We start from the raw sequence: 216,444 nt of genomic DNA on the forward strand, positions 1-216,444 counted from the left end.
GGGAGGGGAGGGAAGGGGGCATGTGGGGTTCGCGTGGACTTGGGACTTTAGGGCTTGTCCAAGTGAGATCGAAAAGTAGCAGGGAACGAATTCGACGCGCTCTGCTTTAAATCTTGCGATGCCGATTTGGCACTTGGCCTATGACGCCCGAGTTTTGGGAGGCAGCAAACCACAGAATACATTTTTTATCATCTCGTCCTCGGGTTGTTCATTGATCAAGGCCAAGGTGTACGAGGTGATTTTATTCTTTCCAACGGTCATCTCCATCATTTTGGCCTCCCCCTTATGGCGAAGATAGACGATTATTCCGTCGAAGCCGTCATCTATTAATTCGTCTTTGTAATTTCTAAGAAGATTGTGCAGATCCTTTTGGCTGGACCTATCCTTTTCCAGGAATACTCTCTTCACCAAATAATTGTCGATGTTCTTCGGGCGCTTCTTCATGTACAGCCAAGACTGCCCTACTATCCAGTCGCCGTTGCAAGTTGTTGATTTGTCGCTGAAAAAATCTCTGATTTTCTGGTTGACCACCTTTCCTTTGGCCGATTGGTCTAGGTTCACCCAGACGACATAGGGGCCGTAGACGTATCCCGCTAATGCCGGAGAAATGCTCAAGGCACTTGAGAGAAAAAATAAAACAAATCGGACGATTCGACGCAGAGGTGGCCTGATTTTTTTGGATCTAATCGATGGATGGCTTCTCGGACTTCTTGGGTTTTCCATTTTCAATATTCATTGATTTGTTGAGTTTGTCTGGGTCTTGAACCTCGAGTCCCGGTGCTAGTAGATCCTTTTTTGATTGTTCTAAGTAGGCGATAGGAATGAAGTATTTGAAATTTTTGGGTATTCTCAGGGGTTTTATGGTTTTATTTCTCTTGTCCTGCGGCGTCTGGGTTTCTGGTGTGGTCGAAGTGAATGGGGAAAAATTTATTCTTTGATTTTGACGGCCTCAGGCTCTGATGCATCGAAGTCGTCGCCCCGCGTGCGGATCGTCGGAACCTCGCTCCAATCCCAAGCCTCCTCGCCCACGATCAGCACGGACTCGTCGGGCGTGTCGAAGTCGATCCGGGGCAGCCGGCCGTCTTCGGGGATGACGCCTTCGGCCCTGGTCTGTTGCCGCTCGTCGAGGATCCGGTAGGGCAGGCCCGTCATGTCCATGTGCCTGAACACTTCGTCGCTGCCCAGCGGCGCGAAGCTCATGCGCGGTCGACGTAGGGATCTGACTTTGAAGATTTTTGTCTTGGCGGCATGCCGCACGCGTCGACCATTTCAAGAAATTTTGAATCTAAAAAATCATTCCTCAGTTGAAAATTACGGAGCTCGAACAATCGGAGGAAGAAGAATGCAGAAAGCGCGCTCAATTTTTTTAGGATCTGTGCTCGCCTTCAGTGTGAAAGGGTAAACGTTTATCTTTCTTCGACCCGTGGTGAAGCTCATCATGCGCCAGGAATTTTCTTCATCATAGAAAAACAAGCCATCCAAGCCATCGCGAACATTGGCATCGGGATCTCTAAAAGAACGCAATACGCGGGTTATTTCATCGAACGAGGAAGTATCTTTTTCGAGAAAAACTCTCCTTATCAATTCTGGCGGAATTTTCAACTGACGACTGTTCAGGTATAGCAGGGAATCATTGTTTTTCCATTTTATGTTGCAAGTGGAATCGATGCGATCGCTGTTTGCAAAATTGTCAATTACTTTTGAAATAGTTCGTCCATCTGCGTTTTTTCCGAGGTTGATCCAGGCTACGAAGTGATCGCTTCTGTATCCTGCAAAAGAGATGGTGGAAAAGAATAGTGTGGTTGAAACGAACCATGCCCCCGCAGTGCGACGAATTGATTTCGATCTTGAATTCATGTTTTCAATTGGTTTTTGTTTTTTGATTCTTGCCTTCCTTGCGAGGAGGAACGCCAATGACTTTATTTAGATCGTCAACATTCAGTTGATCGAGCCCGGGATTCGCCATGTCTTTTTGGGCTTGGCTGAAATAGGAAACTGGTACGAAGTACCGCAAGAATTTCGAATGTTTGACTGTCTTTTTCTTTCTCCCATCCTTTCCAGATACTTCTATGGTTTGTAATAGGGACATATTGAATGGAGAGAATTTGATTTTGTCGTCCTGATTTCCTCCGAGCAGGATGAGATTTCCTGGCCCCTCTTTGCCATACGCGAAGCCTACGTGATACCCGTGCCCACTTCTATGCGTAGCAACCGCGATGGCTCCGTATATTGGTTTTTCCAATTCAACAAATAAAGGGTTCCTGATTTTTCCTTTTTCGTCCATCTCGTAGAAGCCGTGAGCGCGGCCAAGAGTGGCTCGGTGATCTCGAAAGCTGGTGTTACTTATCGGATAGCCGGATTTTGATAGGCACCAGTTGGCAAAGGCGGCGCACCAGGCCATATTGGAGAGAGATCTGGATCCATCTTTAATTTCAAGGTGATAGTCAATTTCTTTCTCAATCACTTCCTCCCTCTGTCCATATCTAAACTTGGCTTCAGCAATCGCTATAGCCATCCAGGGTACCCATCCCGGTATTGGATTGATCAGTGCCAACATTCTGCCCACGCCCTCTTTGGAACGCGCCGAATCCGACACCCCTGTGCCAATCGATGGCGTCGGTGGCAGAGAAAGATTGGATCGCTCTGGAGTTTTTGCTAAGGAAGCTGGAACGTTTGTCGGCGCTTTTTTCGTAGTTGAGGGCGCTACTGTCGATTGGCTTTTTGTCTTGCCGGCCCCGCTGATTGCAAGCACTTCGCCGGGATAAATTCTGTCCCCTTCTAAATTGTTTCTATCCTTGATCGCGGCAATGCTGGTTCGATAGAGCTTCGCGACCTTGGAAAGATTGTCTCCGGGCTGCACCACATAGTTCATCGATTTTCCGTTCGCCATCGCCGAGCTATTAATTTTCTCCGACCCGGCGACCCCCTTCCATTTTTTGAACTTCGCTAGCAGGTTGAAGTCCTTGCCCGTCTCGCCTCTGATCGATCCGACCTGTACTGGCTCCTTGGTTTTTGGATCTATCACTTTGACAGCCATTGCCGATCTGTCCGCCGGATGAATCACCGGCGGAAACCGCCCGGTCGCGTCCGACTTCAATCTTTCCTCGCCGCCGTCCCTCTGCAGAATGATTTCCGCATCAGGTATGGGCTGGCTGCCATCCGTCGCATTGATCCTGCTCACGGCCACCCATATCTCCTTGCGAGTTTCCGGCCGTGCGTGAAATCCTTCGATCGTCGAGATGCTGTCGACTATCTTTTCAATCTCGGCTTCAGTGCATTCGTTGATCTTCCTGCTGGCCGGAATGCCGCTCGTCCGGAGCAGGTCGTCGATGTATTTCCCGGTGTTGTTCTCGTGCTTGGGCGCGTAGTCGGGAATGGCCTCCGGAATGGTCCGTTCGCCGTGCATGCGCTTCAGGTTCGCCTTCAACTCGGTTCGTCCTGAGTCTTCGTCGGGGAATATCAGGAATGTCCTGCCCGATCGGGTGGTGGCAAATCCGACGTAGCCCCGCGCTTTTTTCGGAGCAGGCAGGCCGTTCACCATCCGGGCTGTCAGATCCCCGGGGTTGTTGATCCGCCAGGGCAGCGTTCCTCCCGAAGCATCGCGCCGAAGCGGAAGGTCGCAACCACCAGCGTGGCCGAGATCCATGCGACCACTTGCGCCTTCGGCACGACGGCCTGCATCACGTAGGCCACCACGCAGGCAGAGATGACCGAGCCGGCCAGCGCGAACGGAAAGCTGCGCAGCAGGACGGAGAGTTGGACTTCGAAGATGTGGTGGCTGTCGGTGGGGGAGGGGTGGGAAGGGGGCATTTGGGGTTGGCGTGGACGGCCGGACTTTAAGGCCTGCCGATGTGGCCGACTTGCTTCAGGACGTGCTGAGAAGAGCTTGGGTGTTCGGGCGAATTTGATTTGTTCGACGTCATGACTTCTATGGCAGTCGAGTTATAGGAGGCAGCAGGGCACAAAATGCATCTTCTATGTCGGCTTTTGCTGGCGGCCTTCCGTGCGATGCGAGGGTTACAGATTGGATTTTTCTTTTTCCTGTGGTCAGGCTCATCATTTTCTTTGTGTCATTTACGCTGGTGTAGACGATGATTCCATCGAGGCCCTCAAGGTGTTGCAGTTCGATGTCTTTATAGTTTTTTAACGCAGAATTCAAGCGCTTCTTGCTGGGATTGTCATTTTTTAAGAAAACGCTTTCCACCAATTCATTGTCAATCAGCGAAGGGCGCTTTTTCATGTATAGCAAGGAATCTCCCATTTTCCAATTTCCATCGCAGTTAACCGATTTGCTGGTTGCAAATTCAGCAATGATTCTATTGATATTTTCCTTGCTCGAAGGATGGTCAAAATTTACCCACACTACGTAAGGACCACCGGCATAGCCTGCGGAAGAAAGGAGGGGCAGGAGCAAGGATAGAAATATGCCTCCCTGCCATAGCAGTTTGTGAGGGAAAATTTGAGGTACACGCATCATTGTTACTTGAGTGTTGGGCCTGTGTTTTTGGGTTTGATGATTTCAATTCCCATATCTTTGTTTATTTCAAGTGCATCCAAATCTTTAAGTCCGGGGTCGAGTAGGTCTTTTTTGGCCTGCTCATAGTATGCGGCCGGGATAAAATACTTCAAATGATTGGGGTTGCCGTTGTGCTTTATTTTTTTTCCATCTTTATTTTTTGTTGTATAAGCTGCGACCGGCATGATGTTGAAGTATGAAAAATTAATTTGATTACTCTGGTTGCCTCCTAGTAACACCAGCCCGTTTCGGCCATTTTTTGCGTAAACAAAGCCAACATGATGTCCATGGCCCGCTTTGGATGTGACCATGGCAATGCATCCATATATTGGCTTTTCAAGCTCGACGAACAGAGGATTTCTTATTTTTGCTGCCGCCTTTTCCTCTTTTTTCTTTGGTCCGTCGACTTCGTAAAATCCATGAGCACGCGCCTTTGCAATTTTGCGATTTGCGAATCCTGTGTTGTCGATTGGATACTTTGCTTGCATCAGGCACCAGTTCACAAAAGCAGCACACCAGGCATTGCTGTCGCCATACAAAGATTTGAGCCCGTCGTTGATCTCGATGTGGTAATTGATTTTTTCTTGTAATTTGAGCTCGATTTCTCCTCGTCTCAGTTTCGCTTCTGCAATGGCTACAAGCATCCAGGGTGCACGATTTGTGGATAGATTGATCAAGGCCAGAATCTTTCCGGCTCCCTCTTTTGACCGTTCGGAATCTGACGGCCCCATTCCAGATGTAGTACTTGGAATAGGTGGGGGAGCCGAAGAATGCTTTGGCGATGCTACCGAAGCTGCTCCCGCATTTGCAGATGGTGGTGTAGTTGGATTGACAGGAGGAGATGCCTTGGGCTCACGGGATTTTTCTTCGTCTCTTGCGGTGATCCATAGCACCTCACCCGGATAGATCCGGTCACTTCTCAATGCGTTGCTTTCCTTGAGCGCGTCAATGCTCGTCCGATAAATCTTCGCAATGTTCCCAAGGCTGTCACCGGGTTGAACCACATAGCTCTTCGACGTTTTCTTTCCCAGTGATGCGCTATTGAGTTTCTCCGAGCCAGCCACGCCCTTCCATTTCTTGAACTTCGCCAGCAGGTTGAAGTCCTTGCCCGTCTCGCCGTCGATCGCCCCGATCTGCACCGGCTCCTTGGTTTGGGGGCTCATCACCTTGACGGGTACGGTCGACTTGTCCGCCGGATGAATCACCGGAGGAAACCGCCCGGTCGCGTCCGACTTCAATCTTTCCTCGCCGCCGTCCCTCTGCAGAATGATTTCCGCATCAGGTATGGGCTGGCTGCCATCCGTCGCATTGATCCTGCTCACGGCCACCCATATCTCTTTGCGGGTTTCCGGCCGTGCATGAAATCCTTCGATCGTCGAGATGCTGTCGACTATCTTTTCAATCTCGGCTTCAGTGCAGTCGTTGATCTTCCTGCTGGCCGGAATGCCGCTCGTCCGGAGCAGGTCGTCGATGTATTTCCCGGTGTTGTTCTCGTGCTTGGGCGCGTAGTCGGGAATGGCCTCCGGAATGGTCCGTTCGCCGTGCATGCGCTTCAGGTTCGCCTTCAACTCGGTTCGTCCTGAGTCTTCGTCGGGGAATATCAGGAATGTCCTGCCCGATCGGGTGGTGGCGAATCCGACGTAGCCCCGCGCTTTTTTCGGAGCAGGCAGGCCATTCACCATCCGGGCTGTCAGATCCCCGGGGTTGTTGATCCGCCAGGGCAGCGTTCCTCCCGAGCGCAGCAGGTGCCGGCCGTCTTCGCAGACGAACTCGGCGACCTCGATGTTGGGGTGGTAAGTGGCGGATATCAGCTTGGGCATGGTCATTTGCTGTCCTGTTCAGGCCAGTGCGTTCAGGTACGCCTGCACGGCGGACTCGGAGAGAAAGTGGTTGGAGCCAGTGCTTGCGCCCGGCTGTGCGTACCTCGAACTCCCTGAATCAGCCAGGTCGTCCTCCGGGCCGTCGCCGGCCTCAGGCTCTGATGCATCGAAGTCGTCGTCCCGCGTGCGGACCGTCGGAACCTCGCTCCAATCCCAAGCTTCCTCGCCCACGATCAGCACGGCCTCGTCGGGCGTGTCGAAGTCGATCCGGGGCAGCCGGCCGTCTTCGGGGATGACGCCTTCGGCCCTGGTCTGTTGACGCTCGTCGAGGATCCGGTAGGGCAGGCCCGTCATGTCCATGTGCCTGAACACTTCGTCGCTGCCCAGCGGCGCGAAGCGCACGCTGTACTTGTCGTCGTGGCTCACACCTTCCATGCGCAGGAGCTTGGCCATGTCCATCGGCCCGGCGTAGCTGTGGGTGCGCGCATGCTCGCGCCAGATGCCCTGGGTTCCATGCACGATGCCCGCGGCGTTCCACTTGCTGAAGCTGCCGCCGCCGCTGACCACGATCTCTTCCTTGGCGGTGATGCTGATCCTTTCGGCCTCCAGCTTGATGTCGAGCTTGGCCAGCAGCTTGATGCTGTTCTGCAGGGCGACGATGTCGATGCCGGCGGTGGCGGCGGTGAGGCGGATGGCCTTGTAGGCGAAGAGGCGCGCGGCCTCCCTGACGCTGACCAGGAAGCTCCTGCCCGCGCTGATGCTGGTGTGGCCGCCGCTGCTCAGCGCGTTGTGCGTGATGCTGGCGATGTGGGTGGCGCCGGCCGCGGTGCTCTGGATGCCTGCCGCGCTGGCGAGCACGAGGTGCGGCTCGCAGAGTTCGGGAAACGTGCCCTGATCCGGGTTGCCCTTGATGGCGTCGTTCTGCGCCTTGAGCGCCTGCGTGACCGCGTCCTGGTCGCCCGCTTCGTGCGCCTTGGCCTCCTGCGCGGTCTGGCTCTGGCGTTCGTGCAGGTCGCGCGCCGCCGTCAGGCGAGCGACGGTCTCTCCGAGGTCGGTGATATGCGCCTGTGCATCAGGCCGCGCCTCGGTGGTGAGCAGCAGGCCCTTGGCGGCCCGCACTGAAGCATGGCCGTCTGTGCGCAGTTCGGCGCCTTCGCCCCGGTCGTCCATGCGGCCTTCCGTGCCGTTGATGCGGCCGATGTGACCAAGGCTCAGGCTGCTGCAGAGGTGGTCGCTCTTGAGCTGCGCCTGTATCTTTCCGGGATGGTCGTCCAGCGCCAGGTGGTTGCCGCGCGAGCCGCCTGCATTGCCCGAGCCGTTCTTCGCGCTCAGTTCGCGGCTGCGGATGCCTGAAAGATTCGCCTGATCGGGCAGGCGCCATGCGGGCATGTTGGTGGCATTGAACACGCGCCCGGTGATGATGGGGCAGTCGGGGTCGCCGCTCAGAAAATCGACGACCACCTCATGCCCGACGCGCGGCAATGCCGCCGTGCCGAAGGTGTCGCCCGCCCAGGACATCGACACGCGCACCCAGCAGCTGGAGTTTTCGTTGCGCACGCCAAGACGATCCCAGTGGAACTGGACCTTGACGCGGCCGTGCTGATCGGTCCATGTCTCTTCATTCTTCGGGCCGACCACGATGGCTGTTTGCGGCCCGCGCGTGCGGGGCTTCGGCGTGACGCGCCGGGGCCGCCATGCGTGGTCGGCAGGTTGCGCTTCGAAGGCAAAGCGCTGGACGGAGCCTTCGCCGGCACGCGCGCCTTCGCTGGCCCGGATGTTTTCCTGCAGTTCGTACTCGACGCTGGTCAGCAGGTATTTACGGTTCTGGTCTTCCCTCGGGTGATTGGCGAGTTCGAAGACATGGCCCGGCGCCAGTTCGCGTCTGTTCGAGCGTCCGCTTGCGATGCAGCGTTCGCTCAGTTGCTCTTCGGTTCGAATGCGTGTGTAGATCTCGCCGTCGTCGTGCTGCGTATAGCCGCCGGGCCATTCGTAGCATTCGAAGTCGTCGTGCGTGTGGCCAGCGGGCGCTTGCCGCTGGCTCGAGAGGTCTGCCACGGGCTTGAGAAAGTCGTAGTCGTCGGTGAAGCGAAGGCCGGAGCGCACTTCTTCACCGGACTTCCATTCGAAGATGCGCTCGCCGGGGCTGGCGCGGTTGCCGCCGGTCATGCCTGCCTTCTCCGAGGGATGGAAGCGCACCGTGTCGCCGCCCGGCAGCGGATCGTGCGAGGCTGCGATGTCGTCGGCGAACACCAGAACATGGCGCTGTGCCTCGTGCCTGAAGTAGTAGCAGATGCCTTCCAGTTCGCACAGGCGCGAGACAAACGAGAAATCGCTCTCGTGGTACTGAACGCAGTAGTCCCACACGCGGTATTCGCGGCTGAGTCTTTGCTCCACCGGATAGCCGTAGCCGTAGCCGTCGAGCACTTCAGTGAGGATGTCGGGAACGGTCTTGCCCTGGAAGATGCGGAAGTCGCTTCGAAGCGTCGCGAGCCACAGCCATGGACGCAGCCTCATCCTGTAGAAGCTCTGGCGGGCGTCTTCTTCGCCCAGGCCGAAGAACGCCGTGATGCCGCCCAGGTAGCGCGTGCCGCCGCTCTCTGTCTGCACTGCCAATGTGGCGGGTTTCCCGAGCAGCATCTTCGCTTCGATGCCGTTGCTGTTGCCCAGCAGGTCGACTTCGAAGTCGTAGAGCCGGCTCAATGCTTCGCGCCCCACCAGACGGTGAAATTGAAGCGCCTCTCCCATCGGCGTTTGAATGGTGACTCGGCGCGTCATTGCAAAGCCGAGCCATCGAAGATAGACATGGTGGTTCCTCCCTGATATCGCGGCCGCTTCAATCGCAATCGGCCATTTGTTTTTTTGCGGAGTATGAAAGCGCTCAGGGTTTCCCCGATGCCCGTTGCGAGATACGCCGCGGATTCGTGAATGAGTACACGCGCCTTTGTGCGCCTGCAAGCATTGGCAATCTGTGTGAATCGAATGTGCGCGGACTCGCGGGGCTCGTCGCGTGCCTATCGTTTTCCCGAAGCTGGTGCATGCGCTCATGCCGCATGCACCGCAATGTCGCTGGGCGCGCGCGAGGAGAACTATTTTTTAGTTCGCCCGTTGCGAAAAACGGTGCTTGGTGCGCACGCATCGCACTCCTAGCATTCGCCTCGCTGCCTCACATGCCTTTGCATCGCAAGGCGGCGCACAAGAGCCGAACGACTTCACCTCATCGCATCGAAGAAAAGGAATCCGACATGGCCAACCTCCGCGACCCGGGTCGCCGCAGCCTTCTCAAGACGTCGCTCATCGCGGGCGGGCTCTCCGCCGGTGGGCTGCTCTCGGTCGACGCCTTCGCGCAGGGCAAGGCGCGCATCAACATGCAGCTGGGCTGGATCGTCGGCGGCAACCAGATCGGCGAAGTGGTCGCCAAGCGCATGGGCTTCTACGAGCAGGAAGGCATCGACTTCGCGATCCAGCCCGGCGGCCCGAACATCGACGGCGTGGCCATCATCGCCTCGGGCCGCTACGAGGTGGGACAGGTTTCGTCGAGCCCTTCGATCATGCTGGCGGTATCGCAGGGCCTGCCGATCAAGTGCTTTGCGGTGGGCGCGCAGAAGCACCCCTACACCTACTTTTCGCTCGCCAGGAATCCGGTGCGCAAGCCGGCCGACCTGATCGGCAAGCGCGTGGGCATTCCTTCGACGGCAGCCATTTTGCTGCGCGCGCTGCTGGCCAAGAACAAGATCGCCGAGAAAGACGTCAAGGTGGTCTCCATCGGCGCCGACATGTCGCCGCTGCTCACAGGGCAGGTCGACGTGGTGACGGGCTGGCTCACCAACACCACCGCCATCAAGGTGCTGGGCCCCGACATCGCCTCGCTCACGCAGTGGGACGCGGGCGTTCGCCTGTACGCGCTGCCTTACTACGCATCGACCAAGACGCTGGAGACGCAGCCCAAGGTCATCGAGGCCTTCCTGCGCGCCACTGCAAAGGGCTGGCACTACGTGCGCGCCAACCGCGATGCGTCGGTCGACATGCTGGTGAAGGAGTACCCGAACCTCAAGCGCGAGGATGAGCGCGTGGCGGTCGACGCGATGCTCGAATACGCCTTCGGCGGTCTCGCGCAGACCCAGGGCTGGGGCGCGATGGACCCGGCCGTGTGGCAGGAACAGATCAACACCTACGCTGAGCTGGGCCAGTTCACCGCGCGCACGCCGAAGGTGGAAGACGTGATCTCGCTCGACGCGCTCAAGGCCACCGCTGCCGCGCGCGCCATGAAGGCCTGACGCCATGGCCGCCGTTCTCAACGCACCGCCCGCCATCGCCTGCCGCGACATCGGCGTGCGCTTCTTCACCGAGCGCCGCGACGTCACCGCCATCAAGAGCCTGGACCTCGATGTGGCGCAGGGCGAGTTCCTCACGCTGCTGGGCCCCTCGGGCTGCGGCAAGTCGACCTTCCTGCGCGTGGTGGCCGACCTGCTGCAGCCCAGCAAGGGCCGCATCGAGGTGCTGTCTTCCACGCCCCAGGCCGCGCGCAAGAACCGCGATATCGGCTTCGTGTTCCAGGATGCGGCGCTGCTGCCCTGGCGCACGGCGCTGCAGAACGTGGAACTGCCGCTGCAGGTGGGCGGCGGCGCGAGCCGCAAGGGCCGCCGCTCGCCGCGGGAACTGCTCGAGCTGGTGGGCCTGAAGGACCGCCTGAACGCCTTCCCGCACGAGATGTCGGGCGGCCAGCGGCAGCGCGTGTCGATTGCGCGCGCACTGGCCAGCGACCCCAAGATCCTGCTGATGGACGAGCCCTTCGGCGCGCTCGACGAGATCACGCGCGACAGGCTCAACGAAGAAATCCTGCGCGTGTGGCGCGAGACCGGCGTGACGATTCTTTTCGTCACCCACAGCATCCACGAGGCGGCCTTTCTCGGCCAGCGCGTGCTGATGCTGGCCGCCAACCCCGGCCGCGTGCGCGAAATCGTGCCGGTGGAGCTGCCCGCCGAACGCACGCTCGAAGTGCGCGAGACCCCCGAGTTCGTCCGACTCACGAGCCATCTGCGGCGCGTGCTGGAAACCTGCTGAGGCCGAAGCCATGAATACCCGTTCCATCGATACGGCAGTGCCGGGCGCACCGGGCGCACCGGGCACCATCGGCGCGCCGACCTCGGCCGATCCTGAATACCTCGCCTGGGCCGCCGCGCGGCAGAAGCGCATCTGGCGCCGCCGCATCCTGCCGGCGCTGGGCATCGTCGGGCTCATCGCCCTGTGGTGGCTGGTGATCGTGGCTTTCGGCGTCAAGCCCTTCATCGCGCCCACGCCGTGGGCCGTGCTGGAGACGCTATACGCCAAGCGCGACGTGCTGCTCGACAACCTGCTGCCAACGGCCTTCGAGGCGGCCGGCGGCTTCGTGCTGGGCAACCTTGCGGCCATCGCCGTTGCGACGGTCTTCGTGCACAACAAGACGCTGCAGGACATCTTCTTTCCGGTGGTGCTGATGTTCAACGCGGTGCCGCTGGTGGCAAAGGCGCCGGTGCTGGTGCTCATCATGGGCAACGGCATGGAGCCGAAGATCACCATCGCCGCGCTGGTGTGCTTCTTTCCCACGCTGGTGAACATGGTGCGCGGGCTGGAGTCGGTCAACCCGCAGGCGATGGAACTGATGCGGGTGCTGTCGGCCAGCAAGACCGAGATCTTCTTCCGCCTGCGTTTGCTCAACGCGTTGCCCTACCTGTTCTCGGCCCTGCGCATCGCGGCGTCGATGTGCGTGATCGGCGCGGTGGTGGGCGAATGGGTGGGTGCCACGGTGGGCATCGGCGCCATGATTCTGCAGGCCACCTTCAACTTCGATTCGCCGCTTCTCTACGCCGCGATCGTGATGAGCGCAACGCTCTCGGGCCTGTTCTTCCTGCTCGTGACGCTGGCCGAACGCTGGGTCATCCGCTGGCAGCCGGAGGCCGCGCCCTGACCGTTCGGGCGCATTCCCAAAACACAACCAGACATTTCAACAGGAGATTTCTATGAGCCGTATTGGCGACTGGATGCAGGAGCCCGCGCACGACGTTCGCGTGGCAGCCGAATCGGACGTGGTGGTGGTCGGCGGCGGCCCCGCCGGGCAGGCCGCGGCATTGGCCGCCGCGCGCAACGGTGCGAGCGTGACGCTGCTGGAGCGCTACAACCACCTGGGCGGCCTGGCCTCGGGCGGCATGGTGCTGGTGCTGGACGACATGTGGGACAGCCACCAGCGGGAAATTTCTGTGCGTGGCATCTGCCTGGAAATGATCGAGCGCATGTCCGCGCTCGGCTTGGCCGAGTACCCGCGCCAGCAGGACTGGGGCACGCTGCCCGAATCGGTGCGCCGCTGGAAGCGCTGGGGCACCTACGACTTCCACAGCAAGGAGAAGCCGCACCCCATCTGCTTCGCCGCCGCCTTCGACCCCGACGCATGGAAGCGCACCTCGCTGGAGATGGTGCTGCAGGCCGGCGTCGAACTGCGGCTGCACTCGTGGTTTTCGCGCACGCTGGTGGAAGACGGCAAGGTCAAGGGCGTGGTCTGCGAAACCAAGGGCGGGCGCGAAGCCATCCTGGGCAAGGTGGTGATCGACACCACCGGCGACCTCGACGTGGCCGCCTCGGCCGGCGCGCCGCACATCAGCGGCAGCTACATCGTGACGACCGTGTTCCGCCTCGGCGGTGTCGACACGGAAGAAGCCGAGCGCTTCGAGCGCGAGGAGCCCGTGGCCTGGCAGGCGCTGGACCGCGAGATCAAGCACATGCTCGGCGGCGCCTGGGAAGCATGGTGGCTCAAGACGCCGCTGCCGGGCGTGGTGTGGTGCAACTGTCCGCACATGCCGGGGCTCGACGGCCTGAAGGTGAGCGACCTGACCCGCGCCGAGGTGCAGGGCCGCGCCACCATCCACAAGGTGATCGAGTTCGTGCGGGCCCATCTGCCGGGCTTCTCGAAGTGCGTGCTGATCGACATGGCGCCGCAGACAGGCATTCGCCAGACCCGCCTGCTCGAGGGCGCCTACGTGATGACCAAGGAAGACGTGGCCCAGCGCACGCGCTTCGAGGACAGCGTGGCGCGCGGACGCGACTACTACTACCCCTACCGCACGCTGCTGCCGCGCAGCGTGGAGAACCTGCTGGTGGCCGGGCGCCACTACTCGGCCACCTCGGCGGCGCAGAAGATCTCGCGCGAAATTCCGCCCTGCATGGCGATGGGCGAGGCCACCGGCACCGCCGCGGCACTGGCGCTGAATGCCGGCGTCACGGTGCGCGAGGTCGACATCGCGAAGCTGCAGAAAACGCTGCGTGCCCAGGGCGCCGACCCCGGCGACCAGAAAGGGCCGAACGCCGACGTGCCCGCCATCGCCCGTTCCTTCGCGAAGGAGGCCGCATGACGACGACGGCCAATGCATTGCCGCTGGACGGCATCCGCGTGATCGACTTCACGCAGGTCATGATGGGCCCGGTCTGCACGCAGATGCTGGCCGACCACGGCGCCGACGTGATCAAGGTCGAACGCAAGGGCGCGGGCGACCTGAGCCGCTCGACCTTCGCGCCGGTGGCGGGTGAAGACAACCCGATCTTCTGCAGCCTCAACCGCAACAAGCGCAGCGTGGAAATCGACCTGCGCGACGCGGCGCAGATGGAACTGGTGAAGGCGCTCATTGCCGGAGCCGACGTGGTCACCAACAACTTCCGCGCCGGCGTGATGGAGCGGCTGGGGCTGGGCTACGAAGACTGCAAGCGGCTGAACCCGCGCATCATCTATGCGGTGGGCACCGGCTTCGGCGAGACCGGCCCCTACGCCCACAAGGGCGGCCAGGACGTGCTGGCCCAGGCGCTCACCGGCGTGATGGCGCGCCGCGCCGACGCCTCGGTGCCGGTGTCGATCTACCCCACGGCGCTGGCCGACTACACGGCCGGCATGCACATGGTGCAGGGCATCCTGCTGGCGCTGCTGCAGCGCGAGCGCACGGGCGAGGGACAGAAGATCTCGGTGTCGCTCTACAACTCGATGCTTGCCATGCAGATGCAGGAGGCGGCCATGGTGATGATGGAAGACTCCGAGGTGAACTGGGCCGCCATGCCGCTGTCGGGCGTGTTCGACACGCAGACCGGGCCGCTGGTGCTGGTGGGCGCGTTCAAGGCCAACCCGCTGCGCGACATCTGCACCGCGCTGGGCATCGAAGACCTGTCGCTCGACGCGCGCTACGCCACGCTGTCGGCGCAGTTCGCCAACAAGGCGGCGCTGCATGCGATCTTCCACGAACGTTTTGCGAGCAACACGCGCGAGCACTGGCTCGCGAAGCTCGAGGAGCAGGATCTGCTCTCCGCCCCGGTGCGCGACATGCGCGAGGCGCTGGTCGATCCGCAGACGCTGCACAACGCGATGATCCTCGAGGGCGGTACGCCGTCGGGCCGACCGCTGAAGTTCATTGCCAGCCCCATTCACATGTCGGGCGCCAGGGCCGGCCTGCGCCGCGCGCCGCCCAGGCTCGGGCAGCACACGGCCGAAGTGCTGGCCGAGGCCCGCGCGCTGATCGAGGAGGCCGATGCATGAGCGTGCTCTACGAAGTCATCGACCACGTCGCCGCGGTCACCATCGACCGGCCGGATGTGCTCAACGCGGTCGACCTGCCGACCGAGGCCGAGCTGCAGCGCATCTGGAGCGACATCGAGTCGCGCGACGACATCCGCGCGGTGGTGCTGACCGGCGCTGGCGAGCGTTCGTTCTGCGCCGGCGCCGACCTGAAGAACACCTCCAACCTCAAGGGCGTGGAGTACTGGGCGGCGGCGCGCCCGGGCGGTTTTGGCGGCATCGCGCTGCGCGAGACGCTCGACGTGCCGGTGATCGCGCGCGTCAACGGCCTGGCGCTGGGCGGCGGCTTCGAGATGGTGCTGGGCTGCGACATCGTCGTGGCATGCGAGGAGGCCAGCTTCGGGCTGCCCGAGCCATTGGTCGGCCGGCTGCCGCTCGATGGCGGCATGCTGCTGCTGCAGCGCCAGATTCCCTATCGCCAGGCCATGGGCATGATGCTCACCGGCCAGCGTGTGAAGGCACAGCGCGCGCTGGAGATGGGCCTGGTCAACGAGGTGGTGCCGCGCGCCGAGCTCGACACGGCCGTCAACCGCTGGGTGCAGCAGATGCTGGCCTGCGCACCGCTGTCGCTCAAGGCCATCAAGCAGGTGGTGCGCCGTACCGGCACGCTGGCGCCGGCCGATGCGCATCGCATGCGGCTGCCGGCGCTGGTGGCGGCATTGCAGTCGCAGGATGCCGACGAGGGCGTGCTGGCCTTCCAGCAGAAGCGCAAGCCGCAGTGGCTGGGCCGCTAGGCCGGCCGCGTCAGCGAAGGTACGTGCCATGCCCCACGTCATCACCGGCGCCTGCATCGACATCAAGGACGGCGCCTGCGTCAAGTGCTGTCCGGTCGATTGCATCTACGAAGGCGAGCGCACTCTGTACATTCACCCGGATGAATGCATCGACTGCGGCGTTTGCGTGTCCGCCTGCCCCACGCAGGCCATCTACGAAGACCTTCGGCTGCCGCCCGAAATGGCACATTTCACGGCCATCAACCACGACTTCTTCACGGCCAGCGTCAGCGGGCTGGGCTCGCCCGGCGGGGCGGCCGACACCGGCCCCGTGGCCTGCGACCACCCCGGCATCGCCCTGGAGCGCGCGAGGCTGGCCGGATGAGGCCTGTGCGCAAGGGAGGGCCGGCTGATGCACGCCAGCATTCTCAAATACTTCATCGAAGTGGCGAGCTGCGGCTCGGTGCGCAAGGCCTCGGAGCGGCTGTTCGTGGCGGCCAGCGCGGTCAACCGGCAGATCCACAAGCTGGAGGACGAACTGGGCGTGGAGCTGTTCGACCGCATGCCCAACGGCCTGCGCCTGAATGCGGCCGGCGAGCGCCTGCTCAAGCACGCGCAGGAAACGCTGCACCAGTACCAGGTGATGCGTACCGAACTCGACGCGCTCAAGGGCGAACGCACCGGCCACGTGAAGGTAGCGGCCATGGACTCGTTCTTCGAGGAACTGCTGCCTTCGGCGGTGGAAGACTTCCTGCAGGTGTTCCCGGCCGTCACGTACACCATCACCGCGGTGCAGCCGATGGACGTGGCGCAGATGGTGATGTCGGGCCAGGTCGACGTGGGCATGACCTTCGTGAGCCGGCTGCCGGGCGGCGTGGCCGCGGTGGCGCTGGCCAACCTGCCCATCGGCGTGGTGATGCCGCCCGGCCATCCGCTGGCCAACCATGCGCGCGTGTCGCTGAAGGAATGCGCGCGCTATCCGTTCCTGCGTTCGAGCTCGCACCCGGTCATCAGCGCCGCGCTGTCGCCCGAGTTCGCCGCGTTCTGGGACGACATGGAGCCGGCCGCCACCTGCAATTCCACGCCCATGCTCAAGCGGCTGATCATGGCCGGCAAGGGCATCTCGTGCTTCTCGAAGATCGCCTTCATCGAAGACCTGAAGCGCGGCGACCTGATCTGGCGGCCCTTCGAGCTGCCGGCGCTCGACCAGCTGCAGGTCGGCATCGTGGTGCCGTCGCAGCGTGTGCTGCCGCACGTGACGCAGAACTTCGTCGGCCGCATGGCGCGCCGGCTGACCCAGCTGGAGATCGCAGCCGCCGCCGTGTGAACGCGGGTGGTGGGTGCGCCCGTTTTTCAACCCAAGGAGACACGACGAAATGAACGATCTGAAGGACAAGGCGGTACTGGTCACGGGCGCGAGCACGGGCATTGGCGCGGCGGTGGCGCGCGCGCTGGGGCAGGCCGGCGCGCGGGTGGCGGTGCACTACCGGGGCAGCGCCGACGAGGCGCGGCAAGTGGCGCGCGACATCGAGGCCGCCGGCGGCCGCGCGCTGCTGGTGCAGGCCGACGTGACCGACACCGCCGCCGTCGACCGCATGGTGAAGACGGTGCATGCCGAGTTCGGCCGCATCGACGTGCTGGTCAACAACGCGGGCGGCTTCGTGAAGCGCTCGCCCATCGTCGATGCGGACGACGACTACATCGACGCGGTGTTCCGCCTCAACGCGCGCTCCGTGGTGGCGGTGAGCCGCCGCGTGATTCCGCTGATGGCCGCCGGTGGCGGCGGCGCGATCATCAACGTGACCACGCAGGCCGCGCGCACCGGAGGCGGGCCGGGCGCGGGGCTCTACGCGGCGTGCAAGGGCTTCGTGTCGACCATCACGCGCACCATGGCCAAGGAACTGGTGAAGGAGAAGATCCGCGTCAACGCGGTGGCGCCGGGCGTGATCGAGACGCCTTTTCACGACGGGCATTCGAGCCCCGAAGTGCTGAAGAACTTTGCCAATGCCATTCCCATGGGGCGGCTGGGCACGGCTCAAGAGTGCGTCGGCGCATTCCTGTTTCTTGCGAGCGAGGCGGCCAGCAGCTACGTGACCGGGCAGGTCATCGAGGTCAACGGCGGGCAGGTGATGCCCTGATGGCTGTGCGCGCCGCTCAGCTCAGGTCGACGTAGCCGCCGACCTTGCCGCAGTGCAGGCAGCCGAAGACGAACACCGCGAAGCTGCGCTCGCGCGAGGGCGTGTCGAGCAGCCATTGCCAGCCTTCGCCGGCATCGAGGTGCGCGTCGTCGCAGGTCTCGCGCATGAAGTCGCCGGCCCGCTCCGACGCGAGCAGCGCGCGGTCGACATGCTCGATCTCGCCGAGGAAGCGGCCGGCGTCGTTGCAGTGCGCCCACCATCGCTCCTGCTGCCAGCCGAAGAAGCTGGGCGTGCGTTGCGACACTTCTTCGATGATGCGCATGGGCAGTTCGACCTCGCCCATGCCCACGCCGGCAGCGTCGTTGAATTCGCCGTCGAACTTCGCGGCGGCCGAGCCGTCGGCGATGCACCAGGGGCAGAAGTGAGATTCGTCGCCGATGGCGTAGAAGCTGCCGCCGTAGATGTAGCCGGTGGCCTGGCCGCAGCACTGGCAGGTTTCGCCGGACGTGCGCATCACGCCCGATTCGAACGGATCGGCGTAGTAGCGGAACACGGGTAGCGCACGCGAGGGGTCGGGCTGCACGGCCTCCGGCACGCGGGCCTGGTCGATGGCCGCCTGCAGGTCGCTGGCATACGGCGCGGACCATTCGCCGGTGTGAACGTCGAACAGCAGGACGTCTTCGGCGATGGTGCCGCTCGCCGGGTCGCGGCGCACGAAGAGCTGGCGGTACATCGAGTAGTCGTGCGCAATGCTGATGCCGTCGCGCGGAAAGCGCGTGTCCTGCAGCGCGAGCCGTGTGTAGTGAAGAACATCTTCGGCGGTGCGCTTCATCTGCTTGCGGTCGCTGCTGTCGAAGACCGGATGCAGCTGCCACTCGGCATCGCGTTTGCGGGGATCGCCGAAGCTGCCGCCGTTGGATGCGGCATAGCGGCTTCGCAGGATCGGGGGCAGGGCGGCGCCCAGCTTTTCTTCGAGGGCGCGCAGCGCGCTTTCGGGTGCGGGTGGAGGCGGAGTGTGTCGATTCATGGCGAGGAATGAAGGACCGGGTTGCAGTATGCCGAACATCGTGCGGCCGCTCGAACGCCTTCTAGAATCGTCCTCGCATTTCCTCTCGCGGCTGCACGCAGCCCGCCCGGAGCGCAACGCTCCTTCTTTTTTTTTCTTCGTTGATGCCTTTCAGATTTCGACTCGCTCTTTCCTCCTTTTTTCTTACCCTGTCCGCTGCCACCGTCTGCGCCGCATCCACGCCTCAGCTCGTGCTCGGCCCCGAATCCGAGCGGGCGCCGCAAACGTCCCAGGTTCCCGCGCTCGACCGCGCCGTGACCGACTTCGCCGGCCTGGCTTCCGGCTCGTACTACTGGCCTGAAGGCCTGCTGGCAGAACAGCTGATCGCCGGACTGGCATCGCGGCGCCATCGGCAGCAGCAGGCGCTGCCGGGCGGCAAGCGGGTGTTGTCGTCGTACCGCTTGCCCAACGGCGGCAGCGAGCGCTCGGCCCTGCTGGTGGACGACAGCAGCGGCGAAGTGCTCGCCGCCGCGCTCGCGCACCGCGAATGCGGTGTGAAGTCGTCGTCCACCGGTTGCCGCGACGACCAGCATGCAGTGCTGTCGATCTTCCTGCGCCCCGGCATCGATCGCGCACAGGCACAGCCGCTGGTCGACTGGAGCCGCACGGTGCCCAAGGAAGACCTGAACTCCGGCAAGGAAGAGAAGTTCGAGAAGACCGAGTACACGACCATGGACGCCGCGCACACCAAGGCGCGGCCTGTCACGCGGCCGAAGGGCTTTTCGCAGGCCGTGCCGCTGTATCCGAGGGCTGTGCTGCACTACACCGGCCAGGACGCCCTGAGCGACGCGAAGGCAAGGCGCGTGCTGCGCCTGCAGACCGTCGACACCGTGGAGCAGGTGCTCGCCTTCTACAAGAAGCTGTCGCCGCCGCTCGAGAGCATGCAGTCGGAAGCGGACGAGCGCTCGGGCTACGTGCTCGGCAGCCTCAGGGGCACTGCCTTCTCCGTCAACGCCAAGGTGCCGCGCGACATGCCGGCGATCACCAACATCGAAATCGAGATCGCCGAATGAGCGCACTGTTTCCAAAGAAGACCCTGGCGTCGCTGCTGCTCGCCTGCACGCTCGGCGCCTCCGTGCACGCGGCGCCCGTCACGACCGAGCTGCCTCCGCCCCGGCTGAAGCTCAGCGAGCAACCCAAGATCCGCAGCGCCGTGATTGCCATGGTCGGCTATGCGCGCGGCAACTACACCGATGGCGACGGGCTGATCGCGGCGCAGGTGCTGGATGGCATGCGCTCGCGCTTCGACGTCACGCGCACCGTCTGGCCCGACGGGCGCACGGTGCTTGCGTCGGTGAGCGGCGGAGGCCACGGCGAGGAACGATCTGCGCTGCTGCTCGACGGCGAAGGCCGCTTGCTGGCGATCGGGCTGGTCAATGGCCACTGCCGCGATTCCACCAAGCGCGACGAGCCCAAGGTGTGCAACCCCGACCCACAGGCCGTGCTGACGATCTTCCATCCCGCCGACGCCAGGCCCTCGGATGCCGAACCGCTGATTACGTGGGCCAAAACGCTGCCTTCGTACCACGCGCTGATGGCCGAGAGCGATGACCCCGCTGAAGCAGCGGCCGCGCAGAAGATCGCAACCGTCGAATACATCGCGGGCCAGCCGACGGCGCCGGGCTGGCGCGATGCGCAGCTGCCGGCGGGCTTTCCGGCCTCGCTGAAGCCGCTGCTCGTGCAGACGGGGGAGGTGAACAGCACCGCCAGCGCCGGCAAGATCGTGATACCCAAGGGGCTGGCCGGCAAGCCGATGTACACCGACCGCGAGAACGCCCGGCTCAAGGGAGCCCGTTGGCCCGATGCCGAAGTGACGCTGCGCAGCTACGCGGCATTCGACGACCTGGTCGCCACCTACCGTGAACTGGCCAAGGGCGCGAGCCTGGAAGACGGCGACAGTGAGCGTGAGCGCGAGGCCGTGTTCAGCGGCACCGACGGCGCCGGCCGCTACACCGTGCGGCTGCGCGATGCAAAGGAAACCGGCGTGTTCATCACGGTGTCGAGCTGGAAGCGCAAGTAGCGATTCGCAGCCAGGGCCAGCGCGACTGGTAGTCGCGCGCCTTCGCGCCGAACATCTGCGGCATCGGCAGCAGCGGATTCATGCGCAGGATGCCGGCGGCCAGGTCATCGAGCCCGTCGGGCGCGTAGAGCGAGCCGTCGGCCAGGTCGATGCCCACGCGGGTGCAGGCGATGAGGTAGCGGTCGATGCCGTCGCGCGCCGAGGCCAGGCGCGGATAGGGCGCCTTGAAGCGTTGTTCGTACCAGAGGTGCACGCGCGCCTGGTTCTTGACCTCGACGGTCGCGCCCAGGTCGGCGACCGCTTCGTGCACGCGGCGGATGACGGCGTCTTCAGCCTCCCACGACAGGTCGCTGTCGTCGAAGTAGAAGACGTCGTAGTCCTTCACGCCCCAGCCCGGCGGCCGGCCGGCCGTGTGGTTCCAGGTGGCCTGGAACAGGCAGCCGGCGGTGAGGAAGCTCTGGGGAAGCGCAAGTGCCGGCAAGCGCGCCATCAGGGCCTCGTTGATCGGGTCCCGCATCGCCTCGGCGATCAGTGCCTCGGGGCTCACGGCTTATCGCCGCCGAGCAGTTGCTGCCACCACGGGCGCTTTGCGCGCACCTTGAAGAAGCGGTAGATCGGCTCGCTGTCCGTTGTCCAAGGGCAGACGCCGAAGCGATCTTCCAGTGTTTCGAAAAGGATTTGCTGCGTCAGCCCGTACTCGGAGACATCGACGCGCGGATTTTCGAGAAAGAAGATCCGCTGGCGTTCTTCGGGAGGGCAATCGTCCTCCTCCAGGTACGACGGTGCGCCGAGCCAGCGGCTTTCGATGTTTGTGGGCGTTCCGTACTCGATCAACGGGAGCAGCCGTGGCTGTGCCATGGTCTGCAGCCTGGAACGCGTACGAATGCCGTTGTCGATGAAGGCATAGCCGAAGCTGCCGCCCGAGCTGTAATGGCAGAACACCATGAAAGATTCAGGTGCGCCGAGGCGCGCATGAAGTGCTGCAACGTCGCTGCGCGTGTCTTCGAGGTGCGGCCACGAGATGGCATGGTTGCAGATGAAGATCGCGCCGTCGAAGTCCTGGACCATGATGTCGCTCGCATTGCGGATGTCGAACTGGCCGATGTCCGGGTGCGGTATTTCTTCGACCGGATTGCCCACGACCTGAGCCACGAAGGCCTTCAGGTTCCCGATTTTCCGGGCGGGCCGGAATGCGATGCCTGCTTGCGCCACTCCCATGACGAAGCCTCCTCTTTTGGCCGCTGGGGCGGCTCTGGGTATCGGATGTGGCCCGGCATTGGCGCCGGGCCAGGACCAAAGCAACCTATCAGCCGACTTCGGCGATCAGCTCGATTTCCACGCAGGCGCCCATCGGCACTTGCGCCACGCCGAAGGCGCTGCGTGCATGCGCGCCCTTTTCGGGGCCGAAGACTTCGGCGAAGAACTCGCTCGCGCCGTTGGTCACGAGATGCTGTTCGGTGAAGGTGCCGACCGAGTTCACGAGGCTCATCACCTTGACGATGCGCTTGACCTTGTTCAGGTCGCCCACGGCGGCGTGCAGCGTGCCCAGCAGGTCGATGGCGATGGCGCGTGCGGCCTGCTTGCCTTCTTCGGTGCTGATGTTGGCGCCGAGCTGGCCGGCCCAGACCTTGCCGTCCTTCTTGGCGATGTGGCCCGAGAGGAACACGAGGTTGCCGGTCTGCACGAAGGGCACGTAGGCGGCGGCGGGGGCGGCGACCGGGGGCAGGGTGATACCGAGGCTGGAAAGTTTGTCGTAAACGCTCATGGAGACTCCTTGTCTTGGGATTGCGATTGTGTCTGTGTTTGCGCAACCGCCTCGAGCACTTCCCCCACCGGCTGCACGGTCACGCCGACCCGCAGCGTGTGCCTTGCGCCGCCATGGAGTACGCCGCGCATCGGCGACACGTCGGAGTAGTCGCGGCCGATGGCCAGCGTGACGTAGTCCTCGCCGGGCTGGCGGCCGTTGGTGGGGTCGAAGTCGGCCCAGCCGCCGGGGCTGTTGCCGCCGTCCTCGCTCTTGCCGGGCAGGTACACCGACACCCACGCATGCGACGCATCGGCGCCCACCAGCCGGGGCTGGCCGGGCGGCGGCTGCGTGAGCAGGTAGCCGCTCACGTAGCGCGCCGGCAGGCCCATGGTGCGGAAGCACGCGATCATGATGTGGGCGAAGTCCTGGCACACGCCCTTGCGCTGCGCGAGGGCCTCGACGGCGGGTGTGTTGATCTCGGTGCTGTCGGCGTCGTAGGCGAAGTCTTCGTACATGCGCACGGTGAGGTCCATCGCCACGTCGAAGGCGGGACGGCCGGGCACGAAGCTGGCGCGCGCGTAGGCGGTGAAGTCGTCGTGCCGCGGCACGTAGGGCGACGGAAAAACGAACTCCGAGGCGGCGTCGAAGGTGGCGTCCTTGCGGAAGCGGAAACGCTCGCGCACCGCCTCCCAGGGCAGCTCGCGCGCAATGGCCGGCGAGAGCATGGGCATCGAGGTCTCGACCACGCTCTCGGCGGTGACGACCAGCTTGTCGTGCGTGGCCTCTAGCGCGAAGAAAGCGCGGGTGTTGCCGTAGAGGTCGGGCATTTCGCTGCGCTGCGCGGGCGGCGGATCGATGGAGAGCTTGTGGCTCACCAGGCGCTGCGAATCGGTGGCCACCGGCTTCAGGTGGGCCAGGTGCTGTGCCGTCTCGACAGGCGGTGAGTATTCGTAGCGGGTTTCGTGCGTGACGTGCAGCAGCATGGCGTTGGCCCCGGCTCGTTGGCTACTTGCCCGTTTACTTCGACTCGGCGCCGAAGTGCGAGGCGTAGATCTTGGCGTAGGTGCCGTCGGTGCGAATTGCCTCGAGGCCCTGGTTGATCCTGGCGAGCAACTCGGCGTTGCCCTTCTTCACGGCAATGCCGTACTTCTCGACCGGAAAGCTTGCGTCGCTCACCGTCTTGAAGCCGCCCGCCGTGTTGTTCGCGAGGTAGTGCACGACCACGCCGTTGTCGGCCACCACGGCTTGCACGCCGCCGGCTTCCAGCTCCTTCAGCGCGAGCGGGGTCGACTCGAAGCGCTTGATGGCGGTGCTCGACTTGCCGAGCAGCTTGCCGACGACTTCGTCGCCGGTGGTGCCGTTCTGCACGCCGACCTTCAGGTTCTTGATGTCCTCGAACCTGGCCACGGGCGAATCGCTCTTGACGGCGATCAGCTGCTTGGCGTCGAAGTACGGCTGCGAGAAGTCCATCGTCTGGCGGCGCTCGTCGGTGATGGTGATGGCCGACACCAGCAGGTCGCGGTCGCCCTGGTCAAGCGAGTTGAAGATGCCTTCCCACGGCGTGTTGACGAACTTGACTTCGATGCCGGCCTTCTGAGCGACGGCCTTCACCACGTCGATGTCGAAGCCCACGATGTCGCCCTTGTCGTTCTGCGATTCGAAGGGCGTGTAGGCGGCGTCGGTGCCGACCACCAGCACGCGGGCGGCGGCCGGCGGGGGCGGTGCGCTGGCCGAAGCGGCGGGCGCGGCGGCTTCCTGCTTGCCGCAGCCGGCAATGGCCAGGGCTGCGAGCAGCGCGGCGGTGGTGAGTGCGAAGCGGCGGCTGATGATGTTGCTGGGCATGGAGGTCTCCAGGGATTTATCGGGAAACGCCGTGGAACCGGCTTTGCCGGGCCGCAGGCGTTGCCCTCGGTGAGAGGGAGTGCGAAGCGACACGAAGTGCGCGAAGCATGGGGGAGAGCCAGTTCACGCGCCAACGGAGCGCAGGGATTCGGATGTGAGCGTGAAGTAGCGTGTGCCGATCGCGTCGGACACGTGGTACGCGGCCGACTCGCAGTTGGCGAGCAGTTCGGCCAGGGCCGGGTACTTGGCGTCCGGGCCGGCGGCGCAGAGGTGTTCGAGCGTCCAGGCGGCCGGGTCGGGCAGCTCGTACGACAGCGCCGTGAGCTTGCCCGGCGCGCTGCCGGCCAGCCGCGCGATGCGCCCGCGCAGCGTCTGCGTGACCCAGGCGAGCGAGCGCGGGTTCTCGGCGTCCAGCACCAGCAGGTCGACCATGGTGGCGACGTCGCGGCGCTGCTGGTAGCGCGCATGGAAGGTGATGGTGCTGTCGAACAGCGCCACCATTGCCTCGAATCCGCTCACCTCATGCACCGCGCCGTTCTCGAAGCCGGCCTGCAGCGCGTTCGACAAAAAGCCCAGGCGCTCGATGTGGCGGCCGATCGACAGCAGCCGCCAGGCGTCGTCGCGGGTCATGCGGTCGGTCTGCGCGCCGGTCATGGCGGCCAGCGCGGTGCTGGCGGATTCGAGCGCGCGCAGCGCGGCGCTGGAGGCAAAGCTGCCTTCGCCGGCCTGCTCGGCGGCGCGGCGCAGGAATTCGGTCTCGGCGCGAACGATCTGGTTCCAGTTGTCCTGCGACAGCCGCTCGCGCACCGCGGCCGCGGCCTGCCGGATGCACATCAGGCTGTAGCCCACGCTGCCGCCGCGCTCGACGTCGCCCAGCTCCGCGATCAGCGCGCGCTCGAACACGCGGCGCGACTTCGGCGCGCTGGGCGCCTCGGCCGGCACCAGCGCATTGCGCAGCGCCACGCGGTGCAGCCAATCGAGCAGCGGGCGCGACGACTGGTCTTCGCCGCCCAGCAGGTTGAGCGTGAGACGCGCCAGGCGCACCGCGTTTTCGGCGCGCTCTGTGTAGCGGCCGAGCCAGAACATGTTCTCGGCGGCGCGGCTGGTGACTGGCGCGCGGTGCCGTGCCAGCGAGGCCGGCGTGGCATGCGGCTGCAGCAGCGTGGTGCGGTCGACTTCGCCGAGCGTCTGCACCCACACGTCGGCGCTGCTGCCGCCGCGCTGCATGGAGGCGATCTGCGCGTCGGGCCCCGCGAGCCGGGCCAGGCCGCCGGGCAGCACGCGCCACGACTGCGCCCCGTCGCTCACCGCGAACACGCGCAGCATCACCGCGCGCGGCGCGATATGGCCCGGGCCCAGGTCGTTGGCCCAGGTGGGCATCTGCGACAGCGGCTGGTAGCCCTGCACGGTGTGGACGTCGCCCTCGCGCACGATGCGGCCGGCCCATTCGTCGAGCTCGCGCCGGCCGAGCTGGCTGCCGAGGACCGCGTCGAAGCTGGCGCGGCCGTCGAAGCCGGGGTAGGTGGGCTTGATGGCGCAGTCGGCCAGTTGCGGCAGCACGGCTTCGAGCGCGGCGCGCTCGCCGCACCACCACGTGGGCAGTGCGGGCAGCTTGAGCTTTTCGCCGATCAGGCGGCGCGCCAGCCCCGGCAAAAAGCCGAGCAGCGCCGGCGATTCCAGGAAGGCCGAGCCCGGCATGTTCGCCACCAGCACGTTGCCCGCGCGAATGGCCTGCAGCAGGCCGGGCACGCCGAGCGTGGAGTCGGGCCGCAGCTCCAGCGGGTCGAGGAACTGGTCGTCCAGCCGCTTGATGAGGCCGTGCACCGGGCGCAGGCCCTGCAGCGTCTTGAGGTAGAGCCGCTGGTCGCGCACGGTGAGGTCGCTGCCCTCGACCAGCGTGATGCCCAGGTAGCGCGCGAGGTAGGCGTGCTCGAAGTAGGTTTCGTTGTACGGGCCGGGCGTTAGCAGCGCGATGTGCGGCGGCACACCGGCCGGGCACATGCGTTGCAGGCCTTCCATCATGGCGCTGTAGGTGGCGGCCAGGCGCTGCACCTGCAGCGCCTCGAAGGCCTGCGGAAACTGCCGCGTGATGGCCAGGCGGTTTTCCAGCAGATAACCCAGGCCCGAGGGCGCCTGGGTGCGCTGCGACACCACCCACCAGTTGCCGTCGGGGCCGCGCGCGAGGTCGAAGGCGGTTATGTGCAGCCAGGTGTCGCCCGGCGGCTTCACGCCGTGCAGGGCGCGCAGGTAGCCGGGGTGGCCGCGCACCAGCGCCGGGGGAATGAGCCCCTCGGCCAGCAGCTGCTGCGGGCCGTAGACGTCGGCCATCACCCGGTCGAGCACCCGCACGCGCTGCAGCACGCCGGCCTCGATCTGGCTCCAGCTTTCGGGCGAGACGATCAGCGGGAACAGGTCGAGCGACCAGGGGCGCTGCGGGCCGTTGGCGTCGGCGTACACGTTGTAGGTGACGCCGTTGTCGCGGATCTGCCGCTCCAGGCTGACGGCGCGCCGGGGCAGGTCGTTGAAGCCGCCCGGGCCGAGCTGTTCGAAGAAGTCGTGCCAGGCGGGCGTGAGCGGCGGTTGCTCGCTGGACGGTGCCTGGGACTGTGACTGCGTTTGGGACTGTGATTGCGACTGGGAAGGCGCCGGCCGCTGCTCCGCGGCGGCGTCGTACAGCAGTGGGGCTTGCGGGGCCGCGGCAGGAGTGCTCGTGCCCGCCCCCGGGCGTGGGGTCGCGACCGGAGTGGCCTGCCCGCGCAGTTCGTCGAAGTGTCCGGGCTGGGCGGCCGGGGCGAGCGCCGACGCCAGGGCCGCTGGAAATTCCAGTGCCTGGGCGCCGAACAGTGATTCGTTCAAGGGTTCCACAGGAGGGGGATTGTCACACCGCCGTCACGGCCTGGCCGCTTCGGCAGTGTGGTAGGCATCCCCTTCAGCGCCGCAGGTCGAGCGTGAACGGGAACTCGCGGCTGCCCGGCAGCTCGATGGTGGCCGGCGGCGTGCGCATGAGCCCCGGCGTGTGGCCGGTGCGCGTGAAGCGCGAATGGCGGCGGCTCTCGGCCTCGTAGGCGTTGACGGGGAAGGTGTCGTAGTTGCGCCCACCCGGGTGGGCGACGAAATACTGGCAGCCGCCCAGTGAACGCTTCATCCAGGTGTCGACCAGGTCGAAGGTGAGCGGGGCATGGGCCTTGATGCTGGGGTGCAGCGCCGAAGGCGGATTCCATGCCTTGTAGCGCACGCCGGCCACGAATTCGCCCGTCACGCCCGTGGGCTGCAGCGGCAGCACCTTGCCGTTGACGGTGACGACGTGGCGGCTTTCGTTCAGCCCGGTCACTCGCACCTCGATGCGCTCCAGCGAAGAGTCGACATAGCGCACCGTGCCGCCGGCCGAGCCTTCCTCGCCCATCACGTGCCAGGGCTCCAGCGCGTTGCGCAGCGACAGCTCCACGCCCATGGCCTGCATCTGGCCCACCAGCGGGAAGCGGAACTCGAAATGCGGCGCGAACCAGTCGGGGTCGAAGGCGAAGCCGGCCTGCCGCATTTCGCTGATGACGTCGTCGAAGTCCATCTTGACGAAGGTCGGCAGCAGGAAGCGGTCGTGCAGCTCGGTGCCCCAGCGGGTGACGGGGGCCTTGTAGGGCTCGTCCCAGAAGCGGGCCACCAGCGCGCGAATGAGCAGCTGCTGCGCAATGCTCATGCGCGCGTGCGGCGGCATCTCGAACGCGCGCAGTTCCAGCAGGCCGAGGCGGCCGGTGCTGGAGTCGGGCGAATACAGCTTGTCGATGCAGAACTCGCTGCGGTGCGTGTTGCCCGACACGTCGATCAGGATGTTGCGCAGCGTGCGGTCGACCAGCCATGCGGGCATGTTCTGGCCGTAGATCTCGCGGTTCCTGGCAATTTCCTTCAGGGCAATTTCGAGTTCGTAGACCTGGTCGTTGCGGGCCTCGTCCACGCGCGGGGCCTGGCTTGTCGGGCCGATGAACATGCCCGAGAACAGATAGCTCAGCGACGGATGGTTGTGCCAGTAGAGCAGCAGGCTGGCCAGCAGCTCGGGCCGGCGCAGGAAGGGGCTGTCGGCCGGTGTGGCGCCGCCCATCACGAAGTGGTTGCCGCCGCCGGTGCCGGTGTGGCGGCCGTCGGTCATGAACTTCTCGGCCGACAGGCGGGTTTCGAACGCGGCGTTGTAGAGGAACTCGGTGTGGGCGACCAGTTCCTTCCAGTTGTGGGCCGGATGGATGTTGACTTCGATCACGCCCGGGTCGGGCGTGACGGCCAGCATCTTCAGGCGCGGGTCGCGTGGCGGCGGATAGCCTTCCATCACGATGCGCATGCCCAGGTCGCGCGCGGTGGCTTCCACCGCGGCGACGAGGTCGAGGTAGTCCTCCAGGCGCGCGAGCGGCGGCATGAAGACGTAGAGCACGCCGGAGGCGTTGCCCTTCTTCTCGGCCGTGGGGCCGTTGGCGCGGCGCGGGTCGCGCACTTCGACGCACAGCGCGGTGCGCGTGACCCAATGGGCGGATTCGCCGCGCAGCGGCTGGCGGGTGGTGACGGACTCGCTGATGGAGTCCTCGGCTGCTGCGGCATCGCCGTTCGCTGCATCGCCGCTGGCCGCATCGCCGGGGCTTTGCATGCGCAGCGATGCGGGCACCACGGGCGGCGTGCCGAAGGTGTAGGGCACGTCACCGAGGCCGGCGGCGCCGGCACCAGCGGCGGTTGCGCCTGTGCTGTACCGCGCGCGGTAATCGGCCGCGCTCGGCAGCGCGCCGCGCGGCGCGGTCGGGTCGCGCTCGATCAGGTAGGGGTAGTCGCCCTTGCTGGCCCACGGCTGCGAGTCGAGCGGCAGGCGGTAGCCCATGGGCGAGTCGCCGGGGATCAGGTAGAGCCGGTCGTCGCGCAGGAACCAGGGGCCGGTCTTCCAGGCCGGGCCTGCCAGCGCAGGGGCGTCGCCGTTCGCATTGCCGGGCTCGATGGGCAGCATGTAGCCGATCACCGCGTCGAGCTTCTGCGTGAACACGCGGCGCAGGCGCACGCGTTCGAGTTCGTCGTCGAGCTTCGAGTCGAAGGGATCGACGTTCACCGGCAGGCGGCGTTCGCGCCAGAGGTAGTAGTAGATGTCTTCGTAGCCGGGCTGTATGTAGCGCTCGGTCAGGCCGAGCTTGTGCGCCAGCACGGTGGTGAAGCGGCGTGCGTCTTCGCTGGTGTAGTGGGTGGGAAAACGCTCGTCGGCGAACAGCTCGGGGTCGTGCCACAGCGTCTGGCCGTCGGCGCGCCAGAAGATCGACAGCGCCCAGCGCGGCAGTTGCTCGCCCGGATACCACTTGCCCTGGCCGAAATGCAGGAAGCCGCCCTTGCCGTACTCGGCGCGCAGCTTGTGCACGAGCTCGGTGGCGTAGCCGCGCTTGGTGGGGCCGAGGGCGTCGGTGTTCCACTCGGGCGCGTCGCGGTCGCTGGTGGCCACGTAGGTCGGCTCGCCGCCCATGGTGAGGCGCACGTCGCCGGCCTTCAGGCGCGCATCGACCGCGTCGCCGAGGGTCAGAACCTCGGCCCATTGCTCTTCGGTATAGGGCTTGGTGACGCGCGGCGATTCGTAGATGCGCGTGACCTTCATCTCATGGCCGAACTCGACCTCCGATTCGTCAACGCCGCCCTCGATGGGCGCAGCGCTCGAAGGCGAGGGCGTGCAGGCCAGCGGAATGTGGCCTTCGCCCGCCATCAGTCCGGAGGTGGCGTCGAGGCCGATCCAGCCGGCGCCCGGCAGGAACACTTCGCACCAGGCGTGCAGGTCGGTGAAGTCGACCGTGGTGCCGCTGGGGCCGTCGAGCGACTTCACGTCGGGCGTGAGCTGGATCAGGTAGCCCGAGACGAAGCGCGCGGCCAGGCCCATGTGACGCAGCAGCTGCACCAGCAGCCAGCCCGAATCGCGGCAGGAGCCGCTGCCGTTGGCCAGCGTTTCTTCCGGCGTCTGCACGCCGGGCTCCATGCGGATCAGGTAGTTGACGTCTTGCTGCACCTGTTGGTTGATGCCGACCAGGAAGTCGATGGTGCGCTGCTCCTTGCGATCGACCTTGTCGAGGTAGGCCTCCAGCAGCGGCGTGACCGGGTCGGCCACGAGGTATGGCGCAAGTTCCTCGGCCTGCGAGGCCGTGTACTTGAAGGGGAAGTTCTCCGCCTGCGGCTCGAGGAAGAAGTCGAAGGGGTTGTAGACCGCCATCTCGACCACGAGGTCGACCGTGACCTTGAACTCGCGTGTCTTTTCAGGGAACACGAGCCGCGCCTGGTAGTTGGCGAACGGGTCCTGCATCCAGTTGACGAAGTGCTCCGCGGGTTCGACCCGCAGCGAATACGAGATGACGTTGCTGCGGCAATGCGGCGCGGGACGCAAGCGCACGACCTGGGGGCCCAACTGCACCAGGCGGTCGTATTTGTAGTGGGTGACGTGGTGGAGAGCGGCGTGAATGGACATGCGTTTTTGTGTGCAGTACTGGCAGATTGCATCGAAAAGATGTCTCTGGTGAGACGCATACTAGCCGAGATGCTTAGCAATTAACGCGCCACTGAGCGTGAGTCGGGGAGGGTTTGCATCATGTGTCCGGACGTTCTTTCATGACGCGATTTCACGCGTCGGGCAATGCCGTGGGCGGCTCGCGAGGCTTCGCCGCATTGGGCGGATCGCTGCTGGGCGCGGCCCTGCAGTTGAGGCAGCCGTCGCTCTGGCCCGCATGGGTCTATGCCGTTTTGCTGCTGGCGGCCGTGGCGGGTCTGCGGCGATGGCGCCGGCCTTTTTTCATCGAACGGCGCATGCCGGCCATGGTGCTTGCCCTGCTGTGCGGAGCCATGGCTGGGGTGGGGCTGGCGGGTTGGCGTGCCGTGGTCCATGCGGACGGCGCGCTGGCACCGGCGCTCGAAGGGCGCGACCTCGTGGTCACGGGAGTCGTCGCGGAGATGCCGCAACGCAACGAAGCCGGAACGCGGTTTCGCGTCGACGTGGAATCCGCGCGCTGGGCCGATGCGTCTGTCGACGAGCCATTGGTGGTTCCAGACCGCATCGCCCTCGGCTGGTATGCGGAGAACACGGGCCTGTGGGGCCGCTCTTCCGGAGGCAAGGCCGCATCCGCCAGCCCGATCGGTCCCTTGCATGCCGGCGAGCGATGGCAGCTTGCCGTGCGCCTCAAGGCGCCGCATGGCAACGTCAACCCCTTCGGCTTCGATGGCGAGCTGTGGGCCTGGGAGCAGGGCATCCAGGCCAACGGCTATGTGCGGACCGGCGCGCGGGATGCCGCGCCGAAGCGCATCGCCGTCACCTGGCTGCATCCGGTCGAGCGCGCACGCGAAGCCGTGCGCGACGCGATTTTCGAGCGGGTGCCCGACCGCGCGCGAGCCGGGGTGATAGCGGCGCTGGTGACGGGCGACCAGCAGGCCATCGACCGCGCGGACTGGGATGTGTTTCGTGCCACCGGCGTGGCTCACCTCATGTCGATCTCCGGCCTTCACGTCACGATGTTCGCTTGGCTGGCGGCGCATGTCGTTGGCTGGCTGTGGCGGCGCTGTCCGAGGCTGATGCTGGGCCTGCCCGCACAGCAGGCCGCGCTGGTCGGCGGCGTGCTGCTGGCCGGGCTCTACGCGCTTTTCAGCGGCTGGGGCGTGCCGTCGCAGCGCACGGTGTGGATGCTCGCGACGGTCGCGCTGATGCGGCTCACCGGCAGGCGCTGGCCTTGGCCGCATGTGTGGCTGCTGACCGCGGCGGTGGTGGTGGCGATCGATCCATGGGCGCTGATGCAGGCGGGCTTCTGGCTCAGCTTCGTGGCGGTGGGCGTGCTGTTCGCCACCGATGCGTCGGTGCCCGGCGAGCCGCGCGCGCGGGCTTCGGCGCGGCTGCTGGGTTTCTTTCGTGAGCAATGGGTCATCACGCTGGCTCTCGCGCCGCTGAGCCTGCTGCTGTTCCAGCAGGTGTCGCTGGTCGGGCTGCTGGCCAACGCGGTCGCGATCCCGTGGGTCACGCTGGTCGTCACGCCGCTGGCCATGCTGGGCGTGGCCATCGCTCCTTTGTGGGACGCGGCCGCGTGGGCGGTGCGTGCGCTTTCGGTGCTGCTGCAATGGTGCGCCGGCTTGCCGCTGACCACGCTGTCGATGGCTGCGCCGCCTTGGTGGATGGCGGCTTGCGGCGTGATTGGCGGCGCATTGCTCGTGATGCGCCTGCCCTGGTCGTTGCGCGCCGTTGGCCTGCCGTTCCTGCTGCCGATACTGCTGTGGCAGGCACCGCGTCCCGCCGCGGGAGAATTCGAATTGCTGGCCGCCGACATCGGGCAGGGCAACGCGGTACTGGTTCGCACCGCCACTCACAGCCTGCTGTACGACACCGGCCCGCGCTACAGCCTCGAAAGCGATGCCGGCCACCGCGTGCTCGTGCCGCTGCTGCGCGCTCATGGCGAACGCCTCGACATGCTGCTGCTGAGCCATCGCGATACCGACCACACGGGCGGGGCGCAGGCGGTGCTCGCGATGCAGCCGCAAGCGGAGTTGCGGAGTTCGATCGAGGCCGCGCATCCGCTGCAGGCCTCGCACCCGGCTCAGCGCTGCGAGGCCGGGCAGCGCTGGCGCTGGGACGGCGTGGACTTCGAGGTGCTGCACCCCGTGGCGGACGACTACCAGGCCTTCACCATCAAGCCCAATTCCGTGTCCTGCGTGCTGCGCATCGGCAACGGCCGTGCCGCCGCGCTTCTGGTGGGCGATGTCGAGCGGATGCAGGAGTCCGCGCTGATCGCGCGCACGCCGGATTTGCGCGCCGACGTGCTGCTGGTGCCCCATCACGGCAGCAAGACCTCGTCGAGCGAAACATTCCTCGATGCCGTGCAGCCGCGCATTGCATTGGTCCAGGCGGGCTATCGCAACCGTTTCGGCCACCCGGCGCCCGAGGTGGCGGCGCGGTACGCGGCACACGGGGTGCGGCTGGTAGACAGCCCCCGCTGCGGCGCCGCCCACTGGCGCAGCACGCAGCCCGCCGATGTCGCCTGTGAGCGCGAGCGCCACGAGCGCTACTGGCGGCATCGCCTGCCCGCGCGCGCCGAAATCGTGAATTAATTGTCAAATTAGACAAAAAGCATTCTTCTTCCGGATCGCGCCAACGGCCGCCCGATGCGTTGTATGGTCCTGACACAACGAAAAGGGGATGCCATGCACGATCGCAGCAGTTTCCGGTGGGGCCGGTTTTCCCGGCCTGCGCCATGACGACCGCCGTCCCGACCATCACCAGCGCGAGCGCGACGGCCACGTCCGGCCCGCGGCTCAAGACGCACCGCGAGGGTCCGGTGCTGGTGCTGACCCTCAGCAACCCGGCCGCGCGCAACGCGGACAACCCGTCGGTCTACCGTGCGGCGGCCAAGGCGCTGCGGGCCACCTCCGGCTTTCGCACGGTGCGCGCCATCGTGCTGTGCGGGGAGGGCGAGCACTTCAGCGGCGGCGGCGACCTGCGGCGGCTGGCGCGGCAGCGCAAGTTGCCCGAGGCCGAGCAGCACGGCCACCTCGAGGCACTGCACGAATGGATCATGGCGATCCAGGAAGCGCCCCAGCCCGTCATCGCGGCGGTCGAGGGGGCGGCCGTGGCGGGCGGTTTTTCGCTGTGCCTGGCTTGCGACCTCATCGTGGCGGCGGAAGACGCCAGGTTCGCCATGTCTTACGTCAATCTCGGCCTCACGCCTGACGCCGGCGGCTCCGATTCGCTGGTGCGTTCCCTGCCGCCGCAGGCCGCGCTGGAAATGCTGCTCGACGGCAAACCCTGCAGCGCGAAGCGGCTGCACGACTGGGGCGTTGTCAACAAGGTGGTGCCGCGCGGCAACGCCTGCGCCACGGCGCTCGAATGGGCGCATCAGCTTTCGCGTGGGCCGTTCGAGGTGCAGGCGCGCATCAAGCAGCTCGTGTATTCGGCCCGGGGCCGCAGCCGGAGGGAACAGCTCGACGCCGAGCGCGAATCTTCCGTCGCCAGCCTCTACAGCGACGAGAGCGGGGAGCGCATCAAGGAATTCCTTTCGCCGCGCAAGAAGCAGCAGCCGCCGGCCGAAAGCACGGTGCGGTAGCCAGGAAAAAAGAGCTTCGACCCGTCTCCGGCCGCCGCATAAGGGGTTCTACTGGCCTCGAACTTGCTAAGCTACGGCTCAAGGAGATTGGTCGTTCCATGCACAAATTCGACGAGATGTATGAGCAGTTGCCCTATGCGGGGGCTGCGATCCGACAGCATTACAAGCGCTACGACCAATGGCTCGCGAAGCAACCCGGTGAGGTGATGCGTTCGCGGCGCGAAGAGGCGGAAATGATTTTCCGCCGGGTCGGTATTACCTTTGCCGTCTACGGCGCGAAGGACGAAGACGGTTCCGGCACCGAGCGGCTCATCCCGTTCGACCTGCTGCCGCGGATCATCCCGGCCCACGAGTGGGACAGCATGGAAAAGGGACTGGTGCAGCGCGTCACGGCGCTCAACCGCTTCCTGCATGACGTCTATCACGACCAGGAAATCATCAAGGCCGGCATCATCCCGGCCGAGCAAATCCTGAACAACGCGCAGTTCCGCCCCGAGATGATGGGCGTCAACGTGCCGCACAACGTCTACTCGAACATCTCGGGCATCGACATCGTGCGCGCCCCCGATGCCGACGGCAACGGCGAGTACTACGTGCTCGAAGACAACCTGCGCGTGCCCAGCGGCGTGAGCTACATGCTCGAGAACCGCAAGATGATGATGCGGCTGTTCCCGGAGCTGTTCAACCAGAACCGCATCGCGCCGGTCGCGCATTACCCCGACCTGCTGCTCGAAACGCTTCGTGCCAGCGCGCCGCCGGCCACTGCCGAGCCCACGGTGGTGGTGCTCACGCCCGGCATGTACAACAGCGCCTACTTCGAGCACGCCTTCCTCGCGCAGCAGATGGGCGTGGAGCTGGTCGAGGGACAGGACCTGTTCGTCAAGGACAACTTCGTCTACATGCGCACCACGCGCGGACCGAAGCGCGTCGACGTCATCTACCGCCGCGTGGACGACGACTTCCTCGACCCCGAGGTGTTCCGCCCCACGTCCACGCTGGGCTGCGCGGGCCTGATGCGCGCCTACCGCGAAGGCAACGTCGTCATCTGCAATGCGGTGGGTACGGGCGTGGCCGACGACAAGTCGATCTACCCCTACGTGCCGAAGATGGTGGAGTTCTACCTCGGCGAGAAGCCGATCCTGAAGAACGTGCCCACCTACATGTGCCGCAACAAGGACGAGCTGCAATACACGCTCGACAACATGAAGGACCTGGTCGTCAAGGAAGTGCACGGCGCCGGCGGCTACGGCATGCTGATCGGCCCGGCCGCCACGCAGGCCGAGATCGAAGACTTCAAGAAGGCGGTGCTCGCCAAGCCCGACGGCTACATCGCCCAGCCCACGCTGAGCCTGTCGACCTCGCCCACCTTCGTGGACGCCGGTATCGCGCCGCGCCACATCGACCTGCGGCCCTTCGTGCTGTCGGGCAGCGAGGTGCAGATGGTGCCCGGCGGCCTCACGCGCGTGGCGCTGAAAGAAGGCTCGCTGGTGGTCAACTCGTCGCAGGGCGGCGGCACCAAGGACACCTGGATTCTCGAAGCCGACCGCGCGCCCAAGCCCAAGGCGGCGCCCGCGCAGTCGCAAAGCCAATCGCTGTAGGAGCACGAAGAAGATGCTGTCACGTACCGCCGACCATCTCTACTGGATGTCCCGCTACACCGAGCGTGCCGAGAACACGGCGCGCATGCTCGACGTCAACTACCAGACCTCGCTGCTGCCGCAGTCCGCCGAAGTGGCCAAGTACGGCTGGCAGGGCGTGCTCTCCATCAGCGAGCTGCTGCCCTGGTACAACCAGAAGTACGACCAGATCGCGCCCAAGGAAGTGATGGAGTTCATGGTCAAGGACGAGAGCAATGCCTCGTCCATCGTGTCCTGCCTCAAGGCCGCGCGCGAGAACGCGCGTGCCGTGCGCGGCGCGCTCACCACCGAAGCCTGGGAAACCCAGAACACCACCTGGCTCGAAGTGAACCGCATGCTGCGCGCGGGCGACTTCGAGCGCGACCCGGGCCAGTTCTTCGAGTGGGTGAAGTTCCGCTCGCACCTGTCGCGCGGCGTCACGCTGGGCACCATGCTGCAGGACGAGGCCTTCTACTTCTCGCGCCTGGGCACGTTCCTGGAGCGCGCCGACAACACCGCGCGGCTGGTCGACGTGAAGTTCCACGCGCTCAACAGCGAGTTCTTCGGCGCCGCCACCGAGGAAGACCAGGAGTACGACTTCTATCACTGGAGCGCCATTCTTCGCAGCGTCTCGGCCTTCGAGGTCTACCGCAAGGTGTACCGCGACGTGATCAAGCCCGAGCGCGTGGCCGAGCTGCTGATTCTTCGCGCCGACATGCCGCGCTCGCTGCATGCGAGCCTGGTCGAGGTGGTCAACAACCTCGCGAAGGTGCAGAACGAGCAGAGCGCCGAAACCCAGCGCCGCGCCGGCAAGCTGCTGGCCGACCTGCAGTACGCGCGTGTCGACGAGATTCTTGCGACGGGGTTGCATGCCTACCTCACCCAGTTCCTCGACCGCGTGAACGAACTGGGCGGGCGGATCAGCCAGGACTTCCTGGTTCCTGCGCATTGAAATCGTGAAAGCGTCATCTCTCTTGAGGGAGATGACGTCCGCTCTGCTCGGGACAGACTTTTGACAATTGTTGACGCAACGAAATCAGCAACGTCAAAAGTAAACAATATGGATTAACTTGCCTGAATTGGATGTTTTCAGGCGTTTAAAAGCGTGCATTAATACCTTGTAGATGAGCGCTGCTCTCCCATAATCGCGGTCCTCAGCTTTCATTTGGTCACAAATGATGCTGAGCTATGACAACTGTGAGGGAGCGTGAGCGATGAATCGGCACTTGCACCGCGTGGTCTTCAACGCGGCCAGAGGGATGCGCATGGTGGTCCAGGAAACGGCCGCCAGTACTGGCAAGGGCGCTAGCAGGGCGACCACCGCCGCAGGCGCTGCAGCACTCGCGGGTGCACTGATTGCAGGTGCCGCACACGGCCAGATCGTCGGTGCCCCGAACGTCCCCGGCAACCTTCGCCCGACCGTGTTGACAGCCCCCAATGGCGTGCCGCTGGTCAATATCCAGACGCCTTCCGCCGCGGGTGTTTCGCGCAACGTCTACAACCAGTTCAGCGTCGGCGCGAACGGCGCCATCCTGAACAACAGCCGGGTGAATGTGCAGACCCAATTGGGTGGGTTCGTTCAGGGCAACCCCAATCTGGCGACGGGCCCTGCACGCATCATCCTCAACGAGGTCAACGGCGGAACACCCAGCCAGCTGCGCGGCTACATCGAAGTGGGCGGGCAGCGCGCGGAAGTGATCATCGCAAACCCGGCGGGCATCAGCGTCGACGGCGGCGGCTTCATCAATGCCAGCCGCGCCACGCTCACTACCGGCACGCCGCAGTTCAACGCCGTCGGCGGTCTCGACAGTTTCCTGGTTCGTGGCGGCACCGTCACCATCGACGGTGCGGGCCTCGATGCCAGCAAGACCGACTACGCGGCCATTCTTGCGCGTGCTGTGCAGGCCAACGCGAGCATCTGGGCCAGCGAACTCAAGGTGGTGACCGGCGCGAACCAGATCAGCGCGGACCATAGCCAAATCACGCCCACGACAGGTACTGGCACTGCGCCGACCTTTGCGCTCGACGTTGCTGCCTTGGGCGGCATGTACGCAAACAAGATCGTCCTGATCGGGAGCGAAGCCGGCCTGGGCGTGCGCAACGCGGGCAGCATCGGCGCTGGTGCTGGGGGACTTGTCGTTACGGCGGCAGGCCGCCTCGAAAACATCGGCACGCTGGAAGGGCGGCGCGTTGAACTGACCACGGCTGGTGACATCTCCAACCGTGGAGGCACGATCCGGCAGGGCAGTTCGGCGGGCCTGACCATTGCTTCGCCGGTCTTGAGCAATACGAGTGGCGGTGTGATTGGTGCCGAGCCCGTGAGCGCCGGTGCAAGCAGCGGCGGCACGAGCAGCGGTGGCTCGACTGGTGGCGGAACCACGAGTCCGACCGGTGGCGGCGGCATGACCACGCCATCGACCACGGGTGGCAGCGACACGGGTTCGAGCGGTACATCCACGCCGGCCACCTACACCCCGCCCGCACCGGGCGTCATCACCGCTGGTGGAATCATCTCCAATGATGGCGGCAAGATCTATGCAGGCGGTCCCATTACGCTCAACACGCCGCAGGTCAACAACGCGGGCGGTTCGCTCAATGTCGCGACGATGGCTGTTGCAGGCCCGAGTTTCAGCAATGCAGGCGGAACTCTCAACGTCAGTAACAGCTTCAGTGCCAATGTGGGCCAACTGGACAACACCGGTGGCAAGCTGAACGCCGGCTCGTTGAACATTGCCACCAGCGGCGATTTGATCAACACGGACGGCACACTGACCAGCGCCACCGATGCAAGCCTGACGGTCGGCGGCAAGGTCGAGAACACACGCGGATCGATATCGGCAGCGGGCGCACTGACCGCGAACGTGGCTGGAGCCACTGTCAACAACAGCGGCACCCTAGCTTCCAACCAGGCGCTGACACTGAAGACCGACTCGCTGCAAAACACCCAAGGCAGCATCCAGTCCGCACAGGCCGGTGTGCAGCTCGGCGTAACCAACGCGCTGACCAACGGGAGCGGCGGCAGCATCAACGCGGCCACCGATGTGAGCGTCCAGGCCGGCTCGCTCGCCAATGGCGGCAGTCTGCGTGGTGGCAACGATGCCACCGTTGCAGTCGGCGGTGCGCTGACCAACGACGGCAGCATCACGGCGTGGCGCAACACCACGATCTCGGCCGGCAGCGTGCAAAGCAGCAGCTCGAGCGTGCTGGGCGCGGGTATCCAGAACGATGGCAAGCTTGGCAGTGTCGGCAATCTTCGTGTCACCGCCTCAGGCGCACTTGTCGCCAACGGCACCAACCTCGCGGCCGGCAACGCAACGCTGCAAGGTCAGAGCGTCGACCTCTCGGCCAGCCAGACCAGCGCAGCCAACATCGCGATCACGGCCACGCAGGGCGATGTGATCACCAGCAAGGCCACGGTGGTCACGCCTGGCACCCTGAGCATCACGGCCAACGCCCAGCCTGGCCAGACTCTGACCAATGATGCCGGCAAGCTCAATGCGGGCCTGTTGCAAATCGATGTCTCGAACCTCGCGAACACGAATGCCGGCGAGATCGTGCAGACCGGTGCGGGCGTATCCACCATCACTGCCAGTGGCATCTTGAACAACGATGGCTCGCGCATTGCCAGCAACGGCCAGGACCTTAGCCTACGCGCCGCGAGCATCAGCAGCGCGAACGGCAAGATCGAGCATGCTGGTGCTGGCACGTTGACCGTCGCAGGCGGCAGCTACAACGGTGCCAATGGCCAGATCACAACGAATGGCGCACTGGCAGTCGCCATGTCGAGTGCCTTCAATCAGGATGGCGATCAGGCCACAACCAGCGCCAAGCAACAGATCACTATCGATGCCGGCTCGCTCAGCAATCGCGGCGGCCGGATCATCCAGACCGGCACCGATGCCACTCGCATCACCGTGTCCGACGCGCTGGACAACAGCAATGCGGGCACCATCGCCAGCAATGGCAACACGACCATCTCAGCCGGCAGCTTGATGAATCAGGGCAGCACGATCCGCGCGGCTGAGACCTCCAGCCTCGGCCTGTCTGTTGGAGGCTCGCTCGACAACAGCAACAAGGGCGTCATCGGTGCAGGTGGCAACACCACCGTCGCAGCGGGAAGCATCAACAACAACACGGGCAGTGTGACGGCGGTCGGTGATCTGAAGGCCACCATTCGCGGCGCTGCAATGAATGCGGGGGGCACGCTGGCGGCCAACGGAAACACCAGGCTGGTGGCCGACACGCTGGATAACCGCAGCGGGGCTGTCGCAGCGGTCAATGGCGATCTGAGTGTCACGACCACGGGCGCGACGACCAACGATGCGGGCACCCTGCAGGCAGGGGGAAAGACCGCGCTGTCCTCTGGCGGCCTGAGCAACGTGGGCGGCAAAGCCTTCGGTGACAGCCTGTCCGTGGATACGCACGGCAACGCGCTGAACAACAGCGTAGGTGGCACGCTGGCCGCGACCACGATGGTTGCTATCAATTCGGGCGCTCTTACGAATGATGCCAGTCTGATCCAGTCGGGCGGCGTGATGACCATCAATACGAATGGTCAAGCGCTGATCAACACCACTGCGGCGAGCTACACCACCAAGCAAGGTGGCATCGCGAGTGGGGACACGCTCGATCTGAAAGCTGGGACAGTCAACAATGCAGCCGGGTTCATTGGCTCGAAGAACGCGCTGACAGCCGAGACTCAGGCCTTCTCCAACACGGATGGCGGCCTGGTGCTCAGCCAGTCCACCGTCGCGATCAACACCAACGGCACGGCCTACGACAACAGCGGCGGGCAAACGCAGGCAGTGGGCGATCTCAGCATCAACGCCGGCAGCATCAATAACAATGGTGGCCTTGTTCGCTCGATAGCAAAGACGGCGCTGAATGCCGGCACGATCGCCAACACGAACACGCTGGGCACCGATCAGGGCATCGAGGGCAAGAACGTTGCCATCGGTGTTGGCGGCGACCTGAACAACGCATCCGGGGCCATTCGCGCTGATGTCAATGCCACTATCACCAGTGGAGGCACCCTGACCAACACGAACGGGCTGATTTCTGCTGGCAACACGCTGGGCATCGTTGATCCGAACCGTGCGAACCCTGCAGCCAAGACGCTGAACGTTGTCAATACGGGCGGCACGTTGGTCGCAGGTACAGCCGCCGTGCTCGGTGCGGACGGCAAGGTTCAGACGGCCGCGTTCGGCAAACTGGACATCGATGCCAGGAGCTTCAGCGGCGACGGCATGACGGTCGGTGTGAATGACCTGAGCATCGTGCTGGCGCAAGACGTGACGAACAACGTCGACGTCAAGGCAGGCGGCAATCTGGCCTATGCGACCACCGGCAAGCTGACCAACAGCGGCAAGCTGCTTGCAGGTGGCACGGTCACAGCCAGTGGCAACGATGTCGAGAACACAGTCAATGGAGAAATGACGGGTGGCACCACGATTGTCAGCGCCGCCAGTACGCTGACCAACCGCGGATTGATCGACGGCTACCGCACGCAGATCAATGGCGGCACGGTCAACAATGTGGGCACAGGCCGCATTTATGGCGACATCGTCTCGGTCGCGGCAGGCACCCTGAACAACGACAGTGAGACCATCGGCGGCGTGACCAGGGCGGGAACCATCGCTTCGCGCGATACCTTGGACATTGGCGCCCAGACCATCAACAACCGAGAGCACGCACTGCTCTTCAGCGTGGGTGAAATGTTCATCGGCGGGGGTCTCGACGCCAAGCGCCAGGCCATCGGCAAAGGAGGCGCGCTCAACAATCTGAGCGCCACCGTCGAATCGTTGAGTGACATGTCCATCGCGATGGGCCAGATCAACAACTTCGACAACCACTTTACGGTGATTCGCACCAGCAGCGGTCCGGTCAATGGCGACCACACCATTACCCCGTTGGGAGGCATCGAGATGCCTATCGACAAGTTCGTGCTGGACCGTGGCGGGCGGGTGTGGTCAACCATCATCAATGGTCAGGTCGTTAGCGGCAAGGGCTGGATTGAGCGCCAGTACACGACCACCACGGAAGTGGACCAGCCCGCCAATCCACCCGACCCGGGACGTATCTATTCGGGCGGCAACATGATCATCGACGGCAAGTTGCGCAACCGTGACAGCCAGGTGATGGCAGGCGGTCAGTTCAGCATCGACCCGGCCAACATCGACAACACCCCGACGCAGGGGCAGCGGGTCGTCACGGTCGGTGGGTTGCAGATCTTCGCGCCGCCCGAGAAGGGCAACAACGTCGTGCCTGGATTTATTCCGGAACAAAAATCGATCTACACCATCGACGTGGGGACGAGTTGCATCAACACCTGTACCGATGTGGCTCACTCGGGCAAGAAGGTTGACGCTGCGCAGGGTGTCGCCGTCATTGACCAAGCTGGCGCTGCTGGTGCGGTGACGGCGGGAACGCGTGCACGCGCCATCGTGGAAGTGCCGTCGGCGGTCGGGGGCTTCATCAAGACAAGTGGCAATACTGCCGATAGTGCGGCCACTGCTGGTGGTACTTCGGGCGCGGGGCGCACCTCCGTCATCCCGCTGGTGGTGCGCACCAGCCTTCCCAACACGACGATACCGACCACCAGCCTGTTCGGTATCCATGCCGGTCCGGGCGGCTATCTGATCGAGACCGATCCCCGCTTTGCCAACTACCGCAACTGGCTCAGCAGCGACTACCTGCTGAAAAACCTCGGACTCGATCCGAACAATATTCTCAAGCGTCTGGGTGACGGCTTCTATGAGCAAAAGCTCATCCGCGAGCAGGTCGCGCAGCTTACGGGCTATCGCTACCTAGCCAACTACTCCAATGACGAAGACCAGTACATCGCGCTGATGACTGCGGGAGCGATCTTCGCGGAGGAATATGGCCTACGTCCCGGCATTGCGCTCACACCTGCGCAAATGGCACAACTTACCAGCGACATTGTCTGGCTGGTTGAGCAGACAGTGACGCTGCCCGACGGGACCACGCAGCAGGTGCTCGTGCCCCAGGTCTATGTGCGCGTGCAGCCAGGCGACATCACCGGCGGCGGTTCGCTGCTGTCCGCCGAGCGGATGATCATTAAGGGCAAGGGTGATCTGACCAACAGCGGCACCATTGCCGGGCGAACGCTGGTCGAGATCAATGCCGACAACATCAACAATCTGGGCGGTCGGATCGCAGGTGGCAGTGTCAAGCTGGATGCCAAGAACGACATCAACAACATCGGCGGCAGTATTACCGGGGCCAACTCGGTGTCGTTGAAGGCTGGACACGACATCAAGATCGAGACCACCACCAACTCGCAGGTCGGTTGGCTGGCCAGTAAGACCAACATCGACCGTGTGGCGGGCGTCTATGTGACCAACCCGGGCGGAACGCTGATCGCCAGCGCGGGCAATGACGTCAACGTGATTGGCGGCATTCTGTCTAACAAGGGCAAAGACAGTTTCACGGGCGTCACGGCCGGCAAGAACATCAACCTGGGCACTGTCACCGAATCCAGCAGCCGATTGTCGATATTCACGCCCACAACCTATCACGGTGACGCTTCCAGCAAGGAGATCGGCAGCACCATCGTGGGCGACGGTACTGTGTTGCTCAACGCCAAGGGCGGCGACATCAATGCACGGGCCGCGACATTGGACTCCGGCAAGGGGCTGTTGAGCCTCACGGCCGCGGGAGATATCAACATCACGTCGGGGGTCGAAACAAGTGCGACCATGGGCGCCAGCCAATCGACCAAAAAAGGATTTCTCAAATCCACCACCAGCAGCGTCTCGGGCGAGTCCCAGTCCACCACCAGCATTGGCAGTCACCTGTCGGGTCAGGCTATCGGCCTGTCGGCTGGCCGCGATATCAACGTTGTAGGCAGCGACATCGAGGCACAAGGAAATGCCTCGCTCACAGCCGGACGCAACGTGAACATCGTCTCCGCCGTAGACAGCGTGTCGGCCAGCTTGGACCGTTCACGCGAGACCAAAGGATTCATCGTTCCGAAGCTGGGCGGTTCCAGCATCGACCGCGCGATTCGCAATGAGCAACATGCGGAGGTTTCCAGCCAGTTCGAGCGGGCATCCAATGTCACCGCGGGTGGCAACCTGGGCGTCACGGCAGGCCAGCAGGTCAATGTCTACGCCAGCAACCTCAGCGCTGGCGAAGACCTGAAGATCACCGGCAAGGAAGTGACCATCCTGAGCGGTACCAACGAAGTCCGCCAAGAGATCGGCAGCAAGGACTCCAAAAAGTCCATCGGCACGATGGGCAACTTCAAGCGCGTTGGCAAGGGCATGAACGGCAAGGAGAGCGTGACCAATGCGCTGAACCAAACCACGCTAGCAGCAGCCACGCTGAACGGCAAAAACGTTACGATTTCAGCCACCGATGGCAATCTGACGCTGGGTGCGGTGCGGATCAAGGCAGACGATGCCGTTGCATTGAACGCTCCGAAGGGTGCCGTGAACTTCGATGTCGTCAAAACGGGCACCGAAGTAGGCCAAAGCCGTGGGGAAAGCGACCCCATGTACCAGCGCACGCGGGACACCGGCTTGCACTTGGAAAGCGCGAATTACACCCAGATCGACAGCAAGACGCTGAAGCTGGATACCCCAAAAGTCAATGTACAGGTGGGGCAAAACTCGACCAAGGGGCCTGGCGACATCTACGTCGCGCAACAGACCATCGAGCAGGTTCTGCAAGGACAGCGTAACCAGCCCGGCATGGGGTGGCTGAACCAAATCCAGAGCGACCCGGCCCTCAACAAGGTACAGATCAACTGGGAGGGCGTGCCGCTGGAACAGCGGCGGTGGGCGGAGAAACAGGGCAGCCTTACTCAGGCGGGCGGCGCCGTGGTCGCGATTGTGGCTACCGTCATGACCTGGGGCGCGGCCAGCAGCATCGGGACGGTGGCCGGCAGTGCCGTCGGTGGTGGCACGACGGGGAGCATCGTCGGTGCAGCAGTCTCCGCCGGTGTGTCGAGCATTGCCGCACAAGCCGCTGTCGGACTGATCAACCACAACGGCAACATTGGCGAAGTGCTGGAGGATCTGGCTTCGAGTCAGGGGATCAAGAACATCACTACGGCGATGTTGACGGCAGGGACCGTGCAAGGGCTGAACATCAGTCTCGGTTTGGGTGGCGCAGCCTCCACTCTGACGACTCCGCAACTCATTGGGCGAGGCCTGATTGATGGAGCGGCCGCAGGCCTGATTCGCTCGGCCATCAACGGCACGAGTCTTGAGACCGAGTTGGCGAACGGGATGCTGAATGGCCTGCTCAATTCGGCCGCGGCTGGAAGCGCCAATTGGATTGGAGGGAACACCGAAGGGTTTGTGAATGAATTGGCGCATGCACTGGCCGGTTGCTTAGCTGGCGCAGGCAGTGCAGCGGTCAACGGCGGCACGAGTGCGGGCACTGGATGCAGCGCAGGCGCTGTGGGCGCTGTCGTTGGTCACCTCGCGGGGGAGTATTTCAATCCCACTGGCGATCCTGCGTTGAGTGTCCAGAGCATTGCGTTGGGACAGATGGTGGGGGCACTTGCGGGCCTGCTCGTGGGCGGCGATGCCGCCAGCGTGAACATCGCGTCCAATGCCGGGGGCAATGCGGTGGAAAACAACCTGCTGAGCGGCGCCCAACGACGGCAACGGGACGCAGAGCTTTCGGCCTGCGCCAAGGATGCGAACCCCACAATTTGCGAGTTCAAAGTCTCCGAACGCTGGAGCATGGTGGACTACAAGCAACAGGTCGTATATGACACCTTGTCGGCCGCCAAAGAAAGGGCGTTGCTGAATCCAACTGCTGCCAATGTGATTGCGCTCAATAACGCGATCACGGACATGGTCAGCTTGTATGGAGAGTTCCAGACAGCGGGTGACACGCGTGGAGCTCGCACAATCAGCGCGGCGCTAGTATCAGGTGTCCTGTCCAGAGCGCAGAGCTGCGCAGCGCTGCAAGGTGGTGGTGGTTGCGGCACGATTGTGCTAACGCCGACGGAGCGTAGTGCGGTTGCGAATGCTTTCATCGAATTCGGGCTTGCCTCCGAAGGCAGCATCGCTGCGAGCGATCTGCGCACCATCCGGGCGATTGGTGAGGTGATTGGATCAGGCTCAGCTACTGCTTGGAGAACGCTGACAGAGTTATTTGAGGGCCTAAGTGCTTCTGCTCGCCAATTGACTCGGCAAACGGTGCGACCCGAGGGGAGCGCTGTGAATTTGGGCACAAAACTGGGAACTGATCAAGACACCATCAAGGCTGCACAATGGCTGAAGCCAGAACCTGGATACTACGATGTCGTTATTCATGGCAATGCTGACACTGCCATGGTTCTCAGAAATGGGGTATGGGTCAATGTGGATCAACGCGCATTGGCTACTTATATTGGGAAGCAAGCAGATTATTCAGGTGGGCCTGTGCGACTGGCATCGTGCTCGACTGGCTCGTGTAGTACAGGGTACGCTCAAGATCTCGCGAATAAGCTGGGGGTTCCCGTGATGGCGCCCACGGATTTGCTATTTGTCTACCCTAATGGTGCGGTAGTAATTGGCCCCAATGCGTATTCCAATACTGGGAGTTGGCAAGTTTTTAGGCCAACTCCAAATTAATTGCTCAAGGAGTTTTTGTAATGTTGATTCCTGCTGGAATATTCAAGGAACATTGCGGAGGAGATTTTCCTTCGATTTTGACTGTCGTTGCGACAAGCATGAATGCTGAGGAACGAGAGAAAGTGGCAAATTATCTCGCTTCGTGCCCGATAGTTGTTGCAAGTCCTGGCATAGTCAAAAGTATTTTTGATGACTCCGTAATTGCAGGAACTCCATCCATGCGAACCGACGGCGATTGGGTTTGGCATGATACATACTCTTATTACGTGAGAACGCAAAAAGTCAACGTAGACGAAGATTTTTTAGGTCACATGCGTGAACGAGCCTACGTTCCACTTGTTGATGCGGAAGTTGATTTTTCTACGATGCAGTTTCCATGGTGATTCTGCCGGGGCAATTATTGATGCCGAATTGCAAACCTTTGAGGTGCTCGCGCATATAGCCGCAATCGAATCAACTCCGGGGTTAAACGGGTTGTTAATCTACTCCATACGGGCGTCAGAGAGATGTATGCGGTAAATCGCGATTGATTCTGAATTACGCTTAAAAATTGTCGCTCAACTTCGGTGAAGCATGAAAAATTCTCCGGTCAAGACTGATGTGTACAAGCTGCGCAGCATTATTTATGGGAGATTCTAAATTCACCATAAAAATGAATCGAAACGAAGACGCAATCGAGGTGAGATGCGAAGTTAAAAGAGTTGAAGATAGCTTCATTGAAGGGCTCGATTTAATTTCTTTTGAGGCATCTCGATTTGGCGACCTTTGCATTCAAGGGTTAATTGATCTTAAATTGCTGAGAGACGCAATTTTTTCATTCGATCGATTCATATAAATGTCTTGGATTATTTGATCTAGGACGCAAGATTTGAGTGCGCGCGCGACATACCAGAATCAGCACACGCAATGCGGGTCTCTTGGCGGCTATTGCTTGTTCCAAGGCCGTTTTGCGAAACAGGCGCCCTCGTCTCAATGCAGAAAATTACAAGAAGCCAGGGAGAACTACATTGACCTCACGAGCCCTCGTGGCTGTCGCCTTGCTGGGCAGTCCTTTGCTTGCCCTGTCGCAGGTTTCAAGTACGCCACAACCCTTCGTCGAGCAGCAACGCCAGCAGGAGCGTGAACGCGCCCTGCGCGAGCAAAACGAACGCACTGTTGACCAGCGTCCACAGACGGCCCCGCCACCTCCGGCGCAGCGCATCCCCGAGTCTGAGGTTCCGTGCTTCCGCATCGACCGCGTGTTGCTGGTCGGCGAGCAGTCCGAATCGTTCCAATGGGCCGTTGCCGACCTGTCCGGTCCGGAGGGAAATGATTCACCTGCTGGCCGCTGCCTAGGCACGGCTGGCGTCAACGTGGTGTTGGCGCGTGCGCAGCAAGCCGTCATTGCGCGCGGCTACGTCACTACCCGCGTGCTGGCTGCTCCACAGGATCTTTCTGCCGGCACACTGACCCTATCGCTGGTGCCCGGCCGCATCGCAGCCATTCGGACGACACCTGATTCGTCTTCGACGTTGCTCGGCAGTTCGGCCTTGCTGGCCACTGCCATCCCCGCACGCCCGGGCGATCTGCTGAATCTGCGTGACATCGAACAAAGCCTAGAGAACCTCAAGCGCGCCCCCACAGCCGAAGCCGACATCCAGATCGAGCCCTCGACCGCCCCCAACGCCAAGCCCGGCGACAGCGACCTCGTCGTGAAATACGCCCAGGCCAAGAAGTGGCGAGTCACCCTGAGCCTCGACGACAGCGGCACCGAAGCCACCGGCCGCTACCAGTCCGGCGCCACCCTGTCCCTGGACAACCCCTTCGGCCTGAACGACCTGTTCTACGTCAGCGCCAACCACAACATCAACAACCACGTCTTCAGTGACCCGGCCAAGGGCACTGAAGGCCAGACCGTTCACTACTCGCTGCCCTACGGCTACTGGCTCCTGGGCTTCACCGCCTCCAACAGCCAGTACCACCAGAGCGTGGCCGGCCTGAATCAGGACTACGTCTACGCCGGCAAGTCAAACAACGCCGAGGTCAAGCTCTCGCGCCTGCTCTACCGCGACCAGAGCCGCAAGACGACGGTGGCCGTCAAGGGCTGGCGCCGCGAATCGCGCAACTTCGTAGACGACACCGAGGTCGAGGTGCAGCACCGCGTGGTCGGCGGCTGGGAGTTCAGCCTGAACCACAAGGAGTTCATCGGCGAAGCGACGCTCGAGGGCACGCTGGCCTACAAGCGCGGCACCGGCGGCTTCGGCTCTCGCGCCGCACCGGAAGAAGAGTTCGGTGAGGGCACTTCGCGTCTGAAGCTGTACACGGCCGATGTCACTCTCAACGCGCCGTTCAAGCTCGGCGAGCAGAAGATGCGCTACTCCGGCCTGATCCGCGCCCAGTGGAACCGCACGCCGTTGACGCCGCAAGACCGCTTCGCTATCGGCGGGCGCTACACGGTGCGCGGCTTCGATGGCGAGACGAGCCTGCTGGGCGAACGCGGCTGGCTCATCCGCAACGACATCGGGTGGGCCATGGGGCAAAGCGGGGCAGAGCTGTACGTCGGCGCAGACTACGGCCACGTCGGTGGCCGCTCGACGGTCGATCTGCTCGGCCGGAGCCTGGCCGGCGCCGTGGTCGGCGTGCGCGGCCAATGGAGCAAGCTGAGCTACGACTTCTTCGTCGGCGCGCCGATCAGCAAGCCGGAGGGCTATCGCACAGCGAAGGTCACGCTGGGTTTCAATCTCAACGCGAGCTTCTGATGCGTCAAGTGCTTGTGCAGCTTACGAACTAACGCGAGAACGACTCCACCGCCACCGGAATCTCCGGCGCCTGCCAGCGGTAGGCGCCGGCCAGCACGTCGCGTTCCGGCTTCTGTCCGTTCCACTGGATGTGGAGCAGGTCCATCAGGGTCCAGCCGGTCCAGTCCGCGCGAAACGGCTGCTGCATCTCGCTGGTCGGCAGCGGCTGCCGGTTGCGCCACACCACGGCCGGGATGCGGTAGCCCGAAGCGGTCGATGGGCTGTGGCCCGCGCGGTCGCTCACGTGGCCCACTTCCTGCCCGTGGTCCGACAGGTACATCCATGCGCGGTAGTCCTGCGGCTTGCCCGCGCTGCGCGTCTGCTGCAGCAGTTCGGACACCACGAAGTCGTGATACAGCAGCGCCGCGTCGTACTCCTGGCGGAAGCGCCGCACCCATGAGGAGCGGCCGTCTTTCACGAGGCCGTTTTCCACCGCGTCGATGTCGTCGTCGAAGGGGTTGGCATTCGCCGGAAAGCGCAGGCTGTAGTGCGGATGCGCGCCCATCAGGTGGACGACGATCAGCTTGCGCTCGGTGCTGGTGTCGGCCAGCGCTTCCTGCACGCAGTCGAGGATCTCGCCGTCCAGCGAGGCGCTGGCGCGGCCCGGCGTGCGGTTCACCATGTCGACCACATCGGCAAAGCGCGCATGCTGCTGCTCGATGGCCAGGTCGTCGTGGTTGCTGATCCACCAGACCTTGTAGCCCGCGGCGCGCGCCAGGGCCAGCACGTGCGGCGGGTTCTCGCTGTCGGGCAGGCCGAAGCGGAACATGTTGCGCAGCGCGGGCAGGGTGCTCGCGTCCACCGACCACGCGTTCTTCAGCACCGCCATCTGCTCGCCGGTCTGTGCCTTGTGCGCCTGCAGGCGCGGCGTGGTCGGGCGGCCGTAGCCGTAGAGGCCCATGTTGTCGCGGTTGATGCTGTCGGTGATGACCAGCACGACGGTGGAAGGCCCGGCCTGCGTGATGATGGGCGCGATGGCCTTGGCCTGCGCCATCAGGCGGTCGCGTTGCTGTTGCTGGTCGGCCCAGGCGGTCTGCAGCGTTCGGAGGGACTGGACCCACTGTGTCCAGAAGATCGCGGGATGCAGCCGGCGCCACGGCTTGCTCGCATAGGCCACGCAGGACACGAGCAGCGCCAGCACCAGCAGCGCCGTGATCCAGCGTGCGTGGCGACCTGATGTCGTGGCCACCGCACCGCGCCGCGCGAACATGCCCACCAGCAGGCCCGCGGCGATCAGCACGGCGCCCCATACGGCGGCCGAGCGCCAGTGCATCCACAGGTACTCCGTGCTCTCGCGGGCGTTGGTGTTGGCCGCCGCGCCCAGCACCATCGCGCCGTCGGGTGCGGCCTGGTAGGTTTCGAGCAGATAGGCCCGCACCGTGGCATCGAGCGCGAAACCCATGGCCCACAGCCAGACCAGCACCGTGCGCAGACGCCGCATGCGCGCGCTGCGCAGCGGCCATGCGAGCCACAGCACCATCGGCAATGCCAGCACCGCGAGCTGCGCGATGCGCCGGCCGTCGTGGCCCAGCGCGATCAGCGCCAGCAGCGTGGCGCCGACCATGCCGCAGGCAAGCCATGCGCCGTGGCGGGGCGGGGATGGGGTAGCGGGGAGGGCAGTCAAGCGGACAGCGCTGGCAGCGCGAGCAGAGATGTGGGGCGGGGCGGATTCTGCCCCGGCCGGAGCGCCGGGCACCGCAGTCTCCCCGGCTGCGCAGGGGGCATGAGGCCGCGGAGTTCGCGGGAGACGACTGTCCGGGAAATCCCCGCGGAACTTATTGAGCCCAGGGCGCCCAGACGGGCTCGCCCGGCACCGCCGGACATTCACTCCCTACGCTCGATAGAAAGGAACCCCAGCTCCATGGATAGATTCAGTCGATGGCCCGCGCTCCTGCTCGCATTCTTCCTCTCATGGGTGGCCGTGCCGTCCGTGTTCGCGGCGGCGCCGTCCTCGCAGATGGTCAGTGCCGCCGTTCCCACGCTCAACATGCGCACCGGCCCCGGACAGCGCTACGAGACGCACTGGACAGTGAGCAAGGGCTATCCGTTCCGCGTGATCGGCAGGAAGGGCGATTGGCTGAGGGTCAGCGACTTCGAGAACGACAAGGGCTGGGTCTACCGGCCCATGACCAGCAAGACGCCGCACCATGTGGTGAAGGCCAAGGTGGCCAACCTGCGGCGCGCGCCGAACGCCCGCGGTCCCGTCGTGAAGAAGGCCGGCTACGGCGACGTGCTGCGCACCATCGAGCGCCGGGGCGACTGGATCAAGGTGCGGCACGAAGGCGGCGCCACCGGCTGGGTGCAGAAGCGCCTGACCTGGGGCTGGTAGGCGACGACGTGCGCCGGGTCGCCGCTCAGGTGGCGGTGGCCTGGCGCACCGCGCGTTCCCAGCGCGCCATCGATTCCTCCGCCTGCGCGCGGCCCATGGTCGGCAGGAAGCGGCGCTCCACCTTCCACAGCTTCGAGAGCTGGCCCGCGTCGCTATAGAAGCCGGTCGACAGCCCCGCGAGATAGGCGGCGCCCAGCGCGGTGGTCTCGACCACTTCGGGCCGCACCACCGGAATGCCCAGCAGGTCGGCCTGGAACTGCATCAGCAGGTCGTTCACGCTGGCGCCGCCGTCCACGCGCAGTTCGGCCACCGGCTTGCCGCCGGCAGCCACCGCGTCGCGGCTCATGGCCTGCAGCAGCGCGGCGCTCTGGTAGGCGATGCTTTCCAGCGCGGCGCGCGCGATGTGCGCGACCGTCGTCCCGCGCGTGAGGCCGGTGATCGTGCCGCGCGCATCGGCATCCCAGTAGGGGGCACCCAGGCCGGTGAAGGCAGGCACCATCATCACGCCGCCTGCGTCGGGCACGCTCTCGGCCAGCGACTGCACTTCGGCGCTGCCCTTGATGGCCTTGAGGCCGTCGCGCAGCCACTGCACCACGGCGCCGCCCACGAACACGCTGCCTTCCATCGCGTACTGCGGTTTCGCATCGGTCTGCGCGGCGCTGGTCACGAGCAGGCCGTTGTGCGAAGGCTGGAACGCGCCGCCGGTGTGCATCAGCAGGAAGCAGCCGGTGCCGTAGGTGTTCTTGGCCATGCCCGCCTCGAAACAGGCCTGGCCGAAGAGGGCGCTCTGCTGGTCGCCGGCCACGCCGCCGATGGGCAGCGTGTGGCCCAGCAGCGTGGTGTCTGTGTCGGCGAAGTGAGAGCTGGATGGCTGCACCTTCGGCATCAGCGCTGCGGGAATGTCCAGCGCCTTCAGCAGCTCGGCGTCCCATGCGTTGTCGTGCACGTTGAAGAGCATGGTGCGCGAGGCATTGCTCACGTCGGTCACGTGCGCCTTGCCGCCGGTGAGCTGCCAGATGAGCCAGCTGTCGATCGTGCCGAAGGCCAGTTCGCCGCTCTGCGCCTGCGCGCGCGCGCCGGGCACGTTGTCGAGCAGCCAGCGCAGCTTGGTGCCCGAGAAATACGCGTCGATCACCAGGCCGGTCTTCTGGCGGATGGTGTCGCTCATGCCTTCGTCGCGCAGCTTCGCGCACAGCGGCTCGGCGCGTCGGTCCTGCCAGACGATGGCATGGTGCACCGGCTGGCCTGTCTTGCGGTTCCACAGCACTGTGGTCTCGCGCTGGTTGGTGATGCCGATGGCGTGGATGTCGCTGGCCTGCAGCCCGGCCTTCGCGAGCACCTCGCGCGCGGTGGCGAGCTGGCTGTGCCAGATTTCCATCGGGTCGTGCTCGACCCAGCCGGGCTGCGGATAGATCTGCGTGAGTTCTTTCTGCGCAATGGCCACGATGCGGCCTTCGCGGTCGAACACGATGCTGCGCGAGCTGGAAGTACCCTGGTCCAGGGCCAGCAGGTATGTCTTCATTTCGTCTCCGTGCTTGTTCTTCTTCAGTTGTCGCCCGCGATCTCCAGCCGGACCTGCGCCGCGAGCAGCAGGTCGGTGAAAGGCGGCGGCGGTTCGGCGTCGGTGAACAGCCTGTCGATCTGCGAGAGCGTGCCCAGCTGGATCATCGCGGGCCGGTTGAACTTGCTCGCGTCGGCCGCGAGCCACACCTCGCGCGCCTGCGCGATGATGGTCTGCGCCACCTTCACCTCGCGCAGGTCGAAGTCGCGCAGCGAGCCGTCGGCCTCGATGCTCGACACGCCGATCAGCGCGATGTCGACCTTGAACTGGCGGATGAAGTCGATGGTCGCCTCGCCCACGATGGCGCGGTCGCGCGGGCGCACCGAGCCGCCGGCCACGATCACCTCGCAGGAGCTGTTGCCGCTCAGGATGGTGGCCACGTTCAGGTTGTTGGTGATCACGCGCAGGCCGGTGTGGCGCAGCAGCGCCTTGGCGACTGCCTCGGTGGTGGTGCCGATGTTCAGGATCAGCGAGCAGTCGTTGGGAACCAGCTCCGCCACGCGGCGTGCGATGCGCGCCTTGCCTTCGGCGTGCAGGGTTTCACGCTGCTGGTAGCCGATGTTCTCGGTGGTGGAGCTGGGCACCCGCACGCCGCCGTGAAAGCGCGTCAGCAATCCCTCGTCGGCCAGCCGCTGCACGTCGCGGCGGACGGTCTGCAGCGTGACGCCGAGCATTTCGGCCAGTTCTTCGACGGTGACGGAGCCGCGCGCGCGCACGGTTTCCAGGAGATTGATTTGTCGGGGATTGGAGTTCACAGGGGCGTCGCGAAGGGCAGGAAGACTGCGGCAAGGTTACAGTGCGCGTCGATTTAAAACGAAAGGAAGCGAATCCTGATAAAGGAAATTTCGAGGAAAATCGCGCTCAAAGGAATGAAATTGAAAGAATTCGAAAATATAATGGCCCCGTCAGCGAACCAAGCCACGAACCACCGGATACATCTGCTGTGAGCGATTTTTCTTCGAATCCGCCTGCGCCCGCCACCGATTGCGACGTGCTCATTGTCGGCGGCGGCATCAACGGCTGCGGCATCGCACGCGACCTGGCCGGCCGCGGCTGGCGCGTGGTGCTGTGCGAAAAAGACGATCTTGCCTCGCACACATCTTCTTCTTCGACCAAGCTGATCCACGGCGGCCTGCGTTACCTCGAGTACTACGAATTCTCGCTGGTGCGCAAGGCGCTGCAGGAGCGCGAAGTGCTGCTCAAGAGCGCGCCCCACATCATGTGGCCGCTTCGCTTCGTGATGCCGCACGACCCGTCGATGCGCCCGGCCTGGATGATCCGCATCGGCCTGTTCATGTACGACCACCTCGCCAGGCGCGAAGTGCTGCCCGGCTCGCGCAGCGTCGACCTGCACCGGCATGCGGCGGGCAAGCCGCTGAAGGACCAGTACAAGCGCGGCTTCATCTATTCCGACGGCTGGGTCGACGATGCGCGCCTCGTGGTGCTCAATGCACTTGATGCGCGGGCGCGCGGCGCCGAAGTACTGACCCGCACGCGCTGCGTGCACGCCCAGCGCGACGCCGACGGCTGGACCGCCACCCTGGAAGGCGCCGACGGCAACAGGCGCACGCTGCGTGCGCGCGCCGTGGTCAACGCGGCGGGGCCGTGGGCCGAGTCCTTCCTGCGCGGCGTGGCGCAGTCGGCCAAGGGCGAGGCGCTGGCCACCAAGAGCCTGCGGCTGGTCAAGGGCAGCCACATCGTGGTGCCGCGCCTGTTCGAGCACGACCATGCCTACATCTTCCAGAACCCCGACAAGCGGATCATCTTCGCCATTCCCTACCAGGACGAGTTCACGCTGATCGGCACCACCGACATCGAACTGACCGGCGACGACCCCGGCGCGGCGCGCATCGCGCAGGAAGAAATCGATTACCTCTGCACCCAGGCCAGCCGCTACTTCGAGAAGCCCATCGCGCCGGCCGACGTGGTGTGGACCTATTCCGGCGTGCGCCCGCTGCTGGACGACGCCTCGGGCGATCCCTCCGCCGTCACGCGCGACTACATGCTCGAGTCGAACACCACCGCCGCGCCGCTGCTGTCGGTGTGGGGCGGCAAGATCACCACCTTCCGCAAGCTGGCCGAGGACGCGGCCGACGAGGTCGGCAAGATGCTGGGCCAGTCGACCGCGCAGCGCCCGGCCTGGACCGATGGTGCCTTCCTCGCGGGCGGCGACCTGTCGGGCTGGATCGGCGCCGCGAAGCGCCCCGACGATGACTTCGAGCGCTTCGTGTCGGCCGTGCAGGCAAAGCACCCCTGGCTCTACGGCCAGCTCGCGCGGCGGCTGGCGCGGGCCTACGGCGCGCGCATTGCCGACGTGCTGGGCGATGCGAAATCCTTTGCCGGCCTGGGCGCCGAAGTGGCACCAGGCCTGTTCGAGCGCGAACTGCGCTTCCTGCAGGACAACGAGTGGGCCGTGAGCGCCGACGACGTGCTCTGGCGCAGATCCAAGCTGGGGCTGCACTACACGGCCGCGCAGCGCGAACAGGTCGCGCTCTGGCTGCAGGCCCACCCCAGGCGCGGCTGAGGCCCGGCGAAGGCCCGGCTGAGGGGCTGGCCACCCCAACCATCGGGAGTCGTAGACATGACTGATGGCAGATGCTTTTGGCGCTTGCTTCGCGTACATTCGACGGCCCCCGAAAGCCACCGCCAGTGATCTCCAGCCTTTCCAGCCTCCCAGAACCCGTCGCCGCGCCCCGCAACAGCACCCCCAAGCGGGTCCTTGTTCTTCGCTACTCGCAGTCCGGCCAGCTCGACCAGGTGGCGGAGCAGATCGTGGCGCCGCTGCGCGCCGATCCGTCGATCCGGGTGCATGAGGAAGTGCTGAGGCCGCTGCGGCCGTATCCCTTCCCCTGGCCCTTCCTGACCTTCTTCGACGCCTTCCCGGAGTCGGCCCACATGAAGCCGCAGCCGCTGGCGCAGCTGTCGCTGAGCGGCGATGAAGATTTCGACCTCATCGTGCTGCCCTACCAGGTGTGGTTCCTGGCACCTTCGCAGCCGGTCGCGGCGTTCCTGAAGCATCCGGTGGCCGCGCGACTGCTCAAGGGCAAGCCGGTGGTCACGGTCATTGCCTGCCGCAACATGTGGCTGCTGGCGCACGAAAAGCTCAAGGGCATGCTCGACGACGTGGGCGCGCGCCTGATCGACAACGTGGTGCTGACCGACCCCGGCCCCACGCTCGCCACCTTCTTCACCACGCCGGCCTGGCTGATCTGGGGCCGCAAGCGCGGCTTCTGGGGCATGCCCGATGCGGGCCTGAGCGCCGAGCAGATCCGCGGCAGCGGCCGCTTCGGCCGCGCGCTTCGCGATGCGCTGCACGCCGGCCTCGAACGCGGTGCGCAGCCGCTGCTGGCCGGTCTGGGCGCGGTGCGAGCCGATGCCCGGCTGCTCGTCAGCGAGAAGGCGGGCACCCGCAGTTTCTACCTGTGGGGCAAGCTCATCATGGCGGCCGGCGGCCCCGGCGCGTGGCAGCGCAAACCGCTGCTTCTGCTGTACGTGCTGTTCCTGCTGGTACTGATCATTACGGTAGTGCCCGTTAGCCTCACGCTCCAGGCGCTGCTGCGGCCTTTGTTCCGGGGGTGGCTGACTAGAATGACGGCCCAATTCGAGTGCCCGTCGGGCTCCGCCACGGACCGCTCCCATCTCTATGACGACTGATGTCTTCCTGACCCGCACTGCCGCCTTCCTGCCCTTTTCCCCGGTCAGCAACGAAGACATCGAAGACGTGCTCGGCCGCATCGGCGGCAAGGCTTCGCGCGCGCGCAGGCTGATTCTTCGCAGCAACGGCATCCAGTCGCGCCACTACGCCATCGACCGCGCCACCGGCGAGCTGGCCATGACCAACGCGCAGCTCACCGCATCGGCCATCCGCGCGCTGGGCGACGACCTGGGGCCGGTCGACTGCCTTGCCACCGGCACTTCGCTGCCCGACCAGCTCATGCCCAACCATGCGGTGATGGTGCACGGCGAACTCGGCTGGCCGCGTCTCGAAGTGGTGGCTTGCGCAGGCATCTGCCTGGCTGGCGCCGCGGCGCTGAAGCATGCCTGGCTGTCGGTGCGCGCGGGCGACGCGCGTCGCGCGGTGGCCACCGGTTCGGAGCTGGCCTCGGCCGTGATGCGCGGTTCGCGCTTCGAGGCGGAGCTGGAGCACAAGCTCGAAGCGCTCGAGGCCCGGCCCGAGCTGGCTTTCGAGAAGGACTTCCTGCGCTGGATGCTCTCCGACGGCGCCGGCGCGGTGCTGCTGGAGCGCGAGCCGCGCGGGCCGCTGTCGCTGCGCGTGGACTGGATCGACCTGTCGTCGGCAGCGCACGAACTGCCGGTGTGCATGTACGCAGGCGCCGAGAAGAACGCCGAAGGCGGCCTCGACGGCTGGGCCCGCAAGTCGCCCGAAGACTGGCAGCGCGAGTCGACCTTCGCGGTCAAGCAGGACGTGCGCCTGCTCAACGACAACATCGTGCGCGCCACGCTGGGCGAGCCGCTCGCGGCCATCATCGAGCGGCGCGGGCTCAAGTCGGCGGACATCGACTGGTTCCTGCCGCATCTGTCATCGCACTATTTCGTCGAGCCGGTGAGCCAGTGCCTGGAATCGCTGGGCCTGCACATTCCGCGCGAGCGCTGGTTCAGCAACCTTGCGAGCAAGGGCAACACTGGCTCTGCATCGCCTTACATCATGCTCGACGAGCTGTTCCGCTCGGGCCGCATCAAGCCCGGCCAGAAGCTCTTGATGTTCGTGCCTGAAAGCGGCCGCTTCTCCAGCGGCTTCATCTACATGGAGGCGGTGTAGCCATGGACCTCGACGCGGTACCGCAGGAGGGCAATGCGACCCTCGACGGCCATTCCAAGCTGATGTACGCGCGCGATGCGCAGGGCCGTGTCGTCACCACTCCCTCGCGCGGCTGGGAGGCGGAAGAAATCGTCACCAGCCACGCGGTCGATGTGCTCGTAGAACAGGCGCAGGCCGCAAGGGAGCGCGTGAAGGCGGGCCAGGCCTCGCCGCTCGAATACTGGATGTACGAGCGCCGCATGGACGTGGCGCTGCTTTCGCAGACCAGCGGCTTCTGGCAATGGCGCGTGCGGCGCCACCTGCAGCCGCGCCATTTCGCCGCGCTATCTACAGCGCAGCTCGCACGCTACAGCGAAGCGCTGGGGCTGCCCGTTTCCACCCTGCAAGGCCTGCCGTGAAGTTCCAACACCAACAGGCGGCGCACTGCGAGAGCGGCGTCATCTCCAGCCTGATGCGCCACCACGGCGCGCCGATGAGCGAGAGCATGGCGCTGGGGCTGTCGTCCGCGCTGTCGTTCGCGTACCTGCCGTTCATCAAGCTGTCGGGGCTGCCGCTCATTTCGTACCGCATGCCGCCCAAGGCCATCATCAAGGGCCTGCTGGCGCCGATGGCCGCGCGCTTTCGCTTCGAGACCTTCCGCAGCCCCGAGGCCGGCCAGCAGCGGCTCGACGCTTTGCTGGCCGACGGCCAGCTGGTGGGGCTGCAGACCTCGGTCTACTGGCTGCCGTACTTCCCGCCGAACATGCGCTTTCACTTCAACGCGCACAACCTGCTGGTCTACGGCAAGGACGGCGACGACTACCTGATCAGCGACCCCGTGTTCGAAGAGCCCGTGCGCTGCGCCAGCGGCGACCTGGCCCGCGCGCGCTTTGCCAAGGGCGTGCTCGCGCCCAAGGGGCTCATGTATTACCCGCAGGCCATCGACCGCAAGGCGGTCGACGCCGCCAGCGTCGTCAAGGCCATCCGCAAGACGGTGCGCAACATGCTCGCCCCCGTCCCGATCGTCGGCGTGCGCGGCATGCGCACGCTGGCCAAGCGCATGCAGGCCCTGTCGCCGACCGACCCGCGCAGTGTCGACTTCATCGGCCACGTGGTGCGCATGCAGGAAGAAATCGGCACGGGCGGGGCGGGCTTTCGCTTCATCTATGCGGGCTTCCTGCAAGAGGCCGCGCACCTGCTCGACAAGCCGCAGCTGCAGCAGATGTCGGAGCGGCTGATCGCGATCGGTGACGGCTGGCGCGCGTTCGCACTCAAGGCTGCTCGCATGGTGAAGGGGCGCGAGGCTGTGGACCCCGCAGCGCTTGCTGCGAAGCTGCGTGAGCAGGCGCAGCAGGAAGAAAGCTTCTTCCGCGATCTCAAGGCTGCCGTCGCTTGATGAGTGCTTGCGTGGTTTCGAGTCGTTCGGGGCGCGATCACGCCGACGGGGTACCTTGCTCCGCGAATGTCCCCCGCTCTTCGGGCTCCTCCTTTAGTTCGCTGCGCAAGGCACCCCGCCAGCGTGATCGTTCAGAGCACTCATTAATCGGGCAGCACAAGAGCCGCGTCCATCGTGCGCAGGACATCGGGTGCTCCCCGCAGCGAAATAAAGGAGGAGGGCGAAGCCCGGGGGACATTCGCGGAGGGGAGTACCCGATGCCCTGCGCACACGCCCCGAACAACACCCGGACGGCAACCCGATGCTAGAGCTGAAGAACCTCAGCTACCGGTATCCGCATGCCGACGCACCCGCACTGGCCGGCGTATCGCTCGCAGTGCCGAGGGGTTGCGTGCTCGGTCTTCTGGGCCCGAACGGCGCGGGCAAGACCACGCTCATCTCGCACCTGTCGGGCGCGCTGGCCGTGCAGTCGGGTGAGATCCGGATCGATGGTCAACCGCTGCAGCACGTGCGCGCAAAGACGCCCACGCGGATTGCAGTTGCGCCACAGGAGCACGCGTTCTATCCCATGCTGACCGTGGCCGAGAACCTCGCATGCTTTGCGTCTGCGGGTGGCCTGTCCGGCGCGAAGAAAAAAGAGCGCATCGCCGCCTGCACGCAGTTCGCGCAACTCGAACAGTTCTCGGGCGTGTGCGCTGAGAGACTCTCCGGCGGCCTCAAGCGACGCCTGAACCTCGCCATCGCGTTGCTGCCCGAACCCGAGCTGATGCTCTTCGACGAGCCCACCGTCGGCGTCGATCCGCAGTCGCGCGCCTTCATCCTCGACGCCATCAAGAGCCTCGCGCAGCAAGGTGCGGGGGTGATCTACGCATCGCACTACATGGAAGAGATCGAGGCGATCGCCGATCGCGTCGTCATCCTTGACCGGGGCCATGTGCTGCGCGAAGGCGCACTCGACGACCTGCTGTCGAAGAGCGCGATGCTGCTCACGCTTGCGGCCGACGGGCTCGATGCCGGCATGCTCTCGCGCTTCGGCACCGTGGAAGATGGCGGCGTGCACTGGCGCATCCACCTGGACGCCGGCATCGGCCCCGGCCCCGTGCTGGCCGCGCTTGAAGCAGAGGGCATAGAGGTGCGCCACGCCGAGTTCGGCCGCCATGACCTAGAGCAACTGTTCATGGCGCTCACCCATCGCTCGCTGCGCGACTGACCGAAGTTCCCATGCTCTTCGCGCTCATCAGGAAAGAACTGCTCGCCCTCGTGCGCGACATGCACGGGCTGGCCGCGTTGTTCGTGATGCCGATGGTCTTCATCGTGCTGATGTCGCTCACGCTGAAAGACATCTACCGTCCGCCGCTCGCCGAGCTGACTTATGCGGTCGACATGCGCGACGCCGCCACGCCCGCGCAGTGGCTCAAGCAGCTCTGGCAGCGCAACCACGGCACGCCGCAGCCGCTGGGCGACGACTGGCAGGCGCGGCTGCGCAACGGTTCGCTCAAGTACGTGATCGTGATGGAGCCGGGGCTGTCGGAAGAGCTGGAGTCGGCCGCGTTGTCGACCCAGGCGCGCATCCACCTGCTGACCGAGCCCGGCATCGACGCGAACCTGTTCAATGCGCTGCGTGCCGAGCTGGTCGGCGCGTCGGGCGAGCTCAAGGCGCGGCTCGCGCTGGCGGTGCCTGGCACGGCCGGCCCGGCGCCCGACGCATCGATCCAGGCAATGGTGCGCGCCGAGCGCTTCTCGACCGCCGGGCCGCGCCCGACCTCGGTGCAGCAGAACGTGCCCGCATGGCTGGTCTTCGGCATGTTCTTCGTGGTCGCCTCGTTGTCCAGCCTGTTCGTGCAGGAGCGCAGTTCCGGCGCGCTCGGCAGGCTGCAGAGCCTGGGCGTGTCGCGCTTCACGCTGCTGGCGTCCAAGGCGTTGCCCTACCTTGGCGTGAATGCGCTGCAGGCGGTGCTCATGCTCGCGGCCGGCATCTGGTTCATGCCGCTGATCGGGGGCGACGCGCTGTCGCTCGCGGGCATCCACTGGGGAGCGCTGCTGTTGTCGCTCGGCGCGGTGAGCCTGGCGGCGGTGAGCCTGTCGCTCGCGCTGGCCTGCCTGGTGCGCAGCCATGCGCAGGCGGCCACCATCGGGCCGATGGTCAATGTGCTGATGGCGGCGGCCGGCGGCATCATGGTGCCCAAGTTCGTGATGCCGGGCTTCATGCAGCGGCTGGTCGAGATCTCGCCGATGAACTGGGGGCTCGAGGCCCTGCTCACCGTGCTGCTGCGCGGCGGCGGCGTGGCCGACGCGCTGCCGCAGATCGGCCGGCTGGCCGCGTTCGCGGCGGTGATGTTCCTCATTGCCGTATTTCTGTTTCGCAGGCGCGCACCATGAGCACCATTGGCACTGTCACCCCTGAATTCATCGCCAGCCTCAAGGCCATGGTGCTCGAAGCCGTCGAGAAGACGGCGCCCCCCGGCGGCCTCGGCGACGACGAGCCGCTGTTCGGCCCCGAGGCGCGGCTCGACCTCGACTCGCTCGATGCGCTGCAGGTGTCGATGACGATCCAGCAGCGCTTCGGCGTGCGCATGCCCGACAGCAAGGAGACGCGCCGGGCGCTCACGTCCATCGCGCATCTGGCGCAGCATCTCGCGCAAGCGGGCAAGGCATGAGCCAGGTCTTCCTGGCCGGCGTCGGGCTGGCCTGCGCGCTGGGGGAAGACATGCCGCGCGCACTGGCTTCGCTGCGGCGCGGCGGGGTGCCGCCGGTGCCCGTGGCCGTTGCCAATGACGTGTGCTGGCCCGTGCATGCGCTTCCGCGGTCGGCGGGCGACTGGACCGAACGCCTGCGCCGCACCGTGCGCAACGTGGCCGCGCAGACCGGCGACTGGGATGCGCGCACTGCGCCGCTGTTCGTGGCTTCGTCGTCGCTCGACATCGGGTTCATGGAGCACGCGGCGCAGTCCGAGCGGCTCGGCGGCGATCTGCAGGACTTCGCCGACATCGTTGCTGGTGCACTGGACTGGCAGGGGCCGGTGTTCACGGTCTCGACAGCCTGCACTTCGTCGCTGAACGCGGTGCTGACGGCCTGCGACATGATCCGCGGCGGCGAGGCGCAAGAGGCGCTGGTGATCGGCGCCGAACTGGACAACCGCTTCACCGTCGCAGGCTTCGGCGCGATGCAACTGCTGGCGCCCGATCGCGCAAAGCCCTTCGGCACCGGACGCAAGGGGCTGGTGCTCGGCGAGGCGGTGGCTGCGCTGCGGCTGCAGTCGCGGGCCGCGCGCTGGCAGGTGATGGGCGGCGCCAACGTGGTCGACGGGCGCAATCCCTCGGGCACCGAAGCCAGCGCGGTGCTTGCGATGTGCCACGGCGCGCTGGCGCAGAGCGGGCTGCGGCCGGCCGACATCGACCTCATCAAGGTGCAGGCCGCCGGCAGCCCGGTCAACGACGCGATCGAGGTGGAGGCACTCAAGCAGGTGTTCGATCCGCTGCCGCCGCTGGTGTCGCTCAAGTCGGTGATCGGCCACACGCTGGGCGCTGCAGGGGCGGCCGAACTGGCGCTGCTGGTGGGCTGCATCGAAGGCGGCGCGTGGCCGGTGGTGGACTATCCGCTCGACGAGACGCTCGGCATCTCGCTGTGCGCGCAGGCGCCGCAGGGGCTGCGCCACATCCTGCTCAATCTGGTGGGCTTCGGCGGCGGGCATGCCTCGCTGGTGTTGAAGGACTGCTCGGCATGACGGCATGGCGCACAGCGGCGCACTTCGTCGCGCATCCGCCGCCGGCGGATTGGCGCGATGAGCTGGCGCGTCGCATCGGTCGTCGCCCGCGCCGCGTCGGCTTGTGGACGGAGCTTGCGATGTATGGCGCGCGCCGTTGCCTCGACGCGGCCGGCGAAGCAGCACTGCCAGCCGATGCCCGCCTGCGCGTGGCCAGCCTGCGCGGCGCATGGGAGGCCACGCAGGCGGGCCTTTCGCAGCTCGACACGGGCCTGCCGATGCCTTTCACCTTCATGCAGAGCCAGCCCGCGCTGATGCTGGCCGAGGTGGGCCGATGCCTCGAATGGCAAGGCGATGCGAGCTTCATGCTGTGCCGCGACCCGCAGCGCCTGCTGGCGTTGTCGAAGCTGGGCGCGGCGAGGGGCGGCCTGCTGTTCGGCACCGTCGAAGAGGCGCATGGCGGCGAGCCGCCGCGTACCGAATGGTGGCGGCTGGTGCCGGCCTGAGGCCGCGGGTCAGCCTGCGATCGAACGCTGCAGGTTGATGCGTGCCTGCGCCTCGAGCTGCGCATGCATGCGCGGCGTGGCGTAGATGGCCTCGCGATCGAGAAAGCGCTGGAGGATGGCGCGCCGGCGCGGGAGGCGCACCTCTTCGGGCACGAAGGCGTATTCGGCGTGCACCTGGCGCTCGTATTCGTCGAAACGCTCGCGCCCGGCACCCAGGATCGACAGGTCGATGTCGATCAGCAGTTCGGCGTCGCGGCCCTCGGGCACCGCGTCATGGCGCGTGGCCATGACGAGCGCGCAGACGCGTTCGGCCGCTTCCGCGTCGACGCCAGCAGCCAGCAAGGCCTGCCGCGCCCAGTCGGCGCTGCGTGCTTCGTTGTCGTGTGCATGCACGTCGTAGATCGCGTCGTGGAACCACAGTGCCAGCGCTACCTCCGCGGGGTGTTCGGCAAGTGCCTTCTCGCGCTCGAACCAGGCGAGGCATTCGCCCAGGTGCTGCATCGTGTGATAGTGGCGCTGGGGTTCGGCGTAGCGCTGCTGCAGCTCGGCGCACAGTGCCTCGTCGGGCGCCGCGACGCCCAGCGCATGCCAGGCCGCGTTCCAGTTTGCGCGCAGTGCCTCGGGCGACATGGTGCCTATTGCTCCATCGCGGCCTTGACCTCTTGCCCGAGGTCGAGCACGGACATGGCGTAATAGCTGCTCCAGTTGTAGCGCGTGATCACGTAGAAGTTGCGCGTGCCGGCCACGTAGGTGGGCGGTGCGTCGGCGCCGTTCTGCAGCTCGACCAGCGCGAGCAGGCCCTTGTGGCGGATGCCGTCGCCCTCGGGCACCGCGCCCGCGGCCACGAAGCTGTCGGCGCTGAAGGTCGGCAGGATGTCGGGCGCCAGCAGCAGCGCCTTCTGCAGCCGTGCTTCCTCGAAGTGCACCGGGAAGATGGCGGGCATGCCCGGCTGCCAGCCGAAGGCCTTGAAGTAGCTGGCCACGGAGCCGATCACGTCTGCGGGGTTGTTGACCAGGTCGATGCGGCCGTCGCCGTCGAAGTCGACCGCGTACTTGGCGATGCTGCTGGGCATGAACTGCGGCATGCCCATGGCGCCGGCGTAGCTGCCCAGCGGGGTGAGCGGGTCGTCGGCGGTGCGGCTCTCTGTGCTCAGGAAGCTCTCGAGCTCGCCGCGGAAGAAGGCCTCGCGCTCGGCCGCTCGCGGGTGGCCCTGGGGGAAGTCGAAGGAGAGCGTGGCCAGCGCGTCGATCACGCGAAAGCTGCCCATGTTGCGGCCATAGATGGTTTCCACGCCGATGATGCCGACGATGATTTCCGGCGGCACGCCGTACACCTGCTGGGCGCGCGCCAGCGTGTCGGCGTTGGCGCGCCAGAAGCGAACGCCGGCCGCGATGCGTACCGGGTCGATGAAGCGGCTGCGATAGGTCTGCCAGTTCTTCACGGTGCCCACCGGGCCCGGCAGCATGAGCCGCGGCACGTTGGGCAGGAAGCGCGCGCTGCCGATGGTGGCGCGCACCCATTCGCGGTCGAGGCCCCGGCGGGCCGCCACTTCGTCGGCGAACTGCATGGCGTCTTCGCGCGTGGCGTAGGGCGTGCTGCCGCGCACCGGGTTGACCGCGGCGGTGGCGCGGCCGCCGGAGGACTTCTGTGCTACAGCCCCCGTGGACCATGCGCAGCAGGCGGCGAGAAGAGCGGCTGCCGCAGCGGCGCGGGACGGCGTGGGGAGAAAGAATCGCATGGGTTGATTGTGCCGCCCGCCCGCACGGACCCCTTTCGGGGACACATGTGGTTTCAGCCGCGCGGGTTCGCGGCGGGCCAGGCGAGGCGGCGGAATTCGGCGCGCAGGGTGGAAAGGGAGTCCGGCGTGGCCGGTGAGTAGCGTTGTGCCTCGAGCTTCAGCAGCCAGTCGCGCACCGCCTGCGCGGCAGGGCCGAAGCGCGCGTCGGCGGCCTGGGCCATCTGGCGCGGCGGCGCGGTGTCGGGCAGCTGCAGGCCGGCCTTGGCGAGCCGCGCGCGGGCCTGGCCCAGCAGGCGCAGCCACGGGTCGTGACGGCTGCGCTCCCACAGCGTCCAGGCGGCGCCGGCGAGGCTCGCGCCCACCAGCAGATAGAGCAGCACATAGGCCAGGTCTTCCAGGCTCGGCGCCTCGAAGCCGATGTTCTTCAGCAGGTTCAGCTGGCGGCTCTGCGTGTAGTTGAGCACCCACTGGTTCCAGCCGTTGTTCACCGCCTCCCAGGCGGCGCGGATGTTCTGCGCGAGTGAGGGGCTCATCGCGCCGATGGCGCCCGCGAACAGCCCCGGCTGCGGCACCAGCCGCTGGAACTGCCCGATGCGGCCCGGCGCGACGGAAGCGGTGGGATCGACGCGAACCCAGCCCGTGCCTTCCTGCCAGACCTCGGCCCAGGCATGCGCGTCGCTCTGGCGAATGATCCAGTAGTTGTCGACCGTGTTGAGGTCGCCGCCCTGGTAGCCGGTGACGATGCGCGACGGCACGCCCAGGTTGCGCATCAGCACCACGAAGGCCGAGGCGATGTGCTCGCAGAAGCCTTCCTTGCGGTCGAACCAGAACTCGTCGGCGGTGTTGTCGCCATAGACGCCGGGCTCCAGCGTGTAGCCGTAGCCGCCGGTGCGCAGCCGTGCGAGCGCGGCCTGCACGAAGGCCGGCGTATCGGCGCCGGCCAGTGCGGGGTCGGCGCGCATCTCGGAGGCAAGCTGCGCGGTGCGCGGATTGGTGCCGGGCGGCAGCGCCAGGTAGGCCTGCAGCTGGCCGCCCGCGCGCTTGAGTGGGCCGCTGTGGAACTGCGTGTAGCTCTCGGCGCGGTAACGCACCAGGTCGTTGAGCGGCCGGTTCGCCAACCATTGCAGGTCGGGCGTGCCCGTCACCTCGAAGCCCGGAGCCTCCGGCGCGCGCGGCGCGGCATCGAGTGTCAGCAGCAGGGGGCGGTTGCTGGGCTCGAGCGTGACCTCATAGCGCACCGGCTCGCCGCTCACGCGCAGGTTCGGCGCCCACTGCGTGCCGCGCGCCCATGACGGCAGCGCGGTCCATTCGCGGCCGTCGAACTGCGCGAGCACCGGGCCGCGGAAGTACAGCTGGCTTTGCGGCGGCGGCTTGCCGCCTTCGAAGCGCACCCGCGCGGCGATGCTGTCGTCGAGCGCCAGCTCGGCGATGGTGCCGACACGCATGACGTTCGACAGGCCGCTTCGTCCCACCATGGCGTCGCTGGGCGTGCCCCACAGCGGCGCGAAGCGCGGGAACAGCAGGAACAGCGCCAGCATGATCGGCGCGCCGGCCAGCGCCATCCAGCCGGCGGTGCGCGCGGCCTGCCACAGCGGCGGCCGGCCCACCGGCATGTGCGCGTTGACCAGCGCGGTGAGCAGGCCCAGCAGCGCGAGCAGCATGGTGAATGCGGTCAGCAGCGACTGCGAGTAGAAGAAGTTCGTGAGCATCGCGAAGAAGCCCAGGAAGAAGATGACGAAGGCGTCGCGCCGGGCGCGCAGCTCCAGCGTCTTCAGCGCCAGCAGGATCACGATGAGCGTGACGCCCGCGTCGCGTCCCAGCAGCGTGCGGTGGGTGGCGAAGGTGGCGGCCAGCGTGAGCGCCAGCAGCGCGGCGCGCCACCATTTGCCTGGCAGCGGGCGGGCCTGCACCGCGAGCATCCCGCGCCACAGCAGCACCATGGCCGTGATGGCTGTGCACCACCAGGGAATGTTCTCGATCTGCGGCAGCACGATCAGCGCGATCACCGTGAGCAGGAACAGCGTGTCCCGTGCATCCCGGGGCAGGGCCGCCAGCCGCGTCATGAGCTTGTTCATGTTCGTTGGCCTTCGTTCAGCACAGGGCCAATGCTTCGAGGCAGGCGCGCCGGTGCGCCTCGCCCTGCGAGGGTTTCACCACCCGGCCCGCCACGCGCATGCCGTAGTCCACGCCCAGCCGGTCGGCCATCAGCACCCAGGCGCACAGGCGCGAGATGCGGGCTTCGGTGTCGGGGAGGCCGGCGGACTGGGCGTCGAGCCAGAGTTCCTCGCGCTGCGTCTGCTGGGTGTCGCGGCTCACCAGGTCTTCGGAGCCGGCGGCCTGGGCGCGCGCGGCTTTCTTCCAGACAACCAGCTTCAGCGGGTCGCCGCGCCGGTAGGCACGCACGCCATCGTATTCGCCGGAGCCGGCGGCGCGCAATGCGGCCGATGCGGCGGCCGGGCCGGACAGCGGCTCGCCCGGCGGCAGCGGCGGCGGGTGCGCTTCGGGCGCGGGGTAGACCAGCATGCGGGCCGCCGGTCGCCACACCGTCCACACGCGGAAGGTGCCTAGCGGGAAGCGGGTCTCGGCAGTGAGCGGCGGCACCGGGTGCAGGCCGCGGCGCTCGGGCTGGAACGCGATCTCGACGGTGGCCGTGCCTTCGGCCGGCACATCGGTCCAGGCCCACTGGCCGCTGCCGCGCACCGCCATGCCGATGCCGTAGCGCACGCTGCGCCGGGTGTTGTGCAGCACCACCTTGAAGACGGCGGCCGCGCCCGCGTAGTGCGCATCGGGCGCCACCATGTGCATCGACAGCCCGCGCAGCGTGCCGTGGCACACGTGCATGCCCACCGCCACGCTGCCGGCCAGCAGGAAAGTCAGCAGGTAGCCCAGGTTGAGCTGGTAGTTGATCGACGCGATAAGCAGCACCAGCAGCGTGGCGGCCAGCGTCCAGCCGGCCCGCGTGGGCACGATGTAGACGTTGCGCTGGGTCAGCTCCAGCGTGTCCGACGGCGGCCGGCGCGACAGGAACCAGCCGTCGATGCGCGAGCGCAGGCTCACGGCAGGGGCACGGCGGCGATCATGGCGCGCACCTGCTCGACGGCGCCCCGGCCCGCGTCGCCCACCGGCGTGAGGCGGTGCGCGATGGTCTGCGGCAGCACGGCCTGCACGTCGTCCGGCGCGACGTAGTTGCGATTGGCCAGCAGCGCCTGCGCCTTGGCCGCGCGCAGCACCGCGATGCCGGCGCGCGGCGACAGCCCCTGCAGGAACCAGCGGCCCGAGCGGGTGGCGGCGATCAGGTCCTGCACGTAGTTGAGCAGCGCATCGGCCGCATGCACCTGCTGCACGCGCTGCTGGATGGCGGTCAGCTCACCGGCGGTCAGCAGCGCGGGCAGGCTGGCCAGCATCTCGCGGCGATCGGTGCCCGCCAGCAGCTGGCGTTCGGCGGCGCGGTCGGGGTAGCCGAGCGAGATGCGCATCAGGAAGCGGTCGAGCTGCGACTCGGGCAGCGCGAAAGTGCCGAGCTGGTCCTGCGGGTTCTGCGTGGCGATCACGAAGAAGGGCGTGGGCAGCGGGCGGGTCTCGCCCTCGACCGTGACCTGCTTTTCTTCCATCGCCTCGAGCAGCGCGCTCTGCGTCTTGGGGCTGGCGCGGTTGATTTCGTCTGCCAGCAGCACCTGCGCGAAGATCGGCCCGGGGTGGAACACGAAGGCCTGCTGCCCCCGGTCGTAGATGGCCACGCCCGACAGGTCGCCCGGCATCAGGTCGGCGGTGAACTGCACCCGCGAGAACTGCAAACCGAATGTGTGCGACAGCGCGTGGGCGAGGGTGGTCTTGCCGACCCCCGGCACGTCTTCGATCAGCAGGTGGCCGCCCGCCAGCAGGCATGCCACGCAGTCGCGCACCTGAGCCTCTTTGCCCACGATCACCGTGTTAAGCTGACTTAACAAAGTGGCTAGCTTTGCAGCAACGTCCATATTTGTATCCATATGCAAACGATACCGTAAGACCATGCGGCCCCATGCCGCGTGAGGTCTACACGCGAGAGACATGGGCAAGACAGGCTACTTCACACATCGCGACTTCTGGAAGCACGACATGGGCGGCGGGCATCCCGAATGTCCCGGCCGCCTGGATGCCATCGAAGACCGCCTGCTGCTCACCGGCGTGGGCGACGCGCTCGAACACCGCGACGTGCCGCTGGCCACGCTGCAGCAGCTCACCCGGGCGCACAGCACCGCGCACGTCGAGCACCTCGAGGAACTTCACCAGCGGCTGGTGGCCGACGAGCCCGCCGGCGGCCCCGACCATGCGCAGGTCGACCCCGACACCGTGCTCACCCGCTTCACCCTGCTGGCCGCGCGCCGCGCCGCCGGAGCCGCCATTGCCGCCACCGACGCGGTGGTGGCAGGCGAGCTGGAAAACGCCTTCTGCTCGGTGCGCCCGCCCGGCCACCATGCCTGCCGGGAGCAGGCGATGGGCTTCTGCTTCTTCAACAACATCGCCATTGCCGCGCGGCATGCCATCGAAGTGCACGGCATCGAGCGCGTGGCGATCGTCGATTTCGACGTGCACCACGGCAACGGCACCGAGAACATTCTCTCGAACGACCCGCGCGTGCTGATGGTCGGCTTCTTCCAGCACCCGTTCTATCCGTACAGCGGCACCGACCATCCCGCGCCGAACATGCTGAACATGCCGATCCCGGCCTACACCAGGGGCATGGACGTGCGCGAGATGATCGAGGCGGTGTGGATGCCGCGGCTGGAGGAGTTCAAGCCCCAGATGATCTTCATCAGCGCGGGCTTCGACGCCCATCGCGAGGACGACCTGGGCCAGCTCGGGCTCAACGAGAACGACTTCGCCTGGATCACCGGGCGGGTGCACGATGTGGCCAAACGCCACGCCAAGGGCCGTATCGTCTCGATGCTCGAAGGCGGCTACAACCTCGATGCGCTGGCGCGCAGCGTGGAAGCCCACATCCGCGTACTGGCCGACCTGTAGTGCCGCCGGCGCGAGCGGCGCCCATCTTTTTTGAACCGATGAATTTCAACGACTTCACCCAACGCCTGAGCCAGGTCGATGCACGCGGCATCGCCATCGAACTCGCCGTGCTGGTGGCCTGCATCGCCCTGGCCTGGGGCGTGTGCAAATGGTTCGGGCGCGACCAGCCCAAGGACTCGATCTGGTTCGGCGAGCGCACCTTCGACGGCGTGCTCTTCCCGCTGCTCGCGCTGGTGCTCACCGACCTTGCCCGGCGCGCGGTGGGCGATTTCCAGACCGTGCTTGTGCTGCGCATCGCGGTGTCGATGTTCCTGTCGCTGGCGGTGATCCGGCTCTTTGCGCGAGTGCTGCGCGCGGTGTTCCCGGCGTCCAACATGGTGCGGCTGCTGGAGCGCACGGTGTCGTGGCTGGCCTGGATCGCAGCGGTGCTGTGGATCGTGGGCCTGCTGCCGCCCGTGCTGGCCGAGCTCGACGACATCACGCTGGCCTTCGGCAAGACGCGTGTGAGCCTGCAGACCATCATCCAGGGCGCGCTGTCGGCCGGGCTGGTGATGATGATCGCGCTGTGGATATCGAGCACTGTCGAGAAGCGCATCCTGCGCGAGGCCGTCACCGACCTGTCGATGCGCAAGGTGGCGTCGAACGCGGTGCGCGCCTTCCTGCTGCTGATCGGCATGCTGTTCGCGCTGTCGGCGGTGGGGGTGGACCTGACGGCGCTGTCGGTGCTGGGCGGCGCGCTTGGCGTGGGGCTGGGGTTCGGGCTGCAGAAGCTGGCGTCCAACTACGTGAGCGGCTTCGTGATTTTGCTGGAGCGCTCGATCCGCATCGGCGACAACGTGAAGGTCGACACCTTCGAAGGCCGCATCACCGACATCAAGACGCGCTACACGCTCATTCGCGCGGGCAACGGCCGCGAGGCCATCGTGCCGAACGAATCTCTCATTACCAGCCGGGTCGAGAACCTCTCGCTGGCCGACCGCAAGTTCAACATAACCACCACCATCGTGGTGGGCTACGAGAGCGACGTGGCGCAGGTGCAGTCCATCCTGTGCGAGGCGGCCAAGGCCCAGCCGCGCGTGATGAGCGACCCCGCGCCGGTGGCCTTCCTCATGAACTTCGCGCCCGACGGGCTGGAGTTCACGCTCAACTTCTGGGTGACCGATCCCGACAAGGGCAAGGACAACCTGCGCTCGGCCATCAACATCGCGATCCTCGACGGGTTGCGCGGCGCCGGAATCGACATTCCCTATCCGCAGCGCGTGGTGCGGGTGGAGTCTTTACCGCCGGGAGTCGCGCCAGCGCCCGACGCTGTTTTATAATCGAGGAAAAGCACGATCGTTCTTTTTTTGGCCCGCAGCGCCGACAAGAAGAATGGAGAGGCGGCAAAGGTCGCGTCCTAGAATGACCGGTTGCCCTCGAAGCCCCCTTTTTGCAATCCAATGGAGTCAAGTCAATGAAGGTTCTGGTACCTGTCAAACGGGTCGTCGATTACAATGTGAAGGTGCGCGTGAAGAGCGACGGCACCGGGGTGGACATTGCCAACGTCAAGATGAGCATGAACCCCTTCGACGAGATCGCTGTCGAAGAGGCCGTTCGCCTGAAGGAAAAGGGCGTGGTCACCGAAGTCATCGCCGTGTCCTGCGGTGACGCCAAGTGCCAGGAAACCCTGCGCACCGCGATGGCCATCGGCGCCGACCGCGGCATCCTGGTCGAGACCACCGAAGAGCTGCAGCCCCTGGCCGTTGCCAAGCTGCTGAAGGCGCTGGTCGACAAGGAACAGCCCCAGCTGATCATCCTGGGCAAGCAGGCCATCGACGACGACGCCAACCAGACCGGCCAGATGCTGGCTGCCCTGGCCGACCTGCCGCAAGCCACCTTCGCCTCCAAGGTCGAAGTCGCAGGCGACAAGGCCACGGTTTCCCGCGAAGTCGACGGCGGCATGGAAACGCTGACGCTCACGCTGCCGGCCGTCATCACCACCGACCTGCGCCTGAACGAGCCGCGCTACGTGACGCTGCCGAACATCATGAAGGCCAAGAAGAAGCAGCTGGACACCTTCAAGCCCGAGGACCTGGGCGTGGACGTGAAGCCCCGCCTGAAGACCCTGAAGGTCAGCGAGCCGCCCAAGCGCGGTGCCGGCATCAAGGTGCCTGACGTTGCCACCCTGGTCGAGAAACTGAAGAACGAAGCGAAGGTGATCTGAACATGACCGCACTTGTTATTGCCGAACACGACCACGCCAGCATCAAGCCGGCCACCCTGAACACCGTGACCGCAGCCCTGGCTTGCGGCGGTGAAGTGCATGTGCTGGTGGCAGGCGCCAATGCCGCCGAAGCAGCCAAGGCAGCCGCACAGATCGCAGGCGTGACCAAGGTCATCGCCGCAGACAGCCCCAGCCTGGCAGAGAACCTCGCCGAGAACGTTGCAGCGCAAGTGCTGGCGATTGCAGCGAACTACAGCCACATCCTGTTCCCCTCGACCGCCAACGGCAAGAACGTGGCACCGCGCGTGGCCGCCAAGCTGGACGTGGCGCAGATCTCTGACATCACCAAGGTCGACAGCCCCGACACCTTCGAGCGCCCGATCTATGCCGGCAACGCGATTGCCACGGTGCAGAGCAGCGACGCCACCAAGGTGATCACGGTTCGCACGACCGGCTTCGACGCAGCAGCCGCCACCGGTGGCAGCGCAACCGTCGAAACGGCTGAAGGCGTGGCCGACAGCGGCAAGAGCAGCTTCGTGAGCCGCGAAGTGACCAAGAGCGACCGCCCTGAGCTGACGGCCGCCAAGATCATTGTCTCGGGTGGCCGTGCCCTGGGCAGCGCAGAAAAGTTCACCGAAGTGATGACGCCGCTGGCGGACAAGCTGAACGCAGGCCTCGGTGCCAGCCGTGCAGCGGTGGACGCGGGCTACGCACCGAACGACTGGCAAGTGGGCCAGACCGGCAAGATCGTCGCGCCGCAGCTGTACATCGCAGCGGGCATCTCGGGCGCCATCCAGCATCTGGCCGGCATGAAGGACTCAAAGGTCATCGTCGCGATCAACAAGGACGAAGAGGCTCCGATCTTCTCGGTGGCCGACTACGGCTTGGTGGCCGACCTGTTCACGGCCGTGCCCGAATTGGTGAAGGCGCTCTGATCGCATCGCTGCACTGAGCCGGAGGGCATCGTTCGCGATGCCCTTTTCGTATCCGCTGTATCTGGAGACAAGACATGAGCTACACCGCCCCCATCAAGGACATGCTGTTCGACATCGAGCACCTGGCCAACATCGGCGAGATCGCCAAGCTGCCCGGCTTCGAGGACGCCGGCCTCGAAACCGCGCAGGCCGTGCTCGAGGAATGCGCCCGTTTCAACCAGGACGTGGTGGCGCCGCTGAACATTGCAGGCGACCGCAACCCCTCGTCGTTCAAGGATGGCGTCGTCACCACCACGCCGGGCTTCAAGGAAGCCTTCGCGCAGTACGTGTCGGGCGGCTGGCAGGGCCTGCAGCATCCGTCGGACTTCGGCGGCCAAGGCCTGCCCAAGACCATCGGTGCGGCCTGCGGCGAGATGCTGAACTCGGCCAACATGAGCTTCGCGCTGTGTCCGCTGCTGAGCGACGGCGCCATCGAGGCGCTGCTCACGGCCGGCTCCGACGAACTGAAGGCGGTGTACCTCGAGAAGCTCGTGAGCGGCCAGTGGACCGGCACGATGAACCTCACCGAGCCGCAGGCCGGCAGCGACCTGGCCATGGTGCGCAGCCGCGCAGAGCCGCAGCCCGACGGCACCTACAAGGTGTTCGGCACCAAGATCTTCATCACCTACGGTGAGCACGACATGGCCGAGAACATCGTGCACCTGGTGCTCGCCCGCGTGACCGGCGCGCCCGAAGGCGTGAAGGGCATCAGCCTGTTCGTCGTGCCCAAGTTCCTCGTGAACAAGGACGGCTCGCTTGGCGAGCGCAACGACGTGCACTGCGTGAGCATCGAGCACAAGATGGGCATCAAGGCCTCGCCCACCGCCGTGCTGCAGTACGGCGACCATGGCGGCGCCGTGGGCTACATCGTCGGCCAGGAGAACCGCGGCCTCGAGTACATGTTCATCATGATGAACTCGGCCCGCTACGCCGTGGGCATGCAGGGCATCGCGATTGCCGAGCGCGCCTACCAGCACGCCGTGGCCTATGCCAAGGACCGCGTGCAGAGCCGCCCGGTCGATGGCTCGATCAACGCCAGCGCACCGATCATTCACCACCCTGACGTCAAGCGCATGCTGATGACGATGCGCGCCTACACCGAAGGCTGTCGCGCAATGGCCAGCGTGGCCGCCGCCGCCTACGACGCCGCGCACCACCATCCCGATGCCGACGCGCGCAAGCAGAACCAGGCCTTCTACGAATTCATGGTGCCGCTGGTCAAGGGCTACAGCACCGAGATGAGCCTGGAGGTGACATCGCTCGGCGTGCAGGTGCACGGCGGCATGGGCTTCATCGAGGAGACCGGTGCCGCGCAGTACTACCGCGACGCGAAGATCCTCACCATCTACGAAGGCACCACCGCCATCCAGGCCAACGACCTCGTGGGCCGCAAGACCGCGCGCGACGGCGGCCAGACCGCGAAGGCGATTGACGCTCAGATCGAGAAGACCGAAGCCGAACTGGCCAAGAGCGACAACCCTGCAGCGGTTGCGGTGCTCAAGCGCCTGAAGGCCGCGCGCCTGGCTTTCATCGACGTGGTCGACTTCGTGGCCGGGCAGACCAAGGCATCGCCCAACGCGGTGTTCGCCGGCAGCGTGCCCTACCTGATGCTCGCGGGCAACCTGGTGGCCGGCTGGCAGCTCGCGCGCTCGCTGATCATTGCGCAGGACCTCGCTTCGCGCAGCTTCGACACCGACTTCATGCTGGCCAAGGCAGCCACCGCGCGCTTCTACGCCGAGCACATCCTGAACAAGGTGCCTGGCATTCGCGACAGCATCGTCGACGGCGCCGAGAGCGTCACCGCCCTGGCGCTCGACGCGTTCTGACGCGCGGCCGCTGTCGCCCATCTGACGGGCTGCAGCGGCCCCTCTCTCTTATAAAACCGAACCCATTTCCGGAGACGACATGTCCAAGCTGCCCCCCGTACTCGCGAACCTGCCGCTGCCGATCATCGGCTCGCCGCTGTTCATCATCAGCAACCCCAAGCTCGTGATTGCGCAATGCAAGGCAGGCGTGGCCGGCTCGATGCCCGCGCTCAACGCGCGCCCCGCGGCGCAGCTCGAAGAGTGGCTGATCGAGATCACCGAAGAGCTGGCTGCCTACAACAAGGCCAACCCCGACAAGCCTGCAGCGCCCTTCGCCATCAACCAGATCGTGCACAAGAGCAACGACCGGCTCGAGCACGACATGGAGATGGTCGTGAAGTACAAGGTGCCGATCGTCATCACCTCGCTGGGCGCGCGCACCGACGTGAACGACGCGGTGCACAGCTACGGCGGCGTGACGCTGCACGACATCATCAACAACAAGTTCGCGCAGAAGGCGGTGGAGAAGGGCGCCGACGGCATCATCGCGGTGGCGGCCGGTGCCGGCGGCCACGCGGGCGTGAAGAGCCCGTTCGCGCTGGTGCAAGAGATTCGCCAGTGGTTCGACGGCCCCATTGCGCTGTCGGGCTCCATCGCCACCGGCGGCGCGGTGCTCGCTGCGCAGGCCATGGGCGCCGACTTCGCCTACATCGGCACCGCCTTCATCGCGACCGAGGAAGCCCGTGCCAGCGAGGAGTACAAGCAGGCCATCGTCGACGGCAACTCGGACGACATCGTCTATTCGAACCTGTTCACCGGCGTGCACGGCAACTACCTCGCGCCGAGCATCGTCAAGGCCGGCATGGACCCGGCCAACCTGCCGGAAGGCGACCTCAAGACCATGAACTTCGCGACCGGCGACGGCAGCAAGGCCAAGGCCTGGAAAGATATCTGGGGCTCGGGCCAGGGCATCGGCGCCGTGACCGAAGTGGCCAGCGCCGCGGCCTTCATCGAGAAGCTCAAGCGCGAGTACCAGGAAGCAAGGCAGCGGTTGGCGCTTTGACCGCCGTCGCGAACGGCGCGGCGCCTGTCGCCCGGGCGCCGTCGCCATCGGCGGGTCGCATGCCGCTGCTCGATGCGGCAAAGGGCATTGCGTGCGCCGTGATCGTCGGGCATCACCTGTCGCGCTACGGCCCCATGCCGGCCGGCGCGTATGCGCTCGCGCCCGATTTCTTCGCCTGGCTGTCCAACGAGGGGCGGCTTGCGGTGCAGGTTTTCCTGGTGATCGCAGGCTTCCTGGCGGCGGCAAGCCTGGCGCCCGACGGCATGCTGCGCGTCGACCGGCCGGTCGCGCGCATCCTGCAGCGCTATGGGCGGCTGGTGATGCCGTACCTGGCCGCGCTCACCGTGTGCGTGCTGGTTGCAGCAGTCGTGCGGCCGTGGCTCGATGAGGAAGTGGTGCCCGCGGCACCCACCTTCGGGCAACTGGTCGCGCATGGGTTGCTGCTGCAGGACCTGATGGGCTATGAGTCGCTGTCTACCGGCGTCTGGTATGTGGCCATCGACTTCCAGCTGTTTGCGCTCGCGCTTGCGCTGGTGGGCCTGCCAACCATGCTGCAGCGCTCGACCGGCGCGGCGCCCGCCAGCCTGTCGGCGCGCTGGTTGCCGGTGGCGCTGGTGCTGGGGCTGGCCGTGGCATCGCTCGCGCTGTTCAACCGCAACGCGGGGCTGGACGACACCGCTTTCTATTTCTTCGGCACCTACGGCCTGGGCATGCTGGTGTTCTGGATCGGCCGTGCCACGCGCTTCAGCACCTGGCAGGGCGCGGTCGCGATGCTGGCGCTGGTGGGTGCGGGCGCGCTCGCCATCGACTGGCGCAGCCGCATCGCCACCGCGCTGGTGACGGCGCTGCTGATCGCCATCGCGCAGCGCCGGCACTGGTTGTCGCCGGCGCACTGGCCGGCGCTGGCAGTGCCGTTGCAGCGGCTTGGGCGCATGTCGTACTCGCTGTTCCTCATTCACTTCCCGGTGCTGCTCGCCATGAACGCAGCGGTGGCGAATGCCGGGCCGCACGGCGCGTGGTTCGATGCTGCCGGCCTGGCCGCGACCTTCGGCCTGTCGATCGCAGCGGCTGCGCTCCTGTACCGCTGGGTCGAGGCGCGCCCGGCCTCATGGCGCGGCGTGTTCATGCTTTTTGCCGCGTTGCTGGTCAGCGGAATAGCCGTTTCTCATTAGCCGGGGGGCGCCCCGCGCGGGGGCCCGCGCTGAATCTTCCCGAACGTGTTGCGTTCGAGCGCCGGACCGTGCAGTCTGCGGGCTCGTCAGTCGCTCCCGTCTCCGGTATGATTGTGGAAATTTCAGTAAATACTGAAAATCCAAGAAAACAAGGAATGGCCCAGCACTCGCACCCCCGATCGCCGTTGAAGGCTTTCGCTTCGCCCGACGTCGGCGGAGTGGTGCAAGGCGCCGCCGCGTTGCTCTGGCTGCCGCAGGCGGCACTGCTGGCTATGGCGGTGCAGGGGCTGGCGTCGGTGCAGGGCCTTCGCGCGGTGTGGCTGCCGGCCGGCGCGATTCTGCTGCTGGGTTTGCTGCGCGCCGCTTGCGAGGCTTGGGGCGCACGCCGGACTTTCGGCCGCGCCCGGGCCCGGCTCACCGCATTGCGCGCACTGACGGCCGAGGCATTGGCCGGCGGATCGCCGCTGGACCGGGGCCGCGCGCCTTCGGGCCAGGCGGCCAGCGTGCTGGCCGAGCAGGCGGAGGCGCTGGTGCCGTACCTCGTGCGCTACCAGCCGGCGCGCTGGCGTGCCACGGTCGTGCCGGTCTTCATTCTTTGCGCTGTGGCTTGCTTCTCGTGGGTGGCCGCGCTGGTGCTGCTGGTCGCGGCGCCGCTGATCCCGATCTTCATGGCCATCGTCGGCTGGCGCGCCAAGGCCGCGAGCGAGGCGCAGATGGTCGAGATGGGCAGCATGAACGCCTTCCTGCTTGATCGCCTGCGCGGCCTGGCGACGCTGCGCGCGCTCGATGCCGTCGATGCCACGGCGCACCGGCTGGGCGATGCCGCGCAGTCGCTGCGCGTGCGGACGATGTCGGTGTTGCGCATCGCATTTCTCTCGTCGGCCGTGCTCGAGCTTTTCTCGGCGCTGGGCGTGGCGATGGTGGCGGCGTATGTCGGTTTCCACCTGCTGGGCTCGCTCGGCTTCGGCACGTGGGGGCGAACGCTGAGCCTGGGCGAGGGGCTGTTCGTCCTGCTGCTGGCGCCGGCTTTCTTCGAGCCGCTGCGCGAGCTGTCGGCGGTGTGGCACGACCGGGCGGCCGGTGAGGCGGCACTGCAGGCGCTCGACGGGCTGCAGCAAAAGACGCTGCCGCTGCCCGGCGCGAGCGCGGCGCTCAAGCGTGCGGCCGCGGGTGCTGCCGCTAACGCCCCCGCCGTCGCCATCCACGGCCTGCATTTCTCCTGGCCGGGTGAAACGAATCCGGTCTTCGACGGCCTGGAGCTTCGCGTCGCAGCCGGTGAACACATCGCGCTGGCCGGGCCCAGCGGCTCGGGCAAGACGGCGTTGCTGTCGCTGCTTGCGGGCCTCGTGCCGGCGACGCACGGCGAGATTTCAATCGGCGGCGTCGTGCTCACCGATCACACGATTGCCGCGCTGCGCCAACGCATGGCGTGGATGGGACAGGCGCCGCACGTCTTCGCTGGATCGGTCGAGGCCAACGTGGCCCTGGGCCGCGAGGATGTCGGCACGCCCCGCGTGGCCGAGGCCATGCGCTTCGCCTCGCTCGACGCCGTGGCGCAGGCGCATCCCGGCACGGCGCTGGGCGAGGGCGGGAGCGGCCTCTCCGGGGGCGAAGCCGTGCGGCTCGCGCTGGCCCGCATCGCGGTGCATCCGCACGCCGACCTGTTGCTGGTCGACGAGCCGACCGCGCACCTCGATTCCGAGACCGCCGCCCGCGTGGCCGACGCCCTTGCCGAACTGGCACGCGGCAAGACGCTGATCGTCGCCACGCACGACCCCGTGCTCGCGGCGCGCATGGACCGCGTGGTGAGCCTCGGCGCCGAAGCCATGGAGAAGGCCGCATGAACGCCCGCAGAACCAACACCGCGCAGTGGCGCGAACTGCGGCTCGTGCTGCGCCCCTTCTTCGCCGAACAGCCCCGCGCGCTGCTGCTGGGCGGCCTGCTTGCCGCCGTCACCGTGCTTGCGGGCATGGCGCTGCTCGGCCTCTCCGGCTGGTTCATCACCGCCACCGCGCTGGCCGGTTTGCATGCGGCCACCGCCTTCACCTTCGACGTGTTCATGCCCTCGGCCGGCATCCGGCTGCTGGCACTGGGCCGCACGGCTTCTCGCTATGGCGAAAGGCTCGTCACGCACGACGCGACCTTCGGCGTGCTCGCGGCGCTGCGCGTGCGCCTGTTCCGCGGCTGGGCCAGGCCCGAGGCGGCGCGTGCGCTGCTGATGCGTCCGGCACGGCTGCTGTTCCGCCTCACGTCGGACATCGATGCGCTCGAATCGCTTTACCTGCGCCTGCTGGTGCCCGCTGCCGCCGCGCTGGGTGCGGCATTGCTGGCGGGCGTGGTGCTCGGCTTCATGCATGCGGCGATGGGCGCGGCGCTGGCGCTGTGGCTCGTGGTCACCGGCTGGGGCATTGCCTTCCTGGTGGCGCGGCGCGCGCGTCGGCCTGCCGTGCGGCGCGCGCATGCCATCGAAGCCTTGCGCGCCCGTGCCGTCGACCTTGTCGCGGGCCAGACCGACCTGGTGATGGCAGGCCGCATCGACGCGCAGCGCGAGGCGCTGATGCGCGCCGACGCACGACTCGCCAAGGCCGACCTCGCGTTGAACCGGCTCGAGGCGGCTTCCGGCTTCGCCTACGGCAGCGCGGGCACGCTGACCCTCGTGGGCGTGCTGCTCATCGTTGGAATGCTCGTCAGCGAGGGCCTGATCGGCGCACCGGCGGCTGCGTTGGCATTGCTGGTGGCGCTCACGGCAACCGAGCCTTTCGCGGCGCTGCGCCGTGGCGCGCTCGATGCCGGACGCACCTGGCTTGCGGTGCGGCGTCTCGCCCCACGCATGGCTTCTTCGGCAGACGATGCGGCCGCGACAAAGCCCGAAGGCGGGGAGCCTTTCGCGCTGCAGCTGAAGCACGTCAGCGTCACGCACCCCGGCAGCCGAACAGAGGTCTTGAGCGACGTGTCGCTGACCTTGCGCGCCGGCGAGCGCGTCGCGGTTGTCGGCGCGAGCGGCGCTGGCAAGTCCACCTTGCTGGCTGCCGTCGCCGGCGAACTCACGCCGCAAGCCGGCCATATGAGCGCACAGCCCGCCTGCCTGCTGACCCAGCGCACCGAACTCTTCCAGGACAGCCTGCGAGACAACCTCCGCCTGGCCGATCCCACCGCAAGCGACGAGCGTCTCTGGGCCGTGCTGCAAGCCGCAGGCCTCGATGCCGACGTGCGTGCCCTCTCGACCGGCCTCGACACCCGCCTCGGCGAAGGCGGCCTGGGCCTTTCCGGCGGCCAGTCGCGCCGGCTCGCGTTGGCCCGCCTGCTGCTGCGCCCCGTGCCGCTGTGGCTGCTCGACGAGCCGACCGAGGCGCTCGACGCCGCCGTCGCGCACGACGTGCTGCAGCGCCTCGCGCAACACGCCGGGGCGCGCACCCTGCTGATCGCCACGCACCTGCGCCGCGAAGCCGCGCTGGCCGACCGGCTCGTGTGCATGCGCCACGGCCGCATCGTTGCCGACCTTCGCCGCGGAAGCGATGCCTTCGACGCCGCGCTGCGCGGCCTGCGCCCGGATTGAGCCGAAAGAAAAACAGAAAACAGGGAACACAAAGGAAGAACCCCCATGGACCTCGACATCGTTGCGCTATCGCGCCTGCAGTTCGCCGTCACGGCGCTGTACCACTTCCTGTTCGTGCCGTTGACGCTCGGGCTTTCGATCATCATCGCCATCATGGAGACGGTCTACGTGATGACCGGGCGCGTCATCTGGCGCGACATGACGAAATTCTGGGGCGTGCTGTTCGGCATCAACTTCGCGATGGGCGTGGCCACCGGCATCGTGATGGAGTTCCAGTTCGGCATGAACTGGAGCTACTACAGCCACTACGTCGGCGACATCTTCGGCGCGCCGCTGGCCATCGAAGGGCTCATGGCCTTCTTCATGGAGGCGACCTTCGTCGGGCTGTTCTTCTTCGGCTGGGACAAGCTCTCGAAGGTGGGCCACCTGATCGCCACCTGGGCCGTGGCCATCGGCTCCAACTTCTCGGCGCTGTGGATTCTCATTGCCAACGGCTGGATGCAGAACCCCGTGGGCGCGGCCTTCAACCCGCAGACCATGCGCATGGAAGTGACCGACTTCGCCGCCGTGCTGACCAACCCGGTGGCGCAGGCCAAGTTCGTGCACACCGTGTCGGCGGGGTATGTGTGCGCCGCCGTGTTCGTGCTGGGCGTGTCGGCCTGGTACGTGCTCAAGGGCCGTCACCTCGAACTGGCCAAGCGCTCGATGACCGTCGCGGCCTCGTTCGGCCTGGCCGCCGCGCTGTCGGTGGCGGTGCTCGGCGACGAGAGCGGCTACCTCTCGGGCGAACACCAGAAGATGAAGCTCGCCGCCATCGAGGCCATGTGGGAAACGCAACCCGCGCCCGCCGCCTTCACCGTCATCGGCTTTCCCGACCAGGAGGCGCGCGAGACGCACTACGCCATCCACATTCCCGGGGTGATGGGGTTGATCGGCACACGCTCGCTCGACACGGTGATGCCCGGCATCGACGAGCTCGTGAAGCGCGCCGAGGTCCGCATCCGGGAGGGCCTGAAGGCCTACGACGCGCTGCAGAAGATCCGCGAGGCGGGCGGCACCGGCAAGGTGACGCAGGGCGTGCGCGGGGACTTCGAGGACAACGGCATCAACATGGGCTATGCGCTGCTGCTCAAGCGCTACGTGGACGACCCGCGCCAGGCCACCGACGAGCAGATCACCAAGGCCGCATGGGACACCGTGCCGCAGGTGGCGCCGCTGTTCTGGCTGTTCCGCGTGATGGTGGGCATCGGCATGCTGCTGATCCTGCTGACGGGCACCTTCTTCGTGCTCTCGGCGCGCCGCAAGCTCGACAGCTACCGCTGGCTGCTGAAGCTAGCGGTGTTCGCTATTCCGCTGCCGTGGATCGCCATCGAGTCGGGCTGGCTGGTGGCGGAGTTCGGCCGCCAGCCATGGGTGATCGAAGGCGTGCTGCCGACCGCGGTGGCCGTGTCCAACCTGGGCGTGAAGACGCTGCTGCTCACGCTCGCGGGCTTCATCGCGATCTACACCACGCTGCTCATCATCGAGATGAAGCTGATGCTCAAGGCCATCCGCAAGGGGCCTCAAGCCGAGCATGCGCCCGACGAGGGCGACACGCTCTCGCACATTCCGCCGGCCCACGCGGGCGCGGCCATTCCTTCGCCTTCCACCGGGAGCGCAGCATGACACTCCACACACTCCTCGACTACGACACCCTGCGCTTCATCTGGTGGCTGCTGATCGGCGTGCTGCTGGTGGGCTTTGCCGTGACCGACGGCTTCGACCTGGGCAGCGGCATGCTGCTGCCTTTTGCGGCGCGCAACGACATCGAGCGGCGCGTCGTCATCAACAGCGTGGGGCCGCTGTGGGAAGGCAACCAGGTGTGGCTGATCCTGGGTGGAGGCGCGGTCTTCGCGGCGTGGCCGCAGCTGTACGCCGTGTCGTTCTCGGGCTTCTACCTGGCGATGTTCGTGATTCTCACGGCGCTGATCCTGCGGCCGGTGGCCTTCAAGTTTCGCAGCAAGCGCGAGTCGCCGCAGTGGCGCGCGCGCTGGGACTGGGTGCTGTTCTTCAGCGGCTTCGTGCCCGCGCTGATCTGCGGCGTGGCTGTTGGCAATGTGCTGCAGGGCGTGCCGTTCCGCTTCAACGCCGACATGCACATCTTCTACGACGGCGGCTTCTTCGGCCTGCTGAATCCGTTCGCGATCCTGTGCGGGCTGGTGTCGGTGGCAATGCTGGTGATGCACGGCGCCTCATGGCTGCTGCTGAAGACGGCGGGGCCGGTGGCCGAGCGTGCACGCACCTACGGCATGGTTGCCGCCATGCTCACCATCGCGCTGTATGCGCTGGCCGGCGTGCTGCTGGCCACGAGCATCGGCGGCTACCGCATCAGCAGCGTGATCGATGCGGTGGGGCCGTCCAACCCGATGCTCAAGACGGTCGAGCTGCATGCCGGCGCATGGACCGCCAACTACGCGGCGCATCCGTGGACGCTGGCGGCTCCGGTGGCCGGCTTCGTCGGCGCGCTGGGGGCCTTGCTCGGCCTCGCGCTGCGCCGCCCGGTGCTCGCGTTGCTGACTGCGGCGCTCGGCATCGCCGGCATCATCCTGAGCGTGGGCGCGTCGATGTTCCCGTTCATCCTGCCGTCGTCGATCGACCCGCGCGCGAGCCTCACGGTGTGGGATTCGTCGTCGAGCCACCTCACGCTGTTCATCATGCTGGTGGTCACGGCCTTCTTCATTCCCATCATCGTGGCCTACACCAGCTGGGTCTATCACGTGCTCTGGGGCAAGGTCGACGAGCAAGCCATCCGCGACGAGAGCGGACACGCCTACTGAACGAACGGAGGAAAAAGTATGTGGTACTTCGCCTGGATCCTCGGCCTGCCGCTGGCAGCCGCTTTCGCCGTACTCAACGCCATGTGGTACGAACTCATGGACGACGATGCCGTGCGCAAGGCCAAGCTCGAGACGCCTGAATCGTCGCAAGGACAGGAGCGGCTCTAGCCCTCGGGGCGGCAGGGCCGCCCGTCCGCAGCAGAACCCGCGGTCCCGGCAGCGTCAGTCGGCCGCGGGATTTTTCTTTTTCGACGCGCCGCCGGTGATCCGGTCCTTGAGCGTCAGCACCTTCGTCACCGTCGCGCCCATGCCCATGAGCTTCATGGCGGTCTCGGGCGCGAGCCGCTGAACATCGTCGAACCACTTCATCAGCCGGTCGATAAGGTCGTGCATCTCGCGCATGCGCTCCTGCGCGTGGCGCTCGGCATCGCTCGTCGGTGATTCGAGCAGGGCGTTGCGCAGCATCGAGAGCGTGGGCTCGATCTCGCGGCGGCGCCGCTCCTCGGCCAGCACGCGGAAGATTTCCCACACATCGGAAGGCGCCTCGAAGTATTCGCGCCGGTCGCCTGCGTGGTGTCGCAGGTGCACCAGCCGCCAGGCCTGCAGTTCCTTCAGACCCATGCTGACGTTCGAGCGCGAGAACTCGAGCAACTCGGCAATTTCGTCGGCGTTGAGCGCGCGCTCCGACAGAAAGATCAGCGCGTAGATCTGCCCGACGGTGCGGTTGATGCCCCATTTGCTGCCCATTTCGCCGAAGTGGGCGACGAACTGGCGGTTGAGGGGCGGGAGGTCTGAAGAGGTGGCCATGGGCCGGATTGTCGCGCCGGGGCGTGCTGTATTTCCGGAAGTTTCCGAAAACTCGGGAAGCCCGAAAGGTTAACGAATAACCAATATTGGTTATATCCAGGAAGCAGTTAGTTAACAAAAATAAACAATCACTGACCACTTGCACTTCGTTGGTGCATTCGCAACCCTTTTCAAAGGCTATAGAACAATGAACAAAGCTCATCGCAGCATCTGGAACTCCGCGCTTGGCGCCTGGGTGGCCGTTTCGGAGAACACCCATGCCCGGGGCAAGAAGAGCCAACGTGCGGTGGCGCTGGCGGCGGGCGCGGCATCTCTGCTGATGCTGGCGGGGCCGTCGTTCGCAGGGGGTGATGGCGGTGGCGGGGGCTTCCTTGGCAACGGCATTTATGGCACGGGGCAAACGGCGGGCAGCAGCACGACCGGGGCGGGCGGCAGCGGCGGGCGGGGCGATCAGTCCGCCGCGGGCGCCGTCGGCGGCGCCCTCGGCGCCAATGGAGCGAATGGCACCGCGGCGGCGAGCGGCTCTACCCCGGACCGGCTCGACGGCAGCGGCGGCGGCGGTGGTGGTTCCAACCGGACCGGCTCCACTCCTGTCACCACCACGATCAAGGCCGGCAGCGGTGGCAACGGCGGGACCGGCGGCTACAACCGCTCGAACCCGGGCGGTGCCGGCGGCGGCGGGGGTGGCGGCAGCGTGCTCGCCACCCAGCAGTCGTTCGAGGTCAAGGCGACGGGGTCGCTCGTCGGCGGCAATGGTGGCAACGGCGGCGGCGTGGTCGCGAACACCTCGTCGCTGACCGGTGCCGGCGGCGGCGGCGGCGCGGGCGTGCTGGTCGTACCCACGAGCGGCGTGACGATCACCAACGCCGGCACCATCGCGGGCGGAAACGGCGGCACGGGCCTGGCGACCCGGGGAACCTACCCGAGCACCAACGCGACGGTCTACGGTGGCGCAGGCGGCAATGGCGAAGGCGGCGCGCTGGGCGGCACGCAACCGGGCGCGTATGCGCAGGGCGGGGCGGGCATCGTCGGCAGCAATCTCACCATCGTCAACAGCGGCACCATCTCAGGCGGCCTGGCGGGCGACGGGGTGACGCGTGCCAATTCGATCCAGATGGGCGGCAGCAACAATTCGCTCACCCTCAAGGCCGGCTCGGTGCTCAACGGCGGCGTGGTCGCCCAGGGCACCGGCAACAAGCTGTTCCTGGAAGGCACGAACACCGAGAGCGACGCGTTCCAGGGCTTCTCGAGCATCAATGCCGCCAGCGGCAGCAAGTGGACGCTGACGGGCAAGTTCCAGCCCACGGGCAACCTCGCGGTCAATGTCGACGGCACCGGCGCGACGCCCGCGCAACTGGCGCTGAACGGCGTCATCTCCGGCGCCGGCAGCCTCACGGCCGACGGCGGCGGCACGCTGGCGCTGGGCGCCACCAACACCTACGCCGGCGGCACCACCATCAGGAACGGCACCACGGTGCAGATCGGCACGGCCGGCGCACTGGGCTCCGGCACGGTCACGCTCGACGGCGGCAAGCTCGCCGCCACGTCGAGCCTCACCCTGGCCAACAGCCTGGCATTCGCGGCCGGCCAGCGCAGCACCGTTGCCGCCGCCACCGGCAAGACGCTCGACATCGACGGCAGCCTGGCCTTGAACGGCAGTGCAACCGCCGTCTTCGGCAGCACGACCGAAAACGGCACCGTCCGCCTGGACAGCGGCACCACCATCGTCTCCGGCAGTGCCGCGGTCGTCGTGGCCGGCGGCACGCTGCAGGTGGCGGACGCCTCCCGCGCCGCGGCGATCTTCCCCAACGTTGCTTCCACCACGGTGAACACCGGGGCCACGCTCGACCTGAACGGCTACAGCGTCACCATCGGCAACCTGCAGGGCGCCGGAACGCTGAAGACCAGGACCGGCAACTTCCCCGCGCAGACCACCACGGTGCAGTCCGGCAACTTCGCGGGCTCTATCACCGGCACCGGCCAGCTCGTGAAGACGACGGCAGGCACCCTGGTGCTGACCGGCGCCAACAGCTACAGCGGCAACACCACCATCAGCGGCGGGACGCTGCAACTGGGCGACGGCGGCACCACCGGCAGCATCGACAACGGCAACATCACCAACAACGCGTCGCTCGTGTTCAACCGCTCCAATGCGATGAACTTCACGCGCGCCATCAGCGGCAGCGGCAGCGTGACCCAGAGCGGCACGGGCACGCTCACGCTCTCTGGCGCCAACACATATGCCGGCGGCACCAGGGTCAACAGCGGCACGCTGCAGGTTGCGGCGGCCAGCGCACTCGGCAACGGCGGCCTGACGATGGCCGGCGGCAAGCTGGCCGCGACGTCGACCATGACCTTCTCCAACGGCGTGAGCTTCGCGGCCGGAACGGCCGGCACCATCGCCGCGGCCACCAACCGCACGCTGACGCTGGGCGGCGCGCTCAACCTGGGGGCGAACGCCACCGCCACGTTCGGCAGCGCCACCGAAACGGGTGTCGTCAGCCTTGCCGGCAACAGCGCCACGGTGGACACCACCGCCGCCGTGGTCGTTGCAGGCGGCACATTGCGCGTGGGCAACGGGTCACTGGTGAGCGCAGTCCTCGGCAACATCGCCTCGACCACCGTGAACAGCGGCGCGACGCTCGACCTGAACAGCCAGAACGTCTCCATCCGCAACATCCAGGGCGCCGGCACGCTGCAGACCGGCTCCAAGAGCTCGCAGGCCACCACGCTCGCGGGCGGCCTGTTCGGCGGCGTCATCGCGGGCGCGGGCAAGCTGGTGAAGGGCGGCACCGACACCCTGACGCTGACCGGCACCAACACCTACAGCGGCGGCACCACCATCAGCGCGGGCACGCTGCAGATCGGCAACGGCGGCACCACCGGCAGCATCAGCGGCGACATCGTCGACAACGGCGTGCTGCAGTTCAACCGCTCCGACGACATTGCCTATGCCGGCGGCATCTCCGGCACGGGCAGCCTGACGAAGTCGGGCGCCGGCACGCTCACGCTCACCGGCACCAACGGCTACACGGGCGGCACCACCATCGAGGCGGGAACCCTGCAGGTCGGCAACGGCGGCACCACGGGCAGCATCGCCGGCAACATCACCAACAACGCCGCACTGGTGTTCGACCGCTCCGACAGCCTCACCGTGGCCGGCGACATCGGCGGCACCGGCGGCCTGACGAGCAACGGCAGCGGCACGCTGATCCTCGCGGGCACCAACAGCTACAGCGGCGGCACCGTCATCGGAAAGAGCTCCACGCTGCAGGTGGGCAACGGCGGCGAAAGCGGCACGCTCACGGGTGCGGTCACCGCCAACGGCAACCTGGTCTTCGACCGCTCCGACGACTCGAGCTTCACCGGCACCGTCAGCGGCGCCGGCAGCCTGACCAAGAACGGCGCGGGCGAGCTCGAGATCACGGGCTCCAACAACTACGCCGGCAACACCTGGGTGAACGGGGGCACGCTGCGGGTGAACAACACCAGCGGCAGCGCCACCGGCAGCGGCAACGTGCAGGTCGGCTCCGGCGCCACGCTGGCCGGCGGCGGCACCATCGGCGGCGCGGTCAACGTGGCCAGCGGCGGCTCGCTCGCCCCGGGCAACAGCCTCGGCACCCTGACCACCGGCGACCTGAGCATGGACAAAGGCTCGTTCCTCAACTACCAGCTCGGCGCCGTCGGCGAAGACCCGCTCAACGACCTGATCCAGGTCAACGGCAACCTGGTACTCGGCGGCACGCTGAACGTCACGGAAACGGCCGGCGGCAGCTTCGGGCCCGGCCTGTACCGCCTCGTCAAGTACACCGGCTCGCTGACCGACAACGGCCTGAACATCGGCAACACGCCGGCCGTCGCCGGCGACCTGTACGTGCAGACCAGCGTGGCCAAGGAAGTCAACCTGATCAACAGCACCGGCGTGCAGCTCGGCTTCTGGGACGGCGGCGACACGGTCAACAACGGCAACGTGGGCGGCGGCTCGGGCACCTGGCGCATCGGCAGCCCCGGCAGCCCGAACGACAGCTGGACCAACAGCGAAGGCGGCTACAACGCCACCTGGAAGCCCAACCAGTTCGCCATGTTCGGCGGCACCGCCGGCACCGTCACCGTGGACAACAGCGGCGGCGACATCAGCATCGGCGGCGCGCAATTCTTCTCAGACGGCTACGTGGTGCAGGGCGATGCGCTGACGCTGGGCAACGCGCACACCGTCATCAAGGTGGGCGACGGCACGCGCTCGGGCGCTTCCATGACGGCGACCATCGCCTCGCAGCTCACCGGCGCGGGCGGCCTGACAAAGGACGACTACGGCACGCTGGTGCTGACCGGCGCCAACAACTACACCGGCGGCACCGTCGTGTCTGCCGGCGTGCTGCAGGGCAACACCACCAGCCTGCAGGGCGACATCGTCAACAACGCCAACGTCACCTTCGACCAGTCGACCGGCGGCACTTTCGGCGGCACGATGAGCGGTTCGGGCAGCCTGCGCAAGATCGGCATGGGCGACCTGGCGCTGTCCTCCGCCAACACTTACTCCGGCGGCACCAGCATCGACGGCGGCAGCGTGAGCGCGAACGTCAGCGGCGCGCTGGGCACCGGCCCGGTGAACGTCAATGCAAACGGCTACCTGGCCTTCAACGGCAATGCCGGCGCGGGCGACCTGCGCTTCACCACCGCTGCCGCCAGCCCCGGCGTCAACGGCGGCGGCATCGACTTCAGGGACAGCAGCTCGGCAGAGCGCGCGAGCTTCCTGAACTACAAGGGAGGCAGCGTCACCTTCACCGGCAACTCGACGGCCGCCGATGCCGTGTTCGACAACCGCGGCGGCAGCGTCACGGTGTGGGACCATGCCACCGCGGGCAACGCACGCATCGTCAACTCGGCGGGCGGCTCGACCAACATCTGGGACGACGGCTCGGCGGGCCGGGCGACCATCGTCAACGAGGCGACCGCTTCGCTCGACATCCGCGACCGCGCCACTGCCGCGCAGGCCACGGTGGTCAACAAGGCGGGTGCCGTGGTCAACATCCGCGGCCTCACGACGGCGGGCACCTCCATCGGCTCGCTGGAAGGCGGCGGCCGCGTGCTGCTGGGCAACAAGACGCTGACCACGGGCGGCCTGAACACCAGCACCGAAATCTCGGGCGTGATCTCGGGCGTGGGCGGTTCGCTGGTGAAGGAAGGCACGGGCACGCTCACGCTGTCGGGCGCCAACACCTACACCGGCGGCACCGCGCTGCTCAAGGGGCGCCTGAACCTCGGCAATGCCCAGGCGCTGGGCACCGGCGAACTGGCGATGGACGACGGCACCGAGATCGGCTTCACCGCGCCCGGCATGACCGTCGCCAACGCGATCCGCTTCACCGGCAACAGCGATCCGATCATCGACACGGGCGTCTTCGACGCCGGCCTGAGCGGCGCCATCAGCGGCGCGGGCTTCATCACCAAGATCGGCACCGGCACGCTGACGCTGTCGGGCGCCAACAGCTACACCGGCGCGACCGAGGTGGCGCAGGGCACGCTGCGGGCCGGCGCGGCCAATACATTCAGCGCCGCCTCGGCGCACAGCGTGGCCTCAGGTGCGACGCTGGACCTGGCGGGCTACAGCCAGACCGTGGCTTCGCTGAACAACAGCGGCACCGTGTCGCTGGTGGGCAGCGTGCCCGGCACCACGCTGACGGTGAACGGCGCGTACGTGGGCAACGGTGGCGTGCTGAAGCTTGGCACCACGCTCTACTTCAACGGCCCGCCTTCGGACCGGCTGATCCTCAACGGCCCCAACGCTTCGGCCAGCGGCAACACCACGGTGCAGATCACCAACATCGGCGGCCTGGGCGCGCTGACCAACGGCAACGGCATCGAGGTGATCTCCGCGCAGAACGGTGCGAAGACCACCGCGCAGACCACCAAGGACGCGTTCTCGCTCGCGGGCGGCCACGTGGATGCCGGCGCGTTCGAGTACCGCCTGTATGCCGCCGACGCGCTCGGGCAGGGCGAGAACTGGTATCTGCGCTCGGCGCAGAAGGGCGTGACCTACTACCGCCCCGAGACCTCGCTCTATGCCGCGCTGCCCAACCAGCTGCGCCAGGGCAGCCTCGCGATGCTGGGCGACCTGCGCAAGCGCGTGGGCGACGACGACCCGAAGGGCACCGCAACCACCTCGACCGGCTCCGAGCGCCGCGCCTGGGCCCGTGTGCTGTCCACCGACATCGACATCCAGCAGGGCGGCACCGTCTCTCCCACCAGCAAGGGCCGCCTGAGCGGCTTCCAGGCCGGCACCGACCTGCTCGCCACGCCCAACTGGCGCGCCGGCATCTACGTCGGCCAGCTCGACGGCGATGCGCGTGTCAGCGGCTATGCGAGCGGCGTGAGCAACCTGAGCGTGGGCCGCAACGACCTGCGCAGCCAGTACGTGGGCGTGTACGGCACCTACACCGGCGACAGCGGCTTCTATGCCGATGCCGTGGTGCAGTCGGGCCGCCACCGCTACACGGTCGAGCCGCTGCTGGGCATCGGCGCGGCCGGCAAGGGCAACAGCCTGCTGGGCTCGATCGAGGTGGGCCAGGCCTTCCCGATCGGTGCCAGCGGCTGGACCGTCGAGCCGCAGCTGCAGCTCATTCACCAGCACATGGACCTGAGCAACTCGGCCATCCTGGGCGCTGTGGTCCAGCCCCAGGTCGACAGCGGCTGGCTCGCCCGTGCGGGCGTGCGAGTGAAGGGCGAGATCGATACCGGCATGGGCATGCTGCAGCCGTACGGCCGCGTGAACGTCTACAAGACCTCCCGTGGCACGGACGTGGCGCGCTTCGTCAACGGCACGACCTCGACCGACATCGCGGCACCGATCGGCGGCACCAGCACCGAGCTGGCGGGCGGCTTCACGCTGACACTGAACCAGTCGACAAGCCTTTATGGCGAAGTGGGAAAGCTGTGGTCGTCGGGCGGCGACACCAAGGTCAGGAGCGGCATCAACGGCTCGCTGGGCGTGCGGGTGAAGTGGTAACTGCCGGGGGCTGAACCACGCGGGCCACTCCTTACTCTTCGGAGCCCGCCTCGCGGCGCCGCCGGTACGAACCCGGCGCGCCGCCCGTCCAAGCCTTGAAGGCCCGCTGGAACGCGGCGCTGTCCGCAAAGCCGAGCTCTTCCGCCAGCGCCGCGAGCGGTACGGTGCTGGTATTGAGCCGCACGATGGCAAGGTCGCGCCGCAGCTGGTCCTTCAAAGACTGGAACGAGGTGCCTTCGGTCGCCAGGTGCCGCTGCAGCGTGCTGACCGACATGTGCAGGCTGCTCGCGGCCGTCGCGAGGTCGGCCCAGGTAGGCCGCTTCTGCTGCAGCACCGAGCGCACGCGCGCGCTCACCGCCTGCTCCGCCAGCGGGGGCAAGATCACGTTGGCCGGCGCGGCCGCGAGGAACAGGTTCATGGCCTGCGTGTCGCGATGCACCGGCGTCTGCAGCGCGCCGGCGTCGAACCACACGGCCGTGCAGGGCTGGCCGAACTGCAGCGGCCCAGGGAACACCTTCGCGTAGCCGTCCGCATAGGGCGGCAGCTCGAAGCCGAAATCGAAACGCCGCGCCGCCAGCCGGCCGCCGTGCAGCCAGGCCAGAAGCCGCCAGTACACGCGCAGCATCAGCTCGTGCAGGAAGTTCTGCTGCACCGCAGCGGAATCGTTCAGCCGCAGGCCGAAGCCGGCCAGCGGCCCTTCGTGCAGCAGCACCAGCGTCAGGTCGTCCTGCAGCAGGCCGAAGGTATGTGCCACGCGGCGCAGCGCCACTTCGAAGGTGGGCGCGCCCAGGGTGGCGCGCGTCGTCAGCGCGAAACTGCCGCGCTTCAGGCGGCGCGACAGGAAGCCCAGCGCCTCGTCGTCGAGCCGCTCCATCAGCAGCGTGAACAGCGCCACGTATTGCTCCGCCGTGACGCGCGCGCCCGGCGCGTCGAGCAGCGCCGGCGCGATGCCCGCGTCTTCCAGCGCCGCATCCACGTCGACGGGCGCGGCATGGCCCCGGGCACGGATGCCCGAGAGCATGCCCTGTACGAAGGCGATCGGAATGGTGACTGGCGGTTGCAGCATGGGCGCGTGGCGATCAGGCCCCAAGCATGCCACTGTGTCGATTGACGTTTTCTGCAATGCGATCGAAGCGAAAAGCAATCGCCGGGGCGGGGCCGGTTTCCTACGATGCGGCCACACAAGAAAGAGACGGAGACACTCGCCATGTACCTGACCCAGTCCTTGCACCGCAGCGTGCAGCAGCATCCCGACAAGGTGGCCGTGCGCTTTGCCGGCCGCACCCGCAGCTTCCGCGAGTACGCAGACCGGGTGGCCCGCCTGGCGGGCGCCCTGCAGCGGCTGGGCATGCAGCCTGGCGACCGCGTGGCCATGCTGGCGCTCAACTCCGGGCGCTACCTCGAATACCAGATGGCCGTGCCCTGGGGCGGCGGCGTGCTCAACCCCTGCAACATCCGCTGGTCGGCCGCGGAGATCCTGTATTCGCTGGAAGACTCGGGCTCCACCATCCTGCTGGTCGACGAGACCTTCCGCGCCCTGGTCGAGCAGATGCGCGGCCAGGCCACCAGCCTGCGCGAGGTGATCTACTGCGGCGACGCAGCACAACCCGCCGGCATGCACGGCTACGAGGCGCTGATCGACGCAGCCGCGCCGGTGCCCGACGCCGCGCGCCGCGACGAAGACCTGGCCGGCATCTTCTACACCGGCGGCACCACCGGCTTTCCCAAGGGCGTGATGCTGAGCCACACCAACATCTGCGCCTCGGGCTTCGCGGCGCTCGGCGAAGGCCTGGCGCCGCCCGGCTCCTGCTACCTGCACGCCGCGCCGATGTTCCACTTGGCGGACATGGGGCTGGCCACGCCGCACTGGTTCCAGGGCAGCACGCATGCCATCGTGCCGGCGTTCAGCCCGGATGCCGTGCTCAACGCCATTGCTGCCGATCGTGTCACCCATGCGCTGCTGGTGCCGACGATGATCCAGATGCTGGTCGACCACCCCTCGATGCGCGAGCCGCGCGACCTGAGCAGCCTGAAGTGCATCACCTACGGCGCCTCGCCGATTTCCGAGGCGGTGCTGAACCGCGCGATGGCGGCCTTTCCGGGCGTGGAGTTCGCGCAGGCCTACGGCATGACCGAGCTGTCGCCCATCGCCACCATCAATCCTCCTTGCAACCACACGGCCGAAGGGCGCAAGCGCGGCAAGCTGCGCTCGGCCGGCCGCGCGAGCTACTGCATGGAAGTGCGCATCGTCGACGCCGACGGCGCCGAAGTGCCGCGGGGCACCGTCGGCGAAGTGGCGGTGCGCGGCCCCAACGTGATGCAGGGCTACTGGAACAAGCCAGAGCAGACGGCCGCCGCCGTGCGCGACGGCTGGATGCACACCGGCGACGGCGCCTACATGGACGACGACGGCTACATCTTCGTGGTCGATCGGCTCAAGGACATGATCATCAGCGGCGGAGAGAACGTGTACTCGGCCGAGGTGGAGAACGCCATCAACCAGCATCCGGCCGTGGCCGCCTGCGCGGTCATCGGCATCCCGAGCGAAGAGTGGGGTGAAGCCGTGCATGCGGCGCTGGTGCTCAAGCCGGGCCAGGGCATACGGCCGGAAGAGTTGATCGCCCACTGCAAGACCCTGATCGCCAGCTACAAGTGCCCGCGCAGCGTGGCCGTGCTCGACGCGCTGCCGCTGTCGGGCGCGGGCAAGGTGCTCAAGACCAAGCTGCGCGAACCCTTCTGGCAGGGGCGCCAGCGCGGCGTGGCCTGAACCCGGTCTTCTTCCATTCATTCCATCAATTTCCAGGAGCCTTTCATGAGTCAGGACGTCTATGTAGCCGGGGTCGGCATGATCCCCTTCACCAAGCCCGGCGCGAACCAGCCGTACCCGCAGATGGCCAGCCACGCCGCCAATGCCGCGCTGAAAGACGCCGGCATCGGCTACGAACTGGTGCAGCAGGCCTATGTGGGCTACGTCTACGGCGACTCCACCGCCGGCCAGCGCGCGCTTTACGAGGTGGGCATGACCGGCATTCCGGTCGTCAACGTCAACAACAACTGCTCCACCGGCTCGACCGCGCTGTTCCTGGCGCGCCAGGCGGTGGCCAGCGGCGCCGCCGACTGCGTGCTGGCGCTGGGCTTCGAGCACATGAGCCCCGGCGCGCTGGGCGCGGTGTTCAACGACCGGCCCAGCCCCTTCGATCACTTCGAGAGCATCACCGACGAGCTGGTCGGCAACGAGCAAGTGCCGCTGGCGCTGCGCTACTTCGGCGGCGCCGGGCTCGCGCACATGCAGCAATACGGCACGCAGATGTCCACCTTCGCGAAGATCCGCGCCAAGGCCAGCCGGCATGCGTCGAACAACCCGTTGGCGCTGTTTCGCACCGTCGTCACCGAAGACGAAGTGATGGCCGCACCCGTCATGTGGCCCGGCGTGATGACGCGGCTGATGGCCTGCCCGCCCACCTGCGGCGCGGCGGCGGCCATCGTGTGCTCGGCCCGCTTTGCCGAGCGCCACGGGCTGGACCGCAGCGTGCGCATCAAGGCGCAGGCCATGACCACCGACCGGCCCATCACCTTCGAGAGCCGCGACATGCGCGAGGTGGTCGGCTTCAGCATGGCGCAGGAAGCCGCGCAGAAGGTGTACGACGCGGCCGGCGTCGGCCCGCAGGACGTGGACGTGGTCGAGCTGCACGACTGCTTCGCGCACAACGAACTCATCAGCTACGAGGCGCTGGGCCTGTGCCCGGTGGGCGGCGCGGAGAAGTTCGTGGTCGACGGCGACAACACCTACGGCGGCAAGGTCGTCACCAACCCCTCGGGCGGCCTGCTGTCGAAGGGGCATCCGCTCGGAGCGACCGGGCTGGCGCAATGCACGGAGCTGGTACAGCAGTTGCGCGGCACGGCGGACAAGCGGCAGGTGGAAGGCGCGCGGCTGGCGCTGCAGCACAACCTCGGGCTGGGCGGCGCCTGCGTGGTGACGCTCTACGAGCGCGTTTGAAAGGCCTGGCGATGATCGACAAGAAATGGATCGGCCATGAGCTGCCGCCCTCCGTGCTGCCCATCGAGCGCTCCCGCCTGCAGTTCTTCGCCAAGGCCATCGGCGAGACCGACCCCGTCTACACCGATGCCGCCGCCGCGCGCGATGCCGGCTACCCCGACCTGCCCGCGCCGCCGACCTTCCTGTTCGCGGCCGAGTTGGATTCGGGTGCGTCCGACCGGTTGCTGGCCGACCTGGAGATTCCGCTGTCGAAACTGCTGCACGGCGAGCAGGGCTTCAGCTACCACCGGCCGGCCTGCGTGGGCGACACGGTGACGGTGCGTTCCACCATCACCGACATCTACGACAAGAAGAACGGCGCGCTCGAATTCGTCATCAAGACCTCGCGCGCCACCAACCAGCGCGACGAACTGGTGGCAGAACTGCGCACCGTGATCGTCTGCCGACATTGAAGGAGCCCATGCCCATGGCCGCACCCACCTACGACGCCGTGAACATCGGCGACGAGCTGCCCGCGCTGCAACTGCCGCCGGTGAGCCGGACCACGCTCGCGCTGTTCGCGGGTGCCTCGGGCGACCACAACCCGATTCACATCGACACCGACTTCGCACGCAAGGCCGGCATGCCCGACGTGTTCGCGCAGGGCATGCTGGGCATGGCTTGGCTCGGCCGGTTGATCACTCAGTGGGCGCCGCAATCGCAGCTGCGCCGCTTCGACGTGCGCTTCCAGGGCATCACGCACCTCGGCCATGCGGTGCGATGCAGCGGGCGCGTGGTCGAGAAGCTCGAGCACGACGGCGAGCGCTGCGTGCGCGTCGAGGTGCTCAGCGCCAACCAGTACGGACAGACGCGCATCGCGGGCGAGGCGCTCGTCGCGCTGCGTTGAGATCAACCGAAGAAAGACCAGAGACATGACACCCAAGCTCGGCGGCAAGGTCGCCCTCATCACAGGTTCGGGCCGCGGCATCGGCCGGGCCATTGCGCTCAAGCTCGCATCGGAAGGCGCGCGCATCGTCGTCAACGATCTTGACGAGGCCCCGGCGCAGGAAACCGTGCAGGCCATCCGTGCGGCGGGCGGCGAGGCCGTGGCCTGCGTCGGCAGCGTGTCGGCGCCCGACTTTGCGGAGCGTTTCGTGGGCACGGCGGTGAACGAATACAAGGGCCTGGACATCGTCGTCAACAACGCCGGCTACACCTGGGACAGCGTGGTGCAGAAGATGACCGACGAGCAGTGGTACGCCATGATCGACGTGCACCTGACGGCGCCGTTCCGCATCCTGCGCGCGGCGCAGCCGGTGATCCGCGCGCTGTCGAAGGCCGAGACCGAGGCCGGCCGGCGCGTGGTGCGCAAGGTGGTCAACATCTCGTCGGTGGCGGGGCTGTTCGGCAATGCGGGGCAGGCGAACTATTCGACGGCCAAGGCGGGCATCGTGGGCATGACGCAGACGCTGGCCAAGGAGTGGGGGCGCATGAACGTCACCGTCAATTGCGTGGCCTTCGGTTTCATCCAGACGCGGCTGACCGCCAGCACGGCTGAAGCGACGACTGCGAACATCGAGGGGCGTGAGATCAAGGTGGGCATCAACCCGGGGTTGCTGTCGATGATGGAGCAGTCGATTCCCCTGGGGCGCGGCGGTACGCCTGAAGAGGCTGCGGGGGCCGTGTATCTGCTGTGTGCACCTGAGTCGGACTATGTGAGTGGGCAGACTTTGATGTGTACCGGGGGGCTTACGGGGATTTGATCTTGCCGGCGTTCTTCTTCAGGGCTCGCTCAGAGCACTTGTTGATAGGCTCGCACAAGCGCTGCGTCCATCGTGCACAGGGCACCGGGTGCTCCCCGCAGCGAAATAAAGGAGGAGGCCGAAGGCCGGGGGACATTCGCGGAGGGGAGTACCCGGTGGCCTGTGCACACACCCCAACAACAAGCAACTCGAAGTCGGAGCAAAAGAGATGAACACAGAAGAAGGCATCGGCTGGGAAGTAGCAGACGACATAGGCCGCATCGTGCTGAAGCGACCAGAGCGCGCGAACGCGATCGGCCTGAAGAGCAGCCGTGCTCTCGTGCATGCCATCGACGAAGTGCTGACCCGCAAGCCGCGCGCAATCCTGCTGACCGGCGAAGGACGCGTGTTCTGCGCGGGCGGCGACATAGAGGAGTTCGTGGCGGCGGGCGAAGGCTTGCCCGCGCTGGTGGACGACATCCTCGAACCTTTGCACCCCGCGTTGCTCCGGCTCTCGACGAACCCGGCACCATTGGTCGTGGCGGTGAACGGACCGGCGGGCGGTGCAGGCGTGGGGCTCGCGCTGTGCGGCGACTTCGTGCTCGCCGCCGAATCGATGAAGCTGCGAACGGGCTATGCGGCCATCGGGCTGTCGCCTGACGCGGGAGCTTCCTACTTTCTCTCGCGCCGCGTCGGACCCGTTCGCGCGCAACAACTGCTGATGCTGAGCGACGCCGTCGACAGCCAGCGCTGCCTTGCATGGGGCGCGGTCGACGCGGTACACGCCGATTCTGAACTCGCCGCCGCCAGCGAGGCGCTCGTCGCACGGCTGGCTCAGGGGGCGAGCGCGTCGTTCGCCGGCATCAAGGCCCTGTGCGCCGGCGCGCCCTGCCGGCCCTTCGACGAACACCTGGCGATGGAGCACAAGTTGCTGCGCGAACGTGCCGGCAGTGCCGATGCGCGCGAAGGCGTGGCCGCCTTCATGGAGAAGCGCGCGCCGCGTTTCATCGGGCGCTGACAGCCGGCTGCTAGGTGTCGCTCCACTTCCTCAGCAGGTTGTGGTACGTGCCCACCAGCGTGCGGCGGGCCGATTCGTCGGCGCCGCTCTGGTTGAGCCGCTGGATCGCGTTGTCCATGTCGAACAGCAGTGCGCGGTCGCCGGCGTCGCGCACGAGGCTCTGCACCCAGAAGAAGCAGGCCACGCGCACGCCGCGCGTGATGGGCGTCACCTGGTGCAGGCTGGTGGCGGGGTAGAGCACCATGTCGCCGGCCGCGAGCTTCACGGTCTGCATGCCGTGGGTGTCTTCCATCTGCAGTTCGCCGCCGTCGTAGCTGTCGGCCTCCGACAGGAAGAGCGTGGCCGACAGGTCGGTGCGCAGCTTGCGGCCGGTGCGCGGGTCGATGCGCACGCCGCCGTCCACGTGCAGGCCGAAGCGCATGCCTTCGCTGTAGCGGTTGAACATCGGCGGATACAGCAGGTTGGGCAGCGCCGCGCTGATGAACGTGGGGTGGCGTTCCAGCGCGCTTGCAACGATCGACTGGCACTCGTGCGCCACCGCCGAGCCTTCGTCGATCTGCTGGTTGAACTTGACCGGCGCGCCCTGGTGGCCGGCCGTCACGCGGCCGTCGACCCAGGCGTCGCCGGCCGCATCGAGGCGCGCGCGAACCGCGGCGAGCGCTTCACGGTCGAGGACACCGGGGATGCAGACCAGCATGGCGGAGCGTCTTTCTTCGGTTGGATGCTCAGAGGCGGTAGGTGAGCGTCAGCGTGGCGGCCCGTCCCGAGCCCGGCACCGCGCGGCCGCCGTCCGAGGGGATCAATGCGTCGTAGTAGTGGCGGTTGGCCAGGTTGAACAGGTTCAGCCGGATGTCGTACCTGGGCTGATGGTAAGCCAGCATGGCATCGAGCCGCACGTAGCCGCCGACCTCCACGAGGTCGGTGTTGTTGGCATAGCGCCTCGCGCTGTAGGTGGTGCCGCCGCCGACTTCCCATTCGGGCGTGATGGCGTACGTGGCCCACAGGCTGGCCGCATCCTTCGGCGTGTTGGCGGGCACCTTGCCGAGCGTGCCGGGGGCGATGCCGTCGGTGATGGTCGCGTCCAGGTGCGTGTAGGCGCCGAACAGCTGCAGCTTGTCGGTCACGCGGCCGGCCACGCCGGCGCGCGCGCCGTTCACGCGGATCGTGCCGGTCGCGCTGTAGGTGCCGTCGTTGTTCTGCGCGCGTGCGTTTGTCTGCGTGATCTGGAACGCGGCGGCCGTGAGCGAGAGGTTGCCGTCGTTCAGGTCCCACTTGCCGCCGAGTTCGTAGGCCTTGTTCTTCTCGGGCGGCAACGGCTGCGTGCTGCCGGTGGTGGCCACGAGCTGCTCGAGCGAGGGATTGAACGACGTGCTGTACGACACGTAGTACGACTGCTCGGGCGTGGGCTGCCAGATGGCACCGGCACGCACGCTGGTGAAGTCGACGGTCTGGCTTTCCGAGGCCAGCGTGGTCGCTGTGGGAATGCTGTTGGAGATGCTCGCGCGGTAGTGGTCCTGGCGCACGCCGGCCACCAGCTTCCAGTGCGGGCTGAGTTCGATCGTGTCGTTCACGTAGCCGGCCACCGTGGTGGCGCTCGCGGTGGCCAGGTTGCCGGGCAGGCTGGGCGCGGTGCTCGGCGTGTTGCCCTGGTAGGGTGCCAGCAGCGGCGAGCAGGCGGCATAGCCGCTGGTGCCGCCCGCCGGGTTCAGCGCCACGCCGTTGCAGGTGCCGTTGCGGTAGTAGGCCTGGTTCTCGTAGGTGTCATGGCCCAGCTCGAGGCCCACGAGCAGCGAATGCTTGACGGAGCCGGTGTCGAACTTGGTGCTGAGCTCGGTCAGGTTGAACAGCGACTTGTCGTGGATCGTGCGGTCGTGGCTCTGCTGGCGCACCCACAGCGTGTTCAGCGGCAGCGACGAGAAGGCGGCGGCGGGCACGGCCGTGGTGCCGGTGGAGAAGGGCGTGAACACGTTCTTCGACGACAGCGTGCCGATGGACTGCGGCGCGGTCTCGCGTGCGTCGGTGGTCACGTCGTTGTACTGCGTCTGGTTGCGGATCGACGTGTCGGCCGTGATCTTGTGCTGCACGAGGGCGCCGAAGGCCTGGATGTCGGAGATCGTGCGGTCGTCGCTGAAGCCGTAGGCCTGGTCGCGGTCGACCTTGGCCGGATGGCCGCTGAGCGGCGGTACGCCGTAGTCGGGCTGGTCGCGGTTGTGCTGCACCAGCGCCGACAGCGTGACTTGCGTCGGCGTGTTGATGCCGAACTTGAGCGAGGCGTCCAGGCCGAAGTCCTTCAGCTTGGTCTGCTCGCGCGTGCTGGCGTCTCCCTGCTGGCCCATGGCCGCGATGCGGAAGGCCGAGGTGTCGGACAGCGGACGGTTGATGTCGACGGTCGAGCGCACCAGGCCCGTGGTGCTGGCCGACACCGAGATTTCGCCCGCCGGCGTGAGCGACGGCTTCTTGGTCACCTGGTTGATGATGCCGCCGGTGGAACCGCGGCCGAACAGCATCGACGAGGGGCCCATGAGCACCTCGACCGATTCGAGCGCGAAGGTGTCGCGGTAGTACTGGGCGCGGTCGCGCGCGCCGTCCAGGTACAGGTCGGTGCGGGCCGAGAAGCCGTTGAGGTTGATGTTGGTGCCGATCTGCCCGCCCTCGGCGCCGCCGATGGTCAGGCCCGGCACGTTGCGCAGCGCGCTGGACAGCGAAGTTGCGGCCTGCGACTGCATCACGGCCTGGTTGATCACGGTGACGGATTGCGGCGCATCGCGCAGGTCGGCCGGCAGGCGGCTGATGGTCGCGGGGTTTGCGCCGAAGCCGGTCTTGTCCTGCGCGCCTTGCACCTGGACTTCGCGCAGCGTGGTCGGCACCGATGTGCCCGGGGCAGGCGAGCTCGCGGTGCTGCTTGGCGCGGCCGGCTGCGGGGCCTGCTGCGCAAACGCCGCGGGCAGGGAGGAAACAAGGCCGACAAGTGCGAGCGCAACAGGTGTGCGGCGGCGTGTCGAAGACGAGAAACGGTTCATTGCGAGCTTTCCGGAGGGTGCGCGGGCGACACGGCCCGGGCCGATGTGGTGCAAACAAAAGCACCACCGACGGAAATTCTCGCTGCGAATGAATCTTATTTGTAGAGCCCGTGAGGCAGGTGTTTGATGGGCGATACAGCCGGGTTTCTTTACCTTACAGGTCAGGTGGAAGACAGCTTTCTTCCAACCGGCAGTCGGATTGCCGCATGTTGGCTACTTCCAGGGCGTGGGCGGCGGGATCTCGCAGACCGGCTCGACGTCGATGCTTTTGAAGTCCGCCGGCGAGACGATTTCCAGGTACTCCATGTCGGGCGAGTAGTCGAACAGGAAGTGCCGGATGCCCGGGCGCTGGTGCACCACGTCGCCGGCCTCGACCAGCGTTTCCTTGTCCTCGTACATGAAGCGGGCCCAGCCCTTGACCATGATCACGATCTGGAAGTCCGCTTCGTGGCGGTGCCAGCCGGTGCCCGTTTCCGGTGCCATGTTGGCCTTGACGAGGTGCGCGATCACCTTGCCGTTGGTGGCCTCGGCGATGCCCAGGTCGCGGTAGAGGAAGAAGTCGCGCAAGCCGCCCGAGACGAACTCGGTGTCACCGGGCTTGACGTGGGAGAACTGGGTGGCGGTACGGTCCAGCATGGGGCGCTCCTTCGCGGGGGTGATGATGCTGCGCCGCAGCACGCATAAAGCGTTCCCGCCAAGCCTGGCTCAGCGCCTCGCGAAGCCGTCGGTCGCGCGCACCAGCCGGTCGAGGATGCCGGGCTCGGAGTAGGCATGCCCTGCGCCTTCGACCAGGTGGAATTCGGCCTGCGGCCATGCCTTGTGCAGCGCCCAGGCGAAGCGTGCGGGGCAGGGCATGTCGTAGCGGCCGTGCACGATCACGCCGGGAATGCCGTGCAGCCGGTGTGCATCGCGCAGCAACTGACCTTCTTCGAGCCAGGCGTCGTGCACGAAATAGTGGTTCTCCAGCCGCGCGAAGGCCAGCGCGAAATGATCGCCGGCATGCGTTTCGGCGAGCGCCGGGCTCGGCAGCAGCGTGATGGTCTCGCCCTCCCACACGCTCCAGGCACGCGCCGCCTCGAGGCGCGCCACCGGGTCGTCGCCGGTGAGCCGCTTGCGATAGGCCGCGATCATGTCGCCGCGCTCGGCCTCGGGAATGGGGGCCTGGAACTTCTCCCACTTGTCGGGGAACATCTCCGACACGCCGAACTGGTAGTACCAGTTCAGCTCGGCGCGGGTCACGGTGTAGATGCCGCGCAGCACCAGTTCGCTCACGCGCTCGGGGTGCTTCTGTGCATAGGCGAGGGCGAGCGTGGAGCCCCAGGAGCCGCCGAACACCAGCCAGCTGTCGACACCCGCGCGTTCGCGCAGGCGCTCGATGTCGGCCACCAGGTGCCAGGTGGTGTTCGCCTCCAGGCCGGCATGCGGCTGCGACAGGCCGCAGCCGCGCTGGTCGAACAGCATCAGGTCGTAGCGCGCCGGATCGAACAGCCGCCGGTGATCGGGCGAGATGCCGCCGCCAGGGCCGCCGTGCAGGAACACCGCCGGCTTGGCGCCGGGCGTCCCCACCCGCTCGTAGCGGATGCGGTGGCCGTCGCCCACGTCGAGCATTCCGCTCTCGTAGGGCTCGATCGGGGGATACAGCTGGCGCAGGTCGGGCATCGATGGTTCTCCTTCGTCGGGTGCCGGTATGTCGAAGGCGAGCATATCGTCCGGTACCCGGCCTTCGCGGCCTACGTGCTCGCCACCAGCAGTTCCTCCCCGCCGGCTGGCGGGCGAAGGCCGTCCGTCCGGTTCGCGAAGTAGCGCCGGGCGAGGTCGTCCGCGCACACGTGCCGCGCTTCCTTGAAGCCGGCTTCGCGGGCCAGCGCCACGATGTCCGGCGGCGGGAAGAAGCTGATGAAGGGGGTGCCGCTGGCCCGTGCGCCCTTCGCGGCCATCTCCAGGCCGGGGCGCACCTCGGGGTCTGCCATGTCCAGGGGAAGCAGGAAGGTCATGGCGAAGGTCGAACCGGGAGCGAAGCTCGAGACCTCGCGCAAGGTGGCTGCATTCGCCTCCTTGCCGAGGTACATGCTGACGCCGGTGGACACCACGATCGCCGGCTTGCCTGCATCGAATCCCGCTGCCGCGAGCCCGTGCCGCCAGGAGCCGCCCGCCTCGAAATCGACCGGCACGAAGCGCAGCCACTCGGGCACGCCCAGCCCCAGTTCGACGAGCCGCTGGCGCTTCCATGCCTGTGGACCCGGCGGGTCGATTTCGAACACCTTCAGGCCTGATGCAAGCTCCGGCCGCCGCTGCGCAAAGCTGTCGAGGCCCGCGCCGAGGATGACGTACTGCTCCAACCCCCGGCCGGCCTGTTCCACCACCAGGTCCTCGATGAAGCGGGCCCGCGCCACGATGGAGGCGCGAAAGGGGCGCGTGAATTGCGGGTCCATGTCTGCGCGGCTGCGCCAGTCCTTGTCGGGCGCAAGCAGCCGGAGGCCGATTTCGTCCTCCAGCACATGCGCAGGCGCGTCGAGTTCGAGATGAAGGGCACGCCACAAGGCGACCCGTGCTGCGGTGCTGTCTGGCATCACGTCATTCACGTCAGTGCTCCTTTCCGGACGATGGCTGGGCTGCCAGTTTGACGGCTTCCGCGACACCGCGCAGCGTGGCTTGACGGGCCTCCGGGCCTTCCAAGATACTCAACCGCATGGTTCACTCAACCGCAGATTCCGACCCCGGTACCCTCGACGCGGTCTTCGCCGCGCTCTCCGACGCCACCCGCCGTAGGGTGCTCGAGACCCTGGGCGAGCGCAGCCTCAGCGTCACCGAACTGGCCGAGCCGCACAGCATGTCGCTCACCGGCTTCATGAAGCATCTGCGCGTGCTCGAAGACGCCGGCCTGATCTCTCGCACGAAAGAGGGCCGCATCGTGCGCTGCGCGCTGTCCCCCCGGCCCATGCAGGAGGCCGCCGTGTGGTTGTCGCGATACGAAAGATTCTGGAGCGGGCACCTCGATGCGTTGGCGCGCTTTCTCCACCACCAGGAGGAAACCGAATGGCGAACCCTTACCCCCGAGGCACCGAAGAACGCCCCGACGAGCGCCCCGCGCTCACCCTCCGGCGCCACTACCGCGTCTCGCCCGAAAAAGTCTGGCGCGCCTGGACCGACCCGCAAGCGCTGAAGCTCTGGTTCGGTCCGCGGGAGATCGTCGCGGTGCCCATCGCCGAGGTCGACCTGCGCGTGGGCGGCCGCTTCCGCGTACAGATGCTCGCCAACGACGGCGAGACGCACGACGTGAGCGGCACCTACCTCGAGGTGGTGCCGAACCGCAAGCTGGTTTTCAGCTGGGCCTGGCGCAGCACGCCGGAACGCGAGTCGCGTGTCACGGTGCGCATCGAGCCCGATGCCGCAGGCTGCGAACTGGTGCTGCTGCACGAGCAGTTCTTCGACGAGGCCGCGCGCGACGCGCACCGTCATGGCTGGAGTGGCGCCTTGGTCAAGCTCGAAAGCTGGCTGGTCCTGACCACCTGAGCTGCCCCCCACACACCGCTCGCGTCACCGCGCCGCCGCGCGTGCATCCATTCGATGCCGCGGGTGCGGCCGCATTGCCGGAGCGTTGACGAAACCCCATACTGGCGGCATCCAACGATGCGATCGATCACCGGAGCCTTCCATGAGCAACGAACTGCGCAAGAAGCTGCATGACCTGGCCGAACTCTGCGACAACGCCCCCGACCCGCAGACCCGGGCCATCATCGAGGCGATCCGGCTCCAGACGGCGGTACTGAACGAGCGGCTGTTCTCCATCGAACTGCAGCTGGGCGTGCTCAGCAAGCGCATGGAAAACGCGCCCGAAAGCACGACCGGCTGAGGGGGCGCCGCTTTGTAGGGATAATCCCGGCCATGAGCGGCAACACCTTCGGAACACTCTTCGCGGTCACCAATTTCGGCGAGTCGCATGGCCCGGCCATCGGCTGCGTCATCGACGGCTGCCCCCCCGGCATGGAGCTCAGCGAGGCCGACATCCAGGCCGACCTGGACCGTCGCCGTCCCGGCACCAGCCGCCACGTCACCCAGCGCAACGAACCTGATGCAGTGCAGATCCTGTCCGGCGTCTACGAGGGCAAGACCACCGGCACGCCCATCGCGCTGCTGATCCAGAACACCGACCAGCGCAGCAAGGACTACGGGCAGATCGCCCAGCAGTTCCGTCCCGGCCACGCCGACTACACCTACTGGAAGAAGTTCGGCATCCGCGATCCGCGCGGCGGCGGGCGCTCCTCGGCCCGGCTGACCGCACCCACCGTGGCCGCCGGCGCGGTCGCCAAGAAGTGGCTGGCCGAAAAGTACGGCATGGTTTTCCGCGGCTGCATGACGCAGATCGGCGAGATCGCCATTCCGTTCGAGAGCTGGGACCACGTGCCCAACAACCCCTTCTTCGCACCCGTCGCCGACGTGAGCGCGCTGGAGGACTACATGGACCGCCTGCGCAAGGCCGGCGATTCTTGCGGCGCGCGCATCCGCGTCACGGCCACCAAGGTGCCCGTGGGCCTGGGCGAGCCGCTGTACGACAAGCTCGATGCCGAAATCGCCTACGCGATGATGGGCCTCAATGCGGTGAAGGCGGTCGAGATCGGCGCCGGCTTCGACAGCGTCGTGCAGCGCGGCACCACGCACGGCGACTCCATCACGCCCACCGGTTTCCTGAGCAACAACGCAGGCGGCATCCTGGGCGGTATCAGCTCCGGGCAAGACCTGGAGGTGAGCATCGCGATCAAGCCCACCAGCTCGATCATCAGCCCGCGCCAGTCCGTCGACATCCACAACAACCCGGTCGAGGTCGTCACCAAGGGCCGCCACGACCCGTGCGTGGGCATCCGCGCGACGCCCATCGCCGAGTCGCTGCTGGCACTGGTGGTGATGGAGCACGCGCTGCGCAACCGCGCGCAGTGCGGCGATGTGGAGCAGCAACAGCAGAACGCGGCCGAGAAGACCGAAGCCTCTTCGCCCAAGGCGTCCTTCCTCTAGTGTCCGCGCCGGCGTCCGTGGCCGCCGGGCGCGGCCATCTGCTGGCGTTCGCTGGCCTGTCGGCCAGCTATTTCGCGCACATCGGCTTCTTCAATCCCTACCTGCCGCTGTGGCTCAAGGACCTGGGGCTGCCGATCTTCACCATCAGCCTGCTGGCCTCGGTGCAGTCGATCACCCGGGTCTTCGCGCCCTATGCATGGGGCGCGCTGAGCGACCACACCGGGCAGCGCGTGAAGCTGCTTCGCTTCAGCGCGGCGGTGGCGCTGGCCAGTTCTTTCGGGCTCTGGTGGCACGGCGGCGCCTGGTGGCTCGCGCTGGTGCTGCTCGTGATGTTCACGCACACCAGTTCGATGATGTCGCTCACCGAGGCCGCAATGGCACAGCTCGTGGCAGGCGACTGGGGCCGCTACGGACGCATCCGGCTGTGCGGTTCGGCCGGCTTCCTGGTCACCGTGTTCTTTGCCGGCGAATGGTTCGAGCGCTTCGGCATGAAGCACTTTCCGGCCTGGGCCGCCGGCACGCTGGCCATCGTGCTGATCGCGACGATGAAGCTGCCCGACCTGCGCGAGCCGCCCGCGGCGCATGACGCCGTCAAGGTGCCCATCGGCCCGGTGCTGCGCAACCCCGCGGTGCGGTGGTTCTTCGCGGCGCTGTTCTTCCAGGTGATGTCGCACTTCTCGGTGTACGCCTTCTTTTCGCTCTACCTCGACTCCATCGGCTACAGCAAGAGCACCATCGGCCTGCTGTGGGCGCTGTCGGTGGTGGCGGAGATCGTGTGGTTCTTCCTGCAGGGCCGGCTGATCGGCCTGCTGCCGATGCCGCGCTGGATGCTGGTGTGCGCCATCGCCGCCGTCGCGCGGCTGGGCCTTACCGCGGGGCTGGGCGGCTTCGTTGCTGCGCTGATCGTGGCGCAGTGGCTGCATGCGCTGAGCTTCGCGGCGCATCACACGACCTGCATCGCGGTGGTGTCGCGCCGCTTTCCCGGCCAACTGCGCGGGCGGGGGCAGGCGCTGTTCACGGTGATCGGCTATGGCTTCGGCGGCGTGCTGGGTGTGCTGCTCGGCGGTGCGGTGGCACAGGCCTTCGGCTATCGCACCATGTTCACCGCGGCGGCTGCGCTGGCGGTGCTCGGCAGCTTGTGTGCGTGGCGCGTGGTGACGCTGGAACGGGTGGAGCGCGCGGGCAGGGGTTGACCGGGTAACCATGTGTCATGGGCTCTGCACGCCCGCGTCATTCCGGATTTCTACGCTGAGCGCTCCGTAATTTTTTCCTGATTCCCATGTCCGTTTCCGATCAATGTGCCGGAGATGCCTCCGAGCTCGATCAGGCTGATTACGTAGCCAATGGTGGGTACCAGGAATAGCGCGATCTCCGGCTGGCTTTCAAGAATTGCAACCAGAACTTGAATCACGGCCCGATCCTTTTCACGGAACAAGCCCGCCGGGAGGGCGCGGCCTTATTTGTCCGGCAATTGAGACGGGCGTAATTCACGCAACCCCTGTCCTGATGGCTTCGTATGCTCGTGGTCTCAACGCGCAGACTTTATGCTGATCTGACGAGTCGTCTATTTCGCATCGGCTCTTACAAGAAATCAACATTTAAAATAATTCTCAAATTGTGTGTTGGGAGGTGGGTGTGAAATTAATTTTTAAAACAATATTCGTATTGCTGGATTTGTTTTTAGGCAATTGGTCCTATAAATTGGCCATGGCTTCGCAATGAGCCGCCGCGTCACCATCCAAACGCCGGTCGGCGATGCGTTGCAGTTCCATCAGTTGGTAGGCCGTGAAGCACTGAGCCAGCTCTACGCCTTCGACGTCGAACTGCTCGGCAGCAGCAACGCAGTGGACCCCAAGACCCTGCTGGGCAAGGCGTCCACCGTGGCGGTGGAGACCGAAGGCGGGGTGCGCTACCTGGGCGGCATCGTCACGCGCTTCGGACTGCAGCAGGAAGACGCGCGCCATTCCTTCTACCGTATGAGGCTTCGCCCCTGGCTGTGGCTGGCCACGCGGCGCAGCGACTTCCGCATCTTCCAGGGCAAAAGCGTGCCCGACATCGTGATGGAAGTGCTGGGTCGCTACGACCATCCCATCGAGAAGAAGCTCACGCGCGGCGACTACCGGGTGTGGGACTACTGCGTGCAGTACCACGAGAGCGACTTCGACTTCGTCTCGCGCCTGTGCGAGCTCGAGGGCATCTACTACCACTTCAGGCACGAGGCGGCGCAGCACGTGCTGGTGTTCGCCGACGACATCGCCAACTCGCACGGCCCGCTGCCCGGCGGCGAGGAAGTGCGCTACCACCCGCTGGAGAAGTCCGGCATGGGCCAGCGCGAGCGCATCTACGCGTGGGAAATCGCTGAAGAAGTGCGCCCTGGCCACCACTACAACGACGACTACGACTTCGAGAAGCCCAAGGCCGAGCTGTCGCACCTGCGGCAGATGCCGTCCGGGCACGACCACGACAGCTACGAGAACTACGAATGGCCAGGCGGCTTCACGCAGCACGGTGACGGCGAGACCTACGCCCGCATCCGCAATGAAGAGCAACTGAGCCAGCGCAACCGTGTGACCGGCCGCGCCAACCTGCGCGAATTGGCCACCGGCCACACGCTGCGCCTCGCCGGCCATCCCCGAGCCGACCAGAACCGGCAGTACCTGCTGGTCGGCGTGAGCTATCACCTGCGGGAGAACCTGCAGGCCAGCGAGGGCGCGGACGGCAACGAGGGCTCCGTGCAGCGCTTCGCATTCGACGCGCAGCCCACCAGCTACCCCTGGCGCCCCGCGCGCACCACGCCCAAGCCACGCACGCGCGGCCCGCAGACCGCGATGGTGGTGGGCCCGGCCGGCGAGCAGATCTGGACCGACCAGTACGGGCGCATCAAGGTGCAGTTCCACTGGGACCGGATCGGCAAGGAGAACGAGGACTCCAGCTGCTGGGTGCGCGTGTCGACCGCATGGGCTGGCGCCACCTTCGGCATGACCTCCGTGCCGCGCATCGGCATGGAGGTGATCGTCGACTTCCTCAATGGCGACCCCGACTACCCGATCGTCACCGGTTGCGTGCACAACGCCGACACCATGCCCGCGTGGGAACTGCCGGGGCAGAAGCACCTGTCGGGCATCCGCAGCCGCGAGCTGGGCGGCGGGCGCGGCAACCACCTCGTGCTCGACGACACGCAGGGCAAGATCCAGGCGCAGTTGCGCAGCGACCACCAGGCCAGCCAGCTGAGCGTGGGGCACATCGGGCGCATCGAGGACACGGCCGGGCGCAAGGATGCGCGGGGCCAGGGCTTCGAGCTGCGCACTGATGGGCACGGCGCGTTGCGCGCGGCCAAGGGCCTGCTCGTCACGACCGAGACGCGCGCCAACGCTCAGGCCCACGCCACGGACATGGGCGAGACCGTGGCGCGGCTCACCCAGGGGCGCGATCTGCACGAGAGCCTGGGCGAAGCTGCGCGCAACGCCAATGCGCACCAGGCCGGCGACCAGGATGAAGTGGCGCGCGGCCTGAAGGAACAGATCGACGCCATCAAGGGCCAGGGCGGCAACAGGGAGCAGGGCGAGTTCCCCGAGTTCCAGGAGCCGCACCTCACGCTGGCCAGTCCGGCGGGCATCCAGAGCACCGCGCAGGCCTCCACCCACATCGTGAGCGTGGAGCACACGGCCGTCACCAGCGGCGCGCATGCGAGCTTTGCCGCGGGCAAGAGCTTCCTGGTCAGCGCCAAGGATGCGGTGCGCATGGTCGCGTTCAACAACGGGATCCGCATGGCGGCGGCGGCAGCCGACATCGACATCACCGCGCTGAAGGACAGCATCAACGTGCTGGCCAAGCTGAACATCAAGCTCGAAGCCGACCGCATCACCATCACTGCCAAGGAAGAGGTGCTGATCAACGGCGGCAGCAGCTACACGCGCTGGAACGCGGGCGGCATAGAGAGCGGGACCGGCGGCTTGTGGCGCGCGCATGCGTCGTCGCATTCGATGGTGGGGCCGAAGAGCGACGGGCAGCCACGGTTGCCGCAGCCGCCGCAGTTGCCGCGCGGGCAGCTCGACCTGTACCACCAGTACGTCAAGGCGGACGGTGCCAGGCGCCAGGGTGTGAAGCAGGGCGACTACACCGTGGTGGATTCCGAAGGCGCAACGCATACCGGCAAGCTCGATGCCAACGGCTTTGCCTCGTTGTCCGGCCTGCCGCTCGGGCAGGCCAAGGTCACTTTCGGCGGTGACCCGAGCGACCCTTGGGACAAGGGCAGCTACTTCGGCGAGGCAGACCGTTGGCCCGCGCGGGCGGCGAGCGACAAGGCAGTCGATTCGCAAGGCGGCGGCAGCAGCTTTCTGGGCGGTGTCGGAGGAGGTTCGATGGCAGGGCTCGCGGGCGCTGGTGCCGATGCACTCGGCTCGCTCGGCAGCCTGGGTGGTGCTGCCAGCGGTGCGCTGGGCAAGGCAGGCGGCCTCGTGAGCCAGGTCGGCCAGGCAGCGGGCACGGCGCAGCAGGCCGTGGGTGCCGTGCAGGCCATCCGGCAGGGCGGTGCCAAGGCGCTGCTCGGACAGGTCGGCCAGGCCGCCACCGGCATGGCTGCACAGAGCGTGGGCGCGATGGTGCCCAAGCTGCCTGCGCTGCTGCCGGGCCAGATGCCGGGCTTCGCTGGCTGACACAGCCGGCGCCGCTCGGCAACCACAAGAAATCAAGGGAGAGATTCGCGCATGGCTGACCAGCCCCCACAGAACAACGACGCGCAAGGAGCGCAAGCCAAGGAACGCGAGCGCCAGGTCGCGGTGGCGCCGCTCAACACCATCGGCGTGGAAGACATCGGCGCCGGCGCCGCCAAGATCGACAGGTGGCTGCGCAAGCTCACCAACGACTACGTCACGCTGAATGTGCTGACCACCTTCGCGGGCAGCCTGCCGATCATCGGCAACATCATGGCGCTCATCGACGCGGTGTGGGACATCGTCGAGATGGTCACGAAGAAGGCCTACTCCGACGTGCTGCAGTGGGTGAGCCTGGCGATCAACCTGCTGGGCGTGATCCCGTTCCCGCCCGCCACGGGCGCGGCGCGCATGAGCCTGCGGCCCATGCTGCACCTGCTGAAGCAGGAAATCGCCAAGTCGGCCAAGAACGTGGCGCCCAACCTCGGCGAGGCGTTCATGGCCGTGGTCATCACCCACCTGAACGACACCATCGCCGGCACGCTCGACAAGTTCGTGGACGAGGCGCTCGGCTACCTCGACGGCTTCCTGAAGTCGTGCGCGGAAAAGGTCGACGGCATTGCCGATGCGCTGATCGGTGCGCTGCAGGTGGCGCTAGGCGAGAAGCCTGTGTTCTCGACCGGCGCCGTTGCCGAGAAGAGCACCTACGACCCGAATACGCAGAGCACCTGGAGCCGCATGGTGGCGGCCGCCGCCGAGGCCGCGAAGAAGTCCGCCAACTACGTCGCCGCAACCGCTAGCCACTACGCGTTGCCCGACAGCGCCAAGCTGCTGATCCGGGACACCGTCTCCAGCCTGACCGACATCAAGGGCCTGGCTCGCCAGCAGATCATGCGGCTGGGCGACGAGAGCCTGCAGTACGGCATCAAGTGGATGATCAAGATCCTCAAGGATGCGCTGCTCAAGCGAAGGGGAAAGCACGGCGCGACCCTTTCAGCAACCAACGGGGCGCAGGTCCAGGACAAGAAGCCCGGCGGCGAGCAAGGCGCAACGACCGCCCAGGCCCCAGCCAGTGGCGACCCGGGCTGCAAGAGTTGCGCGACGGCTGCCGCCGGCGGCGCCATCAGCCTGGCCACCGGCTGCGAGAGCTTCAGCCACACCGACTTCGTGCTGAGCGCGCCCTTGCCCATCGGCTGGACGCGCACCTACCGCAGCAACCTCGGCGCCTTCGACCAGGGCAGCCTCGGCGCGCGCTGGATCACGCCGTACAGCACGCGCGTGGACATTGCCAAGGCCCTCAAAGGCCGCCGCCAGGGTCGGATGAGCCTGATCTATCACGGCATCGACGGCCGCAGCCACGCCTTCCCGTTGCTGGCCGTGGGCCAGGGCCATCACGACCCGATCGAGGAGATCACGCTTACGCGCCTGAGCGAGCGCCTGCTGGTGGTGGACTTCGGCAAGCCCGTGCCCTCCGGCCAGGCTGCCGACTGGCGCGAGACCTACGAACTGGTGGACACCGTGCCCGCCAAGGCCGCTTCGCAGGGCAAGCAGCATTTCCGGCTGGTGGCGCAGCACACGATAGGCGGCGCCGCCATCGGCCTGCGCTACGACCATGTGATTGCCGCGACCGGCGAGCAGGTGCTCAGCGACATCGTCAGCAAACAGGGCGACGCCGTCATCGCCCACGTCGGCACCCAGCCCGACGCCCGCACAGGCCTGATCAAGTCGCTGTGGGAGCTGAAAGACGGCCAGGTGGTTCGCCAACTGGCCGCCTACACCCACGACGCCGAAGCCGACCTCGTCATCGCGCAGGACGAGAACGGCGCCGGCTGGCAATACAGCTACAGCCACCACCTCGTGACCCGCTACACCGACCGTACCGGCCGGGGCATGAACCTGCAGTACGACGGCACCGGCGTCGATGCCAAGGCCGTGCGCGAATGGTCCGACGACGGCAGCTTCGCACTCAGGCTCGAGTGGGACCGCAACATCCGCCTCACCTACCTGACCGACGCCGTCGGCGGCGAGACCTGGTACTACTACGACGTGCTGGGCTACACCTACCGGATCATCCATCCGGACAAGCTCGAGGAGTGGTTCCTGCGCGACGACGCCAAGAACATCACGCGCCATATCCATCCTGACGGCACTGCCGACGACTACGTCTACGACTCCAAGGGCAACCTCAAGACGCACACCCGCGCGGACGGCAGCAGCATTCACTACGAATACGACGTGCGCCACCGCGTCACGGGCATCCTCGATGCCGAAGGCGGCGTCTGGAAGCGCGAGCATGACGCGAAGGGCAATCTCACCGAAGAGATCGATCCGCTCGGCCACAAGACCGGATACGCCTACGACGAGGCCGGCCAGCCCGTGCGCATCACCGATGCCAAGGGCGGCGTGAAGACACTGGCCTATACGCCCGCGGGCCAGTTGGCGAGCTACACCGATTGCTCCGGCAAAGTCAGCGCATGGGACTACGACAGCCGTGGACGCCTGACCAAGGCTACCGACGCTGCAGGCCAGGCAACGCGCTATCGCTACACCCCCGTGGGCGAGACGGCCTCACGCGGCGACGGCAACCATGCGGGCCAGCTCGAAGAAGTCATGCTGCCCGACGACACCAGTGAGCACTTCGTGCACGACGCCGAAGGCCGCCTGCTGGGGCACTCCGATGCGCTGGGACGCCGCACGCGCTACAGCTACACCCGCGCCGGCCTGGTGGCGGGCCGCGTCGATGCCGCAGGCCACACGCTGCGCTATCACTGGGACCTGATGGGACGGCTCACCGAACTGCACAACGAGAACGGCAGCCGTTACGACTTCAGCTACGACCCGGTGGGCAGGCTGCTCGAAGAAGTCGGTTTCGATCGCAAGGCCACCCAATACCGCTACGAAGCACGTACCGGCGTGCTGGCCGAGGTTGTCGAGGCGGGCCACAGCACCACGCTCGAATTCGATGCGCTGGGCCGCCTGGCCGAACGCCGGGCTGGCGAGCAGTCGGAGCGCTTCGCATACGACGGTAACGGACGCCTGGTTGAAGCCTCCAACAACGACGCCCGGCTGCAGTGGTTCTATGACCGCGCGGGCAACCTTGTGCGCGAACATCACCACTACCAGGAGAGTGGACTCACGGCGGTCTGGCGCCACGGCTACGACGAACTCAACCAGCGCGTGACCACCGTCCGGCCGGACGGCCACATCACGCAATGGCTGACTTACGGATCGGGTCACGTGCATGGGCTTCTTATCGACGGGCACGACGTCCTGGGCTTCGAGCGCGACGACCTGCACCGCGAGATCGTGCGCGAGCAGGGCAACGGGCTCACGCAGAAGCAGCACTACGACCCGGCCGGCCGGCTGCTGGAGCAGCAGATCTCGCAGACCAAGCCCGGTGCCATCGAGGCCGTCGGCATTCGCCGCAGCTATGCATATGACAAAGCCGGGCAGTTGATCGCCATCGGCGACAGCCGCCGCGGCAACCTGAGCTACCGGTACGACCCTGTAGGGCGCCTGCTGGAAGCCAACAGCCGGCTGGGGCGCGAGACCTTTGCGTTCGATCCGGCGGGGAACATCGGCAACCCGTCTTCGGACACGGAAGGCGGTGCGCAGGCGGCGGGCCGAATCACCAACCGCGTTGCCGTTCGCCTCGACGGTGACGGCCGCAGCATGGCCGGCAGGCTGATGGACAACCTGCTGAAGGACTATGCCGGCACCCACTACAAATGGGATGAGCGCGGCAACCTGATCGAGCGCAGCCGCAACGGCGAAAAGACTGTGTTCACGTGGGATGGCTATAACCGCATGCGCAGCGCCGAAACATTCGGCGAGACCACGAGCTTCAGCTACGACCCGCTGGGCCGGCGCATCGCCAAGCGCACGTCACGCGCGACGACCCTGTTCGGTTGGGACGGCGACACGCTGGCATTCGAGAGTACGCAGGGCGCCGAGGCGCAGCAGGAGGAGCAGGCATGGCGCGGCGACAGCGTCCACTACATCCACGAACCCGGTTCGTTCGTCCCCCTGATGCAGATCAGGCAGGCGCAAGCCGTTGCGTTGAGCGAGACCACCGATGTGAAGGCGCTGATCGCGGACAACGGGGGACGCTACGACATCGAGCAGGACCCGTTATGGAACGGAGAACAGAGCCGAACACCCGCGCCGTTTGGCAAGGAAGAGATCGCCTTCTATCAATGCGACCACCTGGGCACGCCGCAGGAGTTGACGGATCATGAGGGGCGTGTTGCCTGGTCGGCGAGCTACAAGGCTTGGGGGGAGGCTAGACAGGTGATCAGCGAGGCGGGCCGGAAGGCCGGCTTCCGAAACCCCATTCGCTTCCAAGGGCAGTATTGGGATGACGAGACGGGGCTGCATTACAACCGGTATCGGTATTACGACCCTCATGTAGGTCGGTTTACCAGCAGGGATCCAATTGGGTTGCAGGGGGGAATTAATCTCCATGAATACGCGGTCAATTCAACGGGATGGATCGACCCTAAAGGACTTGCTCGAGGTCAACCTAAGACGGAAAGTGCTGGCCGCAAACCAAAAACGGGAAAGCCAAACATTGACAATCGCTGTACCTCTTGCAAAAAATGGGCAATCGGCCGTTTTGACAAAATATGTGAAGGTCATATTCCTGGTGTCGGCACTGCAAAATTTTTTAGAGATCCGAAAGACGGAAGCTGGTATTCGGTTGATCAAACTGGTCACGGAGGCAGCGCATTTAAGCAGTTTGATCAAAAAGGCAATGTGCTGAATCACGCCTATGACTTAGATGAATTTGGAGATCGAATGGGAAAGCATAAAGGTAATGCGGGCAAGATCATTGATTTGAAATCATTGAAATGCAAGAATGGAAATTCATGATCAATTCTGCGAGTGAGTTTATGGCGTTGTGTGATTCGAAGAACGAATCGGATATTGCCCGATCGCTTCGGGATGAGGCGCCTTTGGGCGTGTGGGAAGAGTTGATCTCGAATTTTCAATCTCGACAAATTGACGTGGCGCAAAATAGAACAATCTCAGTCGTGGTAATGAGGCTTTTAGCCATTCATGGGGACGAGATTGTGCGATCAATTTTGGCGGAAAAAAGAAAGTTGTCGTTAGATATTTTCGAGTTGCTGTCGAAAGATTCCAGCTCGCTAGTTCGAAGGAAGATTGCGGCAAATAAAAAAACTCCTCTTGGCATAGTGGAGAATCTTGCCAATGATGAAGATGAAGATGTTGCGCGTGTTGCGAAATTCAGATTGAAATGAGGCAGGCGAAAGGGGAAAGAGAGGAACGCGGTGATGAATGTCGATGGTGGGCGCTGCAACTTTGAGCAGGAGCCGTTAGGGAATGGGAAATAGAGCCGAACAGCGCCGTTCGGGAAAGAACAGATTGCCTTCTATTAATGCGATCACCTTGGGTACGCCGCAGGAGCTGACGGATTACGAGGGGCGTGTTGCCGGCCGGCGATCTACAAGGCTTGGGGGAGGCTAGACAGGTGATCAGCGAGGCGGGCCGAAAGGCCGGCTTCCGGAACCCCAACCGTTTCCAGGGCCAGTTGAAGAGACGGGGCTGCATTACAACCGGTATCGGTACTTTGATCCGTACTCTGGGAGGTTCATCTCCAAAGACCCCGTTGGGTTGCGCGGTGGGATTAACTTCCTGCAGTACGCTCCGAACCCTGTCCAATGGATTGATCCGCTCGGATTAAATCGCAAGGGCGGCGGAGGAAGAAAACCGGAGTCTTCAAAACCGAATCAAAACCCAAAGTGTGCCGAGTGCAGAAAGCCGTGGGAAGTAAATCGCTACGATAGAGTTTGTGATGGCAGGGTTCCCGGTGTTGGGAGAGTGAAATACTACTTCGATCCTAAGACCAGACAATGGTGGTCATCGGATCAAACGGGCCACGGAGGGAGCGCTTGGAAGGTCTATAACAGTGATGGCTCCTGGAGGGCTGATGTCGATCAATATGGTGATTTTATGAGCAAACACCAAAGCGAAGTAGGCAAGAATATCGATTTAAAAAATATGCAATGCAAGGACGTCAGTGATTGAGTCGGCTGAGGAGTTTTTAAGGCTGAGATCAAGTTCGGCCAAAAGTGAATACGATCGCGCCACTTATGAGGAGACTGCGATTGTGGTGTGGCTTAATGTAATTAGAAATTATCCTGAGTTCCGAGAGTGGGTCGTGCACAACAAAACAGTCCCTCTCGAAATTCTTGAATATCTGGTGGAGAATCACCCATAAAATAATTTCTTCGTGGCGAGTAAGAGGAAAATATCTTCGAGATTGTTTGATGTTTTGTCGAGAGATGGCAGTTCTCTTGTTCGAGAGAGAATTGCAATAAATGCGAAGACTCCGGTTCAATTGCTGAAGATTTTATCCGAAGATTCGGTTGAGAGTGTGGCTCAGGCAGCTCACTATAATTTAAAAAATAGAAAATCAAAAGATGCTTGATGCCTCAATTCGGGCTAAATATTCTTGACTTTGACGTGTAATTGATCTGTGAGTGTGAAATCTTATTGCAGGTGTTTGCGTCGATAGCAAAGGTTTTGTGTAAAGGCCCTCTGCATCCACTACAGATGGGATGAGCGCGGCAACCTGATCGAGCGCAGCCGCAATGGCGAAAAGACCGTGTTCACGTGGGATGGCTACAACCGCATGCGTAGCGCCGAAACATTCGGCGAGACCACTGGCTTCAGCTACGACCCGCTGGGCCGGCGCATCGCGAAACGCACGTCACGCGCGACGACCCTGTTCGGTTGGGACGGCGACACACTGGCATTCGAGAGCACGCAGAGCGCCGAGGCGCAGCAGGAGGAGCAGGCATGGCGGGGCGACAGCGTCCACTACATCCACGAACCCGGTTCGTTCGTGCCGCTGATGCAGATCCGGCAGGCGCATGCCGTTGCGTTGAGCGAGACGACGGATGTGAAGGCGCTGATGGCCGGCAACGGCGGGCGCTACGACATCGAGCGGGACCCGCTATGGAATGGAGAACAGAGCCGAACGCCTGCACCATTCGGCAAGGAAAAGATTGCGTTCTACCAGTGCGACCACCTGGGCACGCCGCAAGAGCTGACGGATCATGAGGGGCGCGTGGCCTGGTCGGCGAGCTACAAGGCTTGGGGGGAGGCGAAGCAGGCGATCAGTGAGGCGGGGCGACGAGCCGGTTTCAGGAATTCGATTCGGTTCCAGGGGCAGTATTGGGATGAAGAAACGGGACTGCATTACAACCGGTATCGGTACTACGACCCGCTGTCAGGTCGATTTGCTTCCAGCGACCCGATCAAACTTTCCGGAGGCTTCAACCTTCATCTTTTTGCCACTAATCCTATTGGCTGGATAGATCCTCTTGGATTGGCAGGCAGAAAAATAACGCAGACACCCAGAATAGAAGATGGAAACCACAAAGAAGGTTGGCAACATATCGATGAGAGGCATATCACAGGAAACTCGCCCGATGGTCCTGGTGACCTCTTTGCACCGGGCACAACAAGAGCGCAAGTTCAATGCCTTTGTGAGTTGCTTGTGCAAAAAGGAACGAGAACCAGCGACCCTAGTCGAACAATTCAAACGTATGAGAAGAGAACAACTGTGAACGGTAAAAGGGCGCGCTATCGGGCCATTTTTGATTCAAAAGATAAAAATAGAACAATTACCGCTTTTCCGGTGGAAAGTGAGTGAAGATGAAAATCTCATTCTCTAGGGTTGATCCATTTTCCGAGCCTGAAGGCTTTGATATGGGGAATATTTCGATTGAGCTCGGGGATGAAAAAATATCATCTCAAGGAAGTTCTCGAAATTTGATGATGATTTACATAGCAATTTCGGATTTGATATTTGGGGTTTTGGAGTTGAATGGTGCACGCGGCGTCTACAATTTTGTGGGTGCGGATTCTTCTTTTTCTGTGAACTTCAAATCAAAAGGGGGGTGGTTTGAGATTTCGCAGAAAAAAGGGGTGAAATTTATTTGCAGCAGGGTTGATTTTTTGGATGCTCTTTACTCTGGTGTAGAGGATTTTCTTGCGTCGGGAAATAAATTGAAATTTTCCGATTCGGTGAATTCTGATCTTCATCTTGCTATCGAGAAGCTCAAAGAGGTCAAATCGAGGAATAAGAAATATTGAAGCCCTTGTTCTTCAGCGTTGCACGCATAGCCACCGATTCGCGTTATTCAGCTGTGAGGCGATGACGTGTTGACGGAACAAGTGTTCGGGCGAGACCGTGGTGATGTTCGGCTGGGACGGCGACATGCTGGCGTTCGAGAGCACGCAGAGCGCCGAGGCGCAGCAGGAGGAGCAGGCATGGCGGGGCGACAGCGTCCACTACATCCACGAACCCGGTTCGTTCGTGCCGCTGATGCAGATCCGGCAGGCGCATGCCGTTGCGTTGAGCGAGACGACGGATGTGAAGGCGCTGATGGCCGGCAACGGCGGGCGCTACGACATCGAGCGGGACCCGCTATGGAATGGAGAACAGAGCCGAACACCCGCGCCGTTCGGCAAGGAAGAGATTGCCTTCTATCAATGCGACCACCTGGGTACGCCGCAGGAGTTGACGGATCATGAGGGGCGTGTTGCCTGGTCGGCCAGCTACAAGGCCTGGGGGGAGACGAGGCAGGCTATTAGCGAGGCGGGCCGGAAGGCTGGATTCAGGAATCCGATTCGGTTCCAAGGCCAGTATTGGGATGAAGAGACGGGGCTGCACTACAACCGGTATCGGTACTACGACCCCTCGAGCGGAAGGTACGTAAGTCGAGATCCGATTGGTTTGGATGGTGGGAATAATATTTACCAATACGCTCCCAATCCGAGTCACTGGGTGGATCCACTCGGTTTAGCTAAGAAAGATCAAAAAAGCCAAAAGCCATGCCAAAGCAAGAAAAATTCTACAGAACCGAAGCTTCCTGAGAAAGTAATTGCTCAAGATGGCGGGCTGCGCTTGGAACACTATGTTCGAAGCGGTGATCATGCGCCTGCTCATTTTCATTTGAGAGGTGATGGCGGTTTGAATGTCCAAATTGGGCAAAATGGAAAGCCAATTAACGGGTCTGAAGAGTTAACCGCTGTTCAACGGGATTTTATTCAAAACAATAAGGCAAAGTTGAGATCGTCCGTCGACAAAATTCAACGGTGGCATCGATATGGAAATTTACCCGAGGATTGCAAATGACTGAAATTAAAGAAGTTTGGGTTTTTAATGGGGTGAATGCGAAATTCCCTTCTGCGGTTTTTGCGGTCAAGGAGGATGCTTTTGACTGGATAAGAAGGTATGAGTTAACTGGCGTCTTGACCAAGTATCCAGTAGGTATTTCGGTTTATGACTGGGCTATTGAAGGCGGTAATTTCAAGGTGAAATCAGAGAAGGATTCAACACCGGAGTTTATAGGGAAATTTTCTAGTGCGGCGCAAGAGCATATGCATTTTGAAAATGGAATTTTTGACTGATTTTTCCAGGTGAGATGGTAGTTTTCTTGTTCGAGAGAGAATTGCAATAAATGCGAAAAATCCGGTTCAATTGCTGAAGATTTTATCCGAAGATTCGATGGAGAGTGTGGCTCAGGCAGCTCGCTATAATTTAAAAAATAGAAAATCAAAAGATGCTTGATATCTCAATTCGAGATAAATATTGTTGGCTTTGATGTGTAATTGATCTGTGAGTGTGAAATCTTATTGCAGGTGTTTGCGTCGATAGCAAAGGTTTTGTGTAAAGGCCCTCTGCAGCGCCGAAACATTCGGCGAGACCACCGGCTTCAGCTACGACCCGCTGGGCCGGCGCATCGCCAAGCGCACGTCACGCGCGACGACCCTGTTCGGTTGGGACGGCGACACGCGGGCATTCGAGAGCACGCAGAGCGCCGAGGCGCAGCAGGAGGAGCAGGCATCGCGGGGCGACAGCGTTCACTACATCCACGAGCCCGGCTCGTTCGTGCCGCTGATGCAGATCAGGCAGGCCCAAGCCGTTGCGTTGAGCGAGACGACTGATGTGAAGGCATTGATGGCTGGCAACGGCGGGCGCCACGACATCGAGCGGGACCCGCTATGGAATGGAGAACAGAGCCGAACGCCCGCGCCATTCGGCAAGGAAGAGATTGCCTTCTACCAGTGCGACCACCTGGGCACGCCGCAGGAGTTGACGGATCATGAGGGGCGTGTTGCCTGGTCGGCGAGCTACAAGGCCTGGGGAGAGGCGAGGCAGGCGATCAGCGAGGCGGGCAGGAGGGCTGGCTTTCGCAACCCTATCCGCTTCCAGGGGCAGTATTGGGATGACGAGACGGGGCTGCATTACAACCGGTATCGATACTACGATCCTGCGAGTGGACGTTTCATCTCCAAGGATCCAATTGGCCTAGCTGGAGGAACGAACCTTCATCTGTTTGTGCCAAGTCCTGTGCAATGGGTCGATCCATTCGGATTGACGTGCCATTCCACTAGGCGTGCTAGTTTGAGGGAGATCCGGAGGCAGCTGGGTATTCCAATATCTCAGCAACCTGTAAGTCAAAAAATGATTCCGCTGACCGACTCGGCAGGTGGGTGGATTCTGGGCGGCGACAAAAAACCAATCATGACTCGAGAGCTAACTTATCAGGTCAATGGAAAGAACGTAGTTATCCAAGATCACTCTGCAGGGCATTACTACGGTGAAGGTGGAGTTGGCGATCAACCATCGCATCACAATGTTCGCCCAGAAGAAAATACCCGAACTGGAAAAGTTGATGGAATGAGTGATCACTATTATTTTAATTGCCGAAATAAAAAATGAACTCTCCAAAAAAAATGTTGAATCCGCAGGCGCTTCTTTCTTTATACGGGGAGTTCCCATCCTTGAGCGGGGCGGAAATAATTGAATTCTTTCTGAAGCGCGATGAGCCTCGGGTTTTAATGAAAATTATGACCGAAAGTAAACCCAAGGATGTGCCCGCCAGATGGCCTGAGAAGTATGATGTAATTTATTTGAGCTTGTCTTTCATTGGAACTCGCGAAATAACCGCAAGCGGTTGGGGGCAATCGAATATTATGGATCGGTTTGATTTTGATGAAACAGACGATTTGCTATCGGTGCGAATATTTTGCGAACAAGGTGTTTCGATTTGCTTTGATTGCGACTGGATTGCCGTTGATGGTCTTGTCCCCGGAAGTATCGGAAGTCCATAACAGCGCGGCATCAATCGTGACATCGACCAATAGATAGAAAATTGCATTCGTACGAGTGCCCCTGCTTTTAACATCGCCACGAGATCTTTCTCAAGTATGCGTTTGCCGAATTTTCCCCTGCAGCCCCCCGCTTCTTGCTAGTCCGATAAAAAGCAGAAGTGACCGCATGTGAAGTATTTTCTGAGAAAATATATTGAGGAAATTGCAGTGCATTTCCTAAGCGAACGCACCGTGGCGAGCGTTAATTTTGGAGTGAATGACAACAGGCGAGTTTTTTTATGCCTACGCAAGTTTTTATCCGCAGGAGCTTGACTTCATAATTCAATTGAATGTGCGCGATGAAGGAGGCTGTCTTGTTGTTTTGGAAACAATGAGTCAAGAGGGCCAAGGCGATGAGGAGATATTTAATTTCATTGGCGACGAGCTTTTGGTTGAGAAAGAATTAAGCGTGCGCCGAAGTGAAGTGATTTGATTTTGGAGATTCTTCTCCGCTTAAAGCGATTTGCTTAATTGAAGGGTAGTTGCTTTTGGGTCATGGCGTTTTGTCAATGGTGTTGGCGCTAACGGGTAGGTCGCACGCTGTTTGGAGTATTTGAGGTGGACTTGATTTTTAATGAATTGAGAAACTTGATGCTGTGGAATTGGGGTGTTTGGTTTTGTCATTTGTCTGTAAATGATGAAAAATCATATTGATATCAGCACTAGAAAATCAAGTGACGGGCGGTGTATTTTTGTTGATCGAATGTTGATCTTCATAGAGGGATTGATTTTTGGAGGTGAAGATTTGGCTTCTCTCTCGGGCTTGATGGTCGGGGCGATAGATGACCTGATTTCAAATATTGAGAGGCAGAAAAATAACATCAATTTTGCAAAAAACATTTTTGACAAAAATCTGTCCCCCGTTTACTTTTTTCAATTGCTGCACAACGCGTGCTGGGTTGAGGGTGATTGGCCGAAATGCTTCGGGGATAGTGCAGTAGCGCCGGACGTATATTGTGCGCTTCCAAGTGGTACGGAAATATTCGATGCGAACGAAGCTTACTTCGTTGTTGTGAGCTCCGTGGAAGGGATTTTGTTTGCGAAAAATAATGCTGACAATGATTTTGTCGCACTAAGAATCAATGTGTTCGACTATGTCAGAGTTTGGGAGCAGGCAAGGGCTAAAATTATTCTCTAGGGGTTTGGAAGGTGGTTTTAGGGATTGATTGAAAAGCGATGCCATGAAGTCGTTGAATTTTAATTATCTGCGCGGCCTCTATGAATTTTTGCTTGGCAAAAGTGATGAGTGGTTGGAGTCGTTTGACATTAAATCGGCCACCAATCAGGCTGATTTGATTGAGAAGATGAAGATTGTATTTTCGAAATTTGGTCCGACTTCAAAGGCAAATGTAGTACGTGGACTGCATTTCATGTTGATCAACTACTCCGATGACTGTTTGTGGAGGAAGGCAATTCCACATGATCTTCCTCTTGATCTGGTGGTAGATAGGAAAGCCTATCTGGAGAAGATAATCCTTGGGTTGACGGGAAGTCTTTCGTGTTTAGAGGGTGTGGAGAATTTTTTGTTGATCGATGAAATTGGAGTAAATGAATTGAATTACTCGGAGTAGCCGAGATTGAGTGAATTTTGGCGATGCGTATTTTTGATGAATGCAGAAAATGAGTGCTCAAATAATCATCCTCAACCACGACCTCTGGCGCAAAGGCACCGGTGGCGCGCCCGCTGGCTTGATCGGCCAAGCCGACGGCTTCGCCTACGTAGGCCTCGACCTGAACTTGGCGCAGTTCGCATCCAGCACTTTCTCCGCAAGCAGCTTCACGAGCACCACGTTCAAGCAAGCAGGCTGGACTGCGTGCCAATTCACCAGTTGCACCTTCAGCGCATGTGACTTCGAAGGCATCGCCATTTCCGGCTGCACGTTCGTCAACTGCACATTCAGCCATTCGCAGTTCAACGCAGCCCGGCTCAGCGACTCGGCCTTTAGCCGATGCACCTGGACCGATCTCAACTTCGACGGCAACACGTGGTCGAGCCTCGACGTGCTCGACTGCCGCGGCAACCGGATCCAGGCCAGCAACCTGCAAGGGGAGCGCGTGAACTTCACGGGAAGCGAGTTCGAGGACATGAATTTCGAGAACGCCCGGATCAACAACTGACAGCGATCCAGACGAGACCCCCAGAGAAGACCCCCTGCGCTGATGCACCCATCTCCGGGTTTTCGATAACTAAATCATCTTGATTTAGTCCATCTCCTGGTCGATAGTCGCCCTGCGCCCGGACGCCGAACCTTTCCCTTCAAGAAAGCCCCAGCGATCCGGTTCCAGAAGACCGCAGGCGCTACGCCGCCTGTCCAAGGAGACACCACACCATGTTCAGCAGCTCCCGCTCCATCCTGGCCGTGGCGGCCATGTCCCTGGCCGCATCCACCGCCGCCTTCGCCGCCGACCAGCCCATCATCGGCCTCGTCACCAAGACCGAAACCAACCCCTTCTTCGTCAAGATGAAGGAAGGCGCGCAGGAAGAAGCCAAGAAGCTCGGCGCCAAGCTGCTCTCGGGCGCGGGCAAGGCCGACGGCGACAACGCGGGCCAGATCACGGCGATGGAAAACATGATCGCTGCCGGCGCCAAGACCATCCTGATCACGCCGAGCGACGCCAAGGCCATCGTTCCCGCGATCAAGAAGGCGCGCGACAAGGGCGTGATGGTGATCGCGCTCGACAGCCCGGCCGATCCGCCGGACGCCACCGACGCGCTGTTTGCCACCAACAACTACACGGCCGGCGTGCTGATCGGTGAATACGCCAAGGCCGCGATGGCGGGCAAGCCGGCGAAGATCGTCGCGCTCGACCTGCTGCCGGGCCACCCGGTGGGCGCGCAGCGCCACAACGGTTTCATGAAGGGCTTCGGCCTGCCGGCCAACGACGCCAAATCGAACGAGTTGTCGAAGGCGCCCGAGATCGTCTGCATGGCCGACAGCTACGGCGACCAGGCCAAGGCGCAGACCGCGATGGAAAACTGCCTGCAGAAGGCGCCCGAGGTGAACCTCGTCTACACGATCAACGAGCCCGCCGCCGCCGGTGCATACAACGCATTGAAGCGCGCCGGCAAGGAGAAGGGCGTGATGATCGTGTCGGTCGACGGCGGCTGCCAGGGCATCAAGGACACGGCCGCGGGCATCATCGCCGCGACCTCGCAGCAGTACCCGCTGAAGATGGCAGCCATGGGCGTGGCCGCGGGCGTGGAGTTCGCCAAGACGGGCAAGAAGGCCTCGGGCTACGTCGACACCGGCGTCACGCTGATCGCCGGCAAGAGCGTGGCGGGCGTCGACAGCAAGGACACCAAGACCGGCACCGAGCTGTGCTGGGGCAAGAAGTAACCGGCGGACCTCTAGATGGCGAAGTCTCCAACGCACCACATTCCGTGGGGCGCCCTCGGGCCGTGGCTGGCCCTGCTCGGCGCATGCATCTTCTTTGCGACCCAGTCCGACCGCTTTCTTACCGGCGGCAATCTATCGCTGATCCTGCAGCAGGTGATGGTGGTCGGTGTCATCGCCATCGGCCAGACGCTGATCATCCTCACGGCGGGCATCGACCTGTCTTGCGGCATGGTGATGGCGCTGGGCAGCATCATCATGAGCAAGTTCGCCACTGAACTCGGGCTGCCCGTGCCGCTGGCCATCTTGTGCGGCATCGGCGTGACGACGCTGTTCGGGTTGCTGAACGGCCTGCTGGTCACGCGCATCAAGCTGCCGCCTTTCATCGTGACGCTGGGCACGCTGAACATCGCCTTCGCGATCACGCAGCTGTACTCGTCCTCGCAGACCATCACCGACCTGCCCGGCGGCCTCACCGGCCTGGGCACCACCTTCAACATCGGCAGCGCCGAAGTGGCGTGGGGCTCTGTGCTGATGGTGGCGCTCTATGCGCTCGCCTGGTTCGTGCTGCGCGAAACGGCGGCGGGGCGGCACATCTATGCGGTGGGCAACAACGCGGAGGCCACGCGGCTGGTCGGCATTCCGACGCAGCGCGTGTTGCTGGGCGTGTACGTGGCGGCGGGCGTGCTTTACGGCATTGCCTCGCTGCTGTCGGTGGCGCGCACCGGCGTGGGTGACCCGAACGCGGGGCAGACCGAGAACCTCGACGCCATCACGGCGGTGGTGCTCGGCGGTACCAGCCTGTTCGGCGGGCGCGGCATCGTGCTGGGTTCGCTGATCGGCGTGCTCATCGTGGGCGTGTTCCGCAACGGACTCACGCTGATGGGTGTGTCGTCGATATACCAGGTTCTGGTGACAGGCGTGCTCGTCATCCTGGCGGTCACGGCAGACCAGCTTTCGCGCCGGGGAGCCCGCTGATGAACGTCGTCGCCAACCCCAAGATCGTGATGCAGGCCAAGGGCCTGGTGAAGCGCTATGGACAGGTCACGGCGCTCGACGGCGTCGACTTCGAACTGCGCGAAGGAGAAATCCTCGCGGTGATCGGCGACAACGGCGCGGGCAAGTCGTCGCTCATCAAGGCGCTCTCAGGCGCGGTGGTGCCCGACGAAGGGCAGATCCTGCTCGACGGCAAGGCGGTGAACTTCCGCAACCCGCTGGACGCGCGCCGCGCCGGCATCGAGACGGTCTACCAGGATCTGGCCGTGGCTCCGGCCATGACCATCTACGAGAACCTGTTCCTCGGCCGCGAGCTGCGCCGCCCCGGCTTCCTGGGCAGCGTGCTGCGCATGCTCGACAAGAAGCAGATGCTGCTTCAAAGCACGGCGCGCATGGCCGACCTGAAGGTCGGCATCCAGTCGATGACGCAGGCTGTCGAAACGCTCTCGGGCGGCCAGCGCCAGTGCGTGGCGGTGGCGCGCAGCGCGGCCTTCGCGCGGCATGTGGTCATCATGGACGAGCCCACCGCCGCGCTCGGCGTGAAGGAGGGCAACATGGTGCTGGAGCTGATCCGCCGAGTGCGCGACCGGGGCCTGCCCGTGGTGCTCATCAGCCACAACATGCCGCATGTGTTCGAGGTGGCCGACCGCATCCACGTGGCGCGCCTGGGCAAGCGCGCGGCCGTGCTCGACCCGAAGAAGATCAGCATGAGCGACACCGTCGCCGTGATGACCGGCGCCATGACCGCCGACCAGTTGCCAGCGGAGGCGCATGCCTGATGCGGAAACTGCCGCGCACATGCCCGACCTGCTGCGGCTGCGCGGCTCCAACCAGGTCGGCATGCGCCAGTTCAACGAACGCACGGTGCTGCAGGCGCTGCGCGTCCACACGAGCCTGCCCAAGGCCGACCTCGCGCGGCTCACGGGGCTGAGCGCGCAGACCATCGGGCTCATCACCGCGCGGCTGGAAGAAGACGGGCTCATCGTCAAGCAGAACCGCGTGCGCGGGCGCATCGGCCAACCCTCCGTGCCGCTGGCTCTCAACCCGGACGGCGCCTTCGCCATCGGCATCAAGGTGGGGCGGCGCGGCGCCGAATGGCTGCTGATCGACTTCACCGCGCAGGTGCGCGAGCGCCACGCGATCAGCTACGACTTTCCCGATGCGGCGGCGTTGCTGCCCGCCATTGCCAAGCACATCCACGGGCTGCGCGACGGGCTCGGCCCGCTGGCCGCGCGCAACGTCGGCGTGGGCCTGGCCGCGCCGTTCATGCTGGGCGGCTGGCACCGCACGCTTGGCCTTTCCAAGGCGCAGTCGGACGAGTGGAACCAGATGGACCTGCTGGCCGAGGTGCGGACGCGCACCGATGTGCCGGTGAGCTTCGCACGCGACACGGTGGCGGCCTGCGTGGCCGAACTGGTCTGCGGACGCGGCCACGACCTGAAGAGCTTCCTGTACATCTTTGTCGACACCTTCGTGGGTGGCGGGCTGGTCATCAACTCGCACCTGCACACGGGCGCACACAGCAACGCCGGGGCGTTGGCTTCGTTGCCGATGCAATCGGCGCGAGCCGATGGCGCACTGCCGCCGCAGGTGATGGCAGAGGCTTCGCTGTGGGAGCTGGAGCAGCGCCTGCAGGACGAAGGACTCGACCCGACGGCCGCCTATGACGACCGTGCGTTGCAGCCGCCGTTTGCCGCCGCGACGCAGGCCTGGCTCGGCTCTGCTTCGCTGGCACTGGCGCATGCCGTCGTCAGCAGCACTGCAGTGCTCGATCTGGCCGACGTGGTGATGGACGGTTCCATGTCACGCGCATTGCTGCAGGCCCTGCTGGAGCAGACGCGCGCAGCGCTCGCGCAATGCAATTGGGAGGGGCTTTGGCGCCCGCAGTTGCATGGGGGCAGAGTGGGGGCACAGGCATGTGCGTTAGGCGGGGCGATGTTGCCTTTGCACGCGAACTTCGCGCCGGATCATGACGTGTTCCTGAAGGCCGGTTGAAAGGCCGCCGACGTCGCAACGCACCCCATGCACGCCTTGATGGCCGACCGTTCCTCGGGGGAAGGCCGATGCGGAGATCGCCTGGGGCGGCGATCGGCCGCTTGCGATCGCTCCCCAGGAAAACCGCTTACTTGCTGCACGTACCCGGCTGCGCCAGGCCGAGCGAGGCTATATCGGCCTTGCCTTGCTCCTCTGGAATCTGCTCCAGGTCGGCGCCGCCCACGAAAGCTCCCATCTTGATGAACTGCCGGACGAAGTAGTTCTTGCCGGCTTCCATGAATACCTCCAGCGAATTGGGCGAGAACTCCGATTCCGTTTCGATCTTGTTCTTCTTGCCGCCGTCGACCTGCGTGTAGAAGAACACGTCGGATGCGCTCTCTCCCAGGCATTTGCCGTTGACCCAGATGTCCTTCTTCAAAGCCTTACCGACGAAGCTGTTGCGATAGACATAAAGGCCGGATTTCCCTGCGGCCGGGGCGCTGAACTGCTTGGCCTTGTCGCTCTCCTCCTTGCTGGCCATGTTGACGGAGGCGCATCCTGTCATCAGCAGCGCCGACAGGATGACGATGCCGCTCTTGTGATTGATCTTCATTTTTGTGATCTCGGTGGTGAATGGAAGACCGAGTACTCCCTCGACCCGGCCGCTCGCGGCAGTGGTGCCGCGAACGTGGGCATTATGCTTTTTGTTTCAATACGTAATCTGGATTCGGATGGCTGATTCCCGCCGAAATTGGCGTTCCAGAAACGTCGCTGTGCGAACGCTGGCAGACAACCGCCGGGGCTATTTGTTCTTGTCTCTCGCGCCCGCGAGGCGGAGGGCCTCCGCGATCAACGGCTTCATCGTCTCGAATGTCGTGTCGCTCGGGTTGATCACGCTGACCCAGTACATCTTCCCGTACACCGGATGTGGCATCAGCCGGTCGGGCGCTGTGAAGTCGATCTCCGTCTGCTCCTGCTCGCCGAACAGCGCGCGGAAGCTCTCCTTGCCCACGCCGATGTTCAGGCGGAACACGCCGGGGCGGTCCAGATTCGAGGCGCTGTCGAACTCGCTGTCCTTCGTCACGATGGTGGCAAAGGGAAACTTGTTGTCCGAGTTGTGGAAGAAGAAGGTGTTGTCGTCGGCAACCTGGAAGTGGCCGCCGGCCAGCAGGTCGATCAGGTAGTCAGTGATGGCGTCTTCGGTCATGCCGCCATCTTGCCCGTGTTCACGACGGCCAGCGGCGCAGGCCGAGTCCGTCGGCCAGTTTGCGGTAGGCGGCGATCTGCGCTTGCACGTAGTCGTCCAGCGCGGCGCCGGTGAGCGCGAAGGGATACAGCCCATGCCGCTCGCGCAACGCGGCAAAGCCCGGCGCGGCGCTCGACTCGCGGAAGGCGGCGGTCCAGGCGCGGACGGCGGCCTCCGGCACGTCAGCGCTCAGGTACAGGCCGCGCACCGTCGGCCAGACCAGGTCGACGCCTTGCTCGCGCGCGGTCGGCACGCCGGTGAGGGCACCGCCGAGCCGGTCTTCCGACAGCACCGCGAGCAGCCGCACGGCGGCGCCTCTCGCAATGGCCTGCAGCGCTTCGGCCGCATCGCCGGGGAAGGCGTCGACATGCTTGCCCTGCAGCGCACCCAGCGCGTCGCCGCCGCCTTCGAAGGACACGAATCTCATCGCCTTGTGGTCGCGCCCCGCGGCGCGCACCAGCAGCGCGGCCTTCACCCAGTCCTGGCTGCCGACCGTGCCGCCCGCGCCGAAGGCGATGCGCGACGGGTCTTGGCGCAGCGCTGCGATCAGGTCCTGCAGCCGTTTGCAGGGCGAGTCGCGGTGCACCGCGATCACGCCGTAGTCGGTGCCGAGCGTGGCGATCCAGCGCACGGCCGAAGGCGGATGCGGACCGAAGCGCCCCTGTGCCAGGTTGAGCAGCGAGCCGCTCGAGAACGCGACCAGCGTGCCAGGCCCGCCGAGCTTGCCGGTGGCGATGCGGTCGAACGCGACGGCGCCGATGCCGCCCGGCAGGTAGCGCTGGGCCAACGGCGGACGAGTGGGGCGCACGGCCTGCAGCGCATCACGGGCGAGCGCGCAGGTCAGCGCGAAGCCACCGCCGGCCTTGGCGGGGATCACGCAGTCGGCGGCTTCCAGGGAAGGGTCATCGGCCGCCGCCGCGCGCAGGCTCACGGGCAACAGCAGCGCGGACAACGCGCGCAGGGCGTGGCGACGGTTGGCGTGAAGGGGCGCGGGCATGGGGTGGTGGCGGGCTGGTCAGTGCGCCGCCGGACGGGGCCACCAGATGATCGCATGCAGGCCCGGCCCGGACTCGCGTGCCTCGAGCCGCAACTCGCCCTGGTGCCGCTGCGCGATGGATCGCGCAATGGCCAGCCCGAGCCCGAAACCGCCCTTGCCGGCACGCGCGCCACGGCGAAAGCGCTGGCCCAGCGCGGCGCGTTCCTCGTCGGACAGGCCCGGCCCGTCGTCCTCGACGTTGAGGCTCCAGCCCGCTGCGTCACCGGCCGCGAACAGCGTGATCGTGCCCTCTGCAGGCGTGTAGGCGATGGCGTTCGTCACCAGATTGCTCAAGGCCTCGCGCATCAGCGCCCGGTCCGCCACGGCGATGAACTCCGGCGTGGGCGAGTGAATGCCCAGGTCGATGCGCTTGGCGCGCGCCAGCGGCAGCAGGTCGACCGCCACCTCGCGCAGCAGCGCAGCCATGTCGAAGCCGGCCGGCTCGACCGACACCGTGTCGCTGCGCCCCAGCGCAAGCAACTGCTGCGCACTGCGCGTCGCGCGGCCGATCTCGGTGGCCAGCGCGTCGAGCGCGAGCTGGATCTGCGCCGGGTCCTGCTCGCGCCGGGCGTAGTCGGCCTGCATCTGCAGCGTGGTGAGGTGGGTGCGCAACTGGTGCGAGGCGTCGTCGAGAAACTGGCGCTGCTGCGTCACCAGGTCTTGCGTGCGCGACATCTGCTGGTTGACCGCGGCGACCAGCGGGCGCACCTCGGCGGGCAGGTCTGCCTCGGCGATGCGCGTGAGGTCGTCGGGCGTGCGCGCCTGCACCTCGCGCGCCAGCCGCGACAGCGGGCGCAGCGCCGCGGCCAGCGCCACGGCGGTGCCGCACAGCAGCATGGCCAGCACCAGGCCGTCGCGCAGCGCCGCGCTGCGCACCAGGCGCGCGGTGAACTCCTGCCGCGAGCGCGTGCTTTCTCCCACCTGCACCAGCACGCTGCGGCCCGTGCTGCCGGCGGGCGCGCGGTCGAGGTCGCGGCGGTAGGCGGCCAGCCGCACCGCTTCGCCGAAGTAGGTCGCGTCGTAGAAAACCGGTGTGCCCATCTTCAGCTCGACCGGCGGCGCGGGCAGGTCGGCGCTGCCCAGCTCGACCAGTCCGTCGGAGGTCGACACCCTGAAGAAAACCTGGCCACTCGCAGTGAGCTCGAAGAACTCGAGCATCGTGTATGGCAGCTCGACCGACAGCCCGCCCGATGCGGTCGAGATGTTGGCGTCGATCGACTTCAGCGCGCCCAGCAGCGATCGGTCGTAGGCCGCGTTGGCTGCGGCCAGCGCGTCGTGCCGCGTCATCCACAGTTCGAGGCCGGTCACCACCAGCAAGGCCGGGAACAGCAGCAGCGCGAGCCGCTGCCACAGGCTCGCACGCCGCAGGCGGGTCCCCATGTTCAGCGCCATGCCCACGATGCACGGTGCCGAAGCGGCTTCTTCACGAGGCACCGGGGAACCGGCTCTACCGGGCCGCAGGTGTCGCCCCTGGCGAGGGGGAAGGAGACGCGACACGAAGTGCGCGAAGCCTGGGGGCGTGCCATTTATTCCGCTTCCAGCACATAGCCCAGCCCGCGCAGCGTGACGATGCGCACGCCGCTGCCGTCCAGCCTCTTGCGCAGCCGGTAGACGAAGACTTCCACCGCTTCGGGATGCACCTCCTCGTCGTCGGAGAACACGCGCTCGAGGATCTGCTGCTTCGACAGCGGCTCGCCGCTGCGCTGCACCAGCACGCGCAGCACCGCCAGTTCACGCGGCGACAGCGCGAGCGCCTCGCCGTTCAGCGTGAAGTGCCGGCGCGCGCCGTCGTACACCAGTGGCCCGCAGGCCAGCCGGGGATGCTCCACGCCGCGCGCGCGGCGCACCAGCGCATGCAGCCGCGCCTCGAGCTCGGCCAGCGCGAAGGGCTTGGCGAGGAAGTCGTCCGCGCCCGCGTTGAGCGAGGCCACGCGCTCGTTCACCGAGTCGCGCGCCGTCAGGATCAGCGCGGGCAGCCGCTGGTCGCGCTCGCGCAGGCGTTGCAGCACCGTGTGCCCGTCGAGCCCGGGCAGGCCCAGGTCGAGCACCAGCGCATCGTGGTCGCGCTGCTGCAGCGCCCGATCGGCCAGCCTCCCGTCGTCCACCCATTCGACCTGAATGCCCGCGTGCTCCAGCGCCTTGCAGAGCCAGGTGCCCAGGGTGTGTTCGTCTTCCGCAAGAAGGATGCGCATCGGCTGATCCTAGTTGTGCCGGGCCTTTTCGGGAAACACCGCGGAACCGGCTTTGCCGGGCCGCAGGTGTTGCCCCCTGCAAGGGGGCTGGCGCAGCGACACGAAGTGCGCGAAGCCTGGGGGTTTGCCAGTCAATCCGGCTTGATGTTTGCCCTTGCGATCACTTTCTGCCAGCGGGCCTGCTCTGCCGCAATGAACTGAGTGAACTGCTCGGGCGTGCCGCCGACAGCTTCGGCCGCATCGGCCGTCAGCCGCTGCATCGAGTCGGGCGACTTCACCGCCTTCATCGTCTCGGCCGAGAGCTTGGCCATCTGCGCGGGCGTGATGTTGGCCGGCGCCAGCATGCCGTACCACTGCGTCATCTCGAAACCGGGGAAGCCTTGCTCGGCCACGGTCGGTACGTCTGGTAGCTGCGCCAGGCGCTTGGCCGAGCCGGTCGCGATGCAGCGCACCTTGCCCGCCTTGATGAACGGAATGATCGCCGCCGCGCCGATGGCCGACGCGTCGAGCCGGCCCGAGAGCAGGTCGGTCACCATCGGCCCGGTGCCGCGGTAGGGCACGTGCAGCATGAACACGTCGGCCGTCATCTTCAGGTATTCGAATGCCAGGTGCCCCGCGCTGCCGTTGCCCGCCGAACCGTAGCTGAGCTTGCCCGGCTTCGACTTGGCATAGGCGATGAACTCCTTGAGGTTCTTGGCCGGCACGTCCGGGTGCACCACGTACAGGCTGGGCACCTTGGCCAGCAGGCTCACGGGCTTGAAGTCCTTGTTCGCGTCGTAGGGCAGCTTGGCAAAGATGTACGGATTGACCGCCAGCGTGCCGATGTGGCCCAGGATGATCGTGTGCTGGTCGGTGCTGCGCGCCACTTCGCTCATCGCGATGTTGCCGGCCGCGCCGGGCTTGTTGTCGACGAACACGCTCTGGCCCAGCGTGCGCGAAAGCTCGGCCGCGGTCGAGCGCGCGACGATTTCCGAGCTGCCGCCGGGTGCGAAGGGCACGACGAAGCGGATCGACTTGTTGGGCCAGGCGTCTTGCGCCGAGGCCAGCGAGGGCAGCAGGCCGCCGAGGCCGAGGGCGCCGCCGGTTTGGAGCCAGTGGCGGCGGTTCAGGCGGGCATCGTTCGAAAAGAAGTCGGACATGGGGCTTTGTCTCCAGCGCTTTTGGATTGAAAGCGCGCATCCTGCCCGGCAGAGGCTGTCGGAATGCTGTCAGTCGCCGCCCGTCCAGTAGTCGCGGCCGAATTCGCGTGCGAGCCTGGCGATCAGGTGCTCCACGCGCGCAAGCACGGTTTCCACCTGCGCGCGCACAGGCGCGTATGCAAAGCGCAGGTTGTGGAAGGTCTTGCCCTCGTCCGGGTCGTCATCGCGCAGGTACAGCATGCCGTCGTGCAGCCGCAGGTCGAAGAACCAGCCTTGCTCGTAGTCGGAGAACACTTCGCCCGGCGTGCCGGCCGTCAACGATTCGATGAAGGCCCGCCCCTCGCTGAAGCGGTCGTGCCACGGAAAGCTCAGCAGAAAGCGGCCTGGTGCAAGGACGACCGGCCTGTTCCAGAAATTGGGGCTGTCTGCCAGGTCCTTGCCGTGGTGCGCGGCTTTGGTGAGCAGGTCGCGGTAGTGGCGGCAGAGCTCTTCCTCGTGGCCGACGCAGTCGGCCGACAGCACGAAGCCCTGTGCCGCACCCGGTATGGCCGGCTGGTAAAGCGGCTCGCGCATGTTCTGCCATTGCTCGGGCGAGATGTTCGACGAAGGGCCGTAGTAGAACGAGGCCTCCACGATGAAAGCGATATCGATGAGCACGCCTTCCACGGGCTCCGACTGCGACGCCCAGTCCGGCAGCGTTGCCCGGTCCGGGGAGTGCGGTGCATCAGCGTCCACGGCGATCCTCAGATCAGGTTGCGCATCGCCTGCGCCGTCTCCCGCAGCACCGGCAGCACCCGCGCCACCGCGTCTTCCGAGCTCTCGTGTCCCATCGGCATCGTGATGTTCAGCGCCCCCACCAGCGTGCCGTGGCGGTCGCGCAGCGGCGCCGCGATGCCGCGCGAGTTCAGGTCCAGCTGCTGTTCCGACAGCGCCCAGCCCTGCGCCCGGATGCGGGCCAGCTCCAGCTTCATGCGCTCCATGCTCGCGATGGTGTGCGAGGTGAAAACCGTGAGCTGCCTGGTCGCCAGCCACTCGTTCAGCTCGGCGTCGCTGCGCAGCGCCAGCATCAGCATGCCAGAGGCCGTCACCTGTGCCGGCACGCGGGCGCCCAGTACGTAGCCGGTGCTCATGCTGCGGTTCGGCCCGTTGCGCGCGATGTAGACCACCTCGTCCCCGTCCATCACGCTGAGGTAGGCGATCTCGTTGGTGCCGGCGGCCACGCGCTGCAGAAAAGGCTGCACCACGCGCGGCAGGCGGGCCGATTCCAGGTACGAGCGGCCCAGCCGCAGCACCCGCGGCGTGAGCCAGAACAGCTTGCCGTCGCTGGCCACGTAGCCCATGTGCTGCAGGGTGAGCAGGTAGCGCCGCGCGGCGGTGCGGGTCATGTTCGTGCGCTGGCCCGCCTGGCTGGCGGTGAGGCGCGGGTTGGCATCGTCGAAGGCCTCGATGATGCTCACGCCGCGCTCCAGGCCGGCAATCCAGTCGCGCTTGTCCAGGCCTGCGGGGGGTGTCGAGTCGTCCTTGCTCATGGGCGGAAGTGTGCCTCCGGCGATGCGGTTGGCGTTGGCATTCGGTGCAGGTGAAAACCCTTGATTTGAACGATTAACGATTTTTAAAGATCGATTATCGAACGTTCTGAGGCATGCATTCCTGCATCAATGGGCTGAAGGGACTATAAAGCTCGGCATCCGGCCTCGAAAAGAGCGATTGACGAACGGAAGCAAGCACATGAGCCATTCCATCAGCGGCAGCACCCAGGCGTACCTTATTCCGGGCGACCCGGTTCGCAACGTGCGGCTGCCGCGCATGTTCAACGCGGCCTTCGAGCGCTTCGGCATCGACGCGGTGCTGCTGCCCATGCAGGTGCCGGTGCGTGACTTCGCGGTGTTCTTCAAATCGGCCTTCCTGGCGCGCAACCTGCGCGGCATGGTGATCGCGCCGCCGCACAAACCGCTGGTGGTCGACCTGCTCGACGGTTGCGGGCTCTTCGGGCGCGTGGCGGGTTCGGTGAACGTGGTGCGCCGCACCGAGGGCGACCAGCTCGAGGGCGACCTGTTCGACGGCGAAGGCCTGATCGGCGCGCTCGACCACTGCAACATTCCCTTTCGCGGCAAGTGCGTGCTGATCCTCGGCGCGGGTGTGAGCGCGGCGGCCATCGGCGTGGCGCTTGCCGAAGGCGGCGTGGTGAACGGCGCCGCGCACATCGCATTCTTCGACCGCGCCGCCGGCAAGGCCGCGGGCGTGGCCGCCAAGCTCGACGCCTTCTTCGACGCCACGGTGGTGGCCGTCGACAGCAACGCGCCGGAGGGCTACGACCTTGTCGTCAACGCCACGCCGCTCGGGCTGGTCGAGGACGACGCGCTGCCTGTGGACGTGGCGCGCATGGACAGCCATGCCGCGCTGTTCGACATCCTGTTGCGCAACCAGCCCACGCCGCTGGTGCGCGCGGCCCGCGCGCGCGGGCTCAACGCGCAGGCCGGCTTCGAGATGCTGATCCAGCAGATGCCGCACTACCTGCGCTACTTCGGCCACACCGAAGCGGCGGATGCGCTGCGCGCCGACGCCGATTTCCTGCGCGAGATCATCTACCCGCCGGCCATGCACGGCGAAATCGCCAAGCCCCTGCGCTATCACTCCCCGAGCGTGGCCTGAGCCACGCCTTTTCATTCAAGAGACTCGACATGATTTCCGGCAAGACAACGCTCATCGCCCACCTGGGTTTTCCGACCGAAGCCTTCAAGGCTCCGATGATCTACAACCCCTGGTTCGACAAGCAGGGCATCGACGCGGTGGTGGTGCCGATGGGCGTGAAGCCCGAGGACTACGCGGCCTCGCTGCCGCAGATCTTCAAATTCAGCAACCTGCGCGGCGCACTCGTGACCATGCCGCACAAAGTCACGACGATGGCGCTGGTGGACGAGGTGACGCCCACCGCGCGTGTGGCGGGCGCCTGCAACGCGATCCTCAAGCGGCCCGACGGCACGCTGCTGGGTGACCAATTCGACGGCGCCGGCTTCGTGCGCGGCGTGGAGCGCAAGGGGCGGCTCTTCAAGGGCACGCGGGTGCTGGTGTCGGGCACGGGCGGCGTGGGTTCGGCCATTGCGGCGTCGATTGCCGCGGCAGGCGCCGCCGAGCTGATGTTGTTCGACATGAGCGAAGCCTCGGCCGGTGCGCTGGCCGCGCGGCTGCGCGAGCACTATCCGCAGATGAAGGTGAGCACGGGCTCGAAAGACCCGGCCGGCTACGACGTGGTCGTCAACGCCACGCCGCTGGGCATGAAGGAGGGCGACCCGCTGCCTTTCGACGTGGACCGCATCGACTCTGGCACCTTCGTCGGCGAGGTCGTGATGAAGACCGAATACACGCCGTTGCTCGAGGCCGCGAAGGCCAAGGGCTGCCAGGTGCAGGTCGGCACCGACATGCTCTTCGAAATGATCCCCGCGTACCTGGAGTTCTTCGGCTTTGGCACAGCGTCCCCGGAGGAATTGCGCGCCGTGGCCCAATTGAAATATTGAAAGGCCGAGTCACCGCATGAGCATCTTTGAAGGTTTTCTCTCCACATCCGAAACGCTGGGCGCCTTCAGCGACCGCGCGTTCGTCGACGCCATGCTGCGTTTCGAGGCGGCGCTGGCGCGCGCCCAGGCCGCCGAGGGGCTGATTCCCGAGAGTGCCGCGCACTCCATCGTGAGCAGCTGCAAGGTCGAGCTGTTCGACGTTGCCAAGATCGTGCGCGAGAGCGGCCGCGCGGGCAGCGTCGCCATTCCGCTGGTCAAGGCGCTGCGCGAGGCCGTGAGCCTTTTCAACGCCGAGGCCGCACCGTATGTGCATTTCGGCAGCACCAGCCAGGACGTGATCGACAGCGCGATGGCGCTGGTCACGCGCGAGGCGGTCGCGCTCGTCGAGGCCGACCTGGCCAAGGCGGCCGATGCCTTGCTGCGACTGGCCACGCAGCACGCAGAGACACCCATGCTCGCGCGCACGCTGATGCAGCCGGCTTCCGTCACCAGCTTCGGCTTCAAATGCGCCGGCTGGGCCGCGCCGCTGGTACGCAGCCGCCTGCGCCTGCGCGAGGCCGCGAAGCACGCGCTGCAATTGCAGCTCGGCGGCGCCGTCGGCACGCTCGCGCAGATGAAGGGGCAGGGCGCGGCCGTGCGCCAGCGCATGGCCAAGGAACTGGGCCTGGGCGACCCCGGCGCGACGTGGCACACGCAGCGCGACGAATGGGTGGCGCTCGGCTGCGAGCTGGGCCTCATGACCGGCAGCCTCGGCAAGATCGCGGTCGACATCGCGCTGCTCGGCCAGTACGAAGTAGCCGAAGTCTCCGAGCCCAGCGAACCCGGCCGGGGCGGCTCGTCGGCCATGCCGCACAAGCGCAACCCGGTGGCGTCGATGGTGGCCATCGCCGCCGCGCACCGCGCGCCGCAGCGCGTAGCCGCCTTGCTAGGCGCCATGCCGCAACAGCACGAACGCGCGCTCGGCGCCTGGCAGGCCGAGCTGGCCGAATGGCCGCAACTGCTGATGTCGGCGCACGGCAGCGTGCGCGCCATGGCCGGCGCGCTGCCGGGCCTGCAGGTCGATGCCGCGCGCATGCGCGCCAACATCGACCGGCTGCGCGCCGAACTCCCGCGCGACGCGGCCGACGAATGGTTCGACCCTGCGCTCGCCATCAATGCCGGACAGACTGCCCTCGCCGAAGTGAAGGCGATGCAGGCCCGGCTCACAGACAAGGAACTCCCGCAATGACCGCCCCCGAAACGCCCGCCAGCGACTACGAAGCCGGACTCGTCAACCGCCGCCGCGTGCTCGGCGATGCATGGGTCGACAAGTCGCTCGCCAACCGCAACGGCTTCAACGCCGAGTTCCAGGAACTCATCACGCGCCATGCGTGGAACGACATCTGGGGCCGCCCCGCGCTGGGCGACAAGACGCGCCGCTACATGGTGCTGTCGATGATGCTGGGCATCCATGCGTATGAAGAATTCGCCATGCACGTGCGCGCCGCGCTCGACGGCCCGCCCGAGTCGCGCCTCACGCCCGAAGACATCAAGGAAGTGATCATGATGGCCGCCATCTACTGCGGTGTGCCGGTGGCCAACCACGCCTTCGGCATCGCGACCGGCATCCTGCGCGAGAAGGGCCTGCTGCCCGCCACGCCCGCGACCGCCGCGCAGTGAGCGCGCCGGTCGCCCGCAAGGGCCGGTTCGACGTCAGCTTCGCGCTGTTGCTGCCGCTTCTGCTGGCGGCGCAGCCCGTGGCAACCGACAGCTACCTGCCGGCGCTGCCCGCCATCGCCAAGGAGCTCGGCTCCGCCAGCACCAGCCTCACGCTGTTCGTGCTGGCTTTCGGCTTTGCGCAATTGCTGTGCGGCCCCTTGGCCGATCGCTTCGGCCGGCGGCCGGTGCTGCTGACGGGGCTCGGCTGCTACGTGCTCGCGGCACTGGGCGGGGCGTTCGCCGGCAGCGTGGTGCTGCTCGCGGGCTGGCGCGCGTTGCAGGGCTTTTCGATGGCCGCGATCCTCGTGTGCTCGCGTGCCGCGGTGCGCGACCTGTACCCGGCCCACGAAGGGCCGCACGTCATGGCGCGCGGCCTCACCGGGCTGGGCGTGGTGGGGCTGCTGGCGCCGCTGCTCGGCGCATGGCTGGTGCAGGGCGCGGGCTGGCGCTGGGTGATGGTGGCGATGGCGGTCTATGCCTCGGTGCTGTTCGCGATGTGCTGGCATTCGTTCGCCGAAACGCGCAAACCGATGGGCGAGGGCGGCCTCTCCGCGCCGCGCGGCAGCACCCGCACCGTGTTCGCGAGCCGCTCTTTCCGCGCCTGGGCCTCGGTGGCCGCGTCGACCTACGGCGGGCTCTTCTGCTTCCTGCTGCTGTCGCCGATGGTCTACATCGGCTACCTGGGCTGGTCGCCTGCGTGGTACGGCTGGATCCCCGCCGGCGGCTCGCTGGTCTACATCTTCAGCACCACCATGTGCCGCACGCTGCTGCGGCGCCATGGGCCGGTGCGCACCGTGCGGCTGGGCGCCTCGCTCAGCATCACGGGCGCGGTGATCCAGGCGCTCGGCTGCTGGCTGATGCCGCTCAGCGCGGTGCCGCTGCTGGCGGGCCACGCGGTGTACTGCCTCGGCCACGGCATCCACCAGCCCTGCGGGCAGGCGGGCGCGGTGGGCGATCTGCCGCACCTGGCGGGCCGGGCCGTGTCGTGGTCCGGCTTCGGCATGATGATGGTCGCGTTCTGCGTGGGGCAGCTGGCAGCGCGCTTCGTCGATACCGACTACACCTACGGCGCCTGGCCGATGGTCGTGCCCATGCTTCTGGCCGGCATTTCGCTGATGGCCATCGCGTTCTTCTGGCTGCCACGTCTTCAACATCCGACAAAGGAAACCACACCATGACCCGTTTGAATGTCGTTCGCGAAGGCGACGGCCCGATCGTCGTGCTCAGCCATGCGCTCGGCTGCGACCTGACCATGTGGGACGGCGTGGCCGCGCAGCTCGCGCGGGCCCACACCGTGATCCGCTACGACCACCGCAACCACGGCGCCTCCGAAGTGGTGCCGGGCCCCTTGCGCATCGAGACACTGGCGGAAGACGCCGCCGAGCTCATCCGGCGCGAGGCGGGCGGCGAGCCGGTGCATTTCGTCGGCCTGTCGATGGGCGGCATGACCGCGCAGGCGCTGGCCGTGCGCCACCCCGAGCTGCTGAAGACCGTGGTGATCGCCAACTCGTCCGCGCACTACCCCGACCAGGCCCCGTGGCGCGCGCGCGCCGAGACGGTCAATGCACAGGGCGTGGCCGCCATCGCGCCCGGCGCGGTGTCGCGCTGGCTCACGCCCGACTTCGTGACCACACCCGAGGGCGCGGCCGCCGCCAAGGCGCTGCACGACGTGCTCGTGCGCACCGACCCGCAGGCCTACATCGCGAGCTGCAATGCCGTGGCCGCCATCGACTTCCGCGAGAGCAACCACCGCATCGCCGTGCCCACGCTGGTGATCGGCGGCCTGCGCGACGAGGCCACGCCCATGGCCATGTCGCAGGCCATTGCCGGCGCGATTCCGCATGCGCAACTGGCCACCATCGACGCCGCGCACGTCAGCGCCGCGGAGCGGCCGGTGGAGTTCGCACAGCTGCTGATCGATTTCTGGCGCAGTCTTTGAGGGCTGGGCGCTACACCGTTGGCCTAGGTGTATCCCGTATTTCGTGCGAATAATGGACGCATGTGATCGATGATCGATCAAAAGGCCTCTGAATAGATTGTGGCGGTGGCCGGGTGTTTCTAAAGTCCACCCCATGCATCGCTCCATCGCCACCGTCTCGCTCAGCGGCACGCTCCGCCAGAAGCTCGAAGCCGTCGCAGCCGCGGGTTTCGACGGCATCGAGCTGTTCGAGGCCGACTTCATCAACTTCAAGGGCACCGCCGCCGAGCTGCGCCGCATCACGGCCGACCTGGGCCTGTCGATCGACCTGTACCAGCCGTTCCGCGACTTCGAAGGCATGCCCGAGCCGCAGTTCCGCCGCAGCCTGGAGCGCGCCGAGCGCAAGTTCGACCTGATGGAAGCCATGGGCGCGCCGCTGGTGCTGTGCTGCTCCAACACCTCGCCGCTGGCCTTGAACGACCCGGAGCTGGCCGCCGCCCAGCTGCACGAGCTGGCCGAGCGCGCCGCGCGCCGCAACCTGCGCGTGGGCTTCGAGGCGCTGGCCTGGGGCCGCCATACCTCGCTGTACGGGCAGGCCTGGAACATCGTCAGGCAGGCGAACCACGCGCACCTGGGCCTGATCCTCGACAGCTTCCACACGCTGTCGCTGAAGGACGATCCGGCGGGCATCGCCGACATCCCCGGCGAAAAAATCTTCTTCCTGCAGATGGCCGATGCGCCGCTGCTGTCCATGGACGTGCTCCAGTGGGCGCGCCACCACCGCTCGTTCCCGGGGCAGGGCGACTTCGACGTGGTCGGCTTCTTCACGCAGGTGCTGCGCGCGGGCTACACCGGGCCGCTGTCGCTGGAGATCTTCAACGACATCTTCCGCGAGACGCCGAACCGCCGCACCGCGGTGGACGCGATGCGCTCGCTGCTCTACCTCGAAAGCGAAGCACGCCAGCGCATGGCCGCCGCGCCTGTGCAGCCGCAGCGCGTGGAGCTGTTCAACCCGCCGCCGGTGCCGGCGCTGTCGGGCCTGTCGTTCATCGAGTTCGCGGCCGACGAGGCCTCGGCCCTCACGCTGGCCTCGCTGGTGAAGCAACTGGGTTTTCGCCGCGTGGGCAGGCACCGTTCGAAGGCCGTCACGCTGTATCGCCAGGGCGAGGTCAACCTGATCGTCAATGCCCAGCCCGATTCCTTCGCGCGCAGCCGTTTCGATGCGCACGGCACCTCGGTCTGCGCGCTGGGCGTGCGCTGCGCCGATCCGCTGGCAGCCGTGGGCCGGGCCACGGCCATGCGCTCGCAGCGGCACGACAGCCCGGTCGGCCCCAACGAGCTGCGCGTGCCGGCGGTCGTCGCGCCCGGCGGCAACCTCATCCACTTCGTGCCCGAGGCGCTGGGCGCCAACGGCCTGTACGAGGCCGATTTCATCCTCGAAGACGGCGGCCCCGACGAATCCGACGCCGGCCTGCAGCGCATCGACCACGTGGCGCTGGGCCTGGCGGTCGACCAGCTCGATACCTGGGTGCTGTTCACGCGCGCCGTGCTCGGCCTGGAGCCGGGCGAGAGCCTGGAGCTGGCCGACCCCTTCGGCCTCATCCGCAGCCGCGGCGTCGCCAACGCCGACCGCAGCCTGCGCCTGGTGCTCAACGTGTCGCTGAGCCAGCGCACCCGCACCGCGCGCACGCTGAGCGTGACCGGCGGCGGCGCGGTGCACCACATCGCGCTGAGCTGCCAGGACATCTTCGACACCGCCGCGAAGCTGCGCGCCAACGGCACGCGCTTCGTGCCCATCTCCGACAACTACTACGACGACCTCTCCACGCGCATCGACCTGGCGCCCGAACTGCTGGCGCGCATGCGGGAGGCGGGCGTACTGTTCGACCGCTCGGCGGCCGGCGACTACCTGCACATCTACACAGAGAGTTTCGAGGGGGGACTGTTCTTCGAGGTCGCACAGCGCGTGGGCAACTACGACGCCTACGGTGCCCTCAATGCACCGGCGCGCATGGCTTCCCAGGCGCAGGATTGATTCGGTTTTTTTGTCAACACTGGAGACACACACATGGCAAGCAACACAGCCCATGAGCCGCAAGGCAGGCATCAGTCGAGGAAGGCCGCCGCAAGCGGGTGGATCGGCTCGGCGCTGGAGTATTACGACTTCTTCATCTACGCCACGGCCGCGGCGTTGATCTTTCCGCAGATCTTCTTTCCCAAGGGCGACGCGACGACGGCCATCGTCGCGTCCCTCGCAACCTACGGCGTGGGCTATGTCGCGCGCCCCATCGGCGCCTTCGTGCTCGGCCACTGGGGCGACACGCACGGGCGCAAGCAGGTGCTGGTGCTTTGCATGTTCCTGATGGGCTTCTCCACCGTGGCCGTCGGCCTGCTGCCGACCTACGACCAAGTCGGCCTGCTGGCTCCCGTGCTGCTGGTGCTGCTGCGCCTGGTGCAGGGTTTTGCGGTGGCGGGCGAGATCTCGGGCGCCAGCTCGATGATCCTGGAGCACGCGCCGTTCGGGCGCCGAGGCTTCTTCGCGAGCTTCACGCTGCAGGGCGTGCAGGCCGGCCAGATCCTGGCGGCCGCCGTGTTCCTGCCGCTGGCGCACTACATGCCTGAAGACGCCTTCAACTCGTGGGGCTGGCGCATTCCGTTCCTGCTGAGCTTCCTGGTGATCGTGGCGGGCTACATCATCCGCCGCGAGGTCGACGAGACGCCGGCCTTCGCCGAAGTCGACAAGAAAGGCGAAGTGGCCAAGGCGCCGATCGTCCAGGCCTTCACCGACAGCTGGGCCGACATGCTGCGCGTGGTGTGCATGGCGCTGATGAACGTGATTCCGGTGGTGGCCACGGTGTTCGGCGCGGCCTATGCCGTGCAGGCCGCCTACGGCATCGGCTTCCAGAAGGACGTGTACCTGTGGATTCCAGTGCTCGGCAACATCCTTGCCGTGATCGTGATCCCGTTCGTGGGCAACCTGTCGGACCGCATCGGCCGCCGCCCGCCGATCATCGTCGGCGCGCTGCTCTCGGGGCTGCTTTCCTTCGTGTACCTGTATGCCATCAGCATCCGCAACGTGCCGCTGGCCATCGCCATGTCGCTGCTGATGTGGGGCATCGTGTACCAGGGCTACAACGCTACCTTCCCGAGCTTCTACCCGGAACTGTTCCGCACCCGCAACCGCGTCTCGGCCATGGCCATCTCGCAGAACATCGGCACCACCTTCACCGCGCTGCTGCCCGCGCTGTTCGCCGCCGTGGCGCCTCCGGGCTCGACCAACGTGTGGTTCACCGTGGGCGCCATCACCTTCGCGGTGACCGTGCTCGCGGCCCTCGCGGCACTGAGCGCACGGGAAACCTACCGCGTCCGCATGAACGACCTGGGCAAGCCCGATGCGGTGCCGGTCGACAAGCAGGAGTACGACCGCATGCGCGAGAAGACGCTGCAGGAAGCACGCCTGGCCAAGGCTGCCGCCTGAGGCCGGGGCACGCACCGGGAGGCTGAAGACCTTTCGCCTGCCAAGGGTTGTGGCGCCGTGAAGAATGGCGCCATGACCACATCTTCTTCCTCCCACCTCAAGATCGACTTCGTCTCCGATGTGTCTTGCCCCTGGTGCGCCGTTGGCCTGAGTTCGCTCGAGGCGGCGCTCAGGAAGGTGGCGCCGGACGTCACCGCGGAACTGCATTTCCAGCCCTTCGAGCTGAACCCGCAGATGCCGCCCGAAGGCCAGGACACCTTCGAGCACCTCAACCAGAAGTACGGTTCCACGCTTGAGCAGCAGGCGCAGTCGCGCGAAATGATCCGCCAGCGCGGCGCCGCCGTCGGCTTCGAGTTCAGCCCCGAAGGCCGTCCGCGCGTGTACAACACCTTCAATGCCCACCGCCTGCTGCATTGGGCCGAGCTGGAAAGCCCGGCCAGGCAGGCGGCGCTGAAGAAGCTGCTGCTGAAGGCCTACTTCACCGACAGCCAGAACCCGTCGGACCCCGAAGTGCTGGTGCGCGCCGCCACCGAAGCCGGGCTCGATGCGGCCCGTGCCCGCGAGATCCTGAACAGTGACGAGTTCGCGAAGGAAACCCGCGAACGAGAGCGCATGTACACCGATGCCGGCATCCACTCGGTGCCCGCGATCATCATCAATGACCAGCACCTGATCTCGGGCGGCCAGCCCGTCGAAGTGTTCGAGCGCGCGCTGCGCCAGATTGCCGGCGCTGCACCGGCCAGCCTGTCGACAGCCTGACTTAGCTGGCGCTTAGGCGCCGGCTTTGCGCGGCGTTACGAGGGTAAAGAGCGTCAACGCGGGGCAGGCCGCAGTGGTTGAGGAGAACATCTCCAATCACTGTCACCATCAGGAGCTCCGAAGATGAAGAAGAAAAGCCTAATCACCGCACTCGCCACGTTCACGCTCGTGGCAGCGGCTTCCCTGCCGGCACTGGCCGACGAATACGGCAGGCATCCTTTCTACCTCCATGCCTTGTCCGACCTGCGCACCGCGGCCTGGCAGGTGGACCACCGCCGCCCCGAGGACGGCCAGGTCTCGCGCGACGAGATGGTGGTGCTCGATGAGATCCATGCCGCCATCGGCGACCTGCAGCACGCCGCATGGCTCGACGGCAAGCCCGTCGAATGGCGCGAGCCCACCGACGCATGGCTGCCGCGCGAAGGCCGCCTGCATGCGGCAATCGACCTGCTGCGCAAGGTGCGCTCCGACGTGGCGCGCGAAGAAGACGATCCGCGCTCGCGCCCGTTCCAGCAACGCGGCCTGGCGCATGTCGACGTGGCGCTCAATGCCGCTCAGCACGCCATCGGCGACGTGCGCCACCACGACATGCGCAGGGAGTGAGGGCGGTGGCCACCCCCGGTGGAAATGTGCCGCTGCGCCGCGCATCGTTGGCGCTCGGTGCCTGCGTGCTGGCGCTGCTTGCGGCCTGCGCGAGCACGCCTGGCAGCCAGCGGCCGCTGGTGTCGCTGTCGCTGCCCTCCACGCAGGTCAATGACGCCACGCGCCTGCGCTGGCTCGACCGCGTGAGTTGGGGCGCCAACGCCAGCAGCGACGCCCATCTGGCGCAACGCGGCCTCGCGCTGTGGATGCGCGACCAGCTCAATCCGCGCCCCGCGCCGCTGCCGCCCGCGGCACAGGCGCAGATCGACGCGATGGCCATCTCGCACACGCCGCTCGACCAGCTCGTCATCGGGCTGGAAGCACAGCGCAAGGCGGCCGACGCGCTGCCCGACGAAGACCAGAAGAAGGCCGCGCGTCAGGCTTATCAGCAACAGCTCAACCAGCTGGCGCGCGAGGCGCAGACGCGCTTCCTGCTGCGCGCGCTCTACTCGCCGAACCAGCTGCAGGAGCAGATGACCTGGTTCTGGATGAACCACTTCAACGTCAACCTGCGCAAGGACAACATCCGCGCGATGGTCGGCGACTACGAAGAGAACGCCATCCGCCCGCATGCGCTCGGCAAGTTCCGCGACCTGCTCGGCGCCACGCTGCATCACCCCGCGATGCTGCGCTACCTCGACAACGCGCAGAACGCCGCCAACCGCATCAACGAGAACTACGCGCGCGAGCTGATGGAGCTGCACACGCTGGGCGTGGGCAGCGGCTATTCGCAGGGCGACGTGCAGGAACTGGCACGCGTGCTCACCGGCGTGGGCGTTACCAGTGCACCGCTCGATGCGCCGCCGCCGAACATCCGCCCCGCGGTGCGCGCGGACTACGTGCGCAAGGGCCTGTTCGAGTTCAACCCGAACCGGCATGACTACGGGCCGAAGACACTGCTGGGCCAGCCGATCAAGAGCCACGGCCTGGCCGAGGCCGACGAGGCGCTCGACCGCCTGGCGAGCGCGCCGGCCACCGCGCGCTTCATCTCGCGCAAGCTGGCCGTGTACTTCGTGTCGGACGATCCGCCGCAGGCGCTGGTCGAGCGCATGGCCGCCGCCTTCACGCGCAGCGACGGCGACATCGCCGTCACGCTGAAGGCGATGTTCGAGTCGCCCGAGTTCACCGCGTCGCTGGGCCGCAAGTTCCGCGACCCGGTGCACTACGTGATCGCCGGCGTGCGGCTCGCGTACGACGACCGCGTGGCATTGAACGTCAACCCGATGCTCAACTGGATCAATCGCATGGGCGAGCCGCTGTACGGCCACGAGACGCCCGACGGCTATCCGCTCAACGAGGTGGCCTGGGCGAGTGCCGGGCAGATGAACACGCGCTTCGAGATCGCCCGGGCCATCGGCGCGAACGGCGCGGTGCTGTTCAGGGCGGACGACAAGGCGCCGCTGGAGAAGCCCGCATTTCCGCAACTGGCCGAGTCGCGCGCTGTGCGTGCGATGCAGGCCGGACTGAGCGCGGACACGCGCGAGGCGCTGGCGCAGGCGAAGAACCCGCAGGAGTGGAATACCTTCCTGCTGGCGTCGCCGGAGCTGATGCGCCGCTGAGGTATTCGGTATTTCTCCCTCCCCCGCTGGGGGAGGGCGGGGTGGGGGCAAGCGGCGCATCCACCGGGCGCTCTGCCTGCCCCCATCCCGACTTTCCCCCAGAGGGGGAAGGAGCAAGGCAAAAGAAAGGACAAAACGTCATGCAACGTCGAGAACTCCTGAAGCTCATGGCCGCCGCCCCCTTCGCAGGCGCCGCAGGGCAGCTCATGGCCGCGCCCGCGGCCGAAGGCGCCAAGCTGCTGGTCGTGTTCCTGCGCGGCGCCTACGACTGCAGCAACCTGCTGGTGCCCACCAGCAGCGACTTCTACTACGCCTCGCGCCCCAACATCGCCATCCCGCGCCCCGGCACGCCCAACGGCGCGCTGCCGCTCGACGGCAACTGGGGCCTGCACCCCGCGCTCGCGCAGAGCGTGATGCCGATGTTCCAGCAGAAGCAGGCGTCGTTCATCGCCTTCGCGGGCACCGACGACCTCACGCGCAGCCACTTCGAGACGCAAGACTCCATCGAACTGGGGCAGGCACTCGACAAGCGCCGCGACTACCGCTCGGGTTTCCTCAACCGGCTGGCCGGCGTGCTCGGCGCGGGACCCGTTACCGACGTGTCTCCCATCGCCTTCACCGACCAGTTGCCGATCTCGCTGCGCGGCAACGCCAAGGCCGCCAACATGGCGCTCGCGGGCAACGCGCGCTCGGGCCTCGACGCGCGGCAGAGCCAGGTCATCGCGAACATGTACCGCAACACCTCGCTGGCCCAGCCCGTGGCCGAAGGCTTCCAGGTGCGCGACGAGGTGATGCGCGCGGTGCAGGCCGAGATGGACGCCGCCAGCCGCAACGCCATGACCGCCAAGGGCTTCGAGCTGGTCGCGCGCCGCATGGCGCTGCTGATGCGCGACCGCTTCGACCTCGGCTTCGTCGATGTCGGCGGCTGGGATACCCACGTGGGGCAGGGCGCCGCCACCGGCTACCTCGCCAACCGCTTCGAGGAACTGGGCCGCGGCGTGGCCGGCTTCGCGCAGGAGATGGGCGACGACGCATGGCGCCAGACCGTGGTGGTGGTCATCAGCGAATTCGGCCGCACCTTCCGCGAGAACGGCAACCGGGGGACGGACCATGGGCACGGGACCGTGTACTGGGTGCTTGGCGGCGGGCTGTCGGCGCAGGCCGGCGGGCAAATCGTGGGCGAGCAGCAGGCGCTGACGCAGGCCACGCTGTTCCAGAACCGGGACTATCCGGTGCTCAATGAGTACCGGGCGGTGTTCGGCGGGCTGTTCAAGCGGATGTATGGGCTGTCGCCGGCGCAATTGGCGAAGGTGTTCGATGGGGTGGCGTCTAAGGATTTGCGGCTGGTTTGAGCGCTGTCCGCGCAGGCCCGCTACCGTCGCCGTTTAGCTCGAAGCCCGTATTGGGACTTGAAAAGACACCAGCCGTCGATGCGCAGGTTGATCATCGGCCGCGTCGCTTACGCATGAGACAGCTCGAACTCGGGTGTTCTGAGCACTTTCAATCCAGCAGAAGCTGCGGCTTGGCATGCGCCTTCCGCGTCGTTCCGCTTGATCAAAATGGCGAAGTAGGTGTCGCTGCCGACGTCAATGTGGAGCATCTCGAAACCCAGTGGGGCGGCCCACTTCGCAACCTCGCACAGGCCGCCAGGCACGGTTCTGGCCTTTTCATCGCCTACGCCCCAGCTCCATGGCTCAGGAATACCGAAACCGGTCGCAACCTCCGAGACCTGCCACTCCACTTCCTCGGACGCCTTCCAATCGCATTGGATGACAAACCATTGCCCGGCCGCTTGACCCTCTTTGCCGAGGGCGACCTCCTCGAACGCTTCCGATGAGTTGCCATACCTGTCGAAGCTGGCAAGCATCACCTCCATGAGGCGACGCCTTTCAGCTTCATCCAGGTGTGCAGTCGCCACGCGCGTGAAACGCCTCAAGGCTTCTCTTCGCGCAGGGGCGGGCGCTTCTTTAGCGCCACCTGCGACCGTGTTCACCGCGAGAGGAGCCGATGAAAATTGATCAGGCTTCGGTTCGGCATTGCGACGAAATAGTCCGGCTAAATATTTGAGCATTGAGCTTCCTGTCTATGGTCGGCGGGATTCAGTTGATGATCTCTCCCATGCCGACGCGCACGCGTTCCTTGAGTTGCAGTATGTACTCCGCGTCGAAGAGCTCCCAGGTCTGCAGTTCACCGACGATCCGCAGCGGCTCTCGGCTGCGGTACGAGCGCGTGGGATTGCCGGGAAACTTCTTGTCGGTGACATTGGGGTCGTCTTCGAAGGCGCCAGTGGGTTCGACGATGTAGACACGGCCACGGCCGTCGCCCTTCGCCATTTCCGCGGCCAGCCCCGCGCCCTTTGGCCACGCGGTGAAGTAGATGTGGTTCATGACGACGCGCTCGTCGTAGTTCGAGCAGAAGCCTGCGGTGAGCAGGTCGCCCACCCGGAGGTCTGCCCGCGTGCCGTGGAAGTAAGGGCCGGTTTGCAAGAAAGCCATTGCGGGTTGCTCCTCTGCACAACTTGAAGGCCGCGCAGTTTAAGGCCTCAGTGTCAGCCAGCGCACAGCGCTATTCGCTTCGCCGCCATCGCTTAAAGATGGGGCTTGAACCAGAGCCAGGCCGCGGTCCCTGAGCCCAGACCTCGGGCGGCAGCGCACGGATCCTGGCCGAATTCTGCCCGTCGTGATGACTAAGCATCGAGGATCGCCCATCGCTCGTGATCGCACCAACGTCCGTTGATGTTCAAGTAGCGAGGTGAATACCCTTCCTGCATGAAACCGCAGGCTTTCACAAGCGCGATCGATGCGACATTGGTCGGCTGGATGTTGGCCTCCAGTCGATGCAACTTGAGGTCTTGGAAAGCAAATCGAACCACCTCTTCCAACCCCTTTCGCATCAGGCCTTGTCTCTCGTGACCGGCGAAGACGTAGTAGCCGAGGTAGCCACTTTGGAATGCGCCCCTGACGATATTGGTGATGTTGAAGACGCCCACAAGGCAATCGTCGGCATGCCGGCAAACAAGAAATGCCGCGTTTTCCGGCGTGGACATTTTTTCCATGTAAGCCCGAAAATTTTCAGGCGTGGATGGTGGCGAGGTCCAAGGACTGTGAAGGTCGCCGCTCTTCTTGACCGACGCCAAGAACTCGCGCTCGTCGGACGACTCAGGTGGCCGAAGATAGACAGGCTGTGGCATTTCGGGTGTGGGCAAGGTCTGAGGAATTGGCGACATCTTGCCCGACCGAACAGGCGCCCTTCATCCAGCAGAACTCGGTTTTCGCCCCTCGGCTTGACGGGCTTTCCAAAGACCGCTTACATTGCCTGCGCCTCGTGATGAGCGGGGCCGGGTTTAGCAGCCCGCTGACATCCTGCGACGAAAGCCGCAGTTACCGCACATGGCCTGCGGCTTTTTCGTTCGCGCTTCCTTATTTAGGCGGCTCGGACGGGAGGGCTTGCGCCCTGCCGGTTTCCGCAAGGATGTCCCGGTCTGCTAACCCGTTCGAGCTGCCGCCCTCGTTTAGCAGCGGGTGCGTCGGTTTCTGCAAATCGACATCCTTGGAGGGCTTATGCCCGTTGCTTCAAACCCCGGTTGCCCTTGCGCACCGCACCGTCCCGCCGCCCAGTTCAAGCCCTTCGAATGGATCGAGGCCGAGCGGCTCGACCCCCACCAACAAATCCAGGCCGCATTTCTCAACGACGCGCGCGACGTGGTCCAGGGCGCATGCACGTTGGCCCAATTGCTCGCCTGGGACGAAGACCGACGCGATGCCGACTTGTCCGCCACAGACCCCGCGCCGCTCTTCGATGCCTGCCAGCGCGGCGCTTTGCAGCGATTGCTCTCGGTGTCGCTGAGCCTGCTTCATGCCCGCATCGAAAGCCAGTGCGACGCCCTGACGCCCTGAGCGCCTGTGCCATCATCTTCGGATGACCAGCAGCACACCCCACAGCGCATTCAGCAGTTCCGACGTAGTCGCCAAATACGCCGAAGGCCCGAAGCGGAACGTGCCCGGCTACAGCGGCATCCTGCCCATGACGCGCATCCTGCTCGGCGAGCGCGTTCCCGCGCAAGGCCGGGTGCTGGTGGTGGGCGCCGGTGGCGGCCTCGAGATGGAAGACCTGGCGCTCGCCAACCCCGGATGGACGATCGACGGCGTCGACCCCAGCGCCCCGATGCTCGAACTCGCGGCGAGCCGGCTGGGCCCGCTGATGTCGCGGATGGCCTTGCACGAAGGCTATGTGCATGACGCCCCCGCCGGCCCTTTCGACGGCGCCACATGCCTGCTGACCTTTCACTTCGTGCCGCCTGAGCAGCGCTTGCCCACGGCAAGGGAAATCCACCGCCGCCTGAAGCCGGGTGCGCCCTTCGTCGTTGCCCATCTCAGCGTGGACGACGGCGAGGGCGAGCGCGACATGTGGATGAAGCGCTACGCGGCTTTCCTCGTCTCATCGGGTTCCGAGCCGCGACAGGCGGCCGCCACGCGAGAAAAGGTCGAGAAAGAGCTGACGATCCTCTCGCCATCACAGGACGAAGCCATCCTGCGCGAAGCCGGCTTCAACGACGTGAGGCTTTTCTACGTGGGCTTCACGTTCAGGGGCTGGGTCGCCTACGCGTGACGAACTTCGCGGGCCTGCCGCCTCACGCCGTGTCCCTTCTTCGCGCCGCGCGCCTTGCGCGAAGCGCCGAGCCCTTTCTTGCGAGCGGCGGCTTCAAGAGCGAGCGCTGCGCGGGCTGCAGGCTGAGGCCCAGCCATTGCATGTGCGCCCTGCGCCCGTCAGTGCCAACGCGCGCGGGCGTGTGCCTGCTCATGGCCGACATCGAACCGCTCAAGCCGACCAACACCGGTTGGCTCATCGCCGACGTGGTGGCCGACACCTTCGCTTTCGGCTGGGCGCGCACCGAGGTCGATCCCGCTCTGCTTGCCCTGCTGGCCGATCCGCAATGGCAGCCTTGCGTGGTGTTCCCGGGCCAGTACGCCGCGCCGGAGCGGGTGGTGACCGCGGTGCAGCCAGCCCATGCCGACGGCGGCAAGCGCCCGCTCTTCATCCTGTTCGATGCCACCTGGGCCGAGGCGCGAAAGATGTTCCGCAGGAGCCCGTACCTCGACCGGCTGCCTGTGCTGAGCCTGCAGCCGGAGCAGATCACGCAATACAAGCTGCGCAACTCCGGCCGTGAGGATCACTTCTGCACCAGCGAGGTGGCCGCCATGTGCATGAGCCTGGCAGGCGAGCATGCCGTCGAACAGACGCTGGAGGCTTACCTCGCCGTGTTCACGCACCACTACCTGCGCGCGAAGAACCAGCAGCCGATTGCATGGGATGGCGACGCGCATCGGCGGCTGCGCGAAGCGCGCGGCCCGCAAACGACCCACCCGGTTTCCTTCTCATGACCCACCTTGTCTTCGTCTTCGGCACCCTTAAAGAGGGCTTCCCAAACTTCGCGACCAATCGCGGCAAGCGTGTCGCGGGGGAGTTCTCTACGGTGGAGCGATATCCGCTGTACCTGATCGGCGAGCGCTTCTCTCCGTGGCTTGTGTTTTCGGCAGGCGAGGGCGAGCGGGTGGTCGGGCAAGTCTTCGAGGTCGATCAGGCGGCGCTGGATGCGATGGACGTGCTTGAAAGAGTGACCGAGGCTGATGGCTATCGCCGCGTTTCGATTGCCGTCCAGCGGGTCGATGGTGAATCGCGCTCGGAGCTCTCGGTGCAGGCGTACGTCAAGGCGCCGGAGCACTTCCGTGTGGCGGATGTGAAGGCGGGGCCGTTGGGGGAGTACACGATGGCGCATGCCGGGCTCTACCGTTCGCGTGCCTCGGCAGGCTGACAGCGGAACCGGTTCGGCAATCCGGCGCGCGCTGTCACCCGGACCTCCTCACATCGGTGGCATCTTCTCGAACTTCTGCAACCCCGGGTCCAGAAAATCCCATTCATACCCCCGCACGGCATACGTGACGACCTGCGGCTTGTACCGCCCCGGATCATCCAGACTCGCCGCATGCACCGTGAAGATGTCGGGCATGGCCGCAAAGGTCATGTACACGGGCGAGCCGCAGGTCGGGCAGAACGCGCGTGTCTTGACGTTGCCGCTGTCGCCGACCATGTCCCACAGCGTGGCGTTGCCGCTGTGCTTCACGCCGCCGCGCACAAAGGTGAGGTACGAGCCGTGCCCCGTGCCGCTCTTGCGCTGGCAGTCGCGGCACTGGCAGTGGTTCTGGAAGACGGGTTCGGTCGCAATTCCATAGCGGATGGCGCCGCAAGCGCAGCCGCCGGTGTAGGCATGGGTCATCTGGTTTGTCCTTTCGAAGCGGGAGGCAACCAATCTAGCCGGGCAGGGCGGCTGCGGGGGAGTAACAAGTTCGTCGTGAGTCGGCTGGCAAATCGGCAGATGTAACGCGAAAGGATTGTCAATTCAGCGGCTCCTGCTTTGAAGTTCTTACAACTTCAGCGCCGTTCATGCCGCTTTCAGACGGTAAAGTGCTGACCTCCGGGCGCGAATTGTTTACGCGCCATTTCCCTCCGCCTCCCGCTCCCCCGTTTCTTCCTCTTCATGTCCAACCTCATCGTGCACGGCGGTACGCCGCTGCGTGGCCGCATCACCCCCTCCGCCAACAAGAACGCCGTACTGCCGGTGCTTTGTGCCACCTTGCTCACCTGGGAGCCGCTGCGGCTGCACGGGGTGCCCGACATCACCGACGTGCGCAAGATCCTGGAGATTTTCCGCACCCTGGGCAGCGACGTTCGCATGGACCACGAGACGGGCACGCTCGAACTGCATCACCGCGAGACCACCTTCGACGCCTCGCTGCACCGCCTGCCCGAGGAAATGCGCTCTTCGATCATGCTGGTGCCGCCGCTGCTCGCGCGCTTTGGCGTGGCGCGGCTGGAAGACAACGTGAAGGGCTGCACGCTGGGCGTGCGCGAGATCGATCCGCATGTGGAGGTGTTCCAGCGCTTCGGCGGCGAAGTGGAGCGCACCGAGGGCTCGCTGCTGGTTTACAGCAAGAGCCGGCTGACGCCCACCGACCACTGGCTGGACTACGCCTCGGTCACGACCACCGAGAACTTCGTGCTGTGCGCGGCCGCCGCGGGCGGCACGTCGACGCTGACCAACGCAGCGTCGGAGCCGCACGTGCAGGAGTTCTGCCGCTTCATGGCCATGATCGGCGTGCGCATCGACGGCATGGGCACTTCGCGGCTCACGGTGCATGGCGGCGGCACTCTCAAGGGTGGGGAGTTCCGCTTCGACGAAGACTTCCACGAGATCACCACCTTCCTCGCGCTCGGCGCCATTACCGGCGGCGACGTGGTGGTGCGCAACAGCGCGCCTGAGAACTTTCCGCTGCTGGACCGCACCTTCGCCAAGTTCGGCGTGCAGATCGTGCATGAAGACGGCTGGTCGCGCGCGCTGCGCAGCGGTCCGCTGAAGGTGCAGACACCGTTCACGAGCAACGTGCTGACCAAGGTGGAGGCGGCGCCTTGGCCGTACTTTCCGGTCGACCTGCTGCCGATCTTCATTGCGCTGGGCGTGCGCGCCCAGGGCAACGCGATGTTCTGGAACAAGGTGTACGACGGCGCGCTGGGCTGGACCGGCGAGCTGTCGAAGTTCGGCGCGCATGTGTTCTCTTCGGACCCGCACCGGCTCATTACTTTCGGCGGCAATCCGCTGACGCCTGCGGTGGTCGAGAGCCCCTACATCATTCGAGTGGCGATCGCGCTGTTCATGGTGGCGGCGAGCATCGAAGGCCGCTCGGAAATTCGCAACGCCACGCCGATCCGCCGCGCGCACCCGCGCTTCGTGGAAAACCTGCGCAGCCTGGGCGTGCAGGTGGAGTGGACCAGCGAGGAATAAAGCGAATTGAGGCCAGGCGGGCTGCCAGCGGCAGTCCGTGCCTCAGAACGACGGCACCGGGTTGCGCCCGCTGCCCGGCACGTAGCTGCCCTTTCGGTAGGCGTACACCACGGTGCTGTCGACCGACTCGGCGCGCGCGCCGGCACCGGAGGTGCGCGTGCCGCTGAACACCAGGCGCATCTCGCCAGGCTCGTCGTCGGTGCCGAGCGCGAATTGCGCCGAGCCTTCGACCTCGAAGCAGCTGCCGCGCGGTGGTGTCTCGGGGCTTTCGTTGGCCAGCACCTGCTCGCAGGCTTCGTCGGCGCCGCCGTTGCTCGCCGACAGCGGAATGCCGTCGACCATCTGGCGCACCTCGCTCGTGCCCAGTTCGTAGACCGAAAGCCAGCTGCCGCAGTAGCCCTGCCAGCAGCTGCCGCTGGTGGCGGTGAGCACGAAGTGCTGCGGCGCGATGCGCTCGATGGCGGTCTTGCCGATGCTGCCCATGAAGCCCTGATAGCCGACCGCGTCGTTGCGCTTGGACAGCGCCCAGCCGTCGTTGCCCTGTTCGAAGAAGTAGGCGCCGATCCAGGCGCCGGCCACATGGGCGTTCGTGGGCTGGCCCTGGTCGTCCAGCGGCACGGTCTCGGTCAGCATCACGGCGTGGGTGTCGTCCAGGCGCACCACCTCGCGCGGCGACACGTCGGCCTGCTGCTCGCCTTCGCTGTCGGGCACGGGCTTGCCGTCGTTGCCGATGTCGGGTAGCGCCACGGTGCCGACGCGGGCCTTGTCCTTGTCTTCCCAGCCGGGAAAGACCAGCGGCATCAGGTCGCCGCGCTTCAGGGTGGCCGAAAAAGCCGGCGCGGAGAGCTCGGCGGCCGGTGCCAGTGCTTCCTCGGTTGCGGCCGGAACGTCAGCGGCGGTGTTGCTGCTGTCTTCCTGGGAGCAGCCGGCCAGCGCGAGGAGCGCGGCAACAACGGCCACCTTGGCCAGGGCGGCTCGCGGCCTGTCGGAACTGGGGATGTGCATGCCCGCGATTGTGCCGAAGCCGCGTGCGGATGACCCCGCCGCCGCCGTCACTTCCCCGCAGACCGGACAATGGCCGCTCCCCGACACTCCAGGACGCATTTCGAATGACGACGCTGCAGCAGATCCTCGGCACCGAACTCCCTCTCATCCAGGCGCCCATGGCCGGCGTGCAAGGCAGCGCGATGGCGATCGCGGTCAGCAACGCGGGCGGGCTCGGTTCGCTTCCGGGCGCCATGCTGAGCCCCGACGTCATGCGCAGCGAGCTCACGGCCATTCGCGCGGGCACGAACAGGCCTTTCAACGTCAATTTCTTCTGCCACACCCCGCCGGAGCCGAGCGCCGAGCGCGAAGCCGCATGGCGCGCAGCCCTGGCGCCGTACTACGCGGAGCACGGCATCGACGCCGCGAGCATTCCCGCCGGGCCGGGGCGCAACCCGTTCAGCGCGGATGTGGCCGACCTGATCGCCGAGTTCCGCCCCCCGGTGGTGAGCTTTCATTTCGGGCTGCCGTCCGAGGCGCTGCTGGCCCGGGTGCGCGGCTGGGGCGCGAAGGTGCTGGCTTCGGCCACCACGCTCGACGAGGCGCTGTGGCTCGAGGCGCGAGGCGCGGATGCGGTCATTGCCCAGGGCCTGGAGGCCGGCGGGCATCGCGGGCACTTCCTGTCGCATGACCTGACGAAGCAGCTCGGCACCTTCGTGCTGCTGCCGCAGTTGGTGCGGGCCGTCAAGCTGCCGGTGATCGCGGCCGGCGGCATCGCCGATGCGAACGGCGTGGCCGCCGCGATGGCGCTGGGCGCGGCAGGCGTGCAGATCGGCACTGCCTACATGCTGACGAACGAGGCGACCACCAGCGCGCTGCACCGCGCCGCGCTCAAGAGCGAAGCCGCGCGCCATACGGCGCTGACCAATCTCTTCACCGGCCGGCCCGCGCGCGGCATCGTGAACCGCGTGATGCGCGACCTGGGTCCCATCGGCGCGGCGGCGCCGGAGTTCCCGCTGGCCACCTCGGGCATTGCGCCGCTTCGTGCCAAGGCCGAGGCAAAGGGCAGCGGCGATTTTTCTCCGCTGTGGTCGGGCCAGAACGCGACCGGCTGCCGCGAGGTGCCGGCGGCCGAACTCACGCGCGAACTGGCACGCGGCTTTCAGGCAATCCGATAAGCACCGCTACCACCCCATGACCCAACTTCACCTGCCCCTCAAATTCCTCGAACACGCGGCCCGGCCGGGCACTGCCGAACCCTGGCTGCTGGTGCTGATGCACGGCGTCGGCAGCAACGAGCAGGACCTGTTCGGTCTCGCGCGCATGATGCCCCCGCACTTTCATGTGCTGAGCCTGCGCGCGCCGTATGTGCTGTCGCCTGATGCCTATGCGTGGTTCGAGTTCCAGTTCCTGCCGAACGGCGAGCGTCTGATCAACGAAGAGCAGGAGCGCGAGAGCCGCTTCCTCGTCGGCGAGATGATCGCCTCGGCCGGCCAGCAGCTCGGCGTGCCGCCGGAGCGTGTGATCGTCGGCGGCTTCAGCCAGGGCGGGATCATGGCGCTGTCGCTGCTGCTGACCAAGCCCCAGAGCGTGCGCGCCGCGATGGTGTGGCACAGCCGGCTGCTGTCGCAAGTGGTGCCGAATGTCGCGCCGGCCGAGGCCTTCGAGGGCAAGGCGCTGTGGGTGAGCCACGGCAGTTCTGACAACGTGATTCCGCCCAGCGCGGCTGAAGTGACGCGCGAACTGGCGCGCACCTTGCCGCTGACGCTGTCGGGCGGCGATTTTCCGGGCGCCCACGAGATCCGCCCGGCCGAGCTGCAGGCCACGCTGGCGTGGCTGCAGGCGCTCAGCGCGTCGCCAGACGCGCCGTGACCATCGCTTCCATCTCCGCGAGCCAGCAGCCGTTGTCGCTGCCGGCTTCGGGCTGCACCAGCAGACGGTAGCGGCGGGCGCCCCAGCAGGCGGTCAGCAGGGCGTGGATGGTGTCTGGCGAGGGCTGCGGCTCCAGGTCCGTGCAGGCCGCGAAGGCCCGCAGCCACCGTGCCGCGAGTTCGTCGTACACCCGGCGATGGTGCTTGGGCTCGGCCACGCGGTGTTCGAGCATCAGCATTTCGTGGTCGAAGGCGGGCAGCCCTTCGAGCTGCGTGTCGCAGGTGATGCGCACCAGGCGCGGCACCCGCTCGCGCCAGCCGATGTCTTCGAGTGCGATCACATCCGCGTCGAGCCGCGCGAGCAGCGCCTCGATGCAGTGGCGCACATAGCCCGAGAGCAGGGCTTCCTTGTCGGGAAAGTAGTCGTACAGAGTGCCGACCGCGATGCCGGTTTCCAGTGCCACGGCGCGGGTGGTCACGCCTTCCCAGCCGTGCGCGTTCCAAATCCGAACAAAGGCGTCGTAGATCGCCTGCACGGTGAACTTGCTGCGTGCCTGCGTAGGGCGTTTCAGGGGCTTGGAGCGGGGTGCGTCCGGCATCGACGGGTTTCCGAACCCGCCGCGAAGCGGGCCGCCATACAGTTTGCGAATGAACAACGCATTCACTTTAACCCGCCTCCAGACGCGCAAGAACGCACTCGGCACTACCCGTGTCGTGACCACGGAGGACACCGGCGCATTGCAACCCGGCGAGGTGCTGATGAAGATCGGCCGCTTCTCGCTGACCACCAACAACATCACCTACGCGGCCTTCGGCGACGCGGTCATGAAGTATTGGCAGTTCTTTCCGACCGGCGATGGCGACTGGGGCCACATGCCGGCCTGGGGCTTCGCCGACGTGGCCGCCTCGAACGTGGAGGGCGTGGCGGTGGGCGAGCGCTTCTACGGCTACTTCCCGATCGCGAGCCACCTGCGCATGCAGCCGGTGCGCGTGACGCCGCGCGGCTTCTACGACGGCGCCTCGCACCGCAGCGAACTGGTGTCGGCCTACAACCAGTACATGCGCTGCAGCAACGACGCGGGCTACGTTGCCGCGCTGGAGGACTACCAGATGCTGGTGCGTCCGCTGTTCATCACTTCTTTCATGCTGGCCGACTTCCTGGAAGACAACGGCTTCTTCGGCGCGAAGCAGGTGGTGGTGTCGAGCGCGTCGAGCAAGACCGCGTTCGGCACGGCCTTCTGCCTGGGCAAGCGTGAAGGGCTGACGCTGATTGCCGCCACGTCCAACGGCAATCGCGCCTTCGTGGAAGGCCTTGGCTGCTACGACCGCACGCTGGCCTATGAAGAGATCGCCACGCTGCCGTCCGACGTGCCCACGCTGTATGTCGACTTCTCGGGCAACGACGAACTGCGCACGACGGTGCACCACCACTTCGGCGAATCGCTGGTCTACGACTGCTATGCGGGATCGGCGCAGAAGACCGAGTTCCTCGGCGATACCACGTCGCTGCCCGGACCCACGCCGCAGCTCTATTTCGCGCCGGTGCAGATCCGCAAGCGAAATGCCGACTGGGGTCCGCAGGAGGTCAACCGCCGTTTCAACGAGGCGCAGGGCCGGTTCATTGCCGAGATCAGCCGCCCCGGCAACCGCTGGATGGCGCTGGCGCAGGGTGAAGGCTTCGCGCATGCGCAGGCGGTGATCGCCGACCTGCACGCTGGCAGGGTCGACCCGCGGCAAGCGCATGTGGTGCGGCTCGCAGACTGACTGAACTTCTGCCGGGTCGGCACGTCACAGGGCGTTACGACGATGGGGACGATGCGGACGCGGCGGTGCCCTTATTGGTGCACCATAGCCTTCGTCTCCCTGTGCCTTCCACGCCAGCCAAAGGAAACCGACCCATGCCTGAAAGCGACATCCGCGACACGCGCGACGCGCCCGAATTCCGCCCCCGCCGTGAAACGCCCGTGGGCACGATCATCGTCATCGTGCTGGTGCTGCTGGCGGCCGCCTTCTTCGGCTGGCGCTGGTACCAGCAACAGCAAAAGCCGCCGGAGCCCGCGCCCGTGGCCGCGGCGCCCGCCGATGCACCACCGCCTCCACCCCCCGCCCGTGCCGAGCCCACCGGCCCGCAGAACCCCGTGGATGCGCTCGCGCCGCCTGACGCCGCGCTGCCCAAGCTCGCCGATTCCGATTCGCGCGTGATGAAGGCACTGGCCGATCTGCTGGGCGCGAAGAACGCCGAGAGCTTCCTGCGTTCCGACGGCATCGTGCGGCGCTTCGTGGCCACGGTCGACAACCTCGCGCGCGAGCAGGCGCCCGCCAGCGCATGGCCGGTGCAGCCCACGGGCCAGCGCTTCATCACCGAGGGGCAGGGCGAGGCGCAGACCATTTCCGCCAACAACGCGGCGCGCTACAACGGCTTCGTGCTGCTGGTGCAATCGGTCGATCCGGCCAAGGCCGCGGCGGTGTACGCCAGGCTCTATCCGCTGTTCCAGCAGGCCTATGAAGAGCTGGGCTACCCGGGGCGCTACTTCAACGACCGGCTCATCGCGGTGATCGACAACCTGCTGCAGGCGCCCGAGCCCAAGGGCCCGGTGCAGGTGCGGCTGGTCGAGGTGAAGGGCGACGTGCCTTCGCAGCGCCCCTGGGTGCGCTACGAGTACGTCGACCAGGAGCTGGAGAAAGCGAGCTCCGGCCAGAAGATCATGGTGCGAATGGGGCCGGAGAACGAGCGCAAGATGAAGGCCAGCCTGCGCGGGCTGCGTCAGCAGATCGCGACCGCCGACATCGCGAAGAAGAAGTCGCAGTAGCCAGCCGCAATAGACCGGCCGGCCCGGCCGGTCCGGCTGGCGAGGCTCAGGCCTCTTCGGTTTCCTGGTAGTCGCCCACGGGCACGCAGCTGCAGAACAGGTTGCGGTCGCCGTAGACGTTGTCGACGCGGCCGATGGGCGGCCAGTACTTGGCGTTCTTGAGCGTGGCCAGCGGGAACGCGCCGAGTTCGCGCGAGTACGGGTGGCTCCATTCGGTGCCAAGCAGGCTCGCAGCGGTGTGCGGCGCGTGCTTGAGAGGGTTGTCTTCCTTCGGCCAGACGCCTTCCTCGATGCGGCGGATTTCGCCGCGAATGGCGATCATCGCGTCGATGAAGCGGTCGAGCTCGGCCAGCGGCTCGCTCTCGGTCGGCTCCACCATCAGCGTGCCGGGCACCGGGAAGCTCAGCGTGGGCGCGTGGAAGCCGTAGTCGATTAGGCGCTTGGCCACGTCTTCGGCGGTGACGCCGCTGGTGTCCTTCAGCGGGCGCAGGTCGAGGATGCACTCGTGCGCGACGTGACCATTGGGGCTCGCGTACAGCGTGGGGTAGTGGTCCTTCAGGCGCGCGCTGATGTAGTTGGCGCTCAGGATGGCCGTCTCCGTCGCGGCCTGCAGGCCCTTGGCGCCCATCATGCGGCAGTACATCCAGCTGATCGGCAGCACGGCCGCGTTGCCCAGCGGGGCCGCGGACACGGCACCCACGCCGTGCGACGGCACGCCGGCCGTCACATGGCCCGGCAGGTACGGCACCAGGTCTTCGACCACGCAGACCGGACCCACGCCCGGGCCGCCGCCGCCGTGCGGAATGCAGAAAGTCTTGTGCAGGTTCAGGTGGCTCACGTCGCCGCCGAACTCGCCCGGCGCGGCCACGCCGACCAGCGCGTTCATGTTGGCGCCGTCCACGTACACGCGGCCGCCGTGCGCATGCACCAGCTCGCAGAGCTCCTTCACGCGGGTTTCGAACACGCCGTGCGTGCTGGGATAGGTGATCATCACCGCGGCCAGGTTGGCGCTGTGCTTTTCGCAGGCGCGCTTCAGGTCGTCCATGTCGACGTTGCCTTGCGCGTCGCAGGCCGTCACCACCACCTGCAGGCCCACCATCTGCGCGCTCGCGGGATTGGTGCCGTGCGCGGAAGACGGAATCAGACAGATGTTGCGGTGGCCCTGGCCCTTGGCTTCATGGAAGGACTTGATGGCCAGCAGGCCTGCGTACTCGCCCTGCGAACCCGCGTTGGGCTGCAGGCTGATGCCAGCGTAGCCGGTGGCTTCGCACAGCCAGGCGCGCAGCTGCGCATCGAGCTGGGCATAGCCGAGCTGCTGGTCCGCAGGTGCGAAGGGATGGATGTTGGCGAACTCGGGCCAGGTGATGGGGATCATCTCGCTGGTCGCGTTGAGCTTCATGGTGCAGCTGCCCAGCGGGATCATGCTGCGGTCGAGCGCCAGGTCCTTGTCCGACAGGCTGCGGATGTAGCGCAGCATGGCGGTCTCGCTCTTGTGGGTGTTGAACACCGGATGCGTGAGGAAGGCGCTGGCGCGGCGCAGGTCTTCGGGGATCAGCGGCGTGGTGTTCGCTGCCAGGTCGTCGAAGCGCGGCAGCGGCTTGCCGGCGGGCGCGAACAGGGCCCACAGCGTCTCGACGTCGGCACGCGTGGTGGTCTCGTCGAGCGAGATGCCCAGGTGCTGCTGCAGGCGCTGGCGCAGGTTGACGCCGGCTGCCTGTGCACGCTCGATGATGGCGGGCGTGTCGTCGCCGGTGCGGATGGTCAGCGAATCGAAGGCGGTGGTGTTGACCGGCTCGCGGCCCATCTGCGAAAGGCCCGTCGACAGGATGGCGGTGAGCGCCGCCACGCGCTGCGCGATGCGGGTGAGGCCGTCTGGCCCGTGGTACACGGCGTACATGCTGGCCACCACGGCCGGCAGCACCTGGGCGGTGCAGATGTTGGAGGTGGCCTTCTCGCGGCGGATGTGCTGCTCGCGCGTCTGCAGCGCCAGGCGGTAGGCGGGCTGGCCGTGCGTGTCGACGCTCACGCCCACCAGGCGGCCCGGCAGCGAGCGCTTGAACTCGTCGCGGCAGGCCAGGTAGGCGGCGTGCGGGCCGCCGTTGCACAGCGGCATGCCGAAGCGCTGCGTGGTGCCGCAGACGATGTCGGCGTCGAACTCGCCCGGCGCGACCAGCAGCGTCAGCGCCAGCAGGTCGGCCGCCACGATGAAGGCGGCGTCGCACTGGTGCGCATGGCCCGCGAGCGGGCGCAGGTCGTGCACGTGGCCGGTGGTGGCGGGGTACTGCGCGAGCACGCCGAAGAAGGCGCCGCTCACCATCAGGTGCGGCAGCGTTTCCGACACCGTGCTCACCTTCACTTCGATGCCCAGCGGCGCGGCGCGCGTCTTGATGACCTCGATGGTCTGCGGATGGCAGTCGCCCGACACCAGGAACACGTTGCTCTTGCTTTTCACGCTGCGCTTGGCGAGCGTCATGGCTTCGGCTGCCGCCGTGGCTTCGTCGAGCATCGATGCATTGGCGATGGCCATGCCCGTGAGGTCGCACACCATCGTCTGGAAGTTGAGCAGGGCTTCCATGCGGCCCTGCGAGATCTCGGCCTGGTAGGGCGTGTAAGCGGTGTACCAGGCGGGGTTCTCGAGGATGTTGCGCAGGATGACGCCCGGCGTGTGCGTGCCGTAGTAGCCCTGGCCGATGAAGTTCTTGAACACCTTGTTCTTCGACGCCATCGCCTTCAGCTCGGCCAGCGCGTCGGCTTCGGTCACGGGGGCCGGCAGCCGCATCGGCCGCGCGCGGCGGATGGCCGCGGGCACGATGCCGTCGATGAGCTCCGAGCGCGTTTCCGAGCCGATCACCGGCAGCATGCGCGCCTCGTCCGCCGCATCGATGCCGATGTGGCGGGCGAGAAATTCTTCGGCGTTCTCTAGTTCTTGCAAAGAGGGAAGGGCGGGAATCGGCATGGCGGTGAGGGCTCGGGAGGAAGGGGGCTCGGAAGAAGAATCAGGCGATCAGGATTCGGCCGCGAACTTGTCGTAGCTGGCGGCGTCCAGCAGGGCGTCGAGCTGCGCGGGCTCGCTCAGCTTGACCTTGAAGAACCAGCCGGCGGCCAGCGGGTCGCTGTTGGCCAGCGACGGGTCGGCGCGCAGGGCTTCGTTGACTTCGGTGATCTCGCCCGACACGGGCATGAACACGTCGGCGGCGGCCTTGACCGACTCGACGACGCCGGCAACTTCGCCTTGCGCGAAGGTCTTGCCGACTTCGGGCAGGTCGACGAACACCACGTCGCCCAGCGCGTCCTGCGCATGCACGGTGATGCCGACGGTGGCCGCGTCGCCTTCGGCCGACACCCATTCGTGGTCCTTGGTGTACTTGATGCTCATGAGAAAACTCCTCGTGGAAAAAATGAATCGGGGTGCAGAGCCTAGCCGGGTCTGCCGCGTTCAGCCGCGGTAATAGCGGGTCGGCACGAAAGGCATGGTCGAGACTTCCATGGGCACCGGCTTGCCGCGCACGATGGCCTGCACGCGGGTGCCGGGCGCGGCGAAGGCGGTGGCCACGTAGCCCATGGCGATGCAGCGGTCGGCCGTGGGGCCGAGCAGCCCGCTGGTGACGATGCCGATGTCCTGGCCTTCGAATGACTGCAGCACCGTGCCGTCGCGCACAGGAATGCGCTCGAGCGCCACGAGGCCCACGCGCTTGCGCTTCAGCGTGTCGTGGTCGGTGTGGCCGGCGGTGCCCGCCGTGGCGGCGGCAAGCTGCGCGAGGATCTTCGCGGCGCCGGGGAAGCCGCCTTCGCGCGCGCCGCCCGCGCGGCGCACCTTCTGCATCGCCCAGTTGAGCGAGGCCTCGACCGGCGTGGTGGTGGTGTCGATGTCGTTGCCGTAGAGGCACAGGCCGGCCTCGAGCCGCAGCGAATTGCGCGCGCCCAGGCCGATGGGCTTGACCTCGGGCTGGGCCAGCAGCAGGCGGGCAAGTGTTTCGGCATCCTTGGCGGCCACCGAGATCTCGAAGCCGTCTTCGCCGGTGTAGCCGCTGCGCGTGACGAAGGCGGGAAGGCCGCCGATCTGCACCGCGCCGCCGGTCATGAACACGAAGCGCTCGATGCCGGGCGACAGGCGCGCCAGCGTGGCCGCGGCCTGTGGGCCCTGCAGCGCGAGCAGGGCGTGGTCGGGCAAGGGCTGCACTTCGCAGCGGGCGCCGATCTTCTGCTGGATGTGGGCGATGTCGGCCGCCTTGCAGGCGCCGTTGACGATCACGAAGAGCGAGCCGTGGCCTTCGTTGAAGAACATCAGGTCGTCGAGGATGCCGCCTTCGTCGTTCAGCAGCAGGCCGTAGCGCTGCTTGCCGGCGGGCAGGTCGATCACGTCGACGGGCATCAGGGTTTCGAAGGCGGCCGCGGCGTCGGGGCCGACGAGGCGCAGCTGGCCCATGTGGGAGATGTCGAACAGGCCGGCCGCGTCGCGCGTGTGCTTGTGCTCGGCCATGAGGCCGGCGGGGTACTGCACCGGCATGGAATAGCCGGCGAAAGGCACCATGCGGGCGCCGAGCTCCACGTGAAGGTCGTGCAGCGGCGTCTTGAGAAGTTCGGTAGCGGGTGCGGAGGAAGCGGCCACGGGGCACTCCAAAGGGGCAGACAAAATCCATGACGCAAGCCATGGGCCACCCCTGCTGTCCGCTTTACCTGAGAGATTCGCCCCACGATCGGGGTTTGCTCCTTCGGTGGGCCGCTGCGCCGTTTGCGGTACGGCGGCCTCTCTCCAGCAAGGAAACGCCGGTGTTCGCCGGCGCCTTGTCAGTCCTTTTGCCTGAGCGTTCGGGAAACCCCTGCGCCTTCGGCGGCCCCGGCTTGCGGGGCTCTCTCCTGACTCTGCTGAGTGTAGTTGATGCGCGGCGGCGTTCGGGGCGAGTGCGCGGTTCCAGTCAGTGCACGACTTCAGCCGGCGGCAGCAGCTTGTCGATCCGCTCGCGCAGCGACTCGGCGCGCTCGGGGCCGGCGGCTTTCTCTATTTCGCTGAGCATCAACGCGGCGATGGTCAGCATGGCCTCGCGGTCGCGGGCTTCGCGCAGGGCGTCGCGCATCTGCAGTGCGAACTTGGGATCGCGGCGCACGAACATGCGCTCGCAGATGTCGAACAGGAACATGCGCGTGGTGGCCAGGGAGCGCTTGCCGTCGAAGGTGTCGGCCGAGGTGGCGATCTGGATCGGCTCGGTAGCGGGGATCGGTGCGGGCTGGGCGGGCGCCGGGGCAGGGGGCGCGGCTTGGGGGGCAACCGCGACGTTCGGGGTTTGCAGATAGCCGCGCTGCACCAGTGTCTGGATGGCCTGCTCGGCTTCGTCGCGGGTGCTGAACAGCGGGCTGAAGTCGGTCAGCGAGCGCCGCCCGTCGGCCATGAGCAGCAGTGCGCGTTCACGCTGGCTGAGCGTGCGCTGTCCGCCCTGGAGTTCGTCGCGCGCCTTGTCGGTCTTGGTGGGAAACATGGCAGCCACAGCTTTCGGAGATCGAGGGCAGCAGCATCGTTGCAAGCGGTGACATCTTCATGAACCCTTTTCGCTTACGGAAATGGCAGTTTCCCCACACGATTTCCCGCTACCGTCACGGCCTCGCCCGGCGGTATGCTCCGGCACCGCGGAGGGGCCCACCACATGCTTCCCATCGTCTTTGCACTCATGGCGACAGTCCTGCTGCTCGTCTGGATGGGCTTTTTCATGATGGGCTCGCTGCCGCTGCTGATCCTCAAGCACGACACGCCGCTGGACTCGCGCTTCATCCGTGGCCTGTTCAACGTGTATTACCTCGCGATGATGCTGACGGGCAGCGCGGCGGCGCTTTGCTACGCCTGGTCCGGCCGGGCGGTCTTTGCCGTGGGCATGGCCTTCATCGCTGGCCTGGCCTTCTCGCTGCGCTGCTGGCTGATCATTCCGCGCATGGACCTGCTGCGCGGCACGATCCCGGCGGTCGACGTTTCGGCCCGCCGGTTCCGCCAGCTTCACATTGCCGGGATGGCGCTCAACGTGGTGCAGCTGGGCACCGTGGCCTGGGCCCTGACGAAGCTGGGGCTGTGAGCCTTCAGCCGCCCGCGCTTTCCTTGCGGATCAGCCACTGGTTGCCCACGCGCTGCAGCTCCAGCGTCTTGCGGCCCGTCTCCTTCAACTTGTCGGCGCGGTAGACCTGCTTGAACCTGGCGCTCGCGGACTGTCCGTTGACGCTGATGACGAGGTCTTCGATGCCCACGCTGATGCTCGACTTGTCCGCGATGCGCGCGCGCCGGTCGGTCTCCCAGCGCTTGCGGTCCTGGTTGCGCGGCGGCGTGAAGTCGGGCGCGTAGGCGGCGAGGTAGCGGTCCGCGTCGCGGGCCGACCAGGCCGCGGCCCAGGCGCGTACGGCAGCCTCGACTTCGGCGATGCCGACCGTGGGAGCGGGTACCGCTGCCTCGGTGGCGGACGGCGTGGCCGGCGCGGCCGGCGACGCGCCGAATGCGGCCGTGGTCAGCAGCAGTCCACCGGCGAGCAGGCAGGTCGTCAAGGATCGGTTCATGGCGCAGTTCCCTCTTTGTCAGTTATAGGCGTCGAATCCGACGCCGATTCTGGCAGTGAACGAACGTGCCCGCGGTGCTCAGGCGGCCGCGCCCTCCACCTCGGCCGGCACCGCCTGCATCGACCGGTTGCGCAGCCTCAAGGCCAGCACCGTCGCGACGCAGAGCACGCACAGCACCGTCGTGAGCGTGACGCCGAGGCCGCGCGCATCCGACAGCATGCCGAACAGCGGCGACACCAGTCCGCCCACCGACAGCGCCAGTCCCAGCGTGATGCCGCTGGCCGTGGCCGGGTTGCGCGGCAGATAGTCCTGCGCCAGCGTCACCTGCGCTGCGAAGGGCAGGAACATGCACATGCCGAGCAACGCGGTGCAGGCGAGCGCCCAGCCGGCGTCCGGCGCGAGCACCAGGCCCGCGAGCGACGGCAGCGCGAGCAGGTAGCCGGCGCGGATCGTGCCCATGCGGCCGATGCGGTCGCCCAGCCAGCCGCCGAGCAGCGTGCCGACAGCGCCCGCAGCGGTGAACGAGGTCAGCGCCGCGGCGCCCTGGAAGGCGGTGCCGTGCAGGTCGCGCGTGATGCGCAGCGACAGCATCGACAGCACGGTGACATACGGGATCGACCAGCCGACGATGGTCGCGACCAGCAGGCTGAAGGCGCGCCAGTCGTTGTGCGGCTTCAGCACCTCGCCGCCCGCCTTGCGCGCAGCGGCTGCCGTGGCGGCCGAGGCCGCGCCGCTGCCGGCATTCGCGATCATCCACACGATGCCCATCGCCAGCGCGGACACGCCCAGCAGGTAGCTGCGCGACAGGCTGGCGCCGCTCACCACGGTGGCAGCCAGCACCGGCGCGAACGACGCGCCGATGGTCCCGCCCACCGAGAACACGCTCATCGCCTTTTGCGACGCGCCGCCGGCCGCGCGCGCTGCCACAGTGGCGGGCGGGTGGTAGGCCGCGATGCCCAGCCCGCACAGCACCATCGCGATCCAGGTCAGCAGGTAGCTGTGGCTCAAGCCTGCCAGCACCACGCCCAGCGCCGCCACCATGAAGCCGGTGGGCACCAGCCAGCTGCGCGGATGGCGGTCGGCGTACAGGCCGAACAGCGGCTGCACCACGCTCGACAGCCCGGTGGCCGCGAGCATCAGGCCCGCCACGGCTGTGTAGCTGTAGCCGCGTTCCAGCACCATGAACGGCAGCAGTGCGGGCACGAGCCCCTGGTAGAGGTCATTGACGGCATGGGTGCCGGTGAGCAACCCGAGTCGGCGCTTGTTCATTCGATCGCTTCTTTCATTTCCTTGAAAAAAAGCATCGTAGGAAGCCGTGCGAAGATGTTCTTGCTACGAATCAACAAGCATCGTCGAGAAATGGACAAAGCGATCAACCTGCGGCCCGAAGAGGGCGAGTCGACCCCGCGCGCCGTCGCGGTGCTGGCCACCGACCCCGCCGGCGACGCCTTCATACCGCCGCACACGCACCGGCGCGGCCAGCTGATCCACGCGATTTCGGGCGTGATGCTGGTGAGCGCCGCGGCTGGCAACTGGGTGGTGCCGACCGGGCGCGGCGTGTGGGTGCCGGCGGGCATGGAGCATCAGATTCGCATGGCCGGCGAGGTGAAGATGCGCACCGTCTTCGTCGAGCCCGGCACGCGCGCGGACCTGGGCGCCGAATGCCGCGTGATCCATGTCGGCGCGCTGCTGAGGGAGCTGATCGTCACCGCCGTGGCGCTGCCGCTCGACTACGCACCGGGTGGCCGCGACGAGCGGGTGATGGAACTGATCCTCGACGAGATCCTGGCCGCGCCAGTGCTGTCGCTGCATGTGCCGATGCCGCGCCATGCGCGCCTGGCCGTGCTGTGCGAGGAACTGGTGCGCGACCCGTCGCTGCCCGCCACGCTGGACGACTGGGCGCTGCGCCTGCACATGAACACCCGCACGCTCGCGCGCCTGTTCCAGCGCGAGACGGGCATGAACTTCGGCGCGTGGTGCCGGCAGGCACGGCTGCTGCTGAGCCTGCCGCGGTTGGCTGCGGGCGCGTCGATCCTGGAGGTGGCGCTGGCGCACGGCTACGAAAGCCCGAGCGCCTTTACCGCCATGTTCCGGCGCACGCTGGGCGTGCCGCCCAGCGTGTACCTGCGGCGCGACTACCTGGCGTAGACCAGGTCGCGCAGCGCCAGCGAGACCCAGGGCACGTAGGTGATCACCATCAGGCACGCCATGATCACCAGCACGAAGGGCACCAGGTGCTTCACGATGCGGTCCAGCGATATGCGCGCCACGGTGCATGCCGCGAACAGGTTCACGCCGAAGGGCGGCGTGATCATGCCAAGGGCCAGGTTCACCACCATGATCAGCCCGAAGTGCACCGGGTCGATGCCGAAGTGCACCGCCACCGGCGCCAGGATCGGCGCCAGCACGATGATTGCCGCGCTGGTCTCGATGAACATGCCGATCACGAACAGAGCCGCGTTCACCCCCAGCAGGAACATCGCCGGCGACTGCAGCACCTCCTGCAGCCAGTGGCCGATGGCGTCGGGCACGCCCGCGCGGGTGATGAGGAACGCGAACAGCCCCGCGTTGGCGATGATGAACATGATCACCGCCGACGACATCACCGACTTGCGCAAGATGACGTACAGGTCCTTGGGTTTGATCTCGCGGTAGATCACCATGCCCACCACCAGCGCATAGAACACCGCCACCGCCGAGGCTTCCGTGGGCGTGAAGATGCCGCCGTAGATGCCGCCGAGGATGATCACCGGCATGAGCAGCGCCCAGCCTGCCTGCCACAGCGCGCGGCCGAAGGGCATGCGGCCTTCGCCGTCGGTCTTGCCCCAGCCCTTCCACTTGCAGTAGGCCCACACGAACAGCATGAGCGCCAGGCTGATCAGGATGCCGGGGCCGAAGCCCGCGATGAACAGCTCGCCGATGGACACTTCGGCGCTCACGCCGTAAAGAATCATCGGGATCGACGGCGGAATGATCACGCCCAGCTCCGCGCTGGTGGCCTGCAGGGCCGCGGCGTACGCCCTGGGATAGCCGTGCTTGATGAGCGCCGGGATCAGGATGGCGCCGATCGCGAAGGTGGTGGCCACCGACGAGCCCGACACCGCCGCGAAGATCATGCAGGTGAGCACGCAGGTCATCGGCAGGCCGCCCTGCACGCCGCCCACGATGCTCTTGGCAAACTCCACCAGCCGGCGCGAGATGCCGCCGGTTTCCATCAGGTTGCCGGCCAGGATGAAGAACGGAATGGCAGCCAGCGGAAACTTGTTGATCGAGTTGAACATCTCCTTCACGGAGATCAGCATGTTGGCGTTCGTCACCTGGATGCCCAGGATCGAAGCCAGCCCGATGGACACCGCCACCGAGACCGACAGTGCAAAGCACAGCACCATCGTTGCAACCATCACCACACTCATGATGCAGCCCCCACGCTCGGCACTTCGTGTCCTCGCCGCCCCCCGAGGGGGCCGTTCGCTTGCTTGGGGCGGTCCGGCGCGGCGCTCATTGCGCGGTCTCCAGTTCGAGCCGCTTCGGGTCGAGAAAATTACCGACGATGCCGAACAGGCAGAACAGCGAGCCCACGGGCAGCGCCAGGTAGGACCACACCATCGAGATGCTTTCGAGGCCGGCCATCGACTGCACGCGTCCGCGCATGGCGTAGTCCCAGCCCCACCAGAGCACGACCAGCATCAGCACCAGCGCGGCGACGCTCACCACCGCGTCTAGCACGCGGCGCATGCGCGGCGGGCTCCAGCGGTAGAGAACGTCCACGCTCACCATCGCGCCCTGTCTGAACGCCATGGGGATGCCCATGAACACCATCCAGATGAGGCTCACGCGGATCAGGATCTCGCTCCATTCGGCCGGCTGTTCCAGCACGAAACGGGTGACGATCTGGAACACGCCCAGGGCCGACGCGACGACCAGCATCGCGCAGGCCATCAGCATCGAGAAGCCGGTGGTCCAGCGCTCGACGCTCAGGAATTTCTCTTTCACTTGTAGTCGCGGATCTTGTCGAGGTTGGCCTTGCCGAATTCCTTCTCGAACTGGGCATTGACCGGCGCGAGCGCGGCGACGAACTTGGCCTTGTCGACGTTGTCGATCACGGTCATGCCCTTGGCGCGCAGGTCGGCCACGCCCTTGGCGTCGTCTTCGTCCACGCGCGCGCGGTTGGCCTTGGTGCCTTCCTTGGCAGCGTCGAGGAAGGCCTGCTTGTCGGCCGCGCTGAGCTTGTCGAAGCTCGCCTTGTTCATCAGGAAGATGCAGGGCGAGTAGACGTGGCCCGTGAGCGACAGGTGCTTTTGCACCTGGTCGAACTTGGCCGAGATGATGACCGGCAGCGGGTTCTCCTGGCCGTCGACCGTGCCTTGCTGCAGCGCGGTGAACACCTCGGGGAAGGCCATGGGCGTGGTGATGATGCCGAAGCCCTTGTAGGCCGCGATGTGCACCGGGTTTTCCATCGTGCGCATCTTCAGGCCCTTCAGGTCTTCGGGGGCCTTCACGTCGCGCTTGCTGTTGGTCATGTGACGGAAGCCGTTCTCGGCCCACGCCAGCGCCTTGAAGCCCTTGGCGTCGAACTTGGTCAGCATCTCCTGGCCGATCGGCCCGTCGAGCACGGCGCGCGCATGGGCCTTGTCGCGGAACAGGAAGGGCACGTCGAGGATCTTCGTCTCGGGCACGAAGTTGGGCACCGGGCCGGTCGAGGAGAACGCGAGTTCCTGCGTGCCCAACTGCACCGCCTCGATCGACTCGCGCTCGCCGCCGAGCGAGCCGTTGTAGAAGGTCTGCACCTTGTAGCGGCCTCCCGTGCGCTTCTCGACTTCCTTGGCGAAGGTGTCGATGGCAACGCCCTGGTGCGAGTTCTGCGCGGTCGAAATGCTGATCTTCATGGTCGTCTGTGCAAAGGCGACCGAGCTCAGGGCGAGCGAAAGGCAGGCGGCGGCAATGGGGCCGAATTTCATGTTGTCTCCGGGAGTTGGGTCAGTAACGCGTCGGGCGCGATTGACCGACTATGCAACACCGGGGAGCTTCACCGCGTCGGGATTTTCACGGACGTAATCGCGAATGACGGCCTCGAAGCTCTCGTCGGGCAGGAGGCCCAACGCCTTCGCGCGCACCGTCTCGAAGTGCCCGGGCCAGGTCTTCACGATTCGCTGGATCGTCGGGTCGGGCGTGCGGTCGAGCAGGGTGGTGGCCGCCTTGCCGGCCACGCGCTCGAGCGCCAGCGCCATTTCGCCGACCGTGGTGGCGAGCGAGGGCAGGTTGAGCGCGGTGCGCGGGCCCCATTGCTCATCACTGGCCTCGGCGGCGCGCACGATGCCCTCGATGGTTCGCGCCGGTGACGCAACGGCCACAGGCGTCTCGTCCGGCACCGGACAGGCCGCGCGCAGGCCGGCCAGCGGCTCGCGGATCATGCCGCTGAAGAAACCCGAGGCCGCGCCGTTCGGCCTGCCCGGCCGCACGCTCACCGTCATGAGCCGCACGCTGCGCCCGCGCACGAAGCCCTTTCGCGTGTAGTCGGCAACCAGTTGTTCTCCGATGAATTTCTGGATGCCGTAGCTGGTCTGCGGCGTGGGCAGCGTGCGGTCTTCGATGACCTTGGGCAAGGGCTGTTCGGGCGAGTCGCCGAACACGGCGAGCGAGCTGGAGAACACCAGCACGGGCTTCGTGCCGAGCGCGCGTACTTTTTCGAGCAGCGCATGCGTGGCCGCGAAGTTGCTGCGCATGCCGAGGTCGAAGTCGGCCTCGCACTCGCCGCTGACCGCGGCGGCCAGGTGGAAGATGGCGTCGGCTTCGCGCCAGAAGCTGGCGTCGGCATCGGCAGCGAGCTGCGCGTTCAGGTCACCGGTGACGGCGGTGATGCGCGCATCGGATGAGAGGTCGGCCGGCGGGGCGGCGCGGTCGACCAGCGTGATGCGTTCGATGGAGCGGGCCGGGGCGCCGGCCAGCGCAAGGCTGCCTTGCTTCAACAGCGTGCGCGCGAGGCGTGCGCCCAGAAAGCCGGCGCCGCCGGTGATGACGATGTGCATGGGTCTTGTCTCCTTTGAGCGCCAAGAATAAGCGCGGCGGGGCATGTGGCATGCTCGATCACGGGTACGCATCTTTCATCGACAGGAGACACCGGATGTTCACGGTCGTGGTTTTGTGGCTCCTTGCCATTGCATGGCTCGTGGCGAACGGCATGTTCGCCCAGAAGCCTTTGCCGCATTACCGGCGCAGGCGCGCCTTGCTGGCCTGGATTTTCCTGGGCGCATGTGCGGGGGCGCTCGCTGGCCTGGCCAGCGCGAATTTCTCGCTTCCCGGCTGCATTGCCGGTGCCGTTCTGGGCGGATTTGTCGCGGGCAAGTTCATCGCGCGCGACTGAGGCTCCGAGGAAACTAAAAAGCCCTCCGAAGAGGGCTTCCTTTGAAAGACGCAGGCGCCTTACATGCCAACGTAGTTCGGCCCGCCACCGCCTTCAGGCGTGACCCACACGATGTTCTGCGTCGGGTCCTTGATATCGCAGGTCTTGCAGTGCACGCAGTTCTGCGCGTTGATCTGCAGGCGCTGCTTGCCGTCTTCGGTGCCCACGAACTCGTACACGCCGGCCGGGCAGTAGCGGCTTTCGGGGCCCGCGAACTTCTCGAGGTTGATGTTCACCGGCACCGTCGGGTCTTTCAGCGTCAGGTGGGCCGGCTGCTGCTCTTCATGGTTGGTGTTGCTGATGAACACGCTGGAGAGCCGGTCGAAGGTGAGCTTGCCGTCGGGCTTGGGATAGACGATGGGCTTGCACTCCGAGGCGGGCTTCAGGTACAGGTGGTCGGCCTTGTTGCGGCGCAGCGTCCAGGGAATGTTGCCCTTCAGCAGCCATTGTTCGATGCCGTTCATGAGCGTCGCAACGCCCAGGCCCTTCTTGAACCATGCCTTGAAGTTGCGCGCCTTCTTCAGCTCGGCGTGCAGCCAGCTCTTCTCGAAGGCTTCCGGGTAGGCGGTGAGTTCGTCGTGCTGGCGGCCGGCCTGCACCGCCTCGAAGGCGGCCTCGGCGCACAGCATGCCGGTCTTGATGGCGGCGTGGCTGCCCTTGATGCGGCTCACGTTGAGGTAGCCGGCCTCGCAGCCGACCAGCGCGCCGCCGGGGAACACGGTCTTGGGCAGCGACATCAGGCCACCGGCCGTGATGGCGCGCGCGCCGTAGCCGATGCGCTTGGCGGGCTTGATGCCCTTGGCCTCGTCGCCTTCCAGGTACCAGCGGATGTTGGGGTGCAGCTTCCAGCGCTGCATTTCCTCGAACGGGCTCAGGTAGGGGTTGCTGTAGTCCAGGCCGGTGATGAAGCCCATGGTGACCTTGTTGTCCTCCATGTGATAGAGGAACGCGCCGCCGTAGGTGTCGCTCTTCATGGGCCAGCCGGCGGTGTGCAGCACGAAGCCGGGCTGGTGGCGCTTGGGGTCGATTTCCCAGACTTCCTTCACGCCCAGGCCGTAGGTCTGCGGGTCCTTGCCGGCGTCGAGCTTGTATTTGGCGATGAGCTGGCGGCCCAGGTGGCCGCGCGCGCCTTCGGCGAACACGGTGTACTTGCCCAGCAGTTCCATGCCGAGCTGGAAGTTCTCGGTCGGCTCGCCGTCCTTGCCGACGCCCATGTTGCCGGTGGCCACGCCGCGCACCGAGCCGTCTTCGTTGTAGAGCACCTCGGCGGCCGGGAAGCCGGGGAAGATTTCCACGCCCAGGTTCTCGGCCTGCTGCGCCAGCCACTTGGTGAAGGCACCCAGGCTGATGATGTAGTTGCCGTGGTTCTGGAAGCACGCCGGCAGGAACGCGTTGGGCGTGCGCAGGCTGCCCTTTTCGCCCAGGAACACCATCGCGTCGTCGGTGACGGGCTGGTTCAGCGGGGCGCCCAGCTCCTTCCAGTCGGGCAGCAGCTCGTTGAGCGCGCGCGGGTCCATGATGGCGCCCGACAGGATGTGCGCGCCGGGCTCCGAGCCCTTTTCGAGCACCACGACCGAGATCTCTTTTTCCTGCTGCGCGGCGAGCTGCTTGAGCCGGATCGCGGTCGAGAGGCCGGCCGGGCCGCCACCGACCACGACCACGTCGTATTCCATGGCTTCGCGAGGGCCGAACTGGGCGAGGATTTCGTCGTGGGTCATGTGGGTTGGGTCGATAATGATTTTTCGAGGCGCGGGGCATCCCGGGTTGCGGGGCATTTTATGCGGCGTCCGCGGGCGGTCCGCGTCACTTGCGGGCACGGCTTTCCTTAGCGTCGCCTGCGCGACTCCACAGGATTCAGTTCATGGCTTACAGCATCGATCTCTCGGGCCGCGTTGCCTTTGTCACCGGCGCCTCCAGCGGGCTTGGCGCCCAGTTCGCAAAAACACTGGCGCGCGCGGGCGCCGCGGTGGTGCTCGCGAGCCGCCGCATCGAGAAGCTCAAGGAGCTGCGCGCGCGCATCGAAGGCGAGGGCGGCGACGCCCACGTGGTCGAGCTCGACGTCACCGACATCGGCAGCATCAAGGCCGCCGTCGCGCGCGCCGAGACCGAGGTCGGGGCCATCGACATCCTGGTCAACAACTCGGGCGTGAGCACCACCCGGCGCCTGCAGGATGTGACGCCCGACGACTACGACTACATCTTCGACACCAACGTCAAGGGCTCGTTCTTCGTCGCCCAGGAAGTGGGCAAGCGCATGCTGGCGCGCGCCACGGGCACGGCACCGGGCACCTACATCGGCGGGCGCATCATCAACATCGCGTCGGCGGCGGCGCTGAAGGTCATGCCGCAGATCGGCACCTACTGCATGAGCAAGGCCGCCGTGGTGCAGATGACCAAGGCCATGGCGCTGGAGTGGGGCCGCTTCGGCATCAACGTGAACGCGCTGTGCCCGGGCTACATCACGACCGAGCTCAACGAGGAGCACTGGACCACCGAAGGCGGCGCCAAGCTGGTCAACATGCTGCCGCGCAAGCGCGTGGGCAAGCCCGAAGACCTTGACGGCCTGATCGTGCTGCTGGCCAGCGGCCAGAGCCATTTCGTGAACGGCGCCGTCATCGCGGCCGACGACGGGTTCGCGCTCTGAGTCCGCGCGCCTTGGTCGGCATCGCGGCCGGGCTGGGCGCGGGCGCGCTCTGGGGCCTGACCTTCGTGGCGCCGCGCATGGTGGGCCACTTCGGCATGGTCGACATCACCGCCTCACGCTTCCTGGTGTTCGGTGCCATCTCCGGGCTCGCCGTGTTCGCGCGGCCGGCCGCCGTGCGCTGGCCCACCGGCCGGCAGGCGCTGGCGGCACTGGGCCTCAGCGTGCTGGGCTTCAGCGGCTACTACCTGCTGCTGGCCTTCGGCATCGAGGCTGCGGGCACCGAGGTGCCGAGCCTCATCATCGGCACGATTCCGGTCTGGATGATGCTGCTGGGCAGGCCGGCGGGCCTTCGCTTGAGCGCGCTGCTGCCGGGGCTCGTGCTCACCGGCGCGGGCATCGCGCTGATGATCTGGGGCGCATGGTCGGCGCAGCATGGCGCCGGCGACGCCAGCGGAGCGCGCTTTGGCTGGGGCATCGCGCTGGCGCTGTGCGCAATGGTGAGCTGGACGGTCTATGGCCTGCTCAATGCCGCCTGGCTGCAGCGCCACACCGAACTCAGCGCGACCGACTGGGCCAACTGGCTGGGCGTGGCGACCGGGCTGGGCGCGCTGGCGCTGTGGCTGGCGGCGGGCAGCGACGTCGCCACGCTGCGGACCCGGCCCGACGGCATGCTCTTCGTCTGGCTCGCGCTGGCCAGCGGCTTCGGCTCTTCGTGGCTGGCCACCATCCTCTGGAACATCGCGAGCCAGCGGCTCTCCGCGAGCCTGTGCGGCCAGCTGATCGTGAGCGAGACGCTGTTTGCGCTGCTCTATTCCTTCGTCTGGGACGGCCGCTGGCCGCAGGCCACAGAGTGGGCCGCGGCATTGCTGTTCGTGCTGGGCATCCTCGCATCCATCAAGGCGCACCGATGAGAATCGAAATCCCCGAAAAGAAGAAGCTCGTGTACGAAACCCTGATCCCCATCCGCTGGGGAGACATGGACGCCATGGGCCACCTGAACAACGGCACCTACTTCCGCTACCTCGAGACCGCGCGCATCGACTGGATGCACTCCATCGGCTTCGAGCCCGAGCCGGGCGGCGAGGGCATGGTGATCGTCAACGCCTTCTGCAATTTCTACCGGCAGATCGAGTACCCCGGCAAGGTGCTGCTCAAGATGTACGTGAGCGACCCGGGCCGCACCACCTTCGAGAGCTGGGGCACCATGGCACGGGAAGAAGAGCCCGATGTGATCTGCGCGGCAGGCGGTGCGACCACCATCTGGGTCGACTTCCCGAAGCAGAAGGCACTGGCGCTGCCCGACTGGCTGCGCACGCTGGTGAGCGAGTAGTCGCCGATGAAGCGCAATGCTGTGCTGACGCTCGCGCTGCTCGCCGCCTGCGGCCACGTCCTGGCACAGACCCCCGGCAAGAACGAATGCCCCGCCAACGCGCCGTTCCTGGGCACCGAGGCACTGAAGAAGGCCGGAGGCTTCGAGCTTCCCGTGTTCAAGCGCTACTGCTACACCGACAAGTCGGGCAGCTACGCGCTGCTGCTCGGCGAGAAGCAGGACTTGCCGTTTACCCAGGAAAAGCTGTCCTCCGCCATCCAGGCTTCTCTCTACAAGGTGGAGGCTGGCAACGCGCTGGTGCGGCAATGGTCGATTCGCGACTTCGCCGGCAAGGACGACGCTGGCGTCAACTTCAGGTCCAGGCTCTTCGAGCTGACGGACATCGACGGTGACGGCCTCGTCGACCCCGTGCTCGTGTACCGCTTCTTCATCCTCGACGATGCGGACAACATCGACACCGACGACTTCACGGGCCGCATCAAGATCGTCACCTTCCACCAGGGCAAAAAGGCCACGATCCATGCGATCACCGGCCACCTCGACGGCGACCGCAAGACCACGGCCAACGCCAACTACTTTGCCTTGCCGAAGCCGTTGCGGCAGCACCTCGTCAAGAAGATGTCCGCCATGTACAGCGCGGGGCAGTTCGGGTTCGACAATTCCTACGACTTTGCACCGAGGAAGGAAGCGGCCGGGCGCTGAAGCTCAGACCGGCTGCAGCACGATGCGCGCCTCGAAGCCGTGCGCCGCGCCAGGCGGCGGCGATTCGAGTTCGAGCCGCGCGTTGTGCTTTTCGACGATGGTCCCGACGATCGACAGCCCGAGCCCGTAGCCCGCGCGGTCGGAGGCGTGCCGCACATGGCGCTGCCGCAGCGTGCTCAGTTGCTCCGCGCCGACACCGGCGCCGAAGTCGCGGACCACCAGCGTGCAGGGGGCCGTCACCTCGACCACCACGCGCTCGCCGCCGTAGCGAAGGGCGTTTTCCACCAGGTTGCGCAAGGCGATGGCCAGCGCGTCGACGTCGCCGAGCGCCACCGGCGCCGCGCTGTCGGGCACCTTGAGCGTCAGGCGTTCGTTGATTTGCGGGTCTTGCCAGAGCTCCTGCGCCACGGTGCCGACCAGTTGCACCAGGTCGACCCGGGCACGTGCCAGCGAGGCGCCGGATTCCGCGCGCGACAGCTGCAGCAGCTTTTCTGCGCGGTGGCTCAGCATCTGCAGCGCGTCGAGCGCGGCCTGCACGTCGTTTCGCCGCAGGTCGTGCTCCAGCGCGGTCTGCAGCCGCAGCCGCGCGGCGGCCAGCGGGGTGCGCAACTCGTGTGCCGCATTGGCCGCGAGCGCGCGCTCCACGTCGAGCGAATGCGAAAGCCGCTCCAGCAGCCGGTTGACGTGGTCGCCGACCGAGCGAAGCTCCTGCGGCAGGCCCGGCAAGGTGATCGGGCGCAGGTCGGCGCCGTTGCGCTTTGCGATTTCTCCGGCCAGTTGCTGAAGCGCGCGCAGTTCGGTGCGCGCCACGTTGCGCAGCACCAGCGCTAGCAGCGGCAGCACCGCGCCCAGCGGAATGATCAGGCCGAACAAGGTGCGGTTCAGCGCGTGGCGCCGCTCGTCGAGCGGGTCGGCCACCTGGAAGTACAGCCCCAGCGAGGGGTGCCGCACCGTGTAGATGCGCCAGGTCTGGTTGTTGGCGAAGCCGGCGGCCAGCGGAACGTCGAAGGCGCCGACGGGCGCCTCGGCCGAACGCAGCAGCACGTGCTCGTGCACGTCCACCACCTGGTACATCACCGCGTCCTCGGAGAACAGCTGCTTGGGCGCGATCAGCGGTTCCGTGGGGGCGGTGCCGCTGGTGTGCTGCAGCTTGTCGAGTTCCTGCACCGCCATGTCGAACATGCGGTGGGACACCTCGACAAGTTCGTTGTCGAAGTTGTGGTTGATCTCCCGGTCGACGTACCAGACCACCGCCAGCACGCACATCAGCCACACGCCGCCGACCCAGACGATCAGCGTGCGGGTAAGCCGCCCGGCCAGGGAGTCGCGGCCTTCACCGAGCTTTGCGCCGAATCTCATTCGTCGTCGTCCGCGGAGAACGACAGGCGGTAGCCGAGGCCGCGCAGCGTCTGGATGTGGCTGCGCCCGAGCTTTCGCCGCAGGCGGCTGATGAAGACTTCGAGCGTGTTGCTGTCGGCCTCGTCGCCGAAACCGTAGAGCGCATCGGCCAGGTTCTCGCGCGTGTGGATGCGCTCTGGCCGGGTCGCCATCACGCGCAGCAGCGCCCATTCCTTCTGGGTCAGCGTGATGGGAGCGCCGTTCTTGCGGACCATGTCATGCGCCAGGTCGATCTCCAGCGTGCCCAGCTTCAGGACCGGCGAGCTGCTGGCGCTGCGCCGCCGCTCGACCGCGCGCAGGCGGGCGAGCAGCTCGGCGGGGTCGTAGGGCTTGATGAGGTAGTCGTCGGCGCCGGCGTCGAGCCCGCGGATGCGGTCGGTGACCTGGTCGCGCGCGGTCAGGACGATGACGATGGGGCGTTCGGGCAGGGCGCGTATCTGGGGAAGCAGCGAAAGCCCGTCGCCGTCGCCCAGGTGGAGGTCGAGCAACACCGCCGCGTACTGGACCGAGAGCAGCGCGCCGCGCGCGTCGGCGAGGCTGGGCGCCACGTCGACCACGAAGGCCTTGGCCAGCAGGTAGCTGCAGACCGCATCTGCCAGCGCAGTGTCATCTTCGACCAGCAATATGCGCACGCCATGTCCTTTCAACAAAAAAAGAAGTCTAGCTCCGTCGAATTGCGGACAGACCCCCGGTCAGATTCCGTTCAGGTGCCTTCAGGCTGTGTTCATTCCGCAAACGTAGGCTCGCGGCTGTTTTCAGGCCCTGCCTTCGTTCATGACTCGTGCTTCGAATTTTCGCCTGGGGGTGCTGACCCTCTTCGCGCTTGCCGCCTTGCTGGCGTGGGACGCGACCGGTTGGGATCTGCCGCTGGCGCGGCTGTCCGGCTCCCCCTTCGGTTTCACATGGCGGACGAACTTTTTTCTGGTCCACGTCATGCATGAGGGCGCCCGCGACCTCAGCTGGGCGCTCGTCACCGCGCTGTTCATCGCCATTCGCTGGCCGGTCGGCGTGCTGCGGCGCCTGGGCACCGGCGACCGCGTGCAGCTGGCACTGACAACCCTGGCCGCGGTGATCGCCGTCAGCCTCATCAAGCATGCCAGCGATACCAGCTGCCCCTGGGACCTGAAGGAGTTCGGCGGCGTGGCGCGCTACGTGTCGCATTGGTCCTGGGGCGTGCCCGACGGCGGTCCGGGCGGGTGCTTCCCGGCCGGCCATGCCTCCGCGGCGTTTGCCTATGCAGGCGGCTACTTCGTGCTGCGCCGGGCCTCGGCCCGCGCGGCGGCCATCTGGCTGGCGGTGGCGCTGGTGGCCGGGCTGGCGCTGGGCCTGTCCCAGCAGGTGCGCGGTGCCCACTACATGAGCCACACACTCTGGACCGCCTGGATCTGCTGGACGGTGGGTTTTGCCATCGAGCTGGTGTTCGCGCGCTTCAATCCGCAACCGCTCAAGCCGGCCGAGCCCGCCCATGCAGGGTATTGACGCCACCCTTTTCGAGCTGGTCAATGCGGGCCCTTCGGTGCCTGCATGGAGCCTGCAGTTCGCGAGCTTCGCCTCCGATTTCCTGCCGTCGCTGCTGGCGCTGGCGCTGGCCATCGGCGCACTGTTCGATCGGCGCTGGCGCCATGCCTTCATCACCGCAATGATCAGCCTGCTGGCGGTGTGGCTGCTCGTGCAGGCGATCCGCTGGGCGTTTCCGATGCCCCGGCCGGCCTATTACGACCTGGGCATCCAATGGGTGCCGCAGGGCATTCGTCCGGGTTTCCCGAGCCTCCATGCCGCCGGCACCTTCACTGCGGCCTTTTCGCTCTGGTGCCTTCCGTGGCGCTTTCCGATGCTGGCCGCGCTGACGGTGGCCGCCACGGTCGCCTGGAGCCGCCTGTACCTGGGGCTGCACTTCCCGTCCGATGTGGTGGCCGCGGCGATGCTTGGCGCGCTGGTGTCGATCCTCGTGGAGCGGGGCATCCGCCTGATTCCGCGTATCCGTACCTCGCCGGCATCGGCGGGGGCTCCAAGGGCCCGGCTGCGATCGCGCATAAGGCGCGCCTGAACATGACATGAACGGGCAATTCAGGCTATCTTCAGCCCCCGTTCCTACATTAGCTGGATGTCTGTTTTGCGTATTGACCCGGCACCTGCACCACAAGGTAGCTTCCCCGAACCCGACCCATTCGCTGCCTCATCGCCGGCAGCGCCTTGGACGCGTTTCGACCAATGGCTCGGCCGGCCCCGCTCCGCGGCCGCGGTCGTCGTGTGGATCAGCCTTTATCTCGTCCTGACCACCAACTGGCCGCTCTGGAACGAGCTGGCCCGCATCGGCGGTGCACCCAGCACCTACATGCCGACCATCCTGGTCATGAGCCTGCTCACTTTCTGCGGCTCGGTGGCGATCCTGTCGTTCACCGCCTGGTCGCGCTGGATGAAGCCGCTGTGGTTCGCGGTGGTCGTGCTGGCCGCGGTGGTGCAGCACTACATGCTCGCGTACCGCGTGGTCATGGACCCGACCATGGTCGCCAATGCGATGCAGACCGACCCCAACGAAGCGCGCGACCTGCTGAGCTGGCGCATGGCCTTCAACGTGCTGGTGGTGGCGCTGCCCGCGGCCTTCGTGCTCTGGCGCGTGCGCGTCCTGCCGATGCGTTTTCTGTCGAAGCTCTGGCGCAACGTCGCGCTGCTGCTGCTGTCGGTGGTCTTGGCGCTGGCCGCGGTAGTGGCCATGAACCGCGAGCTGGCACCGCTGATGCGCAACAACGTGCACCTGCGCTACATGATGAACCCGATCGCGAGCCTCTATTCGGCCGGCTCGCTGCTCATCAAGCCTATGTTCAAGCGCAGCGGCAAGCTCATCCCGATCACGGCCGGCACGGCGCTGGGCGCCAGCTATGCCGGCCAGACGAAGCCCCCGTTGTTCGTGGTGGTGGTGGGCGAGACGGCGCGGGCCGATCACTTCTCGCTCAACGGCTATGCCCGCGACACCAACCCCGAGCTGGCCAAGCGTGGCGTTCTGAGCTACCGCGAGGTGCGCTCCTGCGGCACCAACACGCTGGCCTCTGTGCCCTGCATGTTCTCGCCGCTCGGCAAAGAGGGCTACGAATCGCGCAAGGACGACTACGAGACCCTGGTCGACGTTCTGCAGGCCGCCGGCCTCGCCGTGTTCTGGCTCGACAACCAGGCCGGCTGCAAGGGCGTCTGCGAGCGCATCCCCAATGCATCTGCCTTCGCCGGGCTCGACGCGGCAACCAAGAAGGCGCTGTGCGACGGCGACGAGTGCCTCGACGACGTGATGCTCAAGGGCCTGGACGAGCGCATTGCCGCGCTGCCGGCCGAGCGCCGCGCCAAGGGCATCGTGCTGGTCATGCACCAGATGGGCAGCCACGGCCCGGCCTACTACAAGCGCTCCGCGCCCGACGTGAAGCATTTCCTGCCCGAGTGCAAGACCAACGCGCTGGCCGAGTGCGGCCATGCCGAGCTGATGAACGTCTACGACAACTCGATCCTGCAGACCGATCGCTTCCTGGGCCAGACCATCGACTGGCTCAAGACGCAGTCGAAGCAGTACGACCCGGCGCTGCTGTACGTGAGCGACCACGGCGAGTCGCTCGGCGAATACGGCCTGTTCCTGCACGGCGTGCCCTACAGCTTCGCGCCCGACGCGCAGAAGCACGTGCCCATGGTCACCTGGTTCGGCGACGGCATGAGCGCGCGGCGCAAGCTCTCGCGTTCGTGCATGGAGGCGGGGCTCGACGCGCCGCTCACGCACGACAACCTCTACCACACGGTGCTCGGCGTGATGGACGTGACCACGCCCACATACAAGCCCGCGCTGGACGCCCTCGCATCCTGCCGGGCAAAGGGCTGAGGCCCCTTTACTTCTTCTCGCGGGGCACGCGCCCCATGAGGAAGAACTCGTTGTTCGGCTGCATCCCGCTGAAGCTGGCCATGCGGTTGCTCAGCCCGAAGAAGGCGGTGATGGCCGCGATGTCCCAGATGTCCTCGTCGTCGAAGCCGTGGGCATGCAGCGGCGGGAAGTCGCTGTCGTCGATCTCGTGCGAGCGGTCGCAGACCTTCATCGCAAAGTCGAGCATCGCGCGCTGGCGCGGCGTGATGTCGGCCTTGCGGTAGTTCACCGCCACCTGGTCCGCCACCAGCGGCTTCTTCTCGTAGATGCGCAGCAGCGCGCCGTGCGCCACCACGCAGTACAGGCACTGGTTGGCCGCGCTGGTGGTGGTGACGATCATCTCGCGGTCGCCCTTGGTGAGCGAGCCCTCTTCCTTGAACATCAGCGCGTCGTGGTACGCGAAGAAGGCGCGCCACTCGGCCGGACGGCGTGCAAGGGCAAGAAACACGTTGGGCACGAAGCCGGCCTTTTCCTGCACCGCGAGGATGGCGGCGCGGATGTCTTCCGGCAGGTCTTTCAGTTCGGCGCGCGGGTAGCGGCTGGTGGTGGTCATGTCGTCTCCGTTGTGGTCGTCGGTTTGCAGTGCCTTTTTGAAAGCGCTCTGAAAGGCGCCGCGCCTCTTGCATCATAGGCAAGCAGCTTTCCTACATGGCGAGGCGCGAGTCGCCGCCATGATGAAGGTTCGCACAACAACACGCGGCCAGCACCGCACATAACGCGATGAAAGACGAGTCGTATCCCGACCGGCGTGGTTTCCTGCGTCGGTCCATCGCCATCGTGCCGGCCGCAACGGCCTTCGGTGCCGGCGGCATCACCGGCGTGACACTGGCACAGCCCGCTACACCGGCGCCGGCACCCAGCCCCGCCGCAGCGCCGCCTCCCGGCACTCCTTACACCCCCGTCTACTTCAACGCCGCCGAATGGGCCTTCGTCCAGGCCGCGGTGGCCAGGCTCATTCCTTCCGACGATGCCGGCCCCGGCGCCATCGAGGCCGGCGTGCCCGAGTTCATCGACCGGCAGATGGAAGGCGCCTTCGGCCATGCCGCCACCTGGTACATGCAGGGCCCCTTCGTCGAGGTTTCGCCGCTCTTCGGCTACCAGAAGAAGATGCCGCCGCGCGAGGTTTACCGCGCGGGCATCGCGGCCACCGACGCCTACAGCCGCAAGCAGTTCTCCGGCAAGGCCTTCGCGCAGCTCGACGCCGCGCAGCAGGACGAGGTGCTCAAGGGCCTGGAGGGCGGCGCCATCGCGCTCGATGGCGTGGGCGCAACCGACTTCTTCGGCTTCCTGCTGCAGAACACCAAGGAGGGCTACTTCAGCGATCCGATCCACGGCGGCAACAAGAACGCCGCCGCCTGGAAGATGATCGGCTTCCCCGGCGCTCGCGCCGACTACGCCGACTGGGTCGACCGGCCCGGCGTCAAGTACAACCTGCCGCCGGTGAGCATCGCCGGCCCGCAGGGCTGAGGGAGCGGCACACCATGGCAAACATCAAGAAGCCCAGTGTGGACGCGGTGCTGGTCGGCTTCGGCTGGACCGGCGCGATCATGGGCATGGAGCTGACCGCCGCCGGCCTGAAGGTGCTGGCGCTGGAGCGCGGCGAGAACCGCGACACGCAACCCGACTTCGCCTACCCGCGCATCACCGACGAGCTGAGCTACGGCATCCGCGGCAAGCTGTTCCAGAACCTCTCGCGCGAGACCGTGACCATCCGCCACACGCCGGCCGAGGTGGCGGTGCCTTACCGGCAGCTCGCGTCCTTCCTGCCCGGCGACGGCGTGGGCGGCGCGGGCGTGCACTGGAACGGCCACCACTGGCGGCCTCTGCCCAGCGACCTGCGCATCCGCAGCAACTACGAAGAGCGCTACGGCAAGAAATTCATTCCCGAAGGCATGACCATCCAGGACTTCGGCGTGAGCTATGAAGAACTGGAGCCCCACTTCGACCAGTTCGAGAAGATCTGCGGCACCTCCGGCAAGGCCGGCAACATCGGCGGCAAGATCCAGCCCGGCGGCAACCCCTTCGAAGGCGCGCGCGCCAACGAATTCCCGCTGCCGCCGCTGGCCTCGGTCAACAGCGCCAGGCTGTTCGAGAAAGCCGCGCGCGAACTCGGCTATCACCCGTTCCCGCAAGCGGCCGCCAATGCCTCGCGCGCCTACACCAACCCGCATGGCGCGCAGCTCGGGCCTTGCAACTTCTGCGGCTTCTGCGAGCGCTACGGCTGCTACATGTATTCGAAGGCTTCGCCGCAGACCACGCTGCTGCCGGTGCTGATGAAGCGGCCCAACTTCGAGCTGCGCACCCGCTCGCACGTGCTGCGCGTGAACATGTCGCCCGACGGCAAGCGCGCCACCGGCGTGACCTACGTAGATGCCCAGGGCAACGAGGTCGAGCAGCCGGCCGACCTGGTCGTGCTGTGCGCCTACCAGTTCCACAACGTGCGCCTGCTGCTGCTGTCGAACATCGGCAAGAAATACGACCCCGCCACGGGCGAGGGCGTGGTGGGGCGCAACTACGCCTACCAGCTCAACGGCGGTGCCAGCCTGTTCTTCGACAAGGACCAGCCGATGAACCCCTTCGTCGGCGCGGGTGCCAGCGGCAGCGTGATCGACGACTTCGACGGCGACAACTTCGACCACGGTCCGCTCGGCTTCGTGGGCGGCGCGAGCATCAACTGCATCAACACCGGCGGCCGGCCGATCCAGCAGCTGAGCCTGCCGCCCGGCACGCCGAACTGGGGCGCGGGCTGGAAGAAGGCCGCCAAGGAAAACTACCTCTACCAGGCCGGCGTTGGCAGCCAGGGCTCGGTGATGGCCTACCGCGACAACTACCTCGACCTCGACCCGACCTACAAGGACGTGCACGGCCAGCCGCTCCTGCGCATGACCTTCGACTGGAAGGCCAACGACCTCGCGATGACGCAGTTCATCGGCACCAAGGTCGAGCAGATCGCGCGGGCCATGGGGCCGAAGCAGATGAAGATGAATTTCCAGAAGGCAGGCGCGCACTACGACGTGCGCTACTACCAGTCGACCCACAACACAGGCGGCGCGCCGATGGGCACCGACCCGACGACCAGCGCCGTCAACCGCTTCCTGCAGGTGTGGGACGTGCCCAATGTCTTCGTGATGGGCGCCAGTGCTTTCCCGCAGAACTTCGGCTACAACCCGACCGGCATGGTGGGCGCGCTGGCCTACTGGGCCGCCAAGGCGATCCGCGAGCAGTACCTGAAGAACCCGGGAGCCCTGGCATGAACGCGCGTCGTGTATCTGTCGGCGTGCCGGCGGCCGTGGCCCTGTTGTGCGCCGGGGCCTGGGCCGTGGCGCAGAAGGCGGAGGCGCCGCCGGTGGCCGGCGTGGCTGCACCGGTAGCTGCCACGGCCGCATCGTCCGACCCCGTGCTGGAGCGCGGCCGCTACCTCGCGCGCGCCGGCGACTGCGTGAGCTGCCACACCGCGCCCGGCAAGCCGGCCTTCGGCGGCGGCCTGCCGATGAAAACGCCGTTCGGCACCATCGTCTCGACCAACATCACGCCAGACCCCGAGGCCGGCATCGGCACCTACACCGAGGCCGAGTTCGCCCGCGCGCTGCGCGAAGGCGTCGCCAAGGACGGCCATCACCTGTACCCGGCCATGCCGTACCCGTCGTTCGCCCGCGTGAACGACGAGGACATGCATGCGCTCTTCACGTTCTTCCGCAACGGCGTGCAGCCCGTGGCGCAGAAGCCGCCGGCCACCGACCTGCCGTGGCCCTTCAGCATGCGCGGGCTGATGATCGGCTGGAACTGGATCTACCTCGACAAGGGCGTCTACCAGCCCGACACCGCGCGCAGCGCCGAGTGGAACCGCGGCGCGTACCTGGTGCAGGGCCTGGGCCATTGCGGCGACTGCCACACACCGCGCAGCATGCTGGGCGGCGTGAAGGCGGCCAGCGACGGCAAGGGCGAGCTGTTCCTGTCTGGCGCGGTCATCGACGGCTGGTATGCGCAGCCGCTGCGCCACACCGGCCGCCCGACCATGGCGCAATGGCCGGCGCAAGACATCGTGCAGTACCTGCAGACCGGGCGCACCAGCCACACGGCCGCCTTCGGCGCCATGGTCGACGTGGTGCAGAACAGCACGCAGCACCTGTCGTCGCAAGACCTGCAGGCGGTGGCCACTTATCTGCAGTCGCTGGGAGCGGAGGGCAGCGCGCAGAGTGCGCCGTCGCCCGCGTCCCTGGTGGCAGCGGCTGCGCAGCACCCGACCGCGCTTGCGCTGCGCAACGGCACGGTCGAGGGCAACAGCGGCGCGATGGTCTACCTCAACAACTGCAATGCCTGCCATCGTTCCGACGGAACAGGCGCGGACAAGACCTTTCCGGCGCTGGCCGGCAACAGCGTGGTGAATGCCAGGGACCCGACTTCTCTGATCCGCCTCGTGCTCGCAGGCTCGGCCATGCCCAGCACCAGCCAGGCGCCTTCGCCCATCGCCATGCCCGATTTCGGCTGGCGCCTGAGCGACGCCGACGTGGCCAGCGTGCTGAGCTTTGCGCGGTCGAGCTGGGGCAACCAGGGCGATGCCGTCACGGCGGCCCAGGTGGCCAAGGTGCGCGATTCGATCAAGCCCGTGGCTACCGCGACCGCGAACGCGCAGCAGCAGAAGTGAGCGGGCGGGGCGCTCTTGCCTACCTGAGCGCCACGAGATCGCTCTCGTCTTTCAGCTCGACGCCCGTCAGCCCCCGCCGCAACGACTCGCGCATCAACCACGCGAGCCTGAACGCGGCCGCCTCATAGGCCAGGCCCTCCGGCCGCACGTTCGAGATGCAGTTGCGCTCGGCGTCGTGCCGGCCGCGCCGGGGCGAATGGGTCAGGTAGATGCCGAGGCTGTCGGGCGAACTCAGGCCCGGCCGCTCGCCGATCAGCATGACCGACAGCGCCGCGCCGAACAGCTCGCCCACTTCGTCGGCCAGGGCGACGCGCGCCTGCGTGGCAATCACCACGGGCGAAAAGCGCGTGTCCGGCGGCAGTTGCGCGCGCAGCGCCGCGAGCAGCGGCACCGCATGCCGCCTGGCCGCGAGCGAGGAAAGGCCGTCGCCGATCACGATGCAGACATCGCAGCCGTAGCGCCGCTCGCCGCGCAGGCGCGTGGCGTCTTCCTCGTCGAGCTGGCGGCCCAGGTCTGGACGGCGCAGGTAGGCGGTGCGGTCCGCCGCGCGGCTGCGCGCGCGGGCTACCTCCCAGTGCTGGCCGCGCAACTGGCTGTCGAGCGCGTCGACATCGAGCGCGGCGTGAATGGCATCGCGCGCCATCGCATGCGCCCAGCCGAAGCGCAGCGTCTCGTCGGTCGGCATGCCGGCGCCGGCACGGCCCAGCGCCAGCCGCGCGGGCGTGGCGCAGCGCCATTGGGCCCACGGGTTGGGGGTGACAGGCGAGTCGCTCATCGGGCCAATGCGGAAAGCCCGCCCATGTCGGCCAGCAGCCGGTTGGAGGAGGGCGGCGCGAGCCGTCCGGCGGTATCGGTGATCTGCATGCGCTGCAGCCAGGCCTCGAATTCGGGCGCGCGCTTCAGGCCCAGCGTCTGGCGCATGAACAGCGCGTCGTGGAACGAGGTGCTCTGGTAGTTGAGCATCACGTCGTCCGCGCCCGGGATGCCCATGATGAAGTTGATGCCCGCCGTGCCCAGCAGCACGAGCAGCGTGTCCATGTCGTCCTGGTCGGCTTCGGCGTGGTTGGTGTAGCAGATGTCGCAGCCGATGGGCAGGCCCAGCAGCTTGCCGCTGAAATGGTCTTCGAGCCCGGCACGGATGATCTGCTTGCCGTCGTACAGATACTCCGGCCCGATGAAGCCGACCACCGTGTTGATGAGCAGCGGCTTGTAGCGCCGCGCCAGCGCATAGGCGCGCACCTCGCAGGTCTGCTGGTCGACGCCGAAATTGGCGTTGGCCGACAGCGCGCTGCCCTGGCCGGTCTCGAAGTACATGACGTTGTCGCCCACGGTGCCGCGCTTGAGCGACAACGCCGCAGCATAGGCCTCGTCGAGCAGCTCGGGCGTCACGCCGAACGAGAGGTTGGCTTTCTCGGTGCCCGCGATCGACTGGAACACCAGGTCGACCGGCGCGCCGGCCTCCGCGAGCTTGAGCGTGTTGGTCACATGCGTGAGCACGCAGCTCTGCGTCGGAATCTCGAAGCGCTGAATCACCTCGTCGAGCATGCGCAGCAGCTCGCCGAGCACCGGCATGCTGTCGGATGCGGGGTTGAGCCCGATCACCGCGTCGCCCGCGCCGTAGAGCAGGCCGTCGAGCGTGGAGGCCGCCACGCCGCGCAGGTCGTCGGTCGGGTGGTTGGGTTGCAGGCGCACGGCCAGGTGGCCGGGCAGGCCGATGGTGTCGCGAAAACGCGTGACCACGCAGCACTTTTTTGCGACCGACACCAGGTCCTGGTTGCGCATGAGCTTTGAAACGGCCGCCACCATTTCGGGCGTGAGGCCCGGCGCCAGTGCGGTGAGCGTGGCAGTGGTGGCCGCGTCGGACAGCAGCCAATTGCGGAAGTCGCCGACCGTGAGGTGCGACACCAGGGCAAAGGCATTCGCGTCATGGCCGTCGATGATGAGGCGCGTGATGTTGTCGCTCTCGTAGGGAATCAGCGCTTCGCTCAGGAACTGGTTGAGCGGCGTGTCGGCCAGCACGTGGCGTGCCGCCATGCGCTGCTGCGCGGTGGCCGCTCCGATGCCTGCGAGGTAGTCGCCCGAGCGCGCGGGGCTTGCGAAGGCCATGACCTGTTTCAGGTCGTCGAAGCGGAAGACTTGGCCGGCGATGGTGGTGCTGTAGCGCATGGGTCTTGGGTCGGAGATCGTCAGGCGTGGGTGGTCGAGGAAAGCATTTCGTCCGGTGCCGCCGCCTCGCGCTGCGCCGAGGTCAGCAGGAAGTAGCCGTAGGCCGCGGCCATCAGCACGACGAACAGCAGCGTGAGCATGCCGTTGAACCACACCATCGCGCCCAGGCACACCGCGCCGAGCCCGAGCGCGATGGCCGGGAACACGGGATAGAACGGCGCGCGGTAGGTGCGCTGCAGGCCGGGCTCGCTGCGGCGCAGCTTGAACAGCGCGGCCATCGAGATCATGTACATCACGATGGCGCCGAGCACCGCCATGGTCACGATATTGGCGGTGAGCGTCTGCCCGCCGAACTGCACCCACTCGTCGCTGAAGATGGCAACGATGCCGATCACGCCGCCGGCCAGCAGCGCGCGGTGCGGCGTGTCGAAGCGCGGGCTCAGCCCGGCGAAGTAGCGCGGCAGGTAGCCCGCGCGCGCCAGCGCGAAGATCTGGCGCGAATAGCCCATGATGATTCCGTGGAACGAGGCGATCAGCCCGAAGAGGCCGATCCACACCAGCATGTGCAGCCAGCCGCTGTTGTCGCCCACCACCGCCTTCATGGCCTGCGGCAGCGGGTCGTTGATGTTGGCGAGCTTGCGCCAGTCGCCCACGCCGCCGGCGAAGATCATCACGCCGAAAGCCAGCACCACCAGCGTGACGATGCCCGTGGTGTACGCGATGGGAATGGTGCGGTGCGGGTCGCGCGCCTCTTCGGCTGCCATGGCCGCGCCTTCGATGGCAAGAAAGAACCAGATCGCGAACGGTATGGACGCGAAGATGCCCGAGACGGCCGCACCGTTCAGCACGCTGCCGCCGGCCCAGCCGTTGGCGGTGAAGTTGGCCAGCGTCCAGCCCGGCGCGACGACGCCCATGAACACCAGCAACTCGACGATGGCCAGCACCGTGACGAACAGTTCGAAGGCCGCCGCGATGCCCACGCCGATCCAGTTGAGGCCGATGAAGATCACGTAGGCCCCCAGCGCGAACCACTTCGGGTTGATGCCGGGAAACTGCACGTTGAGGTAGGCGCCGATGGCCAGCGCGATGGCCGGCGGCGCGAAGACGAACTCGATCAGCGTCGCAAAGCCCGCGACGAATCCGCCATGCGGCCCGAAGGCGCGCCGTGCATACGCGAAGGGGCCGCCCGCGTGCGGGATGGCCGTGGATAGTTCGGTGAAGCTGAAGATGAAGGTGGTGTACATCGTCGCCACCAGCAACGTGGCAACGAGAAAGCCGAGCGTGCCGGCCGTGTTCCAGCCGTAGCTCCAACCAAAGTACTCACCGGAGATGACGAGGCCCACGGCAATGCCCCAGAGCTGCAGGGGGCCGAGCACTTTCTTGAGATGGCCGGTGCCGGTGTGCGCGGCCGGTGTGGCGTCGGTGGAGTTCATGCGGCGTCCTCTCTTCGTGAATGGTGACAGTGCACATTCGGCAAAGCAAGGGCTGTTCCACCGGATACACCGGCTTGCGGGCGCTACATGCGCGACGTGCGCGCTGGCCATAATCGGAGTCTTTCAACCCCCCCGAGGTGTTTCGTGAAGTCTCTTTTCTGTGCCGCTCTCGTGTCCGTCCTTGCCATTCCCGCCGCGTTCGCGCAGTCCGCGCCCGTGACCACGCCAAGCGGCCTGATCTACCAGTCGATCAAGGAAGGCACCGGCGCTTCGCCCGCAGCCACCGACGTGGTCAAGGTGCATTACCGCGGCACCTTCCCCGACACCGGCAAGGAATTCGACAGCTCCTACAAGCGCGGCGAACCGACCGAGTTCCCGCTCAACGGCGTGATCCCCTGCTGGACCGAAGGCGTGCAGAAGATGAAGCCCGGCGGCAAGGCCAAGCTGACCTGCCCGCCGTCCATCGCCTACGGCGCGCGCGGCGCCGGTGGCGTGATCCCGCCGAACGCCACGCTCAACTTCGAAGTCGAGCTGGTCTCCGTCACGAAGCGCTGACGCTTCGAGGCGCTCATCCTGGCTGGTACTGGTACAGCCAGGTTTCGGTGAGCGTCTGGTCCCCGTTCTTCAGGTACATGCGCATGTCGATCGGCTCGTTGCCTTCGGGCGTGAAGTCGAACTGCGCGCGCCAATGGCCCGGCACGCCGTTGGGCACGGCCTCGGCGAAGACGTAAGAGAACTTGCCGCGCGCCGCCGTCAGCACCACCTCGGGCTTCACGCCGAAGGGCACGGTGGCCAGCGGCTGGCCGATGAACTCCACCATGAACTTGCGCACGCCCTGCGGACGCGGCTGCCCCGGCTGGCCGCCGCGTCCGATGCGCGTGGCCACGCAGTGCGCGAGCGGCGAGGGAAACGGTTCCTGGTCGGTCCAGTGCAGGCGGTACTGCAGGCTGTAGCTCCCGCCCGCCTTGGCATCTGCCTTGGGCACCCAGAAAGCGACGACGTTGTCGTGGATCTCGTCGTCGGTCGGTATCTCGATGAGCTGCACCGAGCCTTCGCCCCAGTCGCCCAGCGGTTCGATCCACAGGCTAGGGCGCTTTTCATAGTTCACGCCGTCCTGGTAGTGGTCGAACACGCGGTCGCGCTGCAGCAGGCCGAAGCCGCGCGGCCTGGTGTCGGTGAAGGCCGAGGCGCGCGTCTGCGTCGGGTTGTTGAGCGGACGCCAGATGCGCTCGCCCGCGCCGTTCCAGATCGCGAGGCCGTCGGAGTCGTGCACCTCGGGGCGCCAGTCGATGGCGGTGGGCTTGTTGGTTTCCGAATACCAGTACATCGACGTGAGCGGCACCAGGCCCAGGCGCGCAACGTCGCGGCGCATGAAGAGGCGTGCGTCGATGTCCATGATGACGGCCTTGGTGCGCTGCATGACGAACTTGAACACGCCGGTGACGCTCGGCCCTTCGAGCAGCGCGTAGACCGTCATCGACGTGGTGTTGCCGGCGGCGGGTGTCTCGAAGTAGAAGCGCGTGAAGTTCGGGAACTCCTCGGGCTTGTCGGGCACGGCCACGTCGAGTGCGATGCCGCGTGCCGACAGGCCGTACTGGTACAGCTCGCCGATCGCGCGGAAGTACGAAGCGCCGAGGAACGCGACCCAGTCGTTCTTCTGCCAGTCGAGCTTGCTCTGGTCGCCCAGGCGGCTTTCCTGCAGCCGGAAGCCCGCGAAGCCCGCGCCGGGCGGCAACTGGTGCGCGGGGCTGTCGGCCGGCATCGAAAAGTAGTCGGGGCTGTAGAGCACTTCGCGCGCGAAGGCGTCGCCCCCGGCGTTTTCGAGCACGTGCATGCGCACCGGCGCCTGGAAGAAGCGGCCGAGGTGGAAGAAGGTGACCGGAAACGCGCCGGGCCCGTCGCGGAAGAGGGCATTGGCAGGGTCGAACTTGATCTTGCCGTGCGCGTCGTAGTCGATGCGGTCGAGCACTTCAGGAGCCAGCGGCGCGGCAGCCACGTAGGGCTGGGCGGCGAGCGCCTTGGCCTGCGCGACCAAGGCGTCGAAAGAAAAGGGGGAAGGCTGGCTCAGTTGCAGGCCGTTGGCGGCGAGTGCCTCGGTGGGCAGGCCCAGGGCGGCGAGTGCGGCGGCGGCGCCACCGGCGGCAAGGAAGGATCGGCGATCAAGCATGTGGTTCTTGAGGGTTGCGAATCTCTGGGGGAAAAGAAAGGAAAGCGGCGGAAACGAATCGGCCATTTTCCGCGACCGGGAACAACCCCGAGCTTGACCCGGCGCACGGCCGCCCCGCGTCAGCCATTCCGCGCAAACCGGGCCGGACAAGGCCGGGAATCCGGAAAATTGTGCGTTTATGTATCGGCGCCCCCAGTCTTGTGGACGGGGTCCGTGGCCTTCAGCGCATACACCGCATACAGAGGCACGCCGAGCAGCAGCATCACCATCGGCGCGAACAGCATGTAGGGCAGGCCGATGCCTTCCATCACCCGGTAGGTGGCGTCCAGCGCCAGCCGGGGGTGCGACTGCGTCAGCTCGGCCTCGCGGCGGATGCCCCAGTGAAATTCGGCGCCGGTGGTGCGCACCGACGGATGCTGTTTCGCGCGGCCCACAGCCAGCCAGCACATGGCGTCGAAGGCCAGCACCGAGCCCGCGGGCGCGCGTTCGCCGAAGGTCGCGAAAATCGCCTGCACCTGCTCGGGCTGCAGGTACATGAGCACGCCCTCGGTGAACAGGAACACCGGGCGCGCATTGCGCTTGCGCGGCAGCCCCAGTTGCTCCCACCAGTCGGGCGCGGTCAGGTCGAGCGTGCGCAGGTCGTGGCGTTCGTGGGTTTCGGGGATCAGTTCGCGGCGCAGCTCGAGCACCTCGGGCAGGTCGGCGTCGGTCATGTGCGACTTGTCGTCGTCCAGCCACTGGAAGTAGTGGCTCAACCCGCAGCCCATGTTGACCACGCGGGCGCCGGGGTGTGCCTTCAGGAAGTCCTGCGCGAGGCTGCGGAAGCGGCGCGTGCGCGAGAGGATGCCGTAGATGGTGGCGCGGTCTTCGGGCAGCGCGCTGCCGTCGTCGCGGATCCGCTCGAGGATGCCGGCGGCATAGGCGTCCCGCACGGCCACCTGCGGAAACATCGCATCGCCCGATGCCCGCGCGGCCAGGGGAATCCGCAGGGTGGAAGGCACGGCCGACAGGCGTCGCGCGGGTTTGCTGTGTGTCATGAATGCCCAGGAAAGACCAGACCCCAGTCTGGCCGCTCCGGCATCGATGGGCAAGTCAGTCTTTTGTTCAGGCGGACGGCTTGCCTCGCTGCCGCGCAAGATGGCGGTAGACCGTGCTGCGGTGCACGCCAAGGCGCCGCGCCGCCTTGGACACGTCGTGGTCGCAGGCCTTGAGCGCGTCGTCGATGGCGTGGCGGGTGATGGCCAGCAGCGGGCCGGCCTGCGGTGCCAGGGCGGCTTCGGTGGCCTCATCCGATGGCGGGGCGGCGGGCGTGCCGAGCAGGTGAGCGGGCAGGGCGGCGGCCGTCACCGAGTCGCCCGTGTCGGCCAGCGCGACCACCGCGCGCAGCGTGCTGCGCAGTTCGCGCACGTTGCCCGGCCAGCGGTAGGCGGTCAGCGCTTCGAGCGCATCGCTCTCCAGCCGCAGTTGCTTGTCGGCGCCGCCCGATTCGAGGAACAGCCGCGCGATCAGCGCATGCCGGTCGGTGCGCCGGCTCAGCGGCGGCAAGGCGACGGTGAAGCCTGCCACGCGGTACATCAGGTCGGCCCGGAAGCGGCCGGCCTGCACCAGCGCCGGCAGGTCGCCGTGGGTGGCGCAGACCAGGTCGAAGTCCACCGCCACGCCCTGGCCGCCGCCCAGCGGCGTGACCACGCGTTCTTCCAGCACCCGCAGCAGCCGGGTCTGCAGCGCGAGCGGAATCTCCGCGATCTCGTCGAGGAACAGCACGCCGCCGTGCGCTTCGCGGATGCGGCCCGACATGCCCTTGCGCCGGGCGCCGGTGAAGGCGCCTTCGTCGTAGCCGAACAGCTCCGACTCGATCAGCGTCTCGGGCAGCGAGGCGCAGTCGACCGCCACGAACGGGCCGGCGGCGCGGCGGCTCGCGGCATGCAGGCGGCGCGAGAACACTTCCTTGCCGCTGCCGGTCTCGCCATTGACCAGCACCGACACGCCTTCGTTGAGCACCCGCACGGCCTTGTCGAGCAGCGGCAGGACGTCGTCGGCCGCCTGGGGCGCGTCGGCGCGCCGTGCCGTCGGCCGTGCGCCGCCGCACATGTTCGAACGCTCCATCACCGTGGCGATCTGCCGCCCGCCCGGCAGGGTCAGCAGGCTGCGCCGGTGCTCCATGCCGGGCCAGTTGGGGCCGAGGAAGTCCCTGGCCTCCAGGTCGAGCAGGCCGTCCCATGAGCGGCCGAACAGTTCCAGCGCCACGCGGTTGGCCGCGGCGATGCGTCCGCCCTCGATCACGATCAGCCCCTCGCGCGCGGTGCCGATCAGCGCCGGCCGCGCATGGAAGCGCAGCACATGGCCTTGTGCCTCGGCCAGCAGCATGCGGTGCTCCACCTGCTGCGCCGCCATGCGCACCAGGCCCAGCGCATGCGTGTTCACGCGCACCGTCTCGCCCGAGATGTCGAGGGCACCGGCCAACTCTCCCCGGCCGGTGAAGATGGGAGCCGCCGCGCAGCCCAGCGCGCCGTTCTGCGCCAGGTAGTGCTCGCCGCCCAGCACCATCAGCGCCTCGCGTTCGGCCAGCGCGGTGCCGATGGCGTTGGTGCCGCGGTTGTTTTCCGACCATTCCACGCCCGGCTGCAGCGCGATGCGCTCGGCCTTGGGCAGGAAGTCGGGGCTGCCTATTTCTTCCAGGATCAGCCCGCTGGCGTCCGACAGGATCACCACGCAGCCGTTGCCTATTGCATGCTCGGCCAGCCCGTCGAGTTCGGGCTGCGCGCAGTCCAGCAGCCGCATCGACTGCTCGCGCCGCTCGCGCAGCAAAGCCAGCGCCATCGGCGCGGGGTCGATGTACTGGTGATCGACCGGACGGCTGCGCTGCCACGAGCGCGAGATGTGCGGCGCGATCCACGGTGCGGGGTCGCGGCCCTGCACGAAGAACAGGTCCCGGGCCTGTTCGACCCGGACCGATGGCCACTGCGCTTCACTCATGCGTGTCTCCGGTTGTCTGCCGTTCGCGGTCTGTTCGCCTTGTGCGACATCCTAGTCGCTGTGTTCGCAAGAACATGTCGCAGATTGCGAATGAAAACCCGCTGCAGACTGCGGTCGCCAGCAGGGAGGCACTCAGGGAATGTCCCGATCCCGGCGGGTACGTGGCTTGCGGATGTCCGTGCGGGTCGCCGCATGTCGTGGCGCCAACAGCAGCAAATGGAGACAACTCATGGACATGCTCGAACCAGGCAAATTCGGTACCGCGGTTCCGTTCAGGAAGCGCTACGGCAACTACATCGGCGGCGAATGGGTCGCGCCGGTGGACAACCAGTACTTCGAGAACATCACGCCGGTCACCGGCAAGGTCTTCTGCGAAGTGCCGCGTTCCACGGCGGCGGACGTCGACCGCGCGCTCGACGCCGCGCACAAGGCCAAGGCCGCCTGGGGCCGCACCTCGACCACCGAGCGCGCCAACATCCTCAACAGGATTGCCGACCGCATGCAGGAAAACCTGCCCATGCTCGCGGCCGCCGAGACCTGGGACAACGGCAAGCCGATCCGCGAGACCATGGCTGCCGACCTGCCGCTGGCGGTCGACCACTTCCGCTACTTCGCCTCGTGCATCCGCGCGCAGGAGGGCGGCATCAGCGAGATCGACCACGAGACCTTCGCGTACCACTTCCACGAGCCCATCGGCGTGGTCGGCCAGATCATTCCGTGGAACTTCCCGATCCTGATGGCGGTGTGGAAGCTGGCACCCGCGCTGGCGGCCGGCAACTGCGTAGTGCTGAAGCCGGCCGAGCAGACGCCGGTGTCGATCCTGGTGCTGATGGAGATCATCGGCGACCTGCTGCCGCCTGGCGTGCTGAACGTGGTGAACGGCTTCGGCGTGGAAGCGGGCAAGCCGCTGGCGTCGAGCAACCGCATCGGCAAGATCGCCTTCACCGGCGAGACCACCACCGGCCGCCTGATCTCGCAGTACGCGAGCCAGAACCTGATTCCGGTCACGCTGGAGCTGGGCGGCAAGTCGCCCAACATCTTCTTCGCCGACGTGATGGATCGCGACGACAGCTTCTTCGACAAGGCGCTCGAAGGCTTCGCGATGTTTGCGTTGAACCAGGGCGAGGTGTGCACCTGTCCGTCGCGCGCGCTGATCCAGGAGTCCATCTACGACCGCTTCATGGAGCGTGCGCTCAAGCGCGTGGCGGCCATCAAGCAGGGCAGCCCGCTCGACATGGCCACGATGATCGGCGCGCAGGCCTCGAGCGAGCAGCTCGAGAAGATCCTGTCGTACATGGACATCGGCAAGCAGGAGGGAGCGAAGGTGCTGATCGGCGGCGAGCGCGCCAGGCTCGAAGGCGACCTGGCCGACGGCTACTACGTGACGCCGACCGTGTTCCAGGGCCACAACAAGATGCGCATCTTCCAGGAAGAGATCTTCGGCCCCGTGGTGTCGGTGACGACCTTCAAGGACGAGGAAGAAGCGCTCTCCATAGCCAACGACACGCTCTACGGGCTGGGTGCAGGCGTGTGGAGCCGCGACATGAACCGCGCCTTCCGCATGGGCAAGGGCATCCAGGCAGGCCGCGTGTGGACCAACTGCTACCACCACTATCCGGCGCATGCGGCCTTCGGCGGCTACAAGCAGTCGGGCATCGGGCGCGAGAACCACAAGATGATGCTCGACCACTACCAGCAGACCAAGAACCTGCTTGTGAGCTACAGCGAGAACAAGCTGGGCTTCTTCTGATGGCGGGCGAAGTCCTGCGCGTCACCGCGACCGATGCCGCGCTCGCGTTGATCGACAGGCTCGCCGCCAGGCACGGCCCGCTGATGTTCCATCAGTCGGGCGGTTGCTGCGACGGCAGCGCGCCGATGTGCTACGCCCAGGGCGAGTTCATCGTCGGCGACTACGACCGCCTGCTGGGGCACATCGGCGGCATGCCGTTCTACATCAGCGGGCCGCAGTTCGAGTACTGGCAGCACACGCAGCTGATCATCGACATGGTGCCGGGGCGCGGCGGCATGTTCTCGCTGGAAGGGCCGGAGGGCGTGCGCTTCCTGACGCGCTCGCGGCTCTTCACCGACGAGGAATGGGCCGTGCTGGAGGCCGAAGAGGCGAAGCAGGTTCGGTAGGGCGGCAGCGGACTGAAGTGCGCTGCTAGTTCGACGAGGCGAGCAACTGCTTCACCAGCAGTTGCGCAGCCGGCGACAGGTTTGCCCCCGCCTTCGTCGCCATCAGCAGCCGCCGCGTGGCCCATGCGTCGCGCAGCCGCACCACCTTCAAGTCGAGCGCCGACACCTGCGCCTTGCATGCCGCGAACGGCACCACGCCGATGCCGAGGTTGGCCGCAATCATGTGGCACATGGCGTCGAAGCTGCGCACCTGCACGCGCAGCCGCATCGGAACACCGGCCTGCTCGGCCGCGCGCGACGTGAGTTCCAGCAGCGAGCTGCTGCGGTTCAGCCCCACGAATTCATGAGCGAGACAGGTCTTGAAGTCGACCTGCTTCGCCCGCGTGCGCGCCAGCGGATGCTGCCTGGCGCACAGCACCACCAGCTCATCGGTCTGGAAGGGCGCGACGTCGAGGCCGTAGGCGGGCGTGTTCTCCGCGAACACGCCGACGTCGGCGAGGCCGTCGACCAGCGCGCGCACGATGTCGCCGCTGAGTTGTTCCTCGACCTCGACGCGGATGTCGGGATGCTGCGCGAGGAAGGTCGCGAGGGTTGTGGGCAGGAACTCGGTGAGCGCCGACATGTTGGCCCACAGGCGGACATGGCCGCGCACTCCGCTCGAGTAGTCGTTGAGCTCGTTGCTGAACTGCTCGAAGCCCTGGAAGAGGCGCATCGCATGCTGCATCGCTACATGGCCTGCAGGCGTGAGAGCGATGCCTTGCGCGCTGCGTTCGAGCAGCTTGGAGCCGGTGGCCGCCTCGAAGTCGGAAAGCCTCCGGCTTGCGGCGGACAACGCAAGGTGGCATGCCTCCGCACCCTTGGTGATGCTGCCCGACTGCGCCACCGCGCAGAACAACCGCAGCGTGACGAAGTCGACGCGCGCGGGATTGATCGGGTTGGCCATCGGCGAATTCTAGAGAAGCAGAGGCTGGTCCCTTCGCGTTTCGCGAAGACCTGCTGCCGTCACGGCAATTCCGCGCGGCGCAATCTGTTCCTAGAGTTGGGCCAACCCAACATGGAGACAGACGCGGACATGAATGCACTCGAAGGCCTGAAGGTGCTGGAACTCGGCCAGCTGATTGCCGGCCCCTTCGCCGGCAAGACCCTGGCGGAGTTCGGCGCCGACGTGATCAAGGTCGAACCTGAAGGCGTCGGCGATCCGCTGCGCAAGTGGCGGCTGCTGCGCGACGGCGGCTCGGTCTGGTGGGAGGTGCAGTCGCGCAACAAGCGCTCGGTGTGCCTCGACCTGCGCAGCGCCGAGGGGCAGGATGCGGTGCGCTCACTGGCGCGCGAGGCAGACGTGCTGATCGAGAACTTCAAGCCCGGCACGCTGGAAGGCTGGGGCCTGGGATGGGAGCAACTGCACGCGCTGAATCCGCGTCTCATCATGCTGCGGATCTCCGGCTACGGGCAGACCGGGCCGTACCGCGACAAGCCCGGCTTCGGCGTGCTCGGCGAATCGATGGGCGGACTGCGCTACCTGAGCGGGGAGCCGGGGCGGGTGCCGGTGCGCGTGGGCGTTTCGCTGGGCGACACGCTGGCGGCGCTTCATGGCGTGATCGGCGTGCTCACGGCGCTGCACCACCGCACGGCGCACGGCGGGGAAGGGCAGTTCATCGACGTTGCGCTGTACGAGTCGGTGTTCAACGTGATGGAAAGCCTGCTGCCGGAGTACGACGCCTTCGGCGCGGTGCGAGAGCGGGCCGGCAGCGCGTTGCCCGGCATCGCGCCGACCAACGCCTACCGCTGCAACGACGGGCACTACGTGCTGGTGGCGGGCAACGGCGACAGCATCTTCCGCCGGCTGATGCGGGCGATCGGCCGCACCGACCTGGAAAGCGACCCGCAACTCGCGCACAACGACGGGCGCGTCTTGCGGGTGGAAGAGATCGACGTCGCCATCGAGGCGTGGACGCTGCAGCGCAGCCGCGACGAGGTGCTGGCGGCGCTCGACGCGGCCGGCGTGCCGGTCGGCCGCATCTACACCGTGGCCGACATCGCGAGCGACCCTCAGTACCTGGCGCGCGGGATGATCGTGGAGTCGACAACCTCCAGCGGCGGCACGCTGAAAGTGCCCGGCGTGGTGCCCAAGCTCAGCGCGACGCCGGGGCGCATCGCGCATCCCGCGCCGCGCCTGGGCGAGCACAACGGCGACTTGCACGCAGGCCGCTGGCCCACGCGCCGCGCGGAAGGCGAGCCCGCATGAAAACCGGCAACGGCACCCGGCTGCACATCAACGAGGTGGCCACGCGCGACGGCTTCCAGATGGAAAGCCGCTTCATTCCCACCGACGACAAGGTCGCGCTGATCGACCGGCTGGGCGGGCTGGGCTACGCAAAGATCGAAGTGACCTCGTTCACTTCGGCGAAAGCGATTCCGGCGCTGCGCGACGGCGAGGAGGTGATGCACCGCATCGCTCGCAGGCCCGGCGTGGTCTACACAGCGCTGGTGCCGAACGTGCGCGGCGCGCAGCGGGCGCTGGAAAGCCGCATCGACGAGTTCAACATCGTGATGTCGGTCAGCGAGACGCACAACCTGTCGAACCTGCGCATGACGCGGGAGCAGTCGTTCGCGCAACTGGCCGAAGTGATCGCGCTGGCGAAGCAGGCCGCAGTGCCGGTGAACGTGTCGCTCTCCTGCGTGTTCGGCTGCCCGATGGAAGGCGATGTGCCGGTGAATGGGGTGCTCGGGTGGATCGAGCGTTTTGCCGCGCTCGGCGTGCAGGGCGTGACGCTGTGCGACACCACGGGCATGGCCTATCCGACGCAGGTGGAGGCGGTGTGCGAGCGGGTCGTCGCGGCCTGGCCGGCGCTGGACTGGACCGCCCATTTCCACAACACGCGCGGCATGGGCCTCGCGAACACGCTGGCCGCCGTCGAAGCGGGTATACGCCGGCTCGACATGTCGCTCGGCGGCATCGGAGGCTGCCCCTACGCGCCCGGCGCGACCGGCAATGTCGCGACCGAAGACGTGGTCCACATGCTGCAGTGCATGGGCTACGAGACGGGCATAGACCTCGACGGACTGATTGCCGCGGCAGCCGAGCTGGCGTTGCTCGTGGAGCATGAGCTGCCGAGCCAGGTTTCCCGTGCCGGCCATCGCCTGACGCGGCACGCGCCGCCCGCTGATTTCAACGACATCGCGGCCCGCGCCAGCGACCGCGCACAGAAGGAGCTTCACCCATGATCGATCACCTGGACCACCTGGTGCTGACCACCGCGCACGAGGAAGACTGCATTCGCTTCTACGTCGACGTGATGGGCATGACGCTCGAGAGCTTCGGCGCCGGGCGCAAGGCTTTTGGCTTCGGCGACCAGAAGATCAACCTGCATGTGAAGGGGCACGAGTTCGAACCCAAGGCGCAACTGCCGACCCCAGGCTCGCTGGACTTGTGCTTCATCGCCAGCGTGCCGCTCGAGGCGGTGATGGCGCGGCTGGCGGACAAGGGCGTGCCGATTCTCGAAGGGCCGGTGATGCGCACGGGCGCCACCTCGCGCATCCGCTCGGTCTATGTGCGCGACCCCGACCTGAACCTGATCGAGATCTCGGAACTCGCGGCCTGAGGGCGCGGGCTTCGAAGGCAACAGACAAGAAAAACACCGGAGACAGACAAACCATGCAAACCATTCGCCGCCTGCTCGCGGCCGGCCTCGTGCTGGCTGCTTCGGCCGCCAGCGCCGACACCTGGCCTTCCAAACCGATCACCTTCGTTGTTCCCACCGCGCCCGCCGGCTCCACCGACATCATGGCGCGGCTGGTCGGCGAGCCGCTGCAGCGCGCGCTGGGCCAGCCCGTGGTGGTCGACAACAAGCCCGGCGCCAGCGGCAACATCGGCGCCGAGTTCGTGGCCCGCGCCGCGCCCGACGGCTACACGCTGCTGATGCAGTACTCGGGCTACCACGTCGGCAACCCCTCGCTCTACCCGAACCTCAAGTGGAGCCCCACGAAGGACTTCGTGCCGGTGGCGATGGTGATGCGCGCGCCGCACGTGGTCGCGGTGAGCGGCAAGCTGCCTTGAATTCGATGAAGGAACTCATCGAGTACGGCAAGAAGAAGGAGGGCGGCTTGTTCTATGCCTCGTCGGGCAACGGCTCGATCCAGCACATCGCGGGCGAACTGCTGTCGCGGCAGTCGAAGCAGGCGATGACGCATGTGCCGTACAAAGGCTCCGGGCCGGCCATCAACGACCTGATCTCGGGCAACGTAGACATGTTCATCACCACGCCGCCGTCGGTCATCGGCCATTTCGCGACCGGGCGCATCAAGGCGCTGGCGTACACGGGCAGCAAGCGGCATCCTTCGATGCCCGATGTGCCGACTTCGGCCGAAGCGGGCTTGCCGGGCTACGAGGTTGAGTCGTGGTTCGCGGTGTTCGCGCCGGCGAAGACGCCGCCCGATGTGGTCGCCAGGCTGAGCGCGGAGATCAGGAAGATCGTGGAGAGCGAGTCTTTCCGCAAGAGGGTGGACGAGCAGGGTGCCTTCGCGACCTACATGGATTCGCCGACGCTCGCGAAATTCGTCGACCAGGAACTGGCGGCTTGGTCGAAGGTCATCAAGTCGGCGGACATCAAGCCGGACTGAAGGAGACTCTCAGCCTTCCTGGTAGACAACCTCGAAGGTCTCGCACAGCACCGGCATGCGCAGGTCGGGTGTTCTGCCGATGCGCTCGCATTCGCCGCTGAAGTATTGCCAATGGTCTTCGCGCCAGTAGCGCAACGAGCCGTCGCCTTCGGCCTCGACGGCGGCGAAGTCTTCGCCGACATCCTCGAAGAGCATGACCACCACGGCGCGGGTCTGATCACGCACAGCGGCTTGTCATGCCAGTCGGTGACGATGCTCAGGTCACCGGGCCGGGGGCGGGGCCTGCCCGTTGCGTCGAAAGACCACTCGAGGCTGGCGGTGCCGCGCTTGCGTCCCGCGAGCACGAGCGCCGCGAGTTCTGCGGCGCCGGCCTCGTTGTCGTCGAAGTGGAATGCCTCGCAGAAACGGGCAGACAGGGCTGGCAGGTCGGCTCCGCTGGCGCGCTGGAATCGCTCCCGGAAGGGAAGCAGGTGGGGTGGGATGTTCATGTCGGATGGACTGGAGACAGGCGCCGAGCCTGCCACAACTGGCGGCCCGCCGGTCCGCCGGCTCGCTCCGGCCATCCGGCGCGGCTACAGCTTCACGCCGATGATCGACAGGATGATGGCCGAGAGCGTCAGCGCGACCGGCAGTTTCTGCACGACGAGCGCATGGGCGCGCACGGCGGTGGCCTGCGTTTGCAGCAAGAGGCTTTGTTCGGAATGGATGCGTGTGGACATTTCAGGCTCCTGGGTGATTGCGGGCTGTGTGCCCGCGTGGGTTCAACGATAGACCTGCGGGCTTGCGCCGGCGCAGCGCTTTCGTCGACACGGCGTTTCCGTTTTTGCAACGATCCCGCCAGGAGCTGTCGCAAGGCTGTACTCTGCGCCGCTCGCGTTCTGCGCGGGTGCAGACGAAACACAGACACCGACCGATGACGAAGAAGAAACAACCCGCCGCGCGCCCGAAGCTGCGCCGCGCCACGCCCGCCGATGCCACGCCCTGGAAGCTGCTGTTCGCCGCCGACGGCCCGCGCGCGGAAATCCGGAAGTACCTCTCGCGCGGCGAGCAATGGCTCGCTGAAATCGACGGTCTCGTCGTGGGCCAGATGGTGCTGATGCAGACCCGCGTCGGCACCTGGGAGGTGATGAACATCGCGGTGAGCGACGATCTGCGCGGTCGGGGCGTGGGTACCGCGCTGCTGCGCAAGGCGAGGGCGCTTGCCGTCGAGCGTGGCGCGCACCTGCTCGAGGTGGGTACCGGCAACAGCAGTTTGCGAGAGCTGGCCTTCTATCAGCGCTTCGGCTTTCGCATCGTCGGGGTCGATGTGGGTTTCTTCGAGCGCCGCTCGAGGAAGCTGCAGAAGCAGGATGGCATCGTGCTGCGCGACATGGTGCGGCTCGCGTTGCCGTTGCCGGCACCTAACCCGCGATGAGCTTCTGCACCAGCTCCGCCGTGGTCGCTGCGGCGTACTTGCGCATCAGCCGCGCCCGGTGCAGCTCGACCGTGCGGTGGCTGATACCCAGCGCCTTGCCGATTTCCTTCGAGGTCAGCCCGCGCATCACTTGCGCCGCCACCTCGCGTTCGCGCGGCGTGAGCTCGGCCTTCACCGCGCGGCGCGAGCCCAGGTCTTCGAAGGTCCAGATGCCGGCCTCGTGGGGGGCGGCGCGGTTCATCGCATGGCCGGTGACGTGGCACCAGAAGGTCTCGCCCGCGATCGCACCGTGCAGGCCGCCCAGGCGCTTCATCATGCGGTTGTCGGCGTAGTGCCCGCTGGCGTTCAGAAAGGGCTCCATGCGCTTGCCGATGCGCTCGAACTCGGCCACGCTGGGGTAGAGGATGCTGAACGAATGCCCTACCAGTGCTGAGGGCGTTGCGCCAAAAATCTCGCACACGCGCACGTTGCAGGCCACGATGGTGCGGTTGCTCGAAACCACCATGCCGACGGGCGCGTGTTCAAAGGCCAGCCGGTAATCGATTTCGGGCATCGGGTCTCACCATTACGAAATACTACGTATACGAGTAGGTAGTATCGTTCAAGGCTTTTCCACCCACTCTCCATTCATCCATCAAGGAGCCCGAGTGAACAAGATTTATCCCTCCGCGGACGCGGCACTCAAGGGGGTCGTGGCCGACGGGCAGATGCTCGCGGTCGGCGGCTTCGGCCTGTGCGGCATTCCCGAAGCGCTGATCGACGCGCTGAAGGATTCCGGCGTGCAGAACCTCACCGTCGTCTCGAACAACGCGGGCGTCGACGGTTTCGGCCTCGGCAAGCTGCTCGAGACGCGCCAGATCAAGAAAATGATCGCGTCCTACGTCGGCGAGAACAAGGAGTTCGAGCGCCAGTACCTCGCGGGCGAACTGGCCCTCGAATTCACGCCCCAGGGCACGCTGGCCGAGAAGCTGCGAGCCGGCGGCGCGGGCATTCCGGCCTTCTTCACCAAGACCGGTGTCGGCACGCAAGTGGCCGAAGGCAAGGAACTGCGCGAATTCGGCGGCGAGACCTACGTCATGGAACATTCGCTGGTGCCCGACGTGGCGCTGGTGAAGGCCGACGTGGCCGACAAGTCGGGCAACCTGCGCTTTCGCCTCACGGCGCGCAACTTCAACCCGGCCGCGGCCATGGCCGGCAAGATCTGCATCGTCGAGGTCGAGAAGATCGTGGAAGTGGGCGAACTGGCCCCCGACGACATCCACCTGCCGGGCATCTACGTGCACCGCATCGTGCTCAACGCCACCCCCGAGAAGCGCATCGAGAAGCGCACCGTGAGCGCCGCCGCGCCGGTGGACGCCGCGGCCGCCAAGGTCGAGGCCCAGGCCGTCATCGCGCAGGCGGCAGCCGGCAGCGAAGTGCCCGTGCCCACCGTGCCCGCCAACAAGAAAGAAGGAGCCTGAGATGCCCTGGACCCAAGACCAGATGGCGGCCCGTGCCGCCCAAGAACTCGAGGACGGCTTCTACGTCAACCTCGGCATCGGCATTCCCACGCTCGTGGCCAACCACACCGGCACCAAGGAAGTGTGGCTGCAGAGCGAGAACGGCATGCTCGGCATCGGCCCGTTCCCGACCGAGGACAACGTCGACGCCGACCTGATCAACGCCGGCAAGCAGACCGTCACCACGCTGCCCGGCTCGGCCATCTTCGGCAGCCATGACAGCTTCGCGATGATCCGCGGCGGCAAGATCAACCTGTCGATCCTGGGCGCCATGCAGGTCAGCACCAAGGGCGACCTCGCCAACTGGATGATCCCAGGCAAGATGGTCAAGGGCATGGGCGGCGCGATGGACCTCGTGGCCGGCGTGAAGCGCGTGATCGTGCTGATGGAGCACGTCGCCAAGAAGAAGGACGGCACCGAGGACCTGAAGATCCTCGAGAAGTGCACCCTGCCGCTGACCGGCGTGGGCGTGGTCGACCGCATCATCACCGACCTGGCCGTGATGGACGTCGTGCCCGAAGGCCTGAAGGTGGTCGAGCTTGCGCCGGGCGTGAGCTTCGACACGCTGCAGGCCAAGACGGGTGCCAAGCTGATCCAGTAAGGCGTTCGACGCGACTGCGGCAAGGGCAGGGCAGCGAAAGCAGGCCCTGCCTTTTTCTTTGGAGCACATAGGAATGAATGCGAGCGAAGTTCTGGGTGGCATCTGGCGGGAAGCAGGCTTGCCGCCGGATGCCTTGTCGTTTGCGCGGCTCACGGGCACCGACCCGGTGCTGCCGTCGTCCTTCGCGGTCGGCACTGCTGCGCAGAGCACCGTTGCGGCGGCGGCGCTGGCGGCCTGCGAGTTGGGCCACCTGCGCGGCACCGGGCGGCAGCAAGTCGGTGTCGACATGCTGCACGCGGCGCTGGAATGCATCGGCTGGTTCAGCCTCGACGATCAGGTGCCGGATCAGTGGGATGCGTTCTCGGGGCTCTATCGCTGTGCCGACGGATGGGTGCGGGTGCATGCGAACTTTGCGCATCACCGCGACGGTGCGCTGCGCTTGATGAAGCTCGACCCGGCCAGCGCCACGCGCGCCGATGCGGAGGCTGTCATGGCCACCTGGCGCGCCCGCGATTTCGAGGATGCCGCGGCCGCCGCCGGACTGGTGGCGACGGCACTGCGGCGCTTCGACGAGTGGGACGCCACGCCGCAAGGGCAGGCTGTCGCGGCGCAGCCTCTTTTCACCATCGAGCGCATCGGCGACGCGCCGCCGCTCGCACTGCCGCCGCTGCGCGAAGACCAGCGGCCGTTGTCGGGCCTGCGCGTGCTGGACCTGACGCGCGTGCTGGCCGGCCCGGTGGGCGGACGCGCACTCGCGGCCTATGGGGCCGACGTGATGCTCGTGAACTCGCCGAAGCTGCCCAATATCGCCGCGATCGCCGACACCAGCCGGGGCAAGCTGTCGGCGCATGCCGACCTGCGGACCGAGGAGGGCCGGGCTGCGCTGCAACGGCTGGTCGCCGACGCGCATGTGTTCGTGCAGGGCTATCGGCCGGGAGGGATCGAGGACCTGGGCTTCGGTCCGGCGGCGCTGGCATTGCAGCGACCGGGCATCGTGTGCGTGTCGCTGAGTGCATACGGCACGCAAGGCCCGTGGGCGAACCGGCGGGGTTTCGATTCGCTGGTGCAGACGGCCACGGGCTTCAACCACGCCGAAGGCGAGGCCGCCGGTGACGGCAAGCCGAAGCCGCTGCCGATGCAGATCCTCGACGAGGCAACCGGCTACCTGATCGCCTTCGGCGCCGCCGCCGCGCTCTGGCGGCAACAGCGCGAAGGCGGCAGCTGGCATGCGCGGGTGTCGCTGGCACAGACGGGGCATTGGTTGCGCGGCTTGGGGCGCGTTCCTGGCGGCCTGTCGATTCCGAAGCCCAGCCTCAAGCCCCACGTCGAGACATCGGACTCCGGATTCGGCAAGCTGGCCGCGTTGCGCCACAGCGTGCAGCTGTCGCGAACGCCCGCGGAATGGGTGCGGCCGTCGATGCCGCCGGGCAGCCATCCGATGGCTTGGCCTGCCGTCGCTCCGGGGTAGAGGTTCAGGCGGCCAGCGCAGCCCGCACCTTGTCTCCCAGCCCGCGCAGCCGCTCGACCGGCTCGTTGGAAAACACGAAGCGCAGGTATTGCGCGCCGTGCGTCTCGCCCCAGCCTTGCATCGCCGTGGCGCAGACCCGCTCTTTCAACAGGCGTTGCGACAGCGTCTGCCCGTCGATGCCGAAGTCGCTCGCGCGCAGCAGCAGCGACCACCCGCCGGCCGGTACGCCGACAGGCAGCCCCCTGAGTTCGGCGAGCACGGTGTCGCGCCGGCGTTCCAGTTCGCCGACATAGGGTGCGAGCGTGCGCGGCGATTGCTCCAGCGCTGTCGCCACCGCATCCTGCGCGATGCCCACCGGTACCACCACGTTCGCGAGCGACACGGCCACGAGGTCGGGCATGTAGCTCTCGGGCGCTACGGTCCAGCCCACGCGCCAGCCGATCATGCGCAGTTCCTTGGCCGACGAGCCGACCGTGATGGTGCGCTCGGCCATGCCCGGCAGGCCCGCGGGGTGGATCACCCGGCGGCCGTCGTACAGAAGCCGCTCCATGGCGGTGTCGAGAATCAGCGTCAGGTCGTGCCGCACGCACAGCGCGGCGATGGCGCGCCAGTCTTCCTCGTCGAAGTAGCCGCCGGTGGGCATCGATGGCGACATCAGCAGCATCACCCGCACGCGCGGGCCGACGGCGGCCTGGAGCGCGTCGCGGTCCAGCTTCCATTCGCCACCGGGGGTGAAGCGAAAGGGCGCGTACTTCGGCGTACCGCCGGCAAGCCGGACTCGGTTGAGCAGCCCGGCGTAGGTCGGGTCGGTCACCAGCACTTCGTCGCCGACCTCGACGGTGGCGAGCAGCGCGTTGAGGATGCCCGAGAGCCCGCCTGCCGAGATCACGCAGTTGCGCGCGCCGCTGTACGCCACGCCCGACAGCGCCGACACATGCCGCGCCGCCACGTCGCGCAGCCGCGACTGGCCGACGAAGGGCAGGTAGCTGTTGTCCGCGTCTTCGGAGGCCGCGCGTACCGTGCGCGCGACAGCCTCGGGGTCGGGCGGGATGTCGACGTCGAGGTTCTCCAGGCGAAGGAACGGCGGGCCGTCGGCGTCGTCGGCAATGGCGCCCATGCGGTCGACGCCGATGCCGGCGATGTGAGTCAGGCGGGCGGGGCGGTGGCGTGGCATTCCGGTCTCCTTGTCGTTCACGGCGGGTAGCCGCCAGCATGGCACAACACGGGCCGTCAGGCTGCGGTACCGGGCGGACTGTCCAGCAGCAACTGGGCGCGGTGCGCCTCGGCCGTCTGCCGCAGGAACTCCCAGGTGGCCTGCATCCGCACAAGGTGCTTGGTTTCCGCCGGCATCGACATCCAGAAGGTCCGCGTGAAGTTCGCCTGCCCGGGCAGCACGGGCTGCAGCGCGCCGTCTTTCTCGGCGATGAAGGCGGGCAGCACCGCGATGCCCGCGCCCGCCGCCACGGCGCTGTGCTGCGCGAGCACGCTGGTGCTGCGCAGCGCGAAGCTGTCGGGGCGGTGGAGTTCGTCGAGGTATTGCAGCTCTTTGCTGAACAGCAGGTCGTCCACGTAGCTGATGAAGGTGTGGCCGCGCAGGTCCTCGCGGCTTTTGATCGGCTTGTGCGCCGACAGGTATTGCTTCGATGCGTAGAGCCGCAGCGTGTAGTCGGTGAGCTTGGTGACGACCACCGGGCCGCGCGCCGGCCGTTCGAGCGAGATCACGATGTCGGCCTCGCGCCGCGACAGGTGCACCAGCCGCGGCATGGCCAGCAGGTCGATGGTGAGGCGCGGGTGCTGCACCGCGAACAGCGCGAGACGGGGTGCCAGCACCACGGTGCCGAAGCCCTCCGTGGCGCCGATGCGCACCAGGCCCGACAGGCCCTCCTGCGAGGCAGGCGCGGTGCTTTCCACGGCCTGGAACGCGCTTTCCATCGCCTCGACCTGCGGCTGCAGCCGCCGGCCCGCCTCGGTGAGCCGGTGGCCGCCCGCTTCACGCGAGAAAAGCGGGGCGCCGACCTCCTTCTCGAGCGCCTGGATGCGGCGCGCCACGGTGGTGTGGTCGACCTCGAGCCGGCGCGCGGCGCTCATGAGCGTGCCCGAGCGGGCGAGCTCCAGGAAGTAACGAAGGTTGTCCCAATCCATCTGCTTGCTTGCCCTCAGGTTGAGGCTCTGCAAATTTGCAAAGCCTTGGCGCATTTTTGTCTATTGTCATGGCAAATCTGCAAAGCTAGGATGTCGCTCTGCACCGGCCGCGCCGGCACCGAATTCACATGATTACAGGAGACAAAACCCCCATGGACGCCACTACCACCCCGTCGACCCAGGTCGCCACAGTCAAGCTGCTCATTGGCGGCAAGCTGGTCGAATCCAGGACCACCGAATGGCGCGATGTCGTCAACCCGGCCACGCAGCAGGTGCTGGCCCGCGTGCCCTTCGCGATCCCGTCAGAACTGGACGCCGCAGTGGCCTCCGCCAAGGAAGCCTTCAAGACCTGGCGCAAGACCCCCATCGGCACGCGCGCCCGCATCTTCCTGAAGCTGCAGCAGCTCATCCGCGAGAACATGAGCGAGCTGGCCGCGATCCTCACGGCCGAGCAGGGCAAGACCCTGCCCGACGCCGAAGGCGACGTGTTCCGCGGCCTCGAAGTGGTGGAGCACGCATCGAACATCGGCAACCTTCAGCTTGGCGAACTGGCCAACAACGTGGCCAACGGTGTCGACACCTACACGCTGCTGCAGCCGCTGGGCGTGTGCGCCGGCATCACGCCGTTCAACTTCCCGGCCATGATCCCGCTGTGGATGTTTCCCATGGCCATCGTCACCGGCAACACCTTCGTGCTGAAGCCCTCCGAGCAGGACCCCATGGTCACCATGCGCCTGTGCGAACTGGCGCTCGAAGCCGGCATTCCTCCCGGCGTGCTGAACGTGGTGCACGGCGGCGAAGCCATCGTCAACGGCATCTGCGACCACAAGGACATCAAGGCGATCAGCTTCGTCGGCTCGACCAAGGTCGGCACGCACGTCTACAACCGCGCCACCCTGGCCGGCAAGCGCGCGCAATGCATGATGGGCGCGAAGAACCACGCCATCGTCATGCCCGACGCCAACAAGGAGCAGACGCTCAATGCACTGGCCGGCGCCAGCTTCGGCGCGGCAGGCCAGCGCTGCATGGCGGTGTCGGTGGCGGTGCTGGTGGGCGAGGCGCGCAACTGGGTGCCTGAACTCATCGAAAAGGCGAAGACGCTGAAGATCGGCGCCGGCACCGAGAAGGGCGTGGACGTGGGGCCGCTGGTTTCGTGCGCCGCCTACGACCGCGTGAACAGCCTGATCGAACGCGGCGAGGCCGACGGCGCCAAGCTGGTGCTCGACGGCCGCAAGCCCACCGTGCCCGGCTACGAGAAGGGCAACTTCGTCGGCCCGACGATCTTCACTGGCGTGAAGCCGGGCATGACGATCTATGAGCAGGAAGTGTTCGGCCCGGTGCTGTGCATTGCCGATGCCGAGACCATCGACGAGGCCATCGACCTGATCAACAGCAACCCGAACGGCAACGGCACGGCGATCTTCACGCAGTCGGGTGCCGCGGCGCGCCGCTTCCAGGAAGACATCGACGTGGGCCAGGTCGGCATCAACGTGCCGATCCCGGTGCCGGTGCCGATGTTCTCGTTCACCGGTTCGCGCGCTTCCAAGCTCGGCGACCTGGGCCCGTACGGCAAGCAGGTCATCATGTTCTACACGCAGACCAAGACCGTGACGGCACGCTGGTTCGACGACAGCACCGTCTCGCACGGCGTCAACACCACCATCAGCCTCAAATGAGGCGCGGGCTTCGCGTCGCGGCCTGGGGCGCGGTGGCGGCGGTTGCATTGCTCGCGGGCAGGGCGCAGGCGGCCGGCAATGACGAGCCGCTCGACTGCAACCCGAACGGAAACCAGCAGCAGATGAACGATTGCGCGGTACGCGACTTTCGTGCTGCCGATGCCGCGCTCAACATCCGGTACGGCGAGGTGATGAAGACGCTCTCGCCGCAGATGCGTGTCGCGCTGCGCAACGAGCAGCGTACGTGGCTCAAGGGGCGCGATCCCGCCTGCAAGCGTGCTGCGAAGGCAAACGAAGGTGGTTCCATCTGGCCGCTGGTGTTCAACGCATGCCTGGAGAAATCGACCCGCAAACGGACCGCCGAACTGGACCGCTGGAAGGGTCGCGAACAATGAACTTCGAACTGTCTGAAGAACAGAACGCATTTGCGCAGACCGCGCGCGACTTTGCACAGGCCGAGTTCGCGCCGCATGCGGCGCAGTGGGACGCGGAAGCCATCTTTCCGAAGGAGGCCATTGCCAAGGCGGGCGAGCTGGGTTTCTGTGGGCTGTATGCGCCTGAGCGCATCGGCGGCCTCGGCCTGCCGCGGCTCGATGCGGCGCTGGTGTTCGAGGAGATGGCCGCAATCGACCCGTCGACCACGGCCTTCATCACGATCCACAACATGGCGACGTGGATGCTCGGCACCTGGGCGACCGACGCGGTGGCGCAGCAATGGGGCGAAGACCTGACCAGCGGGCGCAAGCTGGCGTCGTACTGCCTGACCGAGCCGGGCGCCGGCTCGGATGCTGGCTCGCTCAAGACGCGCGCGGAGCTGCAGGGCGCCGAATACGTCATCAACGGCGGCAAGGCCTTCATCTCGGGCGCCGGGTCGACCGACGTGCTGGTGCTGATGGCGCGCACGGGCGGTGCGGGCGCGAGCGGCATCTCGGCCTTTGCCGTGCCGGCAGATGCGCCCGGCGTCAGCTACGGCAAGAAAGAGCACAAGATGGGCTGGAACAGCCAGCCCACGCGCACGATCAATTTCGACAACGTGCGCATCCCGGCGCAGAACCTGCTGGGCAAGGAAGGCGAGGGCTTTCGCATTGCCATGAAGGGGCTGGACGGCGGACGCATCAACATCGCGACTTGCTCGGTGGGGGCGGCGCAGGGGGCGCTCGACGCGGCGCGGCGCTATCTGCATGAGCGCCAGCAGTTCGGCAAGCCGCTCGCGAGCTTCCAGGCGCTGCAGTTCAAGCTCGCCGACATGGCGACGGAACTGGTCGCGGCGCGGCAGATGGTTCGGCTGGCGGCATCGAAGCTCGACGCGGGCCATGCCGACGCGAGCACCTATTGCGCAATGGCGAAGCGCTTTGCGACAGATGCCGGCTTCAACGTCTGCAACGACGCGCTGCAGCTGCACGGCGGCTACGGCTACCTGAGCGAATTTCCGCTGGAGCGCCTGGTGCGCGACGCGCGCGTGCACCAGATCCTCGAAGGCACGAACGAGATCATGCGCGTGATCGTTGCGCGAAAATTGCTGGAGGGCGACAGCGATATCCGCTGAGCGCGCCGTATCCGGAACCTGAAAAAACAATGACTGACAACGTAGTTCTCTTCGACGAAATCAAGACCGCCGGCGGCCAGCGCTTTGCCGTGGCCACGCTCAATGCGCCGGCTTCGCTCAATGCGCTGTCCGTGGACATGGTGCGCCTGCTGACGCCCAAGCTGCGCGAGTGGGCGCAGGACGCCGGCATCGTCGGCGTGCTGCTTCAGGCTGCTGGCGAGAAGGCGTTCTGTGCCGGCGGCGACCTGCGCCAGCTCTACCAGACGCTGCTGGACTGCGGCCCCGCGCGCAACACCTATGCCGAAGACTTCTTCCGCGAAGAGTACGAGCTCGACTATCTGATCCATACCTTCCCCAAGCCCTTCCTGTGCTGGGGCCACGGTATCGTGATGGGCGGCGGCGTCGGCTTGCTGGCCGGCGCGTCGCACCGGGTGATGACACTGCAAAGCCGCATCGCCATGCCCGAAATCAACATCGGCCTGTACCCCGACGTGGGCGGCAGCTGGTTCCTGCGCCGCACGCCGGGACGCACGGGGCTCTTCCTGGCGCTCACGGCCGCGAACATCAACGCGGCCGACACCATCTTCTGCGGGCTGGCCGACGTACTGGTACCGCAGGAGCGCAAGGGCGACGTGATCGAGGCCATCGCTTCCACCCGGTGGGCGGCCGAAGGCAAGGCCGATCGCGCAACGCTGTCGCGCATTCTTGCCAAGGCGGGCGAGGGCGCGGAAATGCCGGCGTCGAAGGTGCGCGAGCACTACGACACCATCAACGCGCTGATGGCCGGTGAAGACCTGCTCGACATCGCCAAGCGCCTGCGCGAACTGCAAAGCGACGACGCCTGGCTGCAGACCGCCGCCAAGACCTTCGCCAAGGGCGCGCCAAGCTCGGCCGCCCTGAGCTTCGAACTGTGGCAGCGCGTGCCGCGTATGTCGCTGGCCGAGGTGTTCCGGCTCGAATACTGGGCGTCGCTGGGTTTCTGCGCGCACAAGGACTTTGCGGAAGGCATTCGGGCCGTGCTGGTCGACAAGGACCGCAATCCGCGCTGGAGCCCGGCCACGCTTGAAGAAATCACGCCTGCTTTCGTCGACGACCACCTGCGTCCGCGCGGCGAGATGCCGGTCGAGCTGGCATCGCTGGTCTGAACCGGGCCCCACCATCCATATATAGAGAACAACGGAGACAAGACACATGAAGATCGCATTCATCGGCCTGGGCAACATGGGCGGCCCGATGGCCATGAACCTGCTGAAGGCTGGCCACACGCTCAGCGCTTTCGATCTTTCGGCCGAAGCCTGCAAGAAATTCGGCGCGGATGGGTTGCCGATTGCCAAGTCGGCAGCCGAGACGGTGGCCGAGGCGGAGATAGTCATCAGCATGCTGCCGGCCAGCGCGCACGTCGAGGGCTTGTTCCTGGGTGGTGCTGGCAAGCCGGGCCTTCTTGAGAGCATCAAGCCTGGGACGCTGGTGATCGACAGCAGCACCATCGCCGCCGCGACATCGCGCAAGGTGGCGGAAGCCGCGGCGGCCAAGGGCGTTGCGATGATCGATGCGCCTGTGT

Annotated in this window: 191 protein-coding genes, 3 pseudogenes and 2 riboswitches (2 of these 196 cut by a window edge); of the genes and pseudogenes, 121 read left to right on the forward strand and 73 right to left on the reverse strand. The window is 66.1% G+C overall.

Annotation, left to right across the window (positions count from 1 at the left end):
- The 9 genes from ACQY8B_RS06325 to ACQY8B_RS06365 all read right to left on the reverse strand — a co-directional run.
- Window positions 1-22, reverse strand: partial view of a hybrid sensor histidine kinase/response regulator gene (locus tag ACQY8B_RS06325; RefSeq protein ID WP_422085903.1) — the 5' end (the start) only. 1,796 nt of this gene lie to the left of the window's left edge; only the first 22 of its 1,818 coding nucleotides appear in the window; its start codon is at window positions 20-22; its stop codon lies beyond the left edge, outside the window.
- A gap of 116 nt (window positions 23-138) precedes the next feature.
- Window positions 139-615, reverse strand: coding sequence for a hypothetical protein (locus ACQY8B_RS06330; RefSeq protein WP_422085904.1), 477 nt, complete (start codon window positions 613-615; stop codon window positions 139-141).
- A 312-nt stretch (window positions 616-927) separates the two neighbouring features.
- The gene (locus ACQY8B_RS06335) at window positions 928-1,200 is read right to left on the reverse strand and encodes a hypothetical protein (protein WP_422085905.1); all 273 of its coding nucleotides are present in this window, start codon (window positions 1,198-1,200) and stop codon (window positions 928-930) included.
- A gap of 111 nt (window positions 1,201-1,311) precedes the next feature.
- Window positions 1,312-1,914 (reverse strand): hypothetical protein, encoded by a 603-nt coding sequence (locus ACQY8B_RS06340; protein WP_422089195.1) that lies wholly within the window; start codon window positions 1,912-1,914, stop codon window positions 1,312-1,314.
- The gene (locus tag ACQY8B_RS06345; RefSeq protein ID WP_422085906.1) at window positions 1,862-3,646 is read right to left on the reverse strand and encodes a LysM peptidoglycan-binding domain-containing protein; all 1,785 of its coding nucleotides are present in this window, start codon (window positions 3,644-3,646) and stop codon (window positions 1,862-1,864) included. Before ACQY8B_RS06345 ends, ACQY8B_RS06340 begins: the two co-directional genes overlap by 53 nt.
- Window positions 3,550-3,810 (reverse strand): hypothetical protein, encoded by a 261-nt coding sequence (locus ACQY8B_RS06350; protein WP_422085907.1) that lies wholly within the window; start codon window positions 3,808-3,810, stop codon window positions 3,550-3,552. Before ACQY8B_RS06350 ends, ACQY8B_RS06345 begins: the two co-directional genes overlap by 97 nt.
- 118 nt (window positions 3,811-3,928) lie before the next feature.
- Window positions 3,929-4,414: a hypothetical protein gene (locus tag ACQY8B_RS06355; RefSeq protein ID WP_422085908.1), complete on the reverse strand. Its 486-nt coding sequence runs from the start codon at window positions 4,412-4,414 to the stop codon at window positions 3,929-3,931.
- Window positions 4,415-4,479: 65 nt separating this feature from the next.
- Window positions 4,480-6,342, reverse strand: a complete 1,863-nt coding sequence (locus ACQY8B_RS06360; protein WP_422085909.1) for a LysM peptidoglycan-binding domain-containing protein — start codon at window positions 6,340-6,342, stop codon at window positions 4,480-4,482.
- 12 nt (window positions 6,343-6,354) lie between these two features.
- Complete coding sequence (locus tag ACQY8B_RS06365) at window positions 6,355-9,111, reverse strand: type VI secretion system Vgr family protein (protein WP_422085910.1); 2,757 nt, start codon at window positions 9,109-9,111, stop codon at window positions 6,355-6,357.
- A 467-nt stretch (window positions 9,112-9,578) separates the two neighbouring features.
- On the opposite strand from ACQY8B_RS06365, the gene ACQY8B_RS06370 reads away from it, so the two are divergent.
- The 9 genes from ACQY8B_RS06370 to ACQY8B_RS06410 are packed head-to-tail and all read left to right on the forward strand — an operon-like array spanning window position 9,579 to window position 17,771.
- The gene (locus ACQY8B_RS06370; RefSeq protein WP_422085911.1) at window positions 9,579-10,610 is read left to right on the forward strand and encodes an ABC transporter substrate-binding protein; all 1,032 of its coding nucleotides are present in this window, start codon (window positions 9,579-9,581) and stop codon (window positions 10,608-10,610) included.
- A 4-nt stretch (window positions 10,611-10,614) separates the two neighbouring features.
- Window positions 10,615-11,397 carry an ABC transporter ATP-binding protein gene (locus tag ACQY8B_RS06375; RefSeq protein WP_422085912.1) on the forward strand — a complete coding sequence of 261 codons (783 nt, stop codon included), beginning with the start codon at window positions 10,615-10,617 and terminating at the stop codon, window positions 11,395-11,397.
- A 10-nt stretch (window positions 11,398-11,407) separates the two neighbouring features.
- Complete coding sequence (locus ACQY8B_RS06380) at window positions 11,408-12,280, forward strand: ABC transporter permease (protein WP_422085913.1); 873 nt, start codon at window positions 11,408-11,410, stop codon at window positions 12,278-12,280.
- 52 nt (window positions 12,281-12,332) lie between these two features.
- On the forward strand, window positions 12,333-13,715 hold the full coding sequence (locus ACQY8B_RS06385; RefSeq protein ID WP_422085915.1) for an FAD-dependent oxidoreductase: 1,383 nt from the start codon (window positions 12,333-12,335) through the stop codon (window positions 13,713-13,715).
- Entirely contained in the window at window positions 13,712-14,881 is a 1,170-nt protein-coding gene (locus ACQY8B_RS06390) for a CaiB/BaiF CoA transferase family protein (protein ID WP_422085916.1), read from the forward strand. Before ACQY8B_RS06385 ends, ACQY8B_RS06390 begins: the two co-directional genes overlap by 4 nt.
- The gene (locus ACQY8B_RS06395) at window positions 14,878-15,654 is read left to right on the forward strand and encodes an enoyl-CoA hydratase-related protein (RefSeq protein WP_422085917.1); all 777 of its coding nucleotides are present in this window, start codon (window positions 14,878-14,880) and stop codon (window positions 15,652-15,654) included. Before ACQY8B_RS06390 ends, ACQY8B_RS06395 begins: the two co-directional genes overlap by 4 nt.
- 28 nt (window positions 15,655-15,682) lie before the next feature.
- Window positions 15,683-16,018 carry a ferredoxin gene (fdxA, locus tag ACQY8B_RS06400; RefSeq protein ID WP_422085919.1) on the forward strand — a complete coding sequence of 112 codons (336 nt, stop codon included), beginning with the start codon at window positions 15,683-15,685 and terminating at the stop codon, window positions 16,016-16,018.
- A gap of 27 nt (window positions 16,019-16,045) precedes the next feature.
- Entirely contained in the window at window positions 16,046-16,960 is a 915-nt protein-coding gene (locus ACQY8B_RS06405) for a LysR family transcriptional regulator (RefSeq protein WP_422085921.1), read from the forward strand.
- Window positions 16,961-17,009: 49 nt separating this feature from the next.
- Window positions 17,010-17,771, forward strand: coding sequence for an SDR family NAD(P)-dependent oxidoreductase (locus ACQY8B_RS06410; protein WP_422085922.1), 762 nt, complete (start codon window positions 17,010-17,012; stop codon window positions 17,769-17,771).
- Window positions 17,772-17,787: 16 nt separating this feature from the next.
- Here the strand turns inward: ACQY8B_RS06410 and ACQY8B_RS06415 are convergent, their stop codons facing one another.
- Entirely contained in the window at window positions 17,788-18,798 is a 1,011-nt protein-coding gene (locus tag ACQY8B_RS06415; RefSeq protein WP_422085923.1) for a CbrC family protein, read from the reverse strand.
- Between the two features lie 293 nt (window positions 18,799-19,091).
- On the opposite strand from ACQY8B_RS06415, the gene ACQY8B_RS06420 reads away from it, so the two are divergent.
- Both ACQY8B_RS06420 and ACQY8B_RS06425 read left to right on the forward strand, forming a co-directional pair.
- On the forward strand, window positions 19,092-19,850 hold the full coding sequence (locus ACQY8B_RS06420; protein WP_422085924.1) for a hypothetical protein: 759 nt from the start codon (window positions 19,092-19,094) through the stop codon (window positions 19,848-19,850).
- Window positions 19,847-20,857, forward strand: a complete 1,011-nt coding sequence (locus ACQY8B_RS06425; protein ID WP_422085925.1) for a hypothetical protein — start codon at window positions 19,847-19,849, stop codon at window positions 20,855-20,857. The genes ACQY8B_RS06420 and ACQY8B_RS06425 overlap by 4 nt, the downstream gene beginning before the upstream one ends.
- Here ACQY8B_RS06425 and ACQY8B_RS06430 read toward each other — a convergent pair.
- The 7 genes from ACQY8B_RS06430 to ACQY8B_RS06460 form a co-directional block, all read right to left on the reverse strand.
- Window positions 20,829-21,404, reverse strand: a complete 576-nt coding sequence (locus ACQY8B_RS06430) for a nucleotidyltransferase family protein (RefSeq protein ID WP_422085926.1) — start codon at window positions 21,402-21,404, stop codon at window positions 20,829-20,831. The genes ACQY8B_RS06425 and ACQY8B_RS06430 overlap by 29 nt on opposite strands.
- Window positions 21,401-22,075, reverse strand: a complete 675-nt coding sequence (locus tag ACQY8B_RS06435; protein ID WP_422085927.1) for a hypothetical protein — start codon at window positions 22,073-22,075, stop codon at window positions 21,401-21,403. The genes ACQY8B_RS06430 and ACQY8B_RS06435 overlap by 4 nt, the downstream gene beginning before the upstream one ends.
- Window positions 22,076-22,163: 88 nt before the next feature.
- A complete protein-coding gene (locus tag ACQY8B_RS06440) occupies window positions 22,164-22,622 on the reverse strand; it encodes a RidA family protein (RefSeq protein WP_056591047.1) in 459 nt (152 codons plus the stop codon).
- On the reverse strand, window positions 22,619-23,587 hold the full coding sequence (locus ACQY8B_RS06445; RefSeq protein WP_422085928.1) for a transglutaminase family protein: 969 nt from the start codon (window positions 23,585-23,587) through the stop codon (window positions 22,619-22,621). Before ACQY8B_RS06445 ends, ACQY8B_RS06440 begins: the two co-directional genes overlap by 4 nt.
- Window positions 23,588-23,621: 34 nt before the next feature.
- A complete protein-coding gene (locus tag ACQY8B_RS06450) occupies window positions 23,622-24,446 on the reverse strand; it encodes a basic amino acid ABC transporter substrate-binding protein (protein WP_422085929.1) in 825 nt (274 codons plus the stop codon).
- A gap of 123 nt (window positions 24,447-24,569) precedes the next feature.
- A complete protein-coding gene (locus ACQY8B_RS06455; RefSeq protein ID WP_422085930.1) occupies window positions 24,570-27,311 on the reverse strand; it encodes a circularly permuted type 2 ATP-grasp protein in 2,742 nt (913 codons plus the stop codon).
- 64 nt (window positions 27,312-27,375) lie between these two features.
- Window positions 27,376-30,906 carry a DUF2126 domain-containing protein gene (locus ACQY8B_RS06460; protein ID WP_422085931.1) on the reverse strand — a complete coding sequence of 1,177 codons (3,531 nt, stop codon included), beginning with the start codon at window positions 30,904-30,906 and terminating at the stop codon, window positions 27,376-27,378.
- 140 nt (window positions 30,907-31,046) lie between these two features.
- Here ACQY8B_RS06460 and ACQY8B_RS06465 point away from each other — a divergent pair, with 140 nt between their 5' ends.
- The 7 genes from ACQY8B_RS06465 (at window position 31,047) to ACQY8B_RS06495 (ending at window position 49,462) form a co-directional block, all read left to right on the forward strand.
- Complete coding sequence (locus ACQY8B_RS06465; protein ID WP_422085932.1) at window positions 31,047-33,521, forward strand: DNA internalization-related competence protein ComEC/Rec2; 2,475 nt, start codon at window positions 31,047-31,049, stop codon at window positions 33,519-33,521.
- Between the two features lie 143 nt (window positions 33,522-33,664).
- Window positions 33,665-34,513, forward strand: coding sequence for an oxepin-CoA hydrolase, alternative type (locus tag ACQY8B_RS06470; protein WP_422085933.1), 849 nt, complete (start codon window positions 33,665-33,667; stop codon window positions 34,511-34,513).
- 98 nt (window positions 34,514-34,611) lie between these two features.
- The gene (locus ACQY8B_RS06475; protein ID WP_422085934.1) at window positions 34,612-36,111 is read left to right on the forward strand and encodes a circularly permuted type 2 ATP-grasp protein; all 1,500 of its coding nucleotides are present in this window, start codon (window positions 34,612-34,614) and stop codon (window positions 36,109-36,111) included.
- 13 nt (window positions 36,112-36,124) lie between these two features.
- Window positions 36,125-37,081 carry an alpha-E domain-containing protein gene (locus tag ACQY8B_RS06480; protein ID WP_081267164.1) on the forward strand — a complete coding sequence of 319 codons (957 nt, stop codon included), beginning with the start codon at window positions 36,125-36,127 and terminating at the stop codon, window positions 37,079-37,081.
- A 262-nt stretch (window positions 37,082-37,343) separates the two neighbouring features.
- Window positions 37,344-46,724: a filamentous hemagglutinin N-terminal domain-containing protein gene (locus ACQY8B_RS06485; protein WP_422085935.1), complete on the forward strand. Its 9,381-nt coding sequence runs from the start codon at window positions 37,344-37,346 to the stop codon at window positions 46,722-46,724.
- A 20-nt stretch (window positions 46,725-46,744) separates the two neighbouring features.
- Complete coding sequence (locus ACQY8B_RS06490; RefSeq protein ID WP_422085936.1) at window positions 46,745-47,107, forward strand: hypothetical protein; 363 nt, start codon at window positions 46,745-46,747, stop codon at window positions 47,105-47,107.
- Window positions 47,108-47,749: 642 nt separating this feature from the next.
- Window positions 47,750-49,462, forward strand: a complete 1,713-nt coding sequence (locus ACQY8B_RS06495; protein ID WP_422085937.1) for a ShlB/FhaC/HecB family hemolysin secretion/activation protein — start codon at window positions 47,750-47,752, stop codon at window positions 49,460-49,462.
- Between the two features lie 28 nt (window positions 49,463-49,490).
- Here ACQY8B_RS06495 and ACQY8B_RS06500 read toward each other — a convergent pair whose 3' ends face one another.
- On the reverse strand, window positions 49,491-51,065 hold the full coding sequence (locus tag ACQY8B_RS06500) for a sulfatase-like hydrolase/transferase (RefSeq protein ID WP_422089162.1): 1,575 nt from the start codon (window positions 51,063-51,065) through the stop codon (window positions 49,491-49,493).
- A gap of 297 nt (window positions 51,066-51,362) precedes the next feature.
- Here ACQY8B_RS06500 and ACQY8B_RS06505 point away from each other — a divergent pair, with 297 nt between their 5' ends.
- The gene (locus ACQY8B_RS06505) at window positions 51,363-51,830 is read left to right on the forward strand and encodes an SH3 domain-containing protein (protein ID WP_422085938.1); all 468 of its coding nucleotides are present in this window, start codon (window positions 51,363-51,365) and stop codon (window positions 51,828-51,830) included.
- 25 nt (window positions 51,831-51,855) lie between these two features.
- Here ACQY8B_RS06505 and glpK read toward each other — a convergent pair whose 3' ends face one another.
- Together glpK and ACQY8B_RS06515 are read right to left on the reverse strand one after the other, a co-directional pair.
- Window positions 51,856-53,352, reverse strand: a complete 1,497-nt coding sequence (glpK, locus tag ACQY8B_RS06510) for a glycerol kinase GlpK (RefSeq protein ID WP_422085939.1) — start codon at window positions 53,350-53,352, stop codon at window positions 51,856-51,858.
- A gap of 23 nt (window positions 53,353-53,375) precedes the next feature.
- The gene (locus tag ACQY8B_RS06515) at window positions 53,376-54,146 is read right to left on the reverse strand and encodes a DeoR/GlpR family DNA-binding transcription regulator (protein WP_422085940.1); all 771 of its coding nucleotides are present in this window, start codon (window positions 54,144-54,146) and stop codon (window positions 53,376-53,378) included.
- Window positions 54,147-54,334: 188 nt separating this feature from the next.
- Between ACQY8B_RS06515 and glpD the strand changes: the two genes are divergently transcribed.
- The 10 genes from glpD to ACQY8B_RS06565 all read left to right on the forward strand — a co-directional run bounded on the left by glpD (window position 54,335) and on the right by ACQY8B_RS06565 (window position 63,755).
- The gene (glpD, locus tag ACQY8B_RS06520) at window positions 54,335-55,915 is read left to right on the forward strand and encodes a glycerol-3-phosphate dehydrogenase (RefSeq protein WP_422085942.1); all 1,581 of its coding nucleotides are present in this window, start codon (window positions 54,335-54,337) and stop codon (window positions 55,913-55,915) included.
- 125 nt (window positions 55,916-56,040) lie between these two features.
- Window positions 56,041-57,045 carry a dialkylrecorsinol condensing enzyme gene (locus ACQY8B_RS06525; RefSeq protein ID WP_422085943.1) on the forward strand — a complete coding sequence of 335 codons (1,005 nt, stop codon included), beginning with the start codon at window positions 56,041-56,043 and terminating at the stop codon, window positions 57,043-57,045.
- Complete coding sequence (locus ACQY8B_RS06530; protein WP_422085944.1) at window positions 57,035-58,171, forward strand: beta-ketoacyl-ACP synthase III; 1,137 nt, start codon at window positions 57,035-57,037, stop codon at window positions 58,169-58,171. The genes ACQY8B_RS06525 and ACQY8B_RS06530 overlap by 11 nt, the downstream gene beginning before the upstream one ends.
- A gap of 2 nt (window positions 58,172-58,173) precedes the next feature.
- Window positions 58,174-58,569 carry a hypothetical protein gene (locus ACQY8B_RS06535; protein WP_422085945.1) on the forward strand — a complete coding sequence of 132 codons (396 nt, stop codon included), beginning with the start codon at window positions 58,174-58,176 and terminating at the stop codon, window positions 58,567-58,569.
- Window positions 58,566-59,546, forward strand: coding sequence for a BtrH N-terminal domain-containing protein (locus ACQY8B_RS06540; RefSeq protein WP_422085946.1), 981 nt, complete (start codon window positions 58,566-58,568; stop codon window positions 59,544-59,546). The genes ACQY8B_RS06535 and ACQY8B_RS06540 overlap by 4 nt, the downstream gene beginning before the upstream one ends.
- Before the next feature lie 301 nt (window positions 59,547-59,847).
- Complete coding sequence (locus tag ACQY8B_RS06545) at window positions 59,848-60,756, forward strand: ABC transporter ATP-binding protein (protein ID WP_422085948.1); 909 nt, start codon at window positions 59,848-59,850, stop codon at window positions 60,754-60,756.
- Window positions 60,757-60,767: 11 nt separating this feature from the next.
- A complete protein-coding gene (locus tag ACQY8B_RS06550; protein WP_422085949.1) occupies window positions 60,768-61,925 on the forward strand; it encodes an ABC transporter permease in 1,158 nt (385 codons plus the stop codon).
- Window positions 61,922-62,203, forward strand: a complete 282-nt coding sequence (locus ACQY8B_RS06555; RefSeq protein ID WP_422085950.1) for an acyl carrier protein — start codon at window positions 61,922-61,924, stop codon at window positions 62,201-62,203. Before ACQY8B_RS06550 ends, ACQY8B_RS06555 begins: the two co-directional genes overlap by 4 nt.
- Window positions 62,200-63,270, forward strand: coding sequence for a beta-ketoacyl synthase N-terminal-like domain-containing protein (locus ACQY8B_RS06560; RefSeq protein WP_422085951.1), 1,071 nt, complete (start codon window positions 62,200-62,202; stop codon window positions 63,268-63,270). The genes ACQY8B_RS06555 and ACQY8B_RS06560 overlap by 4 nt, the downstream gene beginning before the upstream one ends.
- Entirely contained in the window at window positions 63,267-63,755 is a 489-nt protein-coding gene (locus tag ACQY8B_RS06565) for a hypothetical protein (RefSeq protein WP_422085952.1), read from the forward strand. Before ACQY8B_RS06560 ends, ACQY8B_RS06565 begins: the two co-directional genes overlap by 4 nt.
- 9 nt (window positions 63,756-63,764) lie before the next feature.
- On the opposite strand, the gene ACQY8B_RS06570 is transcribed toward ACQY8B_RS06565, so the two are convergent.
- Genes ACQY8B_RS06570 through ACQY8B_RS06590 form a run of 5 tightly spaced genes read right to left on the reverse strand, consistent with a single transcriptional unit; the run spans window position 63,765 to window position 69,468 of the window.
- Entirely contained in the window at window positions 63,765-64,385 is a 621-nt protein-coding gene (locus tag ACQY8B_RS06570) for an N-methyl-D-aspartate receptor NMDAR2C subunit (protein ID WP_422085953.1), read from the reverse strand.
- Between the two features lie 5 nt (window positions 64,386-64,390).
- On the reverse strand, window positions 64,391-65,494 hold the full coding sequence (mltB, locus tag ACQY8B_RS06575) for a lytic murein transglycosylase B (protein WP_422085954.1): 1,104 nt from the start codon (window positions 65,492-65,494) through the stop codon (window positions 64,391-64,393).
- 53 nt (window positions 65,495-65,547) lie between these two features.
- Window positions 65,548-67,569, reverse strand: a complete 2,022-nt coding sequence (locus ACQY8B_RS06580; protein WP_422085955.1) for a transglutaminaseTgpA domain-containing protein — start codon at window positions 67,567-67,569, stop codon at window positions 65,548-65,550.
- 16 nt (window positions 67,570-67,585) lie between these two features.
- Window positions 67,586-68,551 (reverse strand): DUF58 domain-containing protein, encoded by a 966-nt coding sequence (locus tag ACQY8B_RS06585; RefSeq protein WP_422085956.1) that lies wholly within the window; start codon window positions 68,549-68,551, stop codon window positions 67,586-67,588.
- Complete coding sequence (locus ACQY8B_RS06590; RefSeq protein ID WP_422085957.1) at window positions 68,548-69,468, reverse strand: AAA family ATPase; 921 nt, start codon at window positions 69,466-69,468, stop codon at window positions 68,548-68,550. Before ACQY8B_RS06590 ends, ACQY8B_RS06585 begins: the two co-directional genes overlap by 4 nt.
- Window positions 69,469-69,541: 73 nt before the next feature.
- Here ACQY8B_RS06590 and ACQY8B_RS06595 point away from each other — a divergent pair, with 73 nt between their 5' ends.
- From ACQY8B_RS06595 to cydX, 12 genes are all read left to right on the forward strand, one after another.
- A complete protein-coding gene (locus ACQY8B_RS06595; RefSeq protein ID WP_422085958.1) occupies window positions 69,542-70,495 on the forward strand; it encodes a histone deacetylase family protein in 954 nt (317 codons plus the stop codon).
- A gap of 38 nt (window positions 70,496-70,533) precedes the next feature.
- The gene (locus ACQY8B_RS06600) at window positions 70,534-71,814 is read left to right on the forward strand and encodes a mechanosensitive ion channel family protein (RefSeq protein ID WP_422085959.1); all 1,281 of its coding nucleotides are present in this window, start codon (window positions 70,534-70,536) and stop codon (window positions 71,812-71,814) included.
- 134 nt (window positions 71,815-71,948) lie between these two features.
- The gene (locus ACQY8B_RS06605) at window positions 71,949-72,698 is read left to right on the forward strand and encodes an electron transfer flavoprotein subunit beta/FixA family protein (protein WP_422085960.1); all 750 of its coding nucleotides are present in this window, start codon (window positions 71,949-71,951) and stop codon (window positions 72,696-72,698) included.
- Between the two features lie 2 nt (window positions 72,699-72,700).
- Window positions 72,701-73,633, forward strand: coding sequence for an electron transfer flavoprotein subunit alpha/FixB family protein (locus ACQY8B_RS06610; RefSeq protein ID WP_422085961.1), 933 nt, complete (start codon window positions 72,701-72,703; stop codon window positions 73,631-73,633).
- 74 nt (window positions 73,634-73,707) lie between these two features.
- Complete coding sequence (locus ACQY8B_RS06615; RefSeq protein WP_422085962.1) at window positions 73,708-75,498, forward strand: acyl-CoA dehydrogenase; 1,791 nt, start codon at window positions 73,708-73,710, stop codon at window positions 75,496-75,498.
- A 79-nt stretch (window positions 75,499-75,577) separates the two neighbouring features.
- On the forward strand, window positions 75,578-76,540 hold the full coding sequence (locus ACQY8B_RS06620; protein WP_422085963.1) for an NAD(P)H-dependent flavin oxidoreductase: 963 nt from the start codon (window positions 75,578-75,580) through the stop codon (window positions 76,538-76,540).
- A gap of 59 nt (window positions 76,541-76,599) precedes the next feature.
- Window positions 76,600-77,712 (forward strand): acyltransferase family protein, encoded by a 1,113-nt coding sequence (locus tag ACQY8B_RS06625; RefSeq protein WP_422085964.1) that lies wholly within the window; start codon window positions 76,600-76,602, stop codon window positions 77,710-77,712.
- Between the two features lie 155 nt (window positions 77,713-77,867).
- A complete protein-coding gene (gene cydD, locus ACQY8B_RS06630) occupies window positions 77,868-79,556 on the forward strand; it encodes a thiol reductant ABC exporter subunit CydD (protein ID WP_422085965.1) in 1,689 nt (562 codons plus the stop codon).
- Window positions 79,553-81,268, forward strand: a complete 1,716-nt coding sequence (cydC, locus tag ACQY8B_RS06635; RefSeq protein ID WP_422085966.1) for a thiol reductant ABC exporter subunit CydC — start codon at window positions 79,553-79,555, stop codon at window positions 81,266-81,268. The genes cydD and cydC overlap by 4 nt, the downstream gene beginning before the upstream one ends.
- Window positions 81,269-81,313: 45 nt before the next feature.
- Entirely contained in the window at window positions 81,314-82,933 is a 1,620-nt protein-coding gene (locus tag ACQY8B_RS06640) for a cytochrome ubiquinol oxidase subunit I (protein ID WP_422085967.1), read from the forward strand.
- Window positions 82,930-84,084 carry a cytochrome d ubiquinol oxidase subunit II gene (cydB, locus tag ACQY8B_RS06645; protein ID WP_422085968.1) on the forward strand — a complete coding sequence of 385 codons (1,155 nt, stop codon included), beginning with the start codon at window positions 82,930-82,932 and terminating at the stop codon, window positions 84,082-84,084. Before ACQY8B_RS06640 ends, cydB begins: the two co-directional genes overlap by 4 nt.
- 18 nt (window positions 84,085-84,102) lie before the next feature.
- On the forward strand, window positions 84,103-84,252 hold the full coding sequence (gene cydX, locus ACQY8B_RS06650; RefSeq protein ID WP_081267010.1) for a cytochrome bd-I oxidase subunit CydX: 150 nt from the start codon (window positions 84,103-84,105) through the stop codon (window positions 84,250-84,252).
- A gap of 54 nt (window positions 84,253-84,306) precedes the next feature.
- Here the strand turns inward: cydX and ACQY8B_RS06655 are convergent, their stop codons facing one another.
- Entirely contained in the window at window positions 84,307-84,891 is a 585-nt protein-coding gene (locus ACQY8B_RS06655; RefSeq protein WP_422085969.1) for a GbsR/MarR family transcriptional regulator, read from the reverse strand.
- A gap of 187 nt (window positions 84,892-85,078) precedes the next feature.
- On the opposite strand from ACQY8B_RS06655, the gene ACQY8B_RS06660 reads away from it, so the two are divergent.
- Window positions 85,079-91,897 carry an autotransporter-associated beta strand repeat-containing protein gene (locus ACQY8B_RS06660; protein ID WP_422085970.1) on the forward strand — a complete coding sequence of 2,273 codons (6,819 nt, stop codon included), beginning with the start codon at window positions 85,079-85,081 and terminating at the stop codon, window positions 91,895-91,897.
- 31 nt (window positions 91,898-91,928) lie between these two features.
- On the opposite strand, the gene ACQY8B_RS06665 is transcribed toward ACQY8B_RS06660, so the two are convergent.
- Window positions 91,929-92,963 carry an AraC family transcriptional regulator gene (locus ACQY8B_RS06665; RefSeq protein ID WP_422085971.1) on the reverse strand — a complete coding sequence of 345 codons (1,035 nt, stop codon included), beginning with the start codon at window positions 92,961-92,963 and terminating at the stop codon, window positions 91,929-91,931.
- Window positions 92,964-93,104: 141 nt separating this feature from the next.
- On the opposite strand from ACQY8B_RS06665, the gene ACQY8B_RS06670 reads away from it, so the two are divergent.
- The 6 genes from ACQY8B_RS06670 (at window position 93,105) to ACQY8B_RS06695 (ending at window position 98,633) form a co-directional block, all read left to right on the forward strand.
- Window positions 93,105-94,664, forward strand: a complete 1,560-nt coding sequence (locus ACQY8B_RS06670; RefSeq protein WP_422085972.1) for an acyl-CoA synthetase — start codon at window positions 93,105-93,107, stop codon at window positions 94,662-94,664.
- 45 nt (window positions 94,665-94,709) lie between these two features.
- Window positions 94,710-95,894 (forward strand): lipid-transfer protein, encoded by a 1,185-nt coding sequence (locus tag ACQY8B_RS06675; protein WP_422085973.1) that lies wholly within the window; start codon window positions 94,710-94,712, stop codon window positions 95,892-95,894.
- An 11-nt stretch (window positions 95,895-95,905) separates the two neighbouring features.
- Window positions 95,906-96,346, forward strand: a complete 441-nt coding sequence (locus ACQY8B_RS06680) for a MaoC family dehydratase N-terminal domain-containing protein (protein WP_422085974.1) — start codon at window positions 95,906-95,908, stop codon at window positions 96,344-96,346.
- A gap of 14 nt (window positions 96,347-96,360) precedes the next feature.
- Entirely contained in the window at window positions 96,361-96,780 is a 420-nt protein-coding gene (locus ACQY8B_RS06685; RefSeq protein ID WP_422085975.1) for a MaoC family dehydratase, read from the forward strand.
- Between the two features lie 25 nt (window positions 96,781-96,805).
- Window positions 96,806-97,636, forward strand: coding sequence for an SDR family NAD(P)-dependent oxidoreductase (locus tag ACQY8B_RS06690; protein ID WP_422085976.1), 831 nt, complete (start codon window positions 96,806-96,808; stop codon window positions 97,634-97,636).
- A gap of 208 nt (window positions 97,637-97,844) precedes the next feature.
- A complete protein-coding gene (locus tag ACQY8B_RS06695) occupies window positions 97,845-98,633 on the forward strand; it encodes an enoyl-CoA hydratase/isomerase family protein (RefSeq protein WP_422085977.1) in 789 nt (262 codons plus the stop codon).
- A gap of 10 nt (window positions 98,634-98,643) precedes the next feature.
- On the opposite strand, the gene ACQY8B_RS06700 is transcribed toward ACQY8B_RS06695, so the two are convergent.
- The 5 genes from ACQY8B_RS06700 to ACQY8B_RS06720 all read right to left on the reverse strand — a co-directional run bounded on the left by ACQY8B_RS06700 (window position 98,644) and on the right by ACQY8B_RS06720 (window position 104,223).
- Complete coding sequence (locus ACQY8B_RS06700) at window positions 98,644-99,330, reverse strand: Fe2+-dependent dioxygenase (RefSeq protein WP_422085978.1); 687 nt, start codon at window positions 99,328-99,330, stop codon at window positions 98,644-98,646.
- A 28-nt stretch (window positions 99,331-99,358) separates the two neighbouring features.
- Window positions 99,359-101,653, reverse strand: coding sequence for a TonB-dependent receptor (locus tag ACQY8B_RS06705; RefSeq protein ID WP_422085979.1), 2,295 nt, complete (start codon window positions 101,651-101,653; stop codon window positions 99,359-99,361).
- Window positions 101,654-101,866: 213 nt separating this feature from the next.
- Window positions 101,867-102,289, reverse strand: a complete 423-nt coding sequence (locus ACQY8B_RS06710; protein WP_081267020.1) for a cupin domain-containing protein — start codon at window positions 102,287-102,289, stop codon at window positions 101,867-101,869.
- A gap of 69 nt (window positions 102,290-102,358) precedes the next feature.
- Window positions 102,359-103,312, reverse strand: a complete 954-nt coding sequence (gene pip / locus ACQY8B_RS06715) for a prolyl aminopeptidase (protein ID WP_422085980.1) — start codon at window positions 103,310-103,312, stop codon at window positions 102,359-102,361.
- 71 nt (window positions 103,313-103,383) lie between these two features.
- A complete protein-coding gene (locus ACQY8B_RS06720; protein ID WP_422089163.1) occupies window positions 103,384-104,223 on the reverse strand; it encodes a class I SAM-dependent methyltransferase in 840 nt (279 codons plus the stop codon).
- 119 nt (window positions 104,224-104,342) lie between these two features.
- Here ACQY8B_RS06720 and ACQY8B_RS06725 point away from each other — a divergent pair.
- The 5 genes and pseudogenes from ACQY8B_RS06725 to ACQY8B_RS06745 form a co-directional block, all read left to right on the forward strand.
- A pseudogene (locus tag ACQY8B_RS06725) lies at window positions 104,343-104,540 on the forward strand (ArsR/SmtB family transcription factor); the annotation flags it as partial.
- 149 nt (window positions 104,541-104,689) lie between these two features.
- Window positions 104,690-105,166, forward strand: coding sequence for an SRPBCC family protein (locus ACQY8B_RS06730; RefSeq protein WP_422085981.1), 477 nt, complete (start codon window positions 104,690-104,692; stop codon window positions 105,164-105,166).
- A 142-nt stretch (window positions 105,167-105,308) separates the two neighbouring features.
- Window positions 105,309-105,506, forward strand: a complete 198-nt coding sequence (locus ACQY8B_RS06735) for a hypothetical protein (RefSeq protein WP_422085982.1) — start codon at window positions 105,309-105,311, stop codon at window positions 105,504-105,506.
- A gap of 32 nt (window positions 105,507-105,538) precedes the next feature.
- Complete coding sequence (aroC, locus tag ACQY8B_RS06740) at window positions 105,539-106,663, forward strand: chorismate synthase (protein WP_422085983.1); 1,125 nt, start codon at window positions 105,539-105,541, stop codon at window positions 106,661-106,663.
- Complete coding sequence (locus tag ACQY8B_RS06745) at window positions 106,663-107,856, forward strand: MFS transporter (RefSeq protein ID WP_422085984.1); 1,194 nt, start codon at window positions 106,663-106,665, stop codon at window positions 107,854-107,856. Before aroC ends, ACQY8B_RS06745 begins: the two co-directional genes overlap by 1 nt.
- A gap of 50 nt (window positions 107,857-107,906) precedes the next feature.
- Here the strand turns inward: ACQY8B_RS06745 and ACQY8B_RS06750 are convergent, their stop codons facing one another.
- Entirely contained in the window at window positions 107,907-108,074 is a 168-nt protein-coding gene (locus ACQY8B_RS06750; protein WP_422085985.1) for a hypothetical protein, read from the reverse strand.
- Between the two features lie 307 nt (window positions 108,075-108,381).
- On the opposite strand from ACQY8B_RS06750, the gene ACQY8B_RS06755 reads away from it, so the two are divergent.
- From ACQY8B_RS06755 to ACQY8B_RS06840, 18 genes and pseudogenes are all read left to right on the forward strand, one after another.
- Entirely contained in the window at window positions 108,382-111,318 is a 2,937-nt protein-coding gene (locus ACQY8B_RS06755) for a type VI secretion system Vgr family protein (RefSeq protein WP_422085986.1), read from the forward strand.
- Between the two features lie 51 nt (window positions 111,319-111,369).
- On the forward strand, window positions 111,370-116,187 hold the full coding sequence (locus tag ACQY8B_RS06760; RefSeq protein ID WP_422085987.1) for an RHS repeat-associated core domain-containing protein: 4,818 nt from the start codon (window positions 111,370-111,372) through the stop codon (window positions 116,185-116,187).
- Window positions 116,184-116,576, forward strand: coding sequence for a hypothetical protein (locus tag ACQY8B_RS06765; protein ID WP_422085988.1), 393 nt, complete (start codon window positions 116,184-116,186; stop codon window positions 116,574-116,576). The genes ACQY8B_RS06760 and ACQY8B_RS06765 overlap by 4 nt, the downstream gene beginning before the upstream one ends.
- A 148-nt stretch (window positions 116,577-116,724) precedes the next feature.
- Window positions 116,725-117,024 (forward strand): annotated as a pseudogene (locus tag ACQY8B_RS06770) (RHS repeat-associated core domain-containing protein); the annotation flags it as partial.
- 946 nt (window positions 117,025-117,970) lie between these two features.
- Window positions 117,971-118,996, forward strand: a complete 1,026-nt coding sequence (locus ACQY8B_RS06775) for an RHS repeat-associated core domain-containing protein (RefSeq protein ID WP_422085989.1) — start codon at window positions 117,971-117,973, stop codon at window positions 118,994-118,996.
- A gap of 2 nt (window positions 118,997-118,998) precedes the next feature.
- The gene (locus tag ACQY8B_RS06780; protein ID WP_422085990.1) at window positions 118,999-119,439 is read left to right on the forward strand and encodes a hypothetical protein; all 441 of its coding nucleotides are present in this window, start codon (window positions 118,999-119,001) and stop codon (window positions 119,437-119,439) included.
- Between the two features lie 103 nt (window positions 119,440-119,542).
- Entirely contained in the window at window positions 119,543-120,484 is a 942-nt protein-coding gene (locus tag ACQY8B_RS06785; protein WP_422085991.1) for an RHS repeat domain-containing protein, read from the forward strand.
- A complete protein-coding gene (locus ACQY8B_RS06790; RefSeq protein ID WP_422085992.1) occupies window positions 120,481-120,759 on the forward strand; it encodes a DUF7710 domain-containing protein in 279 nt (92 codons plus the stop codon). Before ACQY8B_RS06785 ends, ACQY8B_RS06790 begins: the two co-directional genes overlap by 4 nt.
- Before the next feature lie 490 nt (window positions 120,760-121,249).
- Window positions 121,250-122,074, forward strand: coding sequence for an RHS repeat-associated core domain-containing protein (locus ACQY8B_RS06795; RefSeq protein WP_422089164.1), 825 nt, complete (start codon window positions 121,250-121,252; stop codon window positions 122,072-122,074).
- Window positions 122,071-122,466, forward strand: a complete 396-nt coding sequence (locus tag ACQY8B_RS06800; protein ID WP_422085993.1) for an immunity 50 family protein — start codon at window positions 122,071-122,073, stop codon at window positions 122,464-122,466. Before ACQY8B_RS06795 ends, ACQY8B_RS06800 begins: the two co-directional genes overlap by 4 nt.
- 256 nt (window positions 122,467-122,722) lie before the next feature.
- The gene (locus tag ACQY8B_RS06805; protein WP_422085994.1) at window positions 122,723-122,938 is read left to right on the forward strand and encodes a hypothetical protein; all 216 of its coding nucleotides are present in this window, start codon (window positions 122,723-122,725) and stop codon (window positions 122,936-122,938) included.
- Window positions 122,939-123,208: 270 nt separating this feature from the next.
- The gene (locus ACQY8B_RS06810; RefSeq protein ID WP_428745006.1) at window positions 123,209-123,643 is read left to right on the forward strand and encodes a hypothetical protein; all 435 of its coding nucleotides are present in this window, start codon (window positions 123,209-123,211) and stop codon (window positions 123,641-123,643) included.
- 43 nt (window positions 123,644-123,686) lie between these two features.
- On the forward strand, window positions 123,687-124,076 hold the full coding sequence (locus ACQY8B_RS06815; protein WP_422085996.1) for a hypothetical protein: 390 nt from the start codon (window positions 123,687-123,689) through the stop codon (window positions 124,074-124,076).
- 40 nt (window positions 124,077-124,116) lie between these two features.
- On the forward strand, window positions 124,117-124,623 hold the full coding sequence (locus tag ACQY8B_RS06820; protein ID WP_422085997.1) for a pentapeptide repeat-containing protein: 507 nt from the start codon (window positions 124,117-124,119) through the stop codon (window positions 124,621-124,623).
- Window positions 124,624-124,835: 212 nt separating this feature from the next.
- Entirely contained in the window at window positions 124,836-125,843 is a 1,008-nt protein-coding gene (locus ACQY8B_RS06825) for a sugar ABC transporter substrate-binding protein (RefSeq protein WP_422085998.1), read from the forward strand.
- 15 nt (window positions 125,844-125,858) lie between these two features.
- Window positions 125,859-126,818: an ABC transporter permease gene (locus ACQY8B_RS06830; RefSeq protein WP_422085999.1), complete on the forward strand. Its 960-nt coding sequence runs from the start codon at window positions 125,859-125,861 to the stop codon at window positions 126,816-126,818.
- Window positions 126,818-127,615: an ATP-binding cassette domain-containing protein gene (locus tag ACQY8B_RS06835; RefSeq protein ID WP_422086000.1), complete on the forward strand. Its 798-nt coding sequence runs from the start codon at window positions 126,818-126,820 to the stop codon at window positions 127,613-127,615. Before ACQY8B_RS06830 ends, ACQY8B_RS06835 begins: the two co-directional genes overlap by 1 nt.
- The gene (locus ACQY8B_RS06840; protein WP_422086001.1) at window positions 127,608-128,831 is read left to right on the forward strand and encodes an ROK family transcriptional regulator; all 1,224 of its coding nucleotides are present in this window, start codon (window positions 127,608-127,610) and stop codon (window positions 128,829-128,831) included. The genes ACQY8B_RS06835 and ACQY8B_RS06840 overlap by 8 nt, the downstream gene beginning before the upstream one ends.
- 127 nt (window positions 128,832-128,958) lie before the next feature.
- On the opposite strand, the gene ACQY8B_RS06845 is transcribed toward ACQY8B_RS06840, so the two are convergent.
- From ACQY8B_RS06845 to ACQY8B_RS06880, 8 genes are all read right to left on the reverse strand, one after another.
- Window positions 128,959-129,423, reverse strand: coding sequence for a DUF2846 domain-containing protein (locus ACQY8B_RS06845; RefSeq protein ID WP_422086002.1), 465 nt, complete (start codon window positions 129,421-129,423; stop codon window positions 128,959-128,961).
- A 189-nt stretch (window positions 129,424-129,612) separates the two neighbouring features.
- Window positions 129,613-130,017: a DUF6194 family protein gene (locus tag ACQY8B_RS06850; protein ID WP_422086003.1), complete on the reverse strand. Its 405-nt coding sequence runs from the start codon at window positions 130,015-130,017 to the stop codon at window positions 129,613-129,615.
- Between the two features lie 19 nt (window positions 130,018-130,036).
- Window positions 130,037-131,053: a tripartite tricarboxylate transporter substrate-binding protein gene (locus tag ACQY8B_RS06855; protein WP_422086004.1), complete on the reverse strand. Its 1,017-nt coding sequence runs from the start codon at window positions 131,051-131,053 to the stop codon at window positions 130,037-130,039.
- Window positions 131,054-131,071: 18 nt separating this feature from the next.
- A complete protein-coding gene (locus ACQY8B_RS06860) occupies window positions 131,072-132,472 on the reverse strand; it encodes a sensor histidine kinase N-terminal domain-containing protein (protein ID WP_422089165.1) in 1,401 nt (466 codons plus the stop codon).
- Between the two features lie 146 nt (window positions 132,473-132,618).
- Window positions 132,619-133,284, reverse strand: a complete 666-nt coding sequence (locus ACQY8B_RS06865) for a response regulator (RefSeq protein ID WP_422086005.1) — start codon at window positions 133,282-133,284, stop codon at window positions 132,619-132,621.
- A 131-nt stretch (window positions 133,285-133,415) separates the two neighbouring features.
- Entirely contained in the window at window positions 133,416-134,423 is a 1,008-nt protein-coding gene (locus ACQY8B_RS06870) for a Bug family tripartite tricarboxylate transporter substrate binding protein (protein WP_422086006.1), read from the reverse strand.
- Window positions 134,424-134,492: 69 nt separating this feature from the next.
- Window positions 134,493-135,158 carry a hypothetical protein gene (locus tag ACQY8B_RS06875; protein WP_422086007.1) on the reverse strand — a complete coding sequence of 222 codons (666 nt, stop codon included), beginning with the start codon at window positions 135,156-135,158 and terminating at the stop codon, window positions 134,493-134,495.
- An 8-nt stretch (window positions 135,159-135,166) separates the two neighbouring features.
- A complete protein-coding gene (locus tag ACQY8B_RS06880; RefSeq protein ID WP_237674990.1) occupies window positions 135,167-135,952 on the reverse strand; it encodes an IclR family transcriptional regulator domain-containing protein in 786 nt (261 codons plus the stop codon).
- 199 nt (window positions 135,953-136,151) lie between these two features.
- Between ACQY8B_RS06880 and ACQY8B_RS06885 the strand changes: the two genes are divergently transcribed.
- From ACQY8B_RS06885 to ACQY8B_RS06940, 12 genes are all read left to right on the forward strand, one after another.
- A complete protein-coding gene (locus ACQY8B_RS06885; RefSeq protein ID WP_422086008.1) occupies window positions 136,152-137,075 on the forward strand; it encodes a shikimate dehydrogenase family protein in 924 nt (307 codons plus the stop codon).
- A 29-nt stretch (window positions 137,076-137,104) separates the two neighbouring features.
- On the forward strand, window positions 137,105-137,938 hold the full coding sequence (locus ACQY8B_RS06890) for a shikimate dehydrogenase family protein (protein ID WP_422086009.1): 834 nt from the start codon (window positions 137,105-137,107) through the stop codon (window positions 137,936-137,938).
- Window positions 137,939-137,954: 16 nt separating this feature from the next.
- Window positions 137,955-139,166: a 3-carboxy-cis,cis-muconate cycloisomerase gene (pcaB, locus tag ACQY8B_RS06895; RefSeq protein WP_422086010.1), complete on the forward strand. Its 1,212-nt coding sequence runs from the start codon at window positions 137,955-137,957 to the stop codon at window positions 139,164-139,166.
- On the forward strand, window positions 139,163-139,597 hold the full coding sequence (locus tag ACQY8B_RS06900; protein ID WP_422086011.1) for a carboxymuconolactone decarboxylase family protein: 435 nt from the start codon (window positions 139,163-139,165) through the stop codon (window positions 139,595-139,597). The genes pcaB and ACQY8B_RS06900 overlap by 4 nt, the downstream gene beginning before the upstream one ends.
- Window positions 139,594-140,814, forward strand: a complete 1,221-nt coding sequence (locus ACQY8B_RS06905; RefSeq protein WP_422086012.1) for a multidrug effflux MFS transporter — start codon at window positions 139,594-139,596, stop codon at window positions 140,812-140,814. The genes ACQY8B_RS06900 and ACQY8B_RS06905 overlap by 4 nt, the downstream gene beginning before the upstream one ends.
- Complete coding sequence (locus tag ACQY8B_RS06910) at window positions 140,811-141,575, forward strand: alpha/beta fold hydrolase (RefSeq protein WP_422086013.1); 765 nt, start codon at window positions 140,811-140,813, stop codon at window positions 141,573-141,575. Before ACQY8B_RS06905 ends, ACQY8B_RS06910 begins: the two co-directional genes overlap by 4 nt.
- A gap of 133 nt (window positions 141,576-141,708) precedes the next feature.
- Entirely contained in the window at window positions 141,709-143,589 is a 1,881-nt protein-coding gene (locus ACQY8B_RS06915; RefSeq protein WP_422086014.1) for a bifunctional sugar phosphate isomerase/epimerase/4-hydroxyphenylpyruvate dioxygenase family protein, read from the forward strand.
- 33 nt (window positions 143,590-143,622) lie between these two features.
- The gene (locus ACQY8B_RS06920) at window positions 143,623-145,032 is read left to right on the forward strand and encodes an MFS transporter (RefSeq protein WP_422086015.1); all 1,410 of its coding nucleotides are present in this window, start codon (window positions 143,623-143,625) and stop codon (window positions 145,030-145,032) included.
- Window positions 145,033-145,104: 72 nt separating this feature from the next.
- Entirely contained in the window at window positions 145,105-145,791 is a 687-nt protein-coding gene (locus ACQY8B_RS06925) for a DsbA family oxidoreductase (protein ID WP_422086016.1), read from the forward strand.
- Window positions 145,792-145,914: 123 nt separating this feature from the next.
- A complete protein-coding gene (locus tag ACQY8B_RS06930; RefSeq protein ID WP_422086017.1) occupies window positions 145,915-146,394 on the forward strand; it encodes a hypothetical protein in 480 nt (159 codons plus the stop codon).
- Window positions 146,395-146,399: 5 nt separating this feature from the next.
- The gene (locus ACQY8B_RS06935) at window positions 146,400-147,992 is read left to right on the forward strand and encodes a DUF1800 domain-containing protein (protein WP_422086018.1); all 1,593 of its coding nucleotides are present in this window, start codon (window positions 146,400-146,402) and stop codon (window positions 147,990-147,992) included.
- A gap of 140 nt (window positions 147,993-148,132) precedes the next feature.
- Window positions 148,133-149,344 carry a DUF1501 domain-containing protein gene (locus ACQY8B_RS06940; RefSeq protein ID WP_422086019.1) on the forward strand — a complete coding sequence of 404 codons (1,212 nt, stop codon included), beginning with the start codon at window positions 148,133-148,135 and terminating at the stop codon, window positions 149,342-149,344.
- 107 nt (window positions 149,345-149,451) lie between these two features.
- Here ACQY8B_RS06940 and ACQY8B_RS06945 read toward each other — a convergent pair whose 3' ends face one another.
- The 3 genes from ACQY8B_RS06945 to ACQY8B_RS06955 all read right to left on the reverse strand — a co-directional run bounded on the left by ACQY8B_RS06945 (window position 149,452) and on the right by ACQY8B_RS06955 (window position 151,197).
- Window positions 149,452-150,063 carry a DUF6630 family protein gene (locus tag ACQY8B_RS06945; protein WP_422086020.1) on the reverse strand — a complete coding sequence of 204 codons (612 nt, stop codon included), beginning with the start codon at window positions 150,061-150,063 and terminating at the stop codon, window positions 149,452-149,454.
- A gap of 28 nt (window positions 150,064-150,091) precedes the next feature.
- The gene (gene arr / locus ACQY8B_RS06950; protein ID WP_422086021.1) at window positions 150,092-150,487 is read right to left on the reverse strand and encodes an NAD(+)--rifampin ADP-ribosyltransferase; all 396 of its coding nucleotides are present in this window, start codon (window positions 150,485-150,487) and stop codon (window positions 150,092-150,094) included.
- Window positions 150,488-150,678: 191 nt separating this feature from the next.
- Window positions 150,679-151,197 carry a GNAT family N-acetyltransferase gene (locus tag ACQY8B_RS06955; protein ID WP_422086022.1) on the reverse strand — a complete coding sequence of 173 codons (519 nt, stop codon included), beginning with the start codon at window positions 151,195-151,197 and terminating at the stop codon, window positions 150,679-150,681.
- Window positions 151,198-151,552: 355 nt separating this feature from the next.
- Between ACQY8B_RS06955 and ACQY8B_RS06960 the strand changes: the two genes are divergently transcribed.
- From ACQY8B_RS06960 to ACQY8B_RS06975, 4 genes are read left to right on the forward strand one after another with little or no spacing between them, the layout of a single operon-like run.
- A complete protein-coding gene (locus ACQY8B_RS06960; RefSeq protein ID WP_422086023.1) occupies window positions 151,553-151,888 on the forward strand; it encodes a hypothetical protein in 336 nt (111 codons plus the stop codon).
- A 22-nt stretch (window positions 151,889-151,910) separates the two neighbouring features.
- Window positions 151,911-152,600: a class I SAM-dependent methyltransferase gene (locus ACQY8B_RS06965; RefSeq protein ID WP_422086024.1), complete on the forward strand. Its 690-nt coding sequence runs from the start codon at window positions 151,911-151,913 to the stop codon at window positions 152,598-152,600.
- Between the two features lie 29 nt (window positions 152,601-152,629).
- Window positions 152,630-153,373: a tRNA-uridine aminocarboxypropyltransferase gene (locus ACQY8B_RS06970; RefSeq protein ID WP_422086025.1), complete on the forward strand. Its 744-nt coding sequence runs from the start codon at window positions 152,630-152,632 to the stop codon at window positions 153,371-153,373.
- Entirely contained in the window at window positions 153,370-153,804 is a 435-nt protein-coding gene (locus tag ACQY8B_RS06975) for a gamma-glutamylcyclotransferase family protein (protein ID WP_422086026.1), read from the forward strand. Before ACQY8B_RS06970 ends, ACQY8B_RS06975 begins: the two co-directional genes overlap by 4 nt.
- Window positions 153,805-153,852: 48 nt before the next feature.
- Here the strand turns inward: ACQY8B_RS06975 and ACQY8B_RS06980 are convergent, their stop codons facing one another.
- Complete coding sequence (locus ACQY8B_RS06980; RefSeq protein WP_422086027.1) at window positions 153,853-154,266, reverse strand: GFA family protein; 414 nt, start codon at window positions 154,264-154,266, stop codon at window positions 153,853-153,855.
- Between the two features lie 261 nt (window positions 154,267-154,527).
- On the opposite strand from ACQY8B_RS06980, the gene ACQY8B_RS06985 reads away from it, so the two are divergent.
- On the forward strand, window positions 154,528-155,829 hold the full coding sequence (locus ACQY8B_RS06985) for a UDP-N-acetylglucosamine 1-carboxyvinyltransferase (protein WP_422086028.1): 1,302 nt from the start codon (window positions 154,528-154,530) through the stop codon (window positions 155,827-155,829).
- A 42-nt stretch (window positions 155,830-155,871) separates the two neighbouring features.
- Here the strand turns inward: ACQY8B_RS06985 and ACQY8B_RS06990 are convergent, their stop codons facing one another.
- Entirely contained in the window at window positions 155,872-156,834 is a 963-nt protein-coding gene (locus tag ACQY8B_RS06990) for a hypothetical protein (RefSeq protein WP_422086029.1), read from the reverse strand.
- 104 nt (window positions 156,835-156,938) lie between these two features.
- Between ACQY8B_RS06990 and ACQY8B_RS06995 the strand changes: the two genes are divergently transcribed.
- Together ACQY8B_RS06995 and ACQY8B_RS07000 are read left to right on the forward strand one after the other, a co-directional pair.
- Window positions 156,939-157,991 carry an NAD(P)H-dependent flavin oxidoreductase gene (locus ACQY8B_RS06995; RefSeq protein WP_422086030.1) on the forward strand — a complete coding sequence of 351 codons (1,053 nt, stop codon included), beginning with the start codon at window positions 156,939-156,941 and terminating at the stop codon, window positions 157,989-157,991.
- A 16-nt stretch (window positions 157,992-158,007) separates the two neighbouring features.
- On the forward strand, window positions 158,008-158,685 hold the full coding sequence (locus tag ACQY8B_RS07000; protein ID WP_422086031.1) for an alpha/beta hydrolase: 678 nt from the start codon (window positions 158,008-158,010) through the stop codon (window positions 158,683-158,685).
- Here the strand turns inward: ACQY8B_RS07000 and ACQY8B_RS07005 are convergent.
- Window positions 158,660-159,283 (reverse strand): TetR/AcrR family transcriptional regulator, encoded by a 624-nt coding sequence (locus tag ACQY8B_RS07005; protein WP_422086032.1) that lies wholly within the window; start codon window positions 159,281-159,283, stop codon window positions 158,660-158,662. The genes ACQY8B_RS07000 and ACQY8B_RS07005 overlap by 26 nt on opposite strands.
- Window positions 159,284-159,332: 49 nt before the next feature.
- Between ACQY8B_RS07005 and ACQY8B_RS07010 the strand changes: the two genes are divergently transcribed.
- Complete coding sequence (locus tag ACQY8B_RS07010) at window positions 159,333-160,448, forward strand: DUF2855 family protein (RefSeq protein ID WP_422086033.1); 1,116 nt, start codon at window positions 159,333-159,335, stop codon at window positions 160,446-160,448.
- Window positions 160,449-160,582: 134 nt separating this feature from the next.
- Window positions 160,583-161,494, forward strand: a complete 912-nt coding sequence (locus tag ACQY8B_RS07015; protein ID WP_422086034.1) for a DUF3014 domain-containing protein — start codon at window positions 160,583-160,585, stop codon at window positions 161,492-161,494.
- 46 nt (window positions 161,495-161,540) lie between these two features.
- Here the strand turns inward: ACQY8B_RS07015 and gcvP are convergent, their stop codons facing one another.
- From gcvP to ACQY8B_RS07035, 4 genes are all read right to left on the reverse strand, one after another.
- On the reverse strand, window positions 161,541-164,450 hold the full coding sequence (gcvP, locus tag ACQY8B_RS07020) for an aminomethyl-transferring glycine dehydrogenase (protein WP_422086035.1): 2,910 nt from the start codon (window positions 164,448-164,450) through the stop codon (window positions 161,541-161,543).
- Window positions 164,451-164,498: 48 nt separating this feature from the next.
- Entirely contained in the window at window positions 164,499-164,870 is a 372-nt protein-coding gene (gene gcvH, locus ACQY8B_RS07025; RefSeq protein WP_093055555.1) for a glycine cleavage system protein GcvH, read from the reverse strand.
- A gap of 60 nt (window positions 164,871-164,930) precedes the next feature.
- Window positions 164,931-166,103 carry a glycine cleavage system aminomethyltransferase GcvT gene (gcvT, locus tag ACQY8B_RS07030; protein WP_422086036.1) on the reverse strand — a complete coding sequence of 391 codons (1,173 nt, stop codon included), beginning with the start codon at window positions 166,101-166,103 and terminating at the stop codon, window positions 164,931-164,933.
- 45 nt (window positions 166,104-166,148) lie between these two features.
- Window positions 166,149-166,261, reverse strand: a riboswitch (glycine riboswitch).
- A 12-nt stretch (window positions 166,262-166,273) separates the two neighbouring features.
- Window positions 166,274-166,364: riboswitch (glycine riboswitch) on the reverse strand.
- 46 nt (window positions 166,365-166,410) lie between these two features.
- Window positions 166,411-166,968 (reverse strand): hypothetical protein, encoded by a 558-nt coding sequence (locus ACQY8B_RS07035; RefSeq protein WP_422086037.1) that lies wholly within the window; start codon window positions 166,966-166,968, stop codon window positions 166,411-166,413.
- 165 nt (window positions 166,969-167,133) lie between these two features.
- Between ACQY8B_RS07035 and ACQY8B_RS07040 the strand changes: the two genes are divergently transcribed.
- Entirely contained in the window at window positions 167,134-167,553 is a 420-nt protein-coding gene (locus ACQY8B_RS07040) for a hypothetical protein (RefSeq protein ID WP_422086038.1), read from the forward strand.
- Between the two features lie 4 nt (window positions 167,554-167,557).
- Here the strand turns inward: ACQY8B_RS07040 and ACQY8B_RS07045 are convergent, their stop codons facing one another.
- A complete protein-coding gene (locus ACQY8B_RS07045) occupies window positions 167,558-168,025 on the reverse strand; it encodes a L,D-transpeptidase Cds6 family protein (RefSeq protein ID WP_422086039.1) in 468 nt (155 codons plus the stop codon).
- A gap of 78 nt (window positions 168,026-168,103) precedes the next feature.
- Window positions 168,104-169,294: an MFS transporter gene (locus ACQY8B_RS07050; RefSeq protein WP_422086040.1), complete on the reverse strand. Its 1,191-nt coding sequence runs from the start codon at window positions 169,292-169,294 to the stop codon at window positions 168,104-168,106.
- Window positions 169,295-169,384: 90 nt separating this feature from the next.
- Between ACQY8B_RS07050 and ACQY8B_RS07055 the strand changes: the two genes are divergently transcribed.
- Entirely contained in the window at window positions 169,385-170,173 is a 789-nt protein-coding gene (locus ACQY8B_RS07055) for an AraC family transcriptional regulator (protein WP_422086041.1), read from the forward strand.
- Here ACQY8B_RS07055 and ACQY8B_RS07060 read toward each other — a convergent pair.
- The 4 genes from ACQY8B_RS07060 to denD all read right to left on the reverse strand — a co-directional run bounded on the left by ACQY8B_RS07060 (window position 170,161) and on the right by denD (window position 174,051).
- Window positions 170,161-171,438: a TRAP transporter large permease gene (locus tag ACQY8B_RS07060; protein WP_422086042.1), complete on the reverse strand. Its 1,278-nt coding sequence runs from the start codon at window positions 171,436-171,438 to the stop codon at window positions 170,161-170,163. The two genes, ACQY8B_RS07055 and ACQY8B_RS07060, sit on opposite strands and share 13 nt — an antisense overlap.
- An 85-nt stretch (window positions 171,439-171,523) precedes the next feature.
- Window positions 171,524-172,018 carry a TRAP transporter small permease gene (locus ACQY8B_RS07065; protein WP_422086043.1) on the reverse strand — a complete coding sequence of 165 codons (495 nt, stop codon included), beginning with the start codon at window positions 172,016-172,018 and terminating at the stop codon, window positions 171,524-171,526.
- On the reverse strand, window positions 172,015-172,983 hold the full coding sequence (locus ACQY8B_RS07070; protein ID WP_422086044.1) for a TRAP transporter substrate-binding protein: 969 nt from the start codon (window positions 172,981-172,983) through the stop codon (window positions 172,015-172,017). The genes ACQY8B_RS07065 and ACQY8B_RS07070 overlap by 4 nt, the downstream gene beginning before the upstream one ends.
- 48 nt (window positions 172,984-173,031) lie before the next feature.
- Complete coding sequence (gene denD / locus ACQY8B_RS07075) at window positions 173,032-174,051, reverse strand: D-erythronate dehydrogenase (RefSeq protein WP_422086045.1); 1,020 nt, start codon at window positions 174,049-174,051, stop codon at window positions 173,032-173,034.
- A 95-nt stretch (window positions 174,052-174,146) separates the two neighbouring features.
- On the opposite strand from denD, the gene ACQY8B_RS07080 reads away from it, so the two are divergent.
- Window positions 174,147-174,386 carry a hypothetical protein gene (locus ACQY8B_RS07080; RefSeq protein ID WP_422086046.1) on the forward strand — a complete coding sequence of 80 codons (240 nt, stop codon included), beginning with the start codon at window positions 174,147-174,149 and terminating at the stop codon, window positions 174,384-174,386.
- Between the two features lie 59 nt (window positions 174,387-174,445).
- On the opposite strand, the gene ACQY8B_RS07085 is transcribed toward ACQY8B_RS07080, so the two are convergent.
- On the reverse strand, window positions 174,446-176,143 hold the full coding sequence (locus ACQY8B_RS07085) for an electron transfer flavoprotein-ubiquinone oxidoreductase (protein ID WP_106934074.1): 1,698 nt from the start codon (window positions 176,141-176,143) through the stop codon (window positions 174,446-174,448).
- Between the two features lie 143 nt (window positions 176,144-176,286).
- Between ACQY8B_RS07085 and ACQY8B_RS07090 the strand changes: the two genes are divergently transcribed.
- The 4 genes from ACQY8B_RS07090 to ACQY8B_RS07105 are packed head-to-tail and all read left to right on the forward strand — an operon-like array spanning window position 176,287 to window position 179,101.
- On the forward strand, window positions 176,287-177,069 hold the full coding sequence (locus ACQY8B_RS07090) for an SDR family oxidoreductase (RefSeq protein ID WP_422086047.1): 783 nt from the start codon (window positions 176,287-176,289) through the stop codon (window positions 177,067-177,069).
- A gap of 20 nt (window positions 177,070-177,089) precedes the next feature.
- Window positions 177,090-177,980: a DMT family transporter gene (locus tag ACQY8B_RS07095; protein WP_422089166.1), complete on the forward strand. Its 891-nt coding sequence runs from the start codon at window positions 177,090-177,092 to the stop codon at window positions 177,978-177,980.
- The gene (locus tag ACQY8B_RS07100; RefSeq protein WP_422086048.1) at window positions 177,977-178,399 is read left to right on the forward strand and encodes an acyl-CoA thioesterase; all 423 of its coding nucleotides are present in this window, start codon (window positions 177,977-177,979) and stop codon (window positions 178,397-178,399) included. The genes ACQY8B_RS07095 and ACQY8B_RS07100 overlap by 4 nt, the downstream gene beginning before the upstream one ends.
- Before the next feature lie 6 nt (window positions 178,400-178,405).
- Entirely contained in the window at window positions 178,406-179,101 is a 696-nt protein-coding gene (locus ACQY8B_RS07105) for a M949_RS01915 family surface polysaccharide biosynthesis protein (RefSeq protein ID WP_422086049.1), read from the forward strand.
- Window positions 179,102-179,104: 3 nt separating this feature from the next.
- On the opposite strand, the gene ACQY8B_RS07110 is transcribed toward ACQY8B_RS07105, so the two are convergent.
- On the reverse strand, window positions 179,105-180,460 hold the full coding sequence (locus ACQY8B_RS07110) for a sensor histidine kinase (protein WP_422086050.1): 1,356 nt from the start codon (window positions 180,458-180,460) through the stop codon (window positions 179,105-179,107).
- Window positions 180,457-181,131, reverse strand: coding sequence for a response regulator (locus tag ACQY8B_RS07115; protein WP_422086051.1), 675 nt, complete (start codon window positions 181,129-181,131; stop codon window positions 180,457-180,459). Before ACQY8B_RS07115 ends, ACQY8B_RS07110 begins: the two co-directional genes overlap by 4 nt.
- Window positions 181,132-181,432: 301 nt before the next feature.
- On the opposite strand from ACQY8B_RS07115, the gene ACQY8B_RS07120 reads away from it, so the two are divergent.
- Genes ACQY8B_RS07120 through ACQY8B_RS07130 form a run of 3 tightly spaced genes read left to right on the forward strand, consistent with a single transcriptional unit; the run spans window position 181,433 to window position 184,355 of the window.
- Window positions 181,433-181,978, forward strand: coding sequence for a phosphatase PAP2 family protein (locus ACQY8B_RS07120; RefSeq protein ID WP_422086052.1), 546 nt, complete (start codon window positions 181,433-181,435; stop codon window positions 181,976-181,978).
- Complete coding sequence (locus ACQY8B_RS07125; protein WP_422086053.1) at window positions 181,965-182,546, forward strand: phosphatase PAP2 family protein; 582 nt, start codon at window positions 181,965-181,967, stop codon at window positions 182,544-182,546. Before ACQY8B_RS07120 ends, ACQY8B_RS07125 begins: the two co-directional genes overlap by 14 nt.
- Before the next feature lie 57 nt (window positions 182,547-182,603).
- Window positions 182,604-184,355, forward strand: a complete 1,752-nt coding sequence (locus tag ACQY8B_RS07130; RefSeq protein WP_422086054.1) for a phosphoethanolamine transferase — start codon at window positions 182,604-182,606, stop codon at window positions 184,353-184,355.
- 7 nt (window positions 184,356-184,362) lie between these two features.
- Here ACQY8B_RS07130 and ACQY8B_RS07135 read toward each other — a convergent pair whose 3' ends face one another.
- Entirely contained in the window at window positions 184,363-184,947 is a 585-nt protein-coding gene (locus tag ACQY8B_RS07135) for a peroxidase-related enzyme (RefSeq protein ID WP_422086055.1), read from the reverse strand.
- A 167-nt stretch (window positions 184,948-185,114) separates the two neighbouring features.
- On the opposite strand from ACQY8B_RS07135, the gene ACQY8B_RS07140 reads away from it, so the two are divergent.
- From ACQY8B_RS07140 to ACQY8B_RS07150, 3 genes are read left to right on the forward strand one after another with little or no spacing between them, the layout of a single operon-like run.
- Window positions 185,115-185,861: a gluconate 2-dehydrogenase subunit 3 family protein gene (locus tag ACQY8B_RS07140; RefSeq protein ID WP_422086056.1), complete on the forward strand. Its 747-nt coding sequence runs from the start codon at window positions 185,115-185,117 to the stop codon at window positions 185,859-185,861.
- A 14-nt stretch (window positions 185,862-185,875) separates the two neighbouring features.
- Window positions 185,876-187,648, forward strand: a complete 1,773-nt coding sequence (locus tag ACQY8B_RS07145) for a GMC family oxidoreductase (protein ID WP_422086057.1) — start codon at window positions 185,876-185,878, stop codon at window positions 187,646-187,648.
- Complete coding sequence (locus ACQY8B_RS07150) at window positions 187,645-189,039, forward strand: c-type cytochrome (protein WP_422086058.1); 1,395 nt, start codon at window positions 187,645-187,647, stop codon at window positions 189,037-189,039. Before ACQY8B_RS07145 ends, ACQY8B_RS07150 begins: the two co-directional genes overlap by 4 nt.
- A 19-nt stretch (window positions 189,040-189,058) precedes the next feature.
- On the opposite strand, the gene eutC is transcribed toward ACQY8B_RS07150, so the two are convergent.
- The 3 genes from eutC to eat are packed head-to-tail and all read right to left on the reverse strand — an operon-like array spanning window position 189,059 to window position 192,638.
- Complete coding sequence (eutC, locus tag ACQY8B_RS07155) at window positions 189,059-189,814, reverse strand: ethanolamine ammonia-lyase subunit EutC (RefSeq protein WP_422086059.1); 756 nt, start codon at window positions 189,812-189,814, stop codon at window positions 189,059-189,061.
- Window positions 189,811-191,205: an ethanolamine ammonia-lyase subunit EutB gene (locus tag ACQY8B_RS07160; protein WP_422086060.1), complete on the reverse strand. Its 1,395-nt coding sequence runs from the start codon at window positions 191,203-191,205 to the stop codon at window positions 189,811-189,813. The genes eutC and ACQY8B_RS07160 overlap by 4 nt, the downstream gene beginning before the upstream one ends.
- A 20-nt stretch (window positions 191,206-191,225) precedes the next feature.
- Window positions 191,226-192,638 (reverse strand): ethanolamine permease, encoded by a 1,413-nt coding sequence (eat, locus tag ACQY8B_RS07165; RefSeq protein WP_422086061.1) that lies wholly within the window; start codon window positions 192,636-192,638, stop codon window positions 191,226-191,228.
- Window positions 192,639-192,782: 144 nt separating this feature from the next.
- On the opposite strand from eat, the gene ACQY8B_RS07170 reads away from it, so the two are divergent.
- Window positions 192,783-193,193 (forward strand): FKBP-type peptidyl-prolyl cis-trans isomerase, encoded by a 411-nt coding sequence (locus ACQY8B_RS07170; RefSeq protein WP_422086062.1) that lies wholly within the window; start codon window positions 192,783-192,785, stop codon window positions 193,191-193,193.
- 13 nt (window positions 193,194-193,206) lie between these two features.
- Here ACQY8B_RS07170 and ACQY8B_RS07175 read toward each other — a convergent pair whose 3' ends face one another.
- The 3 genes from ACQY8B_RS07175 to ACQY8B_RS07185 all read right to left on the reverse strand — a co-directional run bounded on the left by ACQY8B_RS07175 (window position 193,207) and on the right by ACQY8B_RS07185 (window position 197,781).
- The gene (locus tag ACQY8B_RS07175) at window positions 193,207-194,805 is read right to left on the reverse strand and encodes a glucan biosynthesis protein (RefSeq protein WP_422086063.1); all 1,599 of its coding nucleotides are present in this window, start codon (window positions 194,803-194,805) and stop codon (window positions 193,207-193,209) included.
- 176 nt (window positions 194,806-194,981) lie between these two features.
- Window positions 194,982-195,842: a class I SAM-dependent methyltransferase gene (locus ACQY8B_RS07180; RefSeq protein WP_422086064.1), complete on the reverse strand. Its 861-nt coding sequence runs from the start codon at window positions 195,840-195,842 to the stop codon at window positions 194,982-194,984.
- Window positions 195,843-195,909: 67 nt separating this feature from the next.
- On the reverse strand, window positions 195,910-197,781 hold the full coding sequence (locus ACQY8B_RS07185) for a sigma-54-dependent Fis family transcriptional regulator (RefSeq protein ID WP_422086065.1): 1,872 nt from the start codon (window positions 197,779-197,781) through the stop codon (window positions 195,910-195,912).
- A gap of 229 nt (window positions 197,782-198,010) precedes the next feature.
- Between ACQY8B_RS07185 and adh the strand changes: the two genes are divergently transcribed.
- Both adh and ACQY8B_RS07195 read left to right on the forward strand, forming a co-directional pair.
- Window positions 198,011-199,531 carry an aldehyde dehydrogenase gene (adh, locus tag ACQY8B_RS07190; RefSeq protein WP_422086066.1) on the forward strand — a complete coding sequence of 507 codons (1,521 nt, stop codon included), beginning with the start codon at window positions 198,011-198,013 and terminating at the stop codon, window positions 199,529-199,531.
- On the forward strand, window positions 199,531-199,917 hold the full coding sequence (locus ACQY8B_RS07195; RefSeq protein WP_422086067.1) for a DUF779 domain-containing protein: 387 nt from the start codon (window positions 199,531-199,533) through the stop codon (window positions 199,915-199,917). Before adh ends, ACQY8B_RS07195 begins: the two co-directional genes overlap by 1 nt.
- A 25-nt stretch (window positions 199,918-199,942) precedes the next feature.
- On the opposite strand, the gene ACQY8B_RS07200 is transcribed toward ACQY8B_RS07195, so the two are convergent.
- On the reverse strand, window positions 199,943-200,860 hold the full coding sequence (locus ACQY8B_RS07200; RefSeq protein WP_422086068.1) for a LysR family transcriptional regulator: 918 nt from the start codon (window positions 200,858-200,860) through the stop codon (window positions 199,943-199,945).
- Window positions 200,861-200,989: 129 nt separating this feature from the next.
- Between ACQY8B_RS07200 and ACQY8B_RS07205 the strand changes: the two genes are divergently transcribed.
- The 4 genes and pseudogenes from ACQY8B_RS07205 to ACQY8B_RS07220 all read left to right on the forward strand — a co-directional run bounded on the left by ACQY8B_RS07205 (window position 200,990) and on the right by ACQY8B_RS07220 (window position 204,537).
- Window positions 200,990-202,162: a CaiB/BaiF CoA transferase family protein gene (locus ACQY8B_RS07205; RefSeq protein WP_422086069.1), complete on the forward strand. Its 1,173-nt coding sequence runs from the start codon at window positions 200,990-200,992 to the stop codon at window positions 202,160-202,162.
- Window positions 202,159-203,142 carry a hydroxymethylglutaryl-CoA lyase gene (locus ACQY8B_RS07210; protein WP_422086070.1) on the forward strand — a complete coding sequence of 328 codons (984 nt, stop codon included), beginning with the start codon at window positions 202,159-202,161 and terminating at the stop codon, window positions 203,140-203,142. Before ACQY8B_RS07205 ends, ACQY8B_RS07210 begins: the two co-directional genes overlap by 4 nt.
- Window positions 203,139-203,519 (forward strand): VOC family protein, encoded by a 381-nt coding sequence (locus ACQY8B_RS07215; RefSeq protein ID WP_422086071.1) that lies wholly within the window; start codon window positions 203,139-203,141, stop codon window positions 203,517-203,519. Before ACQY8B_RS07210 ends, ACQY8B_RS07215 begins: the two co-directional genes overlap by 4 nt.
- Before the next feature lie 53 nt (window positions 203,520-203,572).
- Window positions 203,573-204,537 (forward strand): annotated as a pseudogene (locus ACQY8B_RS07220) (Bug family tripartite tricarboxylate transporter substrate binding protein).
- A 9-nt stretch (window positions 204,538-204,546) separates the two neighbouring features.
- On the opposite strand, the gene ACQY8B_RS07225 reads toward ACQY8B_RS07220, so the two are convergent.
- Window positions 204,547-204,762 carry an ASCH domain-containing protein gene (locus ACQY8B_RS07225; RefSeq protein ID WP_422086072.1) on the reverse strand — a complete coding sequence of 72 codons (216 nt, stop codon included), beginning with the start codon at window positions 204,760-204,762 and terminating at the stop codon, window positions 204,547-204,549.
- Window positions 204,763-205,109: 347 nt separating this feature from the next.
- Window positions 205,110-205,256, reverse strand: a complete 147-nt coding sequence (locus ACQY8B_RS07230; protein WP_422086073.1) for a hypothetical protein — start codon at window positions 205,254-205,256, stop codon at window positions 205,110-205,112.
- 194 nt (window positions 205,257-205,450) lie between these two features.
- Here ACQY8B_RS07230 and ACQY8B_RS07235 point away from each other — a divergent pair, with 194 nt between their 5' ends.
- Window positions 205,451-205,951 carry a GNAT family N-acetyltransferase gene (locus tag ACQY8B_RS07235; RefSeq protein ID WP_422086074.1) on the forward strand — a complete coding sequence of 167 codons (501 nt, stop codon included), beginning with the start codon at window positions 205,451-205,453 and terminating at the stop codon, window positions 205,949-205,951.
- Here the strand turns inward: ACQY8B_RS07235 and ACQY8B_RS07240 are convergent.
- Entirely contained in the window at window positions 205,938-206,504 is a 567-nt protein-coding gene (locus tag ACQY8B_RS07240) for a LuxR C-terminal-related transcriptional regulator (protein ID WP_081267103.1), read from the reverse strand. The two genes, ACQY8B_RS07235 and ACQY8B_RS07240, sit on opposite strands and share 14 nt — an antisense overlap.
- 94 nt (window positions 206,505-206,598) lie before the next feature.
- On the opposite strand from ACQY8B_RS07240, the gene ACQY8B_RS07245 reads away from it, so the two are divergent.
- From ACQY8B_RS07245 to ACQY8B_RS07255, 3 genes are all read left to right on the forward strand, one after another.
- Window positions 206,599-207,411, forward strand: a complete 813-nt coding sequence (locus ACQY8B_RS07245; RefSeq protein ID WP_422086075.1) for a CoA transferase subunit A — start codon at window positions 206,599-206,601, stop codon at window positions 207,409-207,411.
- A 1-nt stretch (window position 207,412) separates the two neighbouring features.
- A complete protein-coding gene (locus ACQY8B_RS07250) occupies window positions 207,413-208,051 on the forward strand; it encodes a 3-oxoacid CoA-transferase subunit B (protein ID WP_422086076.1) in 639 nt (212 codons plus the stop codon).
- A 73-nt stretch (window positions 208,052-208,124) separates the two neighbouring features.
- Window positions 208,125-209,519: a CoA transferase gene (locus tag ACQY8B_RS07255; RefSeq protein ID WP_422086077.1), complete on the forward strand. Its 1,395-nt coding sequence runs from the start codon at window positions 208,125-208,127 to the stop codon at window positions 209,517-209,519.
- 4 nt (window positions 209,520-209,523) lie between these two features.
- Here the strand turns inward: ACQY8B_RS07255 and ACQY8B_RS07260 are convergent, their stop codons facing one another.
- Together ACQY8B_RS07260 and ACQY8B_RS07265 are read right to left on the reverse strand one after the other, a co-directional pair.
- Window positions 209,524-210,693 (reverse strand): pyridoxal phosphate-dependent aminotransferase, encoded by a 1,170-nt coding sequence (locus ACQY8B_RS07260; RefSeq protein ID WP_422086078.1) that lies wholly within the window; start codon window positions 210,691-210,693, stop codon window positions 209,524-209,526.
- A 56-nt stretch (window positions 210,694-210,749) separates the two neighbouring features.
- Window positions 210,750-211,661, reverse strand: coding sequence for a LysR substrate-binding domain-containing protein (locus ACQY8B_RS07265; protein ID WP_422086079.1), 912 nt, complete (start codon window positions 211,659-211,661; stop codon window positions 210,750-210,752).
- 152 nt (window positions 211,662-211,813) lie between these two features.
- Here ACQY8B_RS07265 and ACQY8B_RS07270 point away from each other — a divergent pair, with 152 nt between their 5' ends.
- The 5 genes in view from ACQY8B_RS07270 to mmsB are tightly spaced (at most 46 nt apart) and all read left to right on the forward strand, a layout consistent with a single transcriptional unit that may run on beyond the window.
- Window positions 211,814-213,337, forward strand: a complete 1,524-nt coding sequence (locus tag ACQY8B_RS07270; protein ID WP_422086080.1) for a CoA-acylating methylmalonate-semialdehyde dehydrogenase — start codon at window positions 211,814-211,816, stop codon at window positions 213,335-213,337.
- Window positions 213,334-213,732, forward strand: coding sequence for a lysozyme inhibitor LprI family protein (locus ACQY8B_RS07275; RefSeq protein ID WP_422086081.1), 399 nt, complete (start codon window positions 213,334-213,336; stop codon window positions 213,730-213,732). Before ACQY8B_RS07270 ends, ACQY8B_RS07275 begins: the two co-directional genes overlap by 4 nt.
- Window positions 213,729-214,883, forward strand: coding sequence for an acyl-CoA dehydrogenase family protein (locus ACQY8B_RS07280; RefSeq protein WP_422086082.1), 1,155 nt, complete (start codon window positions 213,729-213,731; stop codon window positions 214,881-214,883). Before ACQY8B_RS07275 ends, ACQY8B_RS07280 begins: the two co-directional genes overlap by 4 nt.
- A gap of 29 nt (window positions 214,884-214,912) precedes the next feature.
- Window positions 214,913-216,028: an enoyl-CoA hydratase/isomerase family protein gene (locus tag ACQY8B_RS07285; protein ID WP_422086083.1), complete on the forward strand. Its 1,116-nt coding sequence runs from the start codon at window positions 214,913-214,915 to the stop codon at window positions 216,026-216,028.
- Between the two features lie 46 nt (window positions 216,029-216,074).
- Window positions 216,075-216,444: the 5' end (the start) of a 3-hydroxyisobutyrate dehydrogenase gene (gene mmsB, locus ACQY8B_RS07290; protein ID WP_422086084.1), read on the forward strand. The gene runs 524 nt beyond the window's last position; only the first 370 of its 894 coding nucleotides appear in the window; its start codon is at window positions 216,075-216,077; its stop codon lies off the right edge, out of view.

Origin of the sequence: Variovorax sp. (genome assembly GCF_965279555.1) — a bacterium.
Classification (GTDB): Bacteria; Pseudomonadota; Gammaproteobacteria; order Burkholderiales; family Burkholderiaceae_C; genus Variovorax.

What these genes read in the sequence shown, in the direction of transcription:
- ACQY8B_RS06760 (WP_422085987.1), top strand. Translation starts at nt 111,370, where the DNA reads ATGGCTGACCAGCCCCCACAGAACAACGACGCGCAAGGAGCGCAAGCC.
- ACQY8B_RS06805 (WP_422085994.1), top strand. Translation starts at nt 122,723, where the DNA reads ATGACAACAGGCGAGTTTTTTTATGCCTACGCAAGTTTTTATCCGCAG.
- ACQY8B_RS06610 (WP_422085961.1), top strand. Translation starts at nt 72,701, where the DNA reads ATGACCGCACTTGTTATTGCCGAACACGACCACGCCAGCATCAAGCCG.
- ACQY8B_RS07200 (WP_422086068.1), bottom strand. Translation starts at nt 200,860, where the DNA reads ATGGCCAACCCGATCAATCCCGCGCGCGTCGACTTCGTCACGCTGCGG.
- ACQY8B_RS06565 (WP_422085952.1), top strand. Translation starts at nt 63,267, where the DNA reads ATGACGGCATGGCGCACAGCGGCGCACTTCGTCGCGCATCCGCCGCCG.
- ACQY8B_RS06465 (WP_422085932.1), top strand. Translation starts at nt 31,047, where the DNA reads ATGACGCGATTTCACGCGTCGGGCAATGCCGTGGGCGGCTCGCGAGGC.
- ACQY8B_RS06910 (WP_422086013.1), top strand. Translation starts at nt 140,811, where the DNA reads ATGACCCGTTTGAATGTCGTTCGCGAAGGCGACGGCCCGATCGTCGTG.
- ACQY8B_RS06365 (WP_422085910.1), bottom strand. Translation starts at nt 9,111, where the DNA reads ATGACGCGCCGAGTCACCATTCAAACGCCGATGGGAGAGGCGCTTCAA.
- ACQY8B_RS06655 (WP_422085969.1), bottom strand. Translation starts at nt 84,891, where the DNA reads ATGGCCACCTCTTCAGACCTCCCGCCCCTCAACCGCCAGTTCGTCGCC.
- ACQY8B_RS06370 (WP_422085911.1), top strand. Translation starts at nt 9,579, where the DNA reads ATGGCCAACCTCCGCGACCCGGGTCGCCGCAGCCTTCTCAAGACGTCG.
- ACQY8B_RS07205 (WP_422086069.1), top strand. Translation starts at nt 200,990, where the DNA reads ATGAATGCACTCGAAGGCCTGAAGGTGCTGGAACTCGGCCAGCTGATT.
- cydC (WP_422085966.1), top strand. Translation starts at nt 79,553, where the DNA reads ATGAACGCCCGCAGAACCAACACCGCGCAGTGGCGCGAACTGCGGCTC.
- pip (WP_422085980.1), bottom strand. Translation starts at nt 103,312, where the DNA reads ATGCCCGACCTGCGCCAGCTGTATCCCCCGATCGAGCCCTACGAGAGC.
- ACQY8B_RS07010 (WP_422086033.1), top strand. Translation starts at nt 159,333, where the DNA reads ATGAACAACGCATTCACTTTAACCCGCCTCCAGACGCGCAAGAACGCA.
- ACQY8B_RS06505 (WP_422085938.1), top strand. Translation starts at nt 51,363, where the DNA reads ATGGATAGATTCAGTCGATGGCCCGCGCTCCTGCTCGCATTCTTCCTC.
- ACQY8B_RS06840 (WP_422086001.1), top strand. Translation starts at nt 127,608, where the DNA reads ATGCCTGATGCGGAAACTGCCGCGCACATGCCCGACCTGCTGCGGCTG.
- ACQY8B_RS07100 (WP_422086048.1), top strand. Translation starts at nt 177,977, where the DNA reads ATGAGAATCGAAATCCCCGAAAAGAAGAAGCTCGTGTACGAAACCCTG.
- ACQY8B_RS07005 (WP_422086032.1), bottom strand. Translation starts at nt 159,283, where the DNA reads ATGCCGGACGCACCCCGCTCCAAGCCCCTGAAACGCCCTACGCAGGCA.
- ACQY8B_RS07110 (WP_422086050.1), bottom strand. Translation starts at nt 180,460, where the DNA reads ATGAGATTCGGCGCAAAGCTCGGTGAAGGCCGCGACTCCCTGGCCGGG.
- ACQY8B_RS07045 (WP_422086039.1), bottom strand. Translation starts at nt 168,025, where the DNA reads ATGAACCGATCCTTGACGACCTGCCTGCTCGCCGGTGGACTGCTGCTG.
- ACQY8B_RS06695 (WP_422085977.1), top strand. Translation starts at nt 97,845, where the DNA reads ATGAACACAGAAGAAGGCATCGGCTGGGAAGTAGCAGACGACATAGGC.
- fdxA (WP_422085919.1), top strand. Translation starts at nt 15,683, where the DNA reads ATGCCCCACGTCATCACCGGCGCCTGCATCGACATCAAGGACGGCGCC.
- ACQY8B_RS07070 (WP_422086044.1), bottom strand. Translation starts at nt 172,983, where the DNA reads ATGAAATTCGGCCCCATTGCCGCCGCCTGCCTTTCGCTCGCCCTGAGC.
- ACQY8B_RS07210 (WP_422086070.1), top strand. Translation starts at nt 202,159, where the DNA reads ATGAAAACCGGCAACGGCACCCGGCTGCACATCAACGAGGTGGCCACG.
- ACQY8B_RS06845 (WP_422086002.1), bottom strand. Translation starts at nt 129,423, where the DNA reads ATGAAGATCAATCACAAGAGCGGCATCGTCATCCTGTCGGCGCTGCTG.
- ACQY8B_RS06550 (WP_422085949.1), top strand. Translation starts at nt 60,768, where the DNA reads ATGCTCTTCGCGCTCATCAGGAAAGAACTGCTCGCCCTCGTGCGCGAC.
- ACQY8B_RS06405 (WP_422085921.1), top strand. Translation starts at nt 16,046, where the DNA reads ATGCACGCCAGCATTCTCAAATACTTCATCGAAGTGGCGAGCTGCGGC.
- ACQY8B_RS06790 (WP_422085992.1), top strand. Translation starts at nt 120,481, where the DNA reads ATGACTGAAATTAAAGAAGTTTGGGTTTTTAATGGGGTGAATGCGAAA.
- ACQY8B_RS07270 (WP_422086080.1), top strand. Translation starts at nt 211,814, where the DNA reads ATGGACGCCACTACCACCCCGTCGACCCAGGTCGCCACAGTCAAGCTG.
- ACQY8B_RS07130 (WP_422086054.1), top strand. Translation starts at nt 182,604, where the DNA reads ATGTCTGTTTTGCGTATTGACCCGGCACCTGCACCACAAGGTAGCTTC.
- ACQY8B_RS06620 (WP_422085963.1), top strand. Translation starts at nt 75,578, where the DNA reads ATGTCCAAGCTGCCCCCCGTACTCGCGAACCTGCCGCTGCCGATCATC.
- pcaB (WP_422086010.1), top strand. Translation starts at nt 137,955, where the DNA reads ATGAGCATCTTTGAAGGTTTTCTCTCCACATCCGAAACGCTGGGCGCC.
- mltB (WP_422085954.1), bottom strand. Translation starts at nt 65,494, where the DNA reads ATGCGATTCTTTCTCCCCACGCCGTCCCGCGCCGCTGCGGCAGCCGCT.
- ACQY8B_RS06900 (WP_422086011.1), top strand. Translation starts at nt 139,163, where the DNA reads ATGACCGCCCCCGAAACGCCCGCCAGCGACTACGAAGCCGGACTCGTC.
- eutC (WP_422086059.1), bottom strand. Translation starts at nt 189,814, where the DNA reads ATGAGCGACTCGCCTGTCACCCCCAACCCGTGGGCCCAATGGCGCTGC.
- ACQY8B_RS06985 (WP_422086028.1), top strand. Translation starts at nt 154,528, where the DNA reads ATGTCCAACCTCATCGTGCACGGCGGTACGCCGCTGCGTGGCCGCATC.
- ACQY8B_RS06640 (WP_422085967.1), top strand. Translation starts at nt 81,314, where the DNA reads ATGGACCTCGACATCGTTGCGCTATCGCGCCTGCAGTTCGCCGTCACG.
- ACQY8B_RS06395 (WP_422085917.1), top strand. Translation starts at nt 14,878, where the DNA reads ATGAGCGTGCTCTACGAAGTCATCGACCACGTCGCCGCGGTCACCATC.
- ACQY8B_RS06930 (WP_422086017.1), top strand. Translation starts at nt 145,915, where the DNA reads ATGAAGAAGAAAAGCCTAATCACCGCACTCGCCACGTTCACGCTCGTG.
- ACQY8B_RS07145 (WP_422086057.1), top strand. Translation starts at nt 185,876, where the DNA reads ATGGCAAACATCAAGAAGCCCAGTGTGGACGCGGTGCTGGTCGGCTTC.
- ACQY8B_RS07035 (WP_422086037.1), bottom strand. Translation starts at nt 166,968, where the DNA reads ATGTTTCCCACCAAGACCGACAAGGCGCGCGACGAACTCCAGGGCGGA.
- ACQY8B_RS06975 (WP_422086026.1), top strand. Translation starts at nt 153,370, where the DNA reads ATGACCCACCTTGTCTTCGTCTTCGGCACCCTTAAAGAGGGCTTCCCA.
- ACQY8B_RS06720 (WP_422089163.1), bottom strand. Translation starts at nt 104,223, where the DNA reads ATGCCAGACAGCACCGCAGCACGGGTCGCCTTGTGGCGTGCCCTTCAT.
- gcvP (WP_422086035.1), bottom strand. Translation starts at nt 164,450, where the DNA reads ATGCCGATTCCCGCCCTTCCCTCTTTGCAAGAACTAGAGAACGCCGAA.
- ACQY8B_RS07160 (WP_422086060.1), bottom strand. Translation starts at nt 191,205, where the DNA reads ATGCGCTACAGCACCACCATCGCCGGCCAAGTCTTCCGCTTCGACGAC.
- denD (WP_422086045.1), bottom strand. Translation starts at nt 174,051, where the DNA reads ATGCACATCGTCATCACCGGCGGCGCCGGCTTTCTGGGCGCACGCCTC.
- ACQY8B_RS06890 (WP_422086009.1), top strand. Translation starts at nt 137,105, where the DNA reads ATGATTTCCGGCAAGACAACGCTCATCGCCCACCTGGGTTTTCCGACC.
- ACQY8B_RS06445 (WP_422085928.1), bottom strand. Translation starts at nt 23,587, where the DNA reads ATGCTGCTGCACGTCACGCACGAAACCCGCTACGAATACTCACCGCCT.
- ACQY8B_RS06665 (WP_422085971.1), bottom strand. Translation starts at nt 92,963, where the DNA reads ATGCTGCAACCGCCAGTCACCATTCCGATCGCCTTCGTACAGGGCATG.
- ACQY8B_RS07135 (WP_422086055.1), bottom strand. Translation starts at nt 184,947, where the DNA reads ATGACCACCACCAGCCGCTACCCGCGCGCCGAACTGAAAGACCTGCCG.
- glpK (WP_422085939.1), bottom strand. Translation starts at nt 53,352, where the DNA reads ATGAAGACATACCTGCTGGCCCTGGACCAGGGTACTTCCAGCTCGCGC.
- ACQY8B_RS06595 (WP_422085958.1), top strand. Translation starts at nt 69,542, where the DNA reads ATGGGCAAGACAGGCTACTTCACACATCGCGACTTCTGGAAGCACGAC.
- ACQY8B_RS06415 (WP_422085923.1), bottom strand. Translation starts at nt 18,798, where the DNA reads ATGAATCGACACACTCCGCCTCCACCCGCACCCGAAAGCGCGCTGCGC.
- ACQY8B_RS06710 (WP_081267020.1), bottom strand. Translation starts at nt 102,289, where the DNA reads ATGCTGGACCGTACCGCCACCCAGTTCTCCCACGTCAAGCCCGGTGAC.
- ACQY8B_RS07125 (WP_422086053.1), top strand. Translation starts at nt 181,965, where the DNA reads ATGCAGGGTATTGACGCCACCCTTTTCGAGCTGGTCAATGCGGGCCCT.
- ACQY8B_RS06670 (WP_422085972.1), top strand. Translation starts at nt 93,105, where the DNA reads ATGTACCTGACCCAGTCCTTGCACCGCAGCGTGCAGCAGCATCCCGAC.
- ACQY8B_RS06815 (WP_422085996.1), top strand. Translation starts at nt 123,687, where the DNA reads ATGAAGTCGTTGAATTTTAATTATCTGCGCGGCCTCTATGAATTTTTG.
- ACQY8B_RS07140 (WP_422086056.1), top strand. Translation starts at nt 185,115, where the DNA reads ATGAAAGACGAGTCGTATCCCGACCGGCGTGGTTTCCTGCGTCGGTCC.
- ACQY8B_RS06470 (WP_422085933.1), top strand. Translation starts at nt 33,665, where the DNA reads ATGACGACCGCCGTCCCGACCATCACCAGCGCGAGCGCGACGGCCACG.
- ACQY8B_RS06380 (WP_422085913.1), top strand. Translation starts at nt 11,408, where the DNA reads ATGAATACCCGTTCCATCGATACGGCAGTGCCGGGCGCACCGGGCGCA.
- ACQY8B_RS06880 (WP_237674990.1), bottom strand. Translation starts at nt 135,952, where the DNA reads ATGAGCAAGGACGACTCGACACCCCCCGCAGGCCTGGACAAGCGCGAC.
- ACQY8B_RS07265 (WP_422086079.1), bottom strand. Translation starts at nt 211,661, where the DNA reads ATGGATTGGGACAACCTTCGTTACTTCCTGGAGCTCGCCCGCTCGGGC.
- ACQY8B_RS07280 (WP_422086082.1), top strand. Translation starts at nt 213,729, where the DNA reads ATGAACTTCGAACTGTCTGAAGAACAGAACGCATTTGCGCAGACCGCG.
- ACQY8B_RS07185 (WP_422086065.1), bottom strand. Translation starts at nt 197,781, where the DNA reads ATGAGTGAAGCGCAGTGGCCATCGGTCCGGGTCGAACAGGCCCGGGAC.
- ACQY8B_RS06375 (WP_422085912.1), top strand. Translation starts at nt 10,615, where the DNA reads ATGGCCGCCGTTCTCAACGCACCGCCCGCCATCGCCTGCCGCGACATC.
- ACQY8B_RS07215 (WP_422086071.1), top strand. Translation starts at nt 203,139, where the DNA reads ATGATCGATCACCTGGACCACCTGGTGCTGACCACCGCGCACGAGGAA.
- ACQY8B_RS06660 (WP_422085970.1), top strand. Translation starts at nt 85,079, where the DNA reads ATGAACAAAGCTCATCGCAGCATCTGGAACTCCGCGCTTGGCGCCTGG.
- ACQY8B_RS06800 (WP_422085993.1), top strand. Translation starts at nt 122,071, where the DNA reads ATGAACTCTCCAAAAAAAATGTTGAATCCGCAGGCGCTTCTTTCTTTA.
- cydD (WP_422085965.1), top strand. Translation starts at nt 77,868, where the DNA reads ATGGCCCAGCACTCGCACCCCCGATCGCCGTTGAAGGCTTTCGCTTCG.
- ACQY8B_RS06735 (WP_422085982.1), top strand. Translation starts at nt 105,309, where the DNA reads ATGAGCAACGAACTGCGCAAGAAGCTGCATGACCTGGCCGAACTCTGC.
- ACQY8B_RS06850 (WP_422086003.1), bottom strand. Translation starts at nt 130,017, where the DNA reads ATGACCGAAGACGCCATCACTGACTACCTGATCGACCTGCTGGCCGGC.
- ACQY8B_RS06555 (WP_422085950.1), top strand. Translation starts at nt 61,922, where the DNA reads ATGAGCACCATTGGCACTGTCACCCCTGAATTCATCGCCAGCCTCAAG.
- ACQY8B_RS06500 (WP_422089162.1), bottom strand. Translation starts at nt 51,065, where the DNA reads ATGGTCGGCGCCACGCTGCTGGCGCTGATCGCGCTGGGCCACGACGGC.
- ACQY8B_RS06830 (WP_422085999.1), top strand. Translation starts at nt 125,859, where the DNA reads ATGGCGAAGTCTCCAACGCACCACATTCCGTGGGGCGCCCTCGGGCCG.
- ACQY8B_RS06615 (WP_422085962.1), top strand. Translation starts at nt 73,708, where the DNA reads ATGAGCTACACCGCCCCCATCAAGGACATGCTGTTCGACATCGAGCAC.
- ACQY8B_RS06675 (WP_422085973.1), top strand. Translation starts at nt 94,710, where the DNA reads ATGAGTCAGGACGTCTATGTAGCCGGGGTCGGCATGATCCCCTTCACC.
- ACQY8B_RS07080 (WP_422086046.1), top strand. Translation starts at nt 174,147, where the DNA reads ATGTTCACGGTCGTGGTTTTGTGGCTCCTTGCCATTGCATGGCTCGTG.
- ACQY8B_RS06345 (WP_422085906.1), bottom strand. Translation starts at nt 3,646, where the DNA reads ATGGATCTCGGCCACGCTGGTGGTTGCGACCTTCCGCTTCGGCGCGAT.
- ACQY8B_RS06535 (WP_422085945.1), top strand. Translation starts at nt 58,174, where the DNA reads ATGGACCTCGACGCGGTACCGCAGGAGGGCAATGCGACCCTCGACGGC.
- ACQY8B_RS07235 (WP_422086074.1), top strand. Translation starts at nt 205,451, where the DNA reads ATGACGAAGAAGAAACAACCCGCCGCGCGCCCGAAGCTGCGCCGCGCC.
- ACQY8B_RS06440 (WP_056591047.1), bottom strand. Translation starts at nt 22,622, where the DNA reads ATGAGCGTTTACGACAAACTTTCCAGCCTCGGTATCACCCTGCCCCCG.
- arr (WP_422086021.1), bottom strand. Translation starts at nt 150,487, where the DNA reads ATGGCTTTCTTGCAAACCGGCCCTTACTTCCACGGCACGCGGGCAGAC.
- ACQY8B_RS06680 (WP_422085974.1), top strand. Translation starts at nt 95,906, where the DNA reads ATGATCGACAAGAAATGGATCGGCCATGAGCTGCCGCCCTCCGTGCTG.
- ACQY8B_RS06435 (WP_422085927.1), bottom strand. Translation starts at nt 22,075, where the DNA reads ATGGGAGTGGCGCAAGCAGGCATCGCATTCCGGCCCGCCCGGAAAATC.
- ACQY8B_RS07050 (WP_422086040.1), bottom strand. Translation starts at nt 169,294, where the DNA reads ATGAACAAGCGCCGACTCGGGTTGCTCACCGGCACCCATGCCGTCAAT.
- ACQY8B_RS06870 (WP_422086006.1), bottom strand. Translation starts at nt 134,423, where the DNA reads ATGTCCGACTTCTTTTCGAACGATGCCCGCCTGAACCGCCGCCACTGG.
- ACQY8B_RS06605 (WP_422085960.1), top strand. Translation starts at nt 71,949, where the DNA reads ATGAAGGTTCTGGTACCTGTCAAACGGGTCGTCGATTACAATGTGAAG.
- ACQY8B_RS06410 (WP_422085922.1), top strand. Translation starts at nt 17,010, where the DNA reads ATGAACGATCTGAAGGACAAGGCGGTACTGGTCACGGGCGCGAGCACG.
- ACQY8B_RS06350 (WP_422085907.1), bottom strand. Translation starts at nt 3,810, where the DNA reads ATGCCCCCTTCCCACCCCTCCCCCACCGACAGCCACCACATCTTCGAA.
- ACQY8B_RS06385 (WP_422085915.1), top strand. Translation starts at nt 12,333, where the DNA reads ATGAGCCGTATTGGCGACTGGATGCAGGAGCCCGCGCACGACGTTCGC.
- ACQY8B_RS07255 (WP_422086077.1), top strand. Translation starts at nt 208,125, where the DNA reads ATGAATGCGAGCGAAGTTCTGGGTGGCATCTGGCGGGAAGCAGGCTTG.
- ACQY8B_RS06625 (WP_422085964.1), top strand. Translation starts at nt 76,600, where the DNA reads ATGCCGCTGCTCGATGCGGCAAAGGGCATTGCGTGCGCCGTGATCGTC.
- ACQY8B_RS06980 (WP_422086027.1), bottom strand. Translation starts at nt 154,266, where the DNA reads ATGACCCATGCCTACACCGGCGGCTGCGCTTGCGGCGCCATCCGCTAT.
- ACQY8B_RS06580 (WP_422085955.1), bottom strand. Translation starts at nt 67,569, where the DNA reads ATGAACAAGCTCATGACGCGGCTGGCGGCCCTGCCCCGGGATGCACGG.
- ACQY8B_RS07105 (WP_422086049.1), top strand. Translation starts at nt 178,406, where the DNA reads ATGAAGCGCAATGCTGTGCTGACGCTCGCGCTGCTCGCCGCCTGCGGC.
- ACQY8B_RS06590 (WP_422085957.1), bottom strand. Translation starts at nt 69,468, where the DNA reads ATGGACGTTGCTGCAAAGCTAGCCACTTTGTTAAGTCAGCTTAACACG.
- ACQY8B_RS07055 (WP_422086041.1), top strand. Translation starts at nt 169,385, where the DNA reads ATGGACAAAGCGATCAACCTGCGGCCCGAAGAGGGCGAGTCGACCCCG.
- ACQY8B_RS06865 (WP_422086005.1), bottom strand. Translation starts at nt 133,284, where the DNA reads ATGCGCATCCTTCTTGCGGAAGACGAACACACCCTGGGCACCTGGCTC.
- ACQY8B_RS07275 (WP_422086081.1), top strand. Translation starts at nt 213,334, where the DNA reads ATGAGGCGCGGGCTTCGCGTCGCGGCCTGGGGCGCGGTGGCGGCGGTT.
- ACQY8B_RS06690 (WP_422085976.1), top strand. Translation starts at nt 96,806, where the DNA reads ATGACACCCAAGCTCGGCGGCAAGGTCGCCCTCATCACAGGTTCGGGC.
- ACQY8B_RS07090 (WP_422086047.1), top strand. Translation starts at nt 176,287, where the DNA reads ATGGCTTACAGCATCGATCTCTCGGGCCGCGTTGCCTTTGTCACCGGC.
- ACQY8B_RS06965 (WP_422086024.1), top strand. Translation starts at nt 151,911, where the DNA reads ATGACCAGCAGCACACCCCACAGCGCATTCAGCAGTTCCGACGTAGTC.
- ACQY8B_RS07085 (WP_106934074.1), bottom strand. Translation starts at nt 176,143, where the DNA reads ATGACCCACGACGAAATCCTCGCCCAGTTCGGCCCTCGCGAAGCCATG.
- ACQY8B_RS06545 (WP_422085948.1), top strand. Translation starts at nt 59,848, where the DNA reads ATGCTAGAGCTGAAGAACCTCAGCTACCGGTATCCGCATGCCGACGCA.
- ACQY8B_RS06990 (WP_422086029.1), bottom strand. Translation starts at nt 156,834, where the DNA reads ATGCACATCCCCAGTTCCGACAGGCCGCGAGCCGCCCTGGCCAAGGTG.
- ACQY8B_RS07195 (WP_422086067.1), top strand. Translation starts at nt 199,531, where the DNA reads ATGGCGGGCGAAGTCCTGCGCGTCACCGCGACCGATGCCGCGCTCGCG.
- ACQY8B_RS06490 (WP_422085936.1), top strand. Translation starts at nt 46,745, where the DNA reads ATGTTGATTCCTGCTGGAATATTCAAGGAACATTGCGGAGGAGATTTT.
- ACQY8B_RS06925 (WP_422086016.1), top strand. Translation starts at nt 145,105, where the DNA reads ATGACCACATCTTCTTCCTCCCACCTCAAGATCGACTTCGTCTCCGAT.
- ACQY8B_RS07000 (WP_422086031.1), top strand. Translation starts at nt 158,008, where the DNA reads ATGACCCAACTTCACCTGCCCCTCAAATTCCTCGAACACGCGGCCCGG.
- ACQY8B_RS06425 (WP_422085925.1), top strand. Translation starts at nt 19,847, where the DNA reads ATGAGCGCACTGTTTCCAAAGAAGACCCTGGCGTCGCTGCTGCTCGCC.
- ACQY8B_RS06820 (WP_422085997.1), top strand. Translation starts at nt 124,117, where the DNA reads ATGCAGAAAATGAGTGCTCAAATAATCATCCTCAACCACGACCTCTGG.
- ACQY8B_RS07150 (WP_422086058.1), top strand. Translation starts at nt 187,645, where the DNA reads ATGAACGCGCGTCGTGTATCTGTCGGCGTGCCGGCGGCCGTGGCCCTG.
- ACQY8B_RS06700 (WP_422085978.1), bottom strand. Translation starts at nt 99,330, where the DNA reads ATGCTGGTCTGCATCCCCGGTGTCCTCGACCGTGAAGCGCTCGCCGCG.
- ACQY8B_RS06945 (WP_422086020.1), bottom strand. Translation starts at nt 150,063, where the DNA reads ATGCTCAAATATTTAGCCGGACTATTTCGTCGCAATGCCGAACCGAAG.
- cydX (WP_081267010.1), top strand. Translation starts at nt 84,103, where the DNA reads ATGTGGTACTTCGCCTGGATCCTCGGCCTGCCGCTGGCAGCCGCTTTC.
- ACQY8B_RS06915 (WP_422086014.1), top strand. Translation starts at nt 141,709, where the DNA reads ATGCATCGCTCCATCGCCACCGTCTCGCTCAGCGGCACGCTCCGCCAG.
- ACQY8B_RS07260 (WP_422086078.1), bottom strand. Translation starts at nt 210,693, where the DNA reads ATGCCACGCCACCGCCCCGCCCGCCTGACTCACATCGCCGGCATCGGC.
- ACQY8B_RS06835 (WP_422086000.1), top strand. Translation starts at nt 126,818, where the DNA reads ATGAACGTCGTCGCCAACCCCAAGATCGTGATGCAGGCCAAGGGCCTG.
- ACQY8B_RS06530 (WP_422085944.1), top strand. Translation starts at nt 57,035, where the DNA reads ATGACGACTGATGTCTTCCTGACCCGCACTGCCGCCTTCCTGCCCTTT.
- aroC (WP_422085983.1), top strand. Translation starts at nt 105,539, where the DNA reads ATGAGCGGCAACACCTTCGGAACACTCTTCGCGGTCACCAATTTCGGC.
- ACQY8B_RS07175 (WP_422086063.1), bottom strand. Translation starts at nt 194,805, where the DNA reads ATGCTTGATCGCCGATCCTTCCTTGCCGCCGGTGGCGCCGCCGCCGCA.
- ACQY8B_RS06335 (WP_422085905.1), bottom strand. Translation starts at nt 1,200, where the DNA reads ATGAGCTTCGCGCCGCTGGGCAGCGACGAAGTGTTCAGGCACATGGAC.
- ACQY8B_RS06780 (WP_422085990.1), top strand. Translation starts at nt 118,999, where the DNA reads ATGAAAATCTCATTCTCTAGGGTTGATCCATTTTCCGAGCCTGAAGGC.
- ACQY8B_RS06810 (WP_428745006.1), top strand. Translation starts at nt 123,209, where the DNA reads ATGTTGATCTTCATAGAGGGATTGATTTTTGGAGGTGAAGATTTGGCT.
- ACQY8B_RS07120 (WP_422086052.1), top strand. Translation starts at nt 181,433, where the DNA reads ATGCATGAGGGCGCCCGCGACCTCAGCTGGGCGCTCGTCACCGCGCTG.
- ACQY8B_RS06775 (WP_422085989.1), top strand. Translation starts at nt 117,971, where the DNA reads ATGCGTAGCGCCGAAACATTCGGCGAGACCACTGGCTTCAGCTACGAC.
- ACQY8B_RS07180 (WP_422086064.1), bottom strand. Translation starts at nt 195,842, where the DNA reads ATGACACACAGCAAACCCGCGCGACGCCTGTCGGCCGTGCCTTCCACC.
- ACQY8B_RS07040 (WP_422086038.1), top strand. Translation starts at nt 167,134, where the DNA reads ATGCTTCCCATCGTCTTTGCACTCATGGCGACAGTCCTGCTGCTCGTC.
- ACQY8B_RS06600 (WP_422085959.1), top strand. Translation starts at nt 70,534, where the DNA reads ATGAATTTCAACGACTTCACCCAACGCCTGAGCCAGGTCGATGCACGC.
- ACQY8B_RS07240 (WP_081267103.1), bottom strand. Translation starts at nt 206,504, where the DNA reads ATGCCCGAAATCGATTACCGGCTGGCCTTTGAACACGCGCCCGTCGGC.
- eat (WP_422086061.1), bottom strand. Translation starts at nt 192,638, where the DNA reads ATGAACTCCACCGACGCCACACCGGCCGCGCACACCGGCACCGGCCAT.
- ACQY8B_RS06755 (WP_422085986.1), top strand. Translation starts at nt 108,382, where the DNA reads ATGAGCCGCCGCGTCACCATCCAAACGCCGGTCGGCGATGCGTTGCAG.
- ACQY8B_RS06885 (WP_422086008.1), top strand. Translation starts at nt 136,152, where the DNA reads ATGAGCCATTCCATCAGCGGCAGCACCCAGGCGTACCTTATTCCGGGC.
- ACQY8B_RS06390 (WP_422085916.1), top strand. Translation starts at nt 13,712, where the DNA reads ATGACGACGACGGCCAATGCATTGCCGCTGGACGGCATCCGCGTGATC.
- ACQY8B_RS06560 (WP_422085951.1), top strand. Translation starts at nt 62,200, where the DNA reads ATGAGCCAGGTCTTCCTGGCCGGCGTCGGGCTGGCCTGCGCGCTGGGG.
- ACQY8B_RS06855 (WP_422086004.1), bottom strand. Translation starts at nt 131,053, where the DNA reads ATGCCCGCGCCCCTTCACGCCAACCGTCGCCACGCCCTGCGCGCGTTG.
- ACQY8B_RS06705 (WP_422085979.1), bottom strand. Translation starts at nt 101,653, where the DNA reads ATGAACCGTTTCTCGTCTTCGACACGCCGCCGCACACCTGTTGCGCTC.
- ACQY8B_RS06940 (WP_422086019.1), top strand. Translation starts at nt 148,133, where the DNA reads ATGCAACGTCGAGAACTCCTGAAGCTCATGGCCGCCGCCCCCTTCGCA.
- ACQY8B_RS06765 (WP_422085988.1), top strand. Translation starts at nt 116,184, where the DNA reads ATGATCAATTCTGCGAGTGAGTTTATGGCGTTGTGTGATTCGAAGAAC.
- ACQY8B_RS06480 (WP_081267164.1), top strand. Translation starts at nt 36,125, where the DNA reads ATGCTGTCACGTACCGCCGACCATCTCTACTGGATGTCCCGCTACACC.
- ACQY8B_RS07015 (WP_422086034.1), top strand. Translation starts at nt 160,583, where the DNA reads ATGCCTGAAAGCGACATCCGCGACACGCGCGACGCGCCCGAATTCCGC.
- ACQY8B_RS06920 (WP_422086015.1), top strand. Translation starts at nt 143,623, where the DNA reads ATGGCAAGCAACACAGCCCATGAGCCGCAAGGCAGGCATCAGTCGAGG.
- ACQY8B_RS06460 (WP_422085931.1), bottom strand. Translation starts at nt 30,906, where the DNA reads ATGTCCATTCACGCCGCTCTCCACCACGTCACCCACTACAAATACGAC.
- gcvH (WP_093055555.1), bottom strand. Translation starts at nt 164,870, where the DNA reads ATGAGCATCAAGTACACCAAGGACCACGAATGGGTGTCGGCCGAAGGC.
- ACQY8B_RS06860 (WP_422089165.1), bottom strand. Translation starts at nt 132,472, where the DNA reads ATGGGGACCCGCCTGCGGCGTGCGAGCCTGTGGCAGCGGCTCGCGCTG.
- ACQY8B_RS07060 (WP_422086042.1), bottom strand. Translation starts at nt 171,438, where the DNA reads ATGAGTGTGGTGATGGTTGCAACGATGGTGCTGTGCTTTGCACTGTCG.
- ACQY8B_RS06475 (WP_422085934.1), top strand. Translation starts at nt 34,612, where the DNA reads ATGCACAAATTCGACGAGATGTATGAGCAGTTGCCCTATGCGGGGGCT.
- ACQY8B_RS06730 (WP_422085981.1), top strand. Translation starts at nt 104,690, where the DNA reads ATGGCGAACCCTTACCCCCGAGGCACCGAAGAACGCCCCGACGAGCGC.
- ACQY8B_RS06685 (WP_422085975.1), top strand. Translation starts at nt 96,361, where the DNA reads ATGGCCGCACCCACCTACGACGCCGTGAACATCGGCGACGAGCTGCCC.
- ACQY8B_RS06485 (WP_422085935.1), top strand. Translation starts at nt 37,344, where the DNA reads ATGAATCGGCACTTGCACCGCGTGGTCTTCAACGCGGCCAGAGGGATG.
- ACQY8B_RS06450 (WP_422085929.1), bottom strand. Translation starts at nt 24,446, where the DNA reads ATGCCCAGCAACATCATCAGCCGCCGCTTCGCACTCACCACCGCCGCG.
- ACQY8B_RS06360 (WP_422085909.1), bottom strand. Translation starts at nt 6,342, where the DNA reads ATGACCATGCCCAAGCTGATATCCGCCACTTACCACCCCAACATCGAG.
- ACQY8B_RS07230 (WP_422086073.1), bottom strand. Translation starts at nt 205,256, where the DNA reads ATGTCCACACGCATCCATTCCGAACAAAGCCTCTTGCTGCAAACGCAG.
- ACQY8B_RS06785 (WP_422085991.1), top strand. Translation starts at nt 119,543, where the DNA reads ATGTTCGGCTGGGACGGCGACATGCTGGCGTTCGAGAGCACGCAGAGC.
- ACQY8B_RS06825 (WP_422085998.1), top strand. Translation starts at nt 124,836, where the DNA reads ATGTTCAGCAGCTCCCGCTCCATCCTGGCCGTGGCGGCCATGTCCCTG.
- ACQY8B_RS06995 (WP_422086030.1), top strand. Translation starts at nt 156,939, where the DNA reads ATGACGACGCTGCAGCAGATCCTCGGCACCGAACTCCCTCTCATCCAG.
- ACQY8B_RS07285 (WP_422086083.1), top strand. Translation starts at nt 214,913, where the DNA reads ATGACTGACAACGTAGTTCTCTTCGACGAAATCAAGACCGCCGGCGGC.
- ACQY8B_RS06570 (WP_422085953.1), bottom strand. Translation starts at nt 64,385, where the DNA reads ATGTCGCCCGAGGCACTGCGCGCAAACTGGAACGCGGCCTGGCATGCG.
- adh (WP_422086066.1), top strand. Translation starts at nt 198,011, where the DNA reads ATGGACATGCTCGAACCAGGCAAATTCGGTACCGCGGTTCCGTTCAGG.
- ACQY8B_RS07250 (WP_422086076.1), top strand. Translation starts at nt 207,413, where the DNA reads ATGCCCTGGACCCAAGACCAGATGGCGGCCCGTGCCGCCCAAGAACTC.
- ACQY8B_RS06960 (WP_422086023.1), top strand. Translation starts at nt 151,553, where the DNA reads ATGCCCGTTGCTTCAAACCCCGGTTGCCCTTGCGCACCGCACCGTCCC.
- ACQY8B_RS06795 (WP_422089164.1), top strand. Translation starts at nt 121,250, where the DNA reads ATGCAGATCAGGCAGGCCCAAGCCGTTGCGTTGAGCGAGACGACTGAT.
- cydB (WP_422085968.1), top strand. Translation starts at nt 82,930, where the DNA reads ATGACACTCCACACACTCCTCGACTACGACACCCTGCGCTTCATCTGG.